Origin of the sequence: Flavobacterium urocaniciphilum (assembly GCF_900110615.1) — a bacterium.
Lineage (GTDB): Bacteria > Bacteroidota > Bacteroidia > Flavobacteriales > Flavobacteriaceae > Flavobacterium > Flavobacterium urocaniciphilum.
In genome coordinates this window covers 1-230,686 of sequence record NZ_FOEI01000004.1, presented here as the reverse complement: position 1 = coordinate 230,686, position 230,686 = coordinate 1, and the positions used below count along the sequence as shown (strand labels likewise).

At 30.9% G+C, this 230,686-nt stretch carries 213 protein-coding genes, 2 pseudogenes and 1 riboswitch (1 of these 216 cut by a window edge); of the genes and pseudogenes, 132 read left to right on the top strand and 83 right to left on the bottom strand.

Going from position 1 to position 230,686, the window contains the following annotated elements:
• Window positions 1-160 carry the 3' portion of a VF530 family protein gene (locus tag BMY86_RS09195; protein ID WP_091468023.1) on the top strand. 56 nt of this gene lie to the left of the window's left edge, so the window shows 160 of its 216 coding nt (coding positions 57-216); its start codon lies off the left edge, out of view; the stop codon is at window positions 158-160.
• Window positions 161-229: 69 nt separating this feature from the next.
• Here the strand turns inward: BMY86_RS09195 and aat are convergent, their stop codons facing one another.
• The 3 genes from aat to BMY86_RS09180 form a co-directional block, all read right to left on the bottom strand.
• Window positions 230-865, bottom strand: a complete 636-nt coding sequence (gene aat, locus BMY86_RS09190) for a leucyl/phenylalanyl-tRNA--protein transferase (protein WP_091468020.1) — start codon at window positions 863-865, stop codon at window positions 230-232.
• Between the two features lie 99 nt (window positions 866-964).
• Window positions 965-1,345 (bottom strand): DUF3127 domain-containing protein, encoded by a 381-nt coding sequence (locus tag BMY86_RS09185; RefSeq protein ID WP_091468017.1) that lies wholly within the window; start codon window positions 1,343-1,345, stop codon window positions 965-967.
• Between the two features lie 13 nt (window positions 1,346-1,358).
• A complete protein-coding gene (locus BMY86_RS09180; protein ID WP_091468013.1) occupies window positions 1,359-2,234 on the bottom strand; it encodes a flavin reductase family protein in 876 nt (291 codons plus the stop codon).
• A gap of 271 nt (window positions 2,235-2,505) precedes the next feature.
• On the opposite strand from BMY86_RS09180, the gene BMY86_RS09175 reads away from it, so the two are divergent.
• The gene (locus BMY86_RS09175) at window positions 2,506-3,654 is read left to right on the top strand and encodes a sensor histidine kinase (RefSeq protein WP_091468011.1); all 1,149 of its coding nucleotides are present in this window, start codon (window positions 2,506-2,508) and stop codon (window positions 3,652-3,654) included.
• Here BMY86_RS09175 and BMY86_RS09170 read toward each other — a convergent pair.
• The 3 genes from BMY86_RS09170 to greA all read right to left on the bottom strand — a co-directional run bounded on the left by BMY86_RS09170 (window position 3,651) and on the right by greA (window position 5,590).
• Window positions 3,651-4,550, bottom strand: coding sequence for a hypothetical protein (locus BMY86_RS09170; RefSeq protein ID WP_091468008.1), 900 nt, complete (start codon window positions 4,548-4,550; stop codon window positions 3,651-3,653). The genes BMY86_RS09175 and BMY86_RS09170 overlap by 4 nt on opposite strands.
• Before the next feature lie 52 nt (window positions 4,551-4,602).
• Complete coding sequence (locus BMY86_RS09165) at window positions 4,603-4,992, bottom strand: HIT family protein (RefSeq protein ID WP_091468005.1); 390 nt, start codon at window positions 4,990-4,992, stop codon at window positions 4,603-4,605.
• Window positions 4,993-5,113: 121 nt separating this feature from the next.
• The gene (greA, locus tag BMY86_RS09160) at window positions 5,114-5,590 is read right to left on the bottom strand and encodes a transcription elongation factor GreA (RefSeq protein ID WP_091468001.1); all 477 of its coding nucleotides are present in this window, start codon (window positions 5,588-5,590) and stop codon (window positions 5,114-5,116) included.
• 147 nt (window positions 5,591-5,737) lie between these two features.
• Between greA and BMY86_RS09155 the strand changes: the two genes are divergently transcribed.
• On the top strand, window positions 5,738-6,166 hold the full coding sequence (locus tag BMY86_RS09155) for a Rieske (2Fe-2S) protein (RefSeq protein ID WP_091467998.1): 429 nt from the start codon (window positions 5,738-5,740) through the stop codon (window positions 6,164-6,166).
• Between the two features lie 70 nt (window positions 6,167-6,236).
• Here BMY86_RS09155 and BMY86_RS09150 read toward each other — a convergent pair whose 3' ends face one another.
• The 6 genes from BMY86_RS09150 to BMY86_RS09125 all read right to left on the bottom strand — a co-directional run bounded on the left by BMY86_RS09150 (window position 6,237) and on the right by BMY86_RS09125 (window position 12,654).
• On the bottom strand, window positions 6,237-8,420 hold the full coding sequence (locus tag BMY86_RS09150) for a TonB-dependent receptor (RefSeq protein ID WP_091467994.1): 2,184 nt from the start codon (window positions 8,418-8,420) through the stop codon (window positions 6,237-6,239).
• Window positions 8,421-8,640: 220 nt separating this feature from the next.
• On the bottom strand, window positions 8,641-9,042 hold the full coding sequence (arfB, locus tag BMY86_RS09145) for an alternative ribosome rescue aminoacyl-tRNA hydrolase ArfB (RefSeq protein ID WP_091467989.1): 402 nt from the start codon (window positions 9,040-9,042) through the stop codon (window positions 8,641-8,643).
• The gene (locus tag BMY86_RS09140) at window positions 9,042-10,595 is read right to left on the bottom strand and encodes a DUF4301 family protein (RefSeq protein WP_091467986.1); all 1,554 of its coding nucleotides are present in this window, start codon (window positions 10,593-10,595) and stop codon (window positions 9,042-9,044) included. Before BMY86_RS09140 ends, arfB begins: the two co-directional genes overlap by 1 nt.
• Window positions 10,571-11,176, bottom strand: a complete 606-nt coding sequence (gene pnuC, locus BMY86_RS09135; RefSeq protein ID WP_091468147.1) for a nicotinamide riboside transporter PnuC — start codon at window positions 11,174-11,176, stop codon at window positions 10,571-10,573. Before pnuC ends, BMY86_RS09140 begins: the two co-directional genes overlap by 25 nt.
• 1 nt (window position 11,177) lies before the next feature.
• Complete coding sequence (locus BMY86_RS09130; protein ID WP_091467983.1) at window positions 11,178-11,894, bottom strand: phosphoglycerol geranylgeranyltransferase; 717 nt, start codon at window positions 11,892-11,894, stop codon at window positions 11,178-11,180.
• 97 nt (window positions 11,895-11,991) lie between these two features.
• Window positions 11,992-12,654: a 4'-phosphopantetheinyl transferase family protein gene (locus tag BMY86_RS09125; RefSeq protein WP_091467980.1), complete on the bottom strand. Its 663-nt coding sequence runs from the start codon at window positions 12,652-12,654 to the stop codon at window positions 11,992-11,994.
• A 146-nt stretch (window positions 12,655-12,800) separates the two neighbouring features.
• Between BMY86_RS09125 and ahcY the strand changes: the two genes are divergently transcribed.
• The 3 genes from ahcY to BMY86_RS09110 all read left to right on the top strand — a co-directional run bounded on the left by ahcY (window position 12,801) and on the right by BMY86_RS09110 (window position 16,072).
• Window positions 12,801-14,117, top strand: coding sequence for an adenosylhomocysteinase (gene ahcY, locus BMY86_RS09120; protein ID WP_091467978.1), 1,317 nt, complete (start codon window positions 12,801-12,803; stop codon window positions 14,115-14,117).
• Between the two features lie 103 nt (window positions 14,118-14,220).
• A complete protein-coding gene (locus BMY86_RS09115) occupies window positions 14,221-14,769 on the top strand; it encodes a lipoprotein (RefSeq protein WP_091467975.1) in 549 nt (182 codons plus the stop codon).
• Window positions 14,770-14,977: 208 nt separating this feature from the next.
• Window positions 14,978-16,072, top strand: coding sequence for a DUF4407 domain-containing protein (locus tag BMY86_RS09110; protein WP_091467973.1), 1,095 nt, complete (start codon window positions 14,978-14,980; stop codon window positions 16,070-16,072).
• Between the two features lie 69 nt (window positions 16,073-16,141).
• Here the strand turns inward: BMY86_RS09110 and rpmA are convergent, their stop codons facing one another.
• Both rpmA and rplU read right to left on the bottom strand, forming a co-directional pair.
• Window positions 16,142-16,402, bottom strand: coding sequence for a 50S ribosomal protein L27 (rpmA, locus tag BMY86_RS09105; protein WP_091467970.1), 261 nt, complete (start codon window positions 16,400-16,402; stop codon window positions 16,142-16,144).
• 18 nt (window positions 16,403-16,420) lie between these two features.
• On the bottom strand, window positions 16,421-16,873 hold the full coding sequence (gene rplU, locus BMY86_RS09100) for a 50S ribosomal protein L21 (RefSeq protein ID WP_091467967.1): 453 nt from the start codon (window positions 16,871-16,873) through the stop codon (window positions 16,421-16,423).
• Window positions 16,874-17,052: 179 nt separating this feature from the next.
• On the opposite strand from rplU, the gene BMY86_RS09095 reads away from it, so the two are divergent.
• Window positions 17,053-18,378: a M16 family metallopeptidase gene (locus BMY86_RS09095; protein WP_091467964.1), complete on the top strand. Its 1,326-nt coding sequence runs from the start codon at window positions 17,053-17,055 to the stop codon at window positions 18,376-18,378.
• 8 nt (window positions 18,379-18,386) lie between these two features.
• Window positions 18,387-20,447: a M16 family metallopeptidase gene (locus BMY86_RS09090; RefSeq protein WP_091467961.1), complete on the top strand. Its 2,061-nt coding sequence runs from the start codon at window positions 18,387-18,389 to the stop codon at window positions 20,445-20,447.
• 52 nt (window positions 20,448-20,499) lie between these two features.
• Here the strand turns inward: BMY86_RS09090 and BMY86_RS09085 are convergent, their stop codons facing one another.
• The 7 genes from BMY86_RS09085 to surE all read right to left on the bottom strand — a co-directional run bounded on the left by BMY86_RS09085 (window position 20,500) and on the right by surE (window position 26,916).
• The gene (locus BMY86_RS09085) at window positions 20,500-22,299 is read right to left on the bottom strand and encodes a hypothetical protein (RefSeq protein WP_091467955.1); all 1,800 of its coding nucleotides are present in this window, start codon (window positions 22,297-22,299) and stop codon (window positions 20,500-20,502) included.
• A 9-nt stretch (window positions 22,300-22,308) separates the two neighbouring features.
• Window positions 22,309-23,202: a DMT family transporter gene (locus tag BMY86_RS09080; RefSeq protein WP_091467952.1), complete on the bottom strand. Its 894-nt coding sequence runs from the start codon at window positions 23,200-23,202 to the stop codon at window positions 22,309-22,311.
• Window positions 23,203-23,270: 68 nt separating this feature from the next.
• Complete coding sequence (gene tsf / locus BMY86_RS09075) at window positions 23,271-24,095, bottom strand: translation elongation factor Ts (protein WP_091468144.1); 825 nt, start codon at window positions 24,093-24,095, stop codon at window positions 23,271-23,273.
• 121 nt (window positions 24,096-24,216) lie between these two features.
• Complete coding sequence (gene rpsB, locus BMY86_RS09070; RefSeq protein ID WP_091467948.1) at window positions 24,217-24,978, bottom strand: 30S ribosomal protein S2; 762 nt, start codon at window positions 24,976-24,978, stop codon at window positions 24,217-24,219.
• 135 nt (window positions 24,979-25,113) lie between these two features.
• The gene (gene rpsI, locus BMY86_RS09065; RefSeq protein WP_091467945.1) at window positions 25,114-25,500 is read right to left on the bottom strand and encodes a 30S ribosomal protein S9; all 387 of its coding nucleotides are present in this window, start codon (window positions 25,498-25,500) and stop codon (window positions 25,114-25,116) included.
• The gene (gene rplM / locus BMY86_RS09060; protein ID WP_091467942.1) at window positions 25,500-25,955 is read right to left on the bottom strand and encodes a 50S ribosomal protein L13; all 456 of its coding nucleotides are present in this window, start codon (window positions 25,953-25,955) and stop codon (window positions 25,500-25,502) included. The genes rpsI and rplM overlap by 1 nt, the downstream gene beginning before the upstream one ends.
• Before the next feature lie 205 nt (window positions 25,956-26,160).
• Window positions 26,161-26,916 (bottom strand): 5'/3'-nucleotidase SurE, encoded by a 756-nt coding sequence (gene surE / locus BMY86_RS09055; RefSeq protein WP_091467938.1) that lies wholly within the window; start codon window positions 26,914-26,916, stop codon window positions 26,161-26,163.
• Window positions 26,917-27,051: 135 nt separating this feature from the next.
• On the opposite strand from surE, the gene BMY86_RS09050 reads away from it, so the two are divergent.
• The gene (locus tag BMY86_RS09050) at window positions 27,052-29,226 is read left to right on the top strand and encodes a carboxy terminal-processing peptidase (RefSeq protein ID WP_091467935.1); all 2,175 of its coding nucleotides are present in this window, start codon (window positions 27,052-27,054) and stop codon (window positions 29,224-29,226) included.
• A gap of 48 nt (window positions 29,227-29,274) precedes the next feature.
• On the opposite strand, the gene BMY86_RS12985 is transcribed toward BMY86_RS09050, so the two are convergent.
• Window positions 29,275-29,844 (bottom strand): hypothetical protein, encoded by a 570-nt coding sequence (locus tag BMY86_RS12985; RefSeq protein ID WP_143065633.1) that lies wholly within the window; start codon window positions 29,842-29,844, stop codon window positions 29,275-29,277.
• A 61-nt stretch (window positions 29,845-29,905) separates the two neighbouring features.
• Here BMY86_RS12985 and BMY86_RS09040 point away from each other — a divergent pair, with 61 nt between their 5' ends.
• Window positions 29,906-30,718 carry a DNA/RNA non-specific endonuclease gene (locus BMY86_RS09040; RefSeq protein ID WP_091467932.1) on the top strand — a complete coding sequence of 271 codons (813 nt, stop codon included), beginning with the start codon at window positions 29,906-29,908 and terminating at the stop codon, window positions 30,716-30,718.
• A 1-nt stretch (window position 30,719) separates the two neighbouring features.
• Here the strand turns inward: BMY86_RS09040 and rodA are convergent, their stop codons facing one another.
• From rodA to purH, 6 genes are all read right to left on the bottom strand, one after another.
• Window positions 30,720-31,976 (bottom strand): rod shape-determining protein RodA, encoded by a 1,257-nt coding sequence (rodA, locus tag BMY86_RS09035; protein ID WP_091467929.1) that lies wholly within the window; start codon window positions 31,974-31,976, stop codon window positions 30,720-30,722.
• A 19-nt stretch (window positions 31,977-31,995) separates the two neighbouring features.
• The gene (gene mrdA / locus BMY86_RS09030) at window positions 31,996-33,966 is read right to left on the bottom strand and encodes a penicillin-binding protein 2 (protein ID WP_091467926.1); all 1,971 of its coding nucleotides are present in this window, start codon (window positions 33,964-33,966) and stop codon (window positions 31,996-31,998) included.
• Complete coding sequence (gene mreD, locus BMY86_RS09025) at window positions 33,963-34,469, bottom strand: rod shape-determining protein MreD (RefSeq protein ID WP_091467922.1); 507 nt, start codon at window positions 34,467-34,469, stop codon at window positions 33,963-33,965. Before mreD ends, mrdA begins: the two co-directional genes overlap by 4 nt.
• A gap of 2 nt (window positions 34,470-34,471) precedes the next feature.
• On the bottom strand, window positions 34,472-35,305 hold the full coding sequence (gene mreC, locus BMY86_RS09020) for a rod shape-determining protein MreC (RefSeq protein ID WP_091467919.1): 834 nt from the start codon (window positions 35,303-35,305) through the stop codon (window positions 34,472-34,474).
• A gap of 10 nt (window positions 35,306-35,315) precedes the next feature.
• Complete coding sequence (locus tag BMY86_RS09015; protein ID WP_091467916.1) at window positions 35,316-36,344, bottom strand: rod shape-determining protein; 1,029 nt, start codon at window positions 36,342-36,344, stop codon at window positions 35,316-35,318.
• 143 nt (window positions 36,345-36,487) lie between these two features.
• Window positions 36,488-38,014 carry a bifunctional phosphoribosylaminoimidazolecarboxamide formyltransferase/IMP cyclohydrolase gene (gene purH, locus BMY86_RS09010; RefSeq protein ID WP_091467913.1) on the bottom strand — a complete coding sequence of 509 codons (1,527 nt, stop codon included), beginning with the start codon at window positions 38,012-38,014 and terminating at the stop codon, window positions 36,488-36,490.
• A gap of 154 nt (window positions 38,015-38,168) precedes the next feature.
• Here purH and BMY86_RS09005 point away from each other — a divergent pair, with 154 nt between their 5' ends.
• Window positions 38,169-39,419: an ABC transporter permease gene (locus BMY86_RS09005; RefSeq protein ID WP_091467910.1), complete on the top strand. Its 1,251-nt coding sequence runs from the start codon at window positions 38,169-38,171 to the stop codon at window positions 39,417-39,419.
• 66 nt (window positions 39,420-39,485) lie between these two features.
• Complete coding sequence (gene asnB, locus BMY86_RS09000; protein ID WP_091467906.1) at window positions 39,486-41,354, top strand: asparagine synthase (glutamine-hydrolyzing); 1,869 nt, start codon at window positions 39,486-39,488, stop codon at window positions 41,352-41,354.
• 37 nt (window positions 41,355-41,391) lie between these two features.
• On the opposite strand, the gene accD is transcribed toward asnB, so the two are convergent.
• The 3 genes from accD to tamL form a co-directional block, all read right to left on the bottom strand.
• A complete protein-coding gene (gene accD / locus BMY86_RS08995) occupies window positions 41,392-42,246 on the bottom strand; it encodes an acetyl-CoA carboxylase, carboxyltransferase subunit beta (RefSeq protein ID WP_091467903.1) in 855 nt (284 codons plus the stop codon).
• Window positions 42,247-42,310: 64 nt separating this feature from the next.
• Window positions 42,311-43,378 carry a class II fructose-bisphosphate aldolase gene (fbaA, locus tag BMY86_RS08990; RefSeq protein ID WP_091467900.1) on the bottom strand — a complete coding sequence of 356 codons (1,068 nt, stop codon included), beginning with the start codon at window positions 43,376-43,378 and terminating at the stop codon, window positions 42,311-42,313.
• A 68-nt stretch (window positions 43,379-43,446) separates the two neighbouring features.
• Entirely contained in the window at window positions 43,447-46,020 is a 2,574-nt protein-coding gene (gene tamL / locus BMY86_RS08985) for a translocation and assembly module lipoprotein TamL (RefSeq protein WP_449404134.1), read from the bottom strand.
• Between the two features lie 27 nt (window positions 46,021-46,047).
• Here tamL and BMY86_RS08980 point away from each other — a divergent pair, with 27 nt between their 5' ends.
• A complete protein-coding gene (locus BMY86_RS08980) occupies window positions 46,048-46,770 on the top strand; it encodes a TrmH family RNA methyltransferase (protein WP_091467896.1) in 723 nt (240 codons plus the stop codon).
• A gap of 9 nt (window positions 46,771-46,779) precedes the next feature.
• Here the strand turns inward: BMY86_RS08980 and porT are convergent, their stop codons facing one another.
• From porT to BMY86_RS08935, 9 genes are all read right to left on the bottom strand, one after another.
• On the bottom strand, window positions 46,780-47,478 hold the full coding sequence (gene porT, locus BMY86_RS08975; protein ID WP_245745633.1) for a type IX secretion/gliding motility protein PorT/SprT: 699 nt from the start codon (window positions 47,476-47,478) through the stop codon (window positions 46,780-46,782).
• A 2-nt stretch (window positions 47,479-47,480) separates the two neighbouring features.
• Entirely contained in the window at window positions 47,481-48,212 is a 732-nt protein-coding gene (ubiE, locus tag BMY86_RS08970; RefSeq protein ID WP_091467892.1) for a bifunctional demethylmenaquinone methyltransferase/2-methoxy-6-polyprenyl-1,4-benzoquinol methylase UbiE, read from the bottom strand.
• Between the two features lie 89 nt (window positions 48,213-48,301).
• Window positions 48,302-48,793 (bottom strand): dihydrofolate reductase, encoded by a 492-nt coding sequence (locus BMY86_RS08965; RefSeq protein ID WP_091467888.1) that lies wholly within the window; start codon window positions 48,791-48,793, stop codon window positions 48,302-48,304.
• A 3-nt stretch (window positions 48,794-48,796) separates the two neighbouring features.
• Window positions 48,797-49,750 carry a hypothetical protein gene (locus BMY86_RS08960; RefSeq protein ID WP_091467883.1) on the bottom strand — a complete coding sequence of 318 codons (954 nt, stop codon included), beginning with the start codon at window positions 49,748-49,750 and terminating at the stop codon, window positions 48,797-48,799.
• Window positions 49,751-49,824: 74 nt separating this feature from the next.
• Complete coding sequence (locus tag BMY86_RS08955; RefSeq protein ID WP_091467879.1) at window positions 49,825-50,649, bottom strand: thymidylate synthase; 825 nt, start codon at window positions 50,647-50,649, stop codon at window positions 49,825-49,827.
• A 66-nt stretch (window positions 50,650-50,715) separates the two neighbouring features.
• Complete coding sequence (locus BMY86_RS08950) at window positions 50,716-52,032, bottom strand: nucleoside permease (RefSeq protein WP_091467876.1); 1,317 nt, start codon at window positions 52,030-52,032, stop codon at window positions 50,716-50,718.
• A gap of 153 nt (window positions 52,033-52,185) precedes the next feature.
• The gene (locus BMY86_RS08945; protein ID WP_091467872.1) at window positions 52,186-52,806 is read right to left on the bottom strand and encodes a bifunctional nuclease family protein; all 621 of its coding nucleotides are present in this window, start codon (window positions 52,804-52,806) and stop codon (window positions 52,186-52,188) included.
• A 124-nt stretch (window positions 52,807-52,930) separates the two neighbouring features.
• Window positions 52,931-53,899 carry an electron transfer flavoprotein subunit alpha/FixB family protein gene (locus tag BMY86_RS08940; protein ID WP_091467870.1) on the bottom strand — a complete coding sequence of 323 codons (969 nt, stop codon included), beginning with the start codon at window positions 53,897-53,899 and terminating at the stop codon, window positions 52,931-52,933.
• A gap of 43 nt (window positions 53,900-53,942) precedes the next feature.
• Window positions 53,943-54,689: an electron transfer flavoprotein subunit beta/FixA family protein gene (locus BMY86_RS08935; protein WP_091467867.1), complete on the bottom strand. Its 747-nt coding sequence runs from the start codon at window positions 54,687-54,689 to the stop codon at window positions 53,943-53,945.
• A 480-nt stretch (window positions 54,690-55,169) separates the two neighbouring features.
• On the opposite strand from BMY86_RS08935, the gene BMY86_RS08930 reads away from it, so the two are divergent.
• The 9 genes from BMY86_RS08930 (at window position 55,170) to BMY86_RS08890 (ending at window position 69,438) form a co-directional block, all read left to right on the top strand.
• Window positions 55,170-56,150: a pyruvate dehydrogenase complex E1 component subunit beta gene (locus BMY86_RS08930; RefSeq protein WP_091467864.1), complete on the top strand. Its 981-nt coding sequence runs from the start codon at window positions 55,170-55,172 to the stop codon at window positions 56,148-56,150.
• Between the two features lie 65 nt (window positions 56,151-56,215).
• Window positions 56,216-58,696 carry a DUF5686 family protein gene (locus tag BMY86_RS08925; RefSeq protein WP_091467862.1) on the top strand — a complete coding sequence of 827 codons (2,481 nt, stop codon included), beginning with the start codon at window positions 56,216-56,218 and terminating at the stop codon, window positions 58,694-58,696.
• A gap of 207 nt (window positions 58,697-58,903) precedes the next feature.
• On the top strand, window positions 58,904-59,494 hold the full coding sequence (locus tag BMY86_RS08920; RefSeq protein ID WP_091467859.1) for a DNA-3-methyladenine glycosylase family protein: 591 nt from the start codon (window positions 58,904-58,906) through the stop codon (window positions 59,492-59,494).
• A gap of 77 nt (window positions 59,495-59,571) precedes the next feature.
• Window positions 59,572-60,102 carry an inorganic diphosphatase gene (locus BMY86_RS08915; RefSeq protein ID WP_091467857.1) on the top strand — a complete coding sequence of 177 codons (531 nt, stop codon included), beginning with the start codon at window positions 59,572-59,574 and terminating at the stop codon, window positions 60,100-60,102.
• A gap of 97 nt (window positions 60,103-60,199) precedes the next feature.
• Complete coding sequence (locus BMY86_RS08910) at window positions 60,200-62,839, top strand: sodium-translocating pyrophosphatase (protein ID WP_091467854.1); 2,640 nt, start codon at window positions 60,200-60,202, stop codon at window positions 62,837-62,839.
• A gap of 109 nt (window positions 62,840-62,948) precedes the next feature.
• Window positions 62,949-65,213 carry a glycoside hydrolase family 20 protein gene (locus BMY86_RS08905; protein ID WP_091467852.1) on the top strand — a complete coding sequence of 755 codons (2,265 nt, stop codon included), beginning with the start codon at window positions 62,949-62,951 and terminating at the stop codon, window positions 65,211-65,213.
• A gap of 12 nt (window positions 65,214-65,225) precedes the next feature.
• Complete coding sequence (locus BMY86_RS08900) at window positions 65,226-66,230, top strand: isoaspartyl peptidase/L-asparaginase family protein (protein WP_091467850.1); 1,005 nt, start codon at window positions 65,226-65,228, stop codon at window positions 66,228-66,230.
• On the top strand, window positions 66,230-66,898 hold the full coding sequence (locus BMY86_RS08895; protein WP_091467848.1) for a copper homeostasis protein CutC: 669 nt from the start codon (window positions 66,230-66,232) through the stop codon (window positions 66,896-66,898). Before BMY86_RS08900 ends, BMY86_RS08895 begins: the two co-directional genes overlap by 1 nt.
• Window positions 66,899-66,945: 47 nt before the next feature.
• Window positions 66,946-69,438 (top strand): beta-mannosidase, encoded by a 2,493-nt coding sequence (locus BMY86_RS08890; protein WP_177177156.1) that lies wholly within the window; start codon window positions 66,946-66,948, stop codon window positions 69,436-69,438.
• Between the two features lie 222 nt (window positions 69,439-69,660).
• Here the strand turns inward: BMY86_RS08890 and BMY86_RS08885 are convergent, their stop codons facing one another.
• Window positions 69,661-70,275 (bottom strand): deoxynucleoside kinase, encoded by a 615-nt coding sequence (locus BMY86_RS08885; protein WP_091467846.1) that lies wholly within the window; start codon window positions 70,273-70,275, stop codon window positions 69,661-69,663.
• Between the two features lie 3 nt (window positions 70,276-70,278).
• A complete protein-coding gene (locus BMY86_RS08880; RefSeq protein ID WP_091467844.1) occupies window positions 70,279-71,043 on the bottom strand; it encodes a hypothetical protein in 765 nt (254 codons plus the stop codon).
• 97 nt (window positions 71,044-71,140) lie between these two features.
• On the opposite strand from BMY86_RS08880, the gene BMY86_RS08875 reads away from it, so the two are divergent.
• The 3 genes from BMY86_RS08875 (at window position 71,141) to BMY86_RS08865 (ending at window position 77,184) form a co-directional block, all read left to right on the top strand.
• Window positions 71,141-72,088, top strand: coding sequence for a GLPGLI family protein (locus BMY86_RS08875; RefSeq protein WP_091467842.1), 948 nt, complete (start codon window positions 71,141-71,143; stop codon window positions 72,086-72,088).
• 66 nt (window positions 72,089-72,154) lie between these two features.
• Window positions 72,155-74,866, top strand: a complete 2,712-nt coding sequence (locus BMY86_RS08870; protein ID WP_091467840.1) for a TonB-dependent receptor — start codon at window positions 72,155-72,157, stop codon at window positions 74,864-74,866.
• 119 nt (window positions 74,867-74,985) lie between these two features.
• A complete protein-coding gene (locus BMY86_RS08865) occupies window positions 74,986-77,184 on the top strand; it encodes a hypothetical protein (RefSeq protein WP_091467838.1) in 2,199 nt (732 codons plus the stop codon).
• A gap of 66 nt (window positions 77,185-77,250) precedes the next feature.
• On the opposite strand, the gene metK is transcribed toward BMY86_RS08865, so the two are convergent.
• Entirely contained in the window at window positions 77,251-78,522 is a 1,272-nt protein-coding gene (gene metK, locus BMY86_RS08860) for a methionine adenosyltransferase (RefSeq protein WP_091467836.1), read from the bottom strand.
• A 544-nt stretch (window positions 78,523-79,066) separates the two neighbouring features.
• On the opposite strand from metK, the gene BMY86_RS08855 reads away from it, so the two are divergent.
• The 18 genes and pseudogenes from BMY86_RS08855 to BMY86_RS08770 all read left to right on the top strand — a co-directional run bounded on the left by BMY86_RS08855 (window position 79,067) and on the right by BMY86_RS08770 (window position 102,348).
• On the top strand, window positions 79,067-80,236 hold the full coding sequence (locus tag BMY86_RS08855; RefSeq protein ID WP_091467834.1) for a trans-sulfuration enzyme family protein: 1,170 nt from the start codon (window positions 79,067-79,069) through the stop codon (window positions 80,234-80,236).
• 2 nt (window positions 80,237-80,238) lie between these two features.
• Window positions 80,239-81,729, top strand: a complete 1,491-nt coding sequence (locus BMY86_RS08850; protein ID WP_177177155.1) for a PLP-dependent transferase — start codon at window positions 80,239-80,241, stop codon at window positions 81,727-81,729.
• A 466-nt stretch (window positions 81,730-82,195) separates the two neighbouring features.
• The gene (locus BMY86_RS08845; RefSeq protein ID WP_091467830.1) at window positions 82,196-82,891 is read left to right on the top strand and encodes a phosphoadenylyl-sulfate reductase; all 696 of its coding nucleotides are present in this window, start codon (window positions 82,196-82,198) and stop codon (window positions 82,889-82,891) included.
• A 25-nt stretch (window positions 82,892-82,916) separates the two neighbouring features.
• The gene (gene cysD / locus BMY86_RS08840; RefSeq protein WP_091467828.1) at window positions 82,917-83,822 is read left to right on the top strand and encodes a sulfate adenylyltransferase subunit CysD; all 906 of its coding nucleotides are present in this window, start codon (window positions 82,917-82,919) and stop codon (window positions 83,820-83,822) included.
• Between the two features lie 59 nt (window positions 83,823-83,881).
• On the top strand, window positions 83,882-85,114 hold the full coding sequence (locus BMY86_RS08835; protein ID WP_091467826.1) for a sulfate adenylyltransferase subunit 1: 1,233 nt from the start codon (window positions 83,882-83,884) through the stop codon (window positions 85,112-85,114).
• Between the two features lie 2 nt (window positions 85,115-85,116).
• Window positions 85,117-85,932: a serine O-acetyltransferase EpsC gene (epsC, locus tag BMY86_RS08830; RefSeq protein WP_091467823.1), complete on the top strand. Its 816-nt coding sequence runs from the start codon at window positions 85,117-85,119 to the stop codon at window positions 85,930-85,932.
• Window positions 85,933-85,971: 39 nt separating this feature from the next.
• The gene (gene cysK / locus BMY86_RS08825) at window positions 85,972-86,883 is read left to right on the top strand and encodes a cysteine synthase A (RefSeq protein WP_091467820.1); all 912 of its coding nucleotides are present in this window, start codon (window positions 85,972-85,974) and stop codon (window positions 86,881-86,883) included.
• Window positions 86,884-86,961: 78 nt separating this feature from the next.
• Window positions 86,962-87,780 (top strand): uroporphyrinogen-III C-methyltransferase, encoded by an 819-nt coding sequence (gene cobA / locus BMY86_RS08820; RefSeq protein WP_091467818.1) that lies wholly within the window; start codon window positions 86,962-86,964, stop codon window positions 87,778-87,780.
• The gene (locus BMY86_RS08815; protein WP_091467816.1) at window positions 87,770-89,428 is read left to right on the top strand and encodes a diflavin oxidoreductase; all 1,659 of its coding nucleotides are present in this window, start codon (window positions 87,770-87,772) and stop codon (window positions 89,426-89,428) included. Before cobA ends, BMY86_RS08815 begins: the two co-directional genes overlap by 11 nt.
• A 45-nt stretch (window positions 89,429-89,473) precedes the next feature.
• Window positions 89,474-91,117, top strand: coding sequence for an NADPH-dependent assimilatory sulfite reductase hemoprotein subunit (locus BMY86_RS08810; RefSeq protein WP_091467813.1), 1,644 nt, complete (start codon window positions 89,474-89,476; stop codon window positions 91,115-91,117).
• A complete protein-coding gene (locus BMY86_RS08805) occupies window positions 91,117-91,842 on the top strand; it encodes a DUF2490 domain-containing protein (protein ID WP_091467811.1) in 726 nt (241 codons plus the stop codon). The genes BMY86_RS08810 and BMY86_RS08805 overlap by 1 nt, the downstream gene beginning before the upstream one ends.
• Window positions 91,843-91,853: 11 nt before the next feature.
• Complete coding sequence (locus BMY86_RS08800) at window positions 91,854-93,302, top strand: TSUP family transporter (protein ID WP_091467808.1); 1,449 nt, start codon at window positions 91,854-91,856, stop codon at window positions 93,300-93,302.
• Window positions 93,303-93,797: 495 nt separating this feature from the next.
• The gene (locus BMY86_RS13235; RefSeq protein WP_091467806.1) at window positions 93,798-94,781 is read left to right on the top strand and encodes an alpha/beta fold hydrolase; all 984 of its coding nucleotides are present in this window, start codon (window positions 93,798-93,800) and stop codon (window positions 94,779-94,781) included.
• A gap of 35 nt (window positions 94,782-94,816) precedes the next feature.
• A pseudogene (locus BMY86_RS13230) lies at window positions 94,817-96,367 on the top strand (ACT domain-containing protein); the annotation flags it as partial.
• A gap of 148 nt (window positions 96,368-96,515) precedes the next feature.
• Window positions 96,516-96,653, top strand: a riboswitch (SAM riboswitch).
• Window positions 96,654-96,744: 91 nt separating this feature from the next.
• A complete protein-coding gene (locus BMY86_RS08785) occupies window positions 96,745-97,740 on the top strand; it encodes a homocysteine S-methyltransferase family protein (protein ID WP_091467802.1) in 996 nt (331 codons plus the stop codon).
• A 215-nt stretch (window positions 97,741-97,955) separates the two neighbouring features.
• Complete coding sequence (gene metH / locus BMY86_RS08780; protein WP_091467800.1) at window positions 97,956-100,631, top strand: methionine synthase; 2,676 nt, start codon at window positions 97,956-97,958, stop codon at window positions 100,629-100,631.
• A gap of 78 nt (window positions 100,632-100,709) precedes the next feature.
• The gene (metF, locus tag BMY86_RS08775) at window positions 100,710-101,666 is read left to right on the top strand and encodes a methylenetetrahydrofolate reductase [NAD(P)H] (protein WP_091467798.1); all 957 of its coding nucleotides are present in this window, start codon (window positions 100,710-100,712) and stop codon (window positions 101,664-101,666) included.
• Window positions 101,667-101,952: 286 nt separating this feature from the next.
• Window positions 101,953-102,348: a tetratricopeptide repeat protein gene (locus BMY86_RS08770; protein ID WP_143065632.1), complete on the top strand. Its 396-nt coding sequence runs from the start codon at window positions 101,953-101,955 to the stop codon at window positions 102,346-102,348.
• A 92-nt stretch (window positions 102,349-102,440) separates the two neighbouring features.
• Here BMY86_RS08770 and BMY86_RS08765 read toward each other — a convergent pair.
• A pseudogene (locus BMY86_RS08765) lies at window positions 102,441-103,094 on the bottom strand (ATP-binding cassette domain-containing protein); the annotation flags it as partial.
• A gap of 117 nt (window positions 103,095-103,211) precedes the next feature.
• On the opposite strand from BMY86_RS08765, the gene BMY86_RS08760 reads away from it, so the two are divergent.
• The 11 genes from BMY86_RS08760 to aroA all read left to right on the top strand — a co-directional run bounded on the left by BMY86_RS08760 (window position 103,212) and on the right by aroA (window position 111,141).
• Window positions 103,212-103,889: a TetR family transcriptional regulator C-terminal domain-containing protein gene (locus BMY86_RS08760; RefSeq protein ID WP_091467794.1), complete on the top strand. Its 678-nt coding sequence runs from the start codon at window positions 103,212-103,214 to the stop codon at window positions 103,887-103,889.
• A 15-nt stretch (window positions 103,890-103,904) separates the two neighbouring features.
• Complete coding sequence (locus BMY86_RS08755) at window positions 103,905-105,212, top strand: ABC1 kinase family protein (RefSeq protein ID WP_091467792.1); 1,308 nt, start codon at window positions 103,905-103,907, stop codon at window positions 105,210-105,212.
• A 4-nt stretch (window positions 105,213-105,216) separates the two neighbouring features.
• Window positions 105,217-105,492, top strand: coding sequence for a TIGR03643 family protein (locus tag BMY86_RS08750; protein ID WP_091467789.1), 276 nt, complete (start codon window positions 105,217-105,219; stop codon window positions 105,490-105,492).
• Window positions 105,489-106,172: an SDR family NAD(P)-dependent oxidoreductase gene (locus BMY86_RS08745; RefSeq protein ID WP_091467786.1), complete on the top strand. Its 684-nt coding sequence runs from the start codon at window positions 105,489-105,491 to the stop codon at window positions 106,170-106,172. The genes BMY86_RS08750 and BMY86_RS08745 overlap by 4 nt, the downstream gene beginning before the upstream one ends.
• A gap of 143 nt (window positions 106,173-106,315) precedes the next feature.
• A complete protein-coding gene (locus BMY86_RS08740) occupies window positions 106,316-107,401 on the top strand; it encodes a bifunctional 3-deoxy-7-phosphoheptulonate synthase/chorismate mutase type II (RefSeq protein ID WP_091467784.1) in 1,086 nt (361 codons plus the stop codon).
• Window positions 107,402-107,491: 90 nt separating this feature from the next.
• Window positions 107,492-108,472, top strand: a complete 981-nt coding sequence (gene rsgA / locus BMY86_RS08735) for a ribosome small subunit-dependent GTPase A (RefSeq protein ID WP_091467781.1) — start codon at window positions 107,492-107,494, stop codon at window positions 108,470-108,472.
• Window positions 108,473-108,587: 115 nt separating this feature from the next.
• The gene (gene dtd / locus BMY86_RS08730; RefSeq protein ID WP_091467779.1) at window positions 108,588-109,040 is read left to right on the top strand and encodes a D-aminoacyl-tRNA deacylase; all 453 of its coding nucleotides are present in this window, start codon (window positions 108,588-108,590) and stop codon (window positions 109,038-109,040) included.
• On the top strand, window positions 109,041-109,226 hold the full coding sequence (locus BMY86_RS08725) for a hypothetical protein (protein ID WP_091467777.1): 186 nt from the start codon (window positions 109,041-109,043) through the stop codon (window positions 109,224-109,226).
• A gap of 1 nt (window position 109,227) precedes the next feature.
• Window positions 109,228-109,554, top strand: coding sequence for a nucleotide pyrophosphohydrolase (locus BMY86_RS08720; protein WP_091467774.1), 327 nt, complete (start codon window positions 109,228-109,230; stop codon window positions 109,552-109,554).
• A 1-nt stretch (window position 109,555) separates the two neighbouring features.
• A complete protein-coding gene (locus BMY86_RS08715; RefSeq protein WP_091467771.1) occupies window positions 109,556-109,882 on the top strand; it encodes a DMT family transporter in 327 nt (108 codons plus the stop codon).
• Complete coding sequence (aroA, locus tag BMY86_RS08710) at window positions 109,882-111,141, top strand: 3-phosphoshikimate 1-carboxyvinyltransferase (RefSeq protein WP_091467768.1); 1,260 nt, start codon at window positions 109,882-109,884, stop codon at window positions 111,139-111,141. Before BMY86_RS08715 ends, aroA begins: the two co-directional genes overlap by 1 nt.
• Here aroA and BMY86_RS08705 read toward each other — a convergent pair.
• Both BMY86_RS08705 and BMY86_RS08700 read right to left on the bottom strand, forming a co-directional pair.
• Window positions 111,127-111,882 (bottom strand): LytR/AlgR family response regulator transcription factor, encoded by a 756-nt coding sequence (locus BMY86_RS08705; protein WP_091467765.1) that lies wholly within the window; start codon window positions 111,880-111,882, stop codon window positions 111,127-111,129. The two genes, aroA and BMY86_RS08705, sit on opposite strands and share 15 nt — an antisense overlap.
• The gene (locus BMY86_RS08700) at window positions 111,879-114,734 is read right to left on the bottom strand and encodes a sensor histidine kinase (RefSeq protein WP_091467763.1); all 2,856 of its coding nucleotides are present in this window, start codon (window positions 114,732-114,734) and stop codon (window positions 111,879-111,881) included. The genes BMY86_RS08705 and BMY86_RS08700 overlap by 4 nt, the downstream gene beginning before the upstream one ends.
• 196 nt (window positions 114,735-114,930) lie before the next feature.
• Here BMY86_RS08700 and BMY86_RS08695 point away from each other — a divergent pair, with 196 nt between their 5' ends.
• Window positions 114,931-117,318 carry a LamG-like jellyroll fold domain-containing protein gene (locus BMY86_RS08695; RefSeq protein ID WP_091467760.1) on the top strand — a complete coding sequence of 796 codons (2,388 nt, stop codon included), beginning with the start codon at window positions 114,931-114,933 and terminating at the stop codon, window positions 117,316-117,318.
• A 48-nt stretch (window positions 117,319-117,366) separates the two neighbouring features.
• Here the strand turns inward: BMY86_RS08695 and BMY86_RS08690 are convergent, their stop codons facing one another.
• From BMY86_RS08690 to BMY86_RS08670, 5 genes are all read right to left on the bottom strand, one after another.
• The gene (locus BMY86_RS08690; protein WP_091467758.1) at window positions 117,367-118,134 is read right to left on the bottom strand and encodes an ABC transporter ATP-binding protein; all 768 of its coding nucleotides are present in this window, start codon (window positions 118,132-118,134) and stop codon (window positions 117,367-117,369) included.
• Window positions 118,134-118,880: an MlaE family ABC transporter permease gene (locus tag BMY86_RS08685; RefSeq protein ID WP_091467755.1), complete on the bottom strand. Its 747-nt coding sequence runs from the start codon at window positions 118,878-118,880 to the stop codon at window positions 118,134-118,136. Before BMY86_RS08685 ends, BMY86_RS08690 begins: the two co-directional genes overlap by 1 nt.
• Window positions 118,881-118,957: 77 nt before the next feature.
• Complete coding sequence (locus BMY86_RS08680; RefSeq protein ID WP_143065631.1) at window positions 118,958-119,869, bottom strand: hypothetical protein; 912 nt, start codon at window positions 119,867-119,869, stop codon at window positions 118,958-118,960.
• A 2-nt stretch (window positions 119,870-119,871) separates the two neighbouring features.
• Window positions 119,872-120,723, bottom strand: a complete 852-nt coding sequence (locus BMY86_RS08675) for a glycosyltransferase family 2 protein (RefSeq protein WP_091467751.1) — start codon at window positions 120,721-120,723, stop codon at window positions 119,872-119,874.
• A gap of 27 nt (window positions 120,724-120,750) precedes the next feature.
• Window positions 120,751-121,275: a class I SAM-dependent methyltransferase gene (locus BMY86_RS08670; RefSeq protein ID WP_091467748.1), complete on the bottom strand. Its 525-nt coding sequence runs from the start codon at window positions 121,273-121,275 to the stop codon at window positions 120,751-120,753.
• Between the two features lie 90 nt (window positions 121,276-121,365).
• Here BMY86_RS08670 and BMY86_RS08665 point away from each other — a divergent pair, with 90 nt between their 5' ends.
• Window positions 121,366-122,640, top strand: a complete 1,275-nt coding sequence (locus BMY86_RS08665; RefSeq protein WP_091467746.1) for a metal-dependent hydrolase family protein — start codon at window positions 121,366-121,368, stop codon at window positions 122,638-122,640.
• 45 nt (window positions 122,641-122,685) lie between these two features.
• Here the strand turns inward: BMY86_RS08665 and BMY86_RS08660 are convergent, their stop codons facing one another.
• The 3 genes from BMY86_RS08660 to gcvP form a co-directional block, all read right to left on the bottom strand.
• Entirely contained in the window at window positions 122,686-123,744 is a 1,059-nt protein-coding gene (locus tag BMY86_RS08660; RefSeq protein WP_091467743.1) for a 3-oxoacyl-ACP synthase III family protein, read from the bottom strand.
• Between the two features lie 126 nt (window positions 123,745-123,870).
• Window positions 123,871-124,248, bottom strand: a complete 378-nt coding sequence (locus tag BMY86_RS08655) for a group III truncated hemoglobin (protein WP_091467741.1) — start codon at window positions 124,246-124,248, stop codon at window positions 123,871-123,873.
• Between the two features lie 159 nt (window positions 124,249-124,407).
• Window positions 124,408-127,251 (bottom strand): aminomethyl-transferring glycine dehydrogenase, encoded by a 2,844-nt coding sequence (gene gcvP / locus BMY86_RS08650; RefSeq protein ID WP_091467739.1) that lies wholly within the window; start codon window positions 127,249-127,251, stop codon window positions 124,408-124,410.
• 142 nt (window positions 127,252-127,393) lie between these two features.
• On the opposite strand from gcvP, the gene BMY86_RS08645 reads away from it, so the two are divergent.
• Entirely contained in the window at window positions 127,394-128,212 is an 819-nt protein-coding gene (locus BMY86_RS08645; protein ID WP_091467736.1) for a UbiA prenyltransferase family protein, read from the top strand.
• On the opposite strand, the gene BMY86_RS08640 is transcribed toward BMY86_RS08645, so the two are convergent.
• The 7 genes from BMY86_RS08640 to BMY86_RS08615 all read right to left on the bottom strand — a co-directional run bounded on the left by BMY86_RS08640 (window position 128,195) and on the right by BMY86_RS08615 (window position 132,905).
• A complete protein-coding gene (locus BMY86_RS08640) occupies window positions 128,195-128,647 on the bottom strand; it encodes an SRPBCC family protein (RefSeq protein ID WP_091467734.1) in 453 nt (150 codons plus the stop codon). The two genes, BMY86_RS08645 and BMY86_RS08640, sit on opposite strands and share 18 nt — an antisense overlap.
• Window positions 128,648-128,737: 90 nt before the next feature.
• The gene (locus BMY86_RS08635; RefSeq protein WP_091467731.1) at window positions 128,738-129,124 is read right to left on the bottom strand and encodes a hypothetical protein; all 387 of its coding nucleotides are present in this window, start codon (window positions 129,122-129,124) and stop codon (window positions 128,738-128,740) included.
• A 12-nt stretch (window positions 129,125-129,136) separates the two neighbouring features.
• Entirely contained in the window at window positions 129,137-129,481 is a 345-nt protein-coding gene (locus BMY86_RS08630; RefSeq protein ID WP_091467729.1) for a hypothetical protein, read from the bottom strand.
• Window positions 129,482-129,745: 264 nt separating this feature from the next.
• Window positions 129,746-130,099, bottom strand: coding sequence for a hypothetical protein (locus tag BMY86_RS12980; protein WP_143065630.1), 354 nt, complete (start codon window positions 130,097-130,099; stop codon window positions 129,746-129,748).
• Window positions 130,100-130,239: 140 nt separating this feature from the next.
• Window positions 130,240-130,743: a GbsR/MarR family transcriptional regulator gene (locus tag BMY86_RS08625; protein ID WP_091467726.1), complete on the bottom strand. Its 504-nt coding sequence runs from the start codon at window positions 130,741-130,743 to the stop codon at window positions 130,240-130,242.
• A 170-nt stretch (window positions 130,744-130,913) separates the two neighbouring features.
• Window positions 130,914-131,795: a hypothetical protein gene (locus BMY86_RS08620; RefSeq protein WP_177177154.1), complete on the bottom strand. Its 882-nt coding sequence runs from the start codon at window positions 131,793-131,795 to the stop codon at window positions 130,914-130,916.
• A 33-nt stretch (window positions 131,796-131,828) separates the two neighbouring features.
• Window positions 131,829-132,905, bottom strand: coding sequence for a hypothetical protein (locus BMY86_RS08615; protein WP_091467723.1), 1,077 nt, complete (start codon window positions 132,903-132,905; stop codon window positions 131,829-131,831).
• Window positions 132,906-133,164: 259 nt separating this feature from the next.
• Here BMY86_RS08615 and BMY86_RS08610 point away from each other — a divergent pair, with 259 nt between their 5' ends.
• Window positions 133,165-133,566 carry a hypothetical protein gene (locus tag BMY86_RS08610; RefSeq protein ID WP_177177153.1) on the top strand — a complete coding sequence of 134 codons (402 nt, stop codon included), beginning with the start codon at window positions 133,165-133,167 and terminating at the stop codon, window positions 133,564-133,566.
• Window positions 133,567-133,611: 45 nt separating this feature from the next.
• On the opposite strand, the gene BMY86_RS08605 is transcribed toward BMY86_RS08610, so the two are convergent.
• The 4 genes from BMY86_RS08605 to BMY86_RS08590 all read right to left on the bottom strand — a co-directional run bounded on the left by BMY86_RS08605 (window position 133,612) and on the right by BMY86_RS08590 (window position 138,314).
• Entirely contained in the window at window positions 133,612-135,636 is a 2,025-nt protein-coding gene (locus BMY86_RS08605; protein WP_091467718.1) for a M3 family metallopeptidase, read from the bottom strand.
• Window positions 135,637-135,912: 276 nt separating this feature from the next.
• Window positions 135,913-136,398 (bottom strand): 5-(carboxyamino)imidazole ribonucleotide mutase, encoded by a 486-nt coding sequence (purE, locus tag BMY86_RS08600; protein ID WP_091467717.1) that lies wholly within the window; start codon window positions 136,396-136,398, stop codon window positions 135,913-135,915.
• A gap of 86 nt (window positions 136,399-136,484) precedes the next feature.
• A complete protein-coding gene (locus tag BMY86_RS08595) occupies window positions 136,485-137,642 on the bottom strand; it encodes a 5-(carboxyamino)imidazole ribonucleotide synthase (protein ID WP_091467715.1) in 1,158 nt (385 codons plus the stop codon).
• 114 nt (window positions 137,643-137,756) lie between these two features.
• Window positions 137,757-138,314, bottom strand: coding sequence for a hypothetical protein (locus tag BMY86_RS08590; RefSeq protein WP_245745631.1), 558 nt, complete (start codon window positions 138,312-138,314; stop codon window positions 137,757-137,759).
• Window positions 138,315-138,388: 74 nt separating this feature from the next.
• On the opposite strand from BMY86_RS08590, the gene BMY86_RS08585 reads away from it, so the two are divergent.
• The 5 genes from BMY86_RS08585 (at window position 138,389) to BMY86_RS08565 (ending at window position 145,078) form a co-directional block, all read left to right on the top strand.
• Window positions 138,389-138,961, top strand: a complete 573-nt coding sequence (locus BMY86_RS08585) for an adenylate kinase (RefSeq protein ID WP_091467711.1) — start codon at window positions 138,389-138,391, stop codon at window positions 138,959-138,961.
• 83 nt (window positions 138,962-139,044) lie between these two features.
• Window positions 139,045-140,268, top strand: coding sequence for a hemolysin family protein (locus BMY86_RS08580; protein ID WP_245745629.1), 1,224 nt, complete (start codon window positions 139,045-139,047; stop codon window positions 140,266-140,268).
• Window positions 140,269-140,432: 164 nt separating this feature from the next.
• Window positions 140,433-141,434 (top strand): GTPase ObgE, encoded by a 1,002-nt coding sequence (obgE, locus tag BMY86_RS08575; RefSeq protein ID WP_091467708.1) that lies wholly within the window; start codon window positions 140,433-140,435, stop codon window positions 141,432-141,434.
• A 53-nt stretch (window positions 141,435-141,487) separates the two neighbouring features.
• On the top strand, window positions 141,488-142,768 hold the full coding sequence (locus BMY86_RS08570) for a zinc-dependent metalloprotease (protein ID WP_091467706.1): 1,281 nt from the start codon (window positions 141,488-141,490) through the stop codon (window positions 142,766-142,768).
• 162 nt (window positions 142,769-142,930) lie between these two features.
• Window positions 142,931-145,078, top strand: coding sequence for a S46 family peptidase (locus BMY86_RS08565; RefSeq protein WP_091467697.1), 2,148 nt, complete (start codon window positions 142,931-142,933; stop codon window positions 145,076-145,078).
• Between the two features lie 189 nt (window positions 145,079-145,267).
• Here BMY86_RS08565 and BMY86_RS08560 read toward each other — a convergent pair whose 3' ends face one another.
• Window positions 145,268-145,573, bottom strand: coding sequence for a GIY-YIG nuclease family protein (locus tag BMY86_RS08560; RefSeq protein WP_091467694.1), 306 nt, complete (start codon window positions 145,571-145,573; stop codon window positions 145,268-145,270).
• A gap of 121 nt (window positions 145,574-145,694) precedes the next feature.
• The gene (locus tag BMY86_RS08555) at window positions 145,695-152,282 is read right to left on the bottom strand and encodes an alpha-2-macroglobulin family protein (RefSeq protein ID WP_091467692.1); all 6,588 of its coding nucleotides are present in this window, start codon (window positions 152,280-152,282) and stop codon (window positions 145,695-145,697) included.
• Window positions 152,283-152,413: 131 nt separating this feature from the next.
• Between BMY86_RS08555 and BMY86_RS08550 the strand changes: the two genes are divergently transcribed.
• The 4 genes from BMY86_RS08550 (at window position 152,414) to BMY86_RS08535 (ending at window position 157,746) form a co-directional block, all read left to right on the top strand.
• On the top strand, window positions 152,414-153,388 hold the full coding sequence (locus tag BMY86_RS08550; protein ID WP_091467689.1) for a hypothetical protein: 975 nt from the start codon (window positions 152,414-152,416) through the stop codon (window positions 153,386-153,388).
• Window positions 153,372-155,633, top strand: coding sequence for a hypothetical protein (locus BMY86_RS08545; protein WP_091467687.1), 2,262 nt, complete (start codon window positions 153,372-153,374; stop codon window positions 155,631-155,633). The genes BMY86_RS08550 and BMY86_RS08545 overlap by 17 nt, the downstream gene beginning before the upstream one ends.
• 3 nt (window positions 155,634-155,636) lie before the next feature.
• The gene (locus tag BMY86_RS08540) at window positions 155,637-156,314 is read left to right on the top strand and encodes a tetratricopeptide repeat protein (RefSeq protein ID WP_091467684.1); all 678 of its coding nucleotides are present in this window, start codon (window positions 155,637-155,639) and stop codon (window positions 156,312-156,314) included.
• A gap of 76 nt (window positions 156,315-156,390) precedes the next feature.
• Complete coding sequence (locus BMY86_RS08535; protein ID WP_091467681.1) at window positions 156,391-157,746, top strand: UDP-N-acetylmuramate--L-alanine ligase; 1,356 nt, start codon at window positions 156,391-156,393, stop codon at window positions 157,744-157,746.
• A 56-nt stretch (window positions 157,747-157,802) separates the two neighbouring features.
• On the opposite strand, the gene BMY86_RS08530 is transcribed toward BMY86_RS08535, so the two are convergent.
• The 3 genes from BMY86_RS08530 to BMY86_RS08520 form a co-directional block, all read right to left on the bottom strand.
• Window positions 157,803-158,453 (bottom strand): DUF1287 domain-containing protein, encoded by a 651-nt coding sequence (locus BMY86_RS08530; RefSeq protein ID WP_091467678.1) that lies wholly within the window; start codon window positions 158,451-158,453, stop codon window positions 157,803-157,805.
• A 93-nt stretch (window positions 158,454-158,546) separates the two neighbouring features.
• Window positions 158,547-161,618, bottom strand: a complete 3,072-nt coding sequence (locus tag BMY86_RS08525; RefSeq protein WP_091467676.1) for a WD40/YVTN/BNR-like repeat-containing protein — start codon at window positions 161,616-161,618, stop codon at window positions 158,547-158,549.
• Window position 161,619: 1 nt separating this feature from the next.
• Window positions 161,620-162,357, bottom strand: a complete 738-nt coding sequence (locus BMY86_RS08520; RefSeq protein WP_091468129.1) for a LolA-like protein — start codon at window positions 162,355-162,357, stop codon at window positions 161,620-161,622.
• A 115-nt stretch (window positions 162,358-162,472) separates the two neighbouring features.
• Between BMY86_RS08520 and radC the strand changes: the two genes are divergently transcribed.
• The 9 genes from radC (at window position 162,473) to BMY86_RS08480 (ending at window position 168,110) form a co-directional block, all read left to right on the top strand.
• Window positions 162,473-163,156, top strand: coding sequence for a RadC family protein (gene radC, locus BMY86_RS08515; protein WP_091467673.1), 684 nt, complete (start codon window positions 162,473-162,475; stop codon window positions 163,154-163,156).
• Window positions 163,157-163,195: 39 nt separating this feature from the next.
• Complete coding sequence (locus BMY86_RS08510) at window positions 163,196-163,492, top strand: GxxExxY protein (protein ID WP_245745627.1); 297 nt, start codon at window positions 163,196-163,198, stop codon at window positions 163,490-163,492.
• Window positions 163,459-163,602 (top strand): GxxExxY protein, encoded by a 144-nt coding sequence (locus BMY86_RS13165; protein WP_317040096.1) that lies wholly within the window; start codon window positions 163,459-163,461, stop codon window positions 163,600-163,602. The genes BMY86_RS08510 and BMY86_RS13165 overlap by 34 nt, the downstream gene beginning before the upstream one ends.
• A gap of 134 nt (window positions 163,603-163,736) precedes the next feature.
• The gene (locus BMY86_RS08505) at window positions 163,737-164,207 is read left to right on the top strand and encodes a hypothetical protein (RefSeq protein WP_091467671.1); all 471 of its coding nucleotides are present in this window, start codon (window positions 163,737-163,739) and stop codon (window positions 164,205-164,207) included.
• 88 nt (window positions 164,208-164,295) lie between these two features.
• Window positions 164,296-164,925: an ABC transporter ATP-binding protein gene (locus BMY86_RS08500; protein WP_091467669.1), complete on the top strand. Its 630-nt coding sequence runs from the start codon at window positions 164,296-164,298 to the stop codon at window positions 164,923-164,925.
• Window positions 164,922-166,232 carry an ABC transporter permease gene (locus BMY86_RS08495; protein ID WP_091467667.1) on the top strand — a complete coding sequence of 437 codons (1,311 nt, stop codon included), beginning with the start codon at window positions 164,922-164,924 and terminating at the stop codon, window positions 166,230-166,232. The genes BMY86_RS08500 and BMY86_RS08495 overlap by 4 nt, the downstream gene beginning before the upstream one ends.
• The gene (locus tag BMY86_RS08490) at window positions 166,225-166,710 is read left to right on the top strand and encodes a hypothetical protein (RefSeq protein ID WP_091467665.1); all 486 of its coding nucleotides are present in this window, start codon (window positions 166,225-166,227) and stop codon (window positions 166,708-166,710) included. The genes BMY86_RS08495 and BMY86_RS08490 overlap by 8 nt, the downstream gene beginning before the upstream one ends.
• Window positions 166,711-166,713: 3 nt before the next feature.
• Window positions 166,714-167,397: a YjjG family noncanonical pyrimidine nucleotidase gene (locus BMY86_RS08485; protein WP_091467663.1), complete on the top strand. Its 684-nt coding sequence runs from the start codon at window positions 166,714-166,716 to the stop codon at window positions 167,395-167,397.
• The gene (locus tag BMY86_RS08480; protein ID WP_091467660.1) at window positions 167,397-168,110 is read left to right on the top strand and encodes a hypothetical protein; all 714 of its coding nucleotides are present in this window, start codon (window positions 167,397-167,399) and stop codon (window positions 168,108-168,110) included. The genes BMY86_RS08485 and BMY86_RS08480 overlap by 1 nt, the downstream gene beginning before the upstream one ends.
• Window positions 168,111-168,149: 39 nt before the next feature.
• Here the strand turns inward: BMY86_RS08480 and BMY86_RS08475 are convergent, their stop codons facing one another.
• On the bottom strand, window positions 168,150-169,427 hold the full coding sequence (locus BMY86_RS08475) for a replication-associated recombination protein A (RefSeq protein WP_091467657.1): 1,278 nt from the start codon (window positions 169,425-169,427) through the stop codon (window positions 168,150-168,152).
• Window positions 169,428-169,536: 109 nt separating this feature from the next.
• Between BMY86_RS08475 and BMY86_RS08470 the strand changes: the two genes are divergently transcribed.
• Window positions 169,537-170,319 (top strand): rhomboid family intramembrane serine protease, encoded by a 783-nt coding sequence (locus tag BMY86_RS08470; RefSeq protein WP_091467655.1) that lies wholly within the window; start codon window positions 169,537-169,539, stop codon window positions 170,317-170,319.
• 6 nt (window positions 170,320-170,325) lie between these two features.
• Here BMY86_RS08470 and rlmB read toward each other — a convergent pair whose 3' ends face one another.
• The 6 genes from rlmB to BMY86_RS08440 all read right to left on the bottom strand — a co-directional run bounded on the left by rlmB (window position 170,326) and on the right by BMY86_RS08440 (window position 179,455).
• Window positions 170,326-171,063 (bottom strand): 23S rRNA (guanosine(2251)-2'-O)-methyltransferase RlmB, encoded by a 738-nt coding sequence (gene rlmB, locus BMY86_RS08465; protein WP_091467653.1) that lies wholly within the window; start codon window positions 171,061-171,063, stop codon window positions 170,326-170,328.
• A 142-nt stretch (window positions 171,064-171,205) separates the two neighbouring features.
• Window positions 171,206-172,198 (bottom strand): hypothetical protein, encoded by a 993-nt coding sequence (locus tag BMY86_RS08460; RefSeq protein ID WP_091467651.1) that lies wholly within the window; start codon window positions 172,196-172,198, stop codon window positions 171,206-171,208.
• 10 nt (window positions 172,199-172,208) lie between these two features.
• Window positions 172,209-173,084 carry a hypothetical protein gene (locus tag BMY86_RS08455; protein ID WP_091467648.1) on the bottom strand — a complete coding sequence of 292 codons (876 nt, stop codon included), beginning with the start codon at window positions 173,082-173,084 and terminating at the stop codon, window positions 172,209-172,211.
• A gap of 17 nt (window positions 173,085-173,101) precedes the next feature.
• A complete protein-coding gene (locus tag BMY86_RS08450; RefSeq protein ID WP_177177152.1) occupies window positions 173,102-174,625 on the bottom strand; it encodes a SusD/RagB family nutrient-binding outer membrane lipoprotein in 1,524 nt (507 codons plus the stop codon).
• Between the two features lie 15 nt (window positions 174,626-174,640).
• Window positions 174,641-177,685, bottom strand: a complete 3,045-nt coding sequence (locus tag BMY86_RS08445; RefSeq protein ID WP_091467642.1) for a SusC/RagA family TonB-linked outer membrane protein — start codon at window positions 177,683-177,685, stop codon at window positions 174,641-174,643.
• A gap of 114 nt (window positions 177,686-177,799) precedes the next feature.
• Entirely contained in the window at window positions 177,800-179,455 is a 1,656-nt protein-coding gene (locus BMY86_RS08440; protein ID WP_091467640.1) for a BamA/TamA family outer membrane protein, read from the bottom strand.
• Window positions 179,456-179,664: 209 nt separating this feature from the next.
• On the opposite strand from BMY86_RS08440, the gene rpsL reads away from it, so the two are divergent.
• From rpsL to BMY86_RS08220, 44 genes are all read left to right on the top strand, one after another.
• Window positions 179,665-180,051 (top strand): 30S ribosomal protein S12, encoded by a 387-nt coding sequence (gene rpsL, locus BMY86_RS08435; protein WP_091467637.1) that lies wholly within the window; start codon window positions 179,665-179,667, stop codon window positions 180,049-180,051.
• A gap of 26 nt (window positions 180,052-180,077) precedes the next feature.
• Window positions 180,078-180,554 carry a 30S ribosomal protein S7 gene (gene rpsG, locus BMY86_RS08430; RefSeq protein WP_091467635.1) on the top strand — a complete coding sequence of 159 codons (477 nt, stop codon included), beginning with the start codon at window positions 180,078-180,080 and terminating at the stop codon, window positions 180,552-180,554.
• An 11-nt stretch (window positions 180,555-180,565) separates the two neighbouring features.
• Window positions 180,566-182,722 (top strand): elongation factor G, encoded by a 2,157-nt coding sequence (fusA, locus tag BMY86_RS08425; RefSeq protein ID WP_091467633.1) that lies wholly within the window; start codon window positions 180,566-180,568, stop codon window positions 182,720-182,722.
• A gap of 11 nt (window positions 182,723-182,733) precedes the next feature.
• Window positions 182,734-183,039: a 30S ribosomal protein S10 gene (gene rpsJ / locus BMY86_RS08420; RefSeq protein WP_091467631.1), complete on the top strand. Its 306-nt coding sequence runs from the start codon at window positions 182,734-182,736 to the stop codon at window positions 183,037-183,039.
• 205 nt (window positions 183,040-183,244) lie between these two features.
• The gene (gene rplC / locus BMY86_RS08415) at window positions 183,245-183,862 is read left to right on the top strand and encodes a 50S ribosomal protein L3 (RefSeq protein ID WP_091467628.1); all 618 of its coding nucleotides are present in this window, start codon (window positions 183,245-183,247) and stop codon (window positions 183,860-183,862) included.
• Window positions 183,862-184,491, top strand: a complete 630-nt coding sequence (rplD, locus tag BMY86_RS08410; RefSeq protein WP_091467625.1) for a 50S ribosomal protein L4 — start codon at window positions 183,862-183,864, stop codon at window positions 184,489-184,491. The genes rplC and rplD overlap by 1 nt, the downstream gene beginning before the upstream one ends.
• Before the next feature lie 8 nt (window positions 184,492-184,499).
• The gene (rplW, locus tag BMY86_RS08405) at window positions 184,500-184,790 is read left to right on the top strand and encodes a 50S ribosomal protein L23 (protein WP_091467622.1); all 291 of its coding nucleotides are present in this window, start codon (window positions 184,500-184,502) and stop codon (window positions 184,788-184,790) included.
• 6 nt (window positions 184,791-184,796) lie between these two features.
• On the top strand, window positions 184,797-185,621 hold the full coding sequence (gene rplB, locus BMY86_RS08400) for a 50S ribosomal protein L2 (RefSeq protein ID WP_091467620.1): 825 nt from the start codon (window positions 184,797-184,799) through the stop codon (window positions 185,619-185,621).
• A gap of 6 nt (window positions 185,622-185,627) precedes the next feature.
• Window positions 185,628-185,906, top strand: a complete 279-nt coding sequence (rpsS, locus tag BMY86_RS08395; RefSeq protein ID WP_091467618.1) for a 30S ribosomal protein S19 — start codon at window positions 185,628-185,630, stop codon at window positions 185,904-185,906.
• Window positions 185,907-185,912: 6 nt separating this feature from the next.
• Window positions 185,913-186,323: a 50S ribosomal protein L22 gene (rplV, locus tag BMY86_RS08390; RefSeq protein ID WP_091467616.1), complete on the top strand. Its 411-nt coding sequence runs from the start codon at window positions 185,913-185,915 to the stop codon at window positions 186,321-186,323.
• A gap of 8 nt (window positions 186,324-186,331) precedes the next feature.
• Entirely contained in the window at window positions 186,332-187,060 is a 729-nt protein-coding gene (rpsC, locus tag BMY86_RS08385; RefSeq protein ID WP_091467614.1) for a 30S ribosomal protein S3, read from the top strand.
• Between the two features lie 19 nt (window positions 187,061-187,079).
• A complete protein-coding gene (rplP, locus tag BMY86_RS08380) occupies window positions 187,080-187,499 on the top strand; it encodes a 50S ribosomal protein L16 (protein ID WP_091467611.1) in 420 nt (139 codons plus the stop codon).
• A gap of 12 nt (window positions 187,500-187,511) precedes the next feature.
• Window positions 187,512-187,703, top strand: a complete 192-nt coding sequence (gene rpmC, locus BMY86_RS08375; protein WP_091467609.1) for a 50S ribosomal protein L29 — start codon at window positions 187,512-187,514, stop codon at window positions 187,701-187,703.
• Between the two features lie 17 nt (window positions 187,704-187,720).
• Window positions 187,721-187,978, top strand: a complete 258-nt coding sequence (rpsQ, locus tag BMY86_RS08370) for a 30S ribosomal protein S17 (protein WP_091467606.1) — start codon at window positions 187,721-187,723, stop codon at window positions 187,976-187,978.
• 2 nt (window positions 187,979-187,980) lie between these two features.
• The gene (rplN, locus tag BMY86_RS08365) at window positions 187,981-188,349 is read left to right on the top strand and encodes a 50S ribosomal protein L14 (RefSeq protein ID WP_091467604.1); all 369 of its coding nucleotides are present in this window, start codon (window positions 187,981-187,983) and stop codon (window positions 188,347-188,349) included.
• A gap of 12 nt (window positions 188,350-188,361) precedes the next feature.
• Entirely contained in the window at window positions 188,362-188,676 is a 315-nt protein-coding gene (gene rplX / locus BMY86_RS08360; protein WP_091467601.1) for a 50S ribosomal protein L24, read from the top strand.
• A gap of 2 nt (window positions 188,677-188,678) precedes the next feature.
• Window positions 188,679-189,230 carry a 50S ribosomal protein L5 gene (gene rplE, locus BMY86_RS08355; protein ID WP_091467599.1) on the top strand — a complete coding sequence of 184 codons (552 nt, stop codon included), beginning with the start codon at window positions 188,679-188,681 and terminating at the stop codon, window positions 189,228-189,230.
• A gap of 3 nt (window positions 189,231-189,233) precedes the next feature.
• Window positions 189,234-189,503, top strand: a complete 270-nt coding sequence (gene rpsN / locus BMY86_RS08350) for a 30S ribosomal protein S14 (protein ID WP_091467597.1) — start codon at window positions 189,234-189,236, stop codon at window positions 189,501-189,503.
• Between the two features lie 139 nt (window positions 189,504-189,642).
• Window positions 189,643-190,041, top strand: coding sequence for a 30S ribosomal protein S8 (gene rpsH / locus BMY86_RS08345; RefSeq protein WP_091467595.1), 399 nt, complete (start codon window positions 189,643-189,645; stop codon window positions 190,039-190,041).
• Window positions 190,042-190,057: 16 nt separating this feature from the next.
• A complete protein-coding gene (rplF, locus tag BMY86_RS08340) occupies window positions 190,058-190,600 on the top strand; it encodes a 50S ribosomal protein L6 (RefSeq protein WP_091467593.1) in 543 nt (180 codons plus the stop codon).
• Window positions 190,601-190,611: 11 nt separating this feature from the next.
• The gene (rplR, locus tag BMY86_RS08335) at window positions 190,612-190,962 is read left to right on the top strand and encodes a 50S ribosomal protein L18 (RefSeq protein ID WP_091467590.1); all 351 of its coding nucleotides are present in this window, start codon (window positions 190,612-190,614) and stop codon (window positions 190,960-190,962) included.
• A gap of 6 nt (window positions 190,963-190,968) precedes the next feature.
• Window positions 190,969-191,493 (top strand): 30S ribosomal protein S5, encoded by a 525-nt coding sequence (gene rpsE, locus BMY86_RS08330; RefSeq protein ID WP_091467587.1) that lies wholly within the window; start codon window positions 190,969-190,971, stop codon window positions 191,491-191,493.
• A 14-nt stretch (window positions 191,494-191,507) separates the two neighbouring features.
• Entirely contained in the window at window positions 191,508-191,690 is a 183-nt protein-coding gene (gene rpmD / locus BMY86_RS08325) for a 50S ribosomal protein L30 (RefSeq protein WP_091467584.1), read from the top strand.
• Window positions 191,691-191,701: 11 nt separating this feature from the next.
• Complete coding sequence (rplO, locus tag BMY86_RS08320) at window positions 191,702-192,154, top strand: 50S ribosomal protein L15 (RefSeq protein WP_091467581.1); 453 nt, start codon at window positions 191,702-191,704, stop codon at window positions 192,152-192,154.
• 11 nt (window positions 192,155-192,165) lie between these two features.
• Window positions 192,166-193,515, top strand: coding sequence for a preprotein translocase subunit SecY (gene secY, locus BMY86_RS08315; RefSeq protein ID WP_091467578.1), 1,350 nt, complete (start codon window positions 192,166-192,168; stop codon window positions 193,513-193,515).
• Window positions 193,516-193,524: 9 nt separating this feature from the next.
• A complete protein-coding gene (infA, locus tag BMY86_RS08310) occupies window positions 193,525-193,740 on the top strand; it encodes a translation initiation factor IF-1 (RefSeq protein ID WP_091314296.1) in 216 nt (71 codons plus the stop codon).
• 11 nt (window positions 193,741-193,751) lie between these two features.
• Window positions 193,752-193,868 carry a type B 50S ribosomal protein L36 gene (gene ykgO, locus BMY86_RS08305; RefSeq protein ID WP_002987490.1) on the top strand — a complete coding sequence of 39 codons (117 nt, stop codon included), beginning with the start codon at window positions 193,752-193,754 and terminating at the stop codon, window positions 193,866-193,868.
• Between the two features lie 2 nt (window positions 193,869-193,870).
• A complete protein-coding gene (gene rpsM / locus BMY86_RS08300; protein WP_091467576.1) occupies window positions 193,871-194,245 on the top strand; it encodes a 30S ribosomal protein S13 in 375 nt (124 codons plus the stop codon).
• A 12-nt stretch (window positions 194,246-194,257) separates the two neighbouring features.
• A complete protein-coding gene (rpsK, locus tag BMY86_RS08295; protein ID WP_091467573.1) occupies window positions 194,258-194,641 on the top strand; it encodes a 30S ribosomal protein S11 in 384 nt (127 codons plus the stop codon).
• An 84-nt stretch (window positions 194,642-194,725) separates the two neighbouring features.
• Entirely contained in the window at window positions 194,726-195,331 is a 606-nt protein-coding gene (gene rpsD / locus BMY86_RS08290; protein ID WP_091467572.1) for a 30S ribosomal protein S4, read from the top strand.
• 21 nt (window positions 195,332-195,352) lie between these two features.
• On the top strand, window positions 195,353-196,345 hold the full coding sequence (locus BMY86_RS08285) for a DNA-directed RNA polymerase subunit alpha (RefSeq protein WP_091467570.1): 993 nt from the start codon (window positions 195,353-195,355) through the stop codon (window positions 196,343-196,345).
• A 61-nt stretch (window positions 196,346-196,406) separates the two neighbouring features.
• On the top strand, window positions 196,407-196,877 hold the full coding sequence (gene rplQ, locus BMY86_RS08280; protein WP_091467568.1) for a 50S ribosomal protein L17: 471 nt from the start codon (window positions 196,407-196,409) through the stop codon (window positions 196,875-196,877).
• Window positions 196,878-197,033: 156 nt separating this feature from the next.
• Complete coding sequence (gene carA / locus BMY86_RS08275; RefSeq protein ID WP_091467566.1) at window positions 197,034-198,143, top strand: glutamine-hydrolyzing carbamoyl-phosphate synthase small subunit; 1,110 nt, start codon at window positions 197,034-197,036, stop codon at window positions 198,141-198,143.
• 27 nt (window positions 198,144-198,170) lie between these two features.
• The gene (gene eno / locus BMY86_RS08270; RefSeq protein ID WP_091467564.1) at window positions 198,171-199,463 is read left to right on the top strand and encodes a phosphopyruvate hydratase; all 1,293 of its coding nucleotides are present in this window, start codon (window positions 198,171-198,173) and stop codon (window positions 199,461-199,463) included.
• 228 nt (window positions 199,464-199,691) lie between these two features.
• Window positions 199,692-200,978 carry a citrate synthase gene (locus BMY86_RS08265; RefSeq protein ID WP_091467562.1) on the top strand — a complete coding sequence of 429 codons (1,287 nt, stop codon included), beginning with the start codon at window positions 199,692-199,694 and terminating at the stop codon, window positions 200,976-200,978.
• A 228-nt stretch (window positions 200,979-201,206) separates the two neighbouring features.
• Window positions 201,207-202,256, top strand: a complete 1,050-nt coding sequence (queA, locus tag BMY86_RS08260) for a tRNA preQ1(34) S-adenosylmethionine ribosyltransferase-isomerase QueA (protein ID WP_091467560.1) — start codon at window positions 201,207-201,209, stop codon at window positions 202,254-202,256.
• 89 nt (window positions 202,257-202,345) lie between these two features.
• Complete coding sequence (gene kynU, locus BMY86_RS08255; protein WP_091467558.1) at window positions 202,346-203,626, top strand: kynureninase; 1,281 nt, start codon at window positions 202,346-202,348, stop codon at window positions 203,624-203,626.
• A gap of 74 nt (window positions 203,627-203,700) precedes the next feature.
• Window positions 203,701-205,791 (top strand): T9SS type A sorting domain-containing protein, encoded by a 2,091-nt coding sequence (locus BMY86_RS08250; protein WP_091467556.1) that lies wholly within the window; start codon window positions 203,701-203,703, stop codon window positions 205,789-205,791.
• An 85-nt stretch (window positions 205,792-205,876) separates the two neighbouring features.
• Entirely contained in the window at window positions 205,877-206,956 is a 1,080-nt protein-coding gene (locus tag BMY86_RS08245; protein WP_091467553.1) for an agmatinase family protein, read from the top strand.
• Between the two features lie 82 nt (window positions 206,957-207,038).
• On the top strand, window positions 207,039-207,455 hold the full coding sequence (locus tag BMY86_RS08240; RefSeq protein WP_091467551.1) for a YMGG-like glycine zipper-containing protein: 417 nt from the start codon (window positions 207,039-207,041) through the stop codon (window positions 207,453-207,455).
• Window positions 207,456-207,596: 141 nt separating this feature from the next.
• Window positions 207,597-208,940 carry an FAD-dependent oxidoreductase gene (locus BMY86_RS08235; protein WP_091467548.1) on the top strand — a complete coding sequence of 448 codons (1,344 nt, stop codon included), beginning with the start codon at window positions 207,597-207,599 and terminating at the stop codon, window positions 208,938-208,940.
• A gap of 61 nt (window positions 208,941-209,001) precedes the next feature.
• Entirely contained in the window at window positions 209,002-211,497 is a 2,496-nt protein-coding gene (locus BMY86_RS08230; protein ID WP_091467545.1) for a DUF2339 domain-containing protein, read from the top strand.
• Window positions 211,463-212,701: a hypothetical protein gene (locus tag BMY86_RS08225; protein WP_091467543.1), complete on the top strand. Its 1,239-nt coding sequence runs from the start codon at window positions 211,463-211,465 to the stop codon at window positions 212,699-212,701. The genes BMY86_RS08230 and BMY86_RS08225 overlap by 35 nt, the downstream gene beginning before the upstream one ends.
• A gap of 74 nt (window positions 212,702-212,775) precedes the next feature.
• Complete coding sequence (locus tag BMY86_RS08220; RefSeq protein WP_091467540.1) at window positions 212,776-216,018, top strand: S41 family peptidase; 3,243 nt, start codon at window positions 212,776-212,778, stop codon at window positions 216,016-216,018.
• Between the two features lie 103 nt (window positions 216,019-216,121).
• On the opposite strand, the gene BMY86_RS08215 is transcribed toward BMY86_RS08220, so the two are convergent.
• Genes BMY86_RS08215 through BMY86_RS08205 form a run of 3 tightly spaced genes read right to left on the bottom strand, consistent with a single transcriptional unit; the run spans window position 216,122 to window position 218,379 of the window.
• Complete coding sequence (locus BMY86_RS08215; RefSeq protein WP_091467538.1) at window positions 216,122-216,487, bottom strand: cupin domain-containing protein; 366 nt, start codon at window positions 216,485-216,487, stop codon at window positions 216,122-216,124.
• A 4-nt stretch (window positions 216,488-216,491) separates the two neighbouring features.
• Window positions 216,492-216,860, bottom strand: coding sequence for a DMT family protein (locus BMY86_RS08210; RefSeq protein ID WP_091467536.1), 369 nt, complete (start codon window positions 216,858-216,860; stop codon window positions 216,492-216,494).
• A 7-nt stretch (window positions 216,861-216,867) separates the two neighbouring features.
• A complete protein-coding gene (locus tag BMY86_RS08205; protein ID WP_091467534.1) occupies window positions 216,868-218,379 on the bottom strand; it encodes a helicase HerA-like domain-containing protein in 1,512 nt (503 codons plus the stop codon).
• A gap of 339 nt (window positions 218,380-218,718) precedes the next feature.
• On the opposite strand from BMY86_RS08205, the gene BMY86_RS08200 reads away from it, so the two are divergent.
• The 9 genes from BMY86_RS08200 (at window position 218,719) to BMY86_RS08160 (ending at window position 226,189) form a co-directional block, all read left to right on the top strand.
• On the top strand, window positions 218,719-219,549 hold the full coding sequence (locus BMY86_RS08200) for a MotA/TolQ/ExbB proton channel family protein (protein ID WP_091467532.1): 831 nt from the start codon (window positions 218,719-218,721) through the stop codon (window positions 219,547-219,549).
• A 37-nt stretch (window positions 219,550-219,586) separates the two neighbouring features.
• Complete coding sequence (locus tag BMY86_RS08195) at window positions 219,587-220,219, top strand: ExbD/TolR family protein (protein ID WP_091467529.1); 633 nt, start codon at window positions 219,587-219,589, stop codon at window positions 220,217-220,219.
• An 18-nt stretch (window positions 220,220-220,237) separates the two neighbouring features.
• On the top strand, window positions 220,238-220,813 hold the full coding sequence (locus BMY86_RS08190; protein ID WP_091467526.1) for an ExbD/TolR family protein: 576 nt from the start codon (window positions 220,238-220,240) through the stop codon (window positions 220,811-220,813).
• 21 nt (window positions 220,814-220,834) lie between these two features.
• Window positions 220,835-221,677, top strand: a complete 843-nt coding sequence (locus BMY86_RS08185; RefSeq protein WP_091467523.1) for an energy transducer TonB — start codon at window positions 220,835-220,837, stop codon at window positions 221,675-221,677.
• Window positions 221,677-221,922 (top strand): hypothetical protein, encoded by a 246-nt coding sequence (locus BMY86_RS08180; protein WP_091467521.1) that lies wholly within the window; start codon window positions 221,677-221,679, stop codon window positions 221,920-221,922. The genes BMY86_RS08185 and BMY86_RS08180 overlap by 1 nt, the downstream gene beginning before the upstream one ends.
• Window positions 221,915-222,424, top strand: coding sequence for an energy transducer TonB (locus BMY86_RS08175; RefSeq protein ID WP_091467519.1), 510 nt, complete (start codon window positions 221,915-221,917; stop codon window positions 222,422-222,424). The genes BMY86_RS08180 and BMY86_RS08175 overlap by 8 nt, the downstream gene beginning before the upstream one ends.
• Before the next feature lie 221 nt (window positions 222,425-222,645).
• Window positions 222,646-223,527, top strand: coding sequence for a PstS family phosphate ABC transporter substrate-binding protein (locus BMY86_RS08170; RefSeq protein WP_091467517.1), 882 nt, complete (start codon window positions 222,646-222,648; stop codon window positions 223,525-223,527).
• Window positions 223,528-223,538: 11 nt separating this feature from the next.
• Complete coding sequence (locus tag BMY86_RS08165; RefSeq protein WP_091467514.1) at window positions 223,539-225,233, top strand: tetratricopeptide repeat protein; 1,695 nt, start codon at window positions 223,539-223,541, stop codon at window positions 225,231-225,233.
• A 323-nt stretch (window positions 225,234-225,556) separates the two neighbouring features.
• A complete protein-coding gene (locus BMY86_RS08160; RefSeq protein ID WP_091467512.1) occupies window positions 225,557-226,189 on the top strand; it encodes a 7-carboxy-7-deazaguanine synthase QueE in 633 nt (210 codons plus the stop codon).
• Between the two features lie 77 nt (window positions 226,190-226,266).
• On the opposite strand, the gene BMY86_RS08155 is transcribed toward BMY86_RS08160, so the two are convergent.
• Entirely contained in the window at window positions 226,267-226,968 is a 702-nt protein-coding gene (locus BMY86_RS08155; RefSeq protein WP_091468126.1) for a class I SAM-dependent methyltransferase, read from the bottom strand.
• Between the two features lie 89 nt (window positions 226,969-227,057).
• On the opposite strand from BMY86_RS08155, the gene BMY86_RS08150 reads away from it, so the two are divergent.
• Window positions 227,058-227,555 (top strand): YkgJ family cysteine cluster protein, encoded by a 498-nt coding sequence (locus tag BMY86_RS08150; protein WP_394332567.1) that lies wholly within the window; start codon window positions 227,058-227,060, stop codon window positions 227,553-227,555.
• A gap of 58 nt (window positions 227,556-227,613) precedes the next feature.
• Here BMY86_RS08150 and BMY86_RS08145 read toward each other — a convergent pair whose 3' ends face one another.
• Window positions 227,614-228,840 carry an exo-beta-N-acetylmuramidase NamZ family protein gene (locus BMY86_RS08145; RefSeq protein WP_394332571.1) on the bottom strand — a complete coding sequence of 409 codons (1,227 nt, stop codon included), beginning with the start codon at window positions 228,838-228,840 and terminating at the stop codon, window positions 227,614-227,616.
• Window positions 228,841-228,845: 5 nt separating this feature from the next.
• Here BMY86_RS08145 and BMY86_RS08140 point away from each other — a divergent pair, with 5 nt between their 5' ends.
• Complete coding sequence (locus BMY86_RS08140) at window positions 228,846-230,078, top strand: ABC transporter permease (RefSeq protein WP_091467507.1); 1,233 nt, start codon at window positions 228,846-228,848, stop codon at window positions 230,076-230,078.
• Window positions 230,079-230,275: 197 nt separating this feature from the next.
• Here the strand turns inward: BMY86_RS08140 and BMY86_RS13205 are convergent, their stop codons facing one another.
• On the bottom strand, window positions 230,276-230,407 hold the full coding sequence (locus BMY86_RS13205) for a hypothetical protein (RefSeq protein ID WP_262487560.1): 132 nt from the start codon (window positions 230,405-230,407) through the stop codon (window positions 230,276-230,278).
• Window positions 230,408-230,686: the final 279 nt, after the last annotated feature.

Sequence of the window (230,686 nt, the reverse complement as noted above, 5' to 3'; positions counted from 1 at the left end):
TTTTGGGTTTGATACCTTAGCAGAATTGATTCCGATTAATTGTTTTAAAAGTAATCCTTCTATAAAATCAAGTTTAACATTTTTGCGCAAAACTGAATGGGCGCGAAAAAAAGTAGAAGAATTGTATGTGAAATATCAAGATAGAATAGAAGAAAATTAACTATTCAGTTAGATTTTTATGCTAAACTTAGCAAATCGCTGTGTTTCTATGTGAATCTATGCGTTACAACTAACTCTTCAAAATCATTAAAAAATCGTCGCGATCAATTTCTACACAACCTAAACTGGCTAAATGATCGTTATAAACTTGACAATCTAATATTTTGTAGTTAGCCATTTCTAATTGTTTTGCTAAATGAATAAAAGCAACTTTACTGGCATTAGAAACTTTGGAAAACATACTTTCTCCACAAAAAACATCACCTAAATCGATACCGTATAAGCCGCCAACCAATTCATCGTTTTTCCAAACTTCTACACTTTTTGCATAACCCAATTCATGTAATTTTACGTAGGCTTTTACAATGTCTTTAGTAATCCAAGTGCCATCTTGTTCTTTTCTAACTGCTTGTTGACAATTGGTAATTACTTCTTCAAACGCAGTATTGAAAGTTACTTTAAATTCTTGACGATTAATGATGTTTCGCATGCTTTTCGTGATGCGTAAATCGTCAAAAAACAAGACCATTCTTTCTTCCGGGCACCACCATAAAATGGGCTCATCTTCATTATACCAAGGAAAAATACCGTTACTGTAGGCTAATAGAAGTCGCTCAGGAGACAAATCGCCACCAACAGCAATAATGCCTTCAGAAGAAGTTTCTTCAATAGGAGGAAAGTATAAATCTTTGGTAAGGAAATGCATTTGGAATTCAGAAATTAGAATTTAGAATTCAGTTAAATTAAAAAGCCAGAAATTAAGTAAATGCTTAACTTCTGACTTCTATATTCTGACTTCTAACTTTTAAAATGGTAAATCGTCGTGTTCTTCTTCGTTAAAGTTTGTTGCAGGAGCAAAGGCGTCTGCAGCAGGCATTGGAGGCATTTCAGGTGCGCTAGCTGGAGCTGCAGCAACTAATCTTTCAATTCTCCAACCTGTAATAGTGTTGAAATGTTTTACTTCACCTTGTGGAGATGTCCATTCTCTACCTCTTAAATTGATAGAAACTTTTACTTGTTCTCCAACTTGAAATGAATTTAAATCGTCAACTTTTGCTTGTTGAAATTCAATAGAAATATGTTGAGGATACTGCTCTTCAGTAGTAACTACTAATTCTCTTTTTTTGAATGATGCACTAACTTCTTGTGTAGGGTTAATGACTTTGATTTTTCCAATAACTTCCATAATCTAAAATAATTTATTTTTCTGCTAATAATAATTTCCAAGCATTAATTACCTGATTATTATCTAAATATTCTTTTGCTTTTGAGAATTTTGTGTCTAAATCGTCTGAACTTAAAACAGCTTTCACTTCAAAATTTTCGTTTACAAATATAGTAATTTCTTCTTCAGTTGGAATATTTTCTATGTTTCCTAATTTACCTAAATCGTTACCATTAAAATAACCACTTTCTTTGATAAAAGTCGGAATGTTATCTACTCCAATTCCTAAAGTAGTTAATGGTTTTTCTACTTCAAATAATCCTGCATTAGCACGACTATACCAGTTGCCACCTAAACGAGAAACTAAATCGATTTTATGTTGGTCAATCATTTGGTTTTCGTCTAAAATGCTTTCACTGATATGAATTTTAACTACTTCGCAAATTACTAAATTTCCTGCGCCACCTTGATCACCTAAAGCAATTATGTCGTTAATTTTGCATTCAAATTGAACCGGACTTTCAGCAACTCTAAATGGTTTTACAATATCAGAAGATAACATCGTAAATCCAGCTTTTTCAAACTCATTAACCCCATCTGGATATTCTGTACTTGATAAACTAGCTTGCTGAACGATGTCGTAATTTACAATATTAATTACTACTTCTCTTGTGCTATCCGCATTAATTAAGGTGTGTTTAATAGTATTGTCTCGAACTCTTCTCGCTGGAGAAAAAATTAAAATAGGTGGGTTACTACTAAAAACATTGAAAAAACTAAATGGCGATAAATTCGGATTTCCATTTTCGTCGATTGTACTTGCAAATGCGATTGGTCTTGGTGCAACTGCACTTTGTAAATAGCCTTGTAATTTTGCTGGTGCAATTTCTTTTGGATTAATGCTTAACATGAAATAAATTTTTACAAATATAAAGCAAATCCAATTATTGATTATTACTTTTTGGGAATCTTGTTACTTTTTTGCCACGAATTTTCGAATTTATTTTCTTGAAAAATTAAGTTCTAATTTTTAATTCGAATTATTAATCGACCAAGTCGATATCAATTTTATGTGATTTTTTAATTCGTGAATTCGTGGCTCATTTAAAAAAATCAAAAAAACTATTCACTATTCTCTAATCACTATTCACTTTTTATTATTTTTACTTAAAATACGTTACATGCAATTCTCTGAAAAAAGAAATCTTACGCGTTGGGTCATTATTGTTTCCTCGTTTTTAATTGCTACTTTCATTTTATGGAATACCTATTTACTTTTTCAAATTTTTAAAGAAGAAGAACGTAGTAAAGTAGAACTTTGGGCAAAAGCATTAAAAAATATTAGAAATTCAGATATTGATGCAGACATTTCTTTACCTACTTTTATCATTGAAAACAATAAAAATATTCCGCTAATTCTTACCGATAAAAAAGGTGTCATTTTAAGTAATTTGAATTTAGGTACGATAGAAAATGATTCCCTAAAAGTCAAAGCGTTTTTAAATACGATTAAAAATCAAAACAATCCTATAAAAGTTCAATTTGCACCAAACGATTATAATTTGGTTTATTATGGTGATTCGCCAATGTTAAATAAACTAAAATATTATCCAATTGCATTATTATTAGTAGCGTTCTTATTTGGCGGTGTGGTATATAATTTTTATCGTGCAACCAAAATGGCAACCCAAAACAAACTTTGGGCGGGTATGGCGAAAGAAACGGCGCATCAAATTGGTACACCTTTGTCGTCTTTAATTGGTTGGTTGGAGTTGTTAAAATTGGAAAATATTGATGAAACTACCATTACAGAAATTGAAAAAGACATCAATCGCTTACAAACTATTACCGATCGTTTTTCTAAAATTGGAAGTGAGCCCATTCTGGAAAAAATGAATATTGTAGAGCAAACAAAAGCATCTTTTGAATATTTACAATCGAGAGTTTCTAAACAAGTTTTATTTGAGTTTAGAGCGCCCGAAAAACCAATTTATGCTTTAATTAATCCGACCTTACACAGTTGGACAATTGAAAATTTAGTAAAAAATGCCATCGATGCGATGAAAGGAAAAGGGAAACTATCTATTGAAATTGTTGAAGGCGATAATAATGTATACATCACTATTGTTGATACAGGAGTTGGTATTCCTAAAAATAAATTTAAAACGGTTTTTGAGCCCGGTTATACTTCTAAAAAAAGAGGTTGGGGATTAGGGTTGTCGCTTACGAAAAGAATTGTACAAGAATATCATAAAGGTAAAATTCGAGTGGTGCATTCCGAATTAGGAAAAGGAACAACCATGCAAATGAGTTTTAGAAAAGAAAATTAATTTTCTTTTTCAATGTAGGGTTTCAATTTTTTGGTTTTAATTAATTTGAAATTTTTACCATCCCAAGAGTAATATTCGATCGATTTTTTTACTAAAAAACTATAACTTTCCAAACTATCGTCTGTATTTTCAGCTTCTGTTATGTTTTTAATAATTGTATTAGGTTGTCCACCTTTTTCTTTTGGAAAAATGAATTCTTCGTTGTGATAATAAGCTCCTGCATCGCCAACATCCATTTTTTCAGGAAGTGCTAGAAATTCTTTTCCATTCCAGCCAAAATAATTATGATAAGTTGGAATACCGCAGGCTTCACCACTAAAAGAAATTCGATAAATGTCTTTTAAGTCTTTTAATCCCCAACTATTAATTGCTGAATTTTGAAAAAACAGACTTTCTGCAAGTTGATTTGAAAATGATTTTTCGCCAATAATTTGATTGTCGGAATTTATTGCTTTAATTGAAATTTTATAAAATTCTGTATCAAATTCGCCATATTCATTTTTTACTTTTTTGGTGTATTTAGAATCAATTGTCGTTAAAAAAGTAGTGTTTCCTCTTGTAGTGTATCCTAATGCGATAAAACCTTTCCAAAGAAAACCAGTCATAATTGAATTGTTTTTTTGATATTCAATTTCAACCCAAGATAAACTTAAACCTTTAATGTTGAGGTATTCTTCAGTGTTTTTAATGATTTTGATTTTAGTGCCAATTTGCAAAGAATCTTTTAAAGAGCTGTTAGTAGATGCTTCTTCTCTAATATAACAATTTTTGGCTCCAATAATGGCATCAATTCCATTTTCGTTAACATGATTGTAGAACCAAATATAGTTTTCAGAAGGAACTTCTTGTGAAAATATACAGTTTGTAAATAATAAAAAGAGGATGAGTTTTTTCATATTTAAAACAAAAAAAATCCACAAACTGTATTAAAATTTGTGGATGTAAGTTTTATAAATTTTCAGCAATTTGACTGGCTAATGTTGTAAATTCTTCTGGAGTTAAAGCTGTTTTTCGTTGAAAACGCATATCGTCCATATCGTGTAGAGGAATTAGATGAACGTGTACGTGTGGTACTTCTAAACCTACAACTGCAACACCAATTCTTTTACAAGGAACTGTTTTTTCTAAAGCAATGGCTACTTTTCTAGAAAAAGCCATTAACCCCAAATATAGTTCTTCTTCCATGTCGAAAATTTTATTGATTTCCTGCTTCGGTACACATAAAGTATGTCCTTTAGCATTCGGATTAACATCCAAAAAAGCAATAAAATCTTCCGTTTCTGTTATTTTATAACACGGAATTTCACCGTTGATGATTTTTGTGAAAATAGAACTCATAGTATTAATTTTCAATTTGTCAATTAGCCAATTTTCAATGATTTACTTTGTGAAAATAAACTAATTTTCTGATTACTTTTTAAATTGGCACATAGACATATTGCCTAATCGGCAAATTGTCTTAGTCACGTGTAATTTCTAAAATTTCGAAATTTAATTTTCCGTTTGGAACACTAATTTCAGCAATTTCACCTACTTTTTTACCTAATAACCCTTTTCCAATTGGAGAAGTTACCGATATTTTTCCTGTTTTTAAATCAGCTTCACTTTCTGCAACCAAAGTATATTTTAGTTCCATTCCGTTCGTTTGATTTTTTATTTTTACTGTTGAAAGTACTAAAGCTTTAGATAAATCTAAAGTAGATTCGTCAATGATTCTAGCGTTAGAAACTAATTCTTCCATTTTTGCTATTTTCATTTCTAATAATCCTTGCGCTTCTTTTGCAGCATCATATTCTGCATTTTCAGATAAATCTCCTTTATCTCTTGCTTCAGCGATGGCTTGTGATGCTTTTGGGCGTTCTATAGATTTTAGTTGTTCTAACTCGTCTTTTAATTTTTTTAATCCTTCAACTGTGTAATAAGATACTGCGCTCATAACTTCATTAATTTATAAAATAGAAAAAATCCCACAACGATGGGATTCTTTTTACAAAGATATAATTTATTTAAATAATTTTCGTTTACTAAATTAGTTTGTCAAATATAAATAAATTAAATTTGATATCTATAATAAAATACAAAAATGAAAAGATTTTTTAGCATAATTGTTTTACTATTGTTTTGTTTGTCTTGTGAAAAGGATCATAATACCATTAACAATAATCCCTATATTCCAAACTATTCTTTTGAAATCAATTTAAATATGAATTTTCCTCAATATTCGAGTTTGCAATACCCATCAAATGCAGTTTATGTAAATGCAGCGGGAGTTGGAGTAAGAGGAATTATTGTTTTTAATACAGGAAGCGGTTATGTAGCTTATGATGCGGCTTGTCCTAATCAACCACTTTCTGATTGTTCTACTATGTCAATTAGTAGTATCAATGCAATTTGTTCTTGTGATGATGCGCAGTATAGCTTATTTACAGGTTTGGCTTCAGGAAAAGAATATCCAATGAAAATGTATCGCGTACAAATTATTGATGCAACTACTATAAAGGTTTATAACTAAATTAAAAGATAAAAACAAAAAAGGTTAGTCATTACAACTAACCTTTTTTTAACTTCAAAATTTAAACTAACTAAAATTTCAAATTCATTCCAGCTAAGAAATTGATTCCAGCTTGTGGATAAAATCCTGCGCCTTCAATAGTTGTTGTTCCTGGACCGCTCCAAGTATCGTCATATGTATAGAAATACCCATTTGATTCGTAAGTTCTATCAAAAATATTATTCACTAATCCAGAAAATACAATAGATTTAATTCCTTTATTGATTTTCCATTCGTACGAAATGTTTAAATCGGATGTGGTATAATCTGGTAAAACTGATTTTTCAGCATCAATATTTCCCATAAATTGTTCGCCCACAAATTTTGTTAAGAATGTAATTTGTAACGCATTTATTGGTGTGAAAGTTATGGCGTTTCCTGCTACTAAATTTGGAGAATACGCAATATTTGTATTGCCTAAATTTTGTAACATTCCATCTCTTTGAAAATAGAAGTCTTCGTTTTTATTAGTGCTAATTGTAATATTCGGAGCAACAGTTAACCATTTATAAGGTTTAATTGCCGATTCAATTTCAATTCCAGCGCGGTAACTTTTTCCACTGTTTGCAAAAATCGGACTTCCAACATCATTTAACGCTCCTGTAGCAACTAATTGATTTTTATATTTCATGTAGAACGCATTAATGTTTACAAAAGCTTTAGTATTTCTGAATTTATAACCTAATTCGAAATCATGTAAACGCTCCGATTTGATACTTCCATTTTCATAATCATCTCTACGTGGTTCTTTGTTTGCGATTCCGAAATAACCATAAACAGAACTAGAATTATTTAAAGTATACGTAATACCAGCTTTCGGATTAAAGAAACGGAACGTGTCGTTTACATCATCAAACTTTGTACTATTCGCTTGGTAGAAAACCATACGGTATTGTAAATCGGCAAATACATTAAATTTTCCTACTTGTTGTGAAGCTTTCGAATAGAAATTTACATCATTTTTATTTCCGAAATTATCATAATATTTATTGGCTGTTGGCACGTAATATTGTGTCCAAACTACTTCTCCAAAATGTTTACCTTGGTATTTGTTAGCAGCTCCACCAATGATGAAATCTGTTTTTTCATTTTTATAGTTTAAAGAGAAAGTTGTTCCGAAGAAATCATTATCTAACCAACGTTTTCTAACTAAATCGGTTGTAGTAATTGAACCAAAATCTGCTAAATTATAATCCGCGAAAGCTTCATCTTCTTTGTATTGTTTGAAATATCCTTTCCCTAATGTATAGTGTAACGCAACATTCGATTGCCATTTTGAATTTAATTTCTGATTCCAATGCAATTGAAAATGATTTTGCCAGTAATTATCGGTTTCATCATCGTAAAATTGCATGTCGCCATTTGCATCAAAATACATTCCGGCTGGATTGAAAGTTCTGTCGTTTCTTAATTTATCTTCATCTTCAATGCCATACCAAGCTTGATACGTTTTTTCTTTTCCGCCGAAAGCAATTGCTTTGATGATGGTGTTTTTAGTGATGTAATTCGCATCGAAATAATAGCCAAATAAATTTGAAGAGGCTCTATCGATAAATCCATCTGATTCGATTTTTGAAACGCGAGCATTCATTTCGAAATTGTTGTGTAAACCTGTTCCGAAGGCTAATGTGTGTTTTCTTGTATTGAAACTACCAATAGAATTCGATAATTCGGCATAACCATTTTGTTGAGAAGCTTTAGTTTGTAAATTTAAACTCGCTCCAAAAGCACCAGCACCACTTGTTGAAGTTCCAACACCACGTTGTAATTGGATGCTTTCTAAAGAAGAAGCGAAATCAGGTAAGTTTACAAAATACGTACCCTGACTTTCACTATCGTTAAATGGAATTCCGTTCAAGGTTACGTTAATACGAGAACCATCTGATCCACGAACACGCATATAGGTATAACCAACTCCGGCTCCTGCATCAGTTGTAGTTACTACTGAAGGTAAATAATTTAAAAGAATCGGAATGTCTTGACCTAAATTTCGAGGTGCAATTTGTGTTTTGCTAACATTAGTAAAGGTAATTGGATTTTTGTCTTTAGCTCGAACTCCGTAAATCAAAACTTCTTCAATCGATTTTACAGAATCTTTGGGTTGTTCTTGGGCAAATAAGACACAAGTAAAAAGTAAAAAGTAAAAAGTAGTTTTGATTTTAAACACTTTTGTCTTTGATTCTTGGCTCTTTGCTCTTTTGATAATTGTATTCATCATTCGTAAATGCTACGAATAAAAGGGGTAATTACTCTGGTTAAATAATTAATGTTTGTGAGATTCCATCATTCCGTTTAGAATGATTTTTTAAGTGGTTTCTCTGATTTCCTTGGCAGCATTACCCGCCCAGGTTCTATGGGTATAATCTCAGCCTGTAAAAACAAGCACCCCTTTGAGACAGTGCAAAGATAGAACTCTTTAAATTAAAAATCCAATTTTAAAAGTCTAATTTTTTTCTATTCGCTTTAATTTCACCTGCTTTTTTCTTTTCTTGAATGCGTTTTTCGTTCGCTCCTTTTGAGATTTTGGTGGCTTTACGCTCTTTTGGTTTGGCTAATGCTTTTTCTAAGATTTCGAAAAATCGTTTGATGATAATTCGTTTATTTTTGAGTTGACTTCGATCTTCATCACACGTTAAAATCAATAAATTATCTTGAGAGATTTTTGTTTTTAATTTCGTTTGAAGTAATACTTTTTCTTCTTCATTTAAGCCAAAAGAAGTTGCGACATCAAAAATTAAAACCATTTTGGAAGAAACTTTATTAACGTTTTGACCGCCTGCACCACTACTTCTAACGGCTTTGAAGTTTAATTCAGATGCAATTATTTCTGTGTTCATTATAAGGCAGAATTATTGTCTAAACTGTTGGGTTGGTGTGCTGGTTTTAATAAATCGTTGACTTTTTTTACAGGATTAAATGTTTCAATTGGAACTTCCACAAAAATAGTTGTCCATTTAGCCATGGCACCATTCCATAAGCCTGGTAATTCAAAAGCTTTAATTGGTTTGCCGTATTTAGTTTTTTCCGTAATAAATGCGGCCTTGTCGTCTACGAATTTGGTTAAATCGAACTTGTTGCCTTCAAAATCTTTTACGCTACAAACGATATCTACTGGGTTAAAATGAGTAGAATTTTTAAAAATAGTACGTTGGTTTTCGTTGGTTAAATCAATTTGAGAAGATTCAACAATTTGTAAAGTATATCTTCCTTTTTCATCTTGAATCCAAAATGGACCGCCGCCTGGTTCACCTTCGTTTTTAACCATTCCACAAACTCGAATAGGACGATTTAATATTTTAATTAAATATTCTTTTTGATATTCGGGTTGAAACATTTGAAATTCTTCAGGTAAAGGAAATGACATCTTAGTTTCAACAAAATTGACAATTTCTTTAATGTCAGTTTGATTGAAATCTTCTTTAATTAATTTTTTTAAGAAGTTTTCAACTTGTCTTTTGGTATACAATAAAATTCCGCCAATTAGTTTTTTATTATTTAAAATTAATTCTCTATTGATTTGCGAAACGTTATCAATATTTTTAATGAAAATAACTTCAGATTGTAATTGGTTTAAGTTTTCAATTAAAGCGCCATGTCCGCCTGGTCTGAAAAACAGTTCGTTATTTTCAATTCTAAATGGAGTGTTGTCTGCGTTTACAGAAATGGTATCCGTAGTTTGATCTTGATATGAAAAACTAATTTCTAAATTCTCGTATTTATTAGTAATGGCTAAAAAATCTTTTTCAAATTCCTTAGTAACTGTAAAATGAATTTTCGATTTTTGATTTGGTTTTTTGTAAAACTCTGTTTCAAAAACATGTTCGTCAATTGGCGTCAGAATTTCATTATTTTCAATATGAAAAGGTAAAATTCCTTTTGGTTTATTAGCATAATTTAAACCTTCTTCGGTTAATAATGCTTTTATTATGGCATAAACTTTTTGGTCAGAATTATAGGTTGGATAGTCTTTAAATAAAGCTTTCGTTTTTTCTTTTAATTCGTTGTAAAATGGAAAACTCCTTAAACCAACAATAAATAATGATAAGTCTTTATCCTTTTTTAAATTAATGTACGAATTTATCGTGTCAGTTTCTGGATTAAATTGCGTTAAAAATTCATTCAACGACTTAAACATACGCGTTGCAGCACCACTAGCGGGAACAAATTTCTCAATAGAATATTTATGTTTATGCTTGTCAAAATACGTACAAAATTCTTCTACTTCTTTTTCAGAAAATTTAAAAATCCCATCATTAATAGTAGCCGTTTTGTATAAGTTAATTTTCGGAATGCCATTTTTAAAATAATGTAATTGTTGCATTATTTTAGCTAAAGAATTTCCTCTTTTAACTATTTGTTGTAAATCTATTTCGCTAAATATTTTTTCCATTCTATGTATGCTGAGATGGCTAAAATAGTAAAAATTATGTATTGAAAAGCAATAATGTAAAGTTGTCTATCGAAAAAAATGTAAACTACTAAAGCGTCTCCAATAATCCAAAGTGTCCAGTTTTCCAATTTCTTTTTAGCCATATACCACATTGCTGTGAAAAATAAGGAAGTGGTAAAAATATCTAAATAGTTGTTAAACTGTATTTTATAGTCGAAGAATTTGTAGATTAGAACACAAACAAATGCTGTAATAATAAACAATATAAATCCGATAATTTTCTCCATTAAGTTGGTTCTAGTTATTGAAAGAGGTTCAGAATTTTCGCCTTTTTTCCAAACATACCAGCCGTAAAAACTCATAATGGTGTAATAAATATTTATGCTCATATCAGCATAATATTTTGCGTAATACATGATGTAAACAGATAATATAGTGGCAATTAGCCCAGTTGGATACACTAAAATGTTTTCTTTTTTTGCAAAATACACGCTTAAAATCCCGAAAATAAAAACGATAATTTCTATGCTAATTTGCCAATTAGGTATGTTTTTATATTGATTGATTATCGTTTCAAACATGTTAATTAGAAAAAAAGTTAACATCATTTTCAAAAGCAGTACCAATGACTACAATATCAGCGCCAACTCTAAAAATCTCTTCAATTTTTGATAAACTTTTTATGCCGCCTCCCACAATTAATGGGATTGAAATGTTTTTAGAAACATATTGAACCATTTCTAAAGAAACATGATTTTTGGCGCCACTTCCAGCCTCTAAGTAAATTAGTTTTTTACCTAAATATTCTCCTGCTTTTGCTGTTTTATAGGCTAAATCGATATTGGTATTTTCAATAGGTTGGGTTTGACTTACACGTTGAACAGCTGTTTCATTTCCACCATCAATTAAAATATAACCTGTAGAAATAATTTCTAAATCTGAATTCGTTAAAATATCAACAGAATTAATATGGTGTTCTATTAAATAATCTGGATTTCTACCAGAAAGTAAACTTAGGAACAAAATGCCATTTGCTTCGTTTGAAATTTGAGAAGGATGTCCAGGAAAAATTAAAATGGGTAAAGAACAGTATTTTTTAATTTCAATAATTAAACTATCAATACAAACTTGCTCAACTATACTACCGCCAATAAAAATATGTGTTGCTGGAGATTGATTGATTTTTTGAGATAAACTTTCAATTTCAGTAATATTAGTTTTATCAGGATCAATTAAAATGGCTAACAATTTAGAATTGTTTTTTTTTGCAGCTACTATATTTTGGTAAATGTTGTTCATTGTTTTGCGAAAGTAAGGATTATGGCGCAAAGATTCATAAATTGATTTCGTAAAGATCTACTTAATTTTTGTTTTTGTATAGCTCTGTTGTTTTTTGTTACTCTGTGTTACAGCTTAATACACAAACAAAAATATAATCGTCAACAAATTCAAAATGAAATTGAAAATTTTGAGTTGTTTCATTAAAATTCAAATAGGTTGTTCCTTTTTTATCCATTAATTGAAATGGCGCTTCACTTATGTGGTTTGGAAAGCTGATTCCTTTTTCATTTTTAAGTTTAAAAACACTTTCTTTTACTCCCCAAATTACTGTTGCTTTAGCTATTTTATCTTCCTCAGATAGATTTTCAAGATGACAAATATCCATAAATCTTGGGGCGATTTTTAACGTTTTTTCTTTACGTTTTTCTAAATCGATTCCAATATTTTGATTGCTGATACAGATACACGAGAATTCGTGTGAATGTGAAATTGAAATTTGTTTAGAACTATATTCTGATTTTTTTTGAATATCCTTTATTAAATGAGGTTTTCCAAATGTATCATATACTAAATTAAAATCAGTATAACCTATATGTTGAAGCAGCATTCTAACGGCTAAAAATCCTCTTTTGTGTTCTTCAGAATTCATATTTTCCAAACGAGAAAGGGAATTTTCATTCAGTTGAATGTTTTCATAAAGCCATTCTGTATCTTCAGAAATTTTCCAAAAATAGGCGGTGGTAGTCGAATTAATTTTTATTTCTTTATAGAATGGCATAAATATTTAATCAGAATTTTTTTAGTCTGTTGTGTATCAGTAAATTAAGTTTTTCCTATTTTGTAAATTTCTTAAAAAAATTTAGAATAATAAAACTTATGTTGTACCTTTGCCACTCGAAATTAAAATTAAATTTATAAATTATAATGAGTACAAAAACAATTCCTTACGTACCATACAAAGTTAAAGATATTTCTTTAGCAGAATGGGGAAGAAAAGAAATTACTTTAGCAGAAGCTGAAATGCCAGGTTTAATGGCTATTCGTGAAGAATACGGTGCAAGTCAACCTTTAAAAGGTGCTCGTATTGCTGGATGTTTACACATGACTATTCAAACAGCTGTATTAATTGAAACTTTAGTTGCTTTAGGTGCAGATGTTACTTGGTCTTCATGTAATATTTTCTCAACTCAAGATCATGCTGCTGCTGCAATTGCTGCTGCTGGAATTCCAGTTTATGCTTGGAAAGGTATGAACGAAGAGGAATTTGATTGGTGTATCGAACAAACTTTATTCTTTGGTGAAGAAAGACAACCATTAAACATGATTTTAGATGATGGTGGTGATTTAACAAACATGGTTTTTGATAGATATACTGAATTAGTTGAAGGAATTAAAGGTTTATCAGAAGAAACTACAACTGGAGTTCACCGTTTATACGAAAGAATGAAAGCTGGAACTTTATATATGCCAGCTATCAACGTAAACGATTCAGTTACTAAATCTAAATTTGATAACAAATATGGTTGTAAAGAGTCTGCTGTTGATGCAGTTCGTCGTGCAACGGATGTAATGTTAGCAGGAAAAAGAGTAGTAGTTTGTGGATATGGTGATGTTGGTAAAGGTACTGCTGCTTCTTTCCGTGGAGCAGGTTCTATTGTAACGGTTACTGAAATTGATCCAATTTGTGCTTTACAAGCAGCTATGGACGGTTATGAGGTTAAAAAATTAGATACTGTTGTTGCTAATGCTGATATCGTTATCACAACTACAGGAAACAAAGATATTGTTGTAGGTCGTCATTTCGAAGCTATGAAAGATAAAGCAATCGTTTGTAATATCGGTCACTTTGATAACGAAATTGATATGGCTTGGTTAAACAAAAACTTTGGTGCTTCTAAAGTTGAAGTTAAACCTCAAGTTGATATCTATACTGTAAACGGTAAAGAAGTTATCATTTTAGCTGAAGGTCGTTTAGTAAACTTAGGTTGTGCAACTGGACACCCAAGTTTTGTAATGAGTAACTCATTCTCAAACCAAACTTTAGCTCAAATTGAATTATGGACTAATTCGTCAGCTTATAAAAATGAAGTTTATATGTTACCAAAACATTTAGATGAAAAAGTAGCTGATTTACACTTAAGAAAATTAGGTGTTGAATTAGAAGTATTAAACGATGAGCAAGCTGCATATATCGGAGTGGAAGTTAAAGGTCCATTCAAACCAGAATACTATAGATACTAATATTTAGTGAATAGTTAAAAGTGATTAGTAAATAGTCATTTTTAAAAATATAAAGTCCCCTTTCGAAAGATTGGGGATTTTTTTATATTTACAGAAAAAAATTATGAGGAAAATATTTACAGCTATTGTTTTTTTGTTGATTTTAGCTTCGTGTAGCATTTCTGGTTTAACAAATGATTATTCTAAACTTAAAGAAGTTGATAGAGCCAAAATCGTAACTTTAGAAAGTTTTGAAAATTTAGAAGTGGATAAAATTTATAAAATTTCTGGAAAACAATTAAGGACTGAATTAGAAAAACACGAAAAATCGTTAGTGTATGTTTTTAAAAATGGGTGTACATCTGATTTGTGTAGGCCAATGTTTGTCTATGAAAATTATGCTCGGAAAAATGGATATGAGCTTTTTTTGGTTATGGAAGGCTTTGGAAATTTAAATGCCACTTTAGATCAAAGAACTAGTTTTACAAGTCAATTGTATGCGATAAATTCAGATTTATACGATTCTAAATATAGAAGTGTTTATTCTAGATTGTTTGAGAACGATTTATTAAAAAAAGATAAAAAATATAAGCCGAAAGTGTATTTGGGTAATTTATTTTTCTTTGAAGGTAATCGATTGGATAAAATTACTATGGACTTGCCAAAATATTAATACTATTATTAAATTTTAGAATCCTCAATCGAAAGATTGGGGATTTTTTTTGTTTCAAAATCTTGTAAATGAAAAGTTTAACTAAAAACTTGTAACAAAAAATCATTTTTGGCAACAAATTTGTAATCATCATCATCAATCAATTAACTAACCATAAATATATGCTTCCCGATTTTTTGGGACATCTTATGGTTTAAAACGAATCGTTATGCTTAAATCATTTTTTATTCTTTGTTCGGGAGCAGACAAAGATATTGTTGCCACTTGCTCCAATGGTGAACAAAACAAATATGCTGGTATTGGTGCTACTGTATTCTTTACGGCTGTAATGGCATTTGTAGCTTGTTCTTACGCTTTATATACTGTTTTTGATAGTGTGTATATGGCTACTTTTTTTGGTTTAATTTGGGGATTGTTAATTTTTAACTTAGATCGATTTATCGTTTCAACTATCAAAAAGCGTGATAGTTTTATGGACGAATTTATTCAAGCTTCTCCTCGAATTGTGTTAGCTATGATTATTGCTATTGTAATTTCAAAGCCACTAGAAATTAAAATCTTCAAAAAGGAAATTGACACGGTTTTATTAAAAGAGAAAAATGAAATGGCAATTGCGAATAAAAAGCAAGTTTCCGATTATTTTAAAACCGACGTTGATAAAAATCAAGCCTCAATTGATAGTTTGAAAAGTCAGGTTAATGCCAAAGAAAAAGAAGTAGCGGCTTTGTATCAATCTTATATTACTGAAGCAGAAGGAACAACCGGAACCAAGAAAATGGGCAAAGGTCCTATTTATAAGGAAAAACGTGAAGCACATGATGCAGCGTTGAAACAATTGGATTCCTTAAAAGTAACTAATTCGAAAATTATTGCAGAAAAAGAAACTAAAGGGAAATCGCTACAGGCTGATTTAGATAAAAAAGTAACCGATTCGCAGCCTATAATTGATAGTTTCGATGGGTTAATGGCAAGAATCAATGCGTTAAATAAATTACCCTTTTTACCTTCTTTATTTATTATGTTGTTGTTTTTAGCGATTGAAACTTCTCCAATTATTGCAAAACTGTTGTCAAGTAAAAGTGAATATGATTTTAAGCAAGAAGATGCGGAAATCAGTTATAAAACCTTAATAGAACAAAATAGTTACCAGCGTGAATTGCAAAAGAAAACAGATGCGTCTATTTATGATGAGGTGTACGCTGATATAAAATCGGATAAAGAATTGTTTAATCTGAAGAAGAAAAATGCGACTGAAATCATGAAGATACAATCTGAAAATTATTTAGCGAAATTCAAATCTTAAAATAGAAACATATAAAAACAAAAAACCCCGAAATAGTATTTCGGGGTTTTGTATTTGATAATCTTTAGATTATGCTTCGAATGGAAGGATAGAAACCCAAGATTTGTTATCACCTTTTTTCTGGAATTTTACAATTCCATCAACTTTAGCATGTAAAGTGTGATCTTTACCCATGTAAACGTTTTCACCTGGGTTGTGTTTAGAACCTCTTTGTCTAACAATGATGTTTCCAGCAATAGCAGCTTGACCACCATAAATCTTAACGCCTAAACGTTTCGATTCTGATTCTCTACCATTTTTCGAACTACCGACACCTTTTTTATGAGCCATGACGTTATATTTTAAATGTTATTCTTCAGTTTTTGGTTTTTTCGCTCTAGTAGCTTTTGGCTTTACTTCTTCAGTAGCCGTTTCTACTTCAACATCTGCTTTTTTAGTTGCTTTAGGAGCAGCTTCTTTTTTAGGAGCAGCAGCTTTCTTAGTAGCACCACTAGCAACGATGTTCTCGATGATAATTTGCGTTAACGATTGTCTGTGACCGTTTTTCTTTTTGTAACCTTTTCTTCTTTTTTTCTTGAAAACGATTACTTTGTCACCTTTAAGGTGTTGTAATACTTTAGCTTCAACTGAAGCTCCTTCTATAGCTGGGGCGCCTAAAGTTACTGAACCTCCATTGTCGATAAGTAATACTTTGTCAAAAGAAACTTTTGCGTCAACATCACTTCCTAAACGGTGAACATAAACTTTTTGGTCTTTGCTTACTTTAAATTGTTGCCCTGCTATCTCTACGATTGCGTACATAACAATATGTTTTAGTTATTATTTTTGAGTTTGCAAATATACAAATTTTTATTAAACAAACAACTTAACTATCTCTTTTTTAAAAATGTTTGTGCTTTAAAAATAAAGTTACTTATTTTTGTAACAAATCAATGATTGTGTTGACTAATAACAATCAGTTATTACTATAAAATTTTATTATGAAAAAAACTTTAATGGCTTTAGGAGCAATGGCAATGTTAGGAAGCACTGCGCAAGCGCAAAAAGTGGCATTTGAAGAATTTGATTTAGACAATGGTTTACACGTTGTTTTACATCAAGATAATTCAGCGCCAGTTATTATTACTTCTGTGATGTATCATGTTGGTGCAAAAGATGAACAACCAAACCGTACTGGTTTTGCACACTTTTTTGAACATTTATTATTTGAAGGAACAAAAAATATTGAAAGAGGTGAGTGGTTTAAAATTGTAACAGCTAATGGTGGTAACAATAACGCTAATACTTCTGATGATAGAACGTATTATTATGAAGTTTTTCCTTCTAATAATTTAGAATTAGCTATTTGGATGGAATCTGAACGATTAATGCATCCAGTAATCAACCAAATTGGAGTAGATACTCAAAATGAAGTTGTAAAAGAAGAAAAGCGTTTAAGAAAAGATAATCAACCTTATGGAAATATCTTTAAGGCAATTAAACAAAATTTATTTAAAAATCACCCATACCGTTGGGAACCAATTGGTGAAATGGAACATTTAGATGCTGCAACTTTAGAAGAATTTCAAGCATTTAATAAAAAATTCTATGTGCCAAATAACGCCGTATTAGTTGTGGCTGGTCAATTTGAAACCGCTCAAGCTAAAGAATGGATTAAAAAATATTTTGGAGCTATTCCAAAAGGAGCGCCAGTTCAAAGACAAAAATTTGAAGAAGCTCCAATTACTACTACAATTAATGCTACTTGGGAAGATCCAAACGTTCAAATTCCAATGACATTAGCTGCCTACAGAACTCCATCAATGAAAACTAAAGATGCACGTGTATTAGACATGATTTCTACTTACTTATCAGATGGTAAAAGTTCTAAGTTATACAAAAAAATGGTTGACGATAAAAAAGTAGCGCTTCAAGTTGGTGCGTTTAATAATTCTCAAGAAGATTATGGTCAATATATTATTTACAGTTTACCTTTAGGTGATGTGTCTTCTGAAAACTTATTAAAAGAAATTGACGAAGAAATCGTAAACATCCAAAATAATTTAATCTCTGAAAATGATTTCCAAAAACTTCAAAATAAATTTGAAAACAATTATGTGAATTCAAATGCATCTGTTGAAGGTATTGCGGAAAATTTAGCTTCTTACTACTTATTATATGGTGATATCAATTTAGTAAACACTGAAATTGAAATTTACCGTTCTATTACAAGAGAAGATATTAGAGAAGTTGCAAAAAAATATTTAAATCCGAACCAACGTTTAGTTTTAAAATATGGACCTGCAAAAGAAAAAACAGCTAAATAATATTTAAGATGAAAAAGTTTATATATATCGCAGCCAGTTTATTACTTACAATAAATATGCAAGCACAAGATAGAAAAATGCCTAAACAAGGGCCTGCACCAAAGATTAACATCAATAAGCCTGAAACTTTTACTTTAGAAAATGGATTAAAAGTTATGGTTGTTGAAAATCATAAATTACCTAGAGTTTCTTATAACTTAACTTTAGATAACGCTCCTTATGCAGAAGGAAATAAAAAAGGAGTTTCTGATTTAGTAAGTGCGATGATCGGAAATGCAACGGAGTCTATTTCTAAAGATAAATTCAATGAAGAAATAGATTTCTTAGGAGCTAATTTTAATTTTTACGAATCAGGGGCATCTGCTAGTGGATTATCAAGATATTCTTCTAGAATTTTAGAATTATTAGCGGATGGTGCTTTAAATCCATTATTTACTCAAGCTGATTTTGACGCAGAAAGAACTAAAATTATTGAAGGTTTAAAATCAGATGAGAAAAGTGCTTCTGCTATTGCTCAACGTGTACAAAATGTTTTAACTTTTGGAAAAGAGCACTATAATGGTGAGTTTACTTCTGAAGAAACATTAAAAAATGTAACATTACAAGATGTTATCAATCACTATAATACTTACTTTGTTCCAGCTAATGCTTACTTAGTAATTATTGGTGATGTTAAAGTAAAAGATGTTAAAAAGAAAGTTGAACAATTATTTGGAGCTGATGTTTGGAAAGCAGCTACAGCACCAAATTTAACCTACAACGATCCTAAAGATTTACAATATTCTCAAATTAATTTTGTTGATGTTCCAAATGCAGTTCAATCTGAAATTGCTACGATTAACTTATCAAAATTAAAAATGAATGATAAAGATTATTTCGCTGCTATTTTAGCTAACCAAATTCTTGGTGGTGGTGGTGAAGGTCGTTTATTCTTAAACTTAAGAGAAAAACACGGTTGGACATATGGTTCTTATTCTAGTTTAGGATCTGGAAAATACATTTCAAAATTTGCATCTACAGCTTCGGTTAGAAATGCTGTTACTGATAGTGCAGTAGTTGAAATTTTCAATGAATTGAAAAAAATTAGAACTGATTTAGTTTCTGAAGAAGATTTAAAAAATGCAAAAGCTAAATACATCGGAAACTTTGTTATGCAAATTGAAAAACCTGCAACTATCGCTCGTTATGCCTTAAACATTAAAACGTTAGGTTTACCTGAAGATTTCTATGAAAACTATGTGAAAAATATCAATGCTGTTACACCAGAAGATATTAGAAATGCAGCTAATAAATATTTCTTAGCAAATAACACTAGAGTTGTAATAGTTGGTAAAGCGGCTGATGTTTTGCCAGGATTAGAGGCTATGAGCGCTAGAGAAAAAATGCCTATTTTCTATTTCGATAAATACGGAAATAAAGCTGAAAAGCCTGCGGTTAAAAAAGAAATTCCGGCGGGTGTTACTGCTCAATCAGTAGTTAAAAAACATATTGATGCAATTGGTGGTGAAAAAGCTTTAAAAGCAGTAAAAACTATTTTTGTTACTTCAAAAGCTACTATTCAAGGTCAAACTTTAAATATGGTTACTAAAATTTCAAACAAAGGATTGTCTTTTTCTGATTTGAATATGCAAGGAATGTCGCTTTCAAAACAAGTAATCGGTGATAAATCAGGTTACCAATCTCAACAAGGGAAGAAAAAAGATTATACTGCAGAAGAATTAGTAAAAGAGAAAAAAGAAGCAGTTCCATTTTATGAGTTAAGTTTATTAACTGATAAATCAATTGTATTAACAGGTATTGAAGCTTTAAATGGTCAAGATGCTTATGTAATTCAAGCAGGTACAACTAAATATTTCTTCGATGTAAAATCTGGTTTAAAAGTAGGGTCAGAAAACGAAGTGGGTGAAGGTGCTCAAAAACGTAAAATGATGACAACTTATGCTGATTATATCGATGTTAAAGGAGTGAAAGTTCCTTACAAAACTACTTTGGATGTAGGAATGCCTTTAGAATTTATTACTCAAGAAGTAAAAATTAACGAAGGTGTTACAGATAAAGATTTCGAATAAATTTTATTTTAATACTGAAAAAAAAGGATTGCGAAAGCAATCCTTTTTTTATTTAATCAGTATAAGTTTGAAGGTATTTTTTTTGAGCAGATAGTCTTTCATTTATATATTCTTCCGATTTAAAATAATATAAATGTTTTTTATTGTCAATATTATTTAAAATTTCATTTTTTAATTGCGTTGCTTTTGCGTTTTCGTTTAATGCATCATACATTTCTATAAATTCTAAATTAAATATTGTATAGGGAGAAATGCTGTTGTTGTATTTATTTAAACATTGATCTAAAGTAGCAAGAGCTTCTTTTTTTGACTTGTTTTCTACATAATATTTACTTAATCTTAAGTATATATTTCTAATATAATCTATAATTTGTTTTTCTTCTACGGGTAAATTATTGATGTTGTTAAAATTAATTTTTGATAAAAAATTGGTAATAATTTTAGGGTTTTTTATGTAGCCAACATCTTCTATTTTGCTATTAAGTTCTGTAGTTAATTTATAAATAAATCCTTCAAATTGTAAATATTTATTTAAACTTAAATAATCAGATTCGCTATTGTAATCCGTAAAATAAATCGGTCTTTCTTTGTTGTTTTGACCTATGATATCCAAAATTAATAATTGATTTCTATACAGTATTCCATTTTCTATAGTCCAATTTATTACTTTATTATGAAGTTGAAATTTGAAATTATTTGGAAGAATATTCATTTCATTTTCTGAATTTTCTTCAATTGATTTTTCAAATACATTTTTATTAAATGCTGAAATATCAATTATTGAATTGATGTCAGAATCCAGAATAACATATTTTGAGTTTTTACTTTTTATGAATTCATCATCAAATGAATAGTTGATGGAATTTTTGTTTAGACCGGTGTTTTTTATCATGATACAATATCTTGAATCATTTAACAAGGTTGTATTGATGATTTGAATGTCTTTTCTGTAATTGTTTTTAAATTGATAATATAGTAATGGAAAGGTGTCGTTATCACCTGCTGTAAATAAAATTGCGTTTGGTTCACATGAATCTAACACTAACTTTGAATATTGATTAATATTTTCTGAATATAAATTTTTTTGTACTAAGTAATTGGAAGCTATTTCTTCATTTTGATAAATTAGTAAATCCAAATAAAAAGATACAATTTCATTGTAGTATTTGATATTTATAGTACCAGGAATGGTATTGTACTTAGGTGATTTTTCTCTTAAAATTTTATAATAATTTATCGCTTTTTCAGAATACATTTTAAATTTTTCTAATTGCGATGTATTCATTGAGTTTTTAATTATAGGTAGATTAAAATTTAATTTTTTTAAATCAAAATCGAAATTTGAATTTATTAAATTATTAGCTAATTGAGAATAGGAATATCCTAACGTGTATATTTCATTATCATTTAATTCGGTTTTGTTTTCTAATAATTGGATGTTGTCAATAAAGCAACCATCATAACCATAATAAGGGAAAATATCATAGTGTAATTCTGGGTAGGCTTTTAATAGTTGTTTCTTTATTTCTTTTTCGAGTTCCTCTTTTTCGTTGTAAACATTAAATTGAGACATCTCAATTGCTGCTGGTTTTTTTGGAAAATTTATGTCTTCGTATGTGTTTTTGATTTTATTCCAAAAAAGCTGATGAATCGTGTCATTGGTATTTGAGATTTTTATCATCCATCCAATTTCTTTTTTCTCAAAAATTATTTCGTTTTCTTCATAAGTTTTAGAAATGTCATGCTTTAAAAGTAGCGTATTAATTACTTCTCTGAACTTAGGGTGGTTTTGTGCCGTTGAAATATTTAATGACAGCACAAAAACTAAAAATATTAGTTTTTTATAATTCATATTTCTAATTTATTTTCTGTTTGTAAAGTAAACGCCAAACAAAATAATCGCTGTTCCTAAAACTTGTAAACCTGTTACATTTTCATTAAAAATGACACTCCAAATTGTTGCTACAACAGGAATCAAATAGGTTACATTAGAAGCAAAAATTGGTGACGACATTTGTATCAGTCTGTAAAAGTAAATATTGGCTAATCCAGTGCCTATAATTCCTAAAATTGCAATATATACTAATGGGTGAATGGAGTTAAAAATGCCAATTGATTCTGTTGAGTTTTGTATAATTTGAAACTCAAATCCATTTAATGCTAAAATTAATAAAGCTGGAAGTAGTAAAAAAGCAAAATTCCCAACTGTTATAGCTAATGGAGATACATCGTGTAAATGTTTTTTAACTAAATTGATATTTGAAGCATAACACCAAGTAGCTATAATAACTAATAAGGCAAACCAGTAATTTTTTGTTGGATTTCCGGAAGCGCCGGCATACACTAACGTTAAACATCCTACAATTCCAATTAATAATCCGATAATTTGTTTTTTACTAAATGTTAATCCGAAAAATACACTTCCAATAATTAATGTATTTAATGGAGTAAACGAATTTAAAGTAGAACTAATTGAACTGCTGATTTCTGTTTGTGCTACAGCAAAAAGAAAAATAGGGAAGAAATTGCCTAATAATCCTGCTAAAATGATGTATTTTATTTTCTTTTTTTTGATTTTAAATAATTCTTTTCCAAGTATCGGAAGTAAAAATAAAGAAGTGAAAATAATTCTATAGGCTCCTAATTGATAAGCATTCATGCCGCCATCTAAACCTTTTTTCATTAATATGAAAGAACTGCCCCAAACCAGAGCAAGTATCAATAAAATGAACCATTTTGAATTTTGTTTTCCCATAAATAGTTGTAAAAAAATAAGGCTGTCAAATTTGACAGCCTTAAAGGTATAGATATTTTTAAGATATATTATCCTAAAGCTACTCTTTTGAATCCAGTAACAGTTAAATCACCATTAACAGATTTGATGTAAGCAGCAACACTCATAGAGCTATCTTTAATATAATCTTGGTTAACTAAAGTGTTATCTTTAAAGAAACGACCTAATTTACCTTTTGCAATATTATCTAACATAGCTTCTGGTTTACCTTCAGCACGTAATTGATCTTTTGCAATTTCGATTTCTTTTTCGATAACTGATGCATCAACACCTGACTCATCTAAAGCGATTGGAGCCATAGCAGCAGCTTGCATTGCAACGTTTCTAGCAGCTTCAGCACCACCATCAGTGTTAGCAGATAAAGCAACTAAAGTAGCGATACCATTTCCAGCGTGAATATAAGAATTAACGAATGCACCTTCTAATCTTTCGAAAGCACCGATTTCGATTTTTTCTCCGATTACTCCAGTTTGCTCGATTAATTTTTCTTCAACAGTAATACCATTGAAATCTGCAGCTAATAAAGATTCTTTAGTAGCGTGGTTTAAAGCTAAATTAGCGAAATCGTTAGCTAATTTTACGAAACCTTCATTTTTACCTACGAAGTCAGTTTCGCAGTTTAATGAAATAACAACACCTGCAGTGTTATCAGCATTTACAGCAGCGATAACAGCTCCTTCAGTTGATTCTCTATCAGAACGGTTAGCAGCAACTTTTTGTCCTTTTTTTCTTAAAATTTCAATTGCTTTATCGAAATCTCCTTCAGCTTCAACAAGTGCTTTTTTGCAGTCCATCATTCCGGCACCAGTTGTAGTTCTAAGTCTATTTACTTCAGCAGCAGTAATATTTGACATATTATTTGTATTTAAGTTATTATGTGTTTGTTTTAAAAAAATAAAATTCCAATCGTCAAAAACCAAATTCCAAAGCCTTAGCAAATGGAATTTGGAAATTAACTTTTGGAATTTGTTTTATTTATTCTTCAGAAGAAGTGTTAGCTTCAGCTTCAACAACTGGTGCGTCTGCTGGTAACTCGTCTTTTTCTGCTTTTCTATCAGATAATCCTTCAACAATTGAAGTAGATACTAAAGATAAAACTTTATCGATTGATTTAGAAGCATCATCATTAGCTGGAATAACAAAATCTACTTGACGTGGGTCAGAGTTTGTATCAACCATTGCGAATACTGGAATGTTTAACTTTTTTGCTTCTTTTACAGCGATATGTTCAGCTTTGATATCAACAACAAATAATGCTGCTGGAATTCTAGTCATATCAGCAATTGATCCTAAGTTCTTTTCTAACTTAGCTCTTAAACGATCAATTTGTAATTTTTCTTTTTTAGAAAGCGTATTAAAAGTACCGTCTTTTTTCATTCTATCGATAGAAGCCATTTTTTTGATAGCTTTTCTGATAGTAACGAAGTTTGTTAACATACCACCTGGCCATCTTTCAGTGATGTAAGGCATGTTACAAGCTGCAGCTTTTTCTGCAACGATATCTTTTGCTTGTTTTTTGGTAGCAACGAATAAAATTTTTCTACCAGATGCAGCAATTTTTTTCAAAGCCTCATTAGCTTCTTCAATTTTAGCTGCAGTTTTATATAGATTGATAATGTGGATACCATTACGCTCCATATAAATGTAAGGAGCCATGTTTGGATCCCATTTACGAGTCATGTGTCCGAAATGAACACCTGCTTCTAATAATTCTTTAACTTCTACTTTGTTTGCCATTTTGTAATAGTTTACGTTCTGTTGAATTAGCAATGTTTCGTTGGATTTTGCAATCACTTGAAATCATTTAGATGCTAAACTAACCTCAATTTCTTGAGAGACAACAATAACAATTTTAATAAATAAATGTAAATATTAACGTTTAGAGAATTGGAATCTCTTACGAGCTTTCTTCTGACCAAATTTCTTACGTTCAACCATTCTTGGGTCTCTTGTAAGTAAACCTTCTGGTTTTAAAATTGATCTGTTTTCAGCTTCAACTTCGCACATAGCTCTAGCAATAGCCATTCTTACAGCTTCTGCTTGACCTGTTGCTCCACCACCATAAACATTAATTTTAACATCGAAATTATTTTCGTTGTTCGTTAATGTTAAAGCTTGTTTTACTTTGTACTGTAAAGTTGCAGTTGGAAAGTATGTAGCAAACTCTTTTTTGTTAACTGTAATGTTACCAGATCCTTCTGAAACATAAACACGTGCAACGGCACATTTTCTTCTACCGATTTTGTGAATTACTCCCATTACTTAAGATCGTTTAAATTAACAGTTTTAGGTGTTTGAGCGGCATGCTTGTGCTCAGAACCTACATTAACATTTAAATTACGGAATAATTGAGCTCCTAATTTGTTTTTAGGCAACATTCCTTTAACTGCTTTTTCTACTAATAATGCAGGATTTTTTTGTTGCATTACTTTTGCAGTTAAACTTCTTTGTCCTCCTGGGTAACCTGTGTGTCTGATGTACGTTTTGTCATCTAACTTGTTTCCAGTAAGGTTGATTTTTTCTGCATTGATAACAATTACGTTATCTCCACAGTCAACATGCGGCGTATAACTTGGTTTGTATTTACCTCTTAATAGCATAGCTACTTTTGAAGCAAAACGACCTAAGTTATGACCTTCAGCGTCTACAACAATCCACTGCTTGTCTGCAGTTCCTTTGTTTGCTGAAATTGTCTTGTAGCTTAATGTGTTCACAATACTAATTTTTAATTAAACATTCCATTCCTTTCCCGAACTTCGGGATTAGGGGTGCAAAAGTACAAATTATTATTAAAATTACAAATTATCAACTAAATTTCTTTTTCATTGATTTTGAACTGTTTAATTATTTTAAATAATTCGATACCTATAGTAAGGATGTTTTTGATAGTTTTTAGGTGTAAGATATTGAAATTGAATTTTATAAATCCCAACTATTTAATTGCTGAATGGCATGATAAGCGGTTAAATCGAAATGAACTGGAACTATAGAAATATAATTATTGGCTAAAGCCCATTCGTCAGTATCTTCACCATGATCATGATTTACAAATTTTCCTGTTAACCAATAATATTCTTTTCCGGTAGGACTAATTCTTTTATCAAATTCTTCTTCCCAAGCGGCTTTGGCTTGTCGGCAAATCTTAATTCCTTTGATGGTTTCCGATTTTGGAAAATTCACATTTAATATAACACCATCTGGTAATCCTTTTTCTAAAACTTCTAAAACGATTTTCTTAATATACGGTTTGATGTTTTCAAAATTCGCATCCCAACTATAATCGCATAAAGAAAATCCTATAGACGGTACCCCTTCAATGCCGCCTTCAACAGCAGCACTCATCGTTCCAGAATAAATTACATTAATAGAGGAATTGGAACCATGATTCACTCCAGACACACATAAGTCGGGCTTTTCTTTCATGACTTCATGAATTCCCATTTTAACACAATCAACAGGTGTTCCAGAACAACTATAAGCATTATTAGTGCCTAAAAATCCTGGAATGTGTTTCAATTCTAAGGTGCTATTAATGGTAATGGCATGACCCATTCCGCTTTGTGCGCTATCAGGTGCGATAATATATATATATCCTAATTCATGCATTACTTCTGTTAGCGCCTTTATACCAGGAGCTGCAATACCATCATCATTAGTTATTAGAATTTTTTTCATTTAAAAAGAAGTGTTAAAATATTTGCTAAATTATCATAAATAATGGTTTATTTGAAGAGAAAAATATTAAATTTGTTTCTGCCTTTATGTTAGAGGTGATGATTAAAATGTTTGGCACGATTTTAGAATTTAAAAATGAAAAATATCATTGAGTTTATGAAAAGAAATTATAAAATTTTATTGTTAGTTGGAATATTGTCTGCAGGTTTGTGGAGTTTTATTCCGACACAGAAAGCGTCTGGTGATGATAAAGATAAAATGTTAATTGAATTGTTGTCTTTTGTGTTAGAAAAAGGACATTTTTCGCCAATTGAATTAAATGATACTTTTTCGAAGAAAGCATATGCTTCTTACATTCAATCATTAGATCCAACCAAAAGATATTTTCTTCAATCTGATATTGATGAGTTTAGTAAATACGAAAATTCAATCGATGATATGATTAGAAGTAAAGATTTAACATTTTTTGATTTAACCTATAAAAGATTAATGCAAAGAATGAATGAAGCAAAAGTTATTTATACCAATATCCTTGCTAAACCATTGAATTTATCAGATGAAGAATCAATTAATGTTGATTATGAGAAATTACCGTATGCTGCTTCTAAAAATGATTTAGAACAAAGATGGAGAAAGCAATTAGAATTTGCAGTATTAAGTGATATTACAGATAAAGAAGAAATTCAAGATGCTGAAAAAGATGAAACTAAAAAAGTAATTAAATCTTTTGAAGAGTTAGAACAAAAAGCTAGAAAAACTACAGAAAGTAATTTGAATAATAATTTCGGTTTTATTGCTGAACTAACAAGAGAAGATTGGTTCTCTATTTATTTAAATTCAATTGTTACACAATATGATCCACATACGTATTATTTCTCTCCAGAAGATAAAGAGAAATTTGATGTAAGCATGAGTGGAAAATTTGAAGGAATTGGTGCGCGTTTACAGAAAAAAAATGAAGGAATTGAAGTTTCTGAATTAATTAGTGGCGGTCCAGCTTGGCGCGGAAAATTATTAGAACAAGGAGATATCATTATTAAAGTAGGTCAAGGTAACGAAGAGCCAATAGATATTTCTGGAATGCGTTTAGATGATGTTATCAAGAAAATTAAAGGTCCAAAAGGAACTTTAGTAAAACTAACCGTTAAAAAAGTAGATGGAAGTGTAAAAGTTGTTCCTATTATGAGAGATGAAGTGGAAACGGAAGAAACTTTTGCTAAATCAACTGTAGTTAATAAAGATGGAAAATTGTTTGGAGTTATTTATTTACCAAAATTCTATCAAACCTTTGAAAATAGAGCGAATAGAGATGCATATAAAGATGTTGCTCTTGAAATTGAACGTTTAAAAGCGATGAATGTTGAAGGAATTGTTATGGATTTACGTGACAATGGCGGAGGTTCGTTGGAAACAGTTGTGAAAATGACAGGATTGTTTATCGATAAAGGTCCAGTTGTACAGGTAAAACCAGCTGGAGGCAAAGCTCAGGTTTTACCTGATACAGATGCTAAAGTGCAATGGGAAGGTCCGTTAGTAGTTATGATTAACAATTATTCGGCATCTGCTTCAGAAATTTTTGCTGCAGCCATTCAAGATTATAAACGCGGAATAATTATTGGAAGTAAGCAATCTTATGGAAAAGGAACAGTTCAGAATGTTTTTGAATTAAATGAATTTGTTCGTGGGAATCAGTATGGCGATTTAGGAGCGCTTAAAACGACGACTCAAAAATTCTATAGAATTAATGGTGGATCTACACAATTAGAAGGTGTGAAAAGTGATATTGTTATGCCAGATCGTTTCAGCTTTATGGAAACTGGAGAAAAAGATGAGAAAAGTGCTTTACCTTGGGATAAAATTGCGCCAGCAGATTATCAGCCATTAAGCGTGAATTATGATAAAGTAATTGCAAACAGTAAAAGCAGAATTGCCAATAATGAAAATTTTAATTTAATTACTGAAAATGCTAAATGGATTAATGATAGAAAAGAAGATAATTCTATTAGTTTAAATTATGCAACGTATAAAAAAGAATTAGCTGAGATTGCCGAACAAACGAAGAAGTTTAAAAATCTTGAAAAATATAAAAATAACTTAACGTTCACTTCTTTACCTTATGAACTTGAAATTATGGCTAAAGATGAGTTGTTGAAAGAAAAGCGTGAAAGATGGCATGAAGAATTATCGAAAGATGTTTACATGACAGAAACGTTAAATGTTTTAAGTGATTTAACGAATAAGGATATTAAAACTACACTAGTTAAAACTAAAAAAGCTAAAAAAGGAAAAGAGAAATTAGCTTCGAAATAATTTAAGAGAATCAATAAAAAAAGCCATTCAATTTGAATGGCTTTTTTGTTATCTCATTTTGTCTAATTTAATTTGAGCTTTTTCTAGTTTTTTATCTAATTCGGTAGATTCTTTTAATAGTTTGTCAATTTTTTCTTGACGTTTAATTTCATCATTTGGAGAAAGTTTTCCTTTTCTTTTATCTTTTTCAAACTTTTCTCTTTCTTTTTCAATTTTTTCTTTATTCTTAACGATATCTTTTCTTAAATCAGCAACTTTGTCTTTAGCATCTGCTAATTTTTCTCTTTCTTTTTCTGCTTTTTTTCTTGCCTTTTCAGCTTCTTTTCTTGCTTTTTCAGCAGCAGCCCTTTCTTTTTCTACTGCTTTTTGTTCGTCTTTAATTTTATCTTCTGCTTTTTTGCGTTCTTTTTCTGCTTTTTCAGCTTCTTTTGCCGCTTCTTTCTCTGCTTTTTCTTTAGCTTTTAAAGCTTCTTTATCCGCTTTTTCTTTTTCTAATTTTGCCAATTCTATTTTTTGGATAGAATCAGTAGTTTTTTGATTTTGAGTTGGAATTATTTCTTGTGCATAAGTAGCTGTTCCAAATATTCCCAATGTGATTATTAAAATTATTTTCTTCATAATTTTTATGTTTTAGTTCGACATATTTTTCGTTACTTTTACAAATATAATAAACATAGTTATGCGAATTTTCTTTTTAAATGTTTTTCTTGTTTATGCAATGATTTCTTGTCAAATGCGAAACGAAAATCCAGTTTCTAATCATGATACTATTGTTGTAAATGATACTAGCGTTGAAAATGATACTTTAAAAAATAATGAAGATTTTTCGTATTTACCCACTTCAACTACAAATGCTATTTATAAGCATAAAGGATATGCTTTTTCTTATGTAGAAGAGTATGAACAAAGTGAATGGGTTGCTTATGAATTAGAAGATGGTAAATGGAAATATTCCGAATTAGAACGACCACTTTTTGAACAAGATCCAATCGTAAAAACTAAATCTGCAAAATGGCAGAATTATAAAAAATCAGGTTATACAAAAGGGCATTTATGTCCGGCAGGCGATAGAAAACAAAATCAGGAATTGTATAATGAAACATTTTATACGAGTAATGCTTCACCTCAATTATACGACTTTAATGCTGGAGTTTGGAATCGTTTGGAAAACAAAGTGCGTTATTGGGCTAGTAAATACGATGGAATTTATGTTGTAACGGGTGGTGTTTTAACGGATGATTTAGAAACTATTGGTAGAGAAGAGGTTTCGGTACCAAAATACTTTTATAAAGTGTTGTTAACAAAGGATAAAACTAGAATGATTGCTTTTTTAGTACCACATGAAGATTCAGATAAACCTTTGTACGAATTTGTAATTTCTGTAGATGAATTAGAGCAAAAAACCGGTATTAATTTCTTTCCTAAGTTAAATGATGCTACAGAAAATAAATTAGAAGCTAATAAAGATTATAAAGGTTGGAGTTTTAATTAAATTACCACTCATTAACCTTATTCGCATCTAACTTAATAAAGATAAAAAGCATAATGGTAAAGGCCCATAAACTCGAACCGCCATACGAGAAAAAAGGTAGTGGCACACCAATTGTTGGGAACAAACGAATAAGCATCGCAATGTTTACAAAAAAATGGGTAAATAGATAAGTGGCCACACAATATCCATATACTCTACTGAAACGGGTTTTTTGTCGTTCTGCTAAGTATAATATACGAATGAATAAGCAAACGAATAAACTCATGACTAATAAATTACCCACAAATCCCCATTCTTCACCAACAGTAGTAAAAATATAATCAGTGTGCTGTTCAGGAACGAATCCACCTTTTGTTTGAGTGCCTTCTAGATAACCTTTACCTAATAAACCACCTGACCCAATTGCAATCATCGATTGGTTAAGGTTGTATCCTTCTTTTTTCATATCAACATCATCGCCTAAAAGTACGTTGATACGATCTTTTTGATGGGGTTCTAATACTTTATCGTAAACATAACTTACAGAAAATGCAAAACTCGATATGGATATAAAAATGATTAAATATACTAAAGGGTTTCTGGAAATTTTGGTATTTAAAATGTAATGAATCACCATAAAAACGGCGACAAAAGATATTAGAAAAACCGGTTTTACAATTAAAGCTAATAAGAATGTGGCAATAGAAATGGCACCCGTCCATAAATACCAACCTGGTAATCCTTCTCTGTATAATACAAAAATTAGAGATAGAAATATCATTGCACTTCCTGCATCAGGTTGCATTAAAATTAAAAGAACAGGTAAGCCAATAATGGCAAAAGCTATGTATTGAAAATTTCTTTTTGCTAAATTAACTTGAGCGTCACTCAGGTATTTAGCCATTAATAGTGCAACGGCAGTTTTAACGAACTCAGATGGTTGAAATCCGAATCCGCCAAATTGATACCAGTTGGTTTGTCCTTTTTTAGTTACTCCAAATGCAAATAATCCTAATAATAGTAATATACCAACAATATAAAAGACTAATGAAAACCGTTCAAATATTTTAGAATCAACAAATAATATGGTAAAAATTATTGGAATAGTGATAATCATGAACATTAATTGTCTACCATAATTTTGACTAAAATCGAAAGTATATTCTTGGTCAGCAGGTACAGTTACAGAATAAATAGTCATCCATCCAAAAATAACAAGGATGATGTATAACAAAATTGTTATCCAGTCGATTGAACTACTTACACTTTGGTTTTTCATTTTTTATTTTTTTGAAATATTATGCTGCTTTCTTTTTTAAAGAATCTTTAGCTAATTTGGCTTTCTTTTTATCTTCTTCTATTTCTTTTTTAGATTTTATCTTCATTCGAATAGAATCTTCTTTTGTCAATTTCGGTTTGTGTAAAGAATCTTTACTAGTGTATAATTTTCGATATTCAAAATTTAAATTACCTTCTAACATTCTTTTTTCTAAATCTTTACGAGTAATTTTTTTATTCAAATATTTTTCAATCATTAAAGTAGCAATTGGTCCTGCCCAACGATTACCCCAATATCCATTTTCTACAATTACAGCAATGGCAATTTTAGGATTTTTTCTTGGAGCAAAAGCTACGAATTCAGAGTGATCTTGAAGCTTGACTCTTTTTCCGTTAATTTTAGCAAAGTTTTCTGCCGTACCCGTTTTACCACAAATTTCTAAACCTTCTACGCGTAATCCTGCAGCTGTTCCCATGTTATATACATCAAATAAACCATTAATTACAGGCTCGAAATGTCTGCGTTCAATAGTTGTAACGTGTTTGGTTGTATATTTAGAATCGATTTTTCTTCCTTTTATTTTTTTGATGATATGAGGTGTGTAATAATAACCTTTATTTGCTATAATTGCCATCATATTGGCTAATTGAATTGGTGTCATAGAAACCTCTCCTTGACCAATAGAATTAGAAATAATTGTGGTAGAACGCCAACCTCCATTAGGATAAAAATGCTCATAAAATTTTGATGTCGGAATGTGTCCTTTTCTACCGGGTGGTAAATCGTAACCCATAAAATTTCCTAATCCAAAACTTTTTAAGTGATTCGCCCAAGCATTTACACCATCTTTTGGTTTCTTGTATTTTTCAATAGTTCTTTTATAAGTATTAGCGAAGTATGAGTTACAAGATTCGTAGATTCCAAAATGTAATTTAATAACTCCGCCTGGACAGTGGCATTTCATAAATGAACCTCTACCATACGAAAATCCGTGTCTGCAAATAAATGAAGTTTCTGTATCAATTACACCTTCTTGTAAACCTACTAAACCTGTTAAAATTTTGAAAGGTGAACCTGGCGGAAATTCTCCTAATAAACCTCTATCGAATAATGGTTTTGCAATGGAATCGTTATATAAACGAGTGTAATTTTTAGAACGTTGTCTTCCAACTAATAAAGCAGGGTCATAAGATGGAGCGGTAACTAAAGCTAAAATTTCACCAGTTGATGGTTCAATAGCAACTATTCCTCCGCGTTTGTTAACCATCAATTCTTCACCATATTTTTGTAAATCTCCATCAATAGAAAGTGTTACATCGCTACCTTGTTGTGCAATAGTGTCAAATTTCCCTTCTTTGTAAGAGCCGATTTCGCGATTGTGTTTGTCTTTTAAAATGTATTTAACGCCTTTTACACCACGTAAAATTTCTTCATACGCTTCTTCAACACCTTGTCTTCCTATTAAGTCGCCACTTTTGTAATACGGATTTTTGGCTATGATAGCATCGTTAACCTGAGTAATGAATCCAAATACATTAGCACCATGTTTGGTTTGGTATTCTCTTAACGAACGTTTTTGAATATAAAAACCATTGTATTTTCTAATTTTTTCTTGAAAAGCTGCAAATTCTTCTTTATTTAATTGCGCCAAAAATAATGATGGAAGTCTCGGACTATACACCTTTGCTTTTTCAATTTTTTTAAGGAATTCATCTTTAGTGATTTGTAAAATTCTGCAAAACTCTAAAGTATCGATATTTTTAACTTCGCTTGGAACCACCATAATGTCATATGAAGGTTGGTTGGCTACTAAAAGCTTTCCATTTCTATCATAAATATAACCACGTTCTGGGAAATCGTATTTGATTTTAATTGCGTTGTTTTCCGACTTTATTTTTAAAGTATCATCGATGATTTGTAAATAAAAAAGACGGACAAGTAAAATAATTGAAGAAACAATTATAATTGTTGGTAATAATGTCTTTCTCATCGTTTATTAGGTTTAATTAAATAAATGCTAATGATACAAATGATAAACGTAAATATTGTACTTAAAATTGTTCGAGTAATGATTTCAAAAAACAAACTAATTCTATAAAATTCTAAGCTAAATAATACTAAATGATGAAATAATATTGCCGACATGATAAACGTAAATCGATCGACAGATAATTTTTCAGCAATACGAATAGTTTGGTATTCGTAACTTAATCCAAAAGCAAATTTTAAAAAACCGGGTCTAAAATAGGCAAGAAGTAAACACGCTGTTGCATGCACTCCGCCACTATCGCAAAACATATCCATTATTAAACCCAAACAAAAACTGGCAAAAATAAATCCAGATCGATTAGAGTTAATTGGATATAAAATAATGAATAAAATATATAAATACGGATTTATCCAACCACCAAATTTGACTTGTTCTAAAACAACAATTTGTATAGTTAATAAAACAATAAAGCGTATTAAATTTAATATAAAATTACTGTTCATTATTATTTAGTTGGATCTTTTTCGGTTGCCGCTTCTAAAATTTCTTTTTCTCTTTTCTTTTTGTTTTCAATGATATACACATATCCTAAACTTGTCATGTCGTTAAATAAACGTACATTAATTACAAATTTATTAGTGGCTTTTTCAATGAAAATTCTATCTATTTTTCCAACAGGAATATTTTCAGGGAAAATATACGATTGTGCTCCAGTTACAATAGTGTCTCCTTTTTTAAGAGTAGCTAATTTTGGAACATCAATTAATTGTACATAACCTGCGTTTTTTCCATCCCAAGTTAAAGAACCAAAATGGTTAGAGTTTTTTATTTTACCGTTTAATGGGTTTTTGGTATGTAAAATACTAATTACAGTTGCGAAATTTTTCGTTGTTTTTTCTATAATTCCAACTACACCTTTATCGCTAATTACAGCCATATCTGTTTTTAATCCGGCTAATGAACCTCTATCAAGCGTTAAGAAATTTTCTTGTTTGCTGTAGGAGTTCTTAATGACTTTAGCTTGATGAACTTTAAAATCAGATAAAATATCTGGTACAACAATTTTGCCTTCTAAAATGGTGTCTTTTTTGTTGAATAAAATTTCTTTTAAACGAGCATTTTCTCTAGCTAAATCTTCATTCTTTTGTCTCAATCCAAAATACTCTTTTACACTATTAATTTGATTATAAGTGTATCCTGAAACCGCATTAGAAGAATTTATATACTGACTTCTATGGTAGGAATGAGACTTTATGGTAAGTGTTAATGAAATACCCAAAAGCAGCAAAAACAGCAATTTATAGCTGTTTTTTATAAGGAAATTTAGTATTTGCTGCATTCGTTATGTCTTATTTAATTAAGATGTTTTTGTACTTGTTGATATTTTTTAGTGCCATTCCAGTTCCTCTTACTACGGCTCTTAATGGATCTTCTGCGATATATACTGGTAAATCTGTTTTTAATGAAATACGCTTGTCTAAACCTCTTAACATCGAACCTCCACCTGCTAAATAAATACCTGTGTTATAAATATCAGCAGCTAATTCTGGTGGTGTTTGAGATAACGTTTCCATAATAGCATCTTCAATTCGTTGAATCGATTTGTCTAATGCTTTTGCGATTTCTCTGTACGATACATCAACTTGTTTTGGCTTACCTGTTAATAAGTCACGTCCTTGAACTGACATATCTTCTGGTGCGTTTTCTAAATCTTCAACAGCCGCACCAATTTGAATTTTAATTTTTTCAGCAGTTGTTTCTCCAACAAATAAATTGTGTTGCGTTCTCATATAGTAAATGATGTCATTTGTGAAAACGTCTCCTGCAATTTTAACTGATTTGTCGCAAACAATACCTGCTAATGCAATTACAGCAATTTCTGTTGTTCCACCACCGATATCAACAATCATGTTTCCTTTTGGTTGCATAATATCGATACCAATACCGATAGCAGCAGCCATTGGTTCGTGAATTAAGTAAACTTCTTTACCGTTTACACGTTCTGCAGATTCTTTTACGGCACGCATCTCTACTTCAGTAATTCCTGAAGGGATACAAATTACCATTCTTAAAGCAGGTGTAAATAATTTCTTTTTTAAAGCAGGTATGCTTTTGATAAACATACTGATCATTTTTTCAGAAGCATCAAAATCTGCAATAACTCCGTCTTTTAACGGACGAATTGTTTTAATATTTTCATGCGTTTTTCCTTGCATCATATTGGCTTCTTTACCAACGGCGATTATCTTGCCAGTGATTCTATCTCTAGCAACAATTGAAGGACTATCTATTACAACTTTATCGTTGTGAATTATAAGTGTATTTGCGGTACCAAGGTCGATTGCGATGTCCTCGGTCATGAAATCAAAAAATCCCATATTTATATCAAGGGTTTAGGTATTTTGTATAATTGTATTCAACTAGCAAAAGTATAAAATTTAATCGGAATTATTCAAAATAAAAACGCATTAAAAAATAATATTTTAATGCGTTTGAAAATATGGGTTTTGTAAGGCGATTTTTAATGTTTGAAATGACGTATTCCTGTAAATACCATTGCTACATTATTATCATTACAATAATTGATGCTTAATTCATCTTTTATAGAACCACCAGGTTGAATAACTGCAGTAATTCCAGCTTTGTTTGCAATTTCCACACAATCAGGGAAAGGGAAAAAGGCATCACTAGCCATAACCGCTCCTGTTAAATCAAAATCAAAAGACGTTGCTTTTTCAATTGCTTGTCTTAATGCGTCAACTCTTGAAGTTTGACCAGTTCCTGAAGCTAATAATTGACGATTTTTTGCAAATACAATAGTGTTTGATTTTGTGTGTTTACAAATTTTTGATGCAAATAATAAATCTTCAATTTCTTCTGCAGTTGGTGCAGTATTCGTTGCTGTTTTTAAAATGGCCGCAGAATCCGTGATATTATCTTTATCTTGAACTAAAATTCCGTTTAAACATGTACGAACGTTTTTAGCTGGTAACGCAACATCGTTAATTACTAAAATGATTCTGTTTTTCTTTTCTTCTAAAATATCAATTGCTTCTTTATCAAATGAAGGTGCAATTACTACTTCACAGAATAACTTGTTAATTTCTTCTGCAGTTGCAACGTCAATAGTTCCATTAGCAATTAAAACACCACCAAAAGCAGAAGTTGGATCTCCAGCTAAAGCATCTAAATATGCTTCTTTCATGGTAGCTCTAGTGGCTAATCCACAGGCGTTATTGTGTTTTAAAATTGCAAATGTTGGTTCGTTATTTTTAAATTCATTAATTAAATTTACAGCTGCATCAACATCTAATAAATTGTTATATGATAATTCTTTTCCGTGTAATTTTGTAAACATTTTGTCGAAATCCCCAAAGAAAAATCCTTTTTGATGTGGGTTTTCACCATAACGTAAAACTTGACCTTTTTCTTCACTAATTTTTAAATAAGTATCTTCTGTGTTGAAGTAATTAAAAATAGCAGTATCATAATTTGATGAAGTATGGAAGGCTTTTGTAGCTAATAATTTTCTTTGTTCAATTGAAGTGGAACCGTTGTTTTCTGTGTAGAAATTTAAGAAAGTACTATATTCGTCTACAGAAGCAACAATTACTGTGTCTTTAAAGTTTTTAGCAGCCGCTCTAATTAATGAAATTCCACCAATATCAATTTTTTCAATAATATCAGCTTCACTCGCTCCAGAAGCAACTGTTTTTTCAAATGGATATAAATCTACAATAACTAAATCGATTTGTGGAATATTGAATTCTGTCATTTGAGCCACATCGCTTTCATTTTCTTGACGATTTAAAATGCCACCAAAAATTTTAGGATGTAACGTTTTTACTCTTCCTCCAAGAATTTCAGGAAAATCTGTAATGTCTTCAACTGCTACTACAGGAATGTTTAAGTTTTTAATGAAAACTTCTGTTCCACCTGTTGAATAAATAGTAACGTTGTTTTGATGAAGTGCTTTTACAATTGGTTCTAAACCAGTTTTGTCAAATACAGAAATTAATGCCGATTTGATTTGTTTTGAATGATTCATTATGTAGTTGTTTGTTTTGAAGTGCAAAAGTACATATTTGATTAAGAAAATGCAATTATTTGAAATTCAAAATTTAAGTATTTCTAGTTCGTTGAAAATTAGAATTTGTAACAAAATAGTTAATTTGGCTACAAATGAATAGAATTTTGATTTTATGCTTTTATATATACGTTTATTAAAAGAAAGTTTTGCTTTTGCAATTAATGCTTTGCGAAATAATAAATTACGAACTGTTTTGTCTTTACTTGGTGTAACAGTAGGTATTTTTTCCATTATTGCTGTTCTTGCTGCGGTAGATTCTCTAAAAAGAAATATTGTAGATAGTTTAGATGGTATGGATAAAAATACAATTTATTTATTCAAATATTCTTTCGGACCAACTGAAGTTGAACAATGGAAAAGAGACCAATTTCCGCATGTTAAATATGATGAATTTCAATATTTAAAGAAAAATATGGATAATGTTGGTAAAATTTCATTTAACTTTTTTACTAGAAATCAAAGTATAAAATACGACGACAATACAGTTAATTCTATTCGTGTTAAACCATCAACAGAAGAATTTTTTGAAATTGAGCCTTTTAAAGTCGAAAAAGGAAGATTATTTAATGAAGTGGAGTCGTATTCTGGAACTCCAGTAATCGTTTTAGGATATGATGTGGCGGAAGGCTTGTTTAAAGGTAATGAGCCATTAGGAAAACAAATTCGTTTATACGGACAACGTTATACTGTAATTGGAGTTTTGAAAAAAATGGGTCAAAATACGTTTGGAGATTCAAATGATGTAGCAGTTTTTCTTCCGGTAAATAATATTAGAAAATTATACGGAGACAATAGTGCTATTTTTACGCCTGCAATTTTGGTTAAACCAGAAGAAGGTACAGATATTGAAGAGTTTAAAGCTGAATTAACCAATAAATTAAGAACGTATAGAGGATTAAAACCAGATGAAATTAATAATTTCTTTGTGAATATTTTATCTGGATTTACCGATTTCATTGACGATATTATGGGGCAATTAAATATTGTTGGATGGTTAATTAGTGGGTTTTCACTTTTGGTTGGTGGTTTCGGAATTGCCAATATTATGTTCGTTTCGGTAAAAGAAAGAACGAATTTAATTGGAATTCAAAAAGCTTTAGGAGCCAAAAATAAATTCATCTTATTCCAATTTTTATTTGAAGCAGTAATTTTAGCGATGATTGGTGGATTAATTGGTATTTTATTAGTTTGGATTATTGCTCAAATTTTATCGAGTAGTTTAGATTTCAAATTCGTTTTAAGTTTAAATAATATCATTTTAGGTTCAAGTTTGTCAATTGTAATTGGATTGTTATCAGGAATCTTACCTGCTATTTCAGCTTCCAAATTAGATCCTGTTGAAGCAATAAGAACGGGTATGTAAAATGTAAGATTTTTGTTGCGTAGAATTAATTTTGTGTTATTTTTGTGTTTCAAATATCGAAATTGAATGTGCGGAATTTCCGGATTTATAAACAAAAACTTATCAAATAACAAAAAGCAAGCTTTAATTACAGGTTTGCGTGAACTTCAATTTCATAGAGGTCCTGATTATACGGGAGAATGGAATAAGAACTCTTTTGCGCATTTTTTTCATCAAAGATTATCATTAATTGACGGAAATAGCCGTTCCAATCAGCCCTTTTTTAATGACGATTTTGTTTTGTGTTTTAATGGTGAAATTTATAATTATCTTGCCTTAAAACAATATTTACCATCAGTTAATTTTGTTACGACTTCAGATACTGAAGTGCTTTTTCAATATTTAATTCATCACGGAATTGAAAAAACACTTAGAGACATTCAAGGAATGTTTGCTTTTTCTTTTTATGATGTTAGAAAAAAAGAACTTTATTTAGTTAGGGATCGATTCGGTATTAAACCTTTGTTTTATGTAAACAATTCTGAAATTTTTGCATTTGCTTCAGAATCTCGAACGTTAGCAAAATCTTTAAAGATAAAACCAGATAGTTATAAAACTATTATGTCTTTAAACAGTACATTAGAAGGGAGTTCTTCTTATTCATTATTTAATGATATTGTAAAAGTTAAAGCAGGAACGGTTGTAAAAATTGATCAAAATTTAGAAATTTCAGAATCTTATTATTATAAACTTTCCGATCAAGTAGATGCAAAATACCATCAAGAGCTTGCTAAGAAACCAAAAGCAGAAATTGTAAAAGAATTTGATACGTTGTTGTCAAAATCTGTTGAAGAAATGTTAGTTTCTGATTTTCCTATGGGTTCTTTTGTAAGTGGTGGGATTGATTCTTCTGTTTTAACAGCCATTTCTAAAAAATTTCAACCTAATATCGAATTATTTACGGCAGATATTGTTGGTAAACATTCGGAATATAACGATTCGTTAGCATTAGCTAATCATTTGGGGTTGAATTTGAAAAAAACGGAATTTCAGCCAGAAGACTTTTTAAAATATTGGCTTACGGCAACAGAATATAATGCTGGACCAATTGTTTATTTTACAAATGGTGTTCCTATTTCAAGAGTGGCTAATTTAGCCAGAGAAAATAATGTAAAAGCAGTAATTTGTGGTGAAGGTTCAGATGAATTGTTTTTAGGGTATTCTAAATTAATGGCAGCGCGTTATAAAAAAGCGTTGTTGTTTCCACATGAAATCTTAAAGAAAATCTATAAAATTTATCCAGCATTAAATAGTTATTTATTTCCTTCTGATTCTTCAAATTTAGATAGTTTTAATGTTCGATTAGCGAATGCTTATAAGAGTGAAATGCTTTATGAAAAAGGAGCCGATTTATACTCTTTTGTGTCGAAAAAAGAACAAAAGTATTATTTGGATTCTTTTGAAATGATGCAAAAACATTTGCAGGCATTATTGTATAGAAACGATAGAATGGGAATGATTTCTTCTATTGAAGTTCGTTTCCCATTTTTACATGAAGATGTAGTAAAATTTGGTTTGAATTTACCTTTAGAATATAAAACACGTTGGACAACGCAATTGCATAATAAAAAACATCCTTTTATTACTGATAAATGGATTGTAAGAGAAATATCTAAGAAGTATTTGCCAGAAAGTTTGGTTGCAAAAAAGAAAAACGGATTGCCAATTGATGGTTTAAATGGAGTTCAAATTTCAAAAGAATTTTTCAAAAATGGATATGTAGCCAATATTCTACAATTAGATGATACAACTTTAGATTACATGATGCGAAAAGAAAATCCGTATTTTATTGGTAAATTAGCTTCAGTAGAATTATTTGGATTATTGTATGATTATGAATTATCCAACAGTGAAATTCAACAAAAAATTGACAAGTATTGTACAATGAAAAAATAAAAAAAATCCTAACTTTTAAAAGTTAGGATTTTTTGTTTTATCGAATATCTTGATTTAAGATTAAGTCAATGTATAAATTTATCTTATCTTTTAATTCTTTTCTGTGTGAAATAAAATCTAAGAATCCATGATCTAATAAGAATTCAGATGTTTGGAAACCTTCTGGTAAATCTTTTCCTGTAGTATCTTTTACAACACGTGGTCCAGCAAATCCGATTAATGCTCCTGGTTCAGCGATATTAATATCACCTAACATAGCATAAGAAGCAGTTGTTCCTCCTGTTGTTGGATCAGTACATAAAGAAATATAAGGTAATTGTGCTTCTGCTAATTGCGCTAATTTTGCAGATGTTTTTGCTAACTGCATTAACGATTGTGCAGCTTCCATCATACGCGCACCACCCGATTTTGAGATCATTACAAATGGTAATTTCTTTTTAATAGCATAATCAATACCTCTTGCAATTTTTTCACCAACTACAGCACCCATAGAACCGCCGATAAAAGCAAAATCCATACAACAAATTACGATGTCATTTCCTTTAGATTTTCCTACTGCAGTTCTAACAGCATCTTTTAGTTTAGTTTTTTCAGTAACTTCTTTTAAACGATCACTGTATTTTTTTGTATCTACGAATTTCAATGAATCCACAGAAGTAATGTTAGCATCTAATTCAGTAAATTCATTATTATCGAATAAAATTTCAAAATATTCTTTACTACCAATTCTTACATGATAATCGTCTTCTGGGCTTACCCATAAATTTCTTTCTAACTCATCAGAATCTACAATTTTACCTGTTGGAGATTTGTACCATAATCCTTTTGGTACATCTTTTTTATCTTCAGTAGCAGTTGTAATTCCTTTTTCTTTTCTTTTAAACCAAGCCATAATTTTAATGGATAATGAATAATTGACCTTGAATTATTATTCGTTGTCAATTATCAATTGTTAATTATAATGTATTTACGTTATTTAAATCGGCAAATGCCTGTTCTAATCTTTTGTTGAATGTTAATTCGCCTTCACGAACCCATTTTCTTGGATCGTAATGTTTTTTGTTTGGACTATCAGCGCCGTCTGGACTACCAATTTGTGTTTTTAAATAATCAATTTTTGAAGTTACGTAATCTCTTACACCTTCAGTAAAAGCAAATTGTAAATCGGTATCGATATTCATTTTAATAACTCCGTAAGAAATTGCTTCTCTAATTTCTTCTAATGTAGAACCTGATCCACCATGGAAAACAAAGTCAACCGGATTTGGTCCTGTGTTGAATTTATTTTGAACATATTCTTGAGAATTTTTCAAGATAATTGGTGTTAATTTTACATTTCCTGGTTTGTATACACCATGAACATTTCCGAAAGCAGCTGCAATAGTAAAACGTGGACTAATTTTCATTAATTCTTCGTAAGCATAGGCAACTTCTTCTGGTTGAGTATATAGTTTTGAGCTATCAACATCTGTATTGTCTACACCATCTTCTTCACCACCTGTAATACCTAATTCAATTTCTAAAGTCATATCCATTTTACTCATACGCTCAAGATATTTTTTACATAACTCGATGTTTTCGTGTAATGGCTCTTCAGATAAATCAATCATGTGAGAAGAATATAATGGTTTTCCAGTTTCAGCAAAATGTTTTTCTGAAGCATCTAATAAACCATCAATCCATGGTAATAAATTTTTAGCACAGTGGTCTGTGTGTAAAATAACTGTTGCTCCATAAGCTTCAGCTAAAGTATGAATATGTTTTGCGCCAGCAATACCACCTAAAATAGCAGCTTGTTCTCCAGCGTTAGATAAACCTTTTCCAGCATTAAATTGTGCGCCACCATTTGAAAATTGAATAATAACAGGCGCGTTTAGTTTTGCTGCAGTTTCTAAAACTCCATTTACAGTACTGCTTCCTGTTACGTTTACTGCAGGTAAAGCAAATCCTTTTTCTTTTGCGTAATTAAAAATTTCTTGAACCTGATCTCCTGTTGCAACTCCTGGTTTGATATTATGACTCATAGTAGCTTAATTGTTTATATTTTAATTGTGTTGATTCTGAATGTACAAAAGTAATAATTTTATTAATTCTAAAAAGGATAATTTATACCGATATTAAAAACGGTATTAGAAAATCCAAATCCATTAGCATTAATCCATCTTTGAGAATATTCTTTAGCAGGATTATAGGTTTTTAATCCTAAATCGCCACGAACTACAAAGAAACCGAAATCGTATCGTAATCCGAAACCTGTTCCAACTGCTATATCTCTTAACGATTTAAAGCCATTAAAAGTTAATTTTTCATCTTCAACGTTGTCTAAAGTGTTCCAAATATTTCCAGCATCGGCAAATAAAGCACCGTTTAAACTTTTAAAAATATTAAAACGATATTCTAAATTGGTTGATAGTTTTAAATTCGCTTCATTAAAATCATTGATACTTTTGCTAGAGCCTGGTCCTAATGAATAAGCTTGCCAACCTCTATTATCGTTACTTCCGCCAGCAAAATAACTTCGCGAAAACGGTATAGAATTAGAATTTCCATATGGAATGGCAATTCCTCCAAAAAATCTAAAAGCTAGTGAACTTTTCTTGTGAATGTGTAAATGCTTTATGTATTCAAATTCTGTTTTGATGTATTGTGCATATTCCACTCCAAATAATGTTCGTTTGTTATTATCACTAAATGGTTCGTTTTTTTGTTTGGCAACCATGTCGATAATATTACCAGCGCTTTCTACTTTTGCTTTTATGTTGTAAAATTCAATATCATTAATATCTCTTTTTGTGCTAAGATTATAAGAGAAACTCGAAGACAAAATTAAGTTGTTTTCTATCAGTCTTTTTCTTCTTTCTCCAATGGTATTGATGGTTTTAAAGTCTTCTTCGTTTGAAACCGGAATGCCTCCATTTACTACCTGATTGATATATTCTACAGCACCGCCTGGCAGATTTAAATTTCCATTGTCGTCAAAAAATTCATTGGAAGATGGTGGGTAAATTTGTGCCAATTCATTTAAGGTGTCATACGAATATTTATATACTCTGAAATAATTATTGATATTTAAATTTCGAACAAATTGTAGATTGAATAAGTCAAATCGAAATTTTTTGGTTTCATCTTTATTTAATCCCCAATCATAATAAAAACTACTGTTATAATTTTCTTTATCTAGTCCGATATTAGTTTGTTTAGAAAGTCCTAACAGGAAAGTAGTGGTTGGGAATGTTTCTTTTTTTATTAAACGTTTCGTGTTAATCGGAAAGAAAATTCTTGGAAATGTAAGTTTAATATCAGCTCCGTATTCCAAAATATTAAAAAAGGCATTCGTATTATTTTTAATACTTGGATCTTTCGATGTTCCTAAATTTCCTCTGGTGGAAATGTCTAAAATTTCAGCGCCTTTAAAAATATTTCTAAAGGAAACTCCCATAAATCCTGAAACACCAAATTGTTGAATGTTGGAATGTGAAAGATCGAAATTTACATTGAAATTATATTTTTTCAACGGAGTTAATACGATGTTAGCAATTAAGCCATTTCCGCTAGCATCTTCTACATATTGTATTCTTGGAAATGAAAATATTTTTAAATTAGATAGCGAACGTGTCGTTAATGTTTTATCATGATCGCTAAATAATTTTCCTTCCTCAATAAAAATAGAATTTACTAGGGCTTTTGGACGGTATTTTAATTTTCCTGAACTGTAGAAATTGAAATTTTTATAAGAAGTACTATCAATTCCAACTGTTTTTTCTTTTACTTGCTTGTCTGTAAAAATATTAACTTTCGTAATTTTATAAATCTTGAAAGGTTCAGTATAGGTTGAATCTCCATTTTTTACAATTCTGTTACCAATATTGTAAGTGAAATTTAACTTATTCTTTTGCTTTTTAATAGTATCAATATCTGGAATTTTTATGTAGTTTTCTTGAAAATGATATAATCCTCTGTTTCTGAATTCTGTAGAAATTCGCTTTTTTTCTTCGTCCCAATTATTTTTATTATAGGCTTCACCCGTTTTAATTAATGATTTGTTAGAAATTTCAACAAATAATGAGTCGGCAATCGGACTGTCAATTTTTCTGAAAATACTATCAATAATATACGGTTTACCTGTTGTAATTGTATAGGTTACTTTTGCTTTACGTTTCTTTAAAGAATCAACTTTCGACGTAATTTTTGTATCGAAAAATCCTCTGTTAAAATGATAAACATATAATCGTATTTTTGATTTACTTATTTTTGAAGTGTCTAAAACGGCAGGAGCTTCTCCAATTCTTTTGAAGAAATTACTATATCCCGATACAAAAAACGATTTCCCTAAACGATTCACTTGCTTTTTAGAATACAAGTTGGTCATTCTTTCTATTCTTTTTGGATTTTTTTGCAACCAAGCTGTATATGAAGAATCCGCATTTTTTTTACTAAGATTATATAATTGTAAACGCGGTTTGAAACCTAAAAATTTACTATTAGGTTTTTGATAGAGTTGAATTTCTAATTCCTCAATGTTAGAAGGCTTATCGTTTACGATAATTTTATTCTCATGAAGAAGCATTTGTTTCTTTTGGATTTTTCTTACTTCAGAACATGAGTAAAAAAATATTCCTAAAAGAAAAAATAATACTATTTTTGATGTGAAATTCCTCAAACGCATAAATTTTATTCAAAAATACAATTTTTTATGGTTAGCAAAAACCAAATTAAACTAATAAATAGTTTACAGCAAAAAAAGTACCGAAAATTACATAATCTTTTCATAGCAGAAGGAAAAAAAGTAATACAAGAACTTATTGATGCTAAATTTAATTTGGAACATTTATTTGTGACGAAAGAAAATTTATTTGATACTAAACACCAACCGGTTTTAATTGCTGATGCCGATTTAAAAAAAATTACTGCGTTAACAGCAGCAAATGATTGTTTGGCAGTTTTCAAAACTAAAGAAATTACTTTTAAGGAAAGTTCAGGATTAGAATTGGCTTTAGATGATATAAAAGATCCTGGAAATATGGGTACAATCATTCGCTTATGCGATTGGTTTGGTATTTCGAGAATTGTTTGTACAGAAGAATCAGTAGATATCTATAATCCTAAAGTAGTACAAGCGACTATGGGAAGTTTAGCTAGAGTAGAAGTAGTGTACACCGATTTGACTTCCTATATAAAAAATGCCAATACTGAGGTTTTTGGGACTTTTATGGAAGGTGAAAATATCTATAAACAAACATTGCCAACAAGTGGGATTATTGTAATGGGAAATGAAGCTAACGGGATTTCTCGAGATATTGAAAAGCTAGTAACACAAAAAATCAGTATACCGCGTTTTGGAACGTTACAACAAACGGAAAGTTTAAATGTAGCTACAGCAACTGCAATAATTTTATCTGAATTTAAGCGTAATTAATTTGCTTAATTAATGGAATGTAAAGTTGATGAAAACAGCTCTCGTTTTCATGGATTCTACATTGCCAGTCCAAGGTGAGTTTGGATCATTATCACGAATTAATTCATCATTTAATCCGAAAACACCACGAATTGATGGTGAGAATTTAAAATATTCAAGATACAAATCTACTCCAAAACCAATTTCAAAGTTTTGTGTCCAAGTTCTTACTCTAAAGCGATTCGAGTAATTGTCATCTGGCGCTTTTGCGTTACTTCCTAAATTTAAAGTAGACGAAACACCACCAACTAAAAAAGGTCTAATGTTTCCTGTTCGTAATGAAGAATATTTTAATAAAAGAGGAAAATGTAAGTTCGCTGCTTTTACTTCTCGTAATCTGTCTACACTATCTTCTATGTTTGGGAAAATTAAATTTCTTTGAGTAGCATAAAAACCAGGTTCGAAACGCAAATCGAAATATTCGTTTAATCTTAAATTTCCAACTAAACCAACGTTAAATCCAGTTGTTTTATTTACTTCAACGTCTTGTCCAACGGTTAAATAGTCGAATTTATATCCGTAACTACTAAATCCAAGAAAATAACCCCAATGTACACGTTGTTTATCGAAATTTTCCTGTTGGATGATTGGATCTTTGCCAAACATTCCGCCCTGACTCCAAGCGTTTAGAGAAAATAAAAGTATTAAAATGCTGTATCTGAAATTCATTTTTATTTTTTTGATGCTGTATAAATTGTTGCAACTCCCATTGTTTGAGGCAAGTGCTTTACATCTATAAACCCAATTTTGCGTAAAATATTGTTTAAAACTTCTCCAAAAGGGAAATTTTGTGCAGAATTTGATAGATAAGAATACGCTTTTTTATCCTTAGAAAATAATTTACCAATGGTTGGCATGATGAAATTTGTATACACATAATACCCTTGTTTAAAAGGGAATTTTGTAGGAACAGAAGTTTCTAAAATGATAAAAAGTCCGTTAGGCTTTAATACGCGTAAAATTTCAGAAAGTCCTTGTTCTAAATTTTCAAAATTACGCACACCATACGCAACGGTAATTACATCGAAATAATTATCTGAGTAAGGAATTTTTTCGCCATCGCCTAAAACCATTTGAATTTTTGATTCTAAATTTTTAGCTGCGATTTTTTTCTTACCCATATCAAGCATGCCTTGAGATATGTCTAAACCAATAATTTCAGTAGCTGAAGTTTCAGCAAATGAAATGGCTAAATCACCTGTTCCTGTAGCAATATCTAAAATAGAAGAAGGGTTTTTAGATTTTACCATTTGCAAAATCTTCTTTTTCCATTTTGCATCAGTTCCTAAAGAAATTATTTTATTTAATCCGTCGTAATTTTCTGAAATAGTATCAAACATTTGAGCGACTTGCTCTTTTTTTCCTGTTTCAGAATTTTGGTATGGTTTTATCGTTTCAGACATGATTTTTTATTTGTGATACAAAAGTAATGATAAAAATTCCAATTTTTTAAATTCCAAATTCCAAATAATTGGATTTTGGAATTTTATGATTAGGAATTTACTTTTTTATAGGTTAAAAAAGTAAAGTCGAAATTGTGTTTTTCATCTTTTGCGTGAAATTCTTCAAAAACTAATTCCCATTTTGTGGTGTCAATTTCTGGAAAAAAAGTATCGGCTTCCACAGTTGTATGAACTCGAGTTAAATCAATTTTATCAACCAAATCTATTGATTGTTTATAAATTTGTCCGCCGCCAATTACAAAAACTTCTTCGTCTTTAGGGCAAATATTTATAGCTTCTTGTAAATCGGAAACTACGATACAACCTTCAGGAACTTCATAGTCTTTTTGTCTTGTGATAATAACATGTGTTCTGTTTGGCAATGGTTTTGGAAAACTTTCAAATGTTTTTCTTCCCATAATGATATAATGACCAGATGTTAAACTTTTAAAGCGTTTAAAATCATCGGGTAAATGCCAAACTAATTGGTTGTCTTTTCCTAGAGCGTTATTTTCTGAAGCTGCGGCGATTATTGTAAGCATTTATTAATAAGTTATTTCAATAATTATTGGTAAGTTTTTATGAGATTTTACTTCAATACCATTTGATATTTCAGAATTCCATTTGTCTTGTTTGTTAAATATATTTTTTAAATCAACTTCAAAATCAATATTTAAGTTTTTGGAGCTTTTCATTTTAATGTCATTTAAAGATCCGTCCTCATAAACTGAAAATTGAATATTAAATCTATATTGTCCAGGTTCTATCTTGTGTCTATATAAGATTTTTGATAAATCAGATGAAATTTCTTCTCTAAATCTATCCATTCCTTTTTTTGGTAACGAGGGTTCGTTATTTTTGAATTTTCTTTTTGAATTCTCAGAGTGAATAATTGTGCCTTCTATTAGTTCGTTATTTTTAAATAGATATTCATATTTTGGATAACTTTCATTTGTAGAAGTCCAAATACCATTCATTAGTCCGGTTTTTATTTCTCCTTTTATTGGAATTTGATTGTTATGTACAATTTCATAACTTCCGTTGAAGTTAATAACAGTTTGTTTTCCATTATTATCCCAAAAGTTTTTTATTATTGAAACATCTTTTCCGTTTAGACTTATAAATTCACCTTCGAGTTTTAATTTTTCATTATCGTAAAACTCTGAATATTCACCAATTAGTTTGTTGTTTGTGTAATTGTAAATTGCTTTAATTTTATTGTCCTTAATAATTTTACAAAAACCATTTAGGATAAAATTATTTTTATCGTTTACTTGATAAATAGCTTCAAGAATATCTTCAGAATTTATTTTAATGAATTTTTCAACATCATATTTTTCTTTTTCTTCAGAATAGTTTTTAATGATGTATTTATGAAGATAATTAGAATTATCAGTTAAATTTAAAAGAGAATCTCTGTAAATAATTTTGTCGTTTGAGTTTTGTCCAAACGAAAGTATACTTATAAATATTAGAGTAATTAAAGTGATTTTTTTCATGCTTATTATAAAATGTCACGCAGATTAAAAGATTTTTTTGAAAATTAATCTTTGTAATCTGCGTGTTGTATTTTTTAAATCGAAACCGCTCCTTTAATGTGCGGATGTGGATCGTAATCTTCTAAAGTGAAATCATCAAAAGTGAAATCGAAAATGTTTTTCACTTCTGGATTGATAATCATTTTAGGTAATTTTCTTGGCTCTCTGCTCAATTGTAAATTAACTTGTTCGATATGATTGTTGTAAATGTGAGCGTCACCAAAAGTGTGAATGAATTCACCAGCTTCGAATCCACAAACTTGCGCCACCATCATGGTAAATAAAGCATAAGAAGCAATGTTAAAGGGAACACCTAAAAAGATATCGGCACTTCTTTGATATAATTGACACGATAATTTTCCGTCAGCTACATAAAATTGAAAAAAGGCATGACACGGAGGTAAGGCTGCTTTTCCATTCGCTACATTTTCTGCAAAAGAAACGGAAGTATCAGGTAAAACCGATGGATTCCAAGCCGAAATTAACATTCTACGACTATTTGGATTGGTTTTTAATGTTTCAATTAATTCAGTAATTTGATCAATTTCTTCACTGTTCCAATTTCTCCATTGATGACCATAAACTGGACCTAAATCGCCATTTTCATCTGCCCATTCGTCCCATATTTTTACGCCATTTTCTTTTAAATAAGCAATGTTAGTTTCCCCTTTTAAAAACCATAATAATTCATGGATGATCGATTTTAAGTGTAGTTTTTTGGTAGTTACCATTGGAAAACCTTCACTTAAATCAAAACGCATTTGATAACCAAAAACACTAATAGTTCCCGTTCCTGTTCGGTCGCCTTTTTGGTTTCCGTTCTCTAATACATGTTTTACTAAGTCGTGATATTGTTTCATATGTTGGATGTTAGATGTTTGCTGTTAGATGTTTCTAAATTCTAACTTCAGATTTCTAAATTGTATTTAATGATTAAATGATTCTACGTCTTTTGGATCGTGTTTATGTTTAAATAATATGGCAAATGCAATTGTTATAATTAAAGCATAAATGGCAAAAGTTAGCCAAATGTTATGCCAGTCTTTTCCTTTTTCTGTTGTAAAATAAGTGTCGATTAAGAATCCACTTCCTAAACTTCCTAAAATTGCTCCAAATCCATTGGTCATCATCATGAATAATCCTTGCGCTGAAGATCGAATTTTTGAATCAGTTGTAGTTTCTACGAATAAAGAACCAGAAATATTAAAGAAATCGAAGGCTAATCCGTAAACGATATTCGACATGATAATCATCCATAAACTTCCAATTGGATCTCCGTAAGCAAAGAATCCAAAACGAATTACCCAAGCAACTAAACTGAAAAGCATTACTTTTTTGATTCCAAATCTTCTTAAAAAGAAAGGTATAGCTAAAATAAATATCGTTTCAGAAATTTGAGAGATTGATAAGACAATATTAGCCGATTTTACTACAAATGTATTAGCGTATTCAGGAACATTTTTAAAATCGTGAATATACGTTTCGCCATACATATTAGTTAATTGTAAGGCAGCTCCTAAAAACATACTAAAAACAAAAAACATGGCCATTTTAGATTGCTTGAATAATTTAAAAGCATCTAAACCGAAAATTTGTGATAAAGATTTGTTAGTTCTTTCGTCTTTTGTAGGTTCAATTTTAGGTAACGTGAATGAGAATATTCCTAAAATAATAGCAAAGAAAGACGCAATATAAAATTGATTACATTCAACTGGCATTCCAGTTATAGAAGCAATTGATTTTCCTATTCCAATTCCAAAACTAAATGGAGGATTTACATTACTAAATAAGTTAGTACACCACATGGCAACAATAAATCCGATAGTACCAAATACTCTAATAGGTGGGTAATCTTTAATAACATTAAAGTTGTATTTTTTTAAAATAGCGTATGATAGCGAGTTAGATAATGATAATGTTGGCATGTAACACATCATTCCAATAAGAAGGACCCAGAAAAAAGTTGATGGACTGTCAATTATGGGTAAAAAAAGTAAAATTAAACCATATAAAATATGATGAATTCCGTAAAGTTTTTCAAGATTTAAATATTTATCAGCTATAATACCTGAAATTGGAGGCATTATAATTGAACCTAAACCTAATGTTGAAAACACAATTCCAAATTCGGCTCCAGACCATTGTTTAAATCCGAATCCATAACTAGCAAGAGTAGTAAGCCAAGCACCCCAAACAAATAATTGTAAAAAACTTACAATTGTCAATTTTAATTTAATATTCATATGTAAACATTTATTGTTTTTCAATGGTCATATGGTATCGCCTTTTTTAGATGTTTGCAAGCAAACGATTTTATTTCTGGCGATTTCATAATCTGAATAAATTTTAGTTAGTCAAGTTGGTTTTAGTTGTGTTTGTTTGTTTTGTGTAGTAGTTTAGCTTTCTTTTTTGTCTATTTCGTCGCGAATTTTCGCTGCTTTTTCGTAGTCTTCATTCTGAACGGCTTCTTCAAGCATGTTATATAATTCTTCTAGAGAATGTCTTGAAAAACCAGCTGCAGAATCATCACTAGAACCAAATGTTTCTGGTTCTGATAAAATATCGTCGTTGTCTGTGTTTTCTGGATTTCCTTCAGATGGGTTTAAGTTTAAAAACACACCTGCTTTGTCTAAAATATTTTTATAGGTAAAAATTGGAGCGTCAAAACGCAATGCTAATGCAATGGCATCAGATGTTCTGGCATCAATTATTTCTTCGTTATTATCTCTTTCGCAAATAATACTTGAGTAAAAAACACCATCCACCAATTTATGTATAATTACTTGTTTTACAACAATTTCAAATCGGTCTGCAAAGGTTTTAAATAAATCGTGTGTTAAAGGTCTTGGAGGTTTTATTTCTTTTTCAAGAGCTATTGCAATAGATTGAGCTTCGAAAGCGCCAATAACAATTGGTAATTTTCGTTCACCGTCCACTTCATTCAAAATCAAAGCATAAGCTCCATTCTGTGTTTGGCTATAAGATATTCCTTTAATGGTTAATTTTACTAAACTCATTTATATTTAAACTTTCTTCAAATGTACTAAAATATATCTTTTTTAAAATAATAAAGGCTATCTAAATGTAGCTATTTCTAACTTTATTTAGATAGCCTTTTTGAGAGGCACAATATATAAAAAATTATGCGTTTGCCGCTTTAAATGCTTTTAATTTTTCAATCAATTTTGGAACTACATCAAAAGCATCGCCAACAACACCATAATCGGCTACTTTAAAGAAAGGAGCTTCAGCGTCACTGTTAATAACTACTTTTACTTTTGAAGAGTTGATACCTGCAATATGTTGAATAGCACCAGAAATACCAACTGCAATATATAAGTTTGCAGCTACAGGTTTTCCAGTTTGTCCAACGTGCTCGCTGTGAGGTCTCCATCCGATATCAGATACTGGTTTAGAACAAGCAGTAGCAGCGCCTAAAATAGAAGCTAATTCTTCAATCATTCCCCAGTTTTCTGGACCTTTCATTCCTCTTCCTGCAGAAACAACAATCTCTGCATCAGCAATCGTTACTTTTCCAGTAGTTTTTTCTGAATTGGTAACTTTTACTCCGAAATCTGCATCAGATAAAGCTGGAGCGAAATCTTCTTCAGTTAATGAAGTTGCATTTTCAATTAATCCAAATGAGTTTTTAGAAATTCCTAATACTTTTACATCTGTAGTAATTTCTGTTATGTTGAATGCTTTGTTAGAAAAAGCATTTCTTTTTACTTGGAAAGGAGCAGTGCTTACTGGTAATTCAATTACGTTTGAAGCGAAACCTGCGTTTAAGTTTACGGCTACTAATGGAGCAATGTGTAAACTATCTGTAGTTGATTCTAAAATTACCACTTTTGCACCTTCTTTTTCTGCAGCTTGTTTGATTACGTCTGCATAAGCTTTAGCGCTAAAAGTGTTTAATTTGTCGTTAGAAACTTTTAATACTTTGCTAACACCATAATTTGCTAATGCTGCATTTTCAGATGCATTAATCGTTACAGCTGTAACAGTAGTTCCTAATGAATCGGCAACTTTTTTTGCATAAGAAGCAATTTCAAAAGCTGCTTTTTTAAATTTTCCTTCGTTTGATTCTGTATATATTAAAACTGACATATCTTTTTATTTACGATTTATGATTTACGAATGCGATTGTAAATTAGATTACTTTCGCTTCGTTGTGTAATAAACTGATTAACTCATCTAAATTATCTGCATTAACTAATTTTACAGCAGATTTAGCAGCTGGTTTCTCAAATTTTACAGAAGATGTAGCATTTGCATCACCAGTTGGTTCTACTAAATTCAACGCTTTAGTACGAGCAGTCATAATTCCTCTCATGTTCGGAATTCTTAAATCTTTTTCTTCTACTAATCCTTTTTTACCTGCAACAATTAAAGGTAAGCTTGCAGTAGCTGTTTCTTTACCACCATCAATTTCTCTAATAGTAGTTGCTTCATTTCCTGAAACTTCTAAACCGATACAAGCGTTTACGAAATTATAACCTAATAAACCAGCTAACATTCCTGGAACCATACCGCCGTTATAATCGATAGATTCAGTACCAGCAATAATTAAATCGTATCCACCTTCTTTAACAACATTTGCTAATTGTTTTGCAACAAATAAACCGTCAGTTGGGTTTGCGTTAATTCTGATTGCTTCGTCAGCACCAATAGCTAATGCTTTTCTTAACGTTGCTTCAGCGTCAGTTCCACCAACATTAACAACTGTTACTTGAGCACCAGTTTGTTCTTTTAAAACGATCGCTCTAGTTAAACCGAATTCATCATTTGGGTTAATAACGTATTGTACTCCATTAGTATCAAATTCTGTATCGTTATTAACGAAATTAATTTTTGAAGTAGTATCAGGCACGTGGCTGATGCAAACTAATATTTTCATTATTATTAAAGTTTTTTATTGAGGTTACGAAAGTACAAAAAAATGTTTTCAAAATACTATGCATGCATAATAAATTTATCATTTTTTTGAATTTTTGTCATTTTATTACTTAAAATGCATTGGTTTGTGTATAAATTAGATAGGATGAATCCTGAGTTTTAAGGGTAATAAAATGTTTTATAGTTAATACCGAATTAAATATTTATCCCGAACCGATAGCGCGGATTGCAATCCCCGCTATCGAGTTTTTGAAATCTCCAAGTCTTTTTTAGCCCCGATAGCAGCAAACTACCGTGTAGTGCGAATAGCGGGAAAGTGAGTGAATTGAAAAACAAAACGTATGCTTCAAATAATAAATTAGAGTCATAAAAACTGAGAATTTGTTATAAAATTAAGTTGCTTTGAAAAAAAATGAGGATTAGTGATGGTACTCATTAAAATTTATTATTTTTGCCTTTCACTAAATATACAACATATTAAATGAGAACAATACAGTTTAGAGAAGCAATTGCTGAAGCGATGAGTGAAGAAATGCGCAGAGATGAATCTGTGTATTTAATGGGTGAAGAAGTTGCGGAATATAATGGAGCCTACAAAGCTTCAAAAGGAATGTTAGATGAATTTGGTCCGAAAAGAGTTATCGATACTCCAATTGCAGAGCTTGGTTTTGCTGGTATTGCAGTAGGTTCGGCTATGAACGGAAACAGACCAATTGTAGAATACATGACGTTCAATTTCTGTTTAGTAGGAATTGACCAAATTATTAATAACGCAGCAAAAATGCGTCAAATGTCGGCTGGACAATTTCCAATGCCGATGGTATTTAGAGGTCCAACTGCTTCTGCAGGACAATTAGGTGCTACACACTCTCAAGCTTTCGAAAACTGGTTTGCTAATACTCCAGGTTTAAAAGTAGTAGTTCCATCAACTCCTTATGATGCTAAAGGATTATTAAAAGCGGCTATTCGTGATAACGATCCAGTTATTTTCATGGAATCAGAACAAATGTATGGTGATAAAGGTGAAGTGCCAGATGGAGAATACATTTTGCCATTAGGAGTTGCTGATATTAAACGTGAAGGTACTGATGTAACAATCGTGTCTTTTGGAAAAATTATTAAAGAAGCACATGCTGCAGCTGATGCATTAGCTCAAGAAGGTATTTCTTGTGAAATTATCGACTTAAGAACGGTTCGTCCGATGGATTATGATGCGATTATTAATTCAGTTAAGAAAACAAATAGATTAGTAGTTTTAGAAGAGGCTTGGCCATTTGCTTCTGTTGCTTCAGAAATTACCTATATGGTGCAAGAGCGTGCTTTCGATTATTTAGATGCACCAGTACAACGTATCACAACTGCTGATACTCCAGCGCCTTATTCACCAACTTTATTACAAGAATGGTTACCAAACAGTAACGATGTAATTAAAGCAGTTAAAAAGGTGCTTTATAAAAACTAGAATTAAAAAAATATTTTATATTTGAATCCCGATTATTTCGGGATTTTTTTTTAAACCCATATGAGATGAAAAACTTATTTGCCTTTTTATTACTAGTTTCTTCTTTTGCCTTTTCGCAAACAAAAGTTAGTGGTGTTGTGTTAGATCAAGATAATAATCCTGTTTCTTATGCTACGGTTGCCTTTAAATATTCTGCTGAAGGTGTTTTGGCTGATGAAAATGGGAAGTTTTATTTAGAATCTAAAAAAACCTATACTACTTTGGTGGTTACTTTTATGGGTTATAAAAATAAGGAGGTTCAACTTTCTGGTGAACATAATTATGATTTGAAAATTATTTTAGAAAGTGATAATCAAATTGCTGAGGTAAAAATATATGGAGGTAAAACTTCTAAAAAGAATAATCCAGCCATTGATATTCTCCGTAAAATATGGGAAAGAAAGAAGAAAAATGGTTTGCACATGTTTGATCATTATCAATATGATAAATATGAAAAAATTGAATTTGATGTCAATTCTATTGATAGTGCTTTTATGAAAAGTAAAGTATTTAAAGGTATTGATTTTATCTTTAAACATGTTGATACTTCTGCTGTTACAGGTAAAAACTTCTTGCCAATTTTTATCAATGAAACCATGAGTAAAACTTATGGGGATAATGTTAAAAAAAGAACGAAAGATGTTTTAACGGCTAATAAATATTCGGGTTTCGGAAATGCAAATAACGATGGTGTTAATGCGTTTTTAAAGGATTTGTATGCTGATTACGATATTTATAATAATTACTTAAAATTCTTCGATAAAGATTTCGTAAGCCCTCTATCTAGAACAGGAATTCAAGTGTATAATTATGTTTTAGCAGATAGTGCCTTTGTAGATAAAAAGTGGTGTTATAACATTGTGTATTATCCAAGAAGAAAAAACGAACTGACTTTTAAAGGAGATTTTTGGGTTAATGATTCTACTTGGGCCATTAAAAAAATAAATTTAACGGCTAGTAGAAGTGCTAATATTAACTGGGTTCGTGATATTTATATTGAACAAGATTTTGATGTTTTAAATGATTCTGTTTTCTTGTTGAAACGTGATCATATGATGACCGATTTTGCCTTAACGAAAAAAGAAGGTTCAAACGGAATGTACGGAAAACGTACCACGATGTTTAAAAATCATGAGTTCAATCAACCAAAAGATGATAAATTTTACCGTGAAGAAGTAAATACTTTTGATAAAGAAGTGTTTACCAAATCCGATGAATATTGGGAAGAAAATCGATTCGAAACTTTAAATTCTAACGAAAGAGGTATTTATGAAATGCTCGATACGTTAAAAACAGTTCCAAAAATTAAACGAATCTATAATTTAGTTTCAATTTTAGGAAGTGGTTATATTCAAGTCGGAAAATTTGATATTGGTCCGATTTTCTCTACTTTCGGATATAATGATGTTGAAGGGCAACGTATTCGTTTTGGTGGTAGAACGTATTTCGGTCCAAATGATTACTGGAGAATTCAAGGGTATACAGCGTACGGATTTAAAGACGATAAAGTAAAATACGGAATCAATGCGAAATACATGTTGGATAAGAAAAACCGATTTATTGTTTCGTTAGGAAATCGAAGAGATGTTGAGCAAATTGGAGTGAGTTTAACGACTTCAAACGATGTTTTAGGTAGGAGTTTTGCTTCATCTTCGTTTTTCTCAAGTGGAACGAATAATAAATTAACGAATGTAAATCTAACGAATTTAGGATTTGAAATTGAGCCGGTTAAAAATTTAGTATTTGAAAGTAATTTTACCTACAGAACACTTTCATCGGCTTCGCCTGAATTTAATTTGGATTATTATACGGATGATACACATACAACCACTTCCAATAATATTACACAATCGGAAGTGAATTTTGTTGTTAATTATACGCCAAAACGAAAAATGGTGGGTTATGGTGTAGATCGAATTGAAGTCGATTTAAATTATCCTAGAATTTTTGTGAGTTATTCTCAAGGTTTAAAAGGAGTGTTGGATAGCGATTTTAACTATTCTAAATTACAATTTTATTATCGTCAACCATTATTGATTGGTGGATTTGGAAGGTTGTTTTCTACTTTAGAAGTAGGTAAAACGTTCGGAACCGTTCCGTTATCGTTAATGGGTATTATTCCTGGAAACCAATCGTATTTCATTATCGACAATACGTACAACTTATTAAATTATTACGATTTCGTAGCCGATCAATATACATCCTTACATTTAGAACATAATTTTAACGGTAAATTATTTGCTAGAGTGCCAATGTTACGTAAGTTAAATTGGAGAGAAATTGTGGGAATTAAAGCAGTTTATGGTTCGGTTTCAGATCAAAATATTGCCATAAATGCATCGGGACAAAATTATGTAGCGCCTGTAGATGGTTATTATGAATACCATGCAGGAATTGGAAATATTTTCAAAGTAATGCGTGTAGATGCAGCTTGGAGAGGAAGTTACTTAAACATGCCAGATGCGCGTAAATTTACGGTGAGAGTAGGATTTGGATTCTATTTTTAAGGAGCATAACGTATTCGCTTTATAACAACTAAACAACGCGTTTTTTGCTATATCTTTTTATTTTGTTGCCTTCGACACTTCGATAAGCTCAGTGTAACAACTCAGGCAACAAAATAAAAAGGATGCCGCTACAACCGCGGCTATTATCATTTTTTATTCTTTGTAATTTCTATAATCTTTTTAATCTAAGTGAAATAAAATCTTAAAATGTTTTCAGATTTACAAAATTTAATTCAACTCGAACCGAAGTTTCAAACCATTATTGATACTTATGGAATTCCGGAAATCACTACAAGGCCATCCGGTTTTATGGCGCTTTCTCAATTGATTTTGGAACAACAAGTTTCTATGGCTTCGGCAAAAGCGTGTTATGATAAAGTAGAAAAGTATCTGAATGGATTTACACCAGAATTATTGTTAATTGCTTCAGATGAAGAGTTGAAATTGTGTGGTGTTTCACGACAAAAAATCAGTTATATTAAAAATTTAGCTTTTTGTATTGTAGAGAAACAAATCGATTTAGAAAGTTTTCATTCAAAAAAGGAAGAAGAAATTTTTGCAGAATTAATTCAGCTAAAAGGTGTCGGTAAATGGACCGCTCAAGTCTATTTGATGTTCTGTTTACAAAAGAAAGATGTGTTTCCTATCGGAGATATTGCTGTTCAACATACGATGCGCGAATTATTCCAAACGGAAACATTAATAGAAATGGAAGACTTTGCAAATAATTGGAAACCATATCGTTCCTTGGCAACTTATTTGTTATGGCATCATTATTTAAAAAAAAGAAATCGTTAATTTTTCAAAAAAACTTCCAACTTCCAACTTCCAACTCCTAACTTTTTACTACCTTTGCGCCCGAAAAATAAAATATAATGACAGCAGATAAAATACAAACGTTCGACGTTTTAGTAGAAATTCCAAGAGGAAGTAGAAACAAATATGAGTACGATTTCGATTTGAAAAGAATGCGTTTTGATAGAATGTTATTCTCTTCAATGATGTATCCAGCAGATTACGGATTTATTCCAGAAACGTTAGCATTAGATGGTGATCCATTAGATGTTTTAGTTTTAGTTACAAAACCAACTTTCCCTGGTTGTGTTATCGAAGTTAAACCAATCGGAGTTTTCCACATGGCAGACGATAAAGGTCCAGATGAAAAAGTAATTTGTGTACCTGTTTCTGATCCAATTTGGAATAAATTAAACGATTTATCAGATATCAATCCTCACTTATTAAAAGAAATTGAACATTTCTTTGAAGTTTATAAAGATTTAGAAAACAAAAAAGTTGATGTTCAAGGATGGGGAGATGTGAATGAAGCGAAACAAATTATGAAAGAATGTGTAGATCGTTTCAATGCAATTGAGAACAAACCAGAAGGATTATTTAGTATTAAGTAATTTTCAATAAATTTATTAAAAAAGGCAATTATCATTAGGATAATTGCCTTTTTTGTTTATTTTTGTTAATCTAACAATTAACTTTTTACTAAAAACTATGAATGAATTTATGATTTACTTGCCAATTGCTATGGCTATAATTGGCTTGCTTTTTATGGCTATCAAACGTTCTTGGGTTCTTAAACAAGATGCCGGTGACGGTAAAATGAAAGAAATTTCAGATTATATTTATGAAGGTGCATTAGCCTTCTTAAAAGCAGAATACAGGTTATTAGCAATTTTTGTTCTAGTTGCTAGTGTTGTATTAGCTGGAATCACTTTTATTCCAGGTGTAAAAACACATTTATTAATTGTTATAGCATTTATATTCGGAGCTATCTTTTCAGCATTAGCTGGAAATATGGGTATGAAAATTGCAACAAAAACAAACGTTCGTACTACTCAAGCGGCACGAACTAGTTTACCACAAGCTTTAAATGTTTCTTTTGGTGGTGGTACCGTTATGGGATTAGGAGTTGCTGGTTTAGCTGTTTTAGGATTAACAGGTTTCTTCATAATTTTCTATCAAAAATTTATGGGAGGTGTTTGGACAGATACTGATGGTATGACAGTCGTTTTAGAAACGTTAGCTGGATTTTCATTAGGAGCGGAGTCTATCGCATTATTCGCACGTGTTGGAGGTGGTATTTATACAAAAGCTGCCGATGTTGGTGCCGATTTAGTTGGTAAAGTTGAAGCGGGTATTCCAGAAGATGATCCTCGTAATCCTGCTACAATTGCAGATAACGTAGGTGATAATGTTGGAGACGTTGCCGGAATGGGTGCCGATTTATTTGGTTCGTATGTGGCGACTGTTTTAGCAGCAATGGTTTTAGGTAATTATGTTATTAAAGATATGGGTGGTAAAATTGAAGATGCTTTTGGAGGTATCGGTCCAATTTTATTGCCAATGGCTATCGCTGGTTTCGGAATTCTATTCTCAATTATCGGTACAATGTTAGTGAAAATTTCTAGTGATAGTGCGAAGGAAGCGCAAGTACAAAAAGCATTAAATATTGGAAACTGGGTTTCTATTGTTTTAACAGCGGTTTCTTGTTTCTTCTTAGTACAATATATGCTTCCTGAAGTAATGACTATGGAATATTTCGGAGAAGGTGCTCAAAAAATCTCATCAATGCGTGTATTCTATGCTACATTAATTGGTTTATTTGTAGGTGGTGCAATTTCTTCTGTAACAGAATATTACACAGGATTAGGCACAAAACCTGTATTAGCAATCGTGCAAAAATCATCAACAGGTGCAGGAACAAACGTAATCGCTGGATTAGCTACGGGTATGATTTCTACTTTCCCAACGGTATTATTATTTGGTGCTGCTATTTGGGCAACATACGCTTTAGCTGGATTTTACGGAGTTGCTTTAGCAGCTTCAGCAATGATGGCTACAACAGCTATGCAATTAGCAATCGATGCATTCGGACCAATTTCAGATAACGCTGGTGGTATCGCCGAAATGAGTGAATTGCCAAAAGAAGTTCGTACACGTACAGATATTTTAGATTCAGTAGGAAATACAACAGCAGCAACTGGTAAAGGTTTTGCAATTGCTTCTGCTGCATTGACTTCGTTAGCATTATTTGCTGCGTATGTAACGTTTACTGGAATTGATGGGATTAATATCTTCAAAGCACCAGTATTGGCAATGCTATTTATTGGCGGTATGATTCCTGTAGTTTTCTCTGCTTTAGCGATGAATTCAGTTGGTAAAGCTGCAATGGACATGGTGTACGAAGTACGTCGCCAATTCAAAGAAATTCCAGGAATTATGGAAGGAACTGGAAAACCTGAATATGGTAAATGTGTTGAAATTTCTACAAAAGCTGCCTTACGTGAAATGATGTTGCCTGGTATTTTAACAATCGGTTTCCCAATAGCAATTGTATTATTAGGTAAATTAGTTTATGGTGAAAACAATCAGTTAATTGCAGAAATGTTAGGTGGTTATATGGCTGGAGTTACCGTTTCTGGTGTACTTTGGGCAGTTTTCCAAAATAACGCTGGTGGTGCTTGGGATAATGCTAAAAAATCATTCGAAGCGGGTGTTGAAATTAATGGTGAAATGACGTACAAAGGATCAGATGCACATAAAGCTGCAGTTACTGGAGATACTGTTGGAGATCCATTTAAAGATACTTCTGGTCCATCAATGAATATCTTAATTAAATTAACGTGTTTAATCGGATTAGTTATTGCACCAATCTTAGGAAGCGGTCATGGAGCAGGAGACCATAAAATGGGAGCTTGTTGTGCTACTGAGAAAAAAGAAATGGTTTGCAAAGATGGTAAATGTGATTTATCAAAATGTGCAACAATGTCAAAAGAGGAATGTGCAAAAATGTGTGAAGACAATGGTTGTTCTCAAGAATGTAAAGATCAATGTATGTCACAATACGATGAAAACGGTAAATATATCGGAGACGCACATGTTCACGGTCCAAATTGTAACCACGGCCACGATGCAGATTATGATAAACGTCACCAAGATAATAGCGATGTAGTAACACAACAAGAAGAGCAAAAAATCCAAATTAAAAGAGAAAGCTTAAAAAATGGTAAAGAAAAAGCAATAGTAACCATTACTTCTGTTGTAGACGGTAAAGAAACTAAAACTGAAAAAGTTTTCGAAGGAACGGCAAAAGAAGTTGATGCTAAGATTGCAGCATTAGATCAAAAATAATTTATTACAATAGATTTTTAAAAGCCTCACTAATTGTGAGGCTTTTTTTGTATTTTTAGCCAAACAAGCGCAGCGAACTGACGCAGTAAACAACCAACACACTATTACAATGCTTAAAAAGTGCTTACTACTACTTTTATTTGTACATTTTTCCTATTCACAAAAGGATTTGGCTTTAATTCCTAAGCCTTCAAAAGTCATATTTGAAAAAGGGAATTTCATTCTGAATGAAAACACGAAAATTCTATTAACAAATTCTGAATTTCAAAACGAAGTTGATTTATTCAATCAATACTTGAAAAGCAATAATGGTTTCGAATTACAAGTTGTAAATAATTCAAAAAGCCCAATAAATACAATTGAAATTCAAAAGGAAGATTCGAGTAATTCTTCATTAGATTTCTATAAATTAAATGTTACAACATCTCAAATCCAAATTAAAGCAAGCAGAAATATTGGTGTTTTTTATGCTTTTCAAACGTTACAACAATTACTTCCAATTCAAAAAAATGAGAAATTTATATTACCTTGTTTAATAATTGAAGATCAGCCTAAATACGCTTGGCGTGGTATGCATCTCGATTGTGCACGTCATTTCTTTCCAGTAGATTTTGTAAAAAAATATATTGATTATTTAGCAATGTATAAGTTCAATACGTTTCATTGGCATTTAACCGATGATCAAGGTTGGCGTATTGAAATTAAAAAATATCCAAAATTGACTGAAATTGGCGCTTATCGAAATGGCTCAATGATTGGTCATTATAGCGATCAAAAATTTGACGACAAACGCTACGGCGGATTTTATACTCAAGAAGAAATTAAAGATGTTGTTGCTTATGCTGCTCAACGTCACATAACTATTGTTCCAGAAATTGAAATGCCAGGTCATGCTGTAGCGGCTTTAGCGGCTTATCCTGAATATTCTTGTACGGGCGGACCATTTGAAGTTGGAAAAATTTGGGGTGTTTTGGATGATGTTTTTTGTCCTAAAGATGAGACCTTTACTTTTTTAGAAAATATTTTAAGCGAAGTCATGACGTTATTTCCATCAGAATATATTCATATTGGAGGTGATGAGTGTCCGAAAATAAGATGGAAAAAATGTTCGCATTGTCAAAAAAGAATGAAGGACGAAAACTTAAAAGACGAACACGAATTGCAAAGTTATTTCATTCAACGCATTGAAAAATTCGTAAACAGAAAAGGAAGAAAAATTATAGGTTGGGATGAAATTCTTGAAGGTGGTTTAGCTCCAAACGCAGCAGTTATGAGTTGGCGCGGAACTGAAGGCGGAATCGCAGCTGCAAAGCAAAAGCATTTCGTGGTGATGTCGCCAGGTTCGCATTGTTATTTTGATCATTATCAAGGTAATCCTAAAAACGAACCAATTGCATTTGGCGGGTATACACCAGTTGAAAAAGTATATGCGTTTAATCCATCGCCAAAAGAATTAACTTCAGAAGAAGCAAAATATATATTAGGAGCACAAGCGAATCTTTGGACAGAATATATTGAAACGCCAAGTCATGTAGAATACATGATTTTTCCAAGAATGTTAGCCTTGTCGGAAGTGGTTTGGGGAACATCTAATCCTGAAAATTATACCGATTTTCAAAACAGAATGTTGCAACATTTTGAAGTTTTAGAACAGAAAGGAATCAATTTCAGTAAAGCCGTTTTTGATATTACAACTAAAGTGAAAGCAACACAAAAGGGGATTTTATTTGAACTGAATTCAGCTAAGAATTCCAAAAATATCAGATATACTTTAGACGGAACGAATCCAACTATTAATTCTTTGAAATATAAAAGTCCAATTAAAATTTCAAAAAATGTTACAATTAAAGCTGCTTATTTTGAAAATGAAGTGCAAAAAAGTGCTACAACACAACAGTCTTTTCAAATCAATAAAGCTACTGGAAAAAAAATAGAATTGATGCATCAACCAAATGAGAATTATAGTCATGGTGGCGCATTAACATTAGTAGATGGAATGGTTTCTAAGAATAAAACCCTAGGTAAAGATTGGTTAGGATTTTCGGGTAAAGATTTGAATGCAAGTATTAATCTTGGAAAAATTGAAACCATTAATAAAATAACTGTTTCCGTTTTGGAAAGTCAAGGAAGTTGGATTTACTTCCCAGAGAGTATTGAAGTTTTAGTTTCCAATAATGGAAAGGAATATGAAAGTATTGCCAAAATATCTAGAGATTCCATTAAATTAGTGGATGGAAAAGTGTTTATTAATTGTCAAACACAAAAAGCTCAATTCGTAAAAGTAATCGCAACTAATTTTGGTAAAATTCCCGATGGAATGCCTGGTGCGGGTTCCAATGCTTGGTTGTTTGTGGATGAAATTGGTGTAGAATAAAAAAATAAAAGTATGGCAAATCGTAGAAACTTTATAAAAACTGCTGCAATAGGTTCTGTTGCAATAGCTTTAAATTCTTTTAAATCGAAAGAAGATGCATCGGATGAAATTGTAAAAAATGAAAATACTGAAAGTAAACCAATTGTTCTTTCAACTTGGCGCTTTGGAATAGAAGCTAATGCTGCGGCGTGGGAAATTTTAAAAAATAACGGTCGCGCTTTAGATGCGGTAGAAGCTGGTGTAAAAGTTCCTGAAGCGGATCCAAATGAGCGTAGTGTTGGTTATGGTGGCCGACCAGATCGTGACGGGAAAGTTACTTTGGATGCTTGTATTATGGATGAGTTTTCAAACATTGGTTCGGTGGCTTGTTTAGAACATATAAAACATCCTATTTCTGTTGCTCGTTTGGTTATGGAAAAAACGCCACATGTAATGCTTGTAGGTGAAGGTGCGTTGCAATTTGCGCTTTCTGAAGGATTTAAAGAAGAGAATTTGCTAGTTGAAGAATCGGAAAAAGAATGGAAAGAATGGTTGGAAAAAAGTCAATATAAACCGATTGTAAATATTGAAAATCACGATACTATTGGAATGATTGCTTTAGATGCTCATGGTAATTTATCAGGTGCTTGTACTACAAGTGGTATGGCATTTAAAATGCATGGTCGAGTAGGAGATTCACCAATTATTGGCGCAGGATTGTTTGTGGATAATGAAATTGGCGCAGCAACCGCAACTGGACATGGTGAAGAAGTTATCCGAATTGCAGGTTGTCATTTGGTTGTTGAATTAATGCGTCAAGGAAAATCACCACAAAAAGCTTGTGAAGAAGCAGTGGAAAGAATTGTGAAATTAACCAATTTAAGAGGGAAGAAATTAAAAGAAATTCAAGTTGGATTTATCGCGCTAAACAAAAAAGGGCAATACGGTTCTTATTGTGTGCAAGGTGGCTTTAACTATGCCGTTCACGATGCTTCAGGAAATAGATTATTAGATGCTAATTACTATTTAAAAAAATAATGAATAAATTAGAAATAGCTTGTTTTAATTTAGATTCTGCTCTAATCGCACAAGAAAACGGCGCTGATAGAGTAGAACTTTGTGCAGAAATGGAAGTTGGTGGAACGACTCCAAATTTTGAAATTACCAAACAAGTTCGAAATGTAATCAGTGTCGATTTAAATGTGATGATTCGACCTCGAGGTGGGAATTTTGTGTATTCTGATGCCGAATTTGAACAAATGAAAAATGAAATACTGAAGTTTAAAGAAATGGGTGTCAACGGATTTGTATTCGGAATTTTAAATGAAGATAATTCGGTAAATAAATCTCAAAATTCAGAGTTAGTTGCTTTAGCAAAACCTTTTCCAAGTACATTTCATCGTGCTTTTGATGAGGTTTCAGATGCATTTCAATCGTTAGAAGAAATTATCCAATGCGGATTTCAAACGATTCTAACTTCCGGACAACAACCTAATGTGATGGAAGGAACCAATCAATTAAAAGAATTAGTTTCTAAAGCGAATAACCGAATTGTCATAATGCCTGGTGGCGGATTGCGTTCTACAAACATTGAGGTTTTGCAAGAACAAACTAAAGCAACTTTTTACCATTCTTCAGCAATTACGGATGGAAGTGAAATTGCAAATCCCGAAGAAATTATTCAATTAAAGAAAAAACTTTATTAGAACTTTTAATCGTTGACTAATTCATTTTCAAAACTTATATGACTTATATGTTTAAAAAAATACTACTGTTTTTAATTTTGATTTGTTGTTCAGTATCAGCTCAAAACGCATATCGTGATTTGTCTTCTGAAAATTGGACATTTCACAAACAAAACGATTCACAAAAAAATAAAGCAAAAATTCCTGGAACAATTCATACCGATTTATTTGAAAATAAACTTATTCCAGATCCGTTTTTAGGTACAAATGAAAAGCAATTACAATGGATTGAAAACGAAAATTGGGAGTATGAAACAAAATTCAATCTTTCGAAAACAGAATTAAAAAATCAAAATATCGATTTAATATTTGAAGGTTTAGATACCTATGCAAATGTTTATTTGAATGGAAAATTATTCTTAGAAACCGATAATATGTTTCGCACATGGAAACAATCTGCAAAAAAAGAATTACAAATTGGCGAAAATCACTTAAAAATTATTTTCAAATCGGCATCCAATATCGGAAAAGAAGAAGCAAAGAAATTAGCCTACATTTTACCTGGTGATGAAAAAGTATTCACTCGAAAAGCACAATATCATTATGGTTGGGATTGGGGTCCGAGATTTGTGACTTGCGGAATTTACAGACCAATTAAATTGCAATTTTGGAACGATATTAAAATCGAAAATATTAGTTACGAACAAATTAGTTTGAAAAATGATTTAGCAAAATTGAATTTTATTGTGGATTTGAATTGTCAAAAATCGGGAACGTATTTGTTGAAGATTAATGATTTTTTGAAAAGTTATTCCTTGAAAAATGGAAAAAACATACTTCAAATTCCTTATGAAATTGTCAATCCAAAACGTTGGTGGTGTAACGGATTAGGTGAACCGAATTTGTATGCTTTTCAGGTTTCAGTTTCTAAAAAGAAAAAAAATATTGATAGTAAAAAACTAAATATTGGTCTTCGTACAATTGAATTGGTACAAGAAAATGATGCTATTGGTAAAAGTTTCTATTTCAAACTAAACGGAAAACCTATTTTTATGAAAGGTGCGAATTATATTCCACCTGATAGTTTTTTACCTCGAGTTACAGATTCAGTATATCAATCCATTGTAAAAAATTCGGTGGATGCGAATATGAACATGATTCGTGTTTGGGGCGGTGGTGTGTATGCTGATGATGCTTTTTACGATGCTTGTGATAAAAACGGAATTTTAGTTTGGCAAGATTTTATGTTTGCTTGCGCGATGTATCCGAGTGATGTAAAGTTTTTAGAGAATGTAAAACAAGAAGTTGTTGATAATGTCAATCGTTTACAAAATCATCCGAGTATAGCGCTTTGGTGCGGGAATAATGAAAACGATGAAGGTTGGCACAATTGGGGTTGGCAAAAACAATATAATTATTCGGAAGCAGATTCAACTAGCATTTGGAACGGTTACAAAAAATTATTTCACGAAGTTATTCCGCAAACCTTAGATAGTTTATTAGCGAAAGAAAAAAATATCTATTGGCCTTCATCACCTTCTATTGGTTGGGGAAGAAAGGAAAGTTTATTACAGGGCGATTCTCATTATTGGGGCGTTTGGTGGGGAATGGAACCTTTTGAAATTTATAAAAAGAAAGTCGGAAGATTCATGTCGGAATATGGTTTTCAAGGGATTCCAAGCGTAGAAACGTTTAAAAAATTTGCTATAGAATCTGAATTACATTTGAATTCTGAAGTAGTTAAAGCACATCAAAAACATCCAACAGGTTTTCAAACTATACAAACGTATATGGAGCGCGATTATAAAGTTCCAACAAAGTTTGAAGAGTATGTTTATGTTTCGCAATTATTGCAAGCAGAAGGTATGAAAACCGCTATTGAAGCACATAGAAGAGCGAAACCCAACTGTATGGGAACCTTGTTTTGGCAATTAAACGATTGTTGGCCGGTAACATCATGGAGTTCGGTAGATTATTTTGGAAATTGGAAAGCCTTTCACTATCAAGCTAAAAAAAGTTTTCAAAATGTTCTAGTTTCTTTTGAGGAAAAAGAAACTGTTATTGATGTTCATATAATTAATGATGGAAAAGCTAAAGTAGGTGGGAATTTAAATTTAGAATTATGGGATTTTAATGGGGCAATTTTATGGCAATCGGAAACAGGTTATAGTGTTGATAATAAAAGTAATGTATTAGTGAGTATTCCAAAATCAATATTTTCGAAATTTGATAAAAATAAAATCGTTTTACGAGCTACTTTTTGTCATTCTTATGATGAGTTGGCAGGAAAAATTGATTGTACTCAATCTGAATTTTATTTTGTAAAACCAAAAGAATTGAAATTAGAAAAACCTGAAATTACGATTGAATATTTGCCAAATAATGAAATTAAAGTTTCTACCAATACAGTAGCTAAAAATATTTATTTGTATCAAGAAGGAACTACTTTCAGTGATAATTATTTTGATTTGCTAACCTATCCTTTTGATAGAAAAATTATCAAATTGTCTAAACCAGCAAAAGATGTAAAAGTGATGTCATTGTATGATACGATGAAATAAAAAAACTACATTTTTTATTAGCCACGAATTCACGAATTAAAATATTGTGATAATTCGTTCAACTGCGATGAAATTCGAATTAAATCGAATGTTGAAAAGGAAAATTTGAAAATTCGAGCATTCGTGGCTAAATTTTCGACAAAATAAAAAATCATTTCTGTCATTCTGAACTTGTTTCAGAATCTAAAAATACAAAGCCTTGATTTCTCAAGGCTTTATATTTTAAAATAATCCGTTTATTTCAGCATCAATTTTTCTAATAATTTCTCCTAAATCTTCCGGGTTATTTACGTAATCAATATTATCAACATCAATAATAACTAATTTACTTTTGTCGTACGTTTGAATCCAAGCTTCGTAACGTTCGTTTAGTCGGCTTAAATATTCAATCGAAATTGTGTTTTCATAATCGCGTCCACGCATGTGAATTTGCTTAACTAAATTCGGAATAGAACTTCTTAAATAAATTAATAAATCAGGCGGTCCAACTAAATCTTCCATCAAATCGAAAAGCAATTTATAATTGGTATAATCACGATTCGTCATTAAACCCATAGCATGTAAGTTCGGCGCGAATATAAAAGCATCTTCGTAAATTGTTCTATCTTGAATGGTTTTTTTACCAGTTTTTCGAATATCTAAAATTTGTCTGAAACGACTATTTAAGAAATAAATCTGCAAGTTAAAACTCCAACGCTCCATCGAATGGTAAAAATCATCTAAATACGGATTGTCATCAACATCTTCAAAATGTGCTTCCCATTTAAAATGTTTGGCTAACATTTTGGTTAAAGTCGTTTTTCCAGCTCCAATATTTCCAGCAACAGCTATATGCATTTTCTATTTTTTTATTTGGTATGTGATTAATTGAGAGTCGGTAAAAATAGACAAAATTCCATCTTTAAAGAAAACTTTTTTAATCAAATTTTCATGAATATTTAAGGGAACAATTAACAGCTGAGAAATGTCTACATAAAACACTTCGTTATTCGAAGTATACACACATTCTTGGTCTGAAAAACTGATTTGGTTAAATTCACCTATAACCGATTTATATTCTAAATTACCAAATTTGTCAATAGAAAAATATGTAAAATCATCTTTAATAATATACAATTTGTTATAATCGGAATAACAATGTTTAATTTTTAAGGTCATTGGGTTATTAAGCAATCGAAATTTATTCGAATTCAAATTATATAAACCGAATTTTTGACTAAAATTATCATAAAACCATAGTTCGTTTTGTGAAGCGGGTTTTAAAACTTCACAATTAATATCTGTAAAAAGGGTAGTATTGATTTCATTAAATTGAGCGTCTAACAAAACAAAAGCATTATTTTCCTTATAAAAAACAATCGTTTGCAACATGTTAAAAGTTTCAACACCTGAAATTTTACCGTATTTATTATTGGCGTAATTTAAGGTGTCCGACTTTGTAACTTTATATAAATTATTACCAGTAGAAAAATAATTATTTCCTGAAATATCAGTTCCCCAAAAATTTTCAAATTTTGTTGGCTTTGTTTCAAGCTTCTCAAATTGAATTTTTTGCGCATTTGATGTAAACCAAATCGATAGGATAATTAAAAATAAAACTCTCATATAATTATAATTAACACAAAAATAACAAATTAAGGTGTAACTTTTTTTGATTTTTGTAGTCTAAATAAATAACGAAAACAAAAAATATAACATAATAATGAAAAAAATATTTTTAGCTGTATTAGGTTTGTCAACTTTTATAGCATCAGCACAAAAAGATTTCCAAGGAATGGCAGTGTACGAGTCGAAAACTTCTACAGCAGAAATTGCTAAAAATTTCGAGACAAATAAAGATATGACTCCAGAAATGAAGCAACAAATTTTGGAAAGAATGAAAAAAATGTTTGAAAAAACGTTTATTCTAAACTTCGACAAATCGGCTTCAATTTATAAAGAAGAGGAAAAATTAGATGCGCCTGGTCAAAGTGGTGGTGGTAGAATGATGTCGTCTTTTATGGGCGGTGGCGGAACCTATTACAAAAATGTTAAAGACAAACAGTATACGGTTGATAAAGAGATTTTTGGTAAAGAATTTTTAATTAAAGATTCATTGCCAAATTTAAAATGGGTTTTAACGGAAGAAACGAAACAAATTGGAGATTATACTTGTTTTAAAGCTACTGCTGTTAAAGAAGCTAGTAAGTCTGATTTTAGAAATTTCAGAATGAAAAAAGAAGAACCTAAAAAAGTTGCTGTAAAAACGGAAGAAGTAAAAAAAGACGAAAAAGCTGCAACAACTGAAACTAAAACAGAAGAGAAAAAAGAAGAAAAGAAAACAAACTTCTTCGATGAAGTTGATATGCCTAAAGAAATTACAATCACAGCATGGTATTGTCCTGAAATTCCAGTAAATCAAGGTCCAGAAGGATATTGGGGATTGCCAGGTTTAATCATGGAAGTAAATGATGGTAAAACGGTAATTATGTGTTCGAAATTGGTAATGAATGTAAAGGATAAAGTTGAAATTAAAGCGCCAACAGGTGGTGATAAAGTAACCCAAAAAGAGTATGATGATATCATCATGAAAAAAATGCAAGAAATGCAAGAAATGAATGGTGGTAATCCACATGGAAGAGGCGGAATGCAAATTAGAATGAGTAGATAATTAAATTTAAATAAATGCAATTTTTAAGTCGTCAATTATGGCGACTTAATTTATACTATAAAACGAATGAAAAAAATAATTTTACTATTTGCCTTAACATTTTCAGCCTTAATAAGCGCACAATCCGTTAAAGTTACCGGTATATTAAAAGATTCCAAAGATGTAGTGTTAGAATCAGCCAATGTAATGGCGGTAAATCAAGGTACTAAAGCTATGGATTCATATAACTTAACAAATGATAAAGGACAATTTTCATTAACGTTAAAACCTAATACTGAGTATAAAATTAAAGCAGGTTACGTTGGATATGCTCCATTTGAAAAGATCATAACGACGGGTAAAGAAAACATGACTTTCGATATCGTATTAAGTGGTTCAGATGAAATTGAAGCTATTGAGATTATAAAAGAAATGCCCGTTCGTATCAGTGGTGATACCATTATTTATAATTCAGATTCGTTTACAAATGGTACGGAAAAGAAATTAGAAGATGTTTTGAAAAAATTACCGGGTGTTTCTGTAAATAAAGATGGAGAAATTGAAGTTGAAGGGAAAAAAGTACAGAAGGTAATGGTGGAAGGAAAAGATTTTTTTGATGGTGATACTAAAATTGCAACCAAAAATATTCCTGCCGATGCATTAGATAAAATTCAAGTTTTAAGAAATTATAATGAGGTTTCTAATTTAAAAGGATTAGAAAATAACGAAGATAATGTTGCCTTAAACATTAAGCTAAAAGAAGGAAAAAAGAACTTTTGGTTTGGTGATATGTTAGCCGGAGCTGGAGTGGGCGATACGGAAGATAGAAGTATATTAAATCCGAAATTGTTTTATTATAGTCCGAAATACAGCGTAAACTTAATTGGAAACATCAATAATATTGGAGAATTGCCTTTAACGATGCAAGATTATTTCAAGTTTACGGGCGGATTTAAAAACATGATGAAAAAAGGAGGATCTAGTTTCAATGTGTCTTCAAATGATTTAGGAATTATGGGAATGCGAAACAATCGTGCTAAAAATATTGATGCGAAATTTGGTGCGGCGAACTTCTCATATAATCCTTCAAAAGCTTTAACGATTAGTGGTTTCGGAATTTATTCGTACAATAAAACAGATTTGCAAACAACTAATATTTATCAGCGTAATGAAAAATTGCCAAATGGTACGCCAATTAATGTTGTTGAAAATAGAGAAGATTTTTCTAGACAAAAAACAGATTTAGGATTGTTTAAGTTAAGTTCGAGCTATGTACCATCAACCAAACTGCATGTTGATTATGATGTGTTATTAAAAACATCTAATCAATTAGAAAATCAAAGTGTGTTTTCGAGTTTACAAGGTGATATTTATACTACAAAAAAACAAAAACCACTTTCGGTTAATCAGAACTTAAATTATTATTACACACTTAATGATAAAAATGTTTTGGCTTTCGAATTGCAAAACTTGTTTCAACAAGAAGATCCTTTTTATAACGCGAACTTACAAATTCAGCCATTCTTTTTAACGGGCTACGATAATTCGCAAACAAGAAATGATATTAGTCAAAATCGTTTTGTAAAAACCAATAAAACAGATGCGAAGTTCGATTACTATTATATGGTTACACCAAAAAGTAACATTAATATTACTATAGGAAATACGTATTCGTATCAAAATTTCAACTCTAATATGTTTCAGATTTTAGATAATGGAACGCAGAATAATTTATCAAGTGTTGAAAATACTAACGATGTAAATTATGCTTTTAATGATGCATTTTTAGGAGTACATTATAAAATTTTAAAAGGTAAGTTCACATTCAATCCTGGAGTTTCATTCCATCAATTTAATACAAATGATGAACAGTTAGGGACTTCAAACAAAATGAGTTTCAATAGAGTATTGCCAGATTTTTATGCGTTATGGCAAATGAAAAAATCACAATCGTTAACGTATAATTTCTCTTTAACAAATAGCTTTACGGATATTAATAAATTGGCAGAAGGCTATGTGTTCTCTAATTACAACAGTTTGTATTCTGGAAATAGAAAGTTAGAAAATTCAATTTCTCAAGTGCATACTTTACGATTTTTTAAATTTAGTATGTTTAATATGGAGCATATTGCAGCTAATGTTATGTATACAAAACAAACGGATATTATTACCAATCGTGCTTTGTTAACGGGTGTAAATCAGGAATCAACTAGCGTAAATATGAATTCAAATTTTCCAATGGAATCGGTTTCAGGTATGTTTACATATGGTCGTTCATTTGCACGTTATTATAAAGCAAGTACTACAGCTAGTTTGTCTTGGTCTAAAAACAACAATATTCGTGTAAATCCTGATAATTCTGAGTTTGTTCAAGCTACAAAACAGTTTACACAAAATTACGGAGTTGATTTCTCAACAAATTTTAAAAAAATTCCAAATATTCAATTGGCCTATGATTTTAATATAAGCGATTTTCAAAATCAAGTATATTATGAAGACAATCCTTCTGTTACGTTAGAATATTTCTTTTTGAATGCTTTTTCCTTTACGTCAGAATATAGTTTTTATCATAATAGAAATAAAGAAAAAACAATTGATACTGAATATGATTTCTTAACAGCTTCATTGAGTTATCAGAAAAAAGATAGTAAATTAGAATATAAGTTAAGTGCAACAAATTTATTAAATACAACTACTCAAAATACAAGTAGTTTTAATGCATTAGGAGGTTCAAATAACTTTACAAGTTATTATGTGCAACCACGCTATATTATTTTTAGTTTGAAATACAATTTATAGTATTTTCAATTAATAATTATGTAAGAAAAAATTTAAAATCTCAACTAATTTTAGTTGAGATTTTTTTGTGTTACCAATAGAAAACTATACTTTTACTCCATACAAAACATTCTATTTAAATGAAAAAAATCTTCTTTCTTTTTGCAATTGTAGCACAGTTTTCAATTGCGCAAACTAATCCAATTTCTGGTGAATACATCAGTGTTGAAAAGCCAACATCGGGAATTAATTTGATTATCAATAATGATAACACGTATCATTTAGCTATTTTTTCAGGGAAATACAAAATGGAAAATGATTCGATTTATTTTGAAAATAGATTGGATGAATATGATTTTGATTTAAAATTTGAAAAAGGAAAATCATCATCAAAAGAAATTACTATTTTTTCTGAACCTACAAGTGTTTTTAATTTTATGTCGGGAATTCATCTTGGTGTACAAGAAAAAGAAAATGGTCCTATTGTATATAAAAGTTTAAACGAATATTTCGATAAAGACGCGTTAGAAGAATATAATGAGGATTTATATAATGCAGAAAAAAGTAAAGAAGATAAAAAAATATCTTTTTCATTGCCAAGACCTTATGCGTTATACTTTGTAAAAGACAAAAAGAAATCGGCAAACATTGAAAAATATATTATACCATCTGATGTTGTTAAGATTACAGTGGAAACAAACAGTAATATTTTTAGAGAATTAGATTTATCTGGAAAACTAAATGAAGATAAATCATTAACGATTGCGATGGGTGGTAAAGATCCAATAACTTTTCAAAATAGAAATAATTTGCCAAAATCTGATTTTGAAAAGCCAATTTCAAAAAGTAGAGAATTAAACTGGACCTACAAAGGTAAAAAAGAAGGTTTTGAAATGTTCTCTGACTCTACAGCTATTGATACTACTGCGTATGCTTATGATGATTACGGAGATAGAGAATCGGATTATAAGTTTTCTGTAAAAGTGGAAACTAATTTGGAAGATGCAATTAAGAATTTAAAATCAAAATATTTAGTATTGTATTACAATCCGAAAAGTAAGAATCAACAAAAAGAATTTGATGAAATTATTGAAGATTACAATACAGCAGTAAGTTATGATATGTATGATGCGTATAATGAAGAATACGATAAATTCAATTTTTATAATGCAACTTCAAAAGACGAAAAATTATTAAAAGCCAATGGAATAACAAAATTTCCTGTTGCGGTAATTTTAGATGATAAAAAACAAGTGTTGGCAACGTATAAAGGAAGATACAATGACTTATCGGATGAAGTAAATAAATATGATTTTCCAGATAAAATTGTAGTTGCACAAAGAGCAAAACAGGTAGATGAATTGCTTTCGGCTAAAACGGTTGATAATGCTAAATTATTACAAGTATTTATAGAAAATAAAAATAGTTACTACGATCGATTTTTTGATATTCCATATAATAAATATGTGGATGATTATGTAATTCCAACAGATACAGTTGCTGCGGTATCTGATGATGTTGTGGTTGCTGAAAATTATAATAAATCTAAATTTGAATTTTACTCGATTAAAACCTCACAAGTGGTTTTTAACCAGAAGTTAAAAGACATCTTTATTTCTTATCAAGCGAAAAAAATTGTAGATGAAAACTTAATTGGAGTTTTGTTAAATGAAGTTATATATGATTATAATTCTCAAAAATTTTTCAATAAAGAAAATTCAATTTCTAAAGATGATGCTAAAAAATACTTAGCTTATGCGATTAATTATGATGCAGATAAATTTAAAAAAATAAAGATTTTGAATGATGTTGCTATCTATATCATGAATTTAGAAGATAAAAAAGATGCAACTTATGAGGAGATTTCTAAAAACATAATGATTAAATCTAATTATAGTGTAGCTACCATTAAAGCGTTTTTAGAAGTTGTTTCGCATAAAAATTCTGAAGTAGATGCTATTGTAAATATAATTAATCAATTACATGCTAAGGTTAATGCGAATAATATGTTATTCGATAATTTAAATGCAGAATATGAAGAAATGAATGAAATTTATGAAAGAGTTTCAGAATGGAATGATTTGAAAAATTATTATGGTGAAGTTTTTGCTTCTGCCTCTCAATATATCTTAAAGCATAAAGCTACTTCAAAATACAATGAAGTTAAAAAATGGTTAGATTTTGCTAATACGGTTTCTAAAAATAATATTCAAGTGTATCAAGCACTTTACGATTATAATATAGAAATTGCTAATACTGCTAAAGCGAATGAAGTAAAAGTGAAGTTAGATGTTTTGAAAGCTAAAGAAGAAGAGCTTCGAAAATTATATGAAGACTAATTAAAATAAAAAACCCGTCTAGTAAATTAACAAGACGGGTTTTTTTATAATTGAATTTGAAAATTATTAGATTCCAAAAGCAGTTTTAATATCTGCAACTCTGTCTAATTTTTCCCAAGTGAATAATTCAACTTGAACTTCTTTTTTCTCACCAGTTGGCGATACGAAAGTTTTAGTAACCACTTCATTTTTACGACCCATGTGTCCGTAAGCAGCAGTTTCGCTATAAATTGGTGTTCTTAACTTTAAGTTTTGCTCAATTGCATAAGGTCTTAAATCAAATAATTGAGCCACTTTATCAGCAATTACAGCGTCAGATAAACCATTGTTAGCTGTTCCGTAAGTGTTTACATAAATGTTACATGGTTTAGCAACTCCAATTGCGTAAGAAACTTGCACTAAAATCTCATTGGCTACACCAGCAGCAACTAAGTTTTTAGCAATGTGTCTTGCAGCATAAGCAGCACTACGGTCAACTTTACTTGGATCTTTTCCAGAGAAAGCACCACCACCATGAGCACCTTTACCACCATATGTATCAACGATAATTTTTCTACCTGTTAATCCAGTATCTCCGTGTGGTCCTCCAATTACGAATTTTCCAGTAGGGTTAATGTGGTATTCAATGTTGTCATTAAATAAATGAGCATATTGTGGGTATTTTGCTAAAATTCTAGGAACTAAAATTTCAATAATATCTTTTTTGATTTTAGCTAACATAGCTGTTTCTTCATCGAAATCATCATGCTGTGTTGAAACTACGATAGAGTCAATTCTTACTGGCTTATTTTCGTCGTTGTACTCTAAAGTAACTTGCGATTTTGCATCTGGACGTAAATAAGTAATTGCCGAATTTTCTCTTCTTAATTCTGCTAATTCTTGTAATAATTTATGAGATAAATCTAAAGCTAATGGCATTAAATCTGCAGTCTCGTTAGTAGCATAACCAAACATAATTCCTTGGTCACCTGCTCCTTGAGCATTTGCTTTCGATTCGAAATCAGTTGCTGCAGCTCTGTCAACCCCTCTGTTAATATCATCAGATTGTTCATGAATAGCCGATAAAATTCCACAAGAATTTGCTTCGAACATATATTCACTTTTGGTATAACCAATTTTCTTGATTACATCACGAGCAATGTTTTGAACATCTAAATAAGTGTTTGATTTTACTTCACCAGCCAAAATAACTTGTCCAGTTGTAACTAAAGTTTCACAAGCTACTTTTGACGATGGGTCAAATGCTAAAAAGTTGTCAATTAATGCATCACTAATTTGATCTGCAATTTTATCTGGATGTCCTTCACTCACAGATTCTGACGTAAATAAATATGCCATAATTATCTAAATATGATTTATATTAATATTGTCGAAAAAATTGCAAGTAAATACTAAAGGAAGGTGTTTCTGCTTTAGCATTTTTTATAATACGGAATAAGTTCCAGTATTAAGAGGTTGCAATCAGTTCAAATTTTTCCTCTTTAATTGTGGCGCAAATTTATAAAATCAAATTGATATACAAGTTATTATTTGTAATATTTTGTTTTTATTCTGTAAAATGAAGATGCTTTTTCAGGATATTTAACAAAAATAACTAGTCTGTAAAAGGTTTTAAGTAGATAAAAAATCTATAAAGATTATTTAAAATAGTAAAAAATAGAAAAATAAACTATAAATTTTATTATATTAGAAAATAATTCTAATTTTGCCTCGATTAAAATAATAACATGCTAAGAACAACAAATCATATGATGATGCAAATGATGATGATGTGGAAATTTTCCGCAGGGTATTCTATTTGTTAAATCTAAAAAATTAAAAATATAAATAGACCTCTGCTTTTGTAGAGGTTTTTTTTTGTCTAAACTTAAACACATATAACATGCAACTTGAAACTTTATTAGCTAATATAGCACAACATTCCAACTTAGTAGATTCTTATGGAGCTACCCATTTGCCAATTTATAACACAGCAACTTTCGATCAAAAAAGACAATTTCCAAATAATAAAAATTACGATTATTCAAGAACAGATAATCCCACTCGAAATGCATTAGAAGATATTTTTGCCATTGCAGAAGAAGGTGCAGGTTGTGTTTGTGTCAATACTGGTGTTTCTGCTTTGGCTTTACTTTTTGATACTGTTCTTAAAACGGATGATGTGATTTTAGTCGAGAGAGATTGTTATGGCGGCACTTATAGATTGTTGAATATTTTATTAGAAAAGAATGATATTCAAACGTGTTACGCAGATTTTACCAATGTAACCGAAGTGGAATCTGTCTTACAACAAAATAAAATAAAACTGATTTTATGTGAATCGCCAACAAATCCAAGTTTAAAAATTGTCGATTTACAAGCAATTGCCGAATTAAGTAAAAAATACAACTCGCTTTTTGCAGTAGATAATAGCATGGCAACATTTGCCGCCCAGAAACCGTTGGTTTTGGGTGCCGATTTTTCTCTATTTTCGGCAACGAAGTTTATATCAGGTCATGGTAGTGTTGTGGCTGGAGCGATTGTAGCAAAATCAGAATATTGGGCAGAGCGTTTGAATTATTTCTCCAATGCCAATGGAAGAGCACAGAGTCCGTTTGATGTTTTTTTAGTTTCTCTTGGTTTACCAACTTTAGTATATAGAATGAAAACTCAAGAGCAAAGTGCGATTCAGCTTTCGGAATTTTTAAATTCTTTACCAGAAGTGTTGGAAGTGAAATTTCCAGGATTGCCATCGCATCCACAATATGAATTGGCGAAACGTCAAATGGAAATCATTCCAGCGGTATTAACAATTACCTTGTCATCGGCAGAAAAAGCGGAACAATTAATTCGAAATACTAAACTATTTGGAGAAAAAGTGTCTTTTGGAACATCGGATTCTCGTTTGGAAATTCCATCAAAAATGAGTCATGCGACTTATTCAGATGAAGATTTGAAAAAAATTGGCTTGACGCATGCGACAGTGCGAATTTCTGTTGGATTGGAAAATGTGAACGATTTAATTGCAGATATTCAACAAGCTTTAAAAGTTGAAACTATTAAATGTGTATAATTATGAATGAAGTATTAAATGATTATTTTTTCGAAATTCCTTGTGGGGAAACGCTTCCTTTGGATAATCCTCATGCAGTTTCGGTAAGTTTACCTAAAATACAAAATGTTATTGATTATGAAGAAGGGAAGTCGAAAGTAATCAATAAAATGAAATCAGGTTATCCGCGATTTTTTCAAAATCATTTTGTCAAACAATTGACACAATTTATAAAGGAAAAGTATAAGATTTCGAATAATGAAATTATCATTCCGGTAACCTCAGTTCAGGCGGTAAATTGTATTGAAAAAAAGTTCGGAGTTACTTTAGAATTTGTGGAAGACAAGTTTAAAAATGTTTTTTTGATTTTAGATAGTAATGATACAAATGTTAAGAAATATTCTGTTTTTATTCGAAATGCTGGATTAATTATTAGTTCAAGAAAAGCTGAAGCTACATTGTTTGAATTAGGTTTAATAGGCTCAATTTTCGAAGAAGACCAAGTTTCGGAAAATCAAGGTGTTCAAAATATAAAAAATACATTGAGTGAAGCTTATGGTACAACTTCTGATAAAATTATTCTATCGAATTGTGGCATGAATGCTTTATATGCGGCAACAGAAGCATTGGTGGCGTATCAAAAAGAATTTGGTAAAACGCAAATTGTTCAATTGGGCTGGTTGTATGTAGATACGATGGAAATTATTGAAAGAAATGTCAATTCGCATATTCAAATAAATATTTTCGATTTAGATCAATTGGAAAATTGGTTAGAAAATAATCATCAAAAAGTAGCTGTTTTAATTACAGAAGTAGTGAGTAATCCGCTTTTACAATGTGTTGATTTGCCGAATTTATATGAACTTTGTTCGCGTTATTCTGTAAAATTAATAATTGATAATACTTTGGCATCGCCTTACTGTGTAGATGTTTTACCATATTGTGATGTAGCAGTTGAAAGTTTAACCAAGTTCGCGTGTGGAAATGCCGATTTACTTTTTGGAGCTATTATAGTAAAAGAAGATGCGTTAATTTCAGAAATTAATGATTATGTGATTGAACCATTTGAAGGTGAAATTAAGCGTTTAGGATATGAGATTTTAGAATATGAAAATCGAGTGCAAAAGATTTCTGAAAATACAATTTTATTGTATGAATATTTAAAAAGCCAATCAAAAGTAAAAGAAATTAAATGTGTTTTAGATGAAAAAAGCACAAAAAACTTTTCGAAAATTAAAAAAGGGAATTTAATTCCAGGGTTGCTTTCTGTAGTTTTCGATAAAGATTTAGAGTATTATTATGATCAATTGAAATTAGCCAAAGGTCCAAGTTTAGGAACGGAATTTACTTTAGCGATGCCTTATGTGTATTTGGCGCATTATAATTATTTGAAATCCGATTTAGGTTTGTTGAAATTAAACGATTTAGGTTTGAATCCAGATTTGCTTCGAATTTCAGTTGGTACAGAACCTATTGAAGATATTATAAATGCATTTCGTGTTATTTTTAAATAAAGTTTATACGGAAAATTATTCTATAAAAACTAAAATAAACATGATTTTTAATCATTAAAAATAATATTAAACAATAAAATTTAGAAAATTAATCTAAAAAATTTGGTTCAGCAGAAAATTAATCTATCTTTGCTCCATAATTAATAAACAAGAAAATGATATTTACAATTTGCAATATGTGTTGTTGTATGGGGAAAATTTCCGCAGAGATGACTATTGCCTAATTTTAAATTTAAAAATAGTTAAAAGCCTCTGCATTTGTAGAGGCTTTTTTTATATCCAAAAACTAAAAAAAAATAAATAAATGATTTCAATTAATATAAAAAATTCAGTTTTAACTTCAGTTTGTTGTGCGTGCTTTCTCAAAAGGGAGCCGTAACACTGTATTGGTATATAATTCAATCAAAATAGTATAAAGCTCCTTCCAAAAGAAGGAGCTTTTTTTATTTCAATCAAAATCAACAAAATGCAAAACACATTATTAAAAATTATTGAAAACAGTAAAACATTAGAAGAAAAGTTCTTGAAAATAGCTAATTCAGTTCAAGGAAAAATAGTTTTTTCAACCAGTTTCGGAATTGAAGATCAAGTTATTTCTCATGTTATTTTTTCTCGAAAAATTAAAAATATAGAGGTTTTTACCTTGGATACGGGCCGACTTTTCGCTGAAACCTACTCAGTTTGGGATAAAACACAATTGCAATACAATACAAAAATTAAAGCTTATTATCCGAAGACCAATCAAATTGAAAACTTCATCAACGAAAACGGAATTAATCCTTTTTATGCTTCTGTCGAACTACGAAAAGAATGCTGTTTCATCAGAAAAGTAGAGCCATTAAACAGAGCCTTGCAAGATGTGAAAATTTGGATAACAGGTTTACGTGCCGAACAATCTGAGAATAGAAATGGATTAAAGGAATTAGAATGGGACGAAGAAAAACAATTATTCAAATTCAATCCACTATTAAACTGGACAACTGAAGAAGTGGTTGGTTTTTTAAAGCAAAATGGAGTGCCTTATAACACTTTGCATGATAATGGCTTTGTTAGTATTGGTTGCGCACCTTGTACAAGAGCTATAAAACCTGGAGATCATTTTAGAGCAGGTCGATGGTGGTGGGAAGAACAATCCAAAAAAGAATGTGGATTACATCAATAATTAAATACAATTTAAAATAAATATAATGAGTCAACAACATAATTATTTAGAACAATTAGAAAACGAAGCCATTTATATACTTCGTGAAACAGCTGCACAATTTGAAAAACCAGCTTTACTTTTTTCTGGCGGAAAAGATTCTATCGTTTTGGTGCATTTGGCCTTAAAAGCGTTTCGCCCAGGGAAATTTCCTTTCCCTTTAGTTCATGTTGATACCGGACATAATTTTCCAGAAGCGATAGAATTTAGAGATTATTTAGCCAATCAAATTGGAGAAAAACTAATCGTAGCTTCTGTTGAAGACAGTATCAAAAAATACAATTTAAAAGAAACTGCAGGTCGTTTTCCTAGTAGAAATGCTTTGCAAACCTATGCGCTTTTAGATGCCATTGAAGAAAATGAATTTGATGCTTGTATTGGTGGAGCGCGTCGCGATGAAGAAAAAGCTAGAGCCAAAGAACGTATTTTTTCGGTTCGAGACGATTTCGGACAATGGGATCCGAAATTGCAACGCCCAGAATTATGGGACATTTTAAACGGAAAAGTGAAAAAAGGTCATAATGTTCGCGTGTTCCCAATCAGTAATTGGACTGAATTAGATGTGTGGAATTACATTCAACAAAATAACATCGAATTACCAAGTTTATATTTCGCCCACGAAAGAGAATGTATTGTCCACCACGATAAATTGGTGGCGACTTCAGAATTCATTCAGCCTCTAGAAAATGATGAGGTAGTAATTGAAAAAGTACGTTACAGAACGGTTGGAGATATGACGTGTACCGCCGCAGTTCCATCTGAAGCTAAAACGGTTCAGGATATTATTGATGATATTATTCAAACCAGAGTAAGTGAAAGAGGACAAACGCGTTTAGATGATCAACTATCTGAAGCAGCAATGGAAGACAGAAAAAAACAAGGGTATTTTTAGAATTTAGAAATCAGAATTTAGAAGTAAGGCAAAAACCTGAAACTTAAAACAAAAAGAAAATGAACACATTACGATTTATAACAGCAGGAAATGTAGATGACGGTAAAAGCACTTTAATTGGTCGACTTTTATACGATTCTGATAGTATTCACACCGATCAATTAGGTGTGTTGCAAAAACAAACCAAACAAGAAGGCGTGGATATCGATTTGTCGTTAATTACAGACGGACTTCGAGCAGAACGCGAACAAGGAATTACCATTGATGTAGCCTATAAATATTTCTCAACAAAAAAAAGAAAGTTTATCATCGCTGATGCGCCTGGACACGAACAATACACGAGAAACATGATTACGGGAGCTTCTAATTCCGACTTGATAATCATTTTAGTAGATGCTCGAAAAGGAATTACAGAACAAACGAAACGCCATGCAAGTATTGGTTCTTTGATGGGAATAAAAAAAGCAATTGTTGCGGTAAATAAAATTGATTTGTTGAATTATTCGGAAACGGTTTTCAATCAAATCAAAGAAGATTTTGAAGCGATACAAGCACAGTTAAATTTTGACGAAGTTCACTTTTTGCCTGTAAGTGCTTTAGTAGGAGATAATATTGTTTCGAAATCTGTAAATACACCTTGGTATCACGGAAAGGCTTTGTTAGAAACATTGGAAACTATTGAGCTGGAAACTACTGAAAATTTAGCTTCTCGTTTTCAAGTGCAATGGGTTATCCGTCCAAAAGATGAAGCACATCACGATTATCGTGGTTATGCAGGTTTGGTGTTGAGCGGAAGTTATAAAGTAGGTGATACCGTAATTATTTTGCCAGCGAATATGGCAACAAAAATTGTCAAAATTGAAAAGAATTTAGAAAGTGTTCAAGAAGTTAAAGCGGGTGATAATGTAGTGTTGCATTTTGAAAACAACATTGATATTAGTCGAGGCGATTCGGTTGTTTTATATCATCAATTGCCAATAGAATCAAATCAAGTAAAGTCATGGATTTCTTGGTTGGATAATGCACCATTACAAGTTGGAAAAACATACTTGTTGCAACATCGATTCAAAAATGTTCGTGTGAAAATTCAAGAAGTCACTCAGAAATGGAATGTCAATAATTGGGAATTCACAAACGAAACGGAAATCAAGCTTAACGACATCGCGCAAATTAATTTACGAACCAATCAATCTTTGTTTTTTGATGCTTTTGAAGATAATCCGAAAACAGGAAATGCCATTCTAATTGACGAAACAAGTAATAACACGGTTGGAGCCTTATTATTTTTATAATTATGTCATATTCAATTTACATTAGAAATCAGGAAAGGACTAGAAATCCAATCAATAAAAATCAAGTTGAAAGTTGGTTGGATGAATTAATCAATTGGTTATTCGATATTAATCAAGAGTATAATAATTACAGGTTTTTTCAGAATAAGGAAAAATTATTGCAATTAAAACTTCAAGATGTTTTAGCAAAAGTTACAGATGAAACGAATCAGATTAAAGTTAATTCGAATTACTTTTTTGAAAACTTAGAGCGCATTCATTTTGTATTAATCAACGATTTGGAAACGATAATTAATTTCGATCCAGCTGCTAAATCTAAAGAAGAAGTTTTAATTGCTTATCCAGGTTTTTTTGCCATAACGGCTTATAGAATAGCGAATGTGTTTTGGAAATTAAATATTCCAATCATTCCAAGAATTATTACCGAATATGTTCATAGTCGAACCGGAATTGATATTCATCCAGGTGCAGAAATCGGTGAAAATTTTTTCATTGATCATGGAACAGGAATTGTAATTGGCGAAACCACTAAAATTGGAAACAATGTCAAAATTTATCAAGGTGTTACGTTAGGCGCGCTGTCGGTTTCAAAAGATCATGCTTCCGATAAAAGACATCCTACTATTGAAGATCATGTTACGATTTATGCCAATGCGACCATTTTAGGCGGTAATACGATCATAGGTGCAAATTCAGTAATAGGTGGTAATGTTTGGTTAACGCATTCCGTTCCGCAAAGTTCATTAGTCTATCACAAAAGTGAAATTGAAATTAAAAAGAAAAGCGAATTTCCAGAACCACTTAACTATGTGATTTAAAATAAAAATATAAACAACAACAAATAAATTTAAAATAAAATGATTAAGAATACTATTTTAGAAACAATTGGAAATACACCAATTGTAAAAATAAATAAGCTTTACGGAGCCAATAAAAATGTATATCTAAAATTAGAACGAACGAATCCGGGTAATAGCATCAAAGACAGAATTGCTTTAGCGATGATTGAAGATGCGGAAGCAAAAGGATTATTGAAACCGAATAGTGTAATTATTGAACCAACATCTGGGAATACAGGTATTGGATTAGCGTTAGTTGCTGCAGTGAAAGGTTATAAAGTGATTTTGGTGATGCCAGAATCAATGAGTGTGGAACGCAGAAAATTAATGGAAATTTATGGTGCTGAATTCGATTTAACGCCTCGTGAAAAAGGAATGAAAGGTGCAATTGAACGTGCTGCCGAATTAGTGTCTCAAACTCCAAATGCTTGGTCGCCCTCACAATTTAATAATCCAGCTAATGTTGCGGTGCATCAAAAAACTACAGCACAAGAAATTTTAGCTGATTTTCCAAATGGATTAGATTATATCATTACCGGTGTGGGAACAGGTGGGCACATTTCTGGAGTGGCATCAATTGTAAAAGAAAAATTTCCTAATGTAAAAGTCATAGCGGTAGAACCAGAATTATCTCCTGTGTTGAGTGGCGGTAGTCCGTCTCCTCATCCAATTCAAGGTATTGGAGCCGGATTCATTCCAGAAAATTATCATGGAGATTTAATTGATGAGGTTATTCAAGTTACCAAAGAAGAAGCTTTCGAATTTACCAGAAATGTTGCCAAGCAAGAAGGGATTTTAGTTGGAATTTCAACGGGTGCTTCTTTAGCAGCAGTAGCCAAAAAAGTAGCTTCATTACCAGATGATGCTAAAGTACTAACTTTTAATTATGATACAGGAGAACGTTATCTTTCTATAGAAGGATTGTTCTAAAAATCAGTGATTTAATGTAGAAGTTGTCTTCCGATTTTAATCGGAACAGCCATTTCTATGCCTAATTTTAAGATAATTATGATACAAATAACCAAAAAAGGAAAGGTGATTTTAGCGGGTGCTGGTCCAGGTGATCCGGATTTAATCAGTCTAAAAGCCTTAAAATATTTACAAACCGCCGATGTGGTTTTAACTGATAGATTGGTTTCGCCAGAGTTAATTGAGCAATATGCTCGCAAAGATGCGGAAGTAATTTATGTGGGTAAACAATGCTCTAAAGGAATTTGGACACCCCAAAAGGATATTAATGATTTGATGGTGGATTTCGCTTCGCAAGGAAAACAAGTACTCCGATTAAAAGGTGGTGATGCTACTTTGTTTTCCAATGTGTTAGACGAATTACAAGCAGTGAAAAAAAATGAAATTCCTTATGAAATTATTCCTGGAATATCCGCTGCTTTTGGTGCTGCTGCGTATACCGGAATTCCATTAACAGCTAGAGGTTTTTCAAAAGGTGTTCGGTTTTTAACATTATGCGATTTAAATGCGGTAAAACAAAACCAATGGAAAGATTGGGCTTCAACGGAAGATACTTTAGTTTTTTACATGAGCGGTCAACGGTTGAATTTCTTAGCGGAACAATTGCTAAATGAAGGAATTAGTTTATCTAAAAGTTTAGCGGTTATTCAACAAGCTACAACGCCCGATCAAAAAACAAGTGTGTTTTCTTTTGAAGGTATTCAAACAAATACGTTACCCGAATTTGAGTTTGTTCCCACATTGCTCATTATTGGCGAAGTGGTGAATTTACATCATCAATTTTCTTGGTTTACAGAGAAAAATACAACTGAATCTTATTTCGATAATCATAAAAATATTTACCAAAATGCTGTCTGAAACTAAATTATCATTATTACAACAATTAGCACAAAATGCTTCGAAAGAAGAAATTATCTGGACAAAAGGCTATTTATCTGGTTTTTTAGATAGAGTAGAATTGTTAGGTGGAACTACCGAAACAAATTCAAATAGGCCAGTGGCTGTAAAACCTTTAATTGTTTACGGAACTGAAACAGGGAATTCTAAAAAAGTAGCTACCGGATTGTTGGCTTCTTTTAAAAAGGACAAAATACAAGCAAAAGCTTTAGATGTTTCTCAATTTGATGTGTCGAAACTGGAAAAAGAAAGTTTGGTTTTGTTTGTAATGAGTACACAAGGTGAAGGCGAATTTCCTCAAAATGCTGTGACTTTTTACGAAAATTTAAAAGCTTCTAAAGCAGATTTGAGTAAAGTTTCCTATGCGGTTTTAGGATTAGGTGATACTTCTTATCCATTGTTTGCCAATGCCGGAATTTTATTAGATGAAGCTTTAGCAGAAAAAGGAGCAAAGCGTTTGTTGCCTTTAGTAAAAGCAGATGTCGATTTTGCAGAAACAGTTTCAAATTGGGAAAATGATTTGAAAATTGCTTTTCAAAATTTAGGATCAACTGTTATAAATAAAGTAAAAGCATCTATTTCAACTACTTCTCATAAGAAAAATTATTTGGGAAAAATTAGTCATAAAGTGGTGTTGAATGATATTGGTTCAAACAAAGAAACGTATCATATCGAAATTGAATCGGAAGATGAAATTCAGTACGAACCAGGCGACGCTTTAGGAATTATTCCAAAAAATAATCAGGAGGAAATTAAAGCAATTGCGAATTATTTCAATGATGAAAATCATGAAATCCTTATTGATAAAAATGTTCGCGGTTTGTCGAAAAAATCGTTGGAAACTTTTTCAAAATTGTTTGAAATTGAAATCATTGAAGAAAAATCGAACTTAATTGATATTCTTCAAAAATACCAACCTAAGAAAGTAAAATTAGATGAAATTGTTGAACTACTTCATCCGATTGCGCCAAGATTGTATTCTATTTCTTCTTCTTCGGATGCGCATGACGGACAAGTTCATTTGACTGTAAATCTTAATAAATTTAAGGTTAATGATGAAATTAAATCGGGTTTAGCATCTGAGTTTTTAGCAGAATTTCCATTGGATACCGAACTCGAATTTTACATTCATAAAAATAACAATTTCCGATTACCAAAAGAGGAAACGGATATTATCATGATCGGACCAGGAACGGGTATAGCCCCTTTTAGAAGTTTCTTGGCTGAACGTGATGCTAAAGGTGCCGAAGGTAAAAATTGGCTGTTTTTTGGAGAACAACATTTCGTACACGATTTCTATTATCAAACGGAAATTCAAGAATGGTTAACCACTGGAGTTTTAACAAAACTAGATACAGCCTTTTCTCGCGATCAAGAACGTAAAATTTATGTGCAAGATAGAATTAGAGAAAAAGCAGCTGAATTTAATTCTTGGATAGAAAACGGAGCAAGTATTTACATCTGTGGACAAAAAAATCCAATGAGTCAAGATGTTGAAAAAGCCATTGTTGAGGTAATCGCTAAAGAACGAAATGTTTCTGAAAACGATGCAAAACAAATTTTAGATGAATTAGAAAATCAAGGAAAATATCAAAAAGACGTGTATTAACAACTTGACAGGTTTGAAAAACCTGTCAGGATTAAATAAAAAAATATGAGCGAAAAATTATCAGCAGTAGAATATATCAAGACTAAAAGTGATGGTCTTAGAGGAACGTTAAAAGAAAGTATCGATTTAGATAATCATACAGGAAATGTGCGTCCGGACGACGAAACATTAGTTAAATTTCATGGAATGTACGTGCAAGACGACCGCGACAGAAGAGCGGAACGTGCAGTTAAAAAATTAGACAAATTGTATTCCTTTATGATTCGATTGAGAATTCCAGGTGGTGTAATATCGGCCGATCAATGGATTGCCACTCACGAAATCTCAGAACAATTCGGAACAGGAACATTAAAAATTACAACCAGACAAACCGTTCAATTGCATGGTTTGTTAAAACATCAATTGCGACCAACGATTCAGGCGTTTAACACTGCAAAATTAGATTCAATTGCGGCGTGTGGCGATGTAAATCGTAATGTGATTGTGAGTTCGCATCCGCAAATTTCTCGAATTCATCAAGAGATTTATGAGTATGCCGACAAAATTTCGACGTTGCTTTTACCAAAAACACAATCGTATTACGAGGTTTTTATCGATGGTGAAAAAATTTACGAACGTTCTTCAGAAGCCGATCCGTTATATGAAGATCGCTATTTGCCAAGAAAATTCAAAATTGCCATTGCTATACCGCCAAGTAATGATGTGGATGTGTTTACCAACGATATCGGATTAATTGCGATTATCGAAAACGATAAATTGAAAGGTTTTAATATCGCTATTGGTGGTGGTTTAGCTACAACGCACGGAAATCCGAATACCTATTCACGTTTAGGAAGTATTATTGGTTTTACCGATACAGAAGAGAAAACACTAAAAGCGGTTTATGAAATTTTAACCATTCAACGTGATTTTGGAAATCGAGTGGACAGAAAATTATCTCGATTGAAATATACAGTTGATAAATTAACTGTAGAAGGCTTTAAAAAAGAATTAGAAAAACGCATCGGATTTGAATTCGAACCAGAAAGAAAATACACTTTTACAGAAAGAAGTGATCGTTACGGTTGGGAACAAAATCATCAAGGAAAATGGTTTTATACGTTGTTTGTAGAACATGGTGTGGTAAAACCATATCAGAAGCAATTTTTATTTGAATTGGCTCAATTGAACATTAATAATTTCATTTTTTCCGGAAATCAAAATCTGATTTTAGGTGAAATTGATGAAAAAAATAAAACTAAAATCGAAGAATTATTGCTTCAGCACGATATCGAAAAACAAGTTAGTGCATTACGTAAGAATTCAATGGCGTGTGTGGCATTACCAACATGTCCCTTAGCTTTAGCGGAAGCCCAACGTTACTTGCCAGAATTGGTAACTAAAATTGAACCAATCTTAGAAAAATACAACTTAACTAATGATGAAATCACCATTCGTATGACGGGTTGTCCAAATGGATGTGGTCGACCTTATGTTGCTGAACTAGGATTTGTTGGAACAGGTCCCGGGCAATATAATTTTATGTTGGGTGGCGACCGATTTGGTGAAAGATTGAATAAGATTTACAAGGAAAAACAAACGGAAGCACAAATTTTGGAAGAAGTAGATGTTTTATTGAACAAGTACGTGAAAGATAAATTTGAAAATGAAACGTTTGGAGATTTTGCTTTTAGAACCATTTTACAATAATGAAAAAGCTGTTTGTAATTATCATAATTATACTTCCTGAATTTTTATTGTCTCAAAAAAATGTCGAAAAACAGCAATTAATATGGTATGGATATTATAATAATTGGAAATTAAATCAAAATTGGGAAGTCAATAGTGAAATTCAAGAACGACAATTTTTCAACCCAACAGCTCAGCATCAATTAGTATTTAGGTCAAATTTAGTTCGAAAATTAAAAGATAACTGGAATGAGTCTATTGGTATGACATTGTTTTTTCAAAATCCAAATGTTCCGAATTCGGAAAGTAATCTAACGGTTCCAGAATTACGACCGGATATTGGATTTAGCAATAAGCAAAAATGGAATTTCCTAACCATCAATCATCGTTATAAAGTGGAAGCACGATTTTTTCATGATGTGGAAAATGACAGGTTAGTTGGAGGTTATCGTTTTTCAAATTTTAGATTTCGATATCAATTAGGTTTCGATTTTTCAATTTGGAAGAAAGAAAATATGGATAGGCTTTTGTTGAAAATAAAAGATGAAATCATGATAAATGTAGGTGATAAAATTGTAAAAAATACGTTTGATCAAAACCGAATTTATTTGGCTATAAATTTTAAGTTGAACCATTCATATGCCTTAGAAATGGGTTATATGAATTGGTTTCAACAGCAAAAATCAGGAACCGATTTTTATAATAGAGATATTTTGAGATTCTCTGTTTTTCATACAATTAATTAAAAAAATAACGAATGAAGAATACACTATTTCCTGTTTTTCTAAAAACGGATACGGCACAATTTTTAATAGTTGGTGGCGGAAATGTTGGTTTGGAAAAAACAGAAACGTTGTTGAAGCAAAATCCGAATATTAATATTCATTTGGTGGCTATTGATTTTCATCCGAAGTTGAAAGAGCTAATAGATAAACATGAAAATATAACTTTTCAGGAAAAAGGTTTTGAAGAATCAGATTTAGATGCAAAGGATTTTGTTGTAATTACAACGGACAATCCTGAAGTAAATGCAATGGTAAAATCTTTGGCTAAAAACAGAGGGATAAAAGTCAACGCTGCTGATCAACCGGATTTATGCGATTTTTATTTGGGTTCGATTGTGAATAAAGGAAATTTGAAAATTGCAATTTCTACCAATGGGAAATCGCCAGTTTTGGCCAAAAGATTACGAGAATATTTTTCTGAAGTAATTCCGGAAGAAATTGAAAATAACATCGAGCAATTAAATAGTTTTAGAAATCAACATAAAGGCGATTTCAATGAAAAATTAGCCGATTTGAATAAAGCTACGGCAAGTTTATTAGCTAAAAAAAAGACTGAAAAAAAGAAGTATAAAAACTTAACATTTCAATTAACGCTTTTGTTTTTTGCGGTTTTTTTAGGCTATGGTTTTTCTGGAATCATTTCTATTGATCAAGTAAAAGAATACACTAGTCAAATACCTAATGCTTTTTATGGTATGCTTTTAGTTGGTTTTTTTGCTCAATTAGTTGATGGAGCTGTAGGTTTGGGATATGGTATTACTTGTTCCACAAGCATGATGTTATTAGGGATAAAATTGCCAGCAATTAGTGGGAGTATTCATACCGCAGAAATGTTTTCAAGTGGAATTAGTGGATTTTCGCATTATAAATTCGGTAATGTGAATAAGAAATTGCTATTCTGGTTAGTAATTCCTGGCGTAATAGGTGCAGTTTCTGGAGCTTTGTTATTGGTGTATTTTGGTAGTAAATATGAAAAAATTACTTACGGAGTTTTAGCAACTTACACAATGATTATGGGATTCAGTTTGCTTAGAATCGCCATGCGTAAGCAAATTCCAAATAGAAAAAGTAAGAATACTGGACTTCTTGGTTTTTCGGGCGGATTTTTAGATGCTTTTGGAGGTGGCGGTTGGGGTCCAATTGTAACTTCAACTTTGTTGTCTAGAGGGAAAAAATCTAAATATGTAATTGGAACGGTAAGCTTAGCGGAATTTTTTGTGACCTTAGCTGCTTCCATAACGTTTTTCGCTTCAATTGGAGTGAGTCATTGGTATATTGTTGCTGGATTAATAATAGGTGGCGGAATTGCAGCACCATTTGCAGCAAAATTAGCGGGTAAAATTCCACAGAAAACGGCGTTATTATTAGTTGCTTTTTTGGTAATAGTATTTAGTTTGAGAATGTTAGCAAAAATATTTTAAGTTTAATTGGAGGTTTTGTTAGAATAATTTTAATAACTAACGTATTAAATCAGAATAAAAATCTATTTATTTGTAGTAAAATAATAAAAAACAGAAAATTTATCTAATAAATTTTTATTTGTAGAAAATTATTCTACATTTGCCACATCAAATTTAAAACAACTGATGAAAAATATAATGTGCCATATTCGTTTTATGATGGGGAAAATTTCCGCAGAGATGAATATTGCATAGATACTACTAAACAACACAATGCAATTTAGCCTCTGCTCAAGCAGAGGCTTTTTTTTTTAAAATCAATATGAAAAACAAAACTAACATAACAATGGTATTCCGAATGATGATGTTTATGCACATGCGAAATTGTTATGGCCAAAAGTTAAAAAGATAATCTTAGTTTTTATTTTAATTAAAAACCCTTTTGGTAACAATTCCAAAAGGGTTTTTTTATGCAATTCAAGAATTAAGACATAATAATTTAGATAGAAAATATACATGAATCAATTACAATACATAAAAATTTCAAACTTTTTACTTCAAAATGGTGAAGTAATAAAAATTAATTTATCCTATCAAGTGTTTGGTTTACCATTAGGTACTGCGCCAGTAGTTTTGGTAAATCATGCTTTAACTGGTAATTCAAATGTAGCTGGAGAACAGGGTTGGTGGTCAGATATTATTGGAGAAGAAAAAGTAATCGACTTAAAAAAATATTCTGTGATCGCTTTTAATATTCCTGGAAATGGTTTCGATAATGAAATTGAAAACCTAATTGAAAATTATAAAAGTTTTTCAACTAAAGATATTGCAGCACTTTTTTGGAAAGGATTAGAATTTTTAAATATCAACCAACTTTTCGCAGTAATAGGAGGAAGTTTAGGCGGAGCTGTGGCTTGGGAAATGGCTTTTTTGAAACCAAATGCTATTCAGAATTTAATTCCAGTAGCAACTAATTGGAAAGCAAGCGATTGGCTAATTGGGAATGTTTTGGTGCAAGATGCTATATTAAATAATTCCAAAAATCCTATTCATGATGCTAGATTGCATGCAATGTTATTGTACCGAACTCCTTTGTCTTTAGCATCGAAATTTAATATCGAAAAAAATGATAATCAAGATGTATATAAAGTAGAATCATGGTTGCAACATCACGGAGAAAAACTTAAAAGTAGGTTTCAGTTAAGTGCTTATAAATTAATGAATCATTTATTGAAAACAATCGGAGAAAATATGTCGGTTTCCGATTTGTTAGAATTTGCTCAGAAAAGCTCTTCTAAAATACATCAAATAGCTGTTAATAGCGATTATTTTTTTGCACCAAATGAAAATATCAATACGCATAATTTATTAAGTAATAGTTCAAAAAATCTGACCTATCACGAGATAAATTCCATTCATGGGCACGACGCATTTTTAATCGAATACGAAAGTTTAAATAATATTTTAAAAACAATTTTTAACTCTAAACACACAATTTAATTATGTCAATTTTAAAAACAGAACAAAAAGAAGTTACGTACAAAGGAATTAAAGAATTATCGGTTTTAGATAATGTTTCATTAGTTAATTTAGAAGGAAAAGGCTTGCTTGGAAAAGCCGGAATTGATGCTAGGATTTTTAGTGTGATGGCCGCTAGCAAAATTAGTGTTAGTATCATTTCGCAAGGTTCTTCAGAAAGAGGAATCGGAATTGTAGTAAATTCAGAAAGAGCTGAAGAAGCTTTACAAGGCTTGGAAAAAGAATTTTCAAAAGAATTGCTTTTTGGAGATGTAAGTAAAGTTTCGGTCGACAATAATATTGCGGCAATTTCAATATCTGGTCAGGAATTAAGTACTTTTCATAAATTGTATTCTTCCTTAATTAAAAATAAAATCACACCAATTCTATTTAATAACATCATCACAGGAAATAGTGTGAGTTTGGTTGTAAAGAAAACGGATTTAAAACGTGCCTTGAATGTTATTAATGTTGATATTTTCGGATTAACGAAGAAAATTAATATTGCTGTTTTTGGTCACGGTTTAGTAGGAGGAACATTAATTGAACAAATTTTAAATTCTGCCAAAAATATAGAAGTTCGAAAAGGAATTCAGTTGAATATTTTCGCAATTGCAAATTCAACCAAAGTAGTAATTAATCAGGTTGGAATTGGAGAAAATTGGAAGTCGGAAATTGCAAATAATGGTAAAAATTATACGGTACAAGATGTAATTGAGTATGCCAAAGAAAATCATTTGGAAAATCTAATTGCGGTTGATAATACGGCTAGTAATGAATTTGTAGGAAACTATATTAATCTAATTGAAAATGGTTTTGACGTGGTTTCTTCTAATAAAATTGCTAACACGTTGAGTTATAATTTTTATAAGGAAATTAGAAATGTTCTAGAAGAAAATCAGAAAAATTATTTGTACGAAACAAATGTAGGTGCGGGATTGCCTTTAATTGATACCATTCAATTATTGCATCTTTCAGGTGAAAATATTACTAAAATTAAAGGTGTTTTCTCGGGAACGCTAAGTTATATTTTTAATCATTTTTCGGTAGAAAATAAATCGTTTAGTGAAGTGTTGAAAGAAGCAATCAGTTTAGGATTTACTGAGCCAGATCCACGTGAAGATTTATGTGGAAATGATGTTGCGAGAAAATTGCTGATTTTAGCTCGTGAATTAGATTTGCAAAATGAATTTAATGAAATCGAAATTCAAAATTTAATTCCGGTTGAATTAAGATCGTTAACAACAACAAGCTTTTTAAATAATTTACAATTGTTAGATACACATTATAAATCAATAAAAGAAAGTCAAGAACCAGGAAATGTGTTACGTTATATTGGTGAATTGTCAGGCGATTTACAACAAGATAAAGGTGATTTAGTAGTAAAACTAGTTTCAGTTCCTGCAAATTCAGCACTTGGACAATTAAAAGGATCTGATTCTATTTTTGAGATTTACACAGAATCTTATGGTGAACGACCAATTGTAATACAAGGAGCAGGTGCAGGTGCCTCAGTAACAGCACGTGGCGTTTTTGGTGATATCTTAAGAATAATTGATAAAAAGTAAATAAAAGTGGAGTGTAGTAGATTTTATTTTTTATAAAAGAATAATATTTAGAATAAAAATCTATTTTTAGTAATAATATAATTAAAATTTAGAAAATATTTCTTTTTTATAATTTTTTGTTACCTTTGCACCGTTCATAAACAATAAGTTGTTATCAAGAAAGGTGGAGGGAATAGACCCAATGAAACCTTAGCAACCCTACGCTTGTAGAAGGTGCTGCATTCTAATCAACGGATTTGTCATTCTGAACTTGTTTCAGAATCTAATTCATTGATGAAGATAACGTTGAGTATATACTCCGCTTTTTCACGATAACTAAAATGTGCTTGTCCTAATTTGAAAATGAATTGGGATGAATTAATAAGCTAAATATTTATATGTCTAAAATTCAAGAAGAAATAGAAAAAAGAATTCTCGTGCTTGATGGTGCAATGGGAACAATGTTGCAACGCAATAATTTTTCGGAAGAAGATTTTCGTGGTGAACGTTTTGCAGATTTTCCTCATCCATTAAAAGGGAATAATGATTTGCTTTCTATTACTCAGCCTGAAGCTGTTAAAGAAGTGCACCGTTTGTATTTTAAAGCGGGAGCTGATATCGTAGAAACCAATACGTTTTCTGGTACTACAATTGGTATGGCGGATTATCACATGGAAGATTTAGTGTATGAATTAAATTATCAATCGGCTAAAATTGCTCGTGAAGTTGCGGATGAATTTACGGATAAGCCTCGTTTTGTAGCAGGTTCAATCGGACCAACAAATAGAACAGCTTCGATGTCGCCAGATGTAAATGATCCTGGATACCGAGCTGTTACTTTTGATGAATTAAAAGTTGCTTATAAACAACAAGTTGAAGCATTAATTGATGGTGGTTCCGATTTACTTTTAGTGGAAACTATTTTCGATACGTTAAATGCTAAAGCGGCACTTTTTGCTATTGAGGAAGTTAAAGAAGATCGAAATATTGATATTCCAGTTATGGTTTCTGGTACGATTACCGATGCGTCAGGAAGAACTTTATCCGGACAAACCGTTGAAGCGTTTCTAATTTCAATTCAACATATTCCATTATTAAGTGTCGGATTCAATTGCGCCTTAGGTGCCGATCAATTAAAACCTTATTTAAAACGGTTAGCGCATAATACACAATTAAATATTTCAGCACATCCAAATGCTGGTTTGCCAAATGCTTTCGGACAATACGATCAAACTCCGGAAGAAATGCAAAGTTTAATTCGGGAATATTTAAAAGATAATTTGATCAATATTATTGGAGGATGTTGCGGAACTACACCAGATCACATTAAATTAATTGCTGAAGTTGCAGCCGAATTTAAGCCAAGAAAATTAGAAAGTAATCAACCTGTTTAGTGTTTTGAAACCCTAAATGGGTTTTAAAATAAAGCAAGTTCATCTTGCAAAACAGGAAATGAAAACGAAAGCAAAACAAAAAAGTTTCATACAGAATAAAATAAATAAAATGTGCCTTTTTCTTAAAGGAAGTAAAATCTTTTGGAAAGAAGTTGCAGAAAATTATAAGAAAATAAATAGTGTGCTTTAATTAAAAGTGCCGTTGATGAAATATAATGTCAAGAGAAAATAAAATAAATTTACAACTTTCAGGTTTAGAGCCTCTTTTTATTAATGAGGAATCGATTTTTGTTAATGTTGGTGAAAGAACAAATGTTACAGGTTCACGTAAATTTCTACGTTTAATTAAAGAAGAGAAATACGATGAAGCATTAGATATTGCCAGAAATCAAGTAGAAGGTGGGGCGCAAATTATCGATGTTAACATGGATGAAGGAATGTTGGATGGCGTGTATGCTATGACAAAATTCTTGAATTTAATTGCTGCCGAACCCGATATCGCTCGTGTTCCGGTAATGATTGATAGTTCTAAATGGGAAATTCTTGAAGCCGGTTTGAAAGTGATTCAAGGAAAAGGTGTTGTAAATTCTATTTCTCTTAAAGAAGGTAAAGAAGCCTTTATTCATCATGCAAAATTAATCAAACGTTATGGTGCTGCTGTAATTGTTATGGCTTTTGATGAGGTTGGTCAAGCCGATACGTACGAACGTAGAATTGAAATTTGTAAAAGAAGTTACGATATTCTTGTAAAAGAAGTTGGTTTTCCTGCTCAAGACATCATTTTTGATCCCAATATTTTTCCGGTTGCAACCGGAATGGAAGAACATAAATTAAATGCTTTAGATTTTTTTAGAGCGACAAAATGGATTCGCGAAAATTTACCTTATGCCAATATTTCTGGTGGTGTAAGTAATGTTTCGTTTTCTTTTCGCGGAAATGATAAAGTTCGAGAAGCCATGCACTCAGCGTTTTTATATCATGCTATCAATCATGGTATGACAATGGGAATTGTAAATCCTGAAATGTTAGAGATTTACGATGAAATTGATCCGATTTTATTAGAACATGTTGAAGATGTGTTATTAAATAGGAGAGAAGATGCTACTGAAAGACTATTAGAATTAGCAGAAAGTTATAAAGGCGAAGTTAAATCGAATGAAAAAGCTATTGCCGAATGGAGAAATGGTTCTGTTCAAGAGCGTTTAACGCATTCTTTAGTAAAAGGTTTAGATGAATTTATCGAAATTGATGTAGAAGAAGCCCGTGTAAATGCTTCAAAAGCAATCGAAGTTATCGAAGTCAACTTAATGAATGGAATGAATGTGGTTGGTGATTTATTCGGTAGCGGAAAAATGTTTTTACCTCAAGTAGTAAAATCGGCACGTGTAATGAAAAAAGCCGTGGCTTATTTGTTGCCTTTTATTGAAGCAGAAAAAGATTCTACTTCATCTTCTTCAGCTGGTAAGGTTTTAATGGCGACTGTAAAAGGTGATGTTCATGATATTGGTAAAAACATCGTTTCGGTTGTTTTAGCGTGTAATAATTTCGAAATCATCGATTTGGGAGTTATGGTTCCGCCAGAAAAAATTATCGAAACTGCAGTAAAAGAAAAGGTTGATATTATCGGATTAAGTGGTTTAATTACGCCTTCGTTAGATGAAATGGTGTATTTGGCTAAAGAAATGGATAAGCTAAACATCAAAATCCCTGTGATGATTGGTGGTGCAACAACTTCTCGTGCACATACAGCTGTAAAAATCGCTCCTGAATATGAAGCAACGGTTGTTCATGTTAACGATGCTTCTCGTGCCGTAACGGTAGCGTCAAATTTATTAAATTCGGAAACAAATGTTGATTTTTCTAAAGCATTACGTCAAGAATATGATACGTTACGCGAAGGATATTTGAACAGAAGTCGTGAGAAAAATTTCTTAACTATTGAAGAAGCACGTAAGAATAAATTTCAAATCGATTGGGAAAATTACCAACCCATTCAACCAAATTTTATTGGTTCGAAAACGGTTGAGGTGGAACTTTCTGAATTAGTCAATTTTATCGATTGGACCCCATTTTTTCAATCGTGGGAATTGTATGGAAAATATCCAGCTATTTTAACGGATGAGGTTGTTGGAGAACAAGCAACGCAATTATTTGAAGATGCGCAGAAAATGCTTTCTCAAATTATTTCCGAAAAATGGTTTACTGCAAAAGGTATTTTAGGGATTTTCCCAGCGAATACTATTAATGATGATGATATCGAAATAAATCTTCCGGCTTCCAGCTTCCAGTTTCTGACTTTACGACAACAATCACAAAAAACTGCCGGAGCACCAAATATTGCTTTAGCCGATTTTATTGCTCCAAGAGAAAGTGGAAAACAAGATTATATAGGTTGTTTTTGTGTAACAACTGGTTTTGGTGTGGATGAAAAAGCAGCAGAGTTTGATCGTCAATTAGATGATTATAATTCTATTCTAACAAAGGCATTAGGCGATAGATTGGCTGAAGCTTTTGCGGAGTATTTACATTTAAAAGTTCGTAAAGAAATTTGGGGTTATGCTTCAGATGAGAATTTAACGAACAACGAATTAATAAAAGAAGAATATAAAGGAATTCGTCCTGCACCAGGTTATCCTGCTTGTCCTGATCATTTAGAAAAACCAACTATTTGGAAATTATTAAATGTTGAAAATGAAATTGGTGTAACCTTAACGGAAAGTATGGCAATGTGGCCGGCATCATCCGTTTCGGGCTATTATTTTGCAAATGAACAAAGTAAATATTTCGGATTAGGTAAAATTAAAAAAGATCAAGTAGCCGATTACGCAAAAAGAAGAAATATTAGTGTAGAACAAGCTGAAAAATGGTTAGCGCCGAATATTGCAGATTAAAAGGGTTTATAGTTTATTGTTGATGGTTTATAGTTTAAGAGCCACAAACAAAAAACAATTAACCACAAACTTAAAAGAATGAAAGTAACAGAACATATAGAAAAAGCCAACGGGAAACCATTGTTTTCTTTTGAAATTTTACCGCCTTTAAAAGGTCAACATATTCAATCTATTTTTGATAGTATTGATCCATTAATGGAATTTAATCCTCCGTTTATTGATGTAACGTATCATAGAGAAGAATATGAATTTAAAGAATTAGAAAACGGATTATTACAAAAGAAAATTGTAAAAAAACGTCCAGGTACAGTAGGAATTTGTGCTGGAATTCAGAATAAATATAATGTAGATGCGATTCCTCATATATTATGTGGTGGATTTACAAAAGAAGATACTGAGAATTTATTAATCGACTTAGATTTCTTAGGTATTAATAATGTAGTAGCACTTCGTGGTGATGCCGTAAAAAGTGAAATTTATTTTAAACCTGAAAAAGAAGGTCATGCTTTTGCTTCTGAATTGGTTTCGCAAATAAATGATTTGAATAACGGAATTTATTTAGATTCTGATTTACAAAACACTAACAAAACAAATTTTTGTATTGGCGTGGCAGGTTATCCAGAGAAACATATGGAAGCGCCAAGTTTGGATAGTGATATTCATTTCTTAAAGCAAAAAATTAAAAATGGAGCCGATTATATCATTACCCAAATGTTTTTCGATAATCAGAAATTTTTCGATTTTGTGGCTAAATGTAGAGCAGCTGGAATTACAGTTCCAATAATTCCTGGATTAAAGCCTATTGCTACGAAAAAACAATTGAATTTGATTCCACATCGTTTCAGTTTAGAATTGCCTGATGATTTAATTATGGCGGTTGTAAAAGCAAAAGATAATGAAGCGGTTAAGCAAATTGGTATAGAATGGTGTACGCAACAAAGTAAAGAATTGATTGCCAAAGGAATACCTGTTTTGCATTATTATTCTATGGGAAAGGCTGAAAACATTAAAGCTATTGCTTCTGAAGTTTTTTAAAAACTCATATAATTTAAGATTTGTGCCTTGTTGGAAAGTTTTTTCAGCAAGGCATTATTTTTTTACAAAAAAGTGCATTTTTGTTAAATTGTCATCAAAATGGCTGTTTTGATTTTTTTAGTTAACAATTATTTAATTATGCACGCATAATATTAACAAATTCTTTACAAATATGTTAAAATAATAATTATGCATTATGCTTTTTTAGGTTTTGTTGTGTAGTTTGCATTTGGTGGTTTGGATTTATTTTTCTAATTTTAGAAATATAATTCAAAAGCAAAGTGTTATGAAAAAAATTATTTACCTATTCGTTATGTTGTTTGTAGGACAAATGACATTCGCAAAAGACAAGGACTTAATTTTAAAAGAAGCTAGACAATTTGCTTTGGAAAAGAATTATGAGGCTGCCATTAAATCATATAAGTCTTATGTGAAATTAGCAAAAGATGAAAATTTGAAAAATGTGTATTTTGAATATGCTAATTGCTATTATAATAGTGGTAACAATAAAAAAGCAATCAAAACTTTGAAAACGTCTATTAAAAAGTATGGACTTACAGAGGAAGATTTCATGTATAACAAAATTATCGATCCAAAATTGTCAGATTTGGCATGGGTAGAAATCTATGATGATTACTTTAAATTAAGAAATAAATATATTACTTATCAAGATAGAAATTAAGTATTTTATTGTGTTGTTGTTTATTAAAAGTCTCTTTGATTGTTCAAAGGGATTTTTTTTTATTTCGTTTTTTCTCTAAATACTTTTTCTAAATTTTTACCTAAATCAGCAATTAATGCATCTTCTACAATCTGACCTTTATTGATAATAATGATTCTATCGCAAATAGCTTCTACTTCTTGCATGATATGTGTAGATAAAAATACGGTTTTATCTTTACCAATATTTTTTATCAATTCTCTAATTTCAACCAATTGATTCGGATCTAAACCAGTCGTCGGTTCATCCAAAATTAAAACGTCAGGATTGTGAAGTAAAGCTGTTGCTAAACCTACACGTTGACGATATCCTTTAGAAAGCTCTCCAATTTTTTTATGACATTCCGGAGTTAATCCTGTTAAAGTAATAACTTCTTCAATTCTAGATTTATCAGTTTTATGAACATCAGCACTGAATTCTAAATATTCACGAACATATAAATCTAAATATAACGGATTGTGTTCTGGTAAATAGCCAACCGATTGTTGAACGCTTTTTTGTGCCGAAGACACATCAAATCCATTTACACTTGCGCTTCCTTCATCTGAAGTTAAATAAGTGGTCAATATTTTCATTAAAGTCGATTTACCAGCTCCATTCGGACCTAAAAACCCAACAATCTCACCTTTATTTACAGAAAAACTAACGTTATCTAACGCTTTTTGTTCTCCATAAGTCTTTGTAATATTTTTTACTTCTATTGACATATACTTGTTTTGAGCAAAAATAATAAATAAAAGCAATACTGTAATAGATAAATTTAAGTTAATATAATTTTTAGTGTTCACTTTTTTCGTAAATTCGTTAAACAAAATTTTATACAAATGGCAACTTCAAAAAAAAAGAAAGCAATTACCGATGAAGTGATTGTTTCTGCTTATACCGATTTCTGTTTAATGAACGGCAAAAAACCTAACTCTGTTTATGAGTTTGTCAAATTGAACAACATGGAAGAAAGTGATTTTTATCAGTATTTTGCTTCGTTTGATTTTTTAGAAAAACAATATTTTGTAACAATGTTTAATTATACATTAGAGTTGTTAGAAAATAATGAAGCTTTTCAAAATTATAACAGCGCCGATAAATTATCTGCTTTTTACTTTACCTTTTTCGAAATGGCGACTGCAAATAGAAGTTTTGTGGTTTATATGTTGAAAGAAGATAAAAACCCACTAAAAAATATTGGTAAATTATCTAATCTTAGAAATGTATTTATTGATTTTTCTTTGTCAATTTTAGAGAAACCAATAAAGTTAGATCAAGAATCTGTAGCGAAAATTCAAGACAAAGTGATTCAAGAAGCAGCTTGGCTTCAATTTCTATCAATTTTTAATTTTTGGATGCATGACGAATCGGCTAATTTCGAAAAAACAGATGTTTTTATTGAAAAATCAGTCAAAGCAAGTTTCGATTTAGCTTATAATATTCCAACTCAAAGTGTTATTGATTTTGGAAAATTTATATGGAAAGAACAAATGAACGGAATGTTTTCAAAATCATAATTTCAACAATTAATAATGAAAAAAATTGATAGTATTCCAACCGGAAAAATTGAAAGAGTAACCAAATTAGTTTCTACTGGTGTAAAAGTTGGTGGGAATTACTTAAAATATTATGGAGAAAAAGTAGTAAATCCGAATTTAACAAAAGACAAATTACACGAAAATAACGCAGCGGATATTTACGATGGACTCAAAGAATTAAAAGGTAGCGCATTAAAAGTTGCTCAAATGCTTAGCATGGAGAAAAACTTATTACCGCAATCTTATGTAGATAAATTTTCCTTATCTCAATTTTCTGTCCCACCCCTTTCTGCCCCATTAGTCAGAAAAACATTTAAAACGTATTTTAAAAAATATCCTGAAGAAATTTTCGATACTTTTTCTCCTGATTCTATCAATGCAGCTAGTATTGGACAAGTACATAAAGCTGTGAAAAACGGAAATGAATTGGCTGTAAAAATTCAATATCCTGGCATTCGAGAAAGTATTAGTTCGGATATTGCACTTGTAAAACCAATTGCAATTCGAATGTTTAATTTACAAGGAACTTCAGATGAGTATTTTCAAGAAGTTGAAGATAAATTAATTGAAGAAACAGATTATAAGTTAGAGATTTCTCAATCTATGAAAGTTATTGAGGATTGTAAAAAGATTGATAATTTACTTTTCCCGAATTATTATCCTGAATATTCTTCAGATAAAATCATTACAATGGATTGGATGAACGGAATTCACTTATCAGAGTTTTGTTCAAGTGATGCATCTCAAGAAGAAAGAGATAAAGTTGGACAAACATTGTGGGATTTTTACATGTTTCAAATTCACAGTTTGAAAAAATTTCATGCAGATCCGCATCCAGGTAATTTTTTAGTAGATAAAGATGGTAATTTAATTGCCATTGATTTCGGATGTATGAAAGAAATTCCGAACGATTTTTATATTCCTTATTTTGAAGTTTCCACTCCAGATTCATTAAATAATATAGCCTATTTTAAATCGAAATTATACGAATTGGAAATTCTGAAAACTACAGATACTAAAGATGAAATTGAATTTTTTACGAATATGTTTCATGAATTATTAAGTGTTTTTACCTTGCCTATTCAAGCTGAAGTATTTGATTTTTCAAACCCTGATTTTCAAAATAAAATTGCTGCTTTAAGTGAAAAATTTGCCAACGATAAAACCTTAAGAAAAATGAATGGAAATAGAGGTTCTAAACATTTTATTTATGTAAACCGAACATTTTTTGGATTGTATAACTTAATGTTTGATATCAAAGCAAAAGTTAAAATAAAAGATTTTGAAAAATATTTAAATTAATATAATGAATCAATTAAAAGAAATTGAAATTGATAGAATTATTGAAATGGCTTGGGAAGATAGGACAACTTTTGAGGCTATTAAGATACAATTTGGATTGGCTGAAAAAGAAGTAATTGAATTAATGCGACTTCAATTAAAAAAATCAAGTTTTAAACTTTGGAGAGCTAGAGTTCAAGGCAGAAAAACAAAACATTTAAAACTCAGAGAATTTATAAAAGGTAACTTTAAAAGTAAATTACAAAGAACTATAAGTCAAAATAAAATTAGTAAAAGATGAAGAATTACTTAATTGTTGGCGGAAGTAAAGGAGTTGGGGAACAAATTGTACAAGAATTGTCTGAAAAAGGAAATTTTTGTCATGTAATTTCAAGAACGAATCCTACTTATTCCTTTAATGGGAATTGGTATCAATTAGATGCTCTAAACGATGAATTACCACAGCTAGAATCGTTAGATGGATTAGTGTATTGCTTAGGAAGTATAAATTTAAAACCTTTTCATCGATTAAGTTTGGATGATTTTAAATCCGATTATGCCATAAATGTTGAAGGTGCCATAAAAGCCTTTCAATATTATCTTCCCGCATTAAAAAAATCTGAATTGGCAAGTGTTGTTATGTTTAGTACTGTTGCCGTTCAATCTGGTATGCCCTTTCACGCAAGCATCGCTGCTTCAAAAGGTGCGATAGAAGGATTGGTTAAAAGTTTTGCTGCAGAATTTGCACCTAAAATTAGAGTAAACGCCATTGCACCATCATTGATTGATACACCATTAGCTTCGGGAATTTTGAGATCTGAACTAATAAAAGAAAACATAATAGCTAAGCATCCTCTAAAGAGAATTTTAAATCCAACAGATGTATCCAAAACAGCTTGTTTTCTACTTTCTGATGATTCAAATGGGATAACCGGACAAATAATTGTTCAGGATAATGGCTTAGTAAGTTTAAGTTATTAAATATTTTATATATTTGTAACGATGTTAAAAAACAAATTAAATATGGTAGCTGCTTGGTGGAATACTTTTCGCTAGGGATTACTATGTGTTATATATAAGTTAGTTAATCCCGATTTTTTCGGGATTTTTTTATTTAAAAAAGTATGGAAATTACAAAAGAACATAAACAATGGTTAGTTGATTTTAATTTAAATCATCCATTAGTTATTGCAGGTCCGTGTAGTGCTGAAACAGAAGAGCAAGTACTGAAAATTGCACATGAATTGAAAAATTCTGATGTATCTATCTTTCGTGCGGGTATTTGGAAACCAAGAACACGTCCAGGAGGTTTTGAAGGTGTTGGAGAAATTGGTTTAAAATGGTTGCAAAGAGCTAAAGCGGAAACAGGTTTGTTAATGGCTATTGAAGTTGCCAACGCTCAGCATGTAAAATTAGCTTTAGAACATGATATTGATGTTTTGTGGATTGGTGCTCGTACAACTGTTAATCCTTTTGCGGTACAAGAAATTGCAGATGCGCTTCAAAATACAGATAAAATAGTGTTGATTAAAAACCCTGTAAATCCCGATTTATCATTATGGATTGGAGGAGTAGAACGTTTGTATAATGCCGGTATTAAAAAATTAGGAGTGATTCATAGAGGATTTTCTACGTATGAAAAAACGAAATTTAGAAACAATCCAGAATGGCAAATTGCAATCGATTTGCAAAATAAATTTCCCAATTTGCCTCTAATTTGTGATCCTTCACATATTACAGGAAAACGTGATATGATTCAAGAAGTTTCACAACAAGCATTAGATTTAAATTATGATGGTTTAATTATTGAAACGCATATTGATCCAGAAAAAGCCTGGAGTGATGCCGCTCAACAAGTTACGCCAGCTACATTAAAACAAATTTTTATCGATTTAAAGATGCGTAAAGAAACAGATGAAAATGCAGAATGGAATAAAGAAATGGCTTTACAACGTGCTTATATTGATGAATTGGATACGAAGTTGATTGAGATTTTAGGAAAACGTATGAAATTGGCTGAAAAAATTGGTCTATTGAAAAAAGAGAAAAATGTTGCCATTTTACAAAATAAACGTTGGAATGAAATTTTAGGAAGAATGATTTTAGATGGTGAAGAAAAAGGACTTACTGAAGAATTTGTTTTGAAAATTTATAAAGCCATACATCAAGAAAGTATTGCGCATCAAGAAAAAATAATTAACAAAAATTAAAATTAGAAATACTATCTTTGCTATTAATAAATAATTAGAGATAAAGATTAGTAAAAAACTAATTGGCTAATTTCTAACTTCAAAAATTGAATGACAGGAATCGTATATAAATCTACCGGAAGTTGGTATGTAGTGAAAGCTGAAGATAATCAGTTTTACAATTGTCGTATCAAAGGTAAATTCCGTATCAAAGGAATAAAAAGTACCAATCCAATTGCGGTTGGTGATGTGGTAGATTTCGATTTAGACGAAACGGTTGATGAAGTTAATGGTGTAATTACCAATATTCACGATCGAAAAAATTATGTTGTTCGTAAATCAGTAAATCTTTCCAAACAAACGCATATTTTAGCTTCTAATGTGGACATTATTTTTTTAATAGTCACCATTAATAATCCTGTTACAACTACAAGTTTTATTGATCGGTTTTTAGTTACTGCTGAAGCATATGGAATAGAAGCAGTTTTATTGTTTAATAAAATTGACACATTTGATGAAGCAACAACCGATGAACAATTGTATTTGCAATACATTTATTCAAAAATAGGTTACAAATGCCTTCGTGTTTCGGCAACTGAATCGAAAGGTTTAGATGCTTTAAAAGAAATGATGGTTGGCAAAACATCAATTTTTTCTGGACATTCTGGAGTAGGAAAATCTACTTTAGTGAATGCCATTGAACCTACTTTAAATTTAAAAACAAAAGAAATTTCAGATGCTCACTCCCAAGGGCAACATACTACCACTTTTGCTGAAATGTTTGATTTGTCCTTTAATGCAAAAATTATTGATACTCCTGGAATTAGAGGTTATGGGATGATTGATATGGATAAACATGAAATTACCGACTATTTTCCTGAATTTTTTGCTTTAAAAGAAAATTGTAAATTCAATAATTGTTTACACAAAGAAGAACCTAATTGTGCGGTTAAAGAAGCATTAGATAATGATGAAATAGCTTGGTCGCGTTATAATAGTTACTTGAAAATTTTAGAAGGTGACGACGAACATTATCGAAACGATAATTTTGAAGCCGATCGTAAAGCAAGTGACGAATCACGAAAAAGTTAAAATTTGTTAAAAAAATCTATTTACAATTCTATTTTTTTGTAATATTTTTATGAACTTTACGTTGTTATGTTTTAATATCATAACATTTTGATACAAGTAAAATAAATTTAAATTAGTGAAAGTTGTAATTCAAAGGGTTTCTGAAGCCTCAGTTACCATTAATTCAAATATAGTTTCCAATATAAATACAGGATTGCTAATTTTGGTAGGAATCGAAGATGCTGATACTGTAGAAGATAGTAAATGGCTCGTTTCAAAAATTGCCAATCTTAGAATTTTTCCAGATGAAAATGAGGTTATGAATCTTTCAGTAAAAGATTGTAATGGAGATATTATTGTTGTAAGTCAATTTACATTACATGCCTCTACTAAAAAAGGAAACAGACCGAGTTATATTCAAGCTGCAAAACCAGATTTTGCCATTCCTATGTATGAACAATTTGTACAACTTTTGGAACATGAAGTTGGTAAAAAGATTCAAACAGGACAATTTGGAGCCGATATGAAAGTAAGTTTAATTAACGACGGGCCAGTAACAATAATAATTGATAGTAAAAACAAAGTATAAATGAACAATAACAATCTTAAAAAAGCCTTTTTAGAGTTTTTGTTTAACGGTGCAATTTGTACTGTTTTAATTAATTACTTGCAATTTCATGATTGGATAAAATCATTGAAATTCGGATTGGTTTTTGGGATTGTAATGTCGGTTTTTTACACAGTAATTTTACCAAAATTCAAAAAGAAACAATAAAATGGATATACAAAATGCTCAACTTGATGTTGATAATTGGATTAAAAACCATGGCGTTCGATATTTCAATGAATTAACTAATATGGCGCAACTAACCGAAGAAGTTGGTGAAGTGGCTCGTATTATTGCACGTCGTTATGGCGAACAATCAGAAAAAGAATCAGATAAAAACAAAGATTTAGGCGAAGAATTAGCGGATGTGGTTTTTGTGGTTTTATGTTTGGCGAATCAAACCGGAATTAATCTACAAGAAGCTTTTGATAAAAAATTAAATTTAAAATCGGAACGCGATAAAGATCGTCATAAAAACAACGATAAATTAAAATAACTTGAACTGGATTTTACTAATAATAGCAGGTTTATTTGAAGTCGGTTTTGCCACTTGTTTAGGCAAGGCAAAAGAAACTTCAGGTAATAGTTCCATGCTATGGTATGGCGGATTTTTAATTTGCTTAACCATCAGTATGCTATTATTAGTAAAAGCCACAAAAGAATTACCTATTGGAACGGCTTATGCGGTTTGGACAGGTATTGGCGCAATTGGAAGTGCAATCATAGGGATTTTAGTGTTTAATGAACCAGCCACTTTTTGGAGAATATTTTTTATGTTCTCATTAATAGCATCTATAATTGGTTTAAAATTTGTTTCTCACTAATGAATCTGCATCTACTAAAATCCAAAATCGTAAATCTAAAATCTGAAATCTCAATTACAGGTTCAAAATCGGAAACCAATCGTTTGCTATTATTGCAAGCCATATTTCCCAATTTACAATTAGAAAATACTTCTAATTCGGATGATTCAGATATTATGCAAAAAACATTGCAAAGCATCCAACTTCCAACATCCAGCATCGAGCAATTTGATATTCACCACGCCGGAACGGCCATGCGATTTCTAACAGCATATTTTGCCATTCAAGAAGGAAACGAAGTGATTTTAACCGGTTCTTCTCGTATGCAAGAACGCCCTATTCAAATTTTAGTGGATGCTTTGAATCAATTAGGTGCCGATATTTCGTATCAAAATAACGAAGGTTTTCCGCCTTTAAAAATTAAGGGAAAAAAATTAAGTCAATCAAAAGTTTCATTACCTGCTAATATTAGTAGTCAATATATTTCTGCCTTATTGTTAATCGCTCCTAAATTGGAAAATGGATTGGAATTAACATTGGAAGGTGAAATAACTTCAATTCCCTATATCAACATGACATTAGTCTTATTACAGTCAATTGGTGTTGATACAAGTTTTGAAAATAATATAATTAAAGTTGCTCCAAAAAGGGAAGTTACTACTCAAACATTAGTTGTTGAATCGGATTGGAGTTCTGCTTCGTATTGGTTTTCTATTGTGGCATTATCTGAAATCGGAACTGAAATTACACTTTCAAGTTATAAAGAAAATAGTTTGCAAGGCGATTCTGTTTTAGCTGAAATTTATAAAGATTTCGGAGTAGAAACTGTATTCAATGAAAACAATACAATCACGATTTCCAAAACTAAGAATAATAAATTATCAATTGTAAATTATCAATTAAACAATTGTCCGGATATCGCACAAACTATTGCGGTTACCTGTTTCGGTTTAGGAATCGGTTGCGATTTGTTTGGTTTGCATACCCTAAAAATTAAAGAAACGGATAGGTTAGAGGCATTAAAAGTTGAGTTGACTAAACTTGGCGCTGAAATAACTGTAACTAACGATTCTTTACATTTAAAAGCATCTCAACTACTATATGAAAACATATGTATTGCCACGTATCAAGATCATCGAATGGCAATGGCATTTGCTCCATTGGCTTTAAAAGTTGGTATTCAAATAGAAAATGCCGAAGTGGTTTCTAAATCGTATCCTAGTTTTTGGGAAGATTTAAAAAAAGTTGGATTTGAAATGCAACCGTTATCTTCGAATTAATTGAATCGTTTCTAAAATAGAAGCCACTTTTTCGTTGGAAATTGGTAAATGAACGCCATTTGTTAATTCTACACTTCCACCATCCGATTTATTATAAGCTTTAATGAAATTTGTGTTTACAATATATGATTTGTGAATTCTATTAAAATATGTTTGATTTTGTAAACAAAGTATTTCTTCAAAGTTTTTCAAATTTCTACTAACCAAATGCTTTTCATTATTGATACATACTATTTCCGAATACGCACCTTCCCCTTTAAGGTAAATGATTTTTTCAGTTTCAATGAATACCAAACTATTTCCAGATGGAATGGCAATTTTTTTGAAAGAATCTTGTTTCAAATTTTCTTTCAATAAAGCATAGTTAGCTGATTTTTCTTTTTCCTTTGAAAAGCGAATAATAGCTTCAGTTAGTTCAGTTGGATTAATTGGTTTTAATAAATAATCTACTGCTGAAAATTTAAAAGCTTGTATGGCATATTCTTGATAAGCCGTAGTGAAAATGATTTTAAAAGATATTTCGTTTTCATCAAAAAAATCTAATAATTCTAGTCCGCTATGCCCCGGCATTTCAATATCTAAAAAAACCAAATCGGGTTTGTTTTTTCTGATGGCTTTTACGCCTTCAGGTAAATTTTCACATTCAGCAATAATTTTCACATCTGAACAATATTCATTCAAAAGTAAAGTCAAATTAACTCTTGCTCTTTTTTCATCATCTATAATAATTGCCTGTATCATTGTTCAATTGGTATTTTTATTTTTACGGTTGTTCCTGAAGGTTGTTCTGTTATGGTGTATTTATCGATAATTTCTATCGAAATGTTTTTTTGGTTGTATTGATTTAATAAGTCAATTCTGTTTTGCAATGCATTGGTAGCAAAGGATTGGTGATTTTTGTTTTTAATCTGATTTAAAGCATTGCTTTTTTGTCTGCCAATTCCGTTATCGTCGATTTTTATTTCTAAAAACTCTTCAATTTTTGAAAATTCAATAGTTAGATTTTTTTTATCTGATTTATGAAGTAATCCATGTTTTATGGCGTTTTCTACATACGGCTGAATGAGCATGGATGGAATTTTTGTGAGCTCAGCATCAATTTCTTTTGTCACTTTTATGGAGTAAAATAAATCATCTTCAAAACGTGCTTTTTCAATATCTAAATATAACGTTAGGGTTTTTATTTCATCTGAAATGGTTATCCAATCTTTTTCCGTCATTTCTAAAATGGTTCGAGTTAGATTTGAAAATTTCGATAAATATTCTATCGCTTCTTTTTTCTCGTTGGATAAAATATACGATTGTAATGTGTTTAAAGCATTGTAAAAGAAATGCGGATTCATTTGCGATTTAATGGCTTTTAATTTGGACTGGTTTACGTTTTTCTCCAAATTAATTTTGTCTAAAGCTAATTGATTTCGTTTTTCAATTTTTGCAATGTTTTTACGGTATAACCAATAAGCGAATCCAATTAACAACAATGATGCGCAAAGGATAAAAGGTAATTGTAACCAAAAAGGGCGGTTAATTGTGAAATTTATTTTTTTAGAATTTTTATAATCAGAATTCAGAACAAATTCAATGGTATATGCACCATAATTTAAAGAGTTCAACACTATTTCAGTATTCAAAATATTGGCTTTTTGCCAAGGTGAATTATTAATTCTATAAATTAACTCGTGGTCTTCAAAAGGTGTTGGTGATAAAAATTGATATTTAATTTGAATATTGTTTTCATTATAAGCTAAATCGTTCAATCTTAATGAATCAATATTTTTATTATTCACTTTTAAGGCTTCAATTTTGAAGAACGGATTAGGTCGAAAATAGTTTTCCATTTTCTTAATTATTAAACCTCTATCTGCAGAAATGTAATAATTGTTGTTTTTAAGTACAATGTCATTCACTTCAATATTATTATTGATGTGGATAATTTGTCTTAATTTTTTTGAAGATAGATTATATTCAAAAATGTACTTATTAGTAATGATAAAAAGTAAATTGTCTTTTAATATGTATTTTTCAACTGACTCTTTATCTATATTTTTATCAAGTGCAATTTCTTTAATGCTTTGGTTTTGAATTTCATAAATGTTTAAATCATTATTACAAGCATATATTTTATCTTTTGAAGAAGTCAGTTTTGTAACAATTAATGATTTGTTGTTTAATTTCAATTCAAAAATTTTACCAGATGTTGAAACACCATACAATCCATTATTTGTAGCATAATATATTACTTTATACTTATTGTTATAAGCTGTAGCTTTTCCTTTTGCGTTTAAAATAATGTTATTGTATTCAGAATTTTTATTTTGATTAAAAGATGAAAAAACAAAATCCCATTCGCTTTTCGAATTGCTATTAGTTTTAAATATTCCAGAAGAACTACTGGCTGCAAATGAAATGTATTTTGGATCTATAGCGCACGAGTTTTTTACGGCAATAGCTAATTCTTTGGTCAGTTTTTTATCTTTATTGAGTAGTCCAAATTTTGAAGACGTAAAAAATAATTGTTGGTTAAAAGTATCGAAGAATAATTGTCCGATTTGATGGTTTTCTTTACCAGTATAGATTGTATTTAGTTTGTTATTTTGAAATGAATATATTTTATCGTTTTTAGTTCCAATAAAGAGTTCGTTATTTCCAAAATATAAAGAAGTTAAACTTTCGTTAGAACTAATAAAATTGGTGTTGAAATCTTCAATAAAAAACAAGCCTTCAGTTAGTGTGGAAATCCAAAAGTTATTGTTTTTGGTTTTGTAGATATAAGAAATATTATTCCCATTGAAAAATTCAGTGGTAGAATTGTTTGCTACATCTAGTTCAATAATGCCGTTTGTAGTACACAACCAGTTTTTATTATTACACCAACTTAGATTTTGAATAATTGTATTGCTAATATTTAATTCTTTTTTGTGAAATTTATTATCAATAAAATGATAGTAATATTTTGTGAATTTTGAAGCTATTAATAATCCGTTATTTGATTTTTCAACCAAAATGGAATTGAAATTATCTAAAAAATCAATTGGAAAGTCAAGAACGCTTTGAATTTTATCATTTTTAATAACAATGAGTTTATCGGTAAAAATGTAGATGGTATCTTCATTAAAAAATAAAGTTTTTATTTCTTTGGCATTAATAGCAATAGATTTTTTTAATTGTAATTTCTTCAAATCATAAATATCAATTGCTTTTTCATTTATCACATATAATTGATTATTTATTAATCCGAATTTGAAGTAACCAATCGACTTTTTTTGATTTAATTTTTTTAGAGAATTGTTTTCAATATAATATAAATAGCCGTCAAAATTTTCATACCAAATTCGTCCAAACTTATCTTGCTGGATACAGGAACCTGCTTTTGAAGTCATTTCATTCTGACTGAAATATTGAAAAGTATATCCGTTAAAGCTGCATAATCCTTTTTCAGTGGCAAACCACATTGTATGGTTTTTATCTTGAAATATATCATAAACACTATTAGAAAGTAATCCTTGAGATTTATTTATGGTATTGAAATAAGGATTTTGTCCAACCGAAAATTGGAATATAAATAATAAAAATATGCGTAATACTGCCTTCAATTATAAAATTTGTTCAAATATAGATATATAACAAATATACCATAAACCAAGTTAATGAAAATAACTTTTCAGTATAGGAATTGTGTCGATTTGTAGTTTTTAAATTTTCATTAACTCAAAATAGGGTTTGGTAAACTGAGTCGGTTTTGCCTGAATTGGACTACTAATTTTACAGAAAATTTTTAATGAGACAATTATGAAAACAAAATTATGTTCTTTTTTACCTCTTCTGTTTATGTTGGTGTTTTCTACGGTGAAAGCACAACTTGCAACTTTTGATACTAATTTACAGAGTTATAACATTACAATGACATCTGCAACTATTAGTAATATTATAACTTCAAGCACATCGGTTACTGTTTATTATCAGTTAGCAACTGGAAATGCTGGAAATGTTGCATTAGCTCCTACTGCTGGAGGCGGTTCAAATTCTTCTGGTACATGGGTAACCGTAAGAAATTTGAATAGTTTAACACCAAATACTACTTATTATTTTAGATTTAGAGCCGATAATGCATCAGGAACATCTTATTCTGGAACAGGCTCATTTACCACATTAAGTGGTGCTCCTACAATTTCTATCTCATCAACACCTACAACAAGCAATAGTGCAACAATTAATTATTCATTAAATGCTTGGGGAAATACAACTACTTCATTGGTTAGATATGGTTTAACTAGTGGTAATTTATCTAGTCAAGTTGTTGGGAATTCTGCTTCTGGTACAACTGATACGCCTTCAACTGTTAATATTCCAAGTTTGTTGCCTAATACAACATACTATTATCAAGTAGAAGCCACAAACTCAGTTGGGACAACAATGAGTACAATTGGAAATTTTACAACTGCTTCATTACCAAATTCTTTAATTGCAGATTATAGATTCGATTTTGGTTATTCGGATATAAATAATAATAATCCATTTACTGCTAATTCAGGAACTTCATTCACAACAGATAGAAATGGAAATGTTAATTCTGCATTGTCAATTAATAATACTGGAATTACAGCAGTAATACCTGGTCTTCCATATGGAAATAGTCCACGATCAATTTCTTTTTGGGCAAAAACAACAAGTATGTGGCCTTCGTATAATATGACTTTTTCTTATGGTCAGTCGAGTGGAAGTAGTGCTTGTGGTGGATCTTTTAATAGTTCAATTGTTGAGTTTTTAGGTTATGGGAATAATTTTAGCGCAAATTCAGCGAATACAAACAATACATGGTATTATTTTACTTACACGTATGATGGGACTACAGCTAAAATATATAAAAATGGGACTTTATTAACTAGTACTCCAAAAACTTGGAATACATTAAATAATAATAATATTTTTAAATTAGGAGTTGGAGTTGGAGGTGAATTGTCTTTTATTGGAGCTATTGATGATTTGAAAATTCATAATTATGTAATTTCAGATGCGCAAATAACACAATTGTATTTAGGTTCAGCAGTACCAGAAATTTCAAATATTTCAGTTAATCCTTCTGCAAATGGAGCAAGAATTAATTATACAGTTAACGCTAAAAATGCAGCAACTACAACGGTTATAAAATATGGACTTTCAAGTGGTGCCTTAGTTAATCAAGCTACTGGTTTTAGTGCGTCAGGAAATACAAATACTCCTGGTTATTTAGATTTAACAGGATTGTCAAATTATACAACATATTATTTTGAAATTGAAGCTACTAATTCAATCGGTATTACGACATCTACAATTGGTACTTTTACTACTGGATTAACATCTGCAATTGCAGATTATAGATTTGATAATTCATATAATAATATTAATGGAACTAACCCTTTTTCAAGTAATGGTGGTACTTCATTTACAACTGATCGATATGGTGTTCCAAATTCAGCATTAAATATTGTAAATACTGGATCAAATGCAACAATAAATAGTTTACCATATAGTAATTCAGCTCGAACAATTTCTTTTTGGGCTAAACTAAACGTATTACAAGCTCCCTATAATATGACATTCTCATATGGTCAATCGAATACTAGTAATGCATGTGGTGGGTCGTTTAACAATACAGCAGTTGAGTTTTTTGGTTTTGGAAATAATTTAAGCGGAAATTCATCTAACGCTGTAAGTACTTGGTATTTCTTTACTTATACTTATGATGGAACAAATGCCAAAATATACAAAAACGGTATATTATTAAGTTCAGTACCTAAAACTTGGAATACTTTAAATAATAGTAATATCTTCAAATTAGGGACTGGAGTTGGAGGAGAGTTAACGTTTAATGGTGCAATAGACGATTTAAAAATATTCAATTATGTTTTAAGTGATTCACAAATTACAGAGCTTTATACAACAAACACTTTAACTGCTTCAAGTTTCAATCAAAATACTTTAGAAGCAGGATTATATCCAAATCCAGTACAAGATATTTTAAACATTTCTATTGAAAATCAAATTGCAAAAGTAGAAGTGTTTACTATTCAAGGTCAAAAAGTAATGGAATCAAATTCAAATGAAATAAATATGTCAGCATTAACGTCTGGAATTTATTTAGTAAAAATTATAGATGAAAATAATGCAATTGCTACTAAAAAAGTAGTGAAGAAATAATTAGGTTAGTGGTTTAAGAAAAAAAGGTTGACATAAAGTCAACCTTTTTTATTTATCATCTTCTAAGTACATTTTACGTACGCGTTTGAATAATTCACTTGAATACACAAAGTCTGTTACAGCTTCATTATCTGTTTTGAATATTTCTTTATTAGTGCCTTCCCATTCTAATAATCCATTTTTAAGGAAAACTATTTTTTCACCAATTTCCATAACCGAGTTCATGTCGTGTGTATTGATTACCGTTGTAATATTGTATTCTTTAGTGATTTCTTGAATCAGATTATCAATTACAATAGCCGTTTTCGGGTCTAAACCAGAGTTAGGTTCATCACAAAATAAATATTTCGGATTATTTACAATCGCTCTAGCAATTGCCACACGTTTTTGCATTCCTCCTGAAATTTCAGAAGGTTTTTTATGATTTGCATTAATTAAATTTACTCTATCAATAACAAAGTTAACGCGTTCTTTAATTTCTGCAGCAGTTTTATTAGTAAACATTTTCAATGGAAAACCAATGTTTTCTTCCACTGTCATACTATCGAACAACGCACTACCTTGAAAAACCATTCCGATTTCAGTACGTAAATCGCGTTTTTCATCTTTATTCATGTCTTCATAAATTCTGCCATCAAAAGAAATATGACCGCTATCTATATGATGAACTCCAAGTAATGATTTTATGAAAACAGTTTTACCAGATCCACTTTGTCCAATTACTAAACTCGTTTTTCCGGCTTCAAAACTTGTAGAAATACCTTTTAAAACCATTTGGTCTCCAAAGCTTTTTTTAATATCGTGTACTTCAATCATTAGCTTAAAAGTAATTGGGTTAAAATATAATTCATCAAAATAATAACTACCGATGTCCAAACAAACGAAACCGTACTCGCTTTACCAACTTCTAATGCGCCACCTTTCATGAAATAACCATGAAAAGAAGGAATAGTTGATAATAAAAAGGCAAATACAAATGTTTTGATAAAGGCATAAACGATATGATATGGAATAAAATCTTCTTGTATTCCGGTAATGAATTCATGACTAGTAGCAAAACCACCATACACTCCAGCTAAATAGCCACCAAAAACACCTAAAAACATCGCTATTCCAATTACGAATGGATATAATAAAAGCGCAATCATTTTTGGGAAAACTAAATAGTTAAGCGAGTTTACTCCCATTACTTCCAACGCTTCAATTTGTTCGGTAACACGCATAGAACCTATACTAGAAGTAATAAACGAACCCATTTTTCCTGCCATAATGATAGAAATAAAGGTTGGCGCGAATTCTAATACTACCGATTGACGCGTGGCAAATCCAATTAAATATTTTGGAATTAACGGATTGGTTAAGTTTAATGCCGTTTGAATGGCAACAACTCCACCAACGAAAAAGGAAATGAAACACACAATTCCTAAAGAATCAATAATTAAATCGTCTATTTCTTTTAAGATTAATTGCTTCATCGCGCTCCATTTTACAGGACGATTGAATACGTCTTTCAGCATAATGAAATAACGACCAATTTGCGTTAAATATCGAATTAACATCATTGTTTTAAAATATTTGCTAAAATAGTAAAATTATGTAAATTAATTGTAGTAGTGTCTATTTGAAAAATATCTAAAAATTAATTTTTCAATTCAATTCCAACTTTGTAAGTATTGCTTCTGTTAATTAAGTAGTTGTATTTTTGCCATAATGCTTCATCGCCTTGGTGTAAATATCTGAAGTATGGAATTATTTTATTGTTTTTAGATATACCAATTAATTCTATTCCAGGTGGAGAAATAAAACCAAGATTTTCATAATCGGTATTGCTTAGATTTTTTATAGATACAAAAATTCCATTTGATGGAAATTCAAATTCTTCATCTACGGAAAGTTCTAAAAGGGCATAGTCGTTTTTAACTTGACAAGCTATTATGAAATCTTCTTGAAAAATTTTGTTAAGTGGAACATTATAAATAGAATCGACAGTATAAAAATTAACCTTTATCGGACTATATTTTGCGCCTCTTAATTTACTCGATTTCTTGTTTTGTATATTGTCTATTACTTTGTAATCACAGGTGTGAATGTATAGTTTTTGAATTATTTTCCCTTTATAATTTTCAATTGGAAAGAATATAGATAATTCAGTGTTACTGTTTATCGAGCTACTATTTCCAAAGTTTTTAGGTAATAAATTTGAAGTGCTAGCTTTTGGGTAATATAAAATATTCTCTTCCTTTTTTGAAGAATTTTTAATCAGAATTTCTTGTATTTCTTTAATTGCTTCTTCAAGAAATAGTGTGTCTTTAGAAATCCAATTTTCAAAACGCTCAGTTTTAAAATTTAAATGTCTAATTGTGATAGTTTTATTATAATCTGAAGTATGAATTTGAACATTTCCTAAACTATCTGTAATATACTTTGGAGTTTGATTAATTAATAAAATTGCATCAGAAATTGGAATTTTTGATCGAGAACTAATGGTTAGTTTTTTAGTTTGTGCATTTCCTAAAATTGAAATGAAAAATAAAGTAAGCAGAATTCTCATTTTTATTTTTTTATTTTCTCTTTCATTTTTTTCCAACGATATTTTCTAATCCATTTGGCTTGTTCTGCAGTTACAAATAATGGCTTTCCTGATGATTTGGCTTTCCAAAATCCCATGATGTAATCGATGAATAAAAGCGGTTTGCCTTTTCGGCTGGCTAATTTTAATGATGCAATAAAAGTGATGAAAAATCCGTAGCCTAAACTGTAAAACGCTTCACCTTGTTTGTATCGTGCGGCTTTGTTATAGCTCGCACCAGTCGGTTTTAAGTGTTTTACGTGTAAACTTTCATCGGTTACCACTTTCCAATTGTAGAATTTACATAATAATTCATCAACGGTATCCCAACCCATTGCTGGTTTTAATCCGCCAATTTGTTTAAATGTTTCTTTTCTATAGGCTTTTAAAGCGCCACGAATATGATCTTTATCGGTTAAGTTTTCCAACACCCAATCGCCATTTTTCTCTATATAACAAAAGCCACCAGCCATTCCGATTTTAGAATCCGATTGGAAATGTTTAATAATCGTTTCGAAATAATTCTTTGGAAAAATTAAATCGGCATCAATTTTCACGATAAGATCGTAATTTTCGTCAATGTGTTTTTCGCCTTCATGAAATGCTTGAATAACTTTACTTCCAGGTAAATGAATGGCATCCGATTTTTTATGAACTAATGAAATAAAAGGAAACTTTTCTGTGTAAGAAGTTACAATTTCAGCGGTTCTATCCGTAGAGTTATCATTCACCACAATAACCTTCGAAGGTAAAACAGTTTGTTCTACCAAAGATTGTAATGTTAAAGCCATAAAAGCTTCTTCATTATAAGCGGGAATGATAATGTAGTATTTCATATTCAGAAAACTAATAACTGTGACTGATTACTTAATTCTTTCAGCGTAAACCAAATAATATCTTGGAGTAATCCATCTTAATAACGGACGTAATCCTAATTTTTTTACAGGATGCGTGAATTTTACACTATCAACAATTTTAAAACCGGTTTTTTCTAATAACCAATCCAATTGCCAATCTTCAAATTCATGATAATGACGATCCCATTTGTCGGTTTTACTTCTATATGCAGATGAAAACCATAATCGCAAAGGAATAGAAATTAAAACTTTATCCGCTTTTACGTTTTCTAAAACGGTATACGGATTTAATAAATGTTCGAAAATTTCAAAACCTGTAAATACATCATAATTTTCAGTACGTAAGGCTTCTTGGTTAGTATCTAAATCTTCCCCTTTAGTATTGATTACTTTATATCCGTTATCTTCCATTATTTTAGAAAATGGATTAGGAACTCCTAAATCAAAGATAGTTTCTGAAGTTGAAATATGTTTTTTTAGAAAGTCTAAAGTGATGTTAAAGCGCTTACTAGGATATGTTTTTTCGTACATTTCTTAATTAAAATTAATTTCTGCAAATATAATTAAATAGTTGTATTTTTGATTTAACTAACCACAACAATCTCTTCTAAATTATTTACTATGAAATATTTTAAACTCCTATTGTTTGTTACTTTTATTTCTTTTTCACAAAATAAGACAGTTATTAAGTGTGGAAAATTAGCTGATGTAAAATCGGGTAAAATGTTAGAAAATCAAACTATAATTATCTCAGAAAATAAAATTGAAAAGATTGTTTCGGGTAATTATGAAACGAAGTCGTCTGATGTAATTTATGATTTATCTAATTATACAGTTATGCCTGGTTTAATTGATATGCATGTGCATGTTGAACATCAAACAAGTGCTAAGCAGTATTTAGAAGAATTTACTTTAAATGATGCCGATGTAGCTTTTAGATCAGTTGGATATGTGAAAACAACTTTAAGAAGTGGTTTTACATCTGTTAGAGATTTAGGAGGAACTGGAGTAAATATTTCTCTTCGAAATGCGATTGATGCGGGTTTAATTGAAGGTCCGCGTATTTTTACGGCAGGCAAATCTATTGCGACTACTGGTGGTCATGCCGATCCGACTAATGGGTATAGAAAAGATTTAATGGGAAATCCTGGTCCAGAAGATGGTGTAGCTAATGGAGTAGACGAATGTGTAAAAGCAGTTAGACAAAGATATAAAGACGGTTCAGATTGTATAAAAATTACTGCTTCTGGTGGTGTGTTAAGTGTGGCGAAAAGTGGCGAAAACTCGCAATTTACAATTGAAGAAATACAAGCAATTGTACAAACAGCAAAAGATTACGGGTTTAAAGTTGCGGCGCATTGTCATGGTGAAGAAGCTATGAAAAGAGCAGTTTTAGGTGGTGTACATTCAATTGAGCACGGAACTTACATGAGTGATGAAGTGATGAAATTAATGAAAGAAAGAGGAACTTATTTAGTGCCTACAATTGCAGCTGGAAAAGCAGTTGGAGCTTTTGCGAAAAAGCCTAATTATTATCCTGATGTTGTAGTTCCAAAAGCATTAGCAATTGGTCCGAAAATTCAAAGTACATTTGCTAGAGCATATAAAAGTGGTGTAAAAATCGCTTTTGGTACCGATGCGGGCGTATATGAACACGGAGAAAATTGGAAAGAATTTATTTATATGAATGAAGTTGGAATGCCTTTTATGGAAATATTAAAAACAGCGACAGTAAATGCAGCTGATTTATTAGGACAATCGGATAAATTAGGAGCGTTAGAGTCGGGTAAATTTGCTGATATTATTGCAGTTGATGGTAATCCAGAAAAAGATATTACGGTTATGGGAAAAGTTGTTTTTGTAATGAAAGACGGGAAAGTATATAAAACTAATTAATATTTAAAATAAAAATGAAATAAAAAAAGAGGGAATTTCCCTCTTTTACATTTTATATACGATTGCATTGATATTCATTCCCGATCCAACTGATGCGAAAAGTACTACATCGCCTTTATTCAATTCCTGATTATCAATTTTTCCTTTTATCATTAAGTCATAAAGAGTTGGAACAGTGGCAACACTTGAGTTTCCTAATTTATGAATACTCATAGGCATAATGCCTTCCGGTGGTGATTGTTTGTAAAGTCTATAAAAACGTTGAATAATGGCTTCATCCATTTTTTCATTGGCTTGATGAATGAGGATTTTTTTAACCTGAGAAATATCAATTCCACTTTTGTCCAAACATTCAGCCATCGCTTTTGGAACATTGCTTAAAGCAAATTCGTAGATTTTTCTGCCTTGCATTTTTATATAACGCACATCAGGATCGTGAGTGTCGTTAAATGAATTTCCAAAATATAAATAATAGGCTTCGTCGAACGAAAAAGTAGCTGTTTCATGAGCTAAAATTCCTCCTTCTTCATCCGTAGCTTCAAGAATAGTTGCGCCAGCACCATCAGAATAAATCATCGAATCGCGATCGTGTCTATCAACTACTCTCGACAAGGTTTCCGCTCCAATCACTAAACATTTTTTTGCCATACCCGCTTTTATAAACGCTTGTGCTTGTATAACACCTTCCACCCAACCTGGACATCCAAACAAAATATCGTAAGCAACACATTTTGGGTTTTTAATTTTCAAATCGTGTTTTACTCTAGTGGCTAAACTTGGTAAAATATCGGTTTGTATGGTGCCGTTTTTAACGTTTCCAAAATTATGTGCAAATATGATATAATCTAGAGTTTCAGGGTCAAGATTAGCATCTTCAATGGCTAATTTTGCAGCAATTGTTGCGATATCAGAAGTCAGTAAATTATCGGTGACATATCTTCTTTCTTCAATTCCGGTAATTTCTAAAAATTTTTGAGCGATGATTTCATTGGTATGTGGGAAATCTGTGCCGTCATCATTTAAAAATATATGTTTGGCAAAATCTAAATTGGTTACAACTTCAGTTGGAATATAAGATCCTGAGCCTGTTATTTTGATATTCATTTTCTGATTTTTTAATGAAGATAAACAATTAAACAAGTTGGATTAATATTATCATTCAATATTTATGAATTATTATGAAATGTGTAATAATACGAACTGAAAAATAGGATATTCAGAAATTTGAGTTTAAAATGAATTGAATTTCATTCGCATTATAGTAGCCATATTTAAACTCATGGTTTTCATTTGATCGGCCTTGTTGCCAACATAACTTTCATCAATAGAAGTATAAAAATGATCCAACCAAATTTCAAAATGTTCCTGAGTAAAAGGGTGTTTGTCGTGAACATCTTTATGAATTTGAAACATATTATTAGAATAGCCGCCTTTTAAAAATAGAGCTTGTTCCCAAAATGTGGCTAAAATATCAAAGTGTTTTTCTAAATGCTGGTCAACATCTGTTGCTTTAGTAAAAAAGAAATTAATAGATTGATCTTTAAGTAATCGATCATAAAAATTTCTGATAATTAAAAGTATATCTTCTCGTGTTTCGATGTCTTTCATTTTATTGTTTTTTATGCTATTCAAAGGTACAATAATCCTTTTTGAAAGAATTGATATTTATCATAGTTCAAAAAAAATCCCAAATTCACAAAATTGGAATTTGGGATTTTATATATTATTTACTTTTTAAAAAATTAAATCGTAAATCGTAACTTGTTTTTACATGTACGCTTCAATTGGAGCACAAGAACAAACTAAGTTTCTATCTCCATACGCTTCATCTACACGACGAACAGATGGCCAGAATTTGTTTTCAGCAATATACTCTAATGGATAAGCAGCTGCTTCACGAGTATAAGGGAAAACCCATTCGTTTGCAGTTACCATCGCTAATGTATGCGGTGCATTTTTCAAAATGTTTTGTGCATCATCTTTACTTGAAGCTGCAATTTCTTTACGAATTGAAATCATTGCGTCACAGAAACGATCTAATTCCGCTAAATCTTCAGATTCAGTTGGTTCAACCATTAAGGTTCCTGCTACTGGGAAGGAAACGGTTGGAGCATGGAAACCATAATCCATTAAACGTTTTGCAATATCCGTAACTTTGATTCCGTTTTCTTCAAATGCACGACAATCTAGGATCATTTCGTGAGCCGCACGTCCCATTTCTCCAGAATATAAAATTGGATAATGAGCTTCTAAACGCGCTTTCATATAGTTTGCATTTAAGATTGCATGTTTCGTTGCATTAGTTAATCCTTCAGCACCTAACATACAAATGTATCCGTAAGAAATTAAACAAACTAAAGCAGATCCGTAAGGCGCAGAAGAAATTGCTGTAATTGCTTTTTCTCCACCTACCGGAATTACAGGGTTTGTTGGTAAGAATGGAACTAATTTATCATTCACACAAATTGGTCCAACACCTGGTCCACCACCACCATGAGGAATAGCAAACGTTTTGTGTAAGTTTAAGTGACAAACATCAGCACCAATTGTAGCTGGATTTGTTAATCCAACTTGTGCATTCATGTTCGCACCATCCATATAAACTAAACCACCATTGTTATGGATAATTTGAGTAATTTCAATGATTGAAGATTCGTAAACACCATGAGTTGAAGGATATGTTACCATTAAACATGATAATCTATCTTTAAATTCAATTGCTCTTGCTCTTAAATCTTCAACGTCAATATTTCCTTCAGGAGTTGTTTTAGTAACAATAATGTCCATTCCCGCCATAGCAGCAGAAGCCGGATTCGTTCCGTGAGCCGATGAAGGAATTAAACATACTGTTCTGTGTTCGTCACCACGAGATAAGTGATATGCGCGAATTGCCATTAAACCAGCGTATTCACCTTGAGCACCTGAGTTTGGTTGTAACGTTGTACCTTGGAAACCAGTAACCACATTTAATTGTTGTTCTAATTTCTTAAGCATTGTGATGTATCCCTCAGCTTGCTCTACAGGAGCAAAAGGGTGGATGCTGTTCCAGTTAGCCATAGATAATGGTAACATTTCGGCAGCAGCATTTAATTTCATAGTACAAGAACCTAAAGAAATCATCGAATGATTTAACGATAAATCTTTACGTTCTAATTTTTTGATGTAACGCATCAATTGACTTTCAGAATGATGATTGTTGAAAACATCATGTTGTAAGAAAGTAGAAGTTCTTTCTAATCCTTCAGCAATTCTACCAGAAGGTAATAAGATTTTTACAGGAGTAAATTCTTTTCCAACCGCTTCAGCAAAAATTCCGATAATTTGGTTGATATCTGTAATTGAAGTAGTTTCGTTGAAAGAAATCGAAATTGTTTCAGCATCTACATAATAGAAATTCACTTCATTTCTTTCAGCAATAGCTCTAACTTTAGCTGCATCTGCTTTTACTAAAATCGTATCGAAGAAAGAAGTATTTGTTTGATAAATTCCTAATTTATTTAATTCTTCAGCAGTTGTATTGGCTGATGCATGTACTTTGTCTGCAATATATTGTAAGCCTTTTGGTCCGTGATAAACAGCATACATTCCAGCCATAACAGCTAATAAAACTTGAGCGGTACAAATGTTAGAAGTTGCTTTTTCACGTTTAATGTGTTGCTCACGAGTTCCTAATGCCATACGTAAAGCGCGGTTTCCGTTTGCATCAATAGAAACTCCGATAATTCTACCTGGCATTGAACGTTTGTATTCTTCTTTTGTTGCGAAGTAACCAGCGTGTGGTCCACCGTAACCCATAGGAATACCAAAACGCTGTGTAGTTCCTACAACTACAGAAGCACCCATTTCACCTGGTGATTTTAATTTCACTAAGGATAAAATATCAGCTGCTACTCCAACTTTAATTTCGTTTTCTGTAGCTTTTGCAATGAATGCAGTATAATCAGTTGCTTGTCCGTATTTACCTGGATATTGTAACATTGCTCCAAAAAATTCAGTAGAGAAGTCAAATGTTTCATGATTTCCAACAACTAATTCAATTTTTAATGGAGTAGCACGTGTTTGTAAAACCGAAAGTGTTTGAGGTAAAATTTCTTCTGAAACGAAAAATTTATTTACGTTATTTTTCTTTTGGTCACGCGTTCTAACATCATAAAGTAAAGCCATTGCTTCAGCAGCAGCTGTTCCTTCATCTAATAAAGAAGCGTTAGCGATTTCCATTCCTGTTAATTCAATAACTGTAGTTTGGAAATTTAAAATAGCTTCTAAACGCCCTTGAGCAATTTCAGCTTGGTAAGGCGTATAAGCAGTGTACCAACCTGGGTTTTCAAAAATATTTCTTTGAATTACTGCAGGAACAATTGCAGGATGATATCCTAATCCGATGTATGATTTGAAAACTTTATTCTTTTTACCTAATTCTTGGATATGAGTTAAGTATTCGTATTCCGTCATAGGTTGATCTAAATCCAATTCTTTCTTTAAACGAATTCCATCAGGAAAAGTTTCATAAAGTAATTGATCTACTGAATCAACTCCAATAGTTTTTAACATATGGTTTAGGTCTTTTTCACCAGTTCCAATGTGTCTTAAAGCAAATGCATCTGTTCTCATTTATCTAAAAAATAGGTTGTGTTTTAAATTTGGATACAAAAGTAATTATTAATCTGCTAAAAATAATCGATTTTCAACCGAAATTTTGTGATTTTTATCAACTAATTAGCCTTGTTGTTAACAGATTGACTAATTTTGTTGTATGGAATTTATTAAGAGAATTATCGATTTTTACATTAATAGTAGTTTGCATGTAGCATTTTCGGTATATGCATTTGTTGCTATGACTATGTATTTCTTTTCTATTCCTAATGATATTGATGTTAAAGCCTTTGCTTTTTTTGGAACAATTGTAGGTTATAATTTTGTGAAATATGATGCTTTAGCGCGATTAAAAAAAATTCACATTAAAAAAAATTTACAGCTCATTATTGGTTTGAGTTTGTTTAGCGCTTTGGCGTGTTTTTATTATTTCTTAAAATTACAATCGATTACTCAGTATATAGGATTTTCCGTTTTTATTTTATTGTTGCTTTATACTTTACCTTTTTTTCCTAATAAAAAAAATGCTAGAAATTGGAAAGGTATCAAAATTTATATTGTGAGTTTGTGTTGGGTAGGAGTAACTGTAGTATTACCTTTTATTAATGCGAAAATTCCTTTTACAACCGATATGATAATTTTGTGTTGTCAGCGTTTCATTCTTGTTTTTGTATTGGTTTTAATTTTTGAAATTGTGGATGTAAATACTGATGATCCGCATTTGCAAACCGTTCCTCAACAAATTGGAGTAGAAAAAACAAAATTATTAGGTTGCTTGCTTTTAATGCTTTTCTTAGGAATCGATTTTTTATATACGGTTAATCATAATTATTTACATCTTGCACTTCGCTTTATACTTGCTGGAATAATAGCTGTTTTTTTAAGCTTTGCTGATGAAAACAGATCAAGATATTATGCCAGTTTTTGGGTGGAAGCCATTCCGATTTTTTGGTGGTTGTTGTTAGCTTTTCTCAACTAATTTTTTCAAAAAAGCATTTCGTTGTAAGATAAATTTTTGGAGATAATTTTTCAATAAAATTGCATCGAATATTTTTCCAAAAATGCCAAATGGTGTTTCGTATTCTACTATATCGGTGACTTCTACATGATTTTCTTTTTGTTCAAAAAAATGTTGATGTTTAAAGCTTTTAAAATGTCCTTTTAATTGTTCGTCTATAAAATAAGTTGGGAAAATCATTTCAGAAATAATACTTTGGTGTGTGATATAAACTCCAAAATGTTTCCCTTTCCAAGTTACCGTTTCGTTTTTATTGATTAAACCCGAAGTTGTTCCAGCAATAGCTTTTTCATTTGTTTGAGTTGCCGATTGTTGGTGAATATCAATGTCTCTATTGACGTTAAAGACTTTTTCAATAGGTGCGTTATAGATAGTGATGGTTTTTATGGTTGTCATTTGTTTTTAAATTTTACTCCCTTTGTCATTCTGAAAGAATCTCAAGAAAAAATAATTTAGACTCTTTCAGAGTGACAAACGATAGAGTGATTATCCGTTAATAACAATTCGTTGTTCCACTTGTGCTTGGCTCGCTTTTCTTTTTCCTCTAAAGAAGAAATATAAATTAATGAATAACATGATACCTAAATAGATAGCAAATCCACCAATTTTATAACTTAAAGCTTCAATTAAACTTTGATAATCATCTTTGTATAATGTCATTTCTAAAATCATCAAGGCAAAACCTAAATTTAATAAGTAAAAACCTGTTTCAAATAACTTATTAGTTGCGAAAGCAATTTCTTCTCGACCTTTAAAAATGTCTAACATAAATATTTTGCTGTTTCTGAATAAAGTTTTGCTAACATAATAAGTTAAAAATAAAGCAATTGGTAAATAAATTGCATATCCGATTAAAATTTTTGTAGTTTCCATAATGTTGAATGTTTAAATTAATTTTTTAATGTATTTAGTTAATAATATGATATTGATATAATGCATAAATCCGATGGTAAGTATGATGATTGCCGATTTGGTTGCAATGATTTCTATAAGTTGGTTGAAGGTTAAAATTTGTTCCCATGAAATGATAGTCATGGCGCAATAACCAAGATTCAATAAATAATATCCAATGAGAAGCATTTTGTTAATTTGATGACACAATTCTAAATGATCGGGTATTAATTGAGACACAAATATGTTTCCGTTATTGTAGCATAATTTTCCAACTTTTAGAATAATTAGACTTGTGATGCTGAGATATAATATATATCCGATGATGTTGAGGTTCATATTGTTTCTTTTTGGTTGTAAATAATATACGTTAAGAAAAAAATAAGCATAATTGGAATGATAAATAATGCGTCCATTGATTTTCTGTCCCAAAGAATAAAAAAGAGAATAACAAAAGAAAAATATATGTAAATGAGCTTGTTTTTTGGAAATGTAAATATGAAAAATAATGCGGCCATAACTTGTAAGAATCCTGTAATTGCTAAACCGTATGGGCCTAATATTAAAAATATTAGTGCTAAAATGTTTATTCCTTTTATAATTTTAAATGAAAGTATCATGATTAATAATGTTATATTTAGAATTAGAAAAACTGCAGTAATGAATGTATAAATTGTAAATCGCGACAAGTACACAAGCATAGAAGAAGTCATCCATAATGAATTTGAAAAAAGCGATTACAAGTAACCAATAGATTAAATATAAAGCCACAACTTTATAATTTGTAATTACAGAATATATTGTAATGCCTAATGAAATGGCTAATTGATAAATTCCAAGTATCACTAAAAACCCAATGGTAATATCTTCAAAATCTTTTATTAAAAACTTGCCTAACGTTAATACTATTGCTGCTAGGGTTAATATTATATTAAAAAAGTATGTCAACTGTCTCATGTTTTTTATTTTTTAAACTTTCAGAAAAAATTGAAAGATTTGATTAAATTTTTTTTATTTATTAATTCGTGCTTTTATATAGTATTTTAAAGGTCTTATTGAATAGTTTTTAAGAAATCTAATTTTAAAGGATTTAAAAACTATTTCAAAAATTTGACAAGTAATTGTGCTAGCCAATTGTCTTTGTATTCTGTGATTTTGTCTAAAACGTTGTCGGCTTGTAAAACGAAATCGTATAATTTAGTAGTTTGTTCAACAAAGTGTTTTTCTTCCGCAGAAGCATTCGCATCAATTGATGAAACTTCTTTCAAGACTTTTAAAGCGGGTTTAATTTCTCTTTTGCTTCTCTCTTTAGAGATTTTTACAGCTAGTTCATCTAAATCTTTTTCGGCTGTAAAAAATTCTCTTCTTTCACCAGCTTTGTATTCTTTATATACAATTCCCCAATCCATTAATGCTCTTAAATTCATACTTGCATTACCACGAGAAATTTGTAATTCTTCCATAATGTCTTCCATAGAAACTGCTTCGTTAGAAACCATTAACAAAGCATGAATTTGCGCCATAGTTTTGTTAATTCCCCATTGAGAACCTAATGCTCCCCATGTTTGTACGAATTTATTTTTAGCTTCTTTGTATTGCATTTTGTAGTTTATCTTATTTGATGAAACAAAGATATATAAAAGTTTTTAAACTTTCAAAAAAAAATGAAAGTTTATTTTAAAAAAGAATCCGAAGAGTTGATTCTTCGGATTTTATAAGTGAAATTTTATATCTTAAATAAGTCCTGCACGCTTCAACAACGTATCTGGTGTTATGTAAGTAATTTTACGTTATAACTCAATTTAAATGAGTCACAATTTCTGCAAAAAAAGGGTTTGTCTTTTTCTAGTTTGCCTCCACATTCACAATTGGAAATAGTTTCATTGTCTTTTAATAATTCAAGACTTCCACAACTTTGACATTGAATAGAGACAAAATCACGCCCCGAAAAATGCATTTCATCTTTTGAATTACAATTTCGACAAGTTAAAGTCCCAAAACCAGATAAATTATGAGAGTAAAGAAAAAAGTTTTTTTCATTTGGATTGAAATAACGAACTTTTTTGTTCTCTTTTACAACAGGTAACCATAATAACTCTTCTTCTATTTGTTTTCTATAAAGAGTTTGAATTTCAATTGGTGATTTTATAATATATTCTTCTGCAAGTTCTTTCTTTTCACCTGTTAAATTTTTTAAATATTCAATTCTCTCTTTTGGATTTACATTTATTGTTTCGTCATTTTCGTTTTTATAACTCCATTTCTCAGGTAAATCTGTCCAAATGATATTTTTAATTTTCTTTTCGTTTGACCAGTTTCTAATTTCTTCTTTATACTTGAAATCTTCAGAGTGAAATTCATCGGTTTCAGCTTTGTAAAAACCAATATCTTTTTTATTACATCCTTCTCTTTTTCTTAAATTTTCAATAGTCTCTTCAAAAGTTAATTTCATATTAGCAAATGTGTAGAAAGTTTTATTGAAAGTACCATTTTCAGTAATAACTAATGTCAATCTACCATTTTTTGAAATCCTTGCAAATTCTATTGGTAAATTAGGTCCATCATAAATCCAACCTAATTGTTTATTGTAATCTAAATCTTTAGGGTCCCAAATTAAAGAACCCCAGCCTAATATTGCGGTTAGTTTTGACATTGTTAATTGTTCTAGATTATTAATTATTTGTATTTATTTAGCTAATGGTAAACAATCATTGTTGTTGTCATTATCGTTCATAACTATCTTTAAATGTTCTATATTGTAAGGAAATTCCAAATATTCAAATTTTTCTGTTTTATGAGAACAATAAATTGAAACGGAACAATTAATACATTTTAAAATATTAACATTTTTGTTAAATGGGATTTTTTTTTCATTATTTAATTTTAATATTTCATTATATGTTTTTTCGAGTAATTGCTTGTTGTTTCCCTTTTTAATTATTTTGTGTTTAAAACCTAATAAAATAAACTCATCTTTATTAATGGTGAAACTCCAATCTATTAATACACCATATTTAATATCTAATTCATTTATATATTCTATATATGATTGGAGTTGAATTAAATTATTCGTGTAAAATTTTATATCGTTTTTTTTAGATTTAGAATTATACAAATGAAATTTTTCCTCAACAACAAAAAAATTATTATTTGGATCTAAGAAAATATAATCAGGCTTAGCAATATAATTTAAGTTATCATTACTATAGAATTTAGTATTAGTATCACTTCCTGAATAAATTAATCTGCAATTACTAATTTTTTTAATAATATTTTTGTTGTCAAAGAAGTAATTGTTGTGCAAATTTCTTATATCACCAAATTTCTTTTTTTTATAAATAAGTTTTAATTCATTATGTAATTTTGAACCATTTGATTTTTTACTTTGATTAATTGAATGTTCTATATTAAATGAATTTGAAATGCTATAATTTGCAGGACAATAAATATAATTTGCTAAATCAGTTGCGCTAATTTTTTTGTTTTTATTTTCTTTTTTAATTATTTCATTATTTTTTTTTAAATTGAATTCTAACTTGAGAAATTCAACAATTTTATCATTTTTATATACCTTTTGAAAATAACTAGAATAAGTTTTTTGCCCTTTTCTATTTCTTCTTTCTCTTGTTGTATATTCATAGTCAATATAGCCAAGTATATTTTCATATTCTTGAAGAATAATTTTAATTTTATTCTCATCAGTAAAACCTATACTTTTTAATAAATTTATAGATTTGTCTAATTCGTCTTCGTTATAATTCATTTGGAGAATTTTTACTTAAATTGTAATAACTAATAAAAATATAATGTGTTTTTTAATGTTTTATATATCTGAAATATTATCAAAAATAGCTTCTGTTTGCATTGTAATATTTTTCTCAAAAATAGATAAAAACAAGATGCTAATTATTTGAACTAACTACTTTTATTAACAAATGAATTAGTATAAATCGTTTCTTTTTAAAATGAATATGTTGTTTAAATTTATTAATTTAGTTTTTTAATAAATATTGAATTTGAAAGTGAGTGTAAATAGGTTTAATCAAATAGAAGGATTAATTTCAAAAATTATTAATGCAGATTTTTTTGGTATTGATAGTTTGTTCATCACAAATGATGAATGTAAAAAATATTTTCCCAAAGGTATAGAAGGATGTTTAGTTTCAGCAATAAATAAATTAAATAGTAAATCTAATACAGATTTAGATTCTTTTTTATTAGGGTGTGAATCTTGTAAAAAAGATGGATTTATTTTATTTAATAAAACTTCAAGAGATTATATTTATTTAATTTTAGAATTTAAAAAAGATAATTTAATTGATATTCGAGATTATTGTGATGCTTGTTATACTCATGAAGTAAATTACAACAAACGATATTATTTAAATTATGATAGATTTTTAGAAGATTCAGTTCCGTTTTAAAATAATTAACTCCGACAGAATTTAGAACTCTGTCGGAGTTAATTGTTAAATCAATCCAGCTCTCTTCAACAATGCATCTGGTTTGGGTTCTTGACCTCTAAATTTTTTGTATAATTCCATTGGATGTTCGGTTCCACCCTTAGATAAAATATTATCTTTAAATTTGGTTGCGATTTCTCTGTTGAAAATACCATTTTCTTGAAAGTATGCAAACGCATCGGCATCTAAAACTTCCGCCCATTTATAACTGTAATATCCAGAAGAATAACCGCCTTGGAAAATATGTGAAAACGAAACGCTCATACAATTCTCGGCTACATCAGGATATAATGAAGTGTCGCCCATAGCTTGTTTTTCAAATGCTTTTACATTTTCAATAGCTTGGTTTTTTCCATGATATTCCATATCTAACAATCCGAAACTTAATTGACGTAACGTTGCCATTCCTTCTAAGAAACTTGCCGATTCTTTAATTTTTTCGACATATTCTTGTGGAATAATTTCACCCGTTTCATAATGTTTCGCAAATAAAGCCAACGCTTCCGGTTCGTAACACCAGTTTTCCATCACTTGTGAAGGTAATTCTACAAAATCCCAAAATACAGAGGTTCCCGAAAGGCTAGGGTAGGTTGTATTCGCTAACATACCGTGTAAACCATGACCGAACTCGTGGAATAAGGTAGTAACTTCATTAAAAGTTAGTAACGATGGTTTGGTTGAGGTTGGTGGTGTGAAATTACACACATTTGAAACATGTGGTCTTTCGTTAGTTCCTCCTTTAATATATTGTGGTTTGAATGAAGTCATCCAAGCGCCATTTCGTTTGCCTTTTCTTGGAAAGAAATCAGCATAAAAAATAGCCACTAAATTTTTGTTTTCATCTAAAACTTCAAATGTTTGTACATCTGGATGATATTTATCAATATCGAAAACTTCATGGAAAGTAATTCCGAAAAGTTTTTCAGCAACTGTAAACGCACCATTCAAAACGTTTTCTAATTTGAAATACGGTTTCAAAACTTCATCATCTAAATTGAATAATTTTTGCTTCAATTTTTCAGAATAATACGCGCCATCCCATTTTTCTAATTTTTCAATTCCGTCAAGTTCTTTAGCGAAATTAGATAATTGTTCAAATTCTCTTTTTGCAGCAGGTTTTGCTTTTTCTAATATGTCATTTAAAAAAGATAAGACTTTAGTCGGACTTTGCGCCATTCGTTCTTCTAAAACAAAATGAGCATGAGTTTCGTAACCTAATAAATTAGCGCGTTCATGTCGTAAAGCAACTATTTTCTTAACGATTTCTTCGTTGTTAAAATCGTTGTTTTGAAAACTTTTTTTCCCATAAGCAATTGCTAATTCTTTTCGTAATTCTCTATTGTCGATATAGGTTACAAATGGAACATAACTTGGAAAATCCAACGTAAATATCCAACCTTCTACATTTTTAGATTTCGCTAAATCGGCTGCGGCTTCTTTCGCGCCTTCAGGTAATCCTTTTAAATCAGATTCATTAGTTATGTGTAATTGGTAATTGTTAGTTTCTGCCAACACATTTTCACCAAAAGTCAAAGATAATTTAGCTAATTCGGTATCGATTTCACGTAAACGTGTTTTCTTATCTTCAGAAAGCAATGCACCATTTCGAGCAAAACCTTTGTATTTTTTATCTAATAAAGTAGCTTGTTCAGTTGATAGTTTTAAATTCGTTCTGTCATCATAAACAGCCTTAACTCTTTTGAATAAATCTTCATTTAAAGCAATATCGTTTCCAAATTCAGTAATCAACGGTGTAACTTCTTGAGCAATTTTTTGCATTTCATCTGAAGTTTCCGCCGAATTCAAATTAAAAAATATACTAGATAAACGATCTAATTCTTGTCCAGAATAATCTAACGCTTCGATGGTATTTTCAAATGTAGGTGTTTCTGTAGAATTAATGATTGCATCAATTTCATCTCTCGCTTTTTCAATATTTTGTTGAAAAGCATTTAAATACTCTTCAATTTTTATTTTTGAGAAAGGAGCAGTATTGTGTTTTGTTTCAAAAACTTGTGTTAAAATTGACATTTTTTTTAAATTTTTTATTTTTTAGTAAATTTTTTGAAAATTCTTTAGATTTTGAAAACCCTTATTTTATTAGTGTTTTGGTGATTTCTTTGAATTATTTTGAATTAATTTCGAAATATATCGACGAAATGCTTGTTTTTACCGATTAAATGCGTATATTTGTAAAAGAAAATAGCGAAATAATCGCCCTTTTTCCCCAAAACAGAATTTTTTTTATAGTTGTCACTTAATTGTGAATAGATTTTTGGCCCCGATTTTTTATCGGGGTTTTTGTTTTTATTTATTCAAGTTTTCAGAAGCTTTTAATACAGCTTCACGTAAACCATCTTTGTAGAATACAATTTTATCTAAAACACATTTGTCTGAACTTCCAATTATTTGTGCGGCTAAAATTCCAGCATTTTTAGCTCCATTTAAGGCTACAGTTGCAACTGGTACACCACCTGGCATTTGTAAAATAGACAATACAGAATCCCAACCGTCAATTGAATTACTCGATTTTACAGGTACTCCTATTACTGGAAGCGGACTCATAGATGCTACCATTCCGGGTAAATGAGCAGCTCCACCTGCTCCTGCAATAATCACAGAAATTCCTCGAGTGTGTGCATTTTTACTAAAATCGAATAATTTTTCAGGCGTTCTGTGAGCAGAAACAATATCTACTTCAACTTCAATGTCAAAACCTTTTAAAATATCGATGGCTTCTTGCATTACTGGCATATCCGAAATGCTTCCCATGATGATGGCTACTTTACTCATTTTTTATTGTTTGTTGTTTATAGTTCGTTGTTCAAAATTTGTTATTCATAGTTCGTTATTGAGAAAACTAAAAAACGGAACACTTATTACTTTACACTAATCACTCTAATACTATTCTTAACTTCTTCAGCAACTTTTCTGGCTTCCGTCATATCTTCATTTACGATTGTAACATGACCCATTTTTCTGAAAGGACGTGTTTCTTTTTTACCGTAAATATGTGGTGTAACACCATCAATTGCCATGATTTTTTCAATATTTTCGTAAACTACTGGTCCAGAAAAACCTTCTTCACCTACTAAATTTACCATTATTCCTGCGACTTTACTATCGGTATTTCCTAAAGGTAAATTCAATACTGAACGTAAATGATTTTCAAACTGTGAAGTATAACTTGCTTCAATAGTATGGTGTCCAGAATTGTGTGGTCTTGGTGCGACTTCGTTTACTAAAATTTCTTCGTTTTCAGTTTGAAACATTTCTACCGCTAATAAACCAACATGATTAAATGCTTTTGAAACTTGTAAAGCAGTATCAATAGCTAATTGTGCTACTTTTTCCTCAATTCTTGCCGGACAAATTACATATTCTACTTGATTGGCTTCTGGGTGAAATTCCATTTCTACAACAGGATACGTTTTAACTTCACCTTTTGCATTTCGAGCAACAATTACAGAAAGTTCATTTTTGAAAGGAACCATTTCTTCAGCAATACATTCCACTTCTGGTAAATGCATCAAATCTATTGTAGATCGACAAATTTTTACGCCGTTTCCATCATAACCAAATTGTGCGCTTTTCCAAACAAATGGAAATTCTAATTCGTCTTTTTCTAACGATTTTTTCAAATCATTTAAATCAACAAAACGTTGGTGTTTTGATGTAGGAATATTGTTTTCTACATAAAAATCTTTTTGTCTTCCTTTGTTTTGAATTAAACGTAACGTTTTTGGAGAAGGATAAATAACATGACCTTCTTCTTCTAATTTGTCTAAAGCATCTAAATTAACGTTTTCAATCTCGATAGTTAATATATGACACATTTTACCAAATTGGTAAACCGTTTCATAATCCATTAAACTTCCTTGATAAAACTTATTAGCGCCAAATTGAGCAGGTGCTTCTGCACTTGAATCTAAAACTAGCGTTTGAATATCAAATTTTCGGGTTTCAGTAATTAGCATTTTTCCTAATTGTCCGCCACCTAAAATACCTAGTCTAAATTCTGATGAAAAATAATTCATTTCGTCGTTGTTATTGTTTTTATTTGTCTCATGCAGTCACTTTGCTCGAGTCATTTGTAGTTATTATTGTGTTTGGGCAAAGATACTAAAATGTAATTGTTTAGCAATTGGCATTTATTTGAGTTTTTTTAAAATTTCTTTTGCAGCTGCTTTATAAGCGGCAGAATGATTGAAGAAATCTTGAGAAAGTATTGTTTTTAGTTCTTCATTAATCCATTTGTGATTTTTACTGAAATTATATAAAGTACGCATGGAATAAGCTTTTGTAGCTACTTTTTCATCTTGAATGAGCCAATCTAAACAGGTTTCAATAATTTTAGTTTCCTGATTTTCTGTAAGTTTTATGGTTTTGGATTTCGATAGAAATAAACAAATTTTTGAAATAGGTCTTTTTGCAGAATCGTTTTTGTAATAAGGAAGTTTTGAAATGAATTCATCTAAAAAAGGCAGAATCATTTCAAGTTTTAATTCGAAAATTAATTCTAAACTCCAACATGCTTTAAAATGAATTTTGTCGTTAACATTTAATCCAATTTGCATTAAATAGTTTAATTTATCTGGATTTTGAATGATGTAATCTCTAATAAATTCTCTATTTAAACGATGCGCAGTGCTGTCTTCTAAAAGTTTATAAAAAGCGTTATCCATATTGTAAAAATAAGGTTTTTTCAAAAAAATAAAATTTTATCTTTCTATATATGTATTAGTTTGTAAATTTGTCGCTTATTTTTAATAATAACAACACAATGATTAATATTGTTTTATTCGGTAAACCTGGAGCTGGTAAAGGAACTCAGGCTGAATTTTTAAAAGGAAAATACAATTTAACACATCTGTCAACAGGAGATATTTTTAGATTTAATATCAAGAATGATACAGAATTAGGAAAATTAGCTAAAACGTTCATTGATAATGGAGATTTAGTACCAGATTCAGTAACTATTCAAATGTTAGAAGCGGAAGTAGAAAAAAATGCAGATTCTAAAGGATTTTTATTTGATGGATTTCCAAGAACGATTGCTCAAGCGGAAGCTTTAGATGCTTTTTTAAATTCAAAAAATCAAAAAGTTACTGCAACTATCGCTTTAGAGGCTGATGATGAAATATTAGTTCAAAGATTATTAGAAAGAGGAAAAACTTCAGGAAGAGCTGATGATCAAGACGAAGAAAAAATTAGAAACAGATATCAAGAGTATAATGAAAAAACTGCGCCTTTAATTGAATATTATAAAGGGCAAGGTAATTTTTATGCTGTAAACGGGATTGGTTTAATAAGTGAAATTACTGAACGATTAAGTTTAATTATTGATAAATTATAATTATATTGCATTTAAATTCAACTATATAAAAATTGGAAATAGTCATAATATTCTTGTTGATACTGCTCAATGGGATTTTCTCCATGTCAGAGATTGCACTCATATCAGCAAGAAAAAATAGGTTAGAAACCGCTGCCAAAAAAGGTAATACGAGTGCAAAAACGGCTTTAGATTTAGCAAATTCGCCAAATAAATTTTTATCAACAGTACAAATTGGTATTACGTTGATTGGAATTTTAACGGGTATTTATTCTGGAGATAAAGTAACTACCGATGTTGAAACGTTTTTTAACGGATTTCAACTTACACAACCTTATGCTCATTCTATTGCAGTAGGAGTAGTGGTTGTAATATTAACATTCTTCTCATTAGTATTAGGTGAATTATTACCTAAAAGAATCGGATTAAATTATCCTGAAACAATTGCTAAAGCAGTTGCTGTTCCTATGAAAATGATTTCAATAGCTACAGCTCCATTTATTTGGTTGTTAACTACTTCAACTGACTTTATTCTTAAAGTATTGAATATTAAACCAACTGCTGATGGAAAAGTTACGGAAGAAGAAATTAAAGCAATTATTAAAGAAGGAACTGAAGTAGGTGAAGTTCAAGAAATTGAACAAGATATCGTGGAACGTGTGTTTCATATTGGCGACCGAAAAGTAAATTCTTTAATGACGCATAGAAAAAGTATTGTGTATTTATCTACAGATGATACTTTCGAAGAAATTAAAGATAAAGTTCTGGGCGAATTACATTCCGTTTATCCAGTTTGTAATGAAAATTTAGACGATGTATTAGGTGTTGTTTTGTTGAAAGATTTATTCGCTAATTTAGAAAAGGGCGATTTTAAATTGGAAGAAATTAAACAAGAACCAGTTTATTTTATTGAACATACTTCTGCGTATAAAGCATTAGAAAATTTCAAAAAATCTAAAGTTCATTATGCTTTAGTAACAGATGAGCATGGTATGTTTCAAGGAATCATTACATTAAATGATATCTTAGAAGCTTTAGTAGGTGATGCTGCAGATTTTTATGATGAAGAATTTCAATTGATTGCGCGTGAAGATGGAACTTGGTTGGTTGATGGGCATTATTCGTTACACGATTTCTTAACGTATTTCGATTTAGATGATTTATTAAATGACTACGAAGTAACAACAGTAAGTGGTTTAATTATTACCGAATTGGGTGCCATACCAAAACAAGGTGATACATTAATTTGGAATAAATTAGAATTTGAAGTTATTGATATGGATGGAGTTAAAATCGATAAGATTTTACTTAAAACCCTAACAGAATAATTGTATTATTATACTATAATTAAGAACAGCTTTCAATTACGAAAGCTGTTCTTTTTTTTGATAGCTTAAAAATTGTATCTTTGCCGACTGAAAAATAATTAAATAACAATTAGTTTGATAATTAGATAGTTGATTTTCTAATTTCAAACTTCAAAATTCATATAATGACAGAAGGTAATTTCGTAGACTACGTAAAAATATATGCTGCATCTGGTAAAGGAGGAAAAGGATCTTCTCACTTACACAGAGAAAAATTTATTGAAAAAGGTGGTCCAGATGGTGGAGATGGTGGTCGTGGAGGTCATGTTATTATAAGAGGGAATAAAAATCTTTGGACATTATTTCACTTGAAGTTTTTGCGTCATGTAAAAGCAGGTCATGGTGGTGATGGTGGTAGTAGCCGAAGTACAGGTGCTGATGGTGAAGATAAGTTTGTAGAAGTGCCGTTAGGAACTGTTGTAAAAGACAAAGAAACAGGTGAAGTATTATTTGAAATTACAGACGATGGTGAAACTAAAATCTTAGCAAAAGGTGGAAAAGGTGGATTAGGAAACTGGCATTTTAGAAGTTCAACTAATCAAACGCCTCGTTATGCACAACCTGGTATTCCAGGTGAAGAAGTGGATATCATCTTAGAGTTAAAAGTTTTAGCCGATGTTGGTTTAGTTGGTTTTCCAAATGCTGGAAAATCTACATTATTATCAGTATTAACTTCTGCTAAACCAAAAATTGCCGATTATCCTTTTACAACTTTAAAACCAAATTTAGGAATTGTAGCGTATCGCGATTTTCAATCGTTTGTAATTGCTGATATCCCAGGTATTATTGAAGGTGCTGCAGAAGGAAAAGGTTTAGGTCATTATTTCTTACGTCATATTGAAAGAAATTCAACATTATTATTTTTAATTCCAGCCGATACGGAAGATATTAAAAAAGAATATGAAATTTTAATTGACGAATTAAGAAGATACAATCCGGAAATGTTAGATAAGGACAAGCTGATTGTAATTTCTAAATGTGATATGTTAGATGATGAATTACAAGCTGAAATGAAAGCTGAATTAGATGTAGCTTTTAAAGGTTTAAATTACATGTTTATTTCTTCTGTTGCTCAACAAGGATTAACAGAATTGAAAGATAAATTGTGGAAAATGTTAAATTCATAACATAATTACGTCTTTTTTTTATATTTTTACAAATTATAATAAAATTTACCCAAATGAAAACAAAATTATTTTTACTTATTGCTTTAGTTGCTCAAATAGGATTTGGTCAACAACGTACTTGTGGAATGGAGGAACATATGAATACAATTATGTTCAACCCTGTGCTTAAAAAGCAATATGAAGAAAGACAAGCAAGATTTCAAGTTGAATATCAAAAAATAATTGAAAGAGAACTTGCAAAAAGAAACGGAAATGTTGTAGATAATGCTAACGTAATAATTAGAATACCAGTAGCAGTACATTATCCATCGGCTGGTTCTGCAAATGCGACTTTAAAAGCTTGTTTAAGAAATTTTGCTCAAAACCAAGTTGATATTTTAAATGCAGACTATAATGCAACGAATGCTGATATTGCATTATGGAATGATGCAAGTGTGCATTATCCTGGTGTAAATGTAGGTGACTTAGATATTGAATTTGTTATTGCTACTCAAAACCATCCTGCTTCTTCAGGTTTGGTAAATGGTGAAATGGCTGTTACTTTTGGAACAGACTTTTTGTTAAATGCTGATTCCGATTTAGATTGGAATGGTTATATGAACTTCGTTGTAAGAAATATTTCTGGTGGTATTTTGGGTTATTCTCCACTTGGAGGTTCTCCAGCTGCTGGTCAAACAGTAGTTATGGATAATAATGCATTTGCTTCTGGAGCTGGTTGTACAGGTTATGTGCCAGGTGCTCCTTATAATTTAGGTAGAACGGTTACTCATGAATTAGGACATTTTTTTAATTTAAATCATATTTTTAAATCTGCTAGTTCAACTGCAACGAATTGTGGAGGTGCAGATTCAGATGGAATTGCTGATACTCCAAAACAAGCGGCAGCAACTTACGGATGTGTTGCAGACGGTTCTATAGATGCTTGTATCGCACCGGAAAAAGTATTGTCAATGAATTATATGGATTATTCAAATGATGCTTGTATGTACATGTTTACAGTTGGACAGAAAAACGTTGCTTTAGCATACATTAATACTATTTTATCTGAATATAAGGATAATGTATTAAGTACAGCCTCAATTGAAAATTCTAATTTTAGTATTTATCCAAATCCAAATAAAGGAATTTTTAATATTGAATTCAAAGAAGTGGTTACTGACTTTACAGTTAAGATTTTAGATGTTACTGGAAAAGCAATTTATGATTATGAATTCAGTGGTAATTCTGATTTGATTAAAGAAGTTAATTTAAATAATGTTGCTAGTAGAGGAATCTATTTTATGACTATTAAAACAGATAAAGATGTTATTACTAAGAAAATTGTAATAGAATAATTATCAATTAATTATAGTAAAAGGCATGCTGAGTAATCAACATGCCTTTTTTGTTTTAAAAAAAGTTAAAATTTTCTTAACAAGATGTTTTAATTCTTCAAAAATTTACGTTATTTTTTTATTTAGATTATATTCGCACCTCAAAACAAATTACTAATAATTATGAGAAAATTTATTGTTTCCTTAATTGCTGCTATAACATTAGTACCATTTAGTGTTAAGGCCGATGAAGGAATGTGGTTTTTAATGTTTATTGAAAGATTAAACCACCGCGATATGCAAAAAATGGGGTTACAATTAACACCTCAAGAAATTTACAGCATTAACAACCACAGTTTAAAAGATGCGATCGTTCAATTTAACGGTGGATGTACGGCTGAATTAATTTCTAAAGACGGATTAGTATTAACAAACCACCACTGTGGTTATGATGCAATTGCTGAATTATCTACTGCTGAAAAAAATCATTTAAAAAATGGTTATTGGGCAGCAAATAGAAAAGAAGAATTAAAGCCTTCTAGTTTATTTGTTCGTTTCTTCGTTAGAATGGACGATTGTTCAAAAAGAATTTTATCAGTTGTTAATCCAAGTATGAGCGAAGCAGATAGAGAAAAAGCTATCAATGCTGAAATTGCTAAAATTGAAAAAGAAAACAACGAAGGTGGAAAATATACAGTTTCTGTACGTTCATTTTTCCAAGGAAACGAATATTACTATTTCGTATACCAAGATTATAAAGACGTTCGTTTAGTTGGTACTCCTCCAGAAAGTTTAGGAAAATTTGGTGGTGATACAGACAACTGGGAATGGCCTCGTCATACTGCAGATTTCTCAATGTTCAGAATTTATGCAGATGCTAACGGTAATCCAGCGGATTATTCTCCAAACAACGTTCCATTAAAACCAAAACACCATTTACCTGTTAATTTAGGTGGAGTTAAAGAAAACGACTTCGCTATGATTTTAGGTTATCCAGGTAGAACAAACCGTTGGATGCCTGCAGGTGGAATTGAGCAAAACGTAAAATTTGCTTATCCAGCTTGGGTTGAAGGTTCTAAAACAGGAATGGACCAAATGAAAAAATACATGGTTCAGTCTGATGCTTTAAATTTAATTTACGCTTCTAAATTTGCAGGTGTAGCTAACTACTGGAAAAACCGTCAAGGAATGATTGACGCTTTAACAAAATTTGGTACAGCTAAATCTAAAGCTGCACAAGAAGCTAAATTCAACACTTGGGCGAACAAACCAGCAAACAAAGCTAAATATGGTAATGTTGTAGCTACAATCAATAAGTATTATGCAATGACAAATGAGAAATCACGTCATGATAACTACTTAACTCAATTATTCAGAACTTCAGCTTTCGGTGCTGTTGGAAGAGGTTTAGGAAAACAATTAGAAAACTATGCTAAAGCTGACGCTGCTAAACGTGCAGAAATGGCTCCAGCAATTATGGAAATGGCAGAAGAAATGTATAAAGAATTACATATTCCTGCTGAAAAAGATATCTTAGCTGCTCAATTAAGCTTATATGCTAAAAAAGCTGGTTATACTTTAGCTCCAATGGTTGAAAAAATGGCTAAGGAAAATAATGGTGATTTTACTAAACAAGTTAACGCTATTTTCGACTTAAGTATTTTTACATCTAAAGATAAAATTAAAGCTTTCTTAGATTACCCATCAGAAGCTATGGTTGCTAACGATCCATTATTTGTATTATCTAATGATTTATTATCTCACTTTAGCAAAAGAAGTGATGAGTTAGCAAAAGCTCAAAACGATTTTAGTGCTTCTTTTCGTTTATTAGTAGAAGGTTTAAGAGAATCTAAAATTGGTACAACTTTATATCCAGATGCAAACTCAACGTTACGTTTAACTTACGGAAAAGTACGTTCTTTACCAGCAGACAAACGTAATGATGCTACAATTAACAACTACACAACTTTAGCTGGTCAGGTTAAAAAATACAAAAAAGGTGATTTAGAATTCGATTTACCTGCAAAAGTATTAGAAATGAACGCTAAAAAAGATTTTGGTCGTTATGCTGATAAAGATGGTTCTTTACACGTTTGTTTCTTAACTGATAACGATATTACAGGTGGTAACTCAGGTTCTCCAGTATTAAACGGTAAAGGTGAATTAATCGGTTTAGCATTTGATGGTAACATTGAAGCTATGGCTGGAGACGTAATCTTCGATAAAAAATTACAAAGAACAATTAACGTTGATATTCGTTATGTATTATGGGTAATTGAGAATTTCTCAGGTGCTAAACATATTGTAGACGAAATGACAATTGTGAAGTAGTCATTGCGAGCTTGCGAAGCAATCTATTCCAATACAATTTAAAAACCTCCAAGAGCAATCTTGGAGGTTTATTGTTTTTACTTAATAGAGTATTTTACATAATAGGAAAACTTGATTTCTATTTTTTCGATTGTCATTGCGAACTTTTCACAACGTCATTGCGAGGAGAAACGACGAAGCAATCTGTTTTTAAACAATCATAATGTCTTTGATTTCTTCGTACAAATCATTCCATTCAGGATTAAGGCTATTTATTAATTTTTCTTTGTTGGTTCTATTGCCTCCTTTAAGTTGTTTTTCTCTAGCTATTGCATCACTAATTATTTCAAATTTCTCAAAATAAACTAACTTGTCTAAATTATATCTAGCCGAAAAAGAATTTTGATATCTTTTTTCTTTATGTTCAGCAATTCTTTTCGGTAAATTAGAAGTTACTCCGATATATAATGTACTATTGTTTTTGTTTGTTACTATATAAATAAATCCTGGTTTCATATTTGTTTAGATGGCTTAGATGATTGTAATAGCGAGGAGGAACGACGAAGCAATCTGTTGTATGCTACGTTAGATTGCTTCGTACCTCGCAATGACTTATTTGTTCCTCACGAAGACATTATTATTTAATCGTTTTAATTTTTCCACTATTAGAATGTGCTGAAAATTCTGGTGCATACATACTTTGTAAATTCGCATAACCATCAGAAAATTCACCTTCGTTATTCACTCGAACTTTATAGTCTAATACATACGTTCCTTTTGGTAAATTATCAAAGAAAAAGTGCGAAGCCACATCTTTGGTGCTCATATAATAATAAGTGTTATTAATCCATTTTGTTTCTGAAAGTACATCAACCGGTTCAAAACAACTCGCACGTAAATCTTTCACGTGAACAAATTCCAAATCTTTTTCAGTTTTAAAAGTTAATCGAATCGTAACTAAATCACCTACTTTTAAAGTTTCAGTTGATATCACTTTATCATCTTTTAATAATTCTTTTTTAATAGAATAATCAGTACTTGTTGTAGCAGTTATTTTATCTAAATTTTCAAAATACTGATAATATACGCCACCATAAACAGGAGTAATGCCTTTGTTTTCTATTTTCACACCTGTAAAACTCTTAGCAATATCTTCTTTTTTAATTTCTAGATTGATTAATCCGTTTTCAGTTTCTTTTAACTTCGAATTCAATTGTTGTTGAATAGCTCCATTTTTACCATCATTAATCTGAATTTTACTTTCACTATTGATCCAATCTTTCCCAAAAGAAATAATCGCATTTATGGCTAAAGCACTCGATTTCGTAGTATTCCAGTTTTTGTTTTGCTTGTTGTTAATCAACCAAACTTTCATGGCTTCAATTTCATTGGCTTTGTAATCAATTTCGGCAAAGGCTTCAATTAATAAAGCTTGCAATTCAATACTTGATTGATACCAATAATAACCATTTGTGTTTTCCTTCCAAAACATCCCTTTCGTTTCATCTAAAATGGTGCTTTCTCGTAAATGTTCAATGATTTTTTTAGCAAAACTTCTGTCATCAAAACGATGTAACACCAAAGCCAAAATTGTTTTTTGATATAACGATTGTTGTAACCAATTTTTCTTGTAATCGGCTAATTGTAATTTCAGAATGGAATCTTGTTTTGTGCTTAACGGATGCGCTTTTAAAAAGAAACTTCTCGCATACATATAATGTAAATCGGTATTTACTATTCTATTTGTTTTAGAAGTTTCAAATTTCGAATCTAAATAACTAATTCCTTTCGATACAATTTCTTCATATTTAGTTATGCTTTCCGGATTTAATTTGTTTAAATGTCCGATTCCGCTTAAAATATGACGTGTAATGTATTCGTTTTCGTTTCCTACTCCAAACCAACTGAAACCACCAGTTGAACTTTGTTTTTCTTTCAGTTTGTTAAATAATACTTCATTGGTTGTTTTCAATTTGGCAACATCTAATAAGTTTGAAACACGTTTTTGTAATTCATTGTTGTTTTCCACTAACCACGGCGTTTCAGAAAGTAAAACCGATTTTAATTCTTCATTCATTTTCAATTTTGAAGTCGGATTTTGTTTCCAATTTTCTAAAAGCGATTTTATTTTCGGATTATCATTTACAATTTTTTCCGAAATAGAATTCGCAAATAACTTACTAAACGTTTGTTCGGCACAATCATGTTCGTATTCCATTAAATACGGTAACGATTCTATAACCGACCAAATTGGATTAGTCACCAAATTGATACTGATTTTATAGTTTTCTTTAGTGGTTGATGGTTGGTTTAAATTGTCAAATGTTACTGTTTTAGTATCGTTTGTTTTTAACCAAATTGGTTGCGATTCGGTAATTAAAACCGCATTTTTCAACACTGGTAAAATGTTTTCTTCACCATCAGAAAAGTTTCCTGCTTTTGCAACAATTTTATATTGTAGCCCTTGAATATTTGCAGGAATTTTAATTTTCCATTGTACAACAGTACTTCCTTTTGGTAGGCAAGTGAAATTTTGTATTTCTTTAGTTTCCACCAAAGCGTTAATTGGATTTCCTGTTCCTGCATCAAATAAAGAAAGTTTTGCAATTCCGGTTTTGGCTTCGTTTAATAAATTTGAGATTTTAGCAGTTACTACTAATTCGTCATTTTCTCTCACAAATCGTGGCATGTTCGGAATGATCATCAAATCTTTTTGCGCAATAATCTCAGTTGAAAACAATTCAGATTCAGCCATTTTATTATGCGCAAACATATTTAAACGCCATCTGGTTAACGATTCTGGAGTAGTAAATTCTAATGTAAATTTCCCGTCTTTATCCGTTTTTACATGCGGTTTGAAAAAAGCCGTTTCATTAAAGTTTTTACGTGTTTTTACATTGGTAAGTTCCTGCATGGCTTTTTTGGTGGTAATTACAATAACCCCATTTGATGCTCTACTTCCGTATAATGCTGTTGCTTCTGTTCCTTTTAAAACTTGGATATTTTCTAAATCATCAGGATTAAATTTTTTAAATTCTTCAATGCTTACCGGAATTCCATCAATGATATATAAAGGATTTGAATTTGGATTAAATGAACTAGTTCCTCTAATTATGACATTTTGTTGATTACCAGGTTGCCCTGAAAAAGAAGAGATATTTGCTCCAGCTACTTGTCCTTGTAATGATTTTAGAAATACTGTGTTTGGTCTGTTATCTTTATTTGTTTTGTATCCAGCAGAAACAACTACAGTTTCAATAGTTTTTGAACTAGCTGATATTGAATTGCTTTTTCTAATATATTCTTGAGAATCTCCACTATCAAATACTTGATTATATTCAACTAGTTCTTCATTAGATGTATAAAATTTCCTTTCCATTACTCTGCCATTGCTTAGAGTATCATATTGTACAAAAAATTTTTCAATGCCACTATCCATAGTGTCAAGATGAACTGTATAAGTTTCAAAATAAACACTTTTACTTTCAATATTTATTTTTTTACTTTTTAAAGGAATATATCGACGATACACCACTACAAATTCCGATTGTGGAGCAATTTGTGGTTGTGTTTCTATATTCAGTTTTACATTTAAATTTTTAGTATCAGTAACTCTGGTTTTAAAATTTTGACTATGAATATTAATATCTAAAATGTTATTTAGTTTTCCTTCAATAGAAAAATTACCATAAAAGTCGGCATGAGTATATTTTTTATTATTCATATTTGAGATGAAAATTTCAGTCGGAATTTCATCTTTCGCTTGAATGTTTCCAGTAATAATATTTTTTGATTTCTTTTGTTTTTTTGAATTTATTTTCGATTCTAAATCTTCATTGTGAAACCATTTTAAATCATTTGTAGTATTAAAACTGAAATTTATTTTACTATTAGATTCGTTATTATAGAAATCTAAATCACTATAATAATCCTTATAAAATCTTGGGAAATATATGCTGTTTTCTTTGTCTTTAAATATATCCCAATCTAATGTTGCAAAATCATCTAAAGAAGTATCGTACATACTAGCTACAATTTCCGATTCTAATTTTGAGTTCAAAATTTTAAATTGCCAGTTTTCAGTACTTCCTGGTTCAATTTTATTGCGCATTGAAATAATTTCAAACTTTAATTTATTTCTTTCATTATTATAATAACTAGTGTGATCATCTGAATGAAAATGATCTTCGTAAAACGCAAAGAAGTATAATGCCAAACGGTTTTGAGGTTTTGCAAATAGCAATTTTCCTTCACCGTTTTGTAATTGAATTAAATGTTCTTTGGCGATTTTTCCATTTTCATTATATTCAAAACATGTAATAAACAAATCGTCTATTTTCGATTTAAATACTACTTCTACTGAATTTGATTTGGTAGTTGGACTAATGAAATATCTAAACATAGATTCAGCAGGTTTGTGTGCTAAATTGGTATTGATAGTTATTTCTCGAGTGGTTTCAATTTTATTTTGTTTGCCATCAAAAGCAACGGCTTCAAATGAATATTGTCCAACTTCTAAAAAGTCTAAATTGTAAATGGTATTCGTTTTTGTGTCGAAATCAATGGTTTTTAGTAAATCTTTTCTAGGCTTTTCATTATCATTATAAACTTCAAATGGATATAATTTGGCAAATGTTAAACTGTCAATGGTTTCAATTTCTGGCTTGCCGAATTTGCGTTTGAAAATATTTTCATCAGTAACAATTTTATAAATGTTTAGTTTTCCTTTCACATGTTTTTCAACTCCATTTAGCGTTTTTGCCTGAATTACAATTTCTTTTTTCTCTTCTTTTAAAGCATTATAAGGTAAAAACACTTCTAAATTGAATTCTTTGTTAGAAATAAAAGCGTTTTGTCTGGTATTTCTTGTTTCTCCATTAATGTCAATTACATCTATGTTTGTGTAAAATGCATAATAATAGTTACCGTTATTATCGCTTAACTCATTAGTTGGAATTTCAATTTCAAAAGTTCCATCGGTTTTGGTTTTGGTGTTGAAATCTTTATTGATGTTTTTAACTGATTTCGAAGCATCTTTAAAAGAATAATTAATATTGGCTTTTACTTCGGCATCTGAAATGGTATTTCCTGCCAATCCTATTGCTTTTCCTTTTAAAATGATAGTGTCACCTAATTTCCATTCTGTGGTGATTTTATCCATTTTTACTTCAAAAGTCGGACGTTTATATTCTTCAACTTTGAAATAAAAATTATCATAATCTAAATCTGCATTATCCCAAAAACGATGTTCCTCTTCTTCTTCATTATAATAAAGGGAATCGTTTTCAATAGTTTCAGGTTCATCAATTGTAATTTCGTATTCGCCTGTTAAACCATTTGCTGGAATGTCAAATTCTCCTGAAAATGATCCGAATTCATTCGTTTGAACTTCTAACGTTTTTACAGTTTCGCCATCTGGATTTTCAATTTCTACTTTTACGGTAAGATAGGGAACCACACTCGATTTGTAATTTTTTACTTGTGTGATAATTCCTTTGTAAAACATTTTTTGTCCAGGTCTGTAAATAGCTCTGTCAAAATACACGTAAGCTTTTGCATCTATTTCTTCATCATCTTTATAATTATTAACATAATAATAACCTCTTCTATCATATGGAATAGATGTTAAAACAGTATCTTTTTCATGAATTAACGTTATTGGATAGCTATATAACTTTTTATTATTGTCATATTTTGGTTGTGCGATTGAAAATTTACCATTTTCGTCTGATTGATAGGTTTTTTCATCGGTACGAATGAAGACATTAGATAAAGGTTTTCCGGTTTTTCTATCTCTGAAATAGAAATTTTCTACGCCAATTTTTTCTTCTTTAAAATAATCTAATGCATTACATTTTAAGATGTTATAAGAGAAACTATAATTGCCATTCTTTTTTGGAGTTCCAATTACAATTAAATAATTTCCAGAATCAACAGGTTCTAAAAGTATTTCTGTTGTGTAAGACAAATAGTCATTCTTTTTGGTAAGCGTTTTAAAAAAGGATTTATCTGCTTGGTGGGTGTTCATGTATTCTAAAACCAAGGAATCATTTTTAAAAGAGTAGTTGTTGTTTACATTTATTTTATAATAACTTATAGAAAGTGTATCAATGTTTTTATATGTAATAAAAGCTTTGAAGTTTTCGTTTGGATAAATTTCTTTTTTAATGCGAGTATGTAATTCTTTTGCTAAAACAGTTTCTTTTAAATTATGAGCATCTGTATATAGTTTTGGATTTGTTTTGTTAGCGGTTAGTTTGTTTAAAATATCTAGTGCTTTGAAATTGTAGTCTTTATATTCATTTTTATTAGCAAAATTGATCAATAATTCGGCATAAAATAAATCGAACTCTTTTGATGTATTAAAGTCGTTATGCAATTTTTCAATTGCTTTAAAATTCTCATTTTGATTGTTACAAATACTATTGAAGAATTTTAATCTATCTATAGTGAATTTCGAAGGATTTTCTGAACTGCTTTTTTCTAAAACTTGGTATAATTCAGCTGTTTTTCTTATTGAATTTTTATCAATTGTTTTAAAATCTAAAGTTGTGTATGTTTCAGATTTTGAAAAATAGAATGCGTTAAAATCAATTTTATCATAATAGTTAAATTCTTCCATTTTGTTTATAGTATTGATGTAGTTTTCAATAAAAAACTGGTATACATTTTTATTGTTATCAATAAAATAAGCATCAACTTGTGTGATTAAATCTGTAAAATCAACCACTTTTAAAGAAGATAGTAATTCTTTATTTACGATTGATTTTTCAAAGTTTGAAAATATCTCTGTTTCAAATTTTTCTTTATCCCATATGGCAATATCGGTGCTGTTTCTATCCGTCATTTTATCGCGATAAAGAATGTTATAATCGTCATTAAAATGATCATTCAATTGAATAGCATAATATTGGTATAAAAATGCTTTTCCAATTTCAGAACTGATATTTATTTCTTTTTGAATTTCACTGAAAAAATTTGTTTCCGCTTTTTCAAATAAAATATTTTTGAAATTAGATAGGTAAATAAAACTTTTTACTTGCTGAATGTCGTTCTTTTTCGCTAAAGCGAGGTTGTGAATTTTAAGAACTTCTTCATAAGCGCTTTTCGTTTTGCCTTGAATTTCTAATTGATAAACCTTTTGCCATTTCTTTGTAAAGTTTTGAGCTTGAGTAGTTAAAGAAATAATTAGCGTAAAAATGATAGTAGTTAGTATTTTGTTCATATAGATAGTTTTCAATAAAAGATGTATTTTTTTACAAAAAGGTTGGAAAGGATTTTAAATTTTTTTAAAAATACTTAAAAAGTATAACGCAAAAGTTACCTTTTTCTTATTTTTGAACATAATTTTTTTTCATGCGAAAAGCTGTTGTTATCCTTTTATTTGTATTGTTTTTTTCTTGTAGTGAGAATCCGAAAAATGCTGTTTCCTTTTATTTTTGGAGAACAGAATTCAATCTTTCTCCAAAAGAAGCTCAAGTATTAAAAGACAATAATGTAACGCAGTTATATGTGAGGTATTTCGATGTAGCGTTGCAAAATAATGTGCCTTATCCGGTTAAACCTATCGCGTTTAAAAGTAAACCAAAAGTTTCAAAAATAATTCCCACTATATTTATCAAAAACGAAGTTTTTTTAAACCAAAATACAAATGTTGAACAACTTAGTTCAAATCTTTTGAAACTGATTAATCAAATTAATTCGGTGCATAAAATTCAAAATTCAGAAATACAAATTGATTGCGATTGGTCGTTAGAAAGTAGAGATAAATACATGCAGTTTTTAACGATTTTGAAAAAAAAGTACGGTAAAACTATTTCAACTACGATTCGATTACATCAAATAAAATATTTTGAAAAAACGAAAGTGCCACCAGTAGATTATGGTGTTTTGATGTTGTATAATATTGGGAAAGTAAATGCAGAAGGTAAAAATGCTATTTATGATAAAGAAATTGCCTTGCAATATTTACCATATTTGAAAAATTATCCTTTGCAACTAAAAACGGCATTGCCTATTTTTTCTTGGTTGGTTCATACTAGAAACGGGCAAGTTGTTCAAATAATTTCCAAAAAAAGTATTCATGATTATCAAAATAAAATTACTTTTGAAAGCGATTCCAAAAAACATGTTGTTCAGGAAAGTGGCATAGCTTTTGGAGATTTTTATAAAAAAGGAGATGTGTTATTTGAAGAATCAATTTCGGTAAACGATCTTGACGATATGAAAAGTTTAATGCATAAATACAGTAAGCATCCACAAACAGAATTTATTTATTACGATTTAGACGAAAAAAACTTAACCAAAAATAAGAATGAATACAATTTTTAGTCCATTATATTTAAAAACTTCAGCGGTTATTATCAGTATTGTTGCTATTTTCTCCATTTCTGGTGGTGGAGATTATGAAGATGGATATTGGGAAAAACAAAATTCAACTTTTTCTCCTGAAGTTTTTGTAAATGATAAGAGTTGTGAACCATTGTTTTTTTCAAATCCAGTTATTTATGGATATGAAAATTATTGGGTAAGTTATTCTAATCGATTTGTAGGATATCAAGTGGATGATTGGAATACTTATCTAAATAATGAAATTTCTAAAGAGGAATTACAAACAATTATTGGATCAGATTCATTAAATAATGTTTTGTCTAAAATTGATACTGCAATAAAAAATGACAAACCTAATAGTACAAGTAAAAGATATAATCTTGATAACGTTAAAGTTAAAGAATTCTTTAAATTTATAAACTTAGCAAAATCATTAGAAAGTTCAACTAATTTCTATCCAGAATGGGATTATAAAACGGAAACCTATTCGCAATCTCCAAAAGTAAAATCAACTGAATTAAAAAATATAGAAAAACTTTATACTGAAACTAAAGATGTTTTTCTAAAAGAGAAATATTGGTTTTTAAATTTAAAAGCTAGTTTTTACTCAGAAAATCAAAACAATACAATCAGTTTTTTTAATGCAACAGCAGCTTTAGTTTCAAAAAGTATCAATTATTATCGAGCTTTATCCTATGTAGCTGGAGTAAATTATAAGCAAAAAAAATATGCATTATCCAATTATCAATATGCTGTGGTTTTTGAAAATTGTCCTTCTTTAAGAAACGAATCTACGTTCAATTTCCGACCTCAAGAAACAAAAGATTTTAATGAATCTTTGAAAATGGTAAAAAACGATAATGAAAAAGCTGCATTGTGGGCATTATTTGGATATTATGCCGATCCAGTAGAAGCTATTTCTAAAATTTATGAAATTGATCCTAAAAACAAACATTTGGCTTATTTGTTAACTCGAGCTGTAAATGCAGAAGAACATAATTTTAATAAAACTGAATATAGAAAATATAGTTCGAACGCTACGGTTCATGATTCAAAATTAGACGAAAGATTATATAAACTTGTAAATGATATTGCCAGCAAAAAAAACACTTTAACACCATATATGTGGCATATTGTGACGGGTTATTTTGAAACCATCAAAGGGAATTATTCAAAAGCTACAACATGTTTCAATGATGCTAAAAATTGTGCGCCTGAAAGTAGCTTAGTACAAAAGCAAATCAAGTTATTTGAAATTTTTAATCAAGTTTCGAAGACAAAAGTGATGAATACGTCAACAGAAAATGAATTATTGCCAAGTTTAACTTGGTTGTATGAATTAGATAAGAAATCACATGAATATTATGATGAGTCTATTGAATTTAGAAACGAAGATGCAAAATTAAGAACAAGCTTTTTAGTTGTTTGGACAAAAAGTTATATTTCTAAATTATATAAAAAACAAAAGAATGAGGTAATGGCAGAGTTGTTTTCAAGAGAAAGTAATTTTTATGCTAGTGAAGAACGTTTGAAAAAAATGCAAAAATACTTTATTGAAAATAAAAATACACCTTGGGATAAATTTGCACAATCTTTATATAGTGTAACATTAGATGATATATATGAGTATAAAGGAATTTTGTATGCTTATAAAAATCAAATTGATAAAGCGATCGCAGAATTTAAAAAATGTAATAAAGCAGATAATTTATATGGAAATCCATTCAATGGAAAAATAATGGATTGTATACAATGTGATCATTTTGCCAAACAGAAAACAAAATATACTAAATTAGCGTTTTTAGAAAAAATAAAAGAAATTCAAAACAATATTGCGAATGGAGTAGATGTGCATTCTGGAAATATTTTATTAGGTAATGCTTTTTATAACATGTCGTATTATGGTAATGCACGATTTTTCTATGATAATCCAATTATCGATCAATATGGAAATTATATTGATGAAGAATATGATGGTATTTTAATGAGTAATACCTTTGCAGAGAATTATTATCAGAAAGCTTTAAGTACTGCTCAAAATGATGAAGAAAAAGCAAAAGCTACTTATCTTTTAACCAAAATAGAGCGCAATAAATTTTATCTTTCTGATGCTTTTAAACCATATGAAGTAGATTATATTATTTTTGATGGTTATAAAAAATTGAAACAGAATTATTCTAATACAAAATATTATCAGGAAGTAATCCGTGAATGTGGTTATTTTAGTCGATACGCAGAATACTAATATATGAAAAAAATAGCTTTTATAGTAATTGTACTTATGAGTACTTTGTCTTTTTCTCAATCTAATTTTGAAAAAGCAGTTAAGCTATTTAATGAAAAGAAATTTACAGAAGCTAAAACATTATTTGAAGCGTATTTGAAAAGTGTTCCTAATCATCACAAAACAATTGAATATTTAGGTGATATTGCGGGAAGTACTCAAAAATGGGATGTGGCCATTGATTATTACAAAAAACTAAAAACGTCTAATCCCAATAGTGCTAATTATTGGTTTAAATATGGAGGTGCGATGGGAATGAAAGCCAAATCGGTGAGTAAATTCAAAGCTTTAGGTATGATTGATGATATTGAAGAAGCTTTTTTAAAAGCCGCTTCTTTAGATAAGAAACACATTGAATCACGTTGGGCCTTAGTAATGTTATACATTGAATTGCCAGGTATTGTTGGTGGAAGTGAGAAAAAAGCACAAAAATATGCCGATGAATTATTAGCCATTTCAAAAGTTGATGGTTATTTGGCAAAAGGATATATCGATGTGTATTATAAAAGATATAAAGAAGCTGAAGTACATTTGGTAAAAGCACATCAAATAGGGAAGTCGGCTACCACATATGCAAAGCTATACGATTTGTATATGAATAAATTAAAAGATAAAGCGAAAGCACTAAATATTAAAAAATAATCAATAAGTTTTTTGTTGATTTGTTTAATCGTTTATTCGAATAAACAACTTAACAAATAAACAATTCAACATAAAAATGAGAACACATTTCATAGCCATTGGCGGAGCTGCCATGCATAATTTAGCATTAGCCTTACACAATAAAGGATATCATGTAACAGGAAGTGATGATGCTATTTTTGAACCTTCAAAATCGAGATTAGAGAAAAAAGGTTTATTGCCGAAAGAAGAAGGTTGGTTTCCTGAAAAAATCACAACAGATATTGAAGCTATTATTTTAGGAATGCACGCTAAAGCGGATAATCCAGAATTATTAAAAGCTCAAGAATTAGGATTGAAAATTTATTCGTATCCAGAGTTTTTATACGAACAATCTAAAAATAAAACACGCGTTGTAATTGGGGGTTCACACGGAAAAACAACAATCACTTCAATGATTTTACATGTAATGCATTATCATAATATTGAAGTAGATTATATGGTTGGTGCGCAACTAGAAGGTTTTGATACGATGGTGCATCTTACAGAAGATAACGATTTTATTGTGTTGGAAGGCGATGAATATTTAACTTCACCAATCGATTTGCGTCCGAAATTCCATTTATATCAACCAAATATTGCTTTATTGTCAGGAATTGCTTGGGATCATATTAATGTGTTTCCAACCTTTGATAATTATGTAGAACAATTCAGAATCTTTGCGAATCAAATTACTAAAGGTGGAATTTTAGTGTACAATGAAGAAGATGCAGCTGTAAAATCGGTAGCAGAAGAAACTGAAAACCCAATTCGTAAAATTCCATATCAAACGCCAGTTTATACCGTTGAAAACGGAACTACTTTATTAGAAACTCCAGACGGGCCAATGCCAATTGAAGTTTTTGGAGCGCATAACTTAAGTAATTTAGCAGGTGCGAAATGGATTTGCCAATGTATGGGTGTTGATGAAGCCGATTTCTATGAAGCAATTGCTAGTTTTAAAGGTGCTAGTAAACGTTTAGAAAAAATTGCTGAATCCTCTAATAAAGTAGCGTATAAAGATTTTGCACATTCTCCAAGTAAAGTTTCAGCTACAACTAAAGCGGTAAAAGCACAATATCCAGATAGAAAATTAATTGCTTGTTTAGAATTACATACTTATAGTAGTTTAAATGCAGAATTCTTAAAAGAATACGAAGGGGCATTAAATGCTGCTGATGTTGCTGTTGTTTTTTATTCGCCTGATGCAGTTAAAATTAAACGATTAGAAGAAGTAACGTACGATCAAATCGCACAATCTTTCAAAAGAGATGATTTAATTATTTATACGAATCCAACAGAATTTAAAGACTATTTATTCAACCAAAATTTTGATAACTCAGCTTTACTTTTAATGAGTTCAGGAAATTATGGCGGTTTGAATTTCGATGAAGTTAGTCAATTAATCAATTAGCCGATGAGTCAATGTGCCAATTCTGTTCAAACCTAAATTGGCACATTGAAAATTGTCTAATTGCCGTATTGATAGTGTCCAACAATCGTATAACTAAACAAACAATCTTCCAATACTTGTCCGCCGCCAACGTTGTGTACTATTAAATTGCGTTTGCCATCTTTCGATTTTAAATGAGTTACAATTCCAATATGAGGTAATTTATTATTAATCATCCAAGTGACAATTTCTCCGGTTTGATAATCTGTTGCGTTTTGTGTAATTGGTAATACTTTTCCTTTTCTGTCAAAGAAAACTTCTAAATTCGGAACACGTCTGTGATCAATGTTTTTATCAGTAGTTTTTAAACCCCATTTTTCTAAATTAGGATATTTGCTAAAATTAGCAGTCATATCTTCATGAACTTCTTTTTGTAAATCGATATTCAGTTTTCGATAGGCACGAATAATTACATCTGTACAAACGCCTGTTTTTGGAGGAACATCACCGCCTGGATATTTTAGTTTCACATAATCAGGTGTATAAACCACTTCTGGATCAATGATAGAAATGGCCGCATTCGATAATTTTTCTGCAAAGGAACTTGGGTTTTCAATAACTTCAATTTCTCTTTTTTCAGAAATTAAAATAGGATTTTTAGAATTTACTACTTCCTTTTTACAAGAAGCAAAACTGAAAAGTAAAGCGAATAAATAGATGTAGTTCATAAGTAAACCGTTTTTATTCAAACGCAAATAATTTAAATTTAGTATAAAAAAAAGACCAATACTTTTATTGGTCTTTTTTAAATTTTGAAGATTTTAACTTGCGATAAATTCTTCGAATGTTTTTAATTTATATTCTGGATTTAACTTTTTAGCTTTTTCTAAAATTTTTGAGAAATGAAGTTTTTCTAATCTTTTAAATTCTACTTCCGCTTTATTATATAAATCCATCACCGATTCAATATTTGCTTTTTGAGAAGGAGAAGGCGCATCATATTGACTTGCAATAGACACATAGATAACTCCTAATTTTTCTCTTAATTGTTTTTCTGCAGAGCCAACGTAATTATCACCTGTTGTAATAACCATAGTGTTTTTTAATTTGTTTAGTTCAGCATTTATTTTATCGGCAGTTTTTGCATAGCTTTTATCTTTTGCTGCAATTTCTCCATTCAGTTTAATCATTTCATCAATTTCATAAACCATATAAGCTAAACGTTCTACTTTGTTAAATAACATTTTAGTGGTAGCTCTTTGATCTGCTCTTGCCGCTTCTTTAACTGGGCTTTTCGGATCGTTTATAACTTCAAATTCATGAGTGAATTTGTCTTTTCCTTTAGTTAAAACCGCTTTGTATTTTCCTGCTGGAACTAAAGGTGTTGTAAATCCACTATAATCTAACGTTTTACCTGTAGCTACTTTAGGACCTTTTTCATTAAAGTTCCAAGAAACAATATTGATTCCTTTTTGATTGCTCACTGGTAAATTCACAATTTTATTTCCATTCATATCCTGAATTTCCATTTCAATTTTTCCAAACGTATTTCTTTTCTTTAAATAATATACAATTTGAGCAGATGAGTTAGGATTTGGACCAACAAATTCTAATTCTGAAGCAGTAGCTCCAAATGAAGAATTTTCTTCTTTTACAAATGGTTTAGTTTTAAAGAAATGAACTTCAGAAGCAATGATGTCATTGGTAACTTGTCTTAAAATACTAACATCATCAAGAATAATAACACCTCTACCATGAGTTGCCATAACTAAATCGTTAGTTTTTTTATGTAAGTCTAAATGCATAACGGCTACAGCCGGCATATTATTTTCAAATTTAGACCAGTTTTTACCACCGTCAACTGTAATGTATAATCCTTTTTCTGTACCTAAGAATAATAAATTTTCATTTACATAATCTTCTTGAATACAACGTGCAAAACCATCAATATCTTTGGTTACAATAGATGTCCAAGTTGCACCAAAATCGGTAGTTTTAAATACATAAGTGTTTTGATCGTTAGATGTATGTCCATCAAAAACGGCGTAAGCACTACCTTTTGCAAAATTACTTGCTTCTATATGGTAACACCATGTGTTTTTAGGTAAACCGATAATGTTTGCCGTTACGTTTTTCCATGTTTTACCACCATCTTGTGTAATTTGAACATTTCCGTCATCGGCTCCAGCCCAAATAATATCTTTACTTAAAGGAGATTCCGCAATGGTGAATAAAGTACAATGATTTTCAGCACCAGAATTATCTTTCGACAGTCCGCCAGAATTTTCTTGATTTAATTTAAGTTTATCATTTGTAGTTAAATCTGGAGAAATAATTTTCCAACTTGCACCCATATCATCTGAAACATGTACAAACTGACTACCTGCATAAATTCTATCCGGATTATGTAAACCGGTAACAATTGGTGTATTCCAGTTGAAACGTAATTTAGCCACACCTTTTTCTTGTAAAGGTTGAATCGTTTTTAATTCTTTCGTTTCTAAATTATAACGCCAAATATTTTCAGCGCCTTGCATTTCACTATAAATGATTTTTTTAGTTGGATGTTTTAAAACTCTAAATCCATCTCCATACCCAACACTATTCCAATCTCTAGCTTCAATTCCGCCATCGCTTTTACTTGGTCCGTACCAAGAACCATTGTCTTGTAAACCTCCATAAATGTTGTATGGTTCTTCGTTATCTAAAGTGATGTGATAATATTGAGAAAGCGGTAAATTTTTAACGATGTCTAATGTACTTCCGTTATTCCAACTTCTATACATTCCACCATCTGTAGCTACATAGATTCTATTTGTGTCTATTGGATCAACAATGATGTCATGAATGTCAGAATGCATGGCACCTAAGTTTCTAAATGTTTTTCCTCCATCACGAGAAATTGAACCGTTTAATCCGCCTTTATAAATAATTTCTGGGTTTTTAGGATCAATCGTAATTCTCGAAAAATAAAACGGTCTTACTACTAATGCAAAATCGCTATTTAAATGTTTCCAAGTTTTACCAGCATCTTCCGATTTGTATAACCCTTTTTGAGTATCTTTTTCACATTCAATTACAGAAAATAAAATATTCGGATTAGAAGGAGTAACAGCGATAGCAATTCTTCCTAATTTTCCTGCTGGAAATCCATTGTGAATTTTATTCCAAGTTTTACCGCCATCTGTAGTTTTAAAAAGGGCAGAAGCGTTTCCTCCAGAATTGAAAGACCAAGCAGTTCTTCTAAATTCCCAAAAACTAGCGTACATTACATTCGGATTCGAAGGATCGATGACTAAATCGGAACAACCTGTTTTATTATCTACATAAAGGATTTTATTCCAGGTTTTTCCACCATCTTTTGAATTGTAAATTCCACGTTCTTCGCTATCACCCCAAAGTGCGCCTAAAACACCAACCCAAACATTATTTGAATCTCTTGGGTCTACAATAATGGAAGAAATTCTTTCAGATTTTGGTAGGCCCATGTTGGTCCAATTTAAACCGCCATCTGTAGATTTGTAAATTCCATCACCAACAGAAACACTATTTCTAGTCCAAGTTTCACCTGTTCCAGCCCAAATTACATTATCTGGGTTATTTGGATCAAAAGTAATTGTTCCTATAGATTGAATATGTTTATCGAATACAGGTACAAAAGATGCGCCACCATCTGAACTTTTCCAAATTCCACCACCAGCTGCACCTAAAAAGATGATTTGATTATTTTTTGGATGCATCGCTAAATCGGAAACACGTCCGCTCATAATAGCTGGTCCAATTTGACGAGCTTCTAAATCTCCAAAAAGTTCTTTGCCTTTAAGGGTTATTTCTTGTGCGTTAATGGATAATGCACTGAATGAAATTATTGAAAATAATAATGATTTTTTCATATTATTCTGTTTTCATTTCAAATTCTTTATTGTCAACAGGTTGATTGATAGTAATTGTTTTTACTGTCATCGCTTGTCCACCTTGGTTCATTGTAAAAGGGAAATACATTCCTTCTACTTCTTGGTAATCACCCATTGTACTTGTTGACATTTGACCTTTAGCTGGTCCTTCTTTTATTTCAGATTCTGTCATAATTGGAACATAATTTTCAGTATCAAAATAATAGAATATTACATTTTCTTCTTTTTTTCCAGCAACTGTAATTGGAGTTTTCGTTAATTTAATTTTAAAACATTCTGTTCCTTCTTTAGTTTCTTTACCTATTAATTCTACTTTAAAGCCTTTTTCTTTATAGTTTAAGAATGGATCAGGGAATTCTTTAGTTTGTAAAAGCATGTTTTCAGTAGTTTCAGAATCTAATTTTTCTGCTTTCATTGTCATGAAATTAGTACTCCAACCTGTTTTGCCATCAAATGCTAATTGTGTAATTTCTTTCCCTTGGAAATTAATTTTTACATACATTTTTCCAGCTTTGTCGTTGAAAATTTCTACTGGAATTTCTAAACCATTGTAGTTGGTAACCATGTTCATTTTGAAACTATTCACTTTTAAAAGCTTGTCTTTGCCTCCAATGTTTTCAAAATATTTGTTAATAATTTCGTCAGCCGTTTGTGCTGTTGCAGAAAAACAAGTAAATAAAAGTACTGTTGCTGCTAAAAGATTTTTTAAAGTTTTCATATTATAGTTTTTATTAGTTACACTATTTGTTGTAGTTATGTTCATAAAGTTACAGAATTTGGAATATTTATTGTAATTTTCTTACTTTGTTTTTTATAAACGCCAAAATATTTTTATGTATACGCCAATTAATTTGTGGGCTGAAGACGATCGCCCACGTGAAAAACTACTTTTAAAAGGCAAATCTGCCTTGTCTGATTCTGAATTACTTGCTATTTTAATAGGTTCCGGTTCTCGAAACGAAAGCGCCGTGCAATTATGTCAGCGCATTTTAGCAACTTCCAATAACAATCTCAATCAACTAAGTAAATTAACAATTAATCAATTGATGCAATTCAAAGGAATTGGAGAAGCAAAAGCCATTACTATAATTGCTGCTTTAGAGTTAGGAAGACGTAGACGATTAGAAGAAGCTACAGAAATTCCTAAAATTACATCTAGTAAAAAAGTTTTTGAAATTATGCAGCCTGTTATTGGTGAATTACCTCATGAAGAATTTTGGGTTTTGTATTTAAATAATTCCAATAAAGTAATATATAAATCGCAAATTAGTAAAGGCGGTATAACAGGAACCGTTGTAGATACTCGAATGGTTTTTAAAATTGCTTTTGAACATTTTGCAACTTCCATAATTATTTGTCACAATCATCCATCAGGAAAATTACAAGCTAGTGAAAGCGATATTAGTTTAACGAAAAAAATAAAAGCAGCAGGTCAAACGTTGGATATTTTGGTTTTAGATCATTTGATTATTACAGAATTTGGTTATTTAAGTTTTACGGATGAAGGAATTTTTTAGCTATAGGTACACAGATTTTACAGATTTAAAAGGATAAACATGGATAATTTTAAACATAAATTAATAACACAAAAAATTTTAAAAGCTTATTATAATGTATATAATTCTTTAGGATTTGGGTTTTTGGAAAAAGTATACGAAAGAGAGTTATTGGTTGAATTACAAGAAGTAGGTTTGAATTCAGAACCTCAAAAACAAATAAATGTTTATTATAAAAATAAATTAGTTGGGAATTATTTTGCCGATATTGTAGTTGAAGAAAAAGTTATTATAGAACTAAAAGCAAATGAGTTTCTATCAAGTTGTCATTCAAGTCAATTGTATATAATTATTTGAAATCAACAGAAATCGAAGTAGGCTTAATTCTTAATTTTGGTGAAAAGCCTGAATTTAAAAGAATTGTATTTACTAATGAGAGGAAAGTTAATTTAAAGAATTTAAATTAATAAATCTACATTTCAATTTTTTAAAATTGAAATCAAATTAGAGTAAATAAAACCGCATAATCCGTAAAATCTGTGTTCCTACATAATGATATAAAAAGAAAGCTTATTTTTGTGCAATAAAAGAAGTAAATAAAATGAATGAATTTTATCAATTTTCCAACCAAGATTTAGAATTGGTTTCACAAATAAAAAAGCAACAAAGCATTAATAAAATATTTTATCATTTTTGGATTAATTTAGTTAATCCCGATGAAAAATTTGTTTTTGTGGATACTATTGAAATGGTTTTTGAAGATGGTTCGACTTATTTTTTTAAGATTAATGAGGAGGATAACGGATATACTATTTCTCAAGAAAATAATTTTGAAGTGGAGAAAAAAGCGTTGCAACAAAAATTTCAAGATGTTATTTCAATGCAAAGAGTAAATGTAAGTGAAGCCACTATTTGGAAAGATAAAATTAATACTCCTATTTTATCAGTGAATACAGTAGTGGAGCAAGATAATAGAAATGAAAATTTTATTTATTTCGATTTTGTAGATGGATCATTAGGGATTTTTTATGACGAAGAAAAAGGATTACTTGTTGAAGTTTATGAAGTGTAAATTTTAATATTTTTTCAAACTAAAAATTTTGTTAATAGGTTTTCAATCTTAGGCAATATTGTTATCTTGCAGCATAATATAGAAAAAAATGATAAGCACTAAAAATATTACATTTTCTTATAACAAAGACCAGACTTTTATCATGCCCGATTTGTATTGTGAGGCTGGAAGTACAATTTTGGTTACTGGAAATTCAGGAAAAGGAAAAACAACCTATTTGCATATTTTGGCAGGTTTGTTACAGCCTAAATCTGGAGAAATTCATATTGATAAAAAAGAAATTACTCATCTTAAAGGAAGTAAAGCAGATAAATTTAGAGGAAAGAATATTGGTGTAGTTTTTCAAAAATCACATTTTATTGCCTCATTATCTGTTTTGGAAAATTTAGAAATGGCAAGTTGGTTAGCAACAGGCAAAAAACATAAAGCTAGAGCTAAAGAATTATTGCAAAAGTTAGATATTTCTGAACAGGCGCATAAATTACCAAGTCAGCTAAGTGTGGGGCAACAACAACGTGTTTCAATTGCTCGTGCATTGATGAATGAACCAAAAGTGTTATTAGCCGATGAACCTACTTCAAGTTTAGATGATAAGAACGCAGATAATGTAATTGAATTGTTAGAAAACTTATCTAAAGAATATAAAACAGCTTTAATTATCGTTACGCACGATAGTCGAATCAAACAAAAATTCACCAATCAAATTACAATGGTATGATCGGAAAGTTAGCATGGAAAAATATTTGGTTTAAACCTTTAAATACCATTTTAAGTATTTTGTTATTAACAGCTTCGGTTGCGATTATAACAGTTTTGATTTTAGTAGAAAAACAATTCGAAGAAAAATACCAAAGCAATTTAGATGGTGTTGATTTAGTTTTAGGAGCGCAAGGAAGTCCTTTGCAATTAGTGTTGTCTTCTGTTTATCAAGTAGATGATCCAACAGGGAATATCAGTTTTGATTCTGTAAAAGTTTGGATGAATCATCCGTATGTTAAAAAAGCTATTCCATTAGCTTATGGAGATAATTATGTTGGTTTTAAAATTGTGGGAACGACTCCAGATTATATTGAAAAATACCAAGCTAAAATTGCAGAAGGAAAAGTATTTGAACATAATTTTGAAGTAGTTGTTGGAGCAGATGTAGCCGAAAAATTAAAATTGAAATTAGGGGATAGATTTAAAGGTACACACGGTAGTGCTGCAGAAGGTGAAGTTCATGAACATGGTGAATATATAATTGTAGGTATTGCTTCAAAAACAGGGAAAGTTATTGATAATTTAATTTTATCAAATATTCCAACGGTTTGGCAAATGCATCATGAAGAAGGTCATGAAGAAGTAGCGGAAAATCCTGCACATGGAGAACCGGGTCATGTACATCATGAAGGAGAAGAAGTAGCAGGAAATCCAGCACATGGTGAGGAAGGTCACGTGCATCATGAACATGAAAATGATATGACAATTGATGAACCGAATATGGAAATTACTTCGGTTTTAATTGAGTTTAAAAATAAAATGGGTGTTTTCATGTGGCCAACTTTAATTGCTCAAAATACAAAGATGCAAGCCGCTTTACCAACTTATCAAATGAATAGAGTTTTTGATATGTTTGGTGTTGGAATCAATGCCTTAAAATATTTAGCATTCGGTATCATGTTAATTTCCGGAATTTCAATATTTATTGCGCTTTTTAATACATTAAAAGAAAGAAAAGCTGAATTTGCATTAATGCGTGTCAATGGCGCAAAAAGACATCAATTACTTTTAGTAGTTTTACTTGAAAGTATGATGTTGTGTTTCGTTGGATATTTATTTGGCACAATTTTAGGTAGAATAGGAATAGTACTGTTATCTGAAGCATCAGAATCAGATTTTAAATTAGGTTTTGATCCTATGGAAATAATATGGAATAAAGAAGGATTGTTATTTGGTTTGACATTATTAGTCGGATTAATAGCTGCTTTAATTCCTGCAATAAAAGCATATACATTAAACATTTCAAAAACATTAGCAAATGCATAATTCAACAAAATTAGTAATTGCCCTTTTAGTTGGCGTTTTTCTATTCAGTTTCAAAAATCAAAATGAAGTAGCTGCTTACAATACTTCTAAAAGTGTTGTGGCTGCAGATACTTTAACATGGAAAATGTTAGGCGAAATAAAATTCATGAAGAAAAAACATGCTTCGTATGGTGAAGTAGATTTTCCAATTATCAATACAAAATTGAAAAAATTGGCAAAGAAAACTATTGTAATGAGTGGTTTTATTGTGCCTATTGATAATAAAAATTATGCGTTAAGTAAAAACGTTTTTGCTTCTTGTTTCTTTTGTGGAAAATCGGGACCAGAAACAATAATGGGAATCAAATTTAAAGGAGCAACTCCGAAATTAAAAACCGATACTTATTTAACTATAAAAGGAACTTTTCGTCCGAATGAAACGGATGTTGAAGATTGGATTTATAATTGCGATAATGCCGAAATTGTAAAAGGAAAATAAGTTTTGAAATACATCAAACACATTTTTTTCGATTTAGATCATACTTTATGGGATTTCGATAAAAATGCAGCTTTAGCATTTGAAATAATATTAAAGGAATACAACATTTCAATTCCTGTTGATCAATTTACGAAGATTTACAATCCCATTAATCAAAAATTATGGAAGTTGTATCAAGTGAATGAAATTACTCATTTGGAATTACGATATGCTCGATTAAAAGAAACTTTTGATGCATTGGAATATGAAGTCTCAGATGAATTAATTCACGCTATTTCAGATAAATTTATCGATAATTTAATCTTGAATAATTTTCTAATTGAAGGAACTATTGAAATATTAGATTATTTAAAAAGCAAATACCAATTGCATATTATTACAAACGGTTTTGCAGAAGTTCAAGATTTAAAAATGAAAAATTCTGGTTTGATTACTTATTTTCAAACCATTACCAATTCAGAACTAGCAGGTTATAAAAAACCACATCAAAATATCTTTGAATTTGCTTTGTCTGCTGCAAAAGCTACTAAAGAAGATAGTATTATGATTGGTGATAGTTATGAAGCGGATGTTGTTGGTGCTTTAGAATTTGGCATGAAAGCCATTTATTTTAATGAAAATAATTTTTTAGTAGAAAACGATATTATTCAAATTCAAAAATTAACCGAATTAAAAAATATTTTATAATGAAAAAAATACTATTCATCTTAGTTGTTTTATTAACAACTTTTAGTTTTGCGCAAAATAAACCAAGTGTTTTAATATCTAGAAAATATGAATTTCAAAAAAGTGATAATTCTTATAATCTAAATAACATGTTTAAAGGAATTTTATCTTCATCCTGTAATGTTTATTTTGAAAATGATGAATTGCCTATTGAAATCGGACAAAATAAATGTAATGCATATTCAGGTTTTTTAGTTGAAAACAGTAATATGTTTACAACAAAAATGAAATTCGTTATTAAGGATTGTCAAAATAATGTTGTTTTTGAAAGTGCTGAAATGAAATCGAAAGAGAAAGATTATCAATTAGCATATAATGAAGTAATGAGATTGTTAGTTCCTGAAGTGAAAAAATTTGCTTTAACAAGACCGACAATAAAAAAAGAAACTCCAGTGGTTGTTGATGTTAAACCGATTGAGACAAAAACAGTTGAAATTAAAAGTGAAGGAACTACTTCTAATGTTTCAAAATATACTTTATTAGAAATTCAAAACGGATTTGCAATTTTAGATGCTTCTCCAAAAGTTGTTCTTCAGATATATAAAACTTCAAATCCTAGTGTTTTTATTGCAGATAAATTTGGCGTAAAAGGTATTTTTACCAAAGTGGAAAACAAAGGTTTTTTTGAATATTACTTGAATGACAAATTAATTGTTGAGGAATATCAGTTTTAGAAAGTAATTTTGTTCTAATTTCTAATTTCTAACTTCAAACTAATACCCATACTTATCTTTCCATCTGTTTTTCAAAAACTGACGTAATTCTCTTTCTCTAGCGTTTTCTCCAGGTTCGAAAAATGTAGTCTCAGATATTTCAGATGGTAAGAATTCTTGTTCTGCGAAATTATTGGTATAGTCATGTGAATACTTGTATTCTTCTCCATAGCCTAATTCTTTCATCAACTTTGTAGGAGCGTTTCTTAAATGAAGTGGGACGGGTAAATCACCTGTTTGTTTTACAATTTGTTGCGCTTTTCCTATAGCCATATAACTCGCATTACTTTTTGCGGAAGTTGCTAAATAAATCGCACACTGACTTAAAATAATTCTGCTTTCTGGATATCCTATGGTTGTTACCGCTTGAAACGTATTGTTTGCCATAATTAAAGCTGTTGGATTGGCATTTCCAATATCTTCAGAGGCTAAAATAAGCATTCTTCTTGCGATAAATTTGACATCTTCACCACCTTCAATCATTCTTGCTAACCAATACACGGCTCCATTTGGATCACTTCCACGTATCGATTTGATAAATGCAGAAACAATATCGTAATGTTGTTCCCCTGTTTTGTCATATAATACCGTGTTTTTCTGAACCAATTGCATTACTTTTTCATTAGTGATAACAATTTCATCACTTTCAGTAGCATTAATAACTAATTCGAAAACGTTTAATAATTTTCTGCCATCACCACCAGATAAACGCAATAAAGCTTCTGTTTCTTGTAATGTGATTTTCTTAGTTTTAAGAATGGAATCGGTTTCAATGGCGCGTTGTAGAATGTTTTCTAAATCTTCTTTGGTAAATGCATTTAAAATGTATACCTGACATCTTGACAATAATGCGGGAATGACTTCAAAACTCGGATTTTCAGTGGTTGCCCCAATTAATGTCACCCAGCCTTTTTCAACAGCAGCTAAAAGAGAATCTTGTTGTGATTTACTAAAACGATGAATCTCATCAATAAATAAAATTGGGTTTTTAGCAGTAAATAAACCACTACTTTGCTTAGCCTTTTCAATTACATCACGAATGTCTTTCACACCAGAATTAATTGCACTCAACTCGTAAAAAGGACGTTTGCTTTCTTGTGCCATAATTTGAGCTAAGGTTGTTTTTCCTGTTCCTGGTGGTCCCCATAAAATTAAACTCGGAATAATTCCTTTTGCTATTTGTTGGGTTAATGAACCGTTTTCTCCAACTAAATGCGATTGGCTGATGTATTCAGATAATGATTGTGGGCGAATTCTTTCTGCTAATGGTGCTGTCATATAGCAAATTTAAACAATGATATCTTTTGAAACAATCTTTTTTAAATTTAAGTGATATGTCAAAATTGCATATCTTTCAGTTTGGCTTAGAGTTTGACCAATAGTAATTATGTATAAAACATCTTCAATAGATAAAAACTTTTATTTTACTCCATCCGTTGTAATTATTCCATTAATAGTTGTAATGTTAATGTGGTTTGGTTTTTATATCGATCAAAATTATTTTCCACAACTATTTGAATATGGAATTCTTCCGAAAACATTAAAAGGATTACGCGGAATAGTATTTCATATTTTTATACATGGCGATTTTAAACATCTACTCAATAATTCAATACCTATTTTATTGCTTTTAATGGCTTTAAAATATTTTTACCGCCAACAATTTAATAAAGTGCTTTTTAGTGGTATTTTAATTTTAGGTTTTGGAACGTGGTTAATAGGTAGAAATAGTTATCATATTGGAGCTAGTGGTTTGGTGTATTTCTTAGTCAGTTTTATTTTTTTTAAAGGTGTTCTTACAAAATATTACCGCTTAGTAGCCCTTTCATTTGTAATTGTTTTAATTTACGGAGGAACAGTATGGTATATGTTTCCTAATGCAGAAACAATAAGTAAAGGAATTTCTTGGGAAGGTCATTTTGTTGGCTTTTTAACAGGATTAGCCATGAGTATATTTGTGAAAACGCCACAATTTGAAAAACCCATTTTCTACGATTGGGAGCAACCCGATTTCGACCCAAGTAAAGAACCTTTTTTCAAACAATTTGATGAAAATGGGAATTTTATTAATCCTCCAAAACCAGAAATAATTGAAGAAGTTAAACCAGAAATAGAAAGTTATTTCACTTCTTCAATTAGAGTAATTTATGAATTTTTGGGAAGAAAATAATCGAAATTAAGATAACCTTTGTCTAACTGCTTCATATAAAAAAGCACCACAAGCAACAGAAACATTTAAAGATTCAATTGTTCCAAACATTGGTAATTTTGCTTTTTCATCCACTACTTTTAAAACAGATGGATTAACTCCACGTTCTTCGTTACCCATAATTATGGCTACTGGTGTTTTAAAATCAATGTCGTAAATGGTGTGATCTGTTTTTTCAGTTGCAGCAACTGTTTTGATATCACAACTTTGTAAATGAAAAACAGCATCTTTAATATGGTCAACTTTACAAATAGGAACATTGAAAACGGCACCAGCACTTGTTTTAACTGTGTCTCCATTTACTGGAGCAGAACCTTGCTTTTGTATGATGATTCCGTTTACACCTGTGCATTCTGCAGTTCGTATAATTGCACCAAAATTTCTAGCGTCCGATAATTGATCTAATATTAAGAATAAAGGTGTTTTTCCACTTTCTAAAGTAGTTGAAATTAATTCATCTAAATCATGAAAACCAATAGGAGAGATGGTCGCTACAGCCCCTTGATGATTCATAGAAGTTAATCGATTTAATTTTTCAACAGGAACATAACTAAAGTTTACATTTTTAGTTTTAACAACTTTAAGTAATTCTTTCATTAATTCTCCTTGAGCATCTTTTTGTAAAAATACTTTATCGATTACTGCTCCAGAATTTATAGCTTCTATAATGGCTCTTATTCCAAAAATTTGATTTTCATTTTTCATTTGTGTAGATGAAATTTTTAAATGGCTACTTAAACATTTATCCAATATTGTTTGAATAAATTAATGATGTAGTTAATTTCATGCGACAAAGTTAAAAAAAAAAGAGCACCTTTTGGAAAGGTGCTCTTTATATTTCAAAGAATTATTTTCTTTTTGACTTTTTAAGTCTGTTTAGTTTTTTTGGTGCTGCATGACGACCTTGTTCTAATTGAACACCGTTAGAATCTGTAAACGTATAGATGTTTCCACTTCTATTAATTGTTCCAACATAGATGTATGCATCAGGATTTCCATCTTCACCAGAAACCATACTAGTATTTAAAACACCAGAGAAAGTTAAATCTCTTGTCCAAACACCTTGTTTAGCTACCGTTACTGTAAATGGAATATCTTGGTTTGGTTCAGGAGAAGCTCCAGCTAAAGACCAAAAACTTGCATAAACATCGAAATCACCGTCAGGTAAAGAAGAAGTTATTATTTCTTCTGGACAACTAGAGTAGCTATATTCAACTACATTTCCTCCACCATCGTAAAATTCTAAATCTAAATCTAAATCACAGAAATCATGTTCTTCACCATCAGTTCCCATATATGTCCCTGTCCAGTCAAATCTAGCTAAGATTTCAGTAGAAACATAATTAGTGATAGATAAGTCCATTTCTGTATCTTCAGCTACTAAACCTTTTAAATTTCTTCTAGATAATACATAAACTTTGAAGTTTTCTGTACCTTCAGGAAGGTAATCAGCGATAGTTTCAATTGTTAATGTATAATTAGTTGTGTATGCAGGTACTGTAAATACGTAACCTACTGGTCCGCCATTTTCTTCAATAGCAACACAGCTTGGGTCGTTACTTAAACATCCATTTTGAATGTAGTAATCCATTTGGTCTTCAGCAGTACCGTCTGGTTTTATTACTAATTTATATTCAATTGGATCGTTAATTGCTTTGTCTAATGTAAATTGTAATTCGAAAGGTTGTCCTTCTACTACAGAATATGATTTATTAACTACAGACAAAGTTGGCTTGTCTTTTTTTCCAAATTCAGTATCATCATCATTACAAGAAAAATATGCTAAACTTGATAATGTTAATAATGATAAAACGGCAAATTTATTAAATGCTTTTTTCATATTTTTCTAATTAAAGTTTTGTATAAACTGCTTTATATTTTCTATTTCCAGCAGCGCGTTCAACTGTGTATGTCATTGTGATTGTAACCACATTTCCTAATGGGTCTAAAACAACTTCATTTTCTTCATCTGGATTTCCAAATACTAAATTAGTGTAATAATCACCTAAATTTTGTTCTGGAACAACTATAGTTTGACAAACATCGTTAAAAATAAATCCATTTCTTGGTGCACCATCAAGTGTTAAATCGTCTAATGCTCCTAAACTCATGTCGCCAAATTCAGCTGTTGAAGAAGTAACATATTCACCAATAGTACCAGTTGAAGTAATTGTTTCAGTTGAATAGTTATAAACATCTCCATTGTCAATTCTTGTTACAACTAAACTATAATCACCTTCTAAAGCAGATTCACATTTTGCAATAGTGATAGTAATTTGTTTTTTAGCATTTGAAACAACAGCATTACCTGTACTAATTTGAGTTAAATTAATTTTAATTGTTTTTGGTTGATTACCTGGTAAAGCACTTGGGTTTACAGTAATTGGTAATAAAACAAAGTCAGAATTAGCAGGAATAGTTACTTGATTTCCAGTTGCGTTAATAGTGTAATCTGTGCCTTGAATAGCAGTACTAGATGCGTCTACAGCAAATTGAATGGTAATGTTACTTCCAGATGGAGTACCGTCTTCACCACCAATTAAATCAATTGGTTCTGAAATTTGTACTGGATTTACATCTGCAGATGTATAAATATAAGAAGAACTTGTTCTCTTAAAACCTACAATGTGAGATCCTGATTTAAAATCTTCTACATCATCTTTAACACATGAAAACAATGCTATGATTGAAAAAAGTGCTAATGATATTTTCTTTAAATTTTTCATAATCTTTTTTTTTAAAATTATTGATTCCAGAATACTCTACTTGTAAATGCCATTGATTCTGTTTGTGCAGGAACATTTGCTGTATTACCTGAAATTTCAGAACTTGGATATAACAATCTTACTGGTCTAGATGTACCAGGAGCAACTGTTGATAATGGAACATGTGAAGGATATCCTGTTCTTGTGTTTTCAATCCAAGTTTCGATACCATTAATTCCGTTTAACGCAATCCATTTTTGATTGATAATTGCTTCTAATTCATCACCAGCTGAAGCATTCCAATTTACTAAAGAAATTGCTTGTCCATAATATGCACTTGCGTCAGAAGGAGTTAATCCTAATAATTTATACGATTCTGTAATTCCGCTCTCATATAAATTTTTTGCAACTCCAGGCATTAATCCTTTTTGAACAGCCTCAGCTTGTAATAATAAACTTTCAGCTGCAGTAAAGATTATACCGTCTTGAGAATTATTCATTAATAAAGCAGGTCCGATGTGAGAAACAGGGTAATTTGTTGCTGGTGATAAAATATCACCTTGTTGATGTCCAGCGTAACCTCCACCATTTGCTTGTGAATATATTCTACCAATTCTAGAATCATTTGTATTAGTTAAATAGTCAATAGTGTATTTAGTTGCTGCTGTAGATGAATAGTTATTTAAAACATTTCCTGACGAATTTAAAAATAAAGATGCAAATCCATTAGGTTTATTATTATTATATCCTGGGTTGATTTTTACATTGTCGTTTGGACCTAAAAATTGCGCATTTGAATTTACTAATTCATTTATTTCAGATTGAATATATGCAGCTGAAGATGCTTTTTCTGATTCACGAATTAATATTCTTAATTTTAAAGTATTTGCGAATTTTTTCCACATAGACATGTTACCTTGTAGCATAACGTCATTTGCACCTGGATTTAAAGCTGTTGATGGAGCATTATCAATTAAATCTACAGCTTGTTCTAATTGAACAACTAAATTGCGATAAATTGCCATGTCGTCATCATAAGTAGGAGTTAAGTTTTGCCCTCTTTTATGTGCTTCAGAATATGGTATATCCCCATACAAATCTACTAAATATTGGAAATAAAAAGACTTCATGATTTTAGCGATAGCCTTATAGTTTTCATAATTTGCATCTTCAGTATTTTGAATAAAAGTATAATTCGAAGTTCTTAACATTAAGTTTTCGAAAATATTTGAATAAAAATCTGAAGTAACATTATAAGTATGCTCGTTAAAATAATAACTTGAGTTTGAAGCACCAACATCTCTTGTCCAGTTGTTCATCATTAAGTTACCTAATTGATTCATACCGTTTCTGTTCCCGATGTCATCAGGTGAATTACTAATATTTCCAGATAATACATTATAGGTATATACTTGAGTTGCAGCTAATACATTTTCAGGTTTAATATTTTCTGAAGATGGATTGTTTGGGTCATTATTTACGTCTAAATAGTCATCACACGAAACTAGTGTAGTAACAGTTGCTAACGCAATAATGAAATTTTTATATATTGACTTTTTCATAATTGTCATATTTTATTAAAATGAAATATTTACATTGAAACCATACGTTCTAGTAGATGGTCCTTGAGAAGATGTACTTAAACCTACGTTATTACCTGTAGTAAATGAGAATTCAGGGTCACTATAATGTCTGTTTTCTTTAGGTAAAACCATAAATGCATTTCTTACGTTAAATCCAATAGATAATGAATCTAAAAATGTATTGTTTAATGCTTTTTTAGAAAAGTCGTAAGATAAAGCAATCTCTCTACATTTAAATGCAGTAGCATCTAATACAAAGTTTTCGTCAATTTCTCTGTAAATACCTGTAAAATAATTTTGATCACCTGATGTAGTAACTGAAGTATTTGCAGTGTAAACACCTGGTGCAGTTTCAATAACAGAATTTGGGAAAATAAATGGTTCTCTTCCGTTTTCAGCTGTTACAACATCCGATCCGTTTTGAATTAAATCATCTTTTGTTCCAGCGTAAAATACGTGACCTGTTCTGTAATCAAATACTGCAGATAACTTTACATTTTTATATTTCATGTTTGTTGTTAAACCTAAAATATAATCAGGAGTAGTTTTACCTAAATTTACATTAGATGCTTTTAAAGGATCGCCAGTTGCAGCGTCAATAATTACGTTTCCATTTTCATCTCTTGCATATCCAGTACCAACAATCATAGGGAATTGTTGACCTTCAATAGCTTTAATACCTACAGTTCCTAAGAATTGTCCAACAGGTACTTCTTTAGAGTTTTCAGATACTTTGGTAACAGTTGTTTTTGGTGCGCTATAACTTAATTTTAAATCCCAACTAAAATCTTTAGTTTTAAATGGTGTTAATCCTAAATCAAGTTCTAAGCCTGTAGATTTTGTTTCTCCTACGTTGATTGTTGCAGCATTTGCTCCAGAAGCAGTAGATGGAGAAATTTCAATAATTTGGTTAGAGTTTTTAGATGAGTAATAACTAGCGTCTAAAGTAATTCTACGTTTCAAAAATTCTAAATTTAAATTTAATTCAGTAGATAAATTGTCTTCATTTACAAGGTTTCTATCTGTAATATTTAAATTTTGTACAAATGAGTTAATATCTGCATATGGGAATCCTGCACCAGTTGCTGTTCCAAAACGATCATTGATGTCATAAGGAGAAACAACAGCGTTACCAACTTTTACAATACTTGCAGAAACTTTCATGTAGTTTAATATATCTCCTCCAAAACCTTCAAATGCTTTTGTTGGGATAAACGACATACCAGCACTTGGATAGAAAAATGAATTGTTGTTTTTAGATAAAACTGACGTCCATTCTTTTCTTCCAGTTAAGTTTAAGAATAAGAAATCTTTATACCCTAAATCAACATTTGCAAAATAAGCATATCCTCTTTGTCTTGATTTGAAGTCAGTTGGAGTTGCATTTCCTGTTATATTGGAAATATTATATAATCCTGGAACAATTAAGTTTTGACCTTCCATTGATAGGAAGTTAGTTTCGAAATTAGTAATGTTGTTACCAATATTTGCTTTGAAAGAAATATCATCCGTTAAATCATAATCAAAATTTAACATGATATCAGAATAAATTCTTCTACTATTGTCATTACTTGCAAAATAACTAGAAGTGTAACTCATAGGAGAATCCCAATAAACAACTGGTTGTGTGTATCCATTGAAAAATCTAGAAGAATTTGAGGAAACACTTCTAAAACTTCCTCTGTAAATTGCACTAATATTTTTGTTGAATTTGTAGTTTAATTCTGCAACTCCTTCAAAAGTTTGTGCTTTCGTTTGACGTCTTTCGTTTTTAAGTCTCCAAAATGGACTTAATTCCCAGTATGTCCAGTGTTCAGCTTGATTACCGCTGCTAAATTCGCTTATTGGAACGTTTACAGGAACTTGTAATAATGAATTGTAAATTGAACTTTCAACACCACCTGCTGTATTAGCATTTGATGCAGTGTATCTCATATTTCCACTTACAGATAATTTTCCAGCTGTTTTTCCAGCACTTAAATTAAAGTTGTTTTTCTTGAAAACGTCACCTGGAATAATACCTTCAGTGTTTTGATTTCCAACTGCAAATGTCATGTAACCATTTTCGTCTCCAGAAGAAATTGCTACAGAATTTAATGCTGTAGATCCAATATTAAAGAAATCTTTAATGTTGTTTTTTCTTGCTTCGTAAGTATATAAGTTTTGAGCTAAACCAGTTGGTTGTAATGATCCGTCTAATTCAGGGCCCCAGTTAGTATTTTCAGTGAAATCTTGTGCTCCTTGATATCCTTGTCCGAATCTTGTTTGAACTTCAGGAATATAAGCTAATTGATCAAATGAAAATGAAGAGTTTAAAGTTACTTTAAATTTCTCAGCATTTTTATTTCCTTTTTTAGTTGTAACGATAATAACCCCGTTTGAACCTTGAGAGCCATATAAAGCAGCTCCACTTGAACCTTTCATGATGTTCACTGATTCGATAATTTCAGGGTTCAATTCTGCAAAAGCACCAGCTGTAGAAACTACTCCGTTAATAACAATTAAAGCTTCGTTGTTTCCAGAAATCGATCTGAATCCTCTTAATTGAATTCTTGTGTCTGGATTAACACCATTATTAACAGTGTTGATTTGTAAACCTGATACTTTACCAATTAATCCAATTGCAGCATTTGTTGCTTTAGCTTGGTTTAGTTCACCAGTTTTTACAATATGAGTTGATGCTGTAATTTCGTCTGGTTTTCTTTTGATACCTAAAGCGGTTACAACAATTGCATCAATTGCTTTGGCGTTGTCTTCAAGAGTAATTGTGAAATCTGATGCGCCACCAGAAATTTCTTGAGGTTTTAATCCTAAATAAGTGATTAATAAAGTTTGAGTAGGTGAAACTTTAATAGTAAAGTTACCATTTGCGTCTGTTTGTGTGCCTTTGTTTGTTTCTTTAACAATTACACTCGCGCCAAGAAGTGCTTTTCCTTCTTGGTCTAGAACTTTACCAGTAACGTTTTTTTCTTGCCCATAAAAAATCTGTGTGGCAAGTAAAAACAGTAGTAAGGTTAGTTGGGTTAATTTTTTTCTCATTTGTTTAAATTATATAATATTTACACAAAAAAAGTGATAATTTTATAAAGTTGCAAATTATTTGTTGTTTTATTTGTTAAAAGAAAATTTTTTTTCTAAACAAAATGAGTATTCTTAAAAATTGGTTTTAAAGCTAATTTGTACAATGGAATTGGATAGTTTTATAGCTTGATTTTTGGTGCTACCGTTTGCATATACTAAATTGAATAATCCGTTTTTGCTTAATAATCCAAACCCAAATCCAAAACCAAGTAATTGATTATTGGTGTTGCTAGCTTTGTCTTGAAAGTATCCAAAATCTGTTATTGTGTATAAATATAAATTTGAAGCGGCAATATGTCTATATTCTGTGAAAATGCCACTAAAGGCATTACCTATAAGGCTGTTTTCATTAAATCCTCTAATCGATTGAATGCCTCCAAAGCGATATAATTCATTTAAAAAATAGTCGTTGCTTTGTAAGTAAAAATTATCACTTTTTACATGAATGTAATTTTTTTTGTTGAGTTCAATGAGTCGGGAAATTTGAATTTGCCCAAAAAATTGATTGGTTTTGGTTAAACCTGCTGTTCTGTTTCCTAGTCCGAATTTAGTAAACACTGAAAATTTATCTGGAAATAATGAATTTTCAAAGTCAATATTTTTGTGTTCAAAAGTTGTTGTAATGAATGTGGCCTTTAAGTCTTTTAGGAAATTAGATGGGTTTTTTTGAATCGCTTCAGAAGTATTTTCTTTGTAACCTATGAATGCTTTTGTTTTATAATTAATCATGTATCCTAAATCGAAATCAATACTGCTATTTTGAAAAATAGTGTCTTGTTTAAAGATTTTTAAATTAGTTTTTAAAGCTAAAGGACTTTTGAAAATATAAGCTAAATCTAAATTTACATTAAAAGTGCTTTGTTTGTTTCCGTCGTTTTTCCAATATAAATTAAAACGCTCACCAGAATTTAAATTATTAAATAAACTTAAATCTAAATATCCATTAAATTGTAGTTTTTTTGTTTCTTCATTGTTGCCAAATCCTAAAAATCCATCGAAACTATTGTTTTTCCTTTTTTCTAAATAAATGTATACTTGTGTAGAATCTGTGGTTAATAATATTTCTGGATATTTTTTTTGTTTTACAAAAGGTAATGAGTTAAAATCGTTGTTTATTTTTTTAACTATATCTTGATTGAATGGTTTGGATTGGTATTTTTTTAAAAACACTTTTTTTATGCCATTTGGAAATTGATCGTATCCTTTAAATACTAAATTGTTAATTTTTCGAATTGCATTTAATTCAATACATAAATCAGCTTGCAAAATATTATATGTTTTTGAAAAATTATCTAATTTAATTTTAGCTTGAGCAAATCCTTTCTTTTCTAAAATGGCTAATTTGTTATTTAGGAAATTTTCAGAATCATATATAGGTATAAATGAATTGTCTGAAAGGTTTAGAAGCGTTTTTATTTCGTTAGGAATTTTAGAAGAATGTATTTCTATTTTTTTTGTTTGCGTTCCTAATTTGTATTTGAATAGAAAAGTACTGTCATTTGTTTTTTTAGTTTCAAGTAATTCGTTTTCTAAAAAGCCAATTCGTATTAGTTTTTCGTTAAAGTTATTTTGTGTTTCAATTAATGATTTTAAATCACTGTGAATTTTTGAATATCCTAAACTGTCAATTGTTTTGTTTTCAATAGCAGAATTTCCTTCAATAGTTAAATGAAACTTTTGACTATATATATAAGGAGTGAAAAAAACTAAAAACAAAAAATATTTCATAGGGTAAATATAACGTATTTTTTGTAAAATTTATTTTATTGGAAAATGGTAAATATTCCTTTTTGAAAGAGGTTTTTCAATATTTTGGTTATCAAAAAGTTAGATTTTTAAAAATAAACAAAATAGAGTTTGGATAATAAAAATTTATTTCTACCTTTGCATCCCTTAAAATAGGGTAATAATAAACAAGTATTAATTAAAATTTAATTATGCCAACAATTCAACAATTAGTTAGAACAGGAAGAATCAAAATAACTAAGAAGAGTAAATCGGCTGCTTTAGATTCTTGTCCTCAAAGAAGAGGTGTATGTACTCGTGTTTACACAACAACTCCTAAAAAACCAAACTCAGCAATGAGAAAGGTTGCCAGAGTTCGTTTAACAAACGGAAACGAAGTAAATGCATACATTCCTGGAGAAGGACACAATTTACAAGAGCACTCGATAGTATTAGTTAGAGGTGGAAGGGTAAAAGATTTACCAGGAGTTAGATACCACATTGTGCGTGGTGCTTTAGACACTGCAGGTGTTAAAGACAGAACACAACGTAGATCTAAATACGGTGCTAAACGCCCTAAAGATGCTGCAAAAAAGTAATTATTAAAAACTTTTAAAGAAAAGACATGAGAAAAAGACAGGCCAAAAAAAGACCTCTTTTACCGGATCCAAAATTTAACGATCAGTTAGTAACACGTTTCGTAAACAACTTAATGTGGGATGGTAAAAAATCAGTTGCTTTTAAAGTATTTTATGATGCTTTAGATATTGTAGAAACTAAAAAGCAAGATGCTGAGAAATCATCATTAGAAATATGGAAAGATGCATTAACAAATGTTATGCCTCACGTAGAAGTACGTTCACGTAGAGTGGGTGGAGCTACATTCCAAATTCCAATGCAAATTCGTCCAGATAGAAAAGTATCTATGGCGATTAAATGGATGATTCTTTACGCAAGAAAAAGAAATGAAAAATCTATGGCTGCTCGTTTAGCTTCTGAAATTTTAGCTGCTGCTAAAGAAGAAGGTGCTGCAGTCAAGAAAAGAATGGATACTCACAAGATGGCAGATGCTAATAAAGCATTCTCTCACTTTAGATTTTAATTCGTATAGAAATGGCTAGAGATTTAAAATTCACAAGAAATATTGGTATTGCTGCGCATATTGATGCTGGTAAAACTACAACTACTGAGCGTATTTTATTCTATACAGGTAAGTCGCACAAAATCGGTGAAGTTCACGATGGTGCTGCTACTATGGACTGGATGGCTCAGGAGCAAGAAAGAGGTATTACAATTACTTCTGCTGCAACAACTTGTACTTGGAATTTCCCAACTACTCAAGGTGCTGTAAACGCAGATTCTAAACCATACCACTTTAATATTATTGATACTCCAGGACACGTTGACTTTACTGTAGAGGTAAACCGTTCTTTACGTGTATTAGACGGATTAGTGTTCTTATTCTCTGCTGTAGACGGAGTTGAGCCACAGTCTGAAACAAACTGGAGATTAGCAGATCAATATAGAGTTCCTCGTATGGGATTCGTGAACAAAATGGACCGTCAAGGTTCTAACTTCTTAGCAGTTTGTCAACAAGTTAGAGATATGTTAAAATCTAACGCTGTTGCTATTACTTTACCAATTGGTGAAGAGGCTGATTTCAAAGGAGTTGTAGACTTAGTAAAAAATCAAGCTATTGTATGGCATGATGAAACTCAAGGAGCTACTTTTGATATTATTGATATTCCTGCTGATATGGTTGACGAAGTAAAAGAGTATCGTTCAATTTTAATTGAAGAGATCGCTACTTACGACGAAAACTTGTTAGAGAAATATATGGAAGATGAGAACTCTATTACAGAGGACGAAATCAATGCTGCTTTAAGAGCTGCTACAATTGATATGGCAATTATTCCTATGATTGCTGGGTCATCTTTCAAAAATAAAGGTGTTCAGTTTATGTTAGATGCTGTATGTAAATACTTACCATCTCCATTAGATAAAGAAGGTATCGAAGGAATTCACCCTGATGATGCTGAATTATTAGAAGAAGACCAAAAGAAAATCTTACGTCGTCCAGATACTAAGGAGCCATTCGCTGCTTTAGCATTTAAAATCGCTACTGACCCTTATGTAGGTCGTTTAGCTTTCTTCCGTGCTTATTCTGGTCGTTTAGATGCAGGTTCTTATATCTTAAATACTCGTTCGGGTAACAAAGAAAGAATTTCTCGTATCTATCAAATGCACGCTAATAAACAAAATCCAATCGAATATATTGAGGCTGGAGATATTGGTGCGGCTGTAGGATTTAAAGATATCAAGACTGGAGATACTATGTGTGATGAAAAACACCCAATTATTCTTGAGTCTATGAAATTCCCTGATCCAGTAATTGGTATCGCTATTGAGCCTAAAACTAAGGCTGACGTAGATAAGATGGGTATGGCTTTAGCTAAATTAGCTGAAGAGGATCCAACGTTTACAGTTAGAACGGATGAGGCTTCTGGTCAAACAATTATTTCTGGAATGGGTGAGCTTCACTTAGATATCTTAGTAGATCGTATGAAACGTGAATTCAAAGTTGAAGTTAACCAAGGTGAGCCTCAAGTTGAGTACAAAGAAGCGTTTACAAAATCTGCTGAGCATAGAGAAGTTTATAAAAAACAATCTGGTGGACGTGGTAAATTCGGGGATATCGTATTCCGTTTAGAGCCAGCTGAATTAGTTGATGGTAAAGCTCCTGTAGGTTTACAATTCGTTAACGAAGTTAAAGGTGGTAACGTTCCTAAAGAATATATTCCTGCTGTTGAAAAAGGATTCCGTGAAGCAATGAAAACTGGACCTTTAGCTGGATATGTTGTAGATAGTTTAAAAGTTACTTTATTAGATGGTTCATACCACCCAGTAGATTCTGATGCATTATCATTCGAATTAGCTGCTAAGATGGGTTATAAAGAAGTAGCTAAAGCTGCTGGTGCTGTTATTCTAGAGCCGATGATGAAAATCGAGGTTATTACTCCAGAAGAAAATATGGGTGATATCGTTGGTGACTTAAACCGTCGTCGTGGTCAAGTTAATGACATGGGTGACAGAAATGGTGCAAAAACTATTAAAGCTACTGTGCCTTTATCTGAAATGTTTGGTTATGTAACAACTTTAAGAACTTTATCTTCTGGTCGTGCAACATCAACTATGGAATTCTCTCACTATGAGCAAACTCCTTCAAACATCTCTGAAGAGGTAATCAAAAAAGCAAAAGGTAACGCTTAATTTTTAACAAGATGAGTCAAAAAATCAGAATAAAATTAAAATCTTACGATCATATGTTGGTTGATAAATCAGCAGAGAAGATTGTAAAAACTGTTAAAAGTACAGGTGCTGTTGTAACGGGTCCAATTCCATTACCAACTCACAAAAGAATTTTTACAGTATTACGTTCTCCACACGTTAACAAAAAGTCAAGAGAACAATTTGAATTAAGTTCATACAAAAGATTATTAGATATCTATAGTTCTTCTTCTAAAACTATCGATGCTTTAATGAAATTAGAGCTTCCTAGTGGTGTTGAAGTTGAAATCAAAGTATAACTTTAATCAATACATAATAAGAAACCGAGTTGAAATATTACTCGGTTTTTTTATATTTTCAAGAGAAAAATATCAGAATTTTATTGTTTTTAAAAATAAGTAACTATTTATTTTTGAGAATAATAAATAATTTATATATTTGCACCCTTGAAAAAAATCAGTGTTCGGCACTGAAAATCAATGTTTAATTAATTAATAAGTATTTATGTCTGGGTTAATCGGAAGAAAAATCGGTATGACTAGCATCTTTGACGAGAATGGAAAAAACATTCCATGTACTGTTATTGAGGCTGGGCCATGCGTTGTTACCCAAGTCAGAACCAATGCGGTTGACGGGTATGAAGCTCTGCAACTTGGTTTCGATGACAAAACTGAAAAGCACACTGTTAAAGCTGAAGAAGGTCACTTCAAAAAAGCTGGTACTGTTGCTAAGAAGAAAGTTGTTGAATTCCAAGGATTTGAAGCAGAGTATAATTTAGGAGATGTAATCAATGTTGATTTATTCGCTGAAGGTGAATTTGTTGATATTGTAGGAGTTTCAAAAGGTAAAGGATTTCAAGGTGTTGTAAAACGTCATGGTTTCGGTGGGGTAGGACAAGCTACTCACGGTCAACATAACCGTTTAAGAGCGCCAGGTTCAGTTGGAGCGTCTTCTTACCCTTCTAGAGTATTCAAAGGAATGAGAATGGCTGGAAGAACAGGTGGAGATAATGTAACAGTTCAAAATCTTAGAGTTTTAAAAGTAGTTGCGGATAAAAATCTTTTAGTAGTTAAAGGATGTATTCCAGGTTGCAAAAACTCTTATGTAATCATTCAGAAGTAATGGAAGTAAAAGTTTTAGATATCAACGGAAAAGAAACTGGTCGTAAAGTGAATCTTGACGATACTGTTTTCGCTATTGAGCCTAATAAGCACGCTGTCTATTTAGATGTTAAACAGTACTTGGCTAATCAAAGACAAGGAACTCATAAAGCAAAAGAAAGAGCAGAAGTTGCGGGAAGTACTCGTAAAATCAAAAAACAAAAAGGAACTGGTACTGCACGTGCAGGTTCTAAAAAATCTCCTTTATTCAAAGGTGGAGGTACTGTTTTTGGTCCAAGACCTAGAAGTTATTCATTCAAATTGAATAAAAACTTAAAAAGATTAGCTCGTAAATCAGCTTTCTCTTTAAAGGCACAAGAATCAAATTTAGTAGTTGTAGAAGATTTTACATTTGATGCACCAAGCACTAAAAAATTCATTAACGTATTGAATGCTTTAGGGTTAGAGAACAAAAAATCTTTATTTGTATTGGGAGATTCAAATAAAAATGTATATTTGTCGTCGCGTAATTTAAAAGCGGCTTCAGTTGTAACTAGCTCAGAATTAAGTACTTATGCAATTTTAAATGCAAAAAGCTTAGTTCTTTTAGAAGGTTCGGTAGAGGTAATTGAAGCTAATTTAAGTAAATAATTTAGATCATGAGCGTTATAATCAAACCGATAGTAACTGAAAAAATCACTAAAGATGGTGAATTATTTAACCGTTTTGGATTTGTAGTTGATAAAAAAGCAAACAAAGTAGAAATTAAAAAAGCAGTTGAAGCTGCATTTGGTGTTTCAGTTGTTGCTGTTAATACAATGAACTACAGAGCTGATAGAAGTGTAAAATACACTAAAAGCGGTTTAATCAGTGGAAAAACAAATGCTTACAAAAAAGCAATTGTTCAAGTTAAAGAAGGAGAATCAATAGATTTTTATACTAATATCTAATAGAACATGTCAGTTAGAAAATTAAAACCTATTACCCCAGGTCAGCGTTTTAGAGTTGTAAATAGCTTTGACACTATTACAACTGATAAGCCGGAGCGTTCATTATTGGCACCGAAAAAAAACTCTGGAGGTAGAAATAGTCAAGGAAAAATGACCATGCGTTACACAGGTGGTGGTCATAAACAAAAGTATCGTGTAATCGATTTTAAAAGAGCAAAAGCTGGAATTCCTGCTAATGTTAAAACAATCGAGTACGATCCAAATCGTTCAGCATTTATCTCTTTAGTAGCTTATGCTGATGGAGCAAAAACTTACGTTATTGCACAAAACGGATTAAAAGTTGGGCAAACTATCGTTTCAGGTGAAAATGCAGCACCAGAAATTGGAAATGCTTTACCTTTAAGTAAAATTCCTCTAGGAACAGTAATTTCTTGTATTGAGCTAAGACCTGGACAAGGTGCTGTTATCGCTCGTTCTGCAGGAACATTTGCACAGTTAATGGCTAGAGACGGTAAATACGCTACAATCAAAATGCCTTCAGGTGAAACAAGATTAATCTTATTAACTTGTATGGCAACAATTGGAGCTGTTTCAAACTCTGACCACCAATTAGTTGTATCTGGTAAAGCAGGTAGATCTAGATGGTTAGGTAGAAGACCTAGAACAAGACCAGTAGCTATGAACCCAGTTGATCACCCAATGGGAGGTGGTGAAGGACGCTCTTCAGGAGGTCACCCACGTTCAAGAAAAGGTTTACCAGCTAAAGGTTATAGAACTCGTTCTAAGGTTAACCCGAGTAACAAGTATATTGTAGAACGTAGAAAGAAATAATAAGATATGGCACGTTCATTAAAAAAAGGACCATTTGTACACTATAAATTAGAGAAAAAAGTACAAGAGAATATAGAAGGTGGTAATAAGAATGTTGTGAAGACTTGGTCTAGAGCATCTATGATTATTCCAGATTTTGTAGGGCAAACAATCGCTGTTCACAATGGCCGTCAATTCGTTCCGGTTTATGTTACTGAGAACATGGTTGGTCATAAATTAGGAGAATTTTCACCAACTAGATCTTTTAGAGGTCATGCTGGTGCAAAAAATAAAGGTAAAAAATAAGAAGTCATGGGAGTTCGTAAAAGAGAAGCAGCTGACGCAAGAAAAGAAGCTAACAAGCAGATTGCGTTCGCGAAGTTAAATAACTGCCCTTCTTCACCTAGAAAGATGCGTTTAGTTGCGGATCAAGTAAGAGGTCAGAAGGTAGAAAATGCTCTTAATATATTAAGATTCAGTCCAAAAGAAGCTTCTAAAAAATTAGAAAAATTAGTTTTATCTGCAGTTGCAAACTGGTCAGCTAAAAACGAAGGTTCTAATATGGAAGATGCTGGCTTATTTGTTAAAGAGATTAGAGTTGATGGTGGTATGATGTTAAAAAGATTACGTCCTGCACCTCAAGGTAGAGCACACAGAATTAGAAAACGTTCTAATCACGTAACAGTGGTTTTAGGAGCTATTAATAACACACAAAGTAACTAATTAACAGTATGGGACAAAAGACAAATCCAATAGGAAACAGACTTGGTATCATCAGAGGATGGGACTCAAACTGGTATGGTGGAAATGATTACGGTGATAAAATCGCTGAAGATTATAAAATCAGAAAGTATATCCATGCGCGTTTAACGAAAGCTAGTGTATCAAAAATAATTATCGAGAGAACTTTAAAACTTGTAACCGTTACTATCACTACTGCTAGACCTGGTATCATTATCGGAAAAGGTGGACAAGAGGTAGACAAGTTAAAAGAAGAACTTAAGAAAATTACTGATAAGGAAATTCAAATCAACATTTTCGAAATCAAAAGACCAGAATTAGATGCTTACTTAGTTGGTAACTCTATCGCTCGTCAAATTGAAAGTAGAATTTCTTACAGAAGAGCTATCAAAATGGCTATGGCTGCTGCTATGAGAATGAATGCAGAAGGAATTAAAGTATTAATTTCTGGTCGTTTAAATGGTGCAGAAATGGCTCGTTCTGAAGGATTCAAAGAAGGTAGAATTCCATTATCAACTTTCAGAGCTGATATCGATTATTCATTAGCTGAAGCTCACACTACTTATGGTAGAATGGGTATCAAAGTATGGATAATGAAAGGTGAAGTTTATGGTAAAAGAGATCTTTCTCCGTTAGTAGGAATGGACAAAAAAGGTCCAAAAACTACAGGATCATCTTCTACAGGTAAAGGAAAACCAAACCCACGCAAAAGAAAGTAATTTTTTAAATTAAAGAAAAATGTTACAACCTAAAAGAACAAAATATCGTAAGGTACAGAAGGGTAGAATGAAAGGAAACTCTCAAAGAGGGCATGTACTTTCTAATGGTATGTTTGGGATTAAATCTTTAGATTCAGCTTTTATCACATCACGTCAAATTGAAGCATCTCGTATTGCTGCAACACGTTATATGAAAAGAGAGGGTCAATTATGGATCAAAATTTTCCCAGATAAACCTATTACTAAAAAGCCTCTTGAGGTACGTATGGGTAAAGGAAAAGGGGCAGTTGAATATTGGGCTGCTGTTGTAAAACCAGGAAAAATTATGTTTGAAGTAGGTGGAGTGCCTATCTCAGTTGCAAAAGAGGCTTTACGTCTTGCTGCTCAAAAACTTCCTGTAAAAACTAAGTTTATCGTTGCTAGAGATTTCGAAGCATAATAAAAAGTAATTATGAAACAATCTGAAATAAATAATCTATCTGCAGCTGACTTACAAGCACAACTTGTACAGTTGAAGAAAACGTATAACGACCTTAAAATGGCTCATGCTATTTCTCCAATCGAGAACCCGCTTCAATTGAGATCATTAAGAAGATCAATAGCTAGAATTGCTACTGAAATCACTAAAAGAGAGTTACAATAATTGTATTCTGCTGAAAGATGGAAAAAAGAAATTTAAGAAAAGAAAGAATAGGTGTAGTTACGTCTAATAAAATGGACAAATCTATCGTTATTTCTGAAACGAAAAGAGTAAAACACCCTATGTATGGTAAGTTCGTGTTAAAAACTAAAAAATATGTTGCACACGACGAAAAAAATGACTGTAACATTGGTGATACAGTAAAGATCATGGAAACAAGACCTTTATCTAAAACTAAATGTTGGAGATTAGTTGAAATCATTGAAAGAGCTAAGTAATTATGGTACAACAAGAATCAAGATTAAAAGTAGCAGATAACACTGGAGCGAAAGAAGTTCTTACGATCCGTGTTTTAGGAGGAACGAAACGTCGTTATGCCTCTGTAGGTGATAAAATTGTAGTTTCTATTAAAGATGCAACTCCAAACGGAAACGTGAAAAAAGGATCTGTATCAACTGCAGTTGTTGTACGTACCAAAAAAGAAGTGAGAAGAGCCGATGGTTCATACATCAGATTTGATGATAACGCATGTGTGTTATTAAATGCTGCTGGTGAAATGAGAGGTACTCGTGTTTTTGGTCCTGTAGCTAGAGAACTTCGTGAAAAACAATTCATGAAAATTGTATCATTAGCACCAGAAGTGCTTTAATTCTCATTAGAAATGACGAAGCTTAAAATAAAATCAGGAGATCTAGTAAGAGTTATTGCTGGTGATCATAAAGGACAAGAAGGAAAAGTTTTACGTGTTTTACGCGATAAAAATAAAGCTGTTGTGGAAGGATTAAACATGGTTTCTAAACATACGAAACCAAGTGCAAAAAACCCTCAAGGTGGTATCGTGAAAAAAGAAGCTCCTATTCATATTTCTAACTTAGCTTTAGTAGACGCTAAATCTAAAAGTGTAACTAAAGTTGGTTATAGAACTGAAGGAGATAAAAAAGTAAGATTTTCAAAAAAATCTAATCAAGTTATATAGTTATGGCATACGTACCTAGACTAAAAGAAGAATACAAAAGCAGAATAGTTGCTGCTTTGAAAGAAGAATTTGGTTACAAAAATGTAATGCAAGTTCCTAAATTAGAGAAAATTGTTATTAGCCGTGGTGTTGGTGCTGCTGTGTCTGACAAAAAATTAGTAGATTATGCTGTTGAAGAGTTAACTAAAATTACTGGTCAAAAAGCTGTAGCTACAATTTCGAAAAAAGACGTTGCTTCATTCAAACTTAGAAAAGGTATGCCAATCGGTGCAAAAGTTACTTTACGTGGAGAAAGAATGTATGAGTTTTTAGATAGACTTATCACTTCATCTTTACCGCGTGTAAGAGATTTTAGCGGAATCAAATCTACTGGATTTGACGGAAGAGGTAATTACAACTTAGGAGTTTTAGAACAAATCATTTTCCCAGAAATTGATATTGATAAAGTAAATAAAATTGCTGGTTTTGACATTACTTTCGTAACATCTGCTAACACAGATAAAGAAGCTAAATCATTATTAACTGAATTAGGTTTACCATTCAAAAAGAACTAAGTTATGGCTAAAGAATCAATGAAAGCCCGTGAGGTTAAAAGACAAGCAATTGTAGATAAATATGCTGAAAAAAGAGAAGCTTTGAAAAAAGCTGGAGATTATGAGGCATTACAAAAATTACCTAAAAATGCTTCGCCAGTTCGTTTACATAACCGTTGTAAATTAACAGGAAGACCTAGAGGTTATATGAGACAATTTGGTATTTCACGTGTAACTTTCCGTGAAATGGCTAACCAAGGTTTAATTCCAGGTGTAAAAAAAGCTAGCTGGTAGTTAGTATATTTCAAAAGATAATTGTACATTTGCCGGATTTTTGTCGGTAACGTACAATTATCTTTTTTCAAAATAGAGTTTAATGGCTTCAGGTTCAAGGAGATAGACTTCTTGAAAACCGTCGCCGAATTTTAATTATATGTATACAGATCCAATTGCAGATTTCTTAACAAGAGTTAGAAATGCAGTAAGAGCTAACCACAAAGTGGTAGAAATTCCTGCTTCAAACTTAAAAAAAGAAATCACTAAGATTTTATTCGATCAAGGATATATCTTAAGTTACAAATTTGAAGATACAACCGTACAAGGTTCTATCAAAATCGCTTTGAAGTATGATAAAGATACTAAAGAGTCAGTAATTAAAGATATCCAAAGAATTAGTAAACCAGGTTTACGTAAGTACGCAAGTTCAACAAACATCCCAAGAATCTTAAATGGTTTAGGTATTGCTATCGTTTCTACTTCAAAAGGAGTTATGACAGGTAAACAAGCTAAACAATTAAATGTTGGTGGTGAAGTAATTTGTTACGTATACTAATAAAAAGATCAAGAGAATGTCAAGAATAGGTAAAAATCCAATTGCAATTCCAGCTGGCGTAACTGTTGAAGTTAAAGATGCTGTAATTACAGTTAAAGGAAAATTAGGCGAGCTTTCTCAGGAATTTTCTGATGTAACAGTTAAAGTTGAAGATAACCAAGTTATCGTTGAACGTTCATCTGATAATAAAACTGAAAGAGCGAAACACGGATTATATCGCGCACTTATCAATAACATGATAGTTGGGGTATCAGAAGGTTTTACAAAAGAATTAGAGTTAGTGGGAGTTGGTTACAGAGCTTCAAATGCAGGTCAAAAATTAGACTTAGCTTTAGGGTTTTCTCATAACATCGTTTTAGACGTTGTTTCTGAAGTAACAGTTGAAACTATCTCTGAGAAAGGTAAAAATCCGATAGTAAAATTAACATCATTTGACAAACAATTATTAGGACAAGTTTCTGCGAAAATCAGATCTTTCCGTAAACCAGAACCTTACAAAGGTAAAGGGGTTAAGTTTGTTGGTGAAGAATTAAGAAGAAAAGCAGGTAAATCAGCTTAAAAATTAAAGTTATGTCATTAACAAAATCTGAAAGAAGACAAAGAATACAGTTCAGAATCAGAAAGACTGTAAGCGGAACTGCTGCTCAACCTAGACTTTCTGTTTTTAGAAGTAATAAAGAAATCTATGCGCAAATCATAGATGATGTAAACGGTGTTACTATAGTTTCTGCTTCATCGAGAGATAAAGGAGTAGCTACAGGTACTAAAATGGAAACTGCAACTGCAGTTGGTAAATTGATCGCTGAAAAAGCGCTTAAAGCTGGTATTTCTACTATCTCTTTTGATAGAGGTGGAAATTTATACCATGGACGTGTAAAATCGTTAGCTGAAGGAGCTAGAGAAGCTGGACTTAAATTCTAATAAAGTATGTATCACAATTATAAAAACGTAGAATTAGTGAAACCAGCAGGTCTTGAATTAAAAGATCGTTTGGTTAGTGTTAATCGTGTTACTAAAGTTACTAAAGGTGGTAGAGCTTTTGGTTTTTCAGCTATCGTAGTAGTTGGAGATGAAAACGGAGTAGTAGGTCACGGTTTAGGGAAATCTAAAGATGTTTCTGAGGCTATTGCTAAAGCAGTAGAAGATGCAAAGAAAAATCTTGTAAAAATTCCTTTAAGTGGACAATCTGTTCCTCATGAGCAAAAAGGTAAATTTGGTGGTGCTAGAGTATTCTTAATGCCTGCTTCACACGGTACTGGAGTTATCGCTGGTGGTGCTGTACGTGCGGTATTAGAGTCAGTTGGTATCCATGATGTATTATCTAAATCTCAAGGTTCATCAAACCCTCATAACGTAGTTAAAGCAACTTTTGATGCTTTATTACAAATGAGAAGTGCTGCAACTGTTGCTAAACAAAGAGGAGTGTCATTAGACAAAGTATTCAAAGGTTAATAATACAAGGAAACATGGCAAAAATTTCAGTAAAACAAGTAAGAAGTAAAATCAACTGTCCAAAAGATCAAAAAGATACTTTAGTAGCTTTAGGATTAAGAAAAATGGGACAAGTTGTTGAGCACGATGTTAATCCTGCTATCCTTGGAATGGTAAATAAAGTTAAACACTTAGTTTCTGTTGAAGAAACTAAATAACAATACATGTTATGAATTTAAGTAACTTACAACCAGCAGAAGGTTCTGTTCACAACCAAAATAAAAGAGTAGGTAGAGGTGAAGGTTCTGGTAAAGGTGGTACTTCTACAAGAGGTCACAAAGGAGCTAAATCACGTTCTGGTTATTCAAAGAAAATTGGTTTTGAAGGAGGTCAAATGCCTTTACAAAGAAGAGTACCAAAATTTGGTTTCAAAAACATTAATAGAGTAGAATATCAAGGTATCAATCTTGATACCTTACAAACTTTAGTAGAAAATGGAGTAATTACAGAAACTGCTGATTTAACAGTATTTGTAGATACACGTTTAGCTACTAAAAATAGCTTAGTAAAGATTTTAGGAAGAGGTGAGCTAAAAGCAAAATTAAAAGTTAGTGCTCATAAATTTACTGCTACTGCTAAAGCTGCTATCGAAGCTGCTGGTGGAGAGGTAGTGATTCTTTAATCATTATAACTATGAAGAAATTTATAGATTCATTTAGCAATGTTTGGAAAATAGAAGAACTAAAAAATAAAATTTTAGTTACTCTTGGAATTTTACTTGTGTACCGTTTCGGTTCACAAGTAACATTGCCAGGTATTGATTCAACGCAATTGCAACAACTTTCTAATCAAACTGAAGGAGGTATTGGTTGGTTAATTAATGTATTTACAGGAGGTGCTTTTTCTGAAGCGTCTATCTTTGCATTAGGAATCATGCCATATATCTCTGCGTCTATTGTAGTTCAGTTAATGGGAATTGCTATTCCTTATTTACAAAAATTACAAAAAGATGGTGAAAGTGGTAGAAAGAAAATTAACCAAATTACACGTTGGTTAACCATTGCAATTACTTTGGTTCAAGGACCAGGTTATATCTATAACTTAAAGCAAACTTTACCAGCTGAAGCCTTTGTAAATCCAGATTTCTTCTCTTTCTTCCCATTATTTGGGTCGGTATTAATCATCGTTTCGGGAACAATTTTCGCAATGTGGTTAGGAGAAAGAATTACTGAAAAAGGTATCGGTAACGGTATATCATTATTAATTATGGTTGGAATTTTAGCTAGAATGCCTGAGGCGTTTATGCAAGAATTCGGTTCAGCTGTATCTCAAAATAATGGTGGGCCAATGAAAATCATTATCGAAGTAATTATTTGGTTATTAGTTATTATAGCTACAATATTATTAGTAATGGCTTTAAGAAAAGTTCAAGTTCAATATGCAAGAAGATCAGTTTCTGGCGATTTTGAAGTGGATTCAATGGGAGATAATAGACAATTTATCCCATTAAAATTAAATTCTGCAGGTGTAATGCCAATTATTTTTGCGCAAGCAATAATGTTCATACCTGCTGCATTAGCTGGATTATCTAAGTCTGATACGGCTTTAAGCATTTCTAATATGTTTAAAGATCCATTTGGATTAGTTTATAATATAGTTTTTGCACTATTAATTATTATTTTTACGTATTTTTACACCGCTATTACGGTGCCAACTAATAAAATGGCAGACGATTTAAAGAGAAGTGGAGGTTTTATTCCAGGTATTAAGCCAGGAGCGGAAACAGGAGATTTCTTAGATAAATTAATGTCTTTAATCACATTCCCAGGTTCAGTATTCTTAGCTTTAATCGCAGTGTTCCCTGCAATTATTCACGGAGTATTAGGTGTTCAAGGGGCATGGGCTTATTTTTATGGTGGTACTTCACTAATCATCATGGTTGGAGTTGCAATCGATACTATTCAACAAATTAATTCTTATTTATTGAATAAGCATTATGATGGTTTAATGAAAAGTGGAAAAAATAGAAAAGCTGTAGCTTAATAATTAATTATGGCAAAACAATCAGCAATAGAACAAGACGGAAGCATTGTAGAAGCATTATCTAATGCAATGTTTCGAGTTGAATTAGAAAACGGACATGTAGTAATTGCTCATATCTCTGGTAAAATGCGTATGCATTACATTAAGTTGTTACCAGGGGACAAGGTTAAACTTGAAATGAGCCCTTATGATTTGTCAAAAGCTAGAATCACTTATAGATACTAAAGGCTATTAATATGAAAGTAAGAGCATCAGTTAAAAAAAGAAGCGCAGAATGTATTATCGTGCGTAGAAAAGGTAGATTATACGTTATTAACAAAAAGAATCCTAGATTTAAACAAAGACAAGGATAATTATGGCAAGAATAGCAGGGGTTGATATCCCAAAAAACAAAAGAGGAGTTATCGCTTTAACATACATTTTTGGTATGGGTAGAAGTAGAGCTATTGAGGTTTTAGAAAAAGCCAATGTTAGCCAAGATAAGAAAGTATCTGATTGGAATGATGACGAAATTGGAGCAATCCGTGAAGCGGTTTCATCATTCAAAATCGAAGGAGAATTACGTTCAGAAATTCAATTAAACATCAAACGTTTAATGGATATCGGATGTCAAAGAGGTATCCGCCACAGAGCTGGATTACCTTTAAGAGGTCAAAGAACGAAAAACAATTCGAGAACAAGAAAAGGTAAAAGAAAAACTGTTGCTAACAAGAAAAAAGCAACTAAATAATAAGTAAGTAATATGGCTAAGGCAACTACAAAAAAACGTAAAGTTATCGTTGAGTCTTCTGGAGAAGCGCATATTAACGCTACTTTCAACAACATCATCATTTCTTTAACAAACAAGAAAGGTGAAGTAATTTCTTGGTCTTCTGCTGGTAAGATGGGCTTCAGAGGTTCTAAAAAGAACACTCCTTATGCTGCTCAAATGGCTGCTGAAGATTGCGGAAAAGTAGCTCTTGAAGCTGGACTGAAGAAAGTAAAAGTTTACGTTAAAGGTCCTGGAAACGGAAGAGAATCTGCTATCAGATCAATTCATAATAGTGGAATTGAAGTAACTGAAATCATTGATGTTACTCCAATGCCTCACAATGGATGTCGTCCTCCAAAGAGAAGAAGAGTATAATTATAAGTATAACAAAGGTAGGAATTGAGATTATCGAAGGAAAGACCTTAATTCATAATCCCTACCTTAATTTAAATTTTTAAAATGGCAAGATATACTGGTCCACAAACAAAAATTGCCCGTAAATTCGGAGAAGCAATTTTCGGAGAAGATAAAGCATTCGAAAGAAGAAATTATCCTCCAGGTCAACACGGTTTGGCAAAAAGAAGAGGTAAAAAATCTGAGTACGCTGTCCAATTAATGGAAAAACAAAAAGCTAAATATACTTATGGTATTTTAGAGCGTCAATTCAGAAATTTATTCGAAAAAGCATCTGCTGCTTCTGGAGTAACAGGTGAAATTCTTTTACAATTATGTGAATCTCGTTTAGACAATATCGTTTACAGAATGGGTATTGCTCCATCTCGTAGAGCTGCACGTCAAATCGTTTCTCACAGACACATTACAGTTAATGGTGAAAATGTAAATGTACCTTCGTACCACATCAAACCAGGTGACGTTATTGCTGTTCGTGAAAAATCAAAATCTCTTGAAGCTATCAACAATTCTTTAGCTAATTCTTCTACAGTGTATGAGTGGATTACTTGGAATAACGATACTAAACAAGGTACATTTGTTGCTGTTCCTCAAAGACTTCAAATTCCAGAAAATATTAAAGAGCAACTAATCGTTGAGTTGTATAACAAATAATAATTGACATTAGTCGAAAATATGGCAATATTTAATTTTCAAAAGCCCGATAAAGTTATCATGATCGATTCTACCGATTTTGAAGGTAAATTTGAATTTAGACCTTTAGAACCTGGTTACGGATTGACAGTTGGTAACGCTTTAAGAAGAGTTTTACTTTCTGCATTAGAAGGTTTTGCTATTACATCTGTTAGAATTGAAGGCGTAGAGCACGAATTTTCTACTATTCCAGGTGTGGTAGAAGATGTTACTGAAATTATCTTAAATCTTAAACAAGTACGTTTCAAACGTCAAATTGAAGATATCGATAATGAGTCAGTTTCAATCTCTTTATCAGGGAAAGATCAAATTACTGCTGGGGATTTCCAAAAATTTATTTCTGGATTTCAAGTTTTAAACCCAGATTTAGTAATCTGTAACCTTGATAACAAAACTACAATCAATATGGAACTTTCTATCGAAAAAGGTAGAGGTTATGTTCCTGCAGAAGAAAATAAAAAGCAAAATGCTCCAATTGGAACAATTTTTACAGACTCTATTTATACGCCTGTGAAAAATGTTAAATATTCAATTGAAAACTTCCGTGTTGAACAAAAAACTGATTATGAAAAATTAGTTTTTGAAATCAAAACAGATGGTTCAATTCATCCAAAAGATGCATTAACAGAAGCAGCAAAAACGTTAATTCACCACTTTATGCTGTTCTCTGATGAAAGAATCACTCTTGAGGCTGACGAAATTGCTCAAACTGAGTCTTATGATGAAGAATCATTACACATGAGACAGTTATTGAAAACTAAATTAGTTGATATGGACTTATCAGTTAGAGCTTTAAATTGTTTAAAAGCGGCTGAAGTGGATACACTTGGAGACTTAGTTTCTTTCAACAAAAACGACTTAATGAAGTTCCGTAACTTCGGTAAAAAATCATTAACTGAATTAGATGAGTTAGTGGCTAATAAAAACCTTACTTTCGGAATGGACTTAGCAAAATACAAGTTAGATAAAGAATAATTACTTCATATTTTGCTCTCCATAGCGGATTGATGCAAGATGAAGTTTAAAACTAAATGTCATGAGACACGGAAAAAAAGTAAATCATTTAAGTAGACAAACTGGTCATAGAAAAGCTATGTTAGCGAATATGGCTTGTTCACTTATTGAGCACAAAAGAATCAATACAACTGTAGCTAAAGCTAAAGCTTTAAAACAATTTATTGAGCCTCTTGTAACTAAATCAAAAGAAGATACAACTCACAACAGACGTATTTGTTTTTCTTACTTAAGAAATAAATATGCTGTAACTGAATTGTTCAGAGAAGTTGCTGCTAAAGTTGGAGATCGTCCAGGTGGTTATACTCGTATCATTAAGTTAGGAAACCGTTTAGGGGATAACGCTGATATGGCTATGATCGAATTAGTAGACTTCAATACAATCTACAATGTAGCGAAGAAAGAAGCTAAGAAATCAACTCGTAGAGGTAAAGCTAAAAAAGCTGAAGCTCCTGCTGCTGATACAACTGAAAATTCTGAAGCTACTGAATAATCATGAAATATTTGATTTAAATATAAAAAAGGATAGACAAATTTTTGTTTATCCTTTTTTTTTATAATTACTAAAACGTAAATTTGCATCGTCAACAACACAACCTGAAACTATTTTACATTTAGTTTCTCAAAAAATATAAAATAACTACAACTGATGAAATACAATAATAAGCAACAAGCAGTATTATTACTTAAGGATGGTACAATTTTTCACGGAAAATCAATAGGGATTTCTGGAACAACTTTTGGAGAAATTGCATTTAATACCGGAACAACAGGATATCAAGAAATTTTTACAGATCCATCATATTACGGACAAATTATGGTTACAACCAATGCGCATATTGGTAACTATGGTGTAAATGTAAATGAAGTAGAATCGGATAGTGTTAAAATTTCTGGATTAGTTTGTAAAAACTTTAGTATGAATTATTCTCGAGTTGATGCAGAAGGAAGCTTATACGATTATTTCGAAAAACAAAATCTTATTGTGATTTCAGATGTAGATACTAGAGCTTTAGTAAGCTATATTCGAGATAATGGAGCTATGAATGCAATTATTTCTACGGATGGAACTTCAATTGAAGAATTAAAAGCTAAATTAGAGCAAGCGCCTGATATGGAAGGTTTAGATTTAGCTTCTGTTGTTTCTACTAAAGAACCGTATTTCTTCGGGGATGAAAAGGCTAATTATAAAATTGCAGCCTTAGATTTAGGAATCAAAACAAATATCTTAAGAAATTTAGCGAAAAGAGATTGTTATATCAAAGTTTATCCTTTCAATGCAACTTTCGAAGATTTAAAATCATTTAATCCAGATGGATATTTCTTGTCTAACGGACCTGGAGATCCAGATCCACTAGCTTCTGCTCAAGAAGTAGCAAGAAATATTTTAGCAGAAAATAAACCATTATTCGGAATTTGTTTAGGACATCAAGTTATTGCTTTAGCAAACGGGATTTCTACTTATAAAATGTTTAACGGTCACAGAGGAATTAATCACCCTGTTAAAAATGTAATTACAGGTAAAGGTGAAATTACTTCTCAAAACCACGGTTTCGCGGTTAATAAAGAACAATTAGAAAATCACCCAGATTTCGAATTAACACATGTTCACTTAAATGATGGAACTGTAGCTGGAATGAGAATGAAATCTAAAAACTGTTTCTCAGTACAATATCACCCAGAAGCAAGTCCAGGACCACACGATTCAAGTTATTTATTTGATCAATTTATTGAAAATATCAAATCGTCTAAAAATTAATTTAAATTTTAATCAAAATATACAATCATGAGCATAATTATAAAAGTTCACGCAAGACAAATATTAGATTCAAGAGGAAATCCTACTGTAGAAGTGGATGTAATTACAGAAAACGGCATTTTAGGAAGAGCAGCAGTTCCATCTGGTGCTTCAACTGGAGAGCATGAAGCGGTTGAATTACGTGATGGTGGTAAAGCTTACATGGGTAAAGGTGTTTTAAAAGCTGTTGAAAATGTAAATACAACTATCGCTTCAGAATTAGTTGGGATGTCAGTTTTCGAACAAAATGCTATCGATAAAATGATGATTGAGTTAGACGGTACTCCAAATAAATCTAACTTAGGTGCTAATGCTATTTTAGGAGTATCTTTGGCTGTGGCTAAAGCGGCTGCTAACGAATTAGGAATGCCTTTATATCGTTACGTTGGTGGTGTTTCTGGAAACACATTGCCAGTTCCAATGATGAATATTATCAATGGTGGATCTCACTCTGATGCTCCAATTGCGTTTCAAGAATTTATGATTATGCCAGTAAAAGCAACTTCTTTTACTCATGCAATGCAAATGGGAACGGAAATTTTCCATAACCTTAAAAAAGTATTACACGACCGTAATTTATCAACTGCGGTTGGTGATGAAGGTGGTTTTGCTCCAAATTTAGCTGGTGGAACTGAAGATGCATTAGATTCAATCAAATTAGCAGTTACGAATGCTGGTTATACTTTTGGTGATGATGTTATGATTGCTTTAGATTGTGCGGCTTCAGAATTTTATGTAGATGGTAAATACGATTATTCTAAATTTGAAGGTGCTGGTGGAAAAATCAGAACTTCTGAAGAGCAAGCCGATTATTTAGCAGAATTATGTGCAAAATATCCAATTATTTCTATCGAAGACGGAATGTACGAAGACGATTGGAAAGGTTGGAAATATTTAACGGATAAAGTAGGTAATAAAGTACAGTTAGTAGGTGACGATTTATTCGTAACAAATGTTGATAGATTATCACGTGGAATCAATGAAGGAATTGCCAACTCAATCTTAATCAAAGTAAACCAAATTGGTACATTATCAGAAACAATTGCTGCTGTAAACATGGCGCATAATGCTGGTTATACTTCAGTTATGTCTCACCGTTCTGGAGAAACAGAAGATAATACAATTGCTGATTTAGCTGTAGCGTTAAACTGCGGACAAATTAAAACGGGTTCAGCTTCTCGTTCAGATCGTATGGCAAAATACAACCAATTATTACGTATTGAAGAAGAATTAAATTCAGTGGCTTACTTTCCAGGTGTAAACGCTTTTAAAGTGAAATAATACAAAATAATACAAAATTCACTTGTTTTTTTAGTGCAATTTTAAATATTAAACCCTTTTAGATGTCTGATTTCTAAAAGGGTTTTCTTTTTTTTAAAGATTTATATAAATTAATAGATTTTATATATACTTACATAGCAATTTATCTATATATTAATTTTAAAATTAAAGAATTAATTATTAAATTCGCAACAAACATAATTATACTTACAAAATATATATATTATCATGTCGAAAAATGCAATTATAGAGATTGATGGTAACAGAGTAGAACTTCCTATGATGGTTGGAAGTGAGAACGAAACAGCTATCGATATTAGTAAATTAAGAGATTTAACTGGAGCGATTACTTATGATCCAGGTTATAAAAATTCAGGAGTTTGTAAAAGTGATATCACGTTCTTAGATGGTGAAGAAGGAATTTTAAGATACCGTGGTTATTCAATCGAAGATTTAGCGGATAAAGCAGACTTCTTAGAAGTTTCTTATTTAGTTATTTTTGGTGAATTACCAACTAAAGCTCAATTAGCAGATTTCGAAACAAATATTCGTAAATATACTTTAGTTAATGAAGAGATGAAAAACATCATCGATGGTTTTCCAAAAACAGCTCACCCAATGGGCGTTTTATCTGCATTAACAAGTGCATTAACAGCTTTTAATCCTAAAGTGGTTAATGTTGAAAACGAAAAAGAAATGTATGAAGCTATTTGCAAAACTATGGGTAAATTCCTTGTATTAGCAACTTGGACATACAGAAAAAACATGGGTTATCCATTAAATTATTATGATAACACAATTGGTTATGTAGATAACTTTATGCAGTTAATGTTTAAATTACCTACAGGGCCATACAAAATCAACCCAACGGTTGTAGCAGCTTTAGATAAATTATTCATCTTACATGCAGATCACGAACAAAATTGTTCAACTTCTACAGTTCGTATGGTAGGATCTTCTCATGCTGGTTTATTCGCATCTATTTCTGCTGGAGTTTCTGCTCTTTGGGGACCATTACACGGTGGTGCTAACCAAGCTGTGTTAGAAATGTTAGAAGCAATCCAAAAAGATGGTGGTGATGCTGAGAAATATTTAGCAAAAGCAAAAGATAAAGATGATCCATTCCGTTTAATGGGATTCGGACACAGAGTATATAAAAACTTCGATCCACGTGCAAAAATTATCAAAAAAGCCGCAGATGAAGTGTTAGCTGAATTAGGTGTTAATGATCCAATTTTAGCAATTGCTAAGAAATTAGAAGAAGCAGCTTTAGTTGATCCTTATTTCGTAGAAAGAAAATTATATCCAAACGTAGATTTCTATTCTGGTATTATTTACCGTGCTTTAGGAATTCCTACTGATATGTTTACAGTATTATTCGCTATTGGTCGTCTACCAGGTTGGATTGCACAATGGAAAGAAATGCGTGTAAATAAAGAGCCAATTGGTCGTCCACGTCAAGTTTATACAGGTCACCCATTAAGAGATTTCGTAAATTTTGAAGACAGAAAATAATTAATTAGTCCCGATTTTTCGGGACTTTTTTTATGTCTAATTTTTTGTGATAAAAAGTGTGTTCTAATCAAGAAAATCAAAAGAAACTACTTTGTGAATTGCCCAGTTTGTTGTGGTTTCAAAAATAAATGCGTTTTTACTTGACAACCCCTATTTTCAGATTGTATATTTGCACTCGTTTGGAATCAGAATTTTTCTGATTTCTAATTTCTAAATTTTAAATTTTTTATGAAATTATCTCACTTTAATTTTAATTTACCAGAAGAATTATTAGCTGAGTTTCCTGCTGAAAATAGAGACGAGTCTCGTTTAATGGTAGTAAACAGAAAAACAGGAGAAATTGAACACAAAATGTTCAAAGATATTATCGATTATTTCGATGATGGTGATGTAATGGTTCTTAACAATACTAAAGTATTCCCAGCACGTTTATACGGAAATAAAGAAAAAACAGGTGCAAGAATTGAAGTTTTCTTATTAAGAGAATTAAATGCTGAGCAACGTTTATGGGACGTTTTAGTTGATCCAGCTCGTAAAATTAGAATTGGTAATAAATTATATTTCGGTGATGACGATTCGTTAGTAGCTGAAGTTATTGATAATACTACTTCTCGTGGAAGAACGTTACGTTTCTTATACGACGGTTCTTATGAAGAATTCAGAGAAAAATTAGTAGAATTAGGTGAAACTCCAATTCCTAAATATATCAATCGTGAAGTAACTCCAGAAGATGCAGATAGATACCAAACGATTTATGCTAAAGAAGAAGGTGCTGTTGCTGCTCCAACTGCTGGTTTACACTTTTCTAAACACTTAATGAAACGTTTAGAAATTAAAGGAATTAATTTCGCTGAAGTAACGTTACATGTTGGTTTAGGTACTTTTAATCCAGTTGAAGTAGAAGATTTATCTAAACATAAAATGGATTCAGAAGAAATGATCATCACTCAAGAAGCTTGTGATATCATTAATGCTGCTAAAGCAAGAAAGAACAAAGTATGTTGTGTAGGAACAACTTCTATGCGTGCTATGGAAAGTTCTGTTTCTTCTATGAAAACTTTAAATCCGTATGTGGGTTGGACAAATAAATTCATTTATCCTCCTTACGATTTTAGTTTAGCAGATTGTATGATTACAAATTTCCACACACCAAAATCAACTTTATTAATGATGATTTCTGCTTTTTGTGGTCACGATTTAATGAGAAAAGCTTATGATGAAGCTTTAAAAGAAAAATATAGATTTTATTCTTACGGTGATGCCATGTTAATCATCTAAAAATATAACAAATTAAAAAACCCAACAGATAAAGTTGGGTTTTTTTATATCTTATTTTTTTCTACTTTTACGCTTTAAATTTAACTACAATGAACTTTCAAAATAATTTAGAATTCGCTAAAAGTTTAGATGCTCAAGATGAGTTACAACACTACAAAAACGAATTTCATTTTCCACAACATAACAATAAAAATGTAATTTATTTTACAGGAAATTCTCTTGGTTTACAGCCAAAATCTACCAAAAAATATGTAGATGATGTCATGAATGATTGGGCGAATATGGCTGTTGAAGGTCATTTTTACTCAGAAAAACCATGGTGGGATTATCATGAAAGATTTTGTGAGCCATTATCTAAAATCGTTGGTGCAAAACCTTCTGAAGTGGGTGTAATGAATACTTTAACAGTAAATTTACATTTATTGTTTGTTTCTTTTTATCAACCAAAAGGTATAAGATATAAAATCTTATGTGAAGAAAAAGCATTCCCATCTGATCAATATTTATTACAAAGTCAAGTTAAATTTCATGGTTATGATCCAAGTGATGCTATCGTGGAAATCAAAAGAAGAGAGGGTGAATTAACTACTCGCCCAGAAGATATTTTGGCTAAAATTGAAGAATTAGGTGATGAATTAGCTTTAGTGTTTATTGGTGGTGTTAACTATTATACAGGGCAAGTTTTCGATATGAAAACCATTACTGCTGCCGGACATAAAGCTGGTGCGATTGTAGGTTGGGATTTAGCACATGCTGCAGGAAATATCGAATTAAACTTACATGATTGGCAAGTAGATTTTGCTGCTTGGTGTAGTTATAAATATATGAATTCTGGTCCAGGTAATGCTTCAGGGTATTTTGTACATGAAAAGCATCATACAAATAAAGACTTAAATCGTTTTGCAGGTTGGTACGGTCATAATAAAGAACGTCGTTTCTTGATGGAACCAAATTTTGACGCTGTTGAAGGTGCAAATGGTTGGCAAGTAAGTAATTTACCAGTTCTTTCTTTAGCGCCATATTTAGCTTCTGCTGAAATGTTTGCCAAAGTTGGTATGGAAAAATTAATTAAAAAGAGAAATTTAATTACGGCTTATTTAGAATTTATTCTTCATGAAATCGATAAAGAAATTGACGGTACTGAATTTGAAGTGATCACGCCAAGTAATCAAAATGAAAGAGGTTGTCAATTATCTGTGTATTTACACGGTCAAGGTAAAGAATTGTTTACCTACTTAATGCAAAATGGTGTCATTACAGATTGGCGTGAACCAAACGTAATTCGTTTAGCACCAGTTCCTTTGTATACTTCTTTTGAAGATATGTACAATTTTGGGCAAATTTTAAAACAAGGAATATTAAATAAGTAATTCTATTGATAAAAAAGTAGGTTTTTAAACATTTTTGGATATATTTGTTAAAATTAACCCTAAATTAATCTAAAATGAAAAAAAACCTACTATTTTATTCGGCTCTTTTTTTGTCGGTTTTTGCTTTTGGGCAACAATCTGATTTTGAGCTAGAAGCTCGAAATTGGATTAAAACAAATTACAAAGATTTTAAATTCAATTCTGATAACGATTTAAAATTGCGATTTGTTCGTAAAGGTTTGGCTGGTGAAACTTTACGTTTCCAACAAATGATTAACAATGTTCCAGTTTTTGATACTGAAATTGTTATAAATATTGCAAATGGAAATGTTGCGTATAGTGAATTTAATGTGAATAAAACACTAACGCCAATTAATACAACTCCTCAAATTACAGCTGAAAACGCTTTACAAATTTCAAATAATGAAATTAAAGTTTCTGGAATGATTACATTTCAAGAAAATAAATTATTTGTTCTTTCTAAAAATAATCAGACAATATTAGCATACAGAATTGTAACTAGCTTCGAAGATAAATCTGGTTCTTGGGAAGTGTTTGTAGATGCTAATACAGGAGCAGTGCTTTCTGTTAAAGATATCGCAATTTATTGTGGAACAGAATGTACAGTTTCTCATAAACATAGCAATAAAGAAACAGTTTTAAATCCACCTTTTTTTATGAAAAAAGCTGAAACTGATGCATCAGCTTTACAAACTTTAGCAACTGGTACGGCATATGTGTTTTTGTCGGATCCATTATCTCAAAATGCAGTTGCTTATGGTGGTTCATATGTAGATGGAAACGATGCAACAAACGCTTCTTTAGATGCTGCAAGAACTTTAGTAAATTTACCTGAAATTGAAAATAATGCAGGTACTTATAAATTAAAAAGTTCTTATGTTGAAATTAAAAATCTAGAAAATCCGAATAAAGGATTGTTTACTCAAGCTAGTGGTGACTTTTTGTTTAATAGAAATCAAGATGGCTTTGAAGCGGCAAATGTTTTTTATCATACAGATAACAGTTTAAGATATATTAATCAAACTCTTGGTGTAAATTGTATTCAAAATGTAGATAATTCTCATGCAGGTATTTTATGGTTTGATCCATCTGGAGAAAATGGAGCTGATAATTCACATTATTCAAATGGAGTATTGGTTTTTGGTGAAGGATGTGTAGATGATGGTGAAGACGGAGATGTAATATGGCATGAATTAGGACATGGTTTACACGATTGGTTAACGGGCGGTTCTTTGTCTCAAGTTAACGGATTAAGTGAGGGATGTGGTGATTATTGGGCGCAATCTCATAGTAGAGCATTAAATCAATGGACACCTTCTGATGCAGCTTATCATTGGATGTTTAATTGGGACGGTCATAATGCATGTTGGGGAGGAAGAACAACAAATTATGGCGCTCTTTATCCTGGAGGATTAGTAAATCAAGTGCATACTGATGGTCAAATTTGGGCTACTACTTTAATGAGAATTTGGGATGCAATTGGTAGAACAAAAACAGATAAAGCTTTCTTAGAAGGATTAGCATTAACTACTTCTTCAACTAATCAACAAAATGCAGCAATAGCTGTTAGACAAGCTGCTATTAATATGAACTACAGTTGTAGTGATGTTAAAGCGATGACAGACCAATTTACTGCTACTGGTTATGTAATGCCTGCAATTCCTTTAGTGGTAAGATGTCCTTCTGATCAAACCGTTACGGCTAATGGATCTGGAAATTATACTGTGCCAAGTTTCGCAAGTTTAACTAATGCAATTAACTCAAATTGTGATGCGGTAATAACTCAAAATCCACCAGTAGGTTCAGTTGTTGGTGTTGGTACTCATTTAATTACCATGACAGCAACTAGTGGTACATCTGTAAATTGTAATTTTAATTTAATTGTAGAAGCAAATTTAGGTGTAGAAGATATCGTTAAAAATAGTTTTGTGGTTTATCCTAATCCAGCCAATACTTTTATTACAATTAAAGGTGATAATATTGAAAATGAAGAAATTGAATTATACAATATGTTAGGTCAAAAAGTTTTACATCGTTCATTAATTACGAATGAATCAGTTGTTGATATTTCAGGTTTATCAAATGGTGTGTATACTTTATATTTCATCAATTCTAAAACATCTCAAAAAATTATCAAACAATAATTTTAAGATTTTCATAAAAACTAAAGCCGAATTTTGTTCGGCTTTTTTTATGAAAAAAAGTATCTTTGCTTTTTAATTTAAGAACATGAATAAACAACAAAAAATAGAAAGTTTTGATCCGTCACAACCTGGTTTAGCAGATGCTACTGTGTTTGGATTGCCTTTTACATCAGAAGAATCGGAAATTGTAATTGTACCTGTTCCATGGGAAGTTACCGTTAGTTACGGTGCAGGAACATCGGAAGGACCAGATGCTGTTTTAGACGCTTCTTTTCAAGTAGATTTATTGCATCAAGATTTTCCTGAATTATGGAAATTAGGAATTTATATGGATCATGCTCCAGAACATTGGGCAAAAAATTCAGATAAATATAAAAGTTTAGCACAACCAATTATTGAAGCGTTAGAAAACGGTGAAGATGTTTCCACTTTTCCAGCATTACAATCTGATTTAGATAAAATCAATAAAGTTTGTCGTGAATTACATACTGAAGTTAAAGAACGCGTGTTGTTTTGGCAACGTCAGGGTAAAAAAGTAGCCCTTTTAGGAGGTGATCACAGTACACCACTTGGATATTACGAAGCGTTAGCAGAAACACATGAAAGTTTCGGAATTTTACATTTAGATGCACATATGGATTTACGAATTGCATATGAAGGATTTACTTATTCTCATGCTTCTATTATGTATAATACGTTACAATTACCACAAGTTTCAAAGATTGTACAAATTGGTATTAGAGATTTTTGTGAACAAGAAGTTGATGTAGTTAAAAAATCAAATGGTCGCGTAATCGTACATACCGATGCCGATATGAAAGCAAAAGCTTTTGAAGGATTAAGTTGGAAAGATCAATGTGATGAAATCATTGCGCAATTGCCTCAAAAAGTTACCATTTCATTTGATATTGACGGAATGTATCCTTGGTATTGTCCGAATACAGGAACACCAGTTCCAGGAGGATTTTCATTCGAACAAGCGACTTATTTATTCAATAAATTAGCGGAATCAGGAAAAGAAATTATAGGATTCGATTTAGTAGAAGTTGCTCCAGGTGAAAATGATGATTGGGATGGGAATGTTGGAGCGCGTATGTTGTTCCATATGTGTGGGGTTTTTGCTAAATCTCAAAACTTAAACGTTGGGAAAAAAGTAACGTTTTAAGACTTTTTTAAGTTTCGTATAAGTTTATTTGGCACAATTTTAGCTAAATTTGTTAGATACTAATTTTTAAAAATTTATATTTATGAGAAATGCATGTATAATATTGTCTATGTTATTTATTGTTTCATGTCAGTTTCAAAATAAAGAAGAAATTGAAAAAGCTAAACAAGCTAGTATTGATTCAATGAAAATTGAAATGGAAAAGCAAAAAGTTGCCGATTCATTAGAAGCAGAGCTTGCTAAAGTTAAAGAGGAAAAAGAAACTCTTGAAAAGTCAAAAACAGTGGTGGTTAATAATTCAACATCTTCTGAACCAGCAAAAAAGAAAGGTATGAGTAATACTGCTAAAGGTGCTTTAATCGGTGCCGGAGTTGGTGCTGCAACCGGAGCAATTGTCAGTAAGAAAAAAGGACAAGGTGCAGTTATTGGTGCAGTTGCAGGTGCTGGAGTGGGTGCAGGTACAGGTGCCATCATTGACGCAAATAAGAAAAAAGAATAATAAATTGAAATAGTAAAGCGCATGGTTTGTTTTAAATCATGCGCTTTTTTTATTTCAAAAAATGAAAACTATTAGGGTTTTTACATACGTAAATTAATGAATATATCTTATTTTTGTATTCATATTATATAAGCAAATTTCATGCAAACTCATAAAAAAATTGCCGTTGTTGGTTCTGGTCTAGTTGGGACACTTTTGGCAATCTATCTCAAAAAAAGAGGACATACAGTTCATGTATTTGACAGAAGTCCGGATATCAGAAAAATTAATTTTACAGGTCGTTCTATTAATTTGGTTTTGTCTGATAGAGGTATCAAAGCACTAAAAGATGTTGGTTTAGATAAAGAAGTTTTAGGTATCGGTATTCCGGTAGAAAAACGCGCTATTCATACAGGTGTTGATACCGTAAACGAGCAATTTTATGGTAAAGATGGTGAAGTAATTTATTCACTTTCTAGAGGTTTGTTGAATAAAAAAATGGTTGATCTTGCCGAAAAAGCAGGCGTTGAGTTTTTTTTCGGTGAAAAAGTTTGGGATGTAGATTTAACTACAGCTACCATTTCAATTGGAGAATCTGAAAGAGGAGAATGGGTTACACATGATTATGATATTACTTTCGGTGCTGATGGTGCTTTCTCAAGAATTCGACATAAAATGCAACGCCAAAGTATGTTTAATTATTCTCAAGAATTTTTAAATATTGGTTATAAAGAATTGAATATTCCTGCAAATGCAGATGGTTCACATAAATTAGATAAAAACTCACTACATATTTGGCCAAGAGGTAATTACATGCTTATGGCTTTAGCTAATTTAGACGGAAGTTTTACCTGTACATTATTCATGCCACATGATGGTGAAAATTCATTCGAATCACTACAAACAAAAGAACAATTAGTCGATTTCTTTGCGAATCATTTTCCAGATACTAAAGAAGTAATTCCAAATCTAGTAGAAGATTTCTTTAAAAATCCAACGAGTTACTTGGTTACCATGAAATGTTTTCCTTGGACTTTTAGTGATAAAGTTGCGCTAATTGGAGATGCATGTCACGCAATTGTTCCTTTTTATGGACACGGAATGAATGCCGGTTTCGAAGATATTACAGTTCTTGAGGAAATGATGGATAAATATGGAGATGATTGGGCGAATTTATTAAACGATTATGAAAATTCTCGTAAGCCAAATGCTGATGCGATTGCCGAACTTTCTTATAGGAATTTTATGGAAATGAGCTCTAAAACTGCGGATGCAAATTTCTTGCTTCAAAAGAAAATAGAAAAATGGTTTTCAGATAAACATCCAGAATTATGGGTGCCATTATATTCTCGTGTAACCTTTAGTCATCAACCGTATGCTGAAGCTTTAGCTATTGGAGATCGACAAAATGAAATCATGCAAGAAATTCTTCAAATGGAAAATATTCATCAAAATTGGAATTCAGAAGCAGTAGAAAATAAAATATTAGAGCTATTGAAAGTTTAATTATTTAAATAGCAGTTAGATTCAAGGTAAATTTCTTACATTTGAGAATAAAATATTCTCTATGGATTTACCAATAGCTTTGATAATAATAGTTTTACTTTTACTTGTATTATCTAAAATTAATTCGAAATTTCAAAGTTTGCAAGATTCAATTTCTCGGTTAAACGATAAAATTAATGAATTAAACAAACAACTGAATCGAAATGAAATTAGTCCAAAAGAAACTATAAAAACGGTTGTTAAAGAAGAACCAATTCTTACTAAAACTGAAGTGATTTCTGAACAACCTAAACCTGTTGTTGAAGCAGATAAAACAATTCCTGTGGTTGAAAAACCAGTTGTTCCTGTTCCAAAAGAAGAAAAGATTGTGTTTAATGCACCGCCAATTATAAAAGAAAAACCAGTTTTCGTTTCAGAGAAATCTTGGTTCGAAAAATTCAAAGAGAACAATCCAGATCTAGAAAAATTTATCGGAGAAAACTTAATTAATAAAATTGGAATCTTAATTCTGGTTTTAGGGATTAGTTTTTTTGTAAAATTTGCCATTGATAAAAATTGGATTAACGAAACAGCCCGTGTAGCCATCGGTATATTAACCGGTTCTTTAGTTATGGGAATTGCTCATAAGTTAAAGAAAAATTATATCGCTTTTAGTTCTGTAATGGTTGCTGGTGCCATAAGTATTTATTATTTCACTATTGCAATTGCATTTCACGACTATCATATTTTTAGTCAAACTGTAGCTTTTGCAATAATGGTTGTAATTACTGCATTTAGTGCTTTTGTTTCAATAAATTACGACCGTCAGGAATTAGCAATTTTATCATTAATAGGTGGTTTTGCAGTTCCGTTTATGTTGAGTACCGGACAAGGAAATTACGTGGTGTTGTTTACGTATATTGCTATTTTAAATATTGGAATTTTAGCTATCGCCTTTCATAAAAAATGGCATATTGTTACAGCTTTATCATTCTTTTTTACAACAGTTTTATTTTTAAGTTGGAATGTAACAGAAATCAATAGTCATAAATTACCACACAAAGGGGCTTTCATTTTTGCAACATTATTCTATTTTATTTTTAGTATAACTGCAGTTATAAATAATGTTAGAAATAAAGGTGTTTTTTCAACGATTGAATATTTTATAATTACCATAAATACGTTTGTGTATTTCGGAATTGGATTGTCTATTATTGAAGATGCAAAACTCGATTTAAAAGGAATTTTCACGCTTTCATTAGCAGTGTATAATTTTGTTTATACGGCTATTTTATTCAAAAAATTCGGATTGGATAAAAATGCAGTGTATTTATTAATTGCTTTGGTGTTAACTTTCTTAACGCTTACCATTCCAATACAATTTGAGGGAAATCAAATTACTCTATTCTGGGCTTGCGAGGCTGTAATGCTCTTTTGGTTGTCTCAAAAATCGAAAATCAATTTATTTAAATTAAGTGCTGTTGCTGTTCAGATATTAATGGTATTTAGCTTAATTATCGATTGGTTTCAAACTTATGGTGCTTACGATTTAACATTGAATATCATCTTTAATAAAATTTTCATCACCGGACTGGTTGCATTAGGTTCCTTTGTAGCAACGTATTTCATTTTGAATAAAGAAAAAGAAGATAGTCTAATTTATACATTTAAGTTTCAACCAACTATTTATAAAAATCTTTTAGTAGTTTTCGGAATTCTCATGGCTTATTTGGTTGGAATTTTAGAAATTTCCTATCAAGCAAGTGCGTTTTTAACGAACGAATATTCTATTGCTTCTTTTTCATTAGTGTATCATTTTGTGTTTACTACAGGATTAATTTATCTGGTATTCTACAAAAAAGAAATAGAGTTGTACAAGCCAATTTTTGTGTTGTTAATTATCAATTGTATCATTTATATTGTTTACTATTCGACTTTACCAACCAATGAAATGGTGTTAAATTTGAAAGAACAACCCGATTTTAATTTCGCTTTCTATTTCCATTATATTCTATTAATTTGTTTAGTTTATTATTTCATTCTTTTGATTAAAGAAATTAAAGGAAAATCAAACTTTGAAGTATTCAACTCTAAATTTGCCATTTGGATTTTAATTATTTCAGGAGTATTTATTTTAAGTAACGAATTGTTAATTCATGCCATTCATTTTAATGATACTTCACAAATGGAACTAGAAATAGCTAAAAAATCAAAAGTAATTACAGATAAATACCATTTACAAATTATTGCAAATGATATAGTTTCAGAAGAAATTAGCCATCTTAAAACACAAGTAATAAAAATTGGTTATCCAATATTATGGGGTGTTTTATCGTTTATATTATTAATTGCCGGAATTAAGCAAAATTGGAAGCAAATTAGAATTATCGCATTATCTCTTTTAGGATTAACCGTATTGAAATTATTTGTGTACGATATCAATAATGTTTCCGAAACAGGTAAAATTGTTGCATTTATCTTACTCGGAGTTCTAATTCTGATTATTTCTTTTGTCTATCAAAAAATTAAAAAATTAGTGGTTGATGAATCATCAAATACCAATTCTGATGAAAATTAAATTCGTATTATATTGTCTTTTTGCTTTTGCTTTTGGATTTTCTCAAACCCATAAAGCAACAATTTCTGATGTAAAAAAAGATGGATTTCACAATATTACAATTTCTCCAGAAGTTCGTTCGGCAAGTAAGGATAACTTAGATTGCTTTAGAATTTTAGATAAAAGTAAAAAGGAAGTTCCTTATGTAGTTGTTGAGAATTTGAATCGTATTGCTTTACATTTTAAAAAAGTAACAATTGTAAATAAATCTACTAGTAAAGATTCAATTTCAAGAATAATTATTACTGATTTAGATTTAAAAAACAATACAGAATTAATACTACATATTGCTAATTCAAATATTGATAAAACCTATTCAATTAGTGGAAGTAATAATCAAAAAGATTGGTATGGGTTGGTTTCTAATCAAATTTTATCTGATTTGAATAATGAAAAAGAAACCTCAGTTAGAAAAACGATTTTAATTCCTAAAAACAATTATAAGTTTTTAAGAATAGATTTTAATGATAAAAAATCATTACCAATTAATGTTTTTGATATTGGTTACTATAAAGACAAAGAAAGTGCTGTCGAAACAACTTATTTAAAAGAATTTAAATATAAAATCTCCGAAGACAAGAAGAATAAAAAAACAATCATCACATTTTCATCTGAAAATTTCCAAAGAGTAGATAAGATTTCTTTTGATGTAAAAACGAAATTATTTTCAAGAAATGCTTCTGTGTTTGTAAATAAAAAGCGAAAAGTTAAAAAACGAACAGAGAATTTCAAACAAGAAATTTCAAATTTTAATTTAGCATCTAATACTTCAAATCTATTTCATTTGAATAACTTTTTTGAAAAAGTATTTACTATCGAAATAGATAACAAAGACAATCAACCGTTAGAGATTTCAAACATTAAAGTACTGCAAAACGCAATTTCTGTTGTAGCCGATTTAAAAGCCAACGAAAAATATGATGTAATTATCGATACAACATTAACGCAACCGCAATACGACTTAGCTAATTTTACTCAAAAATTTAATTCAGATTTGCCTTTAGCGACAATTACCAATTTGCAAAAATTAGACAAGAAAACTAAAGAAGATACAGATAAAGCATTTTGGCAGCAACCTGTTTTTTTATGGAGTTCCATTTTAATAGCTTTAGGGTTATTGGCATACTTTGTTTTTAGTATGTTAAAAGATGTTGAGAAGAACTAAAGTATAAAATTCACATTATGAGAATTATAACTCTAATTTTCGTAAATTTGGGTGGTCAACTATAAACTATACATATGAATATTAAAACAACACTTTTTTGTTTGCAATTATTTTTGCTTACAAGTTTTTCTTTTGCTCAGGAAGCGCTTTGGATGCGTTATCCTTCAATTTCCCCAGACGGAAAAACAATTGCTTTTGGATATAAAGGCGATATTTATTTGGTAAATGCACAAGGCGGAACGGCAGTTCCTTTAACTATCCATGAAGCTCATGATATGATGCCAATTTGGAGTAACGACGGAAAGTCAATTGCTTTCGCAAGTGACAGACACGGAAATTTTGATGTTTTTATTATGGCTGTAAGTGGCGGAACACCTACAAGATTAACATACAATAGCGCAGCTGATTATCCATATGATTTTTCACCAGACGATAAAAATGTATTGTTTGGTAGTTCAAGACAAACGAGTTCAGCAAATATTCGTTTTTATTCACCACGTTTATTTCAAAATTTATACACTGTTAATGCAACAGGTGGAAAGCCAATTTTAATAACGGAAGGTGGTATTGAATTCGCTAAATACAATAAAGCGGGAAATCAAATTATTTTTCAAGATAGAAAAGGATATGAAGATCCTTGGAGAAAACACCATACAAGTAGTGTAACTCGTGATGTATGGTCGTATGATGTAAACGGACAAACGTTTAGTAAAATCAGTAATTATATTGGTGAAGATAAAGAACCTGTATATAGTGCCGATGAAAAAAGTATTTATTATTTAAGCGAAGCCGATGGGAGTAATCAAAATGTGTATAAATACAATGTGGCTTCTAAAGCTGTTACTGGATTAACTAGTTTTAAAAATAATCCAGTTCGTCATTTAAGTATTTCAAATGATAATAAATTGTGTTTTTCATATGATGGTCAAATTTATACAATGTTAGAAGGTGGAACGCCACAAAAAGTTGCCGTAACTATTCAAAACGATGGTAAAACAAATGTGGAAAAAAACTTACCGCTTTCAGGAAATATTAGTGAGTTTGTTCCGAGTCCAGATGGAAAGGAAATTGCATTTATTTCTCGAGGAGAAGTTTTTGTTGTAAATGCGGAAGGTGGTTCTACTAAAAGAATTACTAATACGCCAGAACAAGAACGTTATGTGCAATGGTCGCCTGATGGTAAGAAATTAATTTATGCTGGTGAAAGAGGCGATAGTTGGGATATTTATGTTGCGACTATCGAACGTAAAGAAGAAAAATATTTTTATGCTTCTACTATTTTAAAAGAAGAGAAAATTATTGGTTCTGATAAAGAAGAATATATGCCAAAATTTAGTCCAGACGGAAAAGAAATAGCCTATATTGAAGAAAGAAATATTGTTAAAGTATACAATGTAGCAACGAAAGCCTCGCGTGTGGTTTTACCTGAAGGAAGAAATTATAGTTATTCTGATGGCGATTTTGGATTCAATTGGAGTAACGATAGTAAATGGTTATTTATTGATGATGCAATGGGGAATTTTGCAATCGCACATACTGCAATGATTAAAGCTGATGGTTCTGAAACTAAATATCCAATTATGAGTGGATTTGGTGAAGATTCTGCCAAACAACAAATGGGTGGAAAAGCTTTAGCTTGGTTAAGTAGTAAAGAAGGTAGAAAATCGTTAGCCTATCAAGGAAGTAGAGAAGTAGATGTTTATGCTGTTTTCTTTGATAAAAAAGAGTATGAAAACTTCAAATTGTCTAAAGAAGATGCTGCACTTTTAAAAGAAAAAGAAGATGCTGCCAAAAAAGAAAAAGAAGGTGATGATAAAAAATCCGACAAGTCAAAAACAGAGAAAAAAGATGAACCAAAACCTTGGAATCCAGATTTAACAAATTTAGAAACTAGAAAAGTTCGTGTAACGATTAATAGTTCTTCTATTGCCGATTTCGTGTTTAATGAAGACGGAAGTAAATTGTTTTATTTAGCTTCTTTTGAAAAAGGTTATGATGTATGGGTTACAGAAACACGTACAAAAGAAACTAAAATTTTAGCTAAACTTGGAGGAACGGCTAGTCAATTGTTTTTAAGTAAAGACGGTAAAAGTTTATTCGTAAATAATGGAGGTAAATTAATGAAAATTGAAGCTGAAGGTGGAAAAACGTCTTCAGTTGATGTAAGTTCTGATATGGTTTTAAATACTCAAGCTGAAAGAACTTATATTTTCAATCATATGTGGAGACAAACGGCTAAGAAATTCTACGATCCTAAATTACATGGTGTAGATTGGAAAATGTATAAAGATACCTATGCAAGATTTTTACCACACATTAATAATAACTACGATTTCCAAGAATTATTAAGTGAAATATTAGGAGAATTAAATGCTTCTCATACAGGTGGAAGATATAATCCGCAAATGAGTAATCCGGATGTTACTGCAACATTAGGACTTTTATATGATCAAAAAAGTAAAGATGCGGGTTTAAAAGTTACAGAAGTTATTCAAGGCGGACCATTTGATAAAGCAGATTCAAAAGTAAAAGCAGGTGCAACAATAACTAAAATTGACGATCAAACTATTACAAACGATGTAGATTGGGCAAAATTCTTAAATAGAAAAGTAGGAAAAAATACTTTAGTAAGTGGAGTAGATGCAAATGGTGTAGCGTTTCAAGAATCTGTAAAACCAATTGCTTTTGGTGAAGAAACAGCATTAATGTACAATCGCTGGATCAAAAAAATGAATGCAATGGTTGAAAAACTAAGTGATGGTAAAGTAGGTTATGTACATGTTCAAGGGATGAATGATGGAAGTTTCCGAGAAGTGTATGATCAGGTAATGGGTAAAAATTTCGAAAAGAAAGCTTTAATTGTAGATACACGATTTAACGGTGGTGGTTGGTTACATGATGACTTATTTACTTTATTAAACGGTAAAAGATATTTAGATTTTGCTCCACAAGGTAATATTGTAAAAGATGCTGAGCCAGTAGGAAAATGGACAAAACCTAGTTGTGTATTAATGTCTGAAGGAAATTATAGCGATGCCTTTATTTTTCCTTATATCTACAAGCAAAATGGAGTAGGTAAGTTAATCGGAATGGGTGTTCCAGGAACGGGTACAGCTGTTTGGTGGGAAACTCAAATTGACCCGACCTTAATTTTTGGTATTCCGATGGTGGCAACAATTGGTAAAGAAAGAAGAGCTACAGAAAATCTTCAAGTAGATCCAGATATTCAAGTGAATTTATCGTACGAAGATTTCTTAAAAGGAAAAGATACGCAGTTAGAAAAAGCAGTGGAAGAAATGCTGAAATCTATAAAGTAATAGAGTGACAGAGTAACAGAGTAACAGAGCGACAGAGTGTCAAAGTTGCAAAGTAGTATAGTAAAAAAAAGCTCTCCAATTGGAGAGCTTTTTTATTTAAGATTTATTCTTCTTCTCGATGCACTTTTGTAAAATCAAAGGCAGGTTTGCAAATCGCAATATATTCACATTCTTCCGAAAAAGGATTGGAATATTGAACTCTAGTATGGGCTTCTATTTTTATAGATTGACCCGCTTCCAAGATTACCGTTTCGTCTTCAATAATAAATTGCTTTTTACCTCTAATAATATATGTGTATTCTTCAAATTCTGGAGTTTGAAACGGTTCACTCCAATAAGGCGGAGCAACCATATGTGCAATGGAAATAGCACTATTGTCTGTGGCTGCTTTTCCGTGATGTTCTTCAATTAATTTCCCATCAGTGGTAGGAACTACAAAAGGCGATTTTTGGATAAAATACTTTTTCATAATCTTATTTTCTAAAAATAAAGTAAACAGCTAAAATTAAAAAAAGAAAACCTACGGCATGATTCCATTTAAAAGTTTCGTTTTTAAAGAATATCATGGAGAAAATCACAAATACAATTAACGTAATAACTTCTTGAATTACCTTTAATTGCATTAAACTAAAAGGACCGCCATTTCCATTAAATCCAATTTTATTGGCAGGAACTTGAAAGCAATATTCGAATAATGCTAATCCCCAACTGATTAAAACAATTGTAATTAATCCGGCATTTTCAAACCATTTCAATTCTTTAAATTTCAAATGACCATACCATGCTAATGTCATAAATACATTAGAAAGTATCAGTAATCCTATAGTAAAAAAAGCTTTCATGTAAGTATTAACGTTTACGCTTAAATAGCATCATTAAAACTCTAAAAATTCCCGAAATAAATGCAGCACTCGTTAAAAACTTGATAATTGGGTTTTGTCTGGTACTGGATTTCTTTTCTTCTTTTTCCTCAGCTTTTTCTTCTTCAATTTCAGCTTGCTCTTCTTGAATTTTTTCAACTTTTTCAGTTAAAATCTCAAAAGCACTTTCGCTATCTGTTGCTTCTTTGTATTTTTTTACCAATTTTGAATCCGAATTAATTTCAGAAATTTCATCTTCTGTTAATACATCCATTCTACTCATAGGTGCACGCAACATTGTAGCAGCTAATGGAGTTGGAATCCCTTTTTCATTTAAAGCAGTTACAAAAGCTTCTCCAATTCCAAGTGAAGTTAAAATTTCATCCGTTTGATAATATTCAGAAGTAGGATAATTATCTGCTGTTTGTTTGATCGCTTGTCTATCGTTAGCAGTAAAGGCTCTTAATGCATGTTGAATTTTTAAACCTAATTGTGCTAAAACTCCTTTCGGAACGTCAGTTGGGTTCTGAGTGATGAAATACACACCAATTCCTTTAGAACGAATTAATTTTACAATGGTTTCAATTTGATCTAACAATACTTTACTTGCTTCATTAAATATTAGATGTGCTTCATCAATAAATAAAACCAATTCTGGTTGTTCAGCATCTCCTTTTTCTGGCATTTTTTGATAAATTTCCGCTAATAAACTTAACATAAAAGTAGAAAACAACTTAGGTTTGTCTTGAATGTCTGTTAATCTTATAATGTTTACATAACCTTTCCCGTTTTCATCAATTCGCATTAAATCTTCAATATCGAACGATTTTTCACCAAAAAAGAAATCACCACCTTGTTGTTCTAATTCGATAATTTTACGAAGAATTGTTCCTGTTGTAGCGGTTGAAATTTTACCATAGCTTTCAGAAATTTCATCTTTACCTTCTTCTGTAATATAATTCAATACCTTTTTAATGTCTTTTAAATCCAGTAAAGGCATATTGTTGTCTTCACAATATTTGAAGATAACCGCAACAACACCAGCTTGAGTTTCATTTAAATCCAGAATTCTTGAAAAAAGTACAGGTCCAAATTCTGCAACCGTTGCTCTTAATCGTACTCCGTTTTGAGCAGAAAGAGTCATTAATTCAACTGGAAAACTCGAAGTTGTATAAGGAATGTTAATTTTAGAGTGTCTTTCTGTAATGAAAGATTTTTCTTCACCTGGTTTTGCAATACCTGAAAAATCACCTTTGATATCCATCATCAAAACCGGAATACCAAAAGATGATAATTGTTCGGATAATACTTGAATCGTTTTTGTTTTTCCAGTTCCAGTAGCACCTGCAATTAAACCATGACGGTTTAACGTTTTTAAGGGAACTTTTACTTGCGTTTCACCTACAGCTTCTCCGTTAAGGATGGCTGCACCTAATAAAATACTATCACCTTTAGATGAATATCCTTCATTTATATGTTGTATAAAAGCTTCTTTTGACATTTTTTTTCGTTTTAGTATTACAAATATGAATTTTTTTTTAAAAAGTATAAAACTTTACGTTATAAAATAGATTGAAAAAGATAAAAACTTCCGATTTTTTAACGTCAAATTTTAAAAAAATAACACAGTTAATGATTAATTATCAATTAAGTGACAATTAATTTACATTAATTTAATCTAAATAGGCGTTTTGGTATGATTGTTGTATAAATTTGAGGTAATAAGTTATTTTTTATCAAATTAGTTTTTTTTTCAAATCTAATTCGCATAAATTTGCCATCTATCAAAAAAAATTAAAATCAAAATTATTAATCATTTTTAACTAAAAAAATTAAGAAAATGGCACAGGATTTAAACGTTTCTGTAGAGAACAACGAAAACAAAGGTACTAGCTTTTTTGCAGCTGCAACTATTGCAATTTGTATTGTAATCGGTTATTTAGTATGGAAATTTGTAATGGGAGCATCAGGTAACTTCCAAGGAGGAGATGCTGAAAATGGTCACCCACTTCCAGGTAACTATTTAGGGATGGTATACAAAGGAGGTATTATCGTACCAGTTTTAATGGGATTATTATTAATGACGTTAGTATTCTCTATTGAAAGATTTTTTGTAATTAGAAAAGCTGCTGGTAAAGGAGATTTAGAAAAATTCGTAAAAGAAGTTATGGGTCAAATTAAATCTGGTGATGTTAATGGTGCTTTAGCTGCTTGTGATACACAAGAAGGTTCTGTTGCTAATGTAATTAAAGCAGGTTTATTAAAATCAGAGCAAGTAAAGAAAGACGGTTTAGATGTTGAAAAAGCAACAGAAAATATTACTAAAGAAGTAGAACAAGCAACTTCATTAGAAATGCCAATGTTAGAGAAAAACTTAACAATCTTATCTACATTAGTATCTATTGGTACATTATTAGGATTATTAGGAACAGTATCTGGTATGATTAAAGCATTCGCTGGATTAGCAACTGCTGGTACTCCAGACCAAGCGCAATTAGCAAATGGTATTTCTGAAGCCTTAATTAATACTGCTACAGGTATTGGTACTTCTACTATCGCGATTATTTCTTACAACTATTTTACATCTAAAATTGATACTTTAACTTATTTTATTGACGAAGCAGGTTTTGCTATTTCTCAAGCTTACAAAAGAGCTAAAGGAAACAACTAATTTTCAATAATCATATATTAAGTTAAAATAAAGTAAAATGGCTAAGGTAAAAATATCTAAAAAAAGCACAAAAATTGACATGACGGCCATGTGTGACGTTGCGTTCTTATTATTGTCCTTTTTTATCATGACATCAACTGCAAAAGTTCCTGAACCAAAGCCAGTAGATACTCCAGCTTCTACCGTTAAAGCAAAATTACCAGAAAGAAATTTAGCTACTATTACAATTGGTGATAGCGCTGTTTTCTTCGGAGTAAGTGAGCGTGAAACGAGAATTGCAATGTTAGAAAAAATGGCAGCGCAATATAATATGGAGTTTACTGATGAAGAAAAACAAGAATTTTCTAAAATTGATGGTTTTGGAGTTAGTATGTCTGAATTAAAAGCACTTATTAAATTAAGTAGTGCTGAAAGAAATAATGAAGGTACTCAAAAAGGTATTCCTTTCAAAGACTCTACAGACAATCAATTAGCAGATTGGGTTAAAGCAGCTAGAGAAGCTTCTTTTGAATTATCTGAAATGAAAGGTAAAAAAGAAGAATTACAAGTTGCTATTAAAGGTGATTCGAAAGAAAAGTATCCAACAGTTAAGAAAGTATTAGATTTACTTCAAAAACAAGAAGTAAATAAATTCTTCCTAGTAACTGGTTTAAGAAGTGAAGATTTTTAATAAAAATAAAAATATAAAATGGCAGAATTAAATACCGGTGGCGGTGGCGGCAAAGGCGGCAAGGTAAGATCTAAAAAATCGAATCCAGGAGTTGATTTAACAGCGATGGTAGATTTAGCATTCTTACTGATTACGTTCTTTATCTTAACTACCACGTTATCTAAACCACAATCTATGGATTTGGCTTTACCAGATAAGGATAAACCAAAAGAAAATGAAGCTGATCCGCCAGAAACTCCTGCTTGGAGAACTTTTACGGTTGTAATGGGTAAAGACAATAAAGTAGTTTACTATATTGGAATGACTGATAAGCCTTATAATGAAGATGGTGTAGATGGTACTCCAAAAGTTTTAGGTTATGGAGGTAAAGGGATTAGAAAAGCAATTTTAGCACATAAAGAATATGTGGCTCAAAGAGTTAATAATCCTGAAAAAGAAGGTTTAACTGTTCTAATTAAAGCATATAAATCGGCTAATTATAAAAATGTAGTAGACATCTTAGATGAAATGGCAATTACAAAGCCAAGAACCTATGCAATGGTAGATATTACACCAGGCGATGTTAAAATGCTTGAAGACAAGGGAATTAAATAACATAACTTAAATTAGATAAAGATGAGTTCAAAAATAAACTTATTTCACCAAAGCTGGGTAAACACAGTTTTTGATGGTCGTAACAAGAGTTATGGAGCCTATGAATTAAGACAATCGAATCCTAAAACTACATTAAGAGCTTTATTATTTGGGTCTTTATTTTTCATCGGAGTAATTGCTTATCCAGTTATCAAAAATGTTTTAGGTAACATGGGAGGTGAAGAAAAAGAAGAAATTAGAGAGGTTAAACTTCAAAAAGTTGATCAACCTAAAAAGAAAGAAGAGAAAAAAGAAGAAATTATAGAAGAAAAGAAACCGATTGAAGAGAAAAAAACGCAAACGGTTACTGATATTCAAAAATTTGTTCCGCCTGTAGTTGTAGAAAAGAAAGAAGTTAAAGAAGAATTAGCAACTATCGAAGAATTAAAAAATAAAAACGTTGGTACTGAAACCATGAAAGGTAACGAAGATGGGCAATTAGTAGTTGATAATACAGCTACTGAGGAGAAATCTAAAGAAGGTGAAGTAATCGACTATAACCAAATTTTTAACTCTGTTGAGGTTGAAGCTGGTCCTCCTGGAGGTATCGAAGCATTTAGAACTAAAATTGCTCGTTACTTAGGAGAAGAATTCTCTGACTTAGAAGATCCACTAGTAGGAGAAGTAACGTTAAGATTTGCAATCATGGAAGATGGATCTTTTGATAGATTCTCTATTGTGAAGGAAAATCCAAAAGGTATGAAATTAGCTGAGAAATCAATTAATTTTGTTAAGAAACAGCCTAAATGGACTCCAGCAGAAATGAACGGTAGAAAAGTTAAATCATGGAGAACATTACCACTTAAATTCCAATTAGGAGGATAATGAATTGGTATAAAAATTTCAAACAGAAATCGCCCTTACAGCGATTTCTGTTTATTTTAGGGGTATTTTTCTTTGTGCTTTTTGTTACAATGGGTTCAATATTTGTATTTTGGGATAAACTAATACCATCACTTGATAAGGTGAGTTTGAGAATTTCAGAACAACAAAGATTTTATTTTGGAATTTTATTAATGATTTATGGCGCTTACCGTTTCTTGAAATTAATGAATAAAAAAGATGAGTAATAAGAAGTTTGTTTTAATTGTTTTTTTATCATTTTCTTTTAGTTTTTCAATTGCACAAGAACAAGAAAAAAAAGAAATTGGAACAGAAGCAGAAAAGAAATCTGATACAATTAAAGGTCCAAACTACAATATGATTTTTAAAGTAGTTGATGTATCAGCTACTCCACAAAACGGTATCCAAGATTTTAGAAAACGTATTGCTACTTCTTTTAAATTGCCAGAAGTTGAACAAAAAACCTTTGGAAGTGTTACCACTAGATTTGTTATTTGGAATGATGGTTCGATTAGAGATGTAAAGGTAATTAAAGAAGAACCAACTGGACTTGGTTTAGGAGCAGAAGCAATAAGAGTTGTTAGTAATTCTGGAGATTGGATTCCTGCACAGATTGATGGGAAAAATGTTAATCAATATTATGTATTGCCATTAAAATTTGAAATTAGTCCAACACACAAAAAGAAAAAAGAGGTTCAAAAAGATAATAATATTGAATCAAAGCAATAATATAGCTAGTTAGTGCATTTTGTTAATTAAAAAGTATTAAACTGAAAATCATTAATTAACATAAAGGTATAGAAATTATAATTATGAGAAAAGCTAATTTAATCGTATCTTTATGGCATAATTTATTAATCATTTTCTCAAAAAATAAATGTTTTTAAAGTGCTTGATTTTAAACGTCTTTTTTCTTTAGAAAATGGAGTACTAACTTTAAAAATTATGAAATGAAAAAAATAATTTTAACTCTAGTGTTTGCCATTGTTCTTGCTGCTTGTAATCAACCAGGTCAAGTTAAAGAAACAATTACAAAAGGTATTACAGAAGTTTATGTTGATGAAACTTTATTACCAATTATGCAGGAACAGGAAGAAGTTTTTGAAAGTGTATACAAATATGCTGATATTAAATTAATTCCTAAACCTGAAACGGAATTGGTAAAAGACTTAATGAATCTTGATGCTAAAATTTTAATTTTACCTCGAGAATTATCTACAGAAGAAATTGCAACGTTAAGAAGTAAAAGCTATATAGGAAGAATTACTCCTTTAGCAACAGATGCAATTGTAACAATAGTTAATAAAAGTGATAGTAAGGATAAAATAACTACTCAAGAGATATTTGATATTCTACAAGGAAAAAACACTACAAGACAATTAGTTTTTGATAATCAAAATTCAAGCACATTAAATTTTTTAATGAAAAAGGCAGGTGTAACAGCCTTACCAAAAAATGGCGTTACCGCATTAAAAAATTGCAATGAAGTTATTAAATTTGTTTCCGAAAATAAAAATTTTATTGGGTTTGTAGGTGTTAATTGGATGCTTAGTCCTGATGCTGATTCTGAAAACGATTTAAAAAATGTTAAAGTTTTAGCCGTTGGAAATACTTTGGAAAAAGCCGTAAAACCCTCACAAACTGCAATTTATACCGGTGAATATCCTTTTGTTAGAAAAATATTTATGTTAAATTATCAAGGAAAAGCAGGTTTAGGCATGGGTTTTGCTTCATTTATTGCAGGAGATATTGGTCAACGTATAATCCTTAAATCAGGTTTGTTGCCACACAATATACCAACAAGAGAATTAAGAATTAGAAAAGAATTATAAAATAATTAAAAATGAAAAGAGTTTATTTAGCAAGTATTGCAACATTGTTTACCGCAACAGTAATTAATGCGCAAGATTTAGAGCAAGTAAAAAAATCTATAGATGCAGAGAAATATTCTGATGCAAGAAAAACTTTAAAAAGTATGGTAAACACATCACCAGATAAAGGAAAAAACTTCTTTTATTTAGGACAAGTTTATTTAGCATTAGACAAACAAGATTCTGCAAAAGTTTATTTCGAAAAAGGTAAAAATGCTAAAGACGCTGGTCATTTAAATTTAATTGGTTTAGCACATATTAATTTAATTAATGGAAATAAAACAGAAGCGCAAGCGAATATTGCTTCTGCTTTAGCTAGTGCTAAAAAGAAAGACGTAGAAGAGCAAATTTTTATTTCTCGTGCTTATTTAAATTCAGAAAATCCAGATTTTTCAAAAGCTGTTGAGGCTGCTAAAAAAGCAGTTACAAACGACCCTAAATCTGCTCAAGCATATTTGGCTTTAGGTGATGCACAATTAGCAAATAAAAATACAAATGATGCCTATGTTGCTTATAGAACAGCATTTGAATTAGACAATACTTTATATAGAGCTAAAACACAATTGGCTGTTATTACTAGAAATGCTCAAGCGTTTCCAGAAGCTATGAAAGCTTTAAAAGATGTTGTGGCTTTAAATCCAAATTATGGTCCTGCTTACAGAGAAATGGCGGAGACTAATTTAGCTTGGGCTTTTGGAAAAAATTCAAACTTCCAAGAAAAAGCAACTGCTGCATTAGAAAATTATAAAAAGTATATGAGTTTAACAGATACTTCTGTAGATTCAAGAATGAAATATGCTGATTTCTTAATCTTAACAAAAGATTGGAAAGGTGTAGAAGCTGAAGCATTAGCCATCCAAAAAATGGATAAAGTAAATCCTAGAGTTTTACGTTATTTAGGATATGCTTCTTTAGAAAACGGAAATTCAGAAGCAGCAATTAAAGCTATCAATGAATTTATTGCTAAATCTGAGCCTAAAAAAGTAAAAGGTAGAGATTACTCTTATTTAGGTAAAGCAAAATTAGCTAGTGCTATGGATGCAAACGGAGTTATTACAAATGCTAATAGATTTAATGAAGCTTTAGCTGATTTAGTAAAAGCATCAGAATTAGATCCTAAATTAGGAGGTGAGTTCAGTGAATTAGGTGTAAAATTATACAAACAAAAAGCATATTTTGAAGCTGCAAAAGTATTAGAATTAGCTTTAAAAAATTCAGCATCTAAATCTTACACATTAGATAACTATTATTATGGTAATTCAGTGTTGTACCACACAATGGATAAAACTCCAGCACAAAAAGCTGCATTTACAGCTGAATTTGAAAGAGCGAATAATGCATTTGCTGAAGTAATTAAAGCTTCTGCTACAACACAAGATGCTTATTTTTCAAAAGCACAATTAAACCGTGTAATTGATACTGATGCTTCTAAAAAAGTGGCTGTAACTGATTATGAAGGTTATATTAGTGTAGTAAACGCAAAAGGTGAAGCAGAATTAAGCAAAGAATCTGTTAAGAAAAATTTAGTTGCTGCTTATACATTTATCGGTTCTAGTTATTCAGCAACTGATAAAACAAAAGCAATCGAAGCATTCGAACAAGCTTCTAAATTAAATCCAACTGATAAATATATTTCAGAATCTTTATCAGTATTAAAGAAAAAATAATTTTTAAAGGTTAATACGTAAGAAACCGATAGCGAAAGTTATCGGTTTTTTTATTTGGAGCTATTTACTACGTCAATTTGTTTCACTTATGTCCAGCTTTCCATTATAGTTGTTCTCATAAATAAGTAAAAACTAAATTTTGCAAATAAGCTTCCGCTGGTCGCTTTTTTTAAAATGTTTTTATCTCATTTCTTTCAAACAAGCTGCCATTCTAATCTGGGCTAAAAAGCAGACGTAACAATTTTCACATTTCAAAAAACTTCCAACTTCTAACTTCTAACTTCTAACTTTATATTATCTTTGCAGACTATTTAAAAATATAAATGCTTAATAAAGAAATACAAATACAAGTAGATAAAGGTGAAATGCTTCCGTTAATGGAAGAATTTTATACTATTCAAGGAGAAGGATTTTATACCGGTACCGCTGCATACTTCATTCGAGTAGGAGGATGTGATGTAGGTTGCCATTGGTGTGATGTGAAAGAAAGTTGGAATGCCGATTTACATCCACCTACAGCTATTTCACATATTGTTGCCAATGCAAAAAAATATGCAGAAACTGTTGTGGTTACAGGTGGCGAACCTTTAACTTGGAACATGTTGCCTTTAACTACAGAATTAAAAGCAAATAATTTACGTGTGCATATTGAAACTTCTGGTGCTTATGAAGTTTCTGGTGAATGGGATTGGTTTTGTTTATCACCTAAGAAAACTAAATTACCGGTTCAAAGTGCATATGATATGGCAGATGAATTGAAAATGATCATTCATAACAAACATGATTTTATGTTTGCCGAAGAACAAGCAGCCAAAACAAATTCAAATGCTATTTTGTTTTTACAACCAGAATGGAGTAAAAAAGAAGAAATGACGCCTTTAATTATAGATTATGTAATGAATAATCCAAAATGGAGAATTTCGTTACAAACACATAAGTATTTAAATATACCTTAAGATAGAAATCTTCAAAATCACAAATTCCAAATCCCAAATTTTTACTAATTTGGGATTTGGAATTTTTTATTTGGAATTTAGAACGAAAGTCGAGCTAAATAATCAAAATGTTCGCCTTCAGTTATTAACTCACAATTTAATCCATGAGCATGTGCTGCGTTTTGAAGGGTATTATAATCTAAATATAACCAATCAAATGGTTTTTCGGTTTCATTTTTATAAGAAATGGTAAAAGTTAATTCGCCATAATATCCTGTTGCAGGAATTTCAAAAGCGCCATCTTCATCTTGATCATACATGTAAATCAAATCGGAACTGTCAATTAATATTTGTCCACCTTCATTTAACATAGATTTCAAATGTGTCATGTATTTCGAAATTTGATTCAATTTTCCAAAAATTCCTGTTCCATTCATTAAAAGTAAAAGCGTATCAAATTTTTCTTCAGAATAATCTAGTATATCACGAACATAAGCTTTTTCAATTCCTCTTAATTTACAGGCTTCAATTGCTTTTTCAGAAATATCTATTGCAGTAATATCTATATTTTTTTCTTGTAGATATAAAGCATGACTACCCGCTCCACAACCAATATCTAAAACTTTTCCTTTACACAATTGTAAAGCTTTTTGCTCAATCTTTGGCATTTCGGCAAAAGAACGAAATAAATACGCTACATCCATTTCATCTTCTTCAGATATATTAGTTTCTGTAAGTAAGTTTTCTGGGAAATTATTAGTTTGATAATCAAGTATAGCTTGTCCGAATAAATCTTTCATGTTGTCATTACGAGGCATGAAGCAATCTGCGCTCTAATTTAGGTTAATAAAGTTTATGTTGTAACTTTGCATTTCTAAATTTAGCTTTTATGTTGAAACCATCTTTAAACGAAATACAAAAACTTGCCAAAGATAAGCATAACGAAAACAAAAAGTATTTTGATAAGCTAAAAAAGAAAACACCCAAAAATTTAGATTATGTAATGCAAGATTTACATGATGCCGAATTTAAAAAAACCGATTGTTTAGAATGTGCCAATTGTTGTAAAACAACCGGACCGCTTTTTACTTCTGCGGATATTGAAAGAATAGCGAAACATTTCAAACAAAAACCACAGCAATTTATAGAACAATATCTTCGAATTGATGAAGATAACGACTACGTTTTAAAATCTGTGCCTTGTACTTTTTTAGATCATGAAAATTATTGCATGATTTATGATGTTCGCCCAAAAGCTTGTCGCGAATTCCCTCATACCGACCGTCAAAAATTTCAGCAGATATCCAATCTGACTTTGAAAAATGTTGCCATTTGTCCTGCTGCCTATAATATAGTGGAGGAAATGAAAAAGAAAATGCCGTTGTAAATTTTTATAAAAATATATTCGCCCAGTCTCCCTCTCCTCAGAGAGGGTTGGGGTGAGGCTAATAAATCAAATATTGCTTTCTCATTTGTTTGAAGGCAATTAATCCATCTTCCCAGCTTTTTCTAATTTCTTTTTCCGAAACACCATTTACAATTTGCTCTTGTAGTTTTTTTGTGCCGGCAAGTTTCGTGAAGAAATCATTAAAGAAAACCGATTTATCTGAAGTGTCTGCATAAGCTTTAATCAACCATTTCAATTCAAGTTGGGTAACTTTTTTAATTTTAGTTAAATCTTCACCTATACATACTACATCTTTATGCATCGGTTCTTTGGCTCCAAAATTTGAAATCGGAGTAAAACTAAAATTGAAATTAGTTAAAAAAGGTGAACCATAAATTTGAAATTGTTTTTCTGTTCCTCTTCCAACACTCACATTTGTGCCTTCAAAAAAGCATAAACTCGCATATAAATTAATTGCTTGATCATTTGGTAAGTTTGGAGATGGCTTTACAGGTAAACTATAGGGCATTTCTCTTTTATAATTAGTACACGGAATAACAGTCAATTTACATTGAATACCATTTGTTAACCATTTTTCACCATTTATCATTTTAGCATATTCGCCAATTGTCATTCCATGTAAAACCGGAATAGGATGCATTCCCACAAAACTTGTAAATTCTTTTTCTAAAACCGGACCATCTACAATTGTTCCATTCGGATTTGGTCGGTCTAATACAATTAATTCAATATTATTTTCTGCACAAGCTTCCATTACATAATGTAATGTAGATATATAGGTGTAAAATCTCGCCCCAACATCTTGAATATCGAAAAGCATCACATCAATATCGGCTAATTGTTCTGGTTTTGGTTTTTTGTTATTTCCGTAAAGTGAAATAATTGGTAAGTTCGTTTTACTGTCTTTTCCATCTTTAATTAATTCACCAGCATCAGCAATTCCTCTAAAACCATGTTCTGGAGCGTAAATTTTTAAAAGATTGATTTGTTTTTCTAATAAAAAGTCAACAATATGTTTATTGTTTTCTACAATTCCTGTTGGGTTAGTAACAATCCCAACTCTTTTATTTTTTAATAACGGTAAATAGGTAGTATAGTTTTCTGCACCCGTTTTTAAAACTTTGTCTTTAGAATCTGTTTCTACTATTTTTGTGTCATTATATATAGGAGTGGAAGTGTTCTTCTTTTTTGCGGCACATCCAAAAGAAAATAATAGTATTAAAAAAAATAAAACCGTATTTTTGAACTCAAATCTCATAAGAATATATTTTGAATTTAGAATATTTTATTGCAAAACGACTAGTCGCTTCTAAAAGTTATAAAAGTAGTGTTTCTTCTCCAATTATAAAAATTGCAATTTTAGCTATTGCTTTAAGTATACTTATGATGGTTATGTCTGTGGCAACAGGAATCGGATTGCAACAAAAAATTCGTGAAAAAATTTCTGCCTTTAACGGACATGTGGTGATTTCTAATTTCGACGACAATCAATCGCAAATTACTTCTGAACCAATCGACTCTCGATTATTATCAATAAATCAATTAAAGAAAAACGATTTTGTAACACATGTGCAACCTATTATAACTAAAGGGGCATTAATTCGTACTAAGTCAGAATTTGAAGGAATTGTATTTAAAGGTGTAGATAAAAGTTACCAATGGAATAACTTAGCGGAGTTTTTAGTTGATGGGAAATTACCTGTTTTTAAGGATGGTGATATCAATCAAGTTTTAATCTCTCAGTTTATTGCTAATCGTTTGCATTTAAAAGTAGGTGATACTTTCAATACCTTTTTCATGAAAGACCAAGGAAAAATGCCTAGCGTTAGAAAATTTAAAATTGCGGGTATTTATAATTCAGGTTTTCAGGAATTCGATTCTTCATATATAATAGGTAATATCGAACATTTGCAACGCATTAATAAATGGCAACCTAATCAAGTTGGAGCGTATGAAGTTTTTATAGACGACTTCACTTTGTTAGATCAACGTGCAGATGAAATCTACAAAAGCATTCCGCCTACATTTAATAGTATGGCTATTTCTCAAAAGTATTTTAGTGTTTTCGAATGGATAAAGCTTTTCGATTTTAATATTTTAGTAATCCTTATTATAATGATAGGTGTTGCAGCTATTAATATGATAGTCGCTCTTTTGGTTCTAATTTTAGAACGCACACAACTAATAGGTATGTTAAAAGCATTGGGAGCAAACAACTGGTCGGTTCGAAAAGTGTTTTTGTATAATGCGTTTCATTTAATCTCAAGAGGATTGTTATGGGGAAATGGAATTGCACTTTTATTATTGTTTCTTCAAAAGCAATTCGAAATTGTAAAACTGAATCCAGAAAGTTATTATGTGTCAACTGCGCCAGTCGATATAAATTTACTTCATATACTATTATTAAATGTAGGTACTATACTAATATGTGTAATTGTATTATTAGTTCCGTCTTATTTAATAACTAAAATTTCACCAGTAAAAGCTCTTCGATTTGATTAAGTAGCTATTTCCTGTATTCCACTATAGGTATATTTTGGCCAAAAAAGAACCTCACAATCCCGCAATAGCTTCTAAAGTCGCTTTGCGGGATTGGTTTTTCTAAGTTTTTTGCCAAATTATACGCTGCCGTTCCATCCAGGGCTAGACTATATTAATGTGTATTTCTATTTTTAAGTTCATTTTTGAGTGTTCTAAGTTCAATATTCTATATTTTTTCCTCCATTACTGTCTATATAACGACTAAATTGTTGTATTGTAAAATACGTTAAGACTAATAATGTAGTAAAATTAGTACCTGTAAAATCAGTACTTCCAGCTTCCGGCTTCAATCTCCCATCTTGCCGTCAAAAAACTTTCGTTTCTAACTTCCTGTAAACGTGTATCTAACAAAAAACTTTCAAAAAAGATTGCAAAAAGGCTTGCGTAATTGAAAAAAGGTGGTACTTTTGCACCCGCAATCAACAAGTAGTTGAGCGCACAACAAGCGAAGTTCTTTATTTAATGTGATATAAATCTTTAAGGGTTTGAGTTTAAGGCGAAAGCGAAAAACTTTAAAAAAACTTCAAAAAAGATTTGGATTATAAAAAATAAAGATGTTATCTTTGCAC

Coding starts and splice junctions, on each gene's coding strand:
- rsgA (WP_091467781.1), top strand. CDS start 107,492: ATGACAGGAATCGTATATAAATCTACCGGAAGTTGGTATGTAGTGAAA.
- fusA (WP_091467633.1), top strand. CDS start 180,566: ATGGCTAGAGATTTAAAATTCACAAGAAATATTGGTATTGCTGCGCAT.
- rplN (WP_091467604.1), top strand. CDS start 187,981: ATGGTACAACAAGAATCAAGATTAAAAGTAGCAGATAACACTGGAGCG.
- BMY86_RS08755 (WP_091467792.1), top strand. CDS start 103,905: ATGAAAAAAATTGATAGTATTCCAACCGGAAAAATTGAAAGAGTAACC.
- rpsI (WP_091467945.1), bottom strand. CDS start 25,500: ATGGGAGTAATTCACAAAATCGGTAGAAGAAAATGTGCCGTTGCACGT.
- BMY86_RS08510 (WP_245745627.1), top strand. CDS start 163,196: ATGGATAATTTTAAACATAAATTAATAACACAAAAAATTTTAAAAGCT.
- BMY86_RS09150 (WP_091467994.1), bottom strand. CDS start 8,420: ATGAATACAATTATCAAAAGAGCAAAGAGCCAAGAATCAAAGACAAAA.
- BMY86_RS08550 (WP_091467689.1), top strand. CDS start 152,414: ATGCGAAAAGCTGTTGTTATCCTTTTATTTGTATTGTTTTTTTCTTGT.
- BMY86_RS08930 (WP_091467864.1), top strand. CDS start 55,170: ATGAGAACAATACAGTTTAGAGAAGCAATTGCTGAAGCGATGAGTGAA.
- tsf (WP_091468144.1), bottom strand. CDS start 24,095: ATGTCAAATATTACTGCTGCTGAAGTAAATAGACTTAGAACTACAACT.
- BMY86_RS08615 (WP_091467723.1), bottom strand. CDS start 132,905: ATGAATTATAACGAAGACGAATTAGACAAATCTATAAATTTATTAAAA.
- accD (WP_091467903.1), bottom strand. CDS start 42,246: ATGGCTTGGTTTAAAAGAAAAGAAAAAGGAATTACAACTGCTACTGAA.
- rplC (WP_091467628.1), top strand. CDS start 183,245: ATGTCTGGGTTAATCGGAAGAAAAATCGGTATGACTAGCATCTTTGAC.
- BMY86_RS08665 (WP_091467746.1), top strand. CDS start 121,366: ATGAAATATTTTAAACTCCTATTGTTTGTTACTTTTATTTCTTTTTCA.
- fbaA (WP_091467900.1), bottom strand. CDS start 43,378: ATGAGTCATAATATCAAACCAGGAGTTGCAACAGGAGATCAGGTTCAA.
- BMY86_RS08720 (WP_091467774.1), top strand. CDS start 109,228: ATGGATATACAAAATGCTCAACTTGATGTTGATAATTGGATTAAAAAC.
- purH (WP_091467913.1), bottom strand. CDS start 38,014: ATGAATCATTCAAAACAAATCAAATCGGCATTAATTTCTGTATTTGAC.
- BMY86_RS08265 (WP_091467562.1), top strand. CDS start 199,692: ATGTCGAAAAATGCAATTATAGAGATTGATGGTAACAGAGTAGAACTT.
- BMY86_RS08605 (WP_091467718.1), bottom strand. CDS start 135,636: ATGTCAATTTTAACACAAGTTTTTGAAACAAAACACAATACTGCTCCT.
- BMY86_RS08200 (WP_091467532.1), top strand. CDS start 218,719: ATGGCACAGGATTTAAACGTTTCTGTAGAGAACAACGAAAACAAAGGT.
- BMY86_RS08865 (WP_091467838.1), top strand. CDS start 74,986: ATGAAAAAAATCTTCTTTCTTTTTGCAATTGTAGCACAGTTTTCAATT.
- BMY86_RS08500 (WP_091467669.1), top strand. CDS start 164,296: ATGATAAGCACTAAAAATATTACATTTTCTTATAACAAAGACCAGACT.
- rodA (WP_091467929.1), bottom strand. CDS start 31,976: ATGAAAAACCAAAGTGTAAGTAGTTCAATCGACTGGATAACAATTTTG.
- rpmD (WP_091467584.1), top strand. CDS start 191,508: ATGGCAAAAATTTCAGTAAAACAAGTAAGAAGTAAAATCAACTGTCCA.
- BMY86_RS08655 (WP_091467741.1), bottom strand. CDS start 124,248: ATGAAAGACATCGAAACACGAGAAGATATACTTTTAATTATCAGAAAT.
- rplR (WP_091467590.1), top strand. CDS start 190,612: ATGTCATTAACAAAATCTGAAAGAAGACAAAGAATACAGTTCAGAATC.
- arfB (WP_091467989.1), bottom strand. CDS start 9,042: ATGAACACAGAAATAATTGCATCTGAATTAAACTTCAAAGCCGTTAGA.
- rplO (WP_091467581.1), top strand. CDS start 191,702: ATGAATTTAAGTAACTTACAACCAGCAGAAGGTTCTGTTCACAACCAA.
- BMY86_RS08635 (WP_091467731.1), bottom strand. CDS start 129,124: ATGGAAACTACAAAAATTTTAATCGGATATGCAATTTATTTACCAATT.
- BMY86_RS08540 (WP_091467684.1), top strand. CDS start 155,637: ATGAAAAAAATAGCTTTTATAGTAATTGTACTTATGAGTACTTTGTCT.
- rpsN (WP_091467597.1), top strand. CDS start 189,234: ATGGCTAAAGAATCAATGAAAGCCCGTGAGGTTAAAAGACAAGCAATT.
- cysD (WP_091467828.1), top strand. CDS start 82,917: ATGAGTCAACAACATAATTATTTAGAACAATTAGAAAACGAAGCCATT.
- BMY86_RS08185 (WP_091467523.1), top strand. CDS start 220,835: ATGAGTTCAAAAATAAACTTATTTCACCAAAGCTGGGTAAACACAGTT.
- BMY86_RS08190 (WP_091467526.1), top strand. CDS start 220,238: ATGGCAGAATTAAATACCGGTGGCGGTGGCGGCAAAGGCGGCAAGGTA.
- BMY86_RS09165 (WP_091468005.1), bottom strand. CDS start 4,992: ATGAGTTCTATTTTCACAAAAATCATCAACGGTGAAATTCCGTGTTAT.
- BMY86_RS08640 (WP_091467734.1), bottom strand. CDS start 128,647: ATGACAACCATAAAAACCATCACTATCTATAACGCACCTATTGAAAAA.
- rpsB (WP_091467948.1), bottom strand. CDS start 24,978: ATGGCAAACAAAGTAGAAGTTAAAGAATTATTAGAAGCAGGTGTTCAT.
- ykgO (WP_002987490.1), top strand. CDS start 193,752: ATGAAAGTAAGAGCATCAGTTAAAAAAAGAAGCGCAGAATGTATTATC.
- BMY86_RS08645 (WP_091467736.1), top strand. CDS start 127,394: ATGGAATTTATTAAGAGAATTATCGATTTTTACATTAATAGTAGTTTG.
- BMY86_RS08875 (WP_091467842.1), top strand. CDS start 71,141: ATGAAAAAAATATTTTTAGCTGTATTAGGTTTGTCAACTTTTATAGCA.
- BMY86_RS09080 (WP_091467952.1), bottom strand. CDS start 23,202: ATGGGAAAACAAAATTCAAAATGGTTCATTTTATTGATACTTGCTCTG.
- BMY86_RS08660 (WP_091467743.1), bottom strand. CDS start 123,744: ATGAATATCAAAATAACAGGCTCAGGATCTTATATTCCAACTGAAGTT.
- BMY86_RS09015 (WP_091467916.1), bottom strand. CDS start 36,344: ATGGGATTTTTTGATTTCATGACCGAGGACATCGCAATCGACCTTGGT.
- BMY86_RS09140 (WP_091467986.1), bottom strand. CDS start 10,595: ATGGAAAAAATATTTAGCGAAATAGATTTACAACAAATAGTTAAAAGA.
- BMY86_RS09130 (WP_091467983.1), bottom strand. CDS start 11,894: ATGAACAACATTTACCAAAATATAGTAGCTGCAAAAAAAAACAATTCT.
- BMY86_RS09110 (WP_091467973.1), top strand. CDS start 14,978: ATGCTTAAATCATTTTTTATTCTTTGTTCGGGAGCAGACAAAGATATT.
- BMY86_RS08555 (WP_091467692.1), bottom strand. CDS start 152,282: ATGAACAAAATACTAACTACTATCATTTTTACGCTAATTATTTCTTTA.
- BMY86_RS08760 (WP_091467794.1), top strand. CDS start 103,212: ATGGCAACTTCAAAAAAAAAGAAAGCAATTACCGATGAAGTGATTGTT.
- BMY86_RS08885 (WP_091467846.1), bottom strand. CDS start 70,275: ATGCATATAGCTGTTGCTGGAAATATTGGAGCTGGAAAAACGACTTTA.
- queA (WP_091467560.1), top strand. CDS start 201,207: ATGAAATTATCTCACTTTAATTTTAATTTACCAGAAGAATTATTAGCT.
- BMY86_RS08525 (WP_091467676.1), bottom strand. CDS start 161,618: ATGAAAAAATCATTATTATTTTCAATAATTTCATTCAGTGCATTATCC.
- rplV (WP_091467616.1), top strand. CDS start 185,913: ATGGGAGTTCGTAAAAGAGAAGCAGCTGACGCAAGAAAAGAAGCTAAC.
- BMY86_RS08530 (WP_091467678.1), bottom strand. CDS start 158,453: ATGAACTACATCTATTTATTCGCTTTACTTTTCAGTTTTGCTTCTTGT.
- BMY86_RS08685 (WP_091467755.1), bottom strand. CDS start 118,880: ATGATGTTAATTCGATATTTAACGCAAATTGGTCGTTATTTCATTATG.
- BMY86_RS09125 (WP_091467980.1), bottom strand. CDS start 12,654: ATGCCATTCTATAAAGAAATAAAAATTAATTCGACTACCACCGCCTAT.
- asnB (WP_091467906.1), top strand. CDS start 39,486: ATGTGCGGAATTTCCGGATTTATAAACAAAAACTTATCAAATAACAAA.
- BMY86_RS08155 (WP_091468126.1), bottom strand. CDS start 226,968: ATGAAAGATTTATTCGGACAAGCTATACTTGATTATCAAACTAATAAT.
- BMY86_RS09180 (WP_091468013.1), bottom strand. CDS start 2,234: ATGTTAAGCATTAATCCAAAAGAAATTGCACCAGCAAAATTACAAGGC.
- BMY86_RS13235 (WP_091467806.1), top strand. CDS start 93,798: ATGAATCAATTACAATACATAAAAATTTCAAACTTTTTACTTCAAAAT.
- rpsC (WP_091467614.1), top strand. CDS start 186,332: ATGGGACAAAAGACAAATCCAATAGGAAACAGACTTGGTATCATCAGA.
- eno (WP_091467564.1), top strand. CDS start 198,171: ATGAGCATAATTATAAAAGTTCACGCAAGACAAATATTAGATTCAAGA.
- BMY86_RS08230 (WP_091467545.1), top strand. CDS start 209,002: ATGGATTTACCAATAGCTTTGATAATAATAGTTTTACTTTTACTTGTA.
- BMY86_RS08175 (WP_091467519.1), top strand. CDS start 221,915: ATGAGTAATAAGAAGTTTGTTTTAATTGTTTTTTTATCATTTTCTTTT.
- BMY86_RS08750 (WP_091467789.1), top strand. CDS start 105,217: ATGAATCAATTAAAAGAAATTGAAATTGATAGAATTATTGAAATGGCT.
- BMY86_RS08845 (WP_091467830.1), top strand. CDS start 82,196: ATGCAAAACACATTATTAAAAATTATTGAAAACAGTAAAACATTAGAA.
- BMY86_RS08810 (WP_091467813.1), top strand. CDS start 89,474: ATGAGCGAAAAATTATCAGCAGTAGAATATATCAAGACTAAAAGTGAT.
- BMY86_RS08950 (WP_091467876.1), bottom strand. CDS start 52,032: ATGAATATTAAATTAAAATTGACAATTGTAAGTTTTTTACAATTATTT.
- BMY86_RS08620 (WP_177177154.1), bottom strand. CDS start 131,795: ATGTCAAAACTAACCGCAATATTAGGCTGGGGTTCTTTAATTTGGGAC.
- BMY86_RS08855 (WP_091467834.1), top strand. CDS start 79,067: ATGCAACTTGAAACTTTATTAGCTAATATAGCACAACATTCCAACTTA.
- BMY86_RS08440 (WP_091467640.1), bottom strand. CDS start 179,455: ATGAAATATTTTTTGTTTTTAGTTTTTTTCACTCCTTATATATATAGT.
- rplU (WP_091467967.1), bottom strand. CDS start 16,873: ATGTACGCAATCGTAGAGATAGCAGGGCAACAATTTAAAGTAAGCAAA.
- BMY86_RS08205 (WP_091467534.1), bottom strand. CDS start 218,379: ATGTCAAAAGAAGCTTTTATACAACATATAAATGAAGGATATTCATCT.
- BMY86_RS08585 (WP_091467711.1), top strand. CDS start 138,389: ATGATTAATATTGTTTTATTCGGTAAACCTGGAGCTGGTAAAGGAACT.
- rpsK (WP_091467573.1), top strand. CDS start 194,258: ATGGCTAAGGCAACTACAAAAAAACGTAAAGTTATCGTTGAGTCTTCT.
- BMY86_RS08560 (WP_091467694.1), bottom strand. CDS start 145,573: ATGAAACCAGGATTTATTTATATAGTAACAAACAAAAACAATAGTACA.
- BMY86_RS08545 (WP_091467687.1), top strand. CDS start 153,372: ATGAATACAATTTTTAGTCCATTATATTTAAAAACTTCAGCGGTTATT.
- rpsH (WP_091467595.1), top strand. CDS start 189,643: ATGTATACAGATCCAATTGCAGATTTCTTAACAAGAGTTAGAAATGCA.
- rplP (WP_091467611.1), top strand. CDS start 187,080: ATGTTACAACCTAAAAGAACAAAATATCGTAAGGTACAGAAGGGTAGA.
- rplQ (WP_091467568.1), top strand. CDS start 196,407: ATGAGACACGGAAAAAAAGTAAATCATTTAAGTAGACAAACTGGTCAT.
- BMY86_RS09185 (WP_091468017.1), bottom strand. CDS start 1,345: ATGGAAGTTATTGGAAAAATCAAAGTCATTAACCCTACACAAGAAGTT.
- BMY86_RS08925 (WP_091467862.1), top strand. CDS start 56,216: ATGAAAAACTTATTTGCCTTTTTATTACTAGTTTCTTCTTTTGCCTTT.
- BMY86_RS08905 (WP_091467852.1), top strand. CDS start 62,949: ATGCTTAAAAAGTGCTTACTACTACTTTTATTTGTACATTTTTCCTAT.
- BMY86_RS08455 (WP_091467648.1), bottom strand. CDS start 173,084: ATGAAAAATTTAAAGAAAATATCATTAGCACTTTTTTCAATCATAGCA.
- rplD (WP_091467625.1), top strand. CDS start 183,862: ATGGAAGTAAAAGTTTTAGATATCAACGGAAAAGAAACTGGTCGTAAA.
- BMY86_RS08470 (WP_091467655.1), top strand. CDS start 169,537: ATGTATAAAACATCTTCAATAGATAAAAACTTTTATTTTACTCCATCC.
- BMY86_RS08580 (WP_245745629.1), top strand. CDS start 139,045: ATGTCAGAGATTGCACTCATATCAGCAAGAAAAAATAGGTTAGAAACC.
- gcvP (WP_091467739.1), bottom strand. CDS start 127,251: ATGAGAACAGATGCATTTGCTTTAAGACACATTGGAACTGGTGAAAAA.
- obgE (WP_091467708.1), top strand. CDS start 140,433: ATGACAGAAGGTAATTTCGTAGACTACGTAAAAATATATGCTGCATCT.
- rplW (WP_091467622.1), top strand. CDS start 184,500: ATGAGCGTTATAATCAAACCGATAGTAACTGAAAAAATCACTAAAGAT.
- BMY86_RS08815 (WP_091467816.1), top strand. CDS start 87,770: ATGCTGTCTGAAACTAAATTATCATTATTACAACAATTAGCACAAAAT.
- BMY86_RS09085 (WP_091467955.1), bottom strand. CDS start 22,299: ATGAATTATAAAAAACTAATATTTTTAGTTTTTGTGCTGTCATTAAAT.
- greA (WP_091468001.1), bottom strand. CDS start 5,590: ATGAGCGCAGTATCTTATTACACAGTTGAAGGATTAAAAAAATTAAAA.
- BMY86_RS08945 (WP_091467872.1), bottom strand. CDS start 52,806: ATGAGTTTAGTAAAATTAACCATTAAAGGAATATCTTATAGCCAAACA.
- rpsQ (WP_091467606.1), top strand. CDS start 187,721: ATGGAAAAAAGAAATTTAAGAAAAGAAAGAATAGGTGTAGTTACGTCT.
- BMY86_RS08450 (WP_177177152.1), bottom strand. CDS start 174,625: ATGAAAAAGTCAATATATAAAAATTTCATTATTGCGTTAGCAACTGTT.
- BMY86_RS08150 (WP_394332567.1), top strand. CDS start 227,058: ATGTTGAAACCATCTTTAAACGAAATACAAAAACTTGCCAAAGATAAG.
- rpmC (WP_091467609.1), top strand. CDS start 187,512: ATGAAACAATCTGAAATAAATAATCTATCTGCAGCTGACTTACAAGCA.
- BMY86_RS08725 (WP_091467777.1), top strand. CDS start 109,041: ATGAACAATAACAATCTTAAAAAAGCCTTTTTAGAGTTTTTGTTTAAC.
- rpsS (WP_091467618.1), top strand. CDS start 185,628: ATGGCACGTTCATTAAAAAAAGGACCATTTGTACACTATAAATTAGAG.
- BMY86_RS08165 (WP_091467514.1), top strand. CDS start 223,539: ATGAAAAGAGTTTATTTAGCAAGTATTGCAACATTGTTTACCGCAACA.
- BMY86_RS08935 (WP_091467867.1), bottom strand. CDS start 54,689: ATGAAAATATTAGTTTGCATCAGCCACGTGCCTGATACTACTTCAAAA.
- carA (WP_091467566.1), top strand. CDS start 197,034: ATGAAATACAATAATAAGCAACAAGCAGTATTATTACTTAAGGATGGT.
- rpmA (WP_091467970.1), bottom strand. CDS start 16,402: ATGGCTCATAAAAAAGGTGTCGGTAGTTCGAAAAATGGTAGAGAATCA.
- BMY86_RS08495 (WP_091467667.1), top strand. CDS start 164,922: ATGATCGGAAAGTTAGCATGGAAAAATATTTGGTTTAAACCTTTAAAT.
- secY (WP_091467578.1), top strand. CDS start 192,166: ATGAAGAAATTTATAGATTCATTTAGCAATGTTTGGAAAATAGAAGAA.
- BMY86_RS08535 (WP_091467681.1), top strand. CDS start 156,391: ATGAGAACACATTTCATAGCCATTGGCGGAGCTGCCATGCATAATTTA.
- BMY86_RS12985 (WP_143065633.1), bottom strand. CDS start 29,844: ATGAAGAAAATAATTTTAATAATCACATTGGGAATATTTGGAACAGCT.
- porT (WP_245745633.1), bottom strand. CDS start 47,478: ATGAATTTCAGATACAGCATTTTAATACTTTTATTTTCTCTAAACGCT.
- metK (WP_091467836.1), bottom strand. CDS start 78,522: ATGGCATATTTATTTACGTCAGAATCTGTGAGTGAAGGACATCCAGAT.
- BMY86_RS09175 (WP_091468011.1), top strand. CDS start 2,506: ATGCAATTCTCTGAAAAAAGAAATCTTACGCGTTGGGTCATTATTGTT.
- BMY86_RS09090 (WP_091467961.1), top strand. CDS start 18,387: ATGAAAAAGTTTATATATATCGCAGCCAGTTTATTACTTACAATAAAT.
- BMY86_RS08565 (WP_091467697.1), top strand. CDS start 142,931: ATGAGAAAATTTATTGTTTCCTTAATTGCTGCTATAACATTAGTACCA.
- BMY86_RS08195 (WP_091467529.1), top strand. CDS start 219,587: ATGGCTAAGGTAAAAATATCTAAAAAAAGCACAAAAATTGACATGACG.
- cobA (WP_091467818.1), top strand. CDS start 86,962: ATGATACAAATAACCAAAAAAGGAAAGGTGATTTTAGCGGGTGCTGGT.
- BMY86_RS09155 (WP_091467998.1), top strand. CDS start 5,738: ATGAAAAGATTTTTTAGCATAATTGTTTTACTATTGTTTTGTTTGTCT.
- BMY86_RS08160 (WP_091467512.1), top strand. CDS start 225,557: ATGCTTAATAAAGAAATACAAATACAAGTAGATAAAGGTGAAATGCTT.
- BMY86_RS08920 (WP_091467859.1), top strand. CDS start 58,904: ATGTTTTCAGATTTACAAAATTTAATTCAACTCGAACCGAAGTTTCAA.
- BMY86_RS09050 (WP_091467935.1), top strand. CDS start 27,052: ATGAAAAATATCATTGAGTTTATGAAAAGAAATTATAAAATTTTATTG.
- BMY86_RS08170 (WP_091467517.1), top strand. CDS start 222,646: ATGAAAAAAATAATTTTAACTCTAGTGTTTGCCATTGTTCTTGCTGCT.
- BMY86_RS08705 (WP_091467765.1), bottom strand. CDS start 111,882: ATGATACAGGCAATTATTATAGATGATGAAAAAAGAGCAAGAGTTAAT.
- rpsE (WP_091467587.1), top strand. CDS start 190,969: ATGTATCACAATTATAAAAACGTAGAATTAGTGAAACCAGCAGGTCTT.
- epsC (WP_091467823.1), top strand. CDS start 85,117: ATGTCATATTCAATTTACATTAGAAATCAGGAAAGGACTAGAAATCCA.
- rpsL (WP_091467637.1), top strand. CDS start 179,665: ATGCCAACAATTCAACAATTAGTTAGAACAGGAAGAATCAAAATAACT.
- BMY86_RS09170 (WP_091468008.1), bottom strand. CDS start 4,550: ATGAAAAAACTCATCCTCTTTTTATTATTTACAAACTGTATATTTTCA.
- BMY86_RS08835 (WP_091467826.1), top strand. CDS start 83,882: ATGAACACATTACGATTTATAACAGCAGGAAATGTAGATGACGGTAAA.
- BMY86_RS09005 (WP_091467910.1), top strand. CDS start 38,169: ATGCTTTTATATATACGTTTATTAAAAGAAAGTTTTGCTTTTGCAATT.
- BMY86_RS08180 (WP_091467521.1), top strand. CDS start 221,677: ATGAATTGGTATAAAAATTTCAAACAGAAATCGCCCTTACAGCGATTT.
- BMY86_RS08745 (WP_091467786.1), top strand. CDS start 105,489: ATGAAGAATTACTTAATTGTTGGCGGAAGTAAAGGAGTTGGGGAACAA.
- BMY86_RS08695 (WP_091467760.1), top strand. CDS start 114,931: ATGAAAACAAAATTATGTTCTTTTTTACCTCTTCTGTTTATGTTGGTG.
- kynU (WP_091467558.1), top strand. CDS start 202,346: ATGAACTTTCAAAATAATTTAGAATTCGCTAAAAGTTTAGATGCTCAA.
- BMY86_RS09115 (WP_091467975.1), top strand. CDS start 14,221: ATGAGGAAAATATTTACAGCTATTGTTTTTTTGTTGATTTTAGCTTCG.
- BMY86_RS08940 (WP_091467870.1), bottom strand. CDS start 53,899: ATGTCAGTTTTAATATATACAGAATCAAACGAAGGAAAATTTAAAAAA.
- BMY86_RS08475 (WP_091467657.1), bottom strand. CDS start 169,427: ATGACAGCACCATTAGCAGAAAGAATTCGCCCACAATCATTATCTGAA.
- BMY86_RS08955 (WP_091467879.1), bottom strand. CDS start 50,649: ATGAAACAATATCACGACTTAGTAAAACATGTATTAGAGAACGGAAAC.
- BMY86_RS08910 (WP_091467854.1), top strand. CDS start 60,200: ATGAATGAATTTATGATTTACTTGCCAATTGCTATGGCTATAATTGGC.
- rplE (WP_091467599.1), top strand. CDS start 188,679: ATGGCATACGTACCTAGACTAAAAGAAGAATACAAAAGCAGAATAGTT.
- BMY86_RS08980 (WP_091467896.1), top strand. CDS start 46,048: ATGGTTAGCAAAAACCAAATTAAACTAATAAATAGTTTACAGCAAAAA.
- purE (WP_091467717.1), bottom strand. CDS start 136,398: ATGAGTAAAGTAGCCATCATCATGGGAAGCATTTCGGATATGCCAGTA.
- mreD (WP_091467922.1), bottom strand. CDS start 34,469: ATGAACAGTAATTTTATATTAAATTTAATACGCTTTATTGTTTTATTA.
- BMY86_RS08250 (WP_091467556.1), top strand. CDS start 203,701: ATGAAAAAAAACCTACTATTTTATTCGGCTCTTTTTTTGTCGGTTTTT.
- BMY86_RS08245 (WP_091467553.1), top strand. CDS start 205,877: ATGAATAAACAACAAAAAATAGAAAGTTTTGATCCGTCACAACCTGGT.
- BMY86_RS08890 (WP_177177156.1), top strand. CDS start 66,946: ATGTTTAAAAAAATACTACTGTTTTTAATTTTGATTTGTTGTTCAGTA.
- BMY86_RS08740 (WP_091467784.1), top strand. CDS start 106,316: ATGGAAATTACAAAAGAACATAAACAATGGTTAGTTGATTTTAATTTA.
- BMY86_RS08880 (WP_091467844.1), bottom strand. CDS start 71,043: ATGAGAGTTTTATTTTTAATTATCCTATCGATTTGGTTTACATCAAAT.
- pnuC (WP_091468147.1), bottom strand. CDS start 11,176: ATGTTTGAAACGATAATCAATCAATATAAAAACATACCTAATTGGCAA.
- rpsD (WP_091467572.1), top strand. CDS start 194,726: ATGGCAAGATATACTGGTCCACAAACAAAAATTGCCCGTAAATTCGGA.
- BMY86_RS08870 (WP_091467840.1), top strand. CDS start 72,155: ATGAAAAAAATAATTTTACTATTTGCCTTAACATTTTCAGCCTTAATA.
- BMY86_RS08520 (WP_091468129.1), bottom strand. CDS start 162,357: ATGAAAACTTTAAAAAATCTTTTAGCAGCAACAGTACTTTTATTTACT.
- rpsJ (WP_091467631.1), top strand. CDS start 182,734: ATGAGTCAAAAAATCAGAATAAAATTAAAATCTTACGATCATATGTTG.
- BMY86_RS08505 (WP_091467671.1), top strand. CDS start 163,737: ATGAATGAATTTTATCAATTTTCCAACCAAGATTTAGAATTGGTTTCA.
- BMY86_RS12980 (WP_143065630.1), bottom strand. CDS start 130,099: ATGAGACAGTTGACATACTTTTTTAATATAATATTAACCCTAGCAGCA.
- rpsM (WP_091467576.1), top strand. CDS start 193,871: ATGGCAAGAATAGCAGGGGTTGATATCCCAAAAAACAAAAGAGGAGTT.
- aroA (WP_091467768.1), top strand. CDS start 109,882: ATGAATCTGCATCTACTAAAATCCAAAATCGTAAATCTAAAATCTGAA.
- BMY86_RS08240 (WP_091467551.1), top strand. CDS start 207,039: ATGAGAAATGCATGTATAATATTGTCTATGTTATTTATTGTTTCATGT.
- BMY86_RS08220 (WP_091467540.1), top strand. CDS start 212,776: ATGAATATTAAAACAACACTTTTTTGTTTGCAATTATTTTTGCTTACA.
- BMY86_RS08680 (WP_143065631.1), bottom strand. CDS start 119,869: ATGAGAATTCTGCTTACTTTATTTTTCATTTCAATTTTAGGAAATGCA.
- BMY86_RS08630 (WP_091467729.1), bottom strand. CDS start 129,481: ATGAACCTCAACATCATCGGATATATATTATATCTCAGCATCACAAGT.
- cysK (WP_091467820.1), top strand. CDS start 85,972: ATGATTAAGAATACTATTTTAGAAACAATTGGAAATACACCAATTGTA.
- BMY86_RS08895 (WP_091467848.1), top strand. CDS start 66,230: ATGAATAAATTAGAAATAGCTTGTTTTAATTTAGATTCTGCTCTAATC.
- rpsG (WP_091467635.1), top strand. CDS start 180,078: ATGAGAAAAAGACAGGCCAAAAAAAGACCTCTTTTACCGGATCCAAAA.
- infA (WP_091314296.1), top strand. CDS start 193,525: ATGGCAAAACAATCAGCAATAGAACAAGACGGAAGCATTGTAGAAGCA.
- radC (WP_091467673.1), top strand. CDS start 162,473: ATGTATACGCCAATTAATTTGTGGGCTGAAGACGATCGCCCACGTGAA.
- BMY86_RS08965 (WP_091467888.1), bottom strand. CDS start 48,793: ATGCTTACAATAATCGCCGCAGCTTCAGAAAATAACGCTCTAGGAAAA.
- BMY86_RS08690 (WP_091467758.1), bottom strand. CDS start 118,134: ATGATTGAAGTACACGATATTAAAAAAAGCTTTGGAGACCAAATGGTT.
- BMY86_RS08960 (WP_091467883.1), bottom strand. CDS start 49,750: ATGAAAAAAATCACTTTAATTACTCTAATATTTATAAGTATACTTTCG.
- metF (WP_091467798.1), top strand. CDS start 100,710: ATGAAAGTAACAGAACATATAGAAAAAGCCAACGGGAAACCATTGTTT.
- rlmB (WP_091467653.1), bottom strand. CDS start 171,063: ATGAAAAATGAAAATCAAATTTTTGGAATAAGAGCCATTATAGAAGCT.
- metH (WP_091467800.1), top strand. CDS start 97,956: ATGTCAAGAGAAAATAAAATAAATTTACAACTTTCAGGTTTAGAGCCT.
- BMY86_RS08805 (WP_091467811.1), top strand. CDS start 91,117: ATGAAAAAGCTGTTTGTAATTATCATAATTATACTTCCTGAATTTTTA.
- BMY86_RS09040 (WP_091467932.1), top strand. CDS start 29,906: ATGCGAATTTTCTTTTTAAATGTTTTTCTTGTTTATGCAATGATTTCT.
- BMY86_RS08670 (WP_091467748.1), bottom strand. CDS start 121,275: ATGTACGAAAAAACATATCCTAGTAAGCGCTTTAACATCACTTTAGAC.
- BMY86_RS08490 (WP_091467665.1), top strand. CDS start 166,225: ATGCATAATTCAACAAAATTAGTAATTGCCCTTTTAGTTGGCGTTTTT.
- BMY86_RS09095 (WP_091467964.1), top strand. CDS start 17,053: ATGAAAAAAACTTTAATGGCTTTAGGAGCAATGGCAATGTTAGGAAGC.
- rplX (WP_091467601.1), top strand. CDS start 188,362: ATGACGAAGCTTAAAATAAAATCAGGAGATCTAGTAAGAGTTATTGCT.
- BMY86_RS08770 (WP_143065632.1), top strand. CDS start 101,953: ATGAAAAAAATTATTTACCTATTCGTTATGTTGTTTGTAGGACAAATG.
- BMY86_RS08480 (WP_091467660.1), top strand. CDS start 167,397: ATGAAAAAAATACTATTCATCTTAGTTGTTTTATTAACAACTTTTAGT.
- tamL (WP_449404134.1), bottom strand. CDS start 46,020: ATGCGTTTGAGGAATTTCACATCAAAAATAGTATTATTTTTTCTTTTA.
- ubiE (WP_091467892.1), bottom strand. CDS start 48,212: ATGTCTGAAACGATAAAACCATACCAAAATTCTGAAACAGGAAAAAAA.
- BMY86_RS08210 (WP_091467536.1), bottom strand. CDS start 216,860: ATGAAAGCTTTTTTTACTATAGGATTACTGATACTTTCTAATGTATTT.
- mreC (WP_091467919.1), bottom strand. CDS start 35,305: ATGCAGCAAATACTAAATTTCCTTATAAAAAACAGCTATAAATTGCTG.
- surE (WP_091467938.1), bottom strand. CDS start 26,916: ATGAAAAAAATTCTAATAACTAATGATGATGGTATTGCAGCTCCTGGT.
- rplB (WP_091467620.1), top strand. CDS start 184,797: ATGTCAGTTAGAAAATTAAAACCTATTACCCCAGGTCAGCGTTTTAGA.
- BMY86_RS08460 (WP_091467651.1), bottom strand. CDS start 172,198: ATGAAAAAAGCATTTAATAAATTTGCCGTTTTATCATTATTAACATTA.
- BMY86_RS08625 (WP_091467726.1), bottom strand. CDS start 130,743: ATGCAATACAAAGAAGCTAAAAATAAATTCGTACAAACATGGGGAGCA.
- BMY86_RS08570 (WP_091467706.1), top strand. CDS start 141,488: ATGAAAACAAAATTATTTTTACTTATTGCTTTAGTTGCTCAAATAGGA.
- BMY86_RS08285 (WP_091467570.1), top strand. CDS start 195,353: ATGGCAATATTTAATTTTCAAAAGCCCGATAAAGTTATCATGATCGAT.
- BMY86_RS08595 (WP_091467715.1), bottom strand. CDS start 137,642: ATGAATTATTTTTCATCAGAATTTAGACTAGGTATTTTAGGTGGCGGA.
- rplF (WP_091467593.1), top strand. CDS start 190,058: ATGTCAAGAATAGGTAAAAATCCAATTGCAATTCCAGCTGGCGTAACT.
- ahcY (WP_091467978.1), top strand. CDS start 12,801: ATGAGTACAAAAACAATTCCTTACGTACCATACAAAGTTAAAGATATT.
- mrdA (WP_091467926.1), bottom strand. CDS start 33,966: ATGAGAAAGACATTATTACCAACAATTATAATTGTTTCTTCAATTATT.
- BMY86_RS08445 (WP_091467642.1), bottom strand. CDS start 177,685: ATGAGAAAAAAATTAACCCAACTAACCTTACTACTGTTTTTACTTGCC.
- BMY86_RS08850 (WP_177177155.1), top strand. CDS start 80,239: ATGAATGAAGTATTAAATGATTATTTTTTCGAAATTCCTTGTGGGGAA.
- BMY86_RS08915 (WP_091467857.1), top strand. CDS start 59,572: ATGACAGCAGATAAAATACAAACGTTCGACGTTTTAGTAGAAATTCCA.
- BMY86_RS08900 (WP_091467850.1), top strand. CDS start 65,226: ATGGCAAATCGTAGAAACTTTATAAAAACTGCTGCAATAGGTTCTGTT.
- BMY86_RS08215 (WP_091467538.1), bottom strand. CDS start 216,487: ATGAAAAAGTATTTTATCCAAAAATCGCCTTTTGTAGTTCCTACCACT.
- BMY86_RS08225 (WP_091467543.1), top strand. CDS start 211,463: ATGAATCATCAAATACCAATTCTGATGAAAATTAAATTCGTATTATAT.
- BMY86_RS08800 (WP_091467808.1), top strand. CDS start 91,854: ATGAAGAATACACTATTTCCTGTTTTTCTAAAAACGGATACGGCACAA.
- BMY86_RS08785 (WP_091467802.1), top strand. CDS start 96,745: ATGTCTAAAATTCAAGAAGAAATAGAAAAAAGAATTCTCGTGCTTGAT.
- aat (WP_091468020.1), bottom strand. CDS start 865: ATGCATTTCCTTACCAAAGATTTATACTTTCCTCCTATTGAAGAAACT.
- BMY86_RS08235 (WP_091467548.1), top strand. CDS start 207,597: ATGCAAACTCATAAAAAAATTGCCGTTGTTGGTTCTGGTCTAGTTGGG.
- BMY86_RS08675 (WP_091467751.1), bottom strand. CDS start 120,723: ATGAAATACTACATTATCATTCCCGCTTATAATGAAGAAGCTTTTATG.